We start from the raw sequence: 180,121 nt of genomic DNA, 5'->3' as shown, positions 1-180,121 counted from the left end.
GAGCGCCGGGTCTTTGCGGAGAGAGTGCTTTCCGCAAAGACCCGGCGCTGTCTTCGACGACGCAGTTCCACGGGGCGACCCGCGTAGTGCCCCTATGGGGGTCGGTCGAACCGCGAGCGGTTGTGAATGAGCAGCTGGCGGCTGACAGCGCGTGCCATCGCGGAGCATGGCGAACAGGGCAACAGAGCTGCGTCCGACGAGGGATGAGTGCCTGGATATGGCGCTCTCCTCGGTGATCTCGCGGCCGTATAGGCGCGCGAGTCGGGTTCGCTGATCGCGGCGAACAGTAACATCGCGCATTTCAGTGTCCTGTTGCCGCACCTGGAGAAGCGCTTGGCGTTGGGGCACTCTTATGGTGCGCCGAAGGAGGACACGATGCATGTCTCACCATCGTCTGAACAGAGAGGCTCGATCCCGAGGCTTCCCGGCGGTCAGCTCGTCGAGCGCCCCCGCCTGCTCCAGCGCCTCGATGCTCTGGCGCCGGTGAGCATCCTGCGCGGTCTGCAAGGAACCGGGAAAACCACACTGGCCATCCAGTGGGCGCTGCACCGCGAACAAGCGGGCGATCATGTCCTGTGGCTCGATGCCGGCGACGATGTCGATGTCGCCGGCAGTCTCACGGCCCAAGCCGCCGAACGAGACTCAGCTCCCTCCGACGGGGCGTGCACCATCCTGGTCCTCGACGAAGCCCACCTCTTCGCCGAGGAGATCCTGGATCTGCTGCGCGATCGACTCCTCCACGACAGCGGTTTCAATCTGCTCCTGTGTGCCAGGCAAGCGCATCAGATCGGGCCCATCGCCCGGTTCTGCGAGCTGGAAACCACGGTTCTGACCAGCCGTGATCTGAATGCGGCACCGCACGAGCTGACGGAGTTCGCCGCCTCCTGGGGACACGATCTTTCCGACGAACACGCTGACCTGCTGTATGCCGAGATCGGCGGCCAGCTGGGAGTCACTCGTCATGCACTCGACGGCAGGCATCCCGCGGATGATCCGCACGGCCTGGCTGCAGCAGCCAGGCTGGTCCGTGAGGAGATCCTGTCCCAGATCACCGATCGGCAGACGTTGCATGCTGCCATGGCTCTGGCTGTGCCTCAGCAGGTTCCTGAGGGACTGGTGATGCGGTTGCTGGCCGACACCGACGACAAGGGCGGTCGTCTGCCTCTGGCACAGACCGAGCGCCTCGAGAAGCTCGGGCTGATAGATCCGCGTCCTGGCGACGGTGCCGGCAGAGTATGGGGCTTCCCGAGTCTCATCCGCACGGTGCTGGTGGATACGTTCACCAGCGCTCATCCGGCTGAGGCGGTGCACGCGCACAAGGTCACTGCCCGCTTCCTGTCGGAGACCGCGAACGGCACCGAGATCGGCCGGGTCATCCACCACGCCCGTGCCGGTCAGGATTGGGATCTGCTGGCGACGGTGTGGAACGCCGACGGCCTGTGGCTGACCGTCACCGACGCTCCCGCCGTCGCTGCCGGCTACCGGGACCTTCCCGCTGGCGTCGTGGATGCCTATCCCGGGCTCGCCCTGGCGAGTTCGGTCGCGGCGCGGCTGCCTGCATCGCCCGACGACGAGGCCGAGACTCCTGTGGTGCGGGGTTATGCGGCGGCCGGATGGGTGCAGCACGCGACCGCGAGGACGGATGCGGGAGTGCTTGACGTGTCCTCGCAGATTATCGCTGCCCGCGCCATCGGGGCGGTTGCCAGGGCGCAGCACCTCGGCGCCCAGCATGAGGCCCTCGTCTGCGGCAGTGGCGCCACTTCGAGCGCAGCGACCCGGGCCTGGTTCGACCTGCAATGGGGGCTCTCAGCCTACGCGGGGCTGGACGGCAGCCGCGCCCTGCAGCTGTTCGCCCGTGCCGTCGGCACCGCCCGTGCTGGCGGTGCCGGGTTCATCGTCTCCGCCGCTGCAGGACAGCAGGCGCTCATGAGCGCGATCGCTGGTCACACCCGCGACGCCGCCGATCATCTCGCAGTGCAGGCCGCCATCGACACACGCGGCCAGTGGCTCCACCACACCGTCACCTGCTCCGCCCACATCACGAACGCGATGCTCCGGCTCGACCGGCTCGACCCGCACGCGAGCGACGAGCTGGACATGGCTGGAGACGGAGCCGACGGGAGCGAGGAATGGGATGTGTTCGCGTGGATGCGCACCCAGCACGCCCTGCTGTTCGGCGACCCTGTCACCGCGCTGACCGAGGTCAATCACCTCGTCGCGCTGCGTGACGGGCTGATCCCGCCACAGGGCCGTGCGCAGCTTTCCGTCGACCGGAGCATCGCCGACCTGTTCCTGGCCCTCGGCGAACTCAACCGGGCAGAACGCCACTTGCGCGATGCTACTACCGGAGCCCGGTACAGCGCCCTGGACGTGCAGCGTGCCCGACTCGCGCTGATCGCTGGGAACTACCCCACCGCACGCCGCATCTCCTCTCGAGCAGTGTGGGATCAGAACACCATGCTGCGCGACCGCGCGGACCTGTTCATGATCAAAGCAGCGGCTGCCCTGGCTATGGGCGATGAGGGCCACGCCACCGAGACGTTCTCCCGCGGTCATACCATCGCCGACGATGTCGGCACGCTCATACCGTATGCGATGCTGCCGCACGGCGTCAGGCACCGTCTGCTCGATCTGATCGGCAACCCCCTCACCAGCGCCGAACTGGGCCGTATCGACGCCTGCCGCTCCGTCTACCCCGACCGCGGGCACCTCATCGTCCTCACCCAACGCGAAGCGACCGTGCTGTACCAGATGGCCAAGCACGAGACTCTCGCCGATGTCGCCACCGCCCTGCTGGTTTCGCTCAACACCGTGAAGAAGCAGGCTGCCGCCGTCTACACCAAGCTCGGCGTGCATGACCGGGCCACCGCGCTGCTGCACGCCCACAGGTTGGGTCTCCTGCCCGAACCTGACCCCCGCCCAGCGCCGCAACACCCGTGGACGGCCGTTGATCCGCCATGACGTCACATGTCTCGACCCACCAGCCACGGTCGCACACGCCACCGCGTCCGCCTGCGTCCTCGTCGTCACGATCGCCGGCGCGCTCCTCATCTGGTTCTCCGCCAGCAAGCACGGACCGGCAACGCCCGCACAAAGTCGAAACCTGCCCCGTCATCAGACGGGGCAGGTTTCGACTTTCTCAACTTACGTGGACCCAGCGGGACTCGAACCCGCGACCCCCTGCATGCCATGCAGGTGCGCTACCAGCTGCGCCATGGGCCCATATCGCTTCCCCGGTTCTCCGGGGCAACTCAATGAGTTTACATCACCGATTTGGGGGAAGCGAAATCACATCACGCCCCGGGCGCGCCGCCTGCTTCCGCTGCCGCACCGGGCTGTTCCGGCAGTTCGATGGGAATCGACGGGCAGTCCTTCCAGAGCCGCTCGAGCGCATAGTAGGACCGCTCCTCCTCGTGGAAGACGTGCGCGACCACGTCGCCGAAGTCGACGAGCACCCAGCGCGAGGACTGCCGACCCTCGCGTCGCAGGCGCTTGTGGCCCGCCTCGATCATCCGGTCCTCGACCTCGTCGGCGATCGCCGCGACGTTGCGCTCGTTGCGGCCCGTGACGATCAGGAACACGTCGACCAACGGCATCGGCGCAGACACGTCGAGGGCGACGAGGTCGGTGCCTCCCTTGGCGTCGGCTGCTGCGGCCGCGACCTGCAGCATGTCGAGCGATTCAGCGGAGGGCATCTATAGGATCTCCCAGTCGTTGTTCGTACAGGGCGGCTGGAGCCGTCATGGTCAGTTGAGTGCGCCGGTCGCGAAGACGTACACGACCACGCCGATCAGGGCAACGCCGAGGACACCGGCTGTGATGCCCAGGGTGAGCATCAGCCCATGATTCTTCTCCGGCGCGGGCGGCCGGATGACCTCACCCGGTGATTTCGAGGTGCTCACCGCGCTCGACGCCGAGATCGGCGTCGGCGACGAGTGCTGCGGTATCTCACCATCGATCAGAACGTCGTCGACGTCCCTGCCGTCGGTGGTGCCCTTCGCCGCACCGTGGGTGCCGATTCCCTCCGGCAGAGAATGCGAACTGGTCAGGATCAGTTCACCCGTGGCGGTGATCGGCGCATTCAGCGCAGCCGTGCCCGGCATGTCCTTCAGGATGAGGGCGGAGGCGTTGCCTGATGTCGAACCGCTCGACTCGAGAGAGCGCTGGAACGCCTCCGCAGCGAGCTCGCTCGTGTCGCTTCCGGATGCCGCTGTCTCGTTCGGAGCCTGAGTCGCCTCATCATCCGGGGCGGTCTCGGTTTCGCCTGCGTGCGCGTCCTCGCGTTCCTTCGCCTCTCGGCGCTCGACCGCCTCACGCTCCGCCTGCTCGCGCTCGGCACGCTGACGCTCCTCAGCCTGACGGAACACCGCGGCGCCGAAGCTCGCTCCCACCTGGGGCCGTTCGTCGTCCGCAGCGTCCTGTGAGCCTGTTGCCGGGTTCTCGTGCTGTGAGTCTTCGAAGCCGACGGGCAGCTTCGCCTCGTCGGCATCCTCGGCCGCGGTCTCGGCCACAAGGGGTTCCGCCGTCGCTGCTTCGCTGTCGGCAACGGGTACCGTCGGCGATGCGACGTGCTCGGCATCCGACGTGCCTTCAGCATCTGCCTCACGATCGGCGACGGCAGGTGCGGCGTCGACGGCGTGCTCCGACTCGACCACGTCGATCTGGCTCGTGCGCAGTCGATGCATCCGCATCTCTCTGCGCGTCAGAGGCTTCGGCTCCTCTTCCGGCTCGGGCTCGGCTTCGGCGGCTGGAACGCCCTCGCCCGCATCCGCCGAGGCGTCCGCGTCGAACGCGTGCTCGTCGCCAGCCACCGGATCTGCCTGTTCCTCCTGCGGCGCCGCAGTGTCGTCCGTCTGGTCCTCGTCGACGGTCGGCAGTTGGCCGGTGCGACGCAACTCCTTCAGCTGACGCCTGGTCAGCGGCTGTTCTGGGGTGCTCATGCTGCCTTGCTCCGATACAGATGATGCTTCGCGATGTACTGCACGACGCCGTCGGGTACGAGATACCACACGGGATACCCGCGCTCGACGCGGTCACGGCAGTCCGTCGACGAGATCGCGAGCGCGGGAATCTCCAGCAGGCTCACGTCGGTGGTGGGGAGCCGTTCGATGTCGAGTGCGTGCCCCGGCCTGGTGACGGCGACGAAATGGGCGAGTTCCCACAATTCGTCGGCGTCGCGCCATCCCATGATCTGCTCGATCGCGTCGGCGCCCGTGATGAAGAACAGCTCCGCCTCCGGACGCTCCCTGCGCAGATCGCGAAGGGTGTCCACCGTGTAGGTCGCGGTCCTGCGGTCGATGTCGACGCGACTCACAGTGAAGCGAGGGTTCGACGCCGTTGCGATGATCGTCATCTCGTACCGCGACTCCGCCGGGGACACCGCGGGCTTGTGTGACGGCTGGCCCGTGGGAACGAAGATCACCTCATCGAGCGCGAACGACTCAGCCGCCTCGCTGGCGGCGACGAGGTGACCGTGATGGATCGGGTCGAAGGTGCCGCCCATCACCCCGATCCGCGGTGCGCGAGTCTGCTCAGTCACGAAATTGGCCTAGTGGCCGTGCCCCGCCTCGTGCGACGACGGCTCGTGCGCACGCTCGACCTTGTCGGCGTGGCGGTTGGCGACGTTGCGGTATGAGAACGTCACGAGCCCGAGCAGGGCGAACACCGCAGCGGCGATGATGCCGTACGGCAGGGTCTCGAGCGCGATGTTCCCGTGCTGCTCCTCAGCAGCCGTCACAAGCGCGGAGATGAAGGTCATCCTGACTCCGTTCAGTACTTTTCGTCCAGTTTATCGCGCCCCGACCTTATCCTCGGCCGAGAGCCCGGAGCGTCGCGACGCGGGTGCTACTCGCGGACCTGGCCGGAGCCGCGCACGAGCCATTTGGTGCTCGTGAGCTCGCTCAGCCCCATGGGGCCCCGCGCGTGCAGCTTCTGTGTCGACACGCCCACTTCGGCGCCGAACCCGAACTCGCCTCCGTCGGTGAACCGCGTCGATGCGTTCACCATCACGACGGCCGAATCGACTTCCGCGAGGAATCGGTCTGCGCGGCACGTGTCGGTCGTCACGATCGACTCGGTGTGACCGGTCGAGTAGCTCCGGATGTGCTCGATCGCGTCGTCGAGCGAGTCGACCACGCCCATCGTCACATCGAGGCTGAGGTACTCGGTCGCCCAGTCCTCCTCCGTTGCGGGAACCACGCCGTCGGCGAGTGAGCTCACGCGGTCATCGCCGTGCACCGTGACGCCGCTCGCCTGCAGTGCCGCGACGATCGGCCCGACCAGCCGCTCTGCGGCGCCGCGGTGCACGAGCACCGTCTCGGCCGCGTTGCAGACGCTCGGGCGCTGGACCTTCGCGTTCACCACGATGTCGCGCGCCCAGTCATCGGGCGCAGACTCATCGAGCACGACGTGCACCACCCCGGAGCCTGTCTCGATCACGGGAACGGTCGACTCCGTCACGACAGTCCAGATGAGGCGCGCGCTGCCGCGCGGGATGAGCACGTCCACGAACCCGCGGCCGTTCATCAGTGCGGCCGTTCCGTCGCGACCGAAGTCGTCGACGCTCTGGATCACGTCCTCAGCGATGCCGCCGTCGGCGAGGGCGGATCGCATCTCCTGCAGGAGCACGGCGTTCGTGCTTCTGGCAGCGCTGCCGCCGTAGAGCACCGCGGCGTTCCCCGAGCGCAGAGCGAGGGCGGCGATGTCGACGGTCACGTTCGGGCGCGCCTCATAGATCGCGCCGACCACGCCGAATGGCACTCGCACCTGCTCGACCTGCACGCCGTTGGGCAGTCTGTGCCCGCGCAGCACCTGTCCGACAGGATCCGGAAGCGCCGCGATCTCGCGCAGAGATGCCGCCAGCCCCGCGATGCGCCCCGTGTCGAGACGCAGACGGTCAAGCAGCGCGGTGCTGAGCCCCTCGCGCTCGCCTCGGGAGAGATCGTCGGCATTGGCATCGACGATGCGGGCTTCGGCGGCGATGAGCGCGTCCGCGATCGCGTGCAGGACTCGCGTCTTGCCGTCGCTGGTGAGCCGTGCAGCCTCACGCGAAGCGTCCTTGGCCGCGGCGAGTCGTTCCTGCGGGGTCTCGCCCTGCCCGGTCGCCTGCTCGATGGTGCCTGTCACCGCTGTGCTCACCTGCGTCGCCTCGTCTCGTCGTCTCGCGCTATTCGGCCAGTGTATCGAGCGCGCCGGTGGTCGCGACTCGCTCGAGGTCGGCCGGCTCGAACCATGTGCCGACCTGCTCTCCGCGAAGGGCCGACCATGCCAGATCGGCGCCTGTCACGAGCACGCCGATACCGGCGGCCGCGGCGTGCAGCGCAGCGGAGGCCTTGGTCGCCGCTCCCCCGGTGCCCACGCTGTTGACCACCGTCGCACCGAACTCCAGTCCGGCGAGATCCTGACCGAAGGCCACGGTCTCGAGCCGCTCCGCACCCGGTTCCGCAGGCGGCTTCGTGTAGAGCGAGTCGATGTCACTGAGCAGCACGAGTGCGTCGGCCCCGACCATCCGTGCGACCAGAGCCGCGAGACGATCGTTGTCGCCGAACCGGATCTCGTGGGTCGCTACCGTGTCGTTCTCGTTGACGATGGGCAGCACCCGCAGCCCGAGCAGCCGGTCGATCGCACGACGGGCGTTGCTGCGGGCCGTCGCATCCTCGAAGTCGCGTGAGGTGAGCAGCACCTGCGCGGCGACGATATCGAACGGACGAAGTGCATCCTGGTAGCGGTACACGAGCACGTTCTGTCCGACGGCCGCCGCTGCCTGCTGCGTGGCGAGGTCGGTCGGCCGCGAGTCGAGATCGAGGAACGGCATGCCGGTGGCGATCGCGCCGGATGAGACCAGCAGCACCTCGGTTCCGCGCTCGTATGCATCGACCAGCGCCGCGACGATCATCGGAATGCGCCGCTTGGCCTCTCCGCTGATCGACGATGAGCCGACCTTGATGACGATGCGCTTCGCACCGACCAGGTCGGCACGGGTGCGAGCGCTCACTCGTCCTCCTCGCTCGCGCGCGCGTCCCCCGACTCCCATTCGCCGCGGCTCGACAGTCGCCGCTGCTCCTCGTCATCGCGTTCGACGGAACGCGCATCCATGAGGCGGTGGTACTCCTCGCGGCGCTCGTTCGTCGTTCGGCGCCCCTCGACGCCGCTGAAGCGCATGTCGGTTCCGCGCGGCGAGGGCGTCAGCTCCGCCGCCGACGAGATCGTCGGCTCCCAGTCGAACACGACGCTGTCGTCGCCGGTGCCGATGGTGACGGTCGACCCGGGCACGGCACCGAGGCGGTAGAGCTCGTTCTCGATGCCGAGCTTCTCGAGCCTGTCGCCGAGGAAGCCGACGGCCTCTTCGTTCTGGAAGTCGGTCTGCTGCATCCAGCGCAGCGGCTTGTCGCCGAGGATGCGGTACACCTTGCCGTACGTTCCGCCCTCGACCCGGATCTCGAAGTCGCGCTCCGAGCCCTTCGGTCGGATGACGATGCGCTCCGGCGTCTCCTCGACCGGGGCGGCCGCGCGATGCTCTTCGATCAGCTGGCCGAGCGCGAACGTGAGCTCGCGCAGACCGCTGTGCGCCACAGCCGATACCTCGAAGACCCGGTAACCGAGCGCCTCGATGTCGCCGCGCACGAACTCCGCGAGCTCGCGCGCCTCCGGCACGTCGACCTTGTTCAGCACAACGACCTGCGGCCGGTCCAGCAGAGGCGTCTGCCCCTCTGGCACATCGTAGGAGGAGAGCTCGGCCCTGATCGTCTCGAGGTCCGTGATCGGGTCGCGCCCCGGATCGAGTGTGGCGCAGTCGAGCACGTGCACGAGCGCCGTGCAGCGCTCGACGTGCCGGAGGAACTCGAGACCGAGACCTCGCCCCTCGCTCGCGCCCTCGATCAGGCCGGGCACGTCGGCGACCGTGTACCGCATGTCACCGGCCTGCACGACGCCGAGGTTGGGCTGCAGCGTCGTGAAAGGGTACTCCGCGATCTTCGGACGCGCGGCCGAGGCCGCCGCGATCAGACTCGACTTCCCGGCAGAGGGGAACCCCACCAGCGCCACGTCGGCAACCGTCTTCAGTTCGAGGACGACGTCGCCCGTCCAGCCCGGCGTGCCGAGCAGAGCGAAGCCGGGAGCCTTGCGCTTGGGGGACGACAGCGCAGCATTGCCGAGGCCGCCGCGTCCACCGGGGGCGGCGATGAACCGCATGCCGGGGTGCACCATGTCGACGAGCACCTCACCGGAGGGATCCTTCACCACCGTGCCGATCGGAACCGGGAGCTCGAGGTCCTCACCCTGGTATCCCGAGCGCATGTCACCTGCGCCTTCGCCGCCCTTGACGGACTTCCGGTGCGGCGAGTGGTGGTAGTTCAGCAGCGTTGTGGTCTGCGGGTCGGCGACCAGAATGATGTCACCGCCGTCACCGCCGTTCGCGCCGTCCGGCCCGCCGAGCGGCTTGAACTTCTCGCGCTTCACGGAGACGCAGCCGTTGCCGCCTCGCCCTGCCTGCAGGTGCAGCGTCACCTCGTCGACGAACGTGACCATGGTGCCTCACTAGCGTTGATGCCGTGCCCGGATGCTCCATCCGGAAAAAGAAGGAACGGGGCGAGCCGAAGCCCGCCCCGTTCCGAAAGCTATCGCGTCATGCGACCGATCAGGCTGCGACGACGTTGACGACCTTGCGACCGCCCTTGTGACCGAACTCCACGGCGCCCGTCTCGAGAGCGAACAGCGTGTCGTCCTTGCCACGACCGACGTTGACGCCGGGGTGGAACTTGGTGCCGCGCTGGCGAACGAGGATCTCGCCTGCGTTGACCTCCTGACCGCCGAAGCGCTTGACTCCGAGGTACTGGGGGTTGGAATCGCGACCGTTACGGGATGAGCTTGCGCCCTTCTTATGTGCCATTTCGAGCCTTCCGCGCTTACTTGATACCGGTGATCTTGACGCGCGTGAGGTCCTGACGGTGCCCCTGGCGCTTCTTGTAGCCGGTCTTGTTCTTGAACTTCTGGATGACGATCTTCGGACCGCGCAGGTCCTTGACGATCTCAGCGGTGACCTTGATCTTCGCCAGCTTGTCTGCGTCGGACGTCACGGTGTCGCCGTCCACGAACAGAACGGCGGGGAGCTCGATGGTCTCGCCCTGTGCCGCCTGGACACGGTTCAGCTGGATCACCGAGCCGACCTCGACCTTCTCCTGTCGGCCACTGGCGCGCACAATTGCGTATACCACTTCATACCTGTTTCATCGGGGAGCTCGTGGCTCCGAAATCACACGGGAGGACTGCGGCCTGCTACTGACGCAGGCTCCGGGGCGCGGACTCGGGCTGCTCAACTGAGGCCCTCGGGAGGAATCACCTCACGCACCAACGGTTAACTTTACCGGACGACGGCGTTTCAGGCAAAGCGCGCCGCCCGCGTGTCTGGTCGTAGGCTCAGATCATGAGTGTGCTGATCGACAAACCGATGTGGCCGGCGCACGGGCGACTGTGGGCGCACCTCGTCAGCGACGCGTCGCTCGACGAGCTGCACGCCTTCGCCGCTGACCAAGGCCTGCACCCGCGCAGCTTCGACCTGGACCACTACGACGTCCCTGAAGAGGTCGTCGATCGCCTCATCGCAGCCGGCGCCGAGCCGGTGACGGGCCGCGACCTCGTCCGCCGCCTCACGGCATCCGGGCTCCGTGTGCGCCAGCGCGACCGCCCCTGACGCCCTATTTCTTCATTTCTGGCACATCTGCGGTGGTGTGCCCACCCGGAGATGTGCCAGAAATGAAGAGTTGCGCAGTGGCGTCAGTCGTCGGTGGGGTTGACCTCGACGGCGGTGCCAGTGAGGGCTGCGGTTGTGACGCGACGGCTCTTGGTGCGGTTGCGGCCGTGTCCGGGTTCCTTGGGCTCGGGCAGTGCGCTGAGAACCGAGTCGAGCAGCTGCTCCTTCTCGGACTTCGGTCGCTCGGGAGCCTGCTCGGTCCGCTGACCGCGGTCCTGTTTGTCCGAGCGCTTGCGCCGGGGCTTCTTCGACCGCTCCTCCGCGGCGGGCTCCTGGCGGGGGCCCTCTGGCAGTGCGATCTCGACGGCGGGATCCTTCTGCTCCGGCTCCTGCGCTGCTGGGATCGTCGATGCCGCGATCTGCGCCAGTGCCGACTTCACGCCGTCGGTGATGACGTGGGTCGCACCATTGCCGCTGCTGTTCCCGTGCGAGCCCGACGCGTCGTTCGATCCCTGCTTGTGAGATCCGCTGCCGTTCGAGCCGCCGCCGCCCCGACCGCGACGACTGCCGCCGCCGGACGAACGGTGCTTGGCAACCGGATCGTGATGCACGATCACGCCGCGGCCTGCGCAGACCTCGCACGCCTCGCTGAACGTCTCGAGCAGCCCCAGGCCGAGCTTCTTGCGCGTCATCTGCACGAGCCCGAGTGACGTCACTTCGGCGACCTGATGCTTGGTGCGATCACGGCTGAGGCACTCGATGAGACGGCGCAGCACGAGGTCGCGGTTCGACTCGAGCACCATGTCGATGAAATCGACCACGACGATTCCGCCGATGTCGCGCAGCCGCAGCTGGCGCACGATCTCCTCCGCGGCCTCGAGGTTGTTCTTGGTGACGGTCTCTTCGAGATTGCCGCCGCTTCCGACGAACTTGCCCGTGTTCACGTCGACCACAGTCATCGCCTCGGTGCGGTCGATGACGAGGGAGCCGCCGGAGGGCAGCCAGACCTTGCGGTCGAGCGCCTTCTCGATCTGCTCCGTCACGCGGAAGGCGTCGAACGGATCCTGCTCGCCGTCGTAGCGCTCGACGCGGTCGAGCAGATCGGGTGCGACCTGCTCGAGGTAGGTTGTGATGGTGCCGTATGCGTCATCGCCCTGGATGAGCATCTTCGTGAAGTCCTCATTGAAGACGTCGCGGACGATCTTGACCAGCAGGTCGGGTTCGCTGTGCAGCAGGCTCGGGGCGCTGCCCTTCTCCACGGCCTGCCTGACGTGCTCCCACTGGCTGGTCAGACGGTTGACGTCGCGCGTGAGCTGTTCCTCAGTGGCGCCCTCTGCCGCGGTGCGCACGATGACGCCGCTGGACGAAGGAAGCACCTGCTTCAGGATCTTCTTCAGCCGCTGCCGCTCGTTGTCCGGAAGCTTGCGCGAGATGCCGTTCATCGAGCCGCCCGGCACGTAGACCAGGTAGCGACCCGGCAGTGAGACCTGACTCGTCAGACGGGCACCCTTGTGGCCGACCGGATCCTTCGTCACCTGCACCAGCACGCGGTCGCCCGGCTTGAGCGCGAGTTCGATGCGGCGAGGCTGGTTGCCGGTCTCGACGGCGTCCCAGTCGACCTCGCCTGAGTAGAGCACGGCGTTGCGTCCGCGCCCGATGTCGACGAATGCAGCCTCCATGCTGGGGAGCACGTTCTGCACCCGGCCGAGGTAGACGTTGCCGATCAGCGACGCGTCCTGGTCGCGCGCGACATAGTGCTCGACCAGCACCTTGTCCTCGAGCACGCCGATCTGCACGCGGCCCTTCTTCGAGCGCACCACCATCTGGCGATCGACCGACTCGCGTCGGGCGAGGAACTCCGCTTCGGTGACGACCGACCGCCGGCGACCGGCCTCACGGCCGTCCCTGCGGCGCTGCTTCTTAGCCTCGAGGCGTGTCGAGCCCTTGATGGCCTGCGGCTCCGTGATCAGCTCGGGCTGACGATCGGATCCGCCGCCCTTGCCGCCGCGGCGACGGCGCCTGCGGTTGCCGCGCGCCGATGAGTCATCGTCATCATCGCGCGAGTCGTCACGCCGATCATCATCGCGACGACCGTCGATGCGCGGGTCGGCGTCGCGCGAAAGCGCCGGCAGCGGGGCGATCTCCGGTGCGTAGAAGTGCAGCGCAGTCGACGGCGATGACACGAACGTCTCCGGAAGCAGCCCCAGGCTCACCGCGGTGAGGCGCTCCGGTTCCTCCGGCTCGGATTCGTTCGTCTCCGGTGCAGGTTTCTCCGCGGTCGACGCATCCGGTGATCCGACTGCCTCGTCGCCGCGATTCTGCTCGCCGTCGGCCGCTCCAGCGGGAGCCTGCTCGTCCGGGGCGTCGCCCGGCTTGTCGTCGTCTGCTGCGACCGGATCCGGGTTCTTCCCGCCCTGCGCAGTCGCCCGCTCCTCGGCCGACTCGTCTGCAACGGAGGCCGCATCGTCCTGAGCCGCTTCATCACCGGCGCCCTCCGGCGCAGTGCTGCGATCCGGATCTCCGGTGTCATCCGCCCGCCCGGCGTCGCGCTGATCCCCGGCCACGCCCTCAGGGGCGTCGTTCCACTCGACCGCGGACTCCCCCGGCGTGTCGTTGACCGACCCCGCGACCGCGTCGGGCGCCGCCTCGGCGCGTCGCGTCGCTACCTCCTCGGCAGGGGCGGTGTCGAAGGTGTCGTGCTCGCTGTGTTCATTGTTCTCATCGGCCATCTCTGGCGTACTCCTCGACGAGCGCTTGTGCGCGCCCGGAATTCTCGAGCGAGCCCTTCCCGGGCCCGCGAACTGCGTCGACCGGCGTTCGCTCTGGTCGCGAGAGGCTTCCGCCTCGAAGTCTCTTCAGCGCGGTTCGCGGATCCCCCGCGGGTTGCGCCTTGCGTGCCATTATCGCATGCGCGGATCAGAGGGCGTGTATCTGACGGTGTCATAATCTGCTCATGCCCAGCACACGCACCCGGCCGACTGCCCTCGGCGTCTGGTTGATCATCGCGGCCGTGATCGGATGGATCGCGGCTTTCACCCTCACGATCGAGAAGTTCGACGTGCTGGAGAACCCCGGCACGACTGCCGGCTGCGACTTCAGCGTCCTCGTGCAGTGCACGAAGAATCTCAACGAGTGGCAGGGATCGGCCTTCGGCTTCCCGAACCCCCTCATCGGAGTCGCCGGGTGGATGGCGCCGCTCGTCGTCGGCGTGGCGATCCTCGGCGGGGTGAGGTTCCCGAAGTGGTTCTGGGCGCTGTTCACAGTCGGCATGACCTTCGCCTTCGGCTTCATCTGCTGGCTCATCTTCCAGTCGATCTTCAGCCTGTCGACGCTGTGCCCGTGGTGCATGGTGACGTGGTCGGTCACCATTCCGTCGTTCTACGCCGTCGTGCTGCACGCCATCCGCATCGGCGCGATCCCCCTCGGGTCCCGTGCGGGAAAGGCGGCCGACAAGCTGGCCGGCTGGGTACCGCTGTTCACGGTCGTGAGCTACGCGATCATCGCGGTGCTTGCACAGATCCGGCTGAACGTGCTGGTCGAATTCCTCTAGCCCGGATGCACGGAGCCCCCACCGCAGCGCGGCGGGGGCTCCGTTCCTGCTCAGAACCAGATCGAGAGTTCCCGGGCCGCCGACTCCTGGCTGTCCGAACCGTGCACGAGGTTCTGCTGCACCTTCAGGCCCCAGTCGCGACCGAGGTCCCCGCGGATCGTTCCCGGCGCGGCGCTGGTCGGGTCGGTGGTGCCGGCCAGTGACCGGAAGCCCTCGATGACGCGATCGCCTGTGAGGCGGATGGCGACCGACGGGCCCGACATCATGAACTCGAGCAGCGGCTCGTAGAACGGCTTGCCCTCGTGCTCCGCGTAGTGCTTCGCGAGGCGTTCGCGGCTGGGCTCTACGAGGCGCAGGTCGACGAGCGAGTACCCCTTGCGCTCGATGCGCGCGAGGATCTCACCGGTCAGGCCGCGGGCGACGCCGTCCGGCTTGACGAGGACGAGGGTCTCTTCCGTAGGCATGTGTTCCTCTTTCGTTCGTGAGGGCCCGGCGCGTGTCCCCGGGTGCCCTGCGATCTTCCGTCGCGGCGACACGATCGTCACCGACGCGAACAGGTCGACACCAGTCTGTCAGGCCTCGCCGCCGTGTTCCCGCTCGTACGCGGCGCGCTGGCGCTGCACGCGCCGTTCCGTGCGTGAGCCCCACACCACGGCGTACGCCCACAGGCCGCCGAAGACCAGTGCCGCGATGAACAGGCCCGTCTCGAGGAACCCGCCGAGCAGCACGATCACCTGCAGCGCCCATCCGACGGCGTAGCCCCATGGCCAGCGCAGCAGCCCGGATGCGAGGAAGAACAGCACGGCCATCACGCAGCCGGCCACCACTCCCCACCATGCGGGCATCGGCCCCGTCGCGTCGAGCCCGTAGAGCACCAGGCCTCCGAGGAACGCCACGAGCGCCTCGCTGACCAGGACGATCTGCCCGAGCTTCTCCTGCAGCGGGCGATAGCGGGCCTGCTTCGGCTGCTCCTGCGTCATCCGCGCTCCACGTCCTTCCAGCCTTCCGCCTCCGCGAGGGCGATCGCCTCACCGACGAGCACGACCGAGCCGGAGATGACGACGGCGCGCTTCTCCGCCCCGTTCGCCCACTCCCGTGCGGCTTCGGCGGCGTCGGAGAGATCGCGGTGCACCGTGGCGCGCTGACCGGTCGCCTCGATGAGATCCGCGAGGAAGTCGGCCGAGTCGGCGCGCGGCGAGTCGGGCTCGGTCACGAACATGTGGGCGGCGACGGGCGAGAGCTGAGCGATGATGCCCGCTGCGTCTTTGTCGTCGAGCACGCCGAGAACGACGCCCCACTCCTGGATGTCGAACGCGTCCTGCAGCGCGCGCGCCAGCGAGGCCGCGCCGTGCGGGTTGTGCGCGGCATCGATGATCACGGTCGGCTCCACGCCGACGAGCTGCAGCCGCCCCGGTGAGACGACCTCCTGCAGCCCCTCGGAGAGCACGTTGTCGGCGATCTGCTGCGACGCATCGCCGATCAGCGACTCCACAGCGGCCACGGCCAGGGCGGCGTTCTCGCCCTGGTGCCGTCCGAACAGCGGCAGATACTGCTCCTCATATGCGCCCGTCAGGCCTCGGATGGAGACGAGCTGGCCGCCGACGGCGAGCTTGCTCTCCGAGAGGGCGAAGTCCTCGCCCTCGAAGGAGACGGTCGCACCCTGCTCCTTCGCGACACGGCGCAGCACTGCTTCGGCCTCGGGCGTCTGCTGCGCCGAGACCGCACGAGCGCCCGGCTTGATGATGCCGGCCTTGACCTCGGCGATCTTCTCGATCGTGTCGCCGAGCCGATCCGCATGGTCGAGCGCGATGGGCGCGAACACCGCGACGTCGCCGTCCGCCGTGTTCGTCGAGTCCCAGGAGCCGCCCATACCCACCTCGAGCACGAGCACATCGACGGGAGCGTCCGCGCAGGCGGCGAAGGCGAGCACCGTCAGCAGCTCGAAGAACGTCAGCGGCTCTTCATCGGACTCCGACAGCTCCGCGTCGACCATGTCGACGAACGGCGAGATCTCGTCCCATGCATCGGCCACCGCATCGTCGGCGATGGGTTCGCCGTCGATCAGGATCCGCTCGGTGAACCGCGTCAGGTGAGGGCTGGTGAACAGACCGGTGCGCAGACCGTGGGCCCGCACGAGCCGCTCCACGATGCGCGCCGTCGACGTCTTGCCGTTCGTGCCGGTGACGTGCACGACCCGGAAGGTGTGCTGCGGGTCGGCGAGCAGCTCCAGCACGCGTGCCGTGCGCTCCTTGCGCGGCTGCACCCACCGCTCGCCCGCCCTCGCCAGCAGCGTCTCGTAGACGGCATCCGCGCGGTTGCGGTCGTTGTCGCTCATCGGCTCTCCACCTGCACGGTCTCGACGACCACGCGCGTCACGGCGACGCGGATGTCGCCTGCATTGGCATAGGTTCCCGCCGGAATCTTCTGGTCGAACTCCGCGTCGGGCTCGAACGATCCGTCGAACAGCTCGCACCCGCCGACGGCCAGCGTCTCGCCCGCGACGTCCGCCACATCGAACCCGGCACGGACGGCCTCTGCGTCCTCCGGTGAGGAGAAGCCGAGCTCGAGCCGGATCCGGTCGCTGACGTCGAAGCCCGCGGCCTTGCGTGTGTCCTGCACGGCCCGGATGACGTCGCGCGCCAGCCCCTCGGCCTCCAGCTCCGGTGTGGTCGTCGTCTCGAGCAGTACGAAGCCGCCGCTCGGCAGCAGCGCGAGCGCTTCGCCATCCGGACGCCCCGTCGTCTCCAGCGCCAGCTCGTACTCGCCGTCGGCGAGGACGATTCCCGCGGCCGTCACCACGCCGTCCGTCTCCGACCAGTCGCCGGTCTTCGACGCCCTGATCACCTGCTGCACCTGCTTACCCAAGCGCGGGCCCGCCGCGCGAGCGTTCACCGTGAGGCTGTGGGAGATACCGTAGTCCGCTGCGGTGCTCTCGCCCAACTCGACGAGCGACACCTGCTTGACGTTCAACTCCTCGCGCAGAATGCCGTCGAAGCGGGCCAGTGCGTCCGTGCCCGACGTCACGACGGTCAGCTTCTGCAGCGGCAGGCGCACGCGCAGGCCCTGCTTCTTGCGCAGCGCGTTGGCCACGCTCGATGCCTCGCGCACGCTGTCCATTGCGCGGCGGATCTCGGCCGCATCCGGGAATTCGCCCGCATCCGGCCAGTCGGTCAGGTGCACGCTCCGCCCACCGGTGAGGCCCTGCCACACACGCTCGGAGATGAGCGGAAGCAGCGGCGCGGCAACGCGCGTGAGCGTCTCCAGCACGGTGTACAGCGTGTCGAAGGCCTCGGTGCTGGCCGGATCGTCCGTCACGCCCTGCCAGAACCGGTCGCGCGAGCGGCGCACGTACCAGTTGGTGAGCACCTCGGCGAAGTCGCGCAGCCGTGCGGACGCCGTGGTCGAGTCGAGCGCGTCCAGGTCGGCGGCGACATCGCGCACCAGCTCACCGAGCAGCGTCAGGATGTAGCGGTCGAGCACGTCGGTCGAGTTCGTGGAGCGCTTCGCCTCGTAGCCCGCGGCGTTGGCGTAGGTGGCGAAGAAGTACCACGAGTTCCACAGCGGCAGCATGAACTCTCGCACGCCCGCACGGATGCCCTCCTCGGTGACCGAGAGGTTGCCTCCGCGCAGCACGGACGACGACATCAGGAACCAGCGCATCGCGTCGGAGCCGTCGCGGTCGAACACCTCGTTGACATCCGGATAGTTGCGCAGCGACTTCGACATCTTCTGACCGTCGTTGCCGAGCACGATGCCGTGACAGCTGACGCCCGTGTAGGCCGGGCGGGCGAACAGCGCCGTCGACAGCACGTGCATCACGTAGAACCAGCCGCGGGTCTGCCCGATGTACTCGACGATGAAGTCGGCCGGCGCGTGAGCGTCGAACCAGTCCTTGTTCTCGAACGGGTAGTGCACCTGCGCGAACGGCATCGATCCGGAGTCGAACCAGACGTCGAAGACGTCCTCGATCCGGCGCATCGTCGACCGCCCCGTCGGGTCATCCGGGTTCGGGCGGGTGAGGTCGTCGATGTACGGGCGGTGCATGTCGACCTCGCCCCGCTCGTCCACCGGCAGTCGGCCGAAGTCGCGCTCGAGCTCCTCGAGCGAGCCGTACACGTCGACGCGGGGGTGGTTCGGGTCGTCCGACTTCCACACCGGGATCGGCGAGCCCCAGTAGCGGTTGCGGCTGATCGACCAGTCGCGTGCGCCCTCGAGCCACTTGCCGAACTGCCCGTGCTTGACGTTCTCGGGCGCCCAGGTGATCTGCTCGTTGTTCGCGAGCAACTCGTCCTTGATCTCCGTGACGCGCACGAACCAGCTCGACACCGGCATGTAGATCAGCGGGTTGCGGCAGCGCCAGCAGTGCGGGTAGCTGTGCTCGTACGAGCGCAGCCGCAGCAGCCTGCCGTTCTGGCGGAGCAGCCGCACGATCGGCGTGTTCGCATCCGACCACAGTTGGCCTGCGACATCCGGAACCATGTCGAGGAACCGGCCGTCGGCACCGAGCGAGACGATCGACGGGATGCCGTGCGCCTCGTGCACGCGGTGGTCGTCCTCACCGTAGGGCGCCTGGTGCACGATGCCGGTGCCGTCGCCCGTGGTCACGTAGTCGTCGGCGATGACCTGCCATGCGTTCTGCGTGCCCCAGGTCTCGACGTCGGTGAAGTACTCGAACAGCGGCTCGTAGGTCGCGCCCGCCAGCTCTGCGCCTGTGACGCGCATCCGGATGGCGGCGACCGCCTCATCCGGCTCGTCGTAGCCGAGCTCACTCGCGTGAGCGGCGACCAGATCGGCCGCGAGCAGGAACTCCTCACCTGCGGCGCCCTCCGCCGCGCCGTTCGGACCGACAGGCACCACCGCGTACTCGACGCCGGGGCCGACGGCGAGCGACAGGTTCGTCGGCAGCGTCCACGGCGTGGTCGTCCAGGCCAGCGCCCGCACGCCCGCGATGCCGAGCTGCTGCGCCTTCTCCCCCGTGAAGGGGAACGACACCGTCACCGACGGGTCCTGCCTGTCCTGGTAGACGTCGTCGTCCATCCGGAGCTCGTGGTTGCTCAGCGGCGTCTGGTCGCGCCAGCAGTACGGCAGCACGCGGTAGCCCTCGTAGGCGAGGCCGCGGTCGTAGAGCTGCTTGAACGCCCAGAGCACGCTCTCCATGAAGCCGGGGTTGAGGGTCTTGTACCCGTTCTCGAAGTCCACCCAGCGTGCCTGGCGGGTGACGTAGTCCTGCCACTCCCGCGTGTACGCCAGCACGGACTCGCGTGCCTTGGCGTTGAAGGCGTCGACGCCCATCGCCTCGATCTCGCTCTTCTCGGTGATGCCGAGCTGCTTCATCGCCTCGAGTTCGGCGGGGAGGCCATGCGTGTCCCAGCCGAAGACGCGGTCGACCTTCTTGCCTCGCATCGTCTGGAAGCGCGGGAACAGGTCCTTCGCGTATCCGGTGAGAAGGTGTCCGTAGTGCGGAAGGCCGTTCGCGAACGGCGGGCCGTCGTAGAACACCCATTCATCGGCGCCCGCGCGCTGCTCGATCGACGCGCGGAACGTATCGTCCTGCTCCCAGAACGTCAGGACATCGCGCTCGACGTCGGGGAATCGTGGCGACGGAGTCACGCGGCTCGCACCATCGGCGGCCGGTCCGAACGCGGACTTCGGGTAGGTCATCTTCATGGGCTCCAGCAGTTCCGAAAGGGACTGCGAGGACGACCAGCAGCTGTTTCCGGCTCCGGCCGCGGTACCACCCCGCGTGCGACATATTCGCCACTCTCACTGCGGCTGTGACGGGCCTGCCCCGCGCGGGTCTAGTGAGGGCGGCTGCCCCGTTCTTCCGCGAGCTCCCCGGTGATGGCCGGTTCGATGCCGATGCACCCGATTCTACGCGCTCCCGCGCGGAGCGGCGAACCGATCTCGTCCGCGGCACGCGACGCACGGCGCAAGCCTTCCCGTGACAGCGCCGGCGTGCTCTATCGTGGGGTTCATCCGCGCCAGGACGGCGCGCTCTTCTCTTTCATACGACTCTCATACGACGAAGGCATCCGTGACGCTTCCCGAGTCCCTCGAAACTCGTCCGCTCCCCATCATCGCGCCGAAGGGGCCGCGCCCGTACGACACCATCGCCGTCCTCGGCGGCGGTGCCTTCGGAACGGCGCTGGCATCGGTGGCCGCGCGTGCGCAGCGTGAGACCAGGCTCTGGCTGCGCGACGAGAGTGTTGCTGCCGACGTCCGGGACAACCGGCGCAACACCCGCTACCTCGGCGACATCAAGCTGGCCAAGGGCATCACCGCGACCACCGACCTGGCCGAGGCCCTCGACGGCGCGGATGCCGTGCTGCTGGTGACCCCGTCGACGACGATCCGGGAGATGGCGGCCAGGATCGGCGAGCTCGCACCTCCGGATGCACCGATCTTCGTCTGCGCCAAGGGGATCGAATCGGGCAGCGGTCTGCTGATGAGCGAGGTCGCAGCCGAGGTCGCGCCGGGTCGGCCGATCGGCGCCCTCACCGGCCCGACGTTCGCCACCGAGACGGCGGCGGGTCACCCGACTGCCGTGACCGTCGCGTGCAGCTCGGGAGTGCGGGTCAGGCCGATGGAACGGGCGGCCGCGCGGATGGCGCTCTCGCTGGCTACCGGCGCATTCCGCCCGTACATCTCAGACGACCTGCCCGGCGTGGAGGTCGGCGGCGCTGTGAAGAATGTCGTGGCGATCGCCTGCGGCATCCTCGCGGGCGCCGGCTTCGGCGAGAACTCGCGCGCCGCGATCATCACGCGCGGGCTCAGTGAGATGAAGGAGCTCGCCGTCAAACTCGGCGGCAGCCGCGAGACCGTCACGGGCCTCGGCGGACTCGGCGACCTGATGCTGACGTGCTCGTCGCCGCAGTCGCGCAACTTCTCCTATGGCTTCCAGCGCGGCCAGGGTCGCAGCGACGATGAGGTGTTCGACGGCCGCCCAGTGGTCGTGGAAGGTCGGCACAATGCCGTCACCGCCACCGATCTCGCCCGCCGACTCGGCCTGCACATGCCGATCTGTGAGATGGTGCGCTCGATCGTCGACGACGGCGAGCCCATCGGCGATGCGTTCGCCCGTTTCTGGTCCTCCCCGATCGGCGCAGAGCCCAGGGCCCTCGACCTCGAGATCGCCCACCCCGCCGTCGACGCGGTGGAGCGCCGCTTCGAAGACCTCAACACCTGACGCGCGCGGGCCGCCGAACCCCGGCCCCGCCTCCTCCGACCGCAGACTCTCGGAGATCCAGCAGAACCTCGGAGCTCAGCGCCGAGATCCTCCTAGATTCTGCTGATCCTCCGACTTTCTGCCACCCCACCCCGCTCGCGCATTACGCGCGGTGCAGTCCACGGGCCACGGCTCCGAGGATCAGGTCCTGCACCGCGGGCCAATCCGTCATCACCTGCCAGTAGCCGACGCGGATCACGTGGTACCCGGCGAGCCGGAGCCTCGCGTCGTGCTCGATGTCGCTCTGACGCTGCGCGCCGACGTGGTGACCCCCGTCGATCTGCAGGACCAGGCGGTATCCGATCAGCAGGTCGACTCGGTGACCGAGAATCCAAGCCTGTCGCCGCAGGTGGAGTCCCACCCATCGCAGCCGAGGCACGACCACGCTCTCTACGCCCGAGTCCGAGTAGGGCTGTGCCTCTCTTCTGATCCTGCGCCCCTTCGCCCCGAAGGGAAGTGTCTGCAGATGCTCCTGGGATATCTTCCCCTGGTTCAGCGCGGACTCCCATACGGACAGCGCCTGTTCGAACGGCTGGCATTCCGCAACCTGGTCGAGCATGTTCTCGAGCGAGTCCTCCAAAGCATCCGGATCCCTCGGCACGAGCGGCTTCGCCCAGTGCACCCGGGCATCGGTGCTTCTGCGAAGAGCTCGATTCGGATGCGCCGCGACGTGCACGCATCCGGCGTTGACGTCCCACAGCCCCAGACGCGCGGCTCGCGTCACGCACGAGACGACGACGCCGATCTCGGCCGCTGCGACAGTAGTCGGGTCGGCATTGTCCACCGCCAACCAGCCGTTGCTCGGCCGGGTCAATACGCCCATCCGGACGTGCCTCTCGATTACGTGCCGGCTGACGCCCGCAGCGTCACGCAGCGACCTCGCCGACATCACGCCGCCGGCGCCTTCTACGACTCTGACCAGATCCATCCGGCCAGATTGGCGCGAGTCGGGCGGATTCGACCCGCGTGTGGAGAACTCGCGGCGCAGTTTCGCGCTTCCTGAGCCTGTGAGGGAAAGGAAACTACCCGACGCCTTCCCTCGCCGCACCACGATCGGCTTCGAGATCCGGCCCGACGAGATCGCATGGAACCTGGTTGCGGCACCTCACCCCGCCGCAGAAACTCGGAGATCCAGCAGAATCTCGGAGCAGATCAGGTGCGACGCTCCGAGGTTCTGCGGTTCGTCCGAGGTTCTGCGTCCGCGTCGTCTCCGGGCCGCACGCGAGGTCGGCCCGAATCCGACTTGTAGACTGGAACTCCCACATCAGGCACGCAGACACCGTGCCGCCCATATCGCTAGGAGCGCGCATGCCAGAGATTCCCGACAAGCCCGCACTCGAAGGCCTCGAAGCGAAGTGGGGTGAGCGCTGGGAGGACGACGGAACCTATCGGTTCGACCGCGACACCGCCCGCGTCGCGGGCCGCGAAGGCGTCTACTCGGTGGACACTCCCCCGCCGACGGCATCAGGATCGCTGCACATCGGACATGTGTTCAGCTACACGCACACCGACGTGAAGACGCGTTTCGAGCGCATGCGCGGCAAGCAGGTGTTCTACCCGATCGGCTGGGACGACAACGGCCTTCCGACCGAGCGCCGAGTGCAGAACTACTACGGAGTGCGCTGCGACCCCTCGCTGCCGTACGACGCCGACTTCACGCCGCCGTTCGAGGGCACCACCAAGAACATCAAGGCCGCCGACCAGGTGCCGATCAGCCGCCGCAACTTCATCGAGCTGTGCGAGAAGCTCACGGTCGAGGACGAGAAGACGTTCGAGGACCTGTTCCGTCAGCTCGGCCTGTCCGTTGACTTCACGCAGACCTATCGCACCATCTCCGACGACACCATCCGCACCAGCCAGCTCGCTTTCCTGCGGAATCATGCGCGAGGCGAGGCCTACCAGTCGCTGGCCCCGACGCTGTGGGACATCGACTTCCGCTCCGCGATCGCCCAGGCAGAGCTCGAAGATCGCGAGCGCCCGGCCGCGTACCACCGCCTGCCGTTCCACCGCACCGACGGCACAGGCGACGTGCTGATCGAGACCACGCGTCCCGAGCTGCTGGCTGCGTGCGTCGCCCTCGTCGCGCATCCGGATGACGAGCGCTACCGGCCGCTTTTCGGCACCACCGTGACGACCCCCCTGTTCGGCGTCGAGGTTCCCGTGCTGCCGCACCCGCTCGCTCAGCCCGACAAGGGCTCGGGCATCGCGATGATCTGCACCTTCGGCGACGTCACCGACATCATCTGGTGGCGCGAGCTGGATCTGCCCAACCGCACGATCATCGGCAAGGACGGCCGCGTCGTGGCCGAGATGCCCGAGGCGATCACAAGCGATGCCGGGCGAGACGCGTACGCGCAGCTGGTGGGCAAGACCGTGTTCAGCGCGCAGAAGCTCACGCTCGAGATGCTCGAGGCATCCGGCGAGCTGGTGCACTCGGGCGAGCAGTTCAACCACCCCGTGAAGTTCTTCGAGAAGGGCGATCGGCCGCTCGAGATCGTCTCGACCCGGCAGTGGTATGTGCGCAATGGCGCCCGTGACGCCGAGCTGAAGGCGAAGCTCCTTTCACTCGGCGAGGAGATCGACTGGCATCCCGACTTCATGCGCGTGCGCTACGAGAACTGGGTGAACGGCCTCACCGGCGACTGGCTGGTCTCGCGCCAGCGCTTCTTCGGTGTGCCGATTCCGGTCTGGTACGGGCTCGACGAGAACGGCGAGCGCGACTACGACAACGTCATCATTCCGGATGAGGCGTCGCTGCCCGTCGACCCGTCGAGCGACGTGCCGACGGGCTACACCGCCGATCAGCGCGGCGTGCCGGGCGGATTCGACGCGGAGACGGATGTGTTCGACACATGGGCGACATCGTCACTGACTCCGCAGCTCGCCGGCGGGTGGGAGCGAGACGAGGAGCTGTGGAACCTGGTCGCACCGTTCGACGTGCGCCCGCAGGGGCAGGACATCATCCGCACCTGGCTGTTCTCGACGCTGCTGCGCAGCGCACTCGAGGATGACAGGCCGGCGTGGAAGCACGCGTCGATCTCGGGCTTCATCGTCGACCCGGACCGGAAGAAGATGTCGAAGTCGAAGGGCAACGTCGTCACACCCGCCGACATCCTGGACAAGCACGGATCGGACGCGGTGCGGTACTGGGCGGCGTCGAGCCGACTCGGCGCCGATGCGGCTTTCGACCCGCAGAACCCGACGCAGATCAAGATCGGCCGTCGTCTGGCGATCAAGGTGCTCAACGCGGCGAAGTTCGTGCTCGGATTCGAGGCTCCGGATGGCGCGGAGGTCACGGAAGCGCTGGACAAGTCGATGCTCGCCGAGCTCGACCGCGTGGTCGAGCAGGCCACGACGGCGCTGGACGGCTTCGACCACGCTCGCGCACTCGAGGTGACAGAAGCGTTCTTCTGGACCTTCTGCGACGACTACCTCGAGCTGGTCAAGGAGCGCGCGTACTCGGGCGGAGCGGCAGGAGCCTCGGCGGCCGTGGCGCTGCGCACCGCGCTGTCGACGCTGCTGCGTCTGCTGGCTCCCGTCGTCTCGTTCGCGACCGAGGAGGTGTGGAGCTGGTTCCAGGAGGGTTCCGTTCACGCCGCATCGTGGCCGACGGTCTCAGACGTCGATGGCGATCCGGATGTGCTCGCCGCGGCGAGTCAGGCGCTGATCGCGATCCGCCGTGCTAAGACGGAGGCTAAGGCATCGCAGAAGACGCCGGTTGTGTCGGCCACGGTCGTCGCACCCAGCGATCGGACGGCGCTGCTGAAGTTGGCCGAGGTCGATGTGAAGGCCGTCGGCCGGATCGAGACGCTCGAATTCGAGGACGGCGAGGATTTCGCAGTCACCGGGATCGAGCTGGCACAGCCGGAGGGATAACCATGAAGCTCGGAACACGATGGGCGGCGGGATCCGTGCCCCCGTCCTCCGTGCCGGAGGCGCTGCGCGCCGAGATCGTACACATCGACCAGACGCTCGCCCAGCCCGGCGCAGCCCCATCGTGGACGCTGACCTGGTTGGAGGGCCGCCCGATCGCCGAACTCGCCAGCGGCATCGAGGTCACTCTCGACGACGACGGCCAGCCGGTCACCACCACGTTCGACCCGATGGCGTGAACCAAGAATGCCCCGACCGATCGGTCGGGGCATTCTTGCAAGCGGTCAATCTCACCTCGCCTCGCGTCGGTTCTTCAACGCACCGACCAGCCCGGCCACGCCGCTGAATCCTCCGACTGCCGCGAGGAGCATCTGCGACAACAAGTTGCCCTCATCGCCCGCAGCATCCGAACGGTATCCCTCGTACACGGCCCAAGCTGCAGCGCCGAAGATCGCGATGAACCCCAGCAGGAGCAATGCCTTCGAAAGCCAGCGGCTCATGAGAACGGCCACTTCGCCCTGATCAGGCGCTCTTGCGGCGCTCGCGGTACACTCGCGTCGGCTCGGCGCCGTCTGTCACGGCGCCGGGTGTGACGATGACCTTGTCGACGTCTTCATCACTCGGGATGTCGAACATGATCGGGCCGAGCACGTCTTCGAGGATGGCGCGCAGCCCGCGAGCACCCGTCTTCCGCTCGACGGCGAGGTCGGCGATCGCGCGCAGGGCCTCGTCTTCGAATTCGAGCTCGACGCCGTCGACCGAGAACATCTGCTGGTACTGCTTCACCAGCGCGTTGCGCGGCGTGCTGAGGATCTCGACGAGGGCATCCTGATCGAGCGGGTTCACGGAGGCGATCATCGGCAGTCGGCCGATGAACTCGGGGATCAGCCCGAATTTGTGCAGGTCTTCCGGCCGCACCTCGCTGAAGAGTGTGTTCTCCTGCGTCTTGTCATGCAGCGGCGCTCCGAAGCCGACGCCGTGCTTGCCGATGCGGTTGGAGACGATGTCCTCCAACCCCGCGAAGGCACCGGCGACGATGAACAGCACGTTCGTCGTGTCGATCGAGATGAACTCCTGGTGCGGGTGCTTGCGTCCGCCCTGCGGCGGCACCTGTGCGACCGTTCCCTCCAGGATCTTCAGCAGCGCCTGCTGCACGCCCTCACCCGAGACGTCGCGCGTGATCGACGGGTTCTCTGCCTTGCGGGCGACCTTGTCGATCTCGTCGATGTAGATGATGCCGGTCTCGGCGCGCTTGACGTCGTAGTCAGCGGCCTGCAGCAGCTTGAGCAGGATGTTCTCGACGTCTTCGCCGACGTAGCCGGCCTCGGTCAGTGCCGTCGCGTCGGCGACTGCGAACGGCACATTGAGCCGCTTGGCGAGCGTCTGCGCCAGGTAGGTCTTGCCGCAACCGGTCGGCCCGAGCATCAAGATGTTGCTCTTGGCGACCTCGACCTCCTCGGCCTTCTTCTCGGCCGACTTGATCTCGCCGTGGGCGCGGACGCGCTTGTAGTGGTTGTAGACGGCCACGGCGAGCGAGCGCTTCGCATCGTTCTGACCGATGACGTATTCCTCGAGGAACTCGTAGATCTCACGCGGCTTGGGCAGATCGAATTCGCCGGCCGCCTCGCCGTCGGACGCTTCCGCCATGCGCTCTTCGATGATCTCGTTGCACAGCTCGACGCATTCATCACAGATGTACACGCCTGGACCTGCGATGAGTTGCTGCACCTGCTTCTGGCTCTTTCCGCAGAACGAGCACTTGAAGAGGTCGGCGCTCTCGCCGATGCGAGCCATGGGGCCTCCTGATCGTCTGGCAACTGCCTGATGTGTCGAGCCTAATCGCTGCCACCGACACTCGGCGTCACAACACGGGCACGGCGAAGCCCCGGACGCGACTCTCATCGCATCCGGGGCTTCGCCGAACGTGCCGCTACTGCGACGGCTGGCGCTTGCGGGTGGTGAGCACCTGGTCGACCACGCCGTACTCCACGGCCTCTTCCGCACCCAGGATCTTGTCGCGGTCGATGTCCTTGTGGACCTGTTCCGTCGTCCTGTTCGTGTGCCTGGCCATGGTGTCCTCGAGCCACGTGCGCATGCGCATGATCTCGGCGGCCTGGATCTCGATGTCCGAAGCCTGGCCGTGGCCGGACTCGCCGACCGCCGGCTGGTGCATCAGAATGCGCGCGTTCGGGAGCGCGAGGCGCTTACCAGGGGCACCGGCAGCCAACAGCACGGATGCGGCGGATGCCGCCTGCCCCAGGACCACCGTCTGGATCTGGGGCGAGATGTACTGCATCGTGTCGTAGATCGCCGTCATCGCGGTGAAGGAACCACCGGGCGAGTTGATGTACATGATGATGTCGCGGTCGGGATCCTGGCTTTCGAGAACGAGGAGCTGGGCCATCACGTCATCGGCCGAGGCGTCGTCGACCTGCACGCCGAGGAAGATGACGCGGTCCTCGAACAGCTTGTTGTAGGGATCCTGGCGCTTGAAGCCGTATGCCGTGCGCTCCTCGAACTGCGGGAGGATGTAGCGGCTGGACGGCATCTGGAGCCCCTGCGGGGCCTGGGTGTACGGAGTGTGCATCGTGGTGAAGTCCCTTGCTCCCTCAGTTGGCCTCGCGGTCGGTGCCGCCGCCGCCGGCGACGTCGCTCGCGCTCTCGCGGATGTGGTCGATGAAGCCGTACTCCACTGCTTCCTCGGCCGTGAACCAGTGGTCGCGGTCTCCGTCCTCGTGGATCTGCTCGACCGTCTTGCCCGTCTGCGCCGCGGTGATCTCCGCGAGGCGGTTCTTCATCGAGACGATGAGCTCGGCCTGCGTCTTGATGTCGCTCGCGGTGCCGCCGAAGCCGCCGTGCGGCTGGTGCAGCAGCACGCGTGCGTTCGGCGTGATGTAGCGCTTGCCCTTCGTGCCGCTCGTGAGGAGCAGCTGGCCCATCGACGCCGCCATGCCGATGCCGACCGTGACGATGTCGTTGGGCACGAACTGCATCGTGTCGTAGATCGCCATACCTGCGGTGATCGAACCGCCTGGCGAATTGATGTAGAGGTAGATGTCCTTGTTCGAGTCCTCGGCGGCGAGAAGGAGGATCTTCGCGCAGATCTCGTTCGCGTTCTCGTCTCGCACCTCCGACCCCAGCCAGATGATGCGATCCTTCAGCAGCTGGTCGAAGACACTCTGTGCCATCAGCGGTTCCGGCATTCTCACTCCATTCGGTGATGCGTTGGTATCGACACTACCGGCGGGAAATCACGGCCCAGCCCATGTTCGCCCTGGGCATACGAAGGCCGCGATCACCTCAGGACTCCGTGTCGTCCTGGTCTCCGCCGATCGCCCCGACCACGGGGATCGGGCCGCCGTCGTCGGCGCCCGTCCGCCGCCACCGGGCGATCGCGTTGCCGAGGTGATAGATGATCAGCGCCGCCAGCGTGCCGAGCACGATCGCGCCGAGCTGGAACGATCCCCAGCCCATCGCGTACCCGCCGACGGCGATCACGAACGACACCGCGACGGTGTACTGATTGACGGGGCGTGAGAAGTCGACCCTGTTGTCGACCCAGATCTTGATGCCGATCACGCCGATCAGCCCGTACAGCGCCGTCGTCACACCGCCGAGCACCCCGGCGGGGATCGTGTTGAAGACGACGCCGACCTTGGGAGAGAACGCGAGCAGGATGGCGAAGGTGCCCGCCACCCAGTAAGCCGCAGTCGAGTAGACGCGCGTCGCGGCCATCACGCCGATGTTCTCGCCGTAGGTCGTCGTTCCCGAGCCGCCGAACGCGCCGGCGACTGTCGTGGCCACGCCGTCGGCGATCAGCGCGCGTCCCGTGTGCCTGTTGATGGACGGGTCGTTCGTCATCGTGGCCACGCCTCGCACGTGCCCGACGTTCTCGGCGATAAGCACGAGCACGACGGGCAGGAACATGGGCACGAGAGCCCACGCTGCGGGATCGGAAAGGGCGACGAGGTGGAACTGCGGCAGCCCGATCCAGGCCGCGTCCGACATTCCGGAGAAGTCGACCTGCCCCGTGGACGCCGCGACGATGTAGCCGACGATGACGCCGAGGAAAATCGAGATGCGCCCGAGGAAGCCGCGGAACAGCACGCTGAACAGGATCGTCGCGGCGAGGGTCACCATCGCGACCTCCGGCTGGGCCTGGAAGTTGTTCCACGCGCTCGGGGCGAGATTGAAGCCGATCAGCGCGACGATCGCTCCGGCGACCACCGGCGGCATCAGCTTCTCGATCCAGCCGATTCCGACTGCCTGCACGACGAAGCCGATGATCGCGAGCAGGATGCCGGCCGCCGCGACGCCGACCAGCGCCTGGGTGATCTGCAGGCCGCTCTCGAGGCTCTGTCCCGCGTTCACGGCCGTGATCGGGGCGATGAAGGCGAAGGACGAACCGAGGTAGCTCGGCAGGCGGTTGCGCGTGATCAGCAGGAACAGCAGGGTGCCGATGCCCGAGAACAGCAGCGTGGTCGAGACGGGGAAGCCGGTCAGGATCGGAACGAGGAACGTCGCGCCGAACATGGCGACGACGTGCTGCGCGCCGATCGCGAGAGTCGCCGGCCACGAGAGCCGTTCCTTCGGGCCGACGACGGCGTCGGGCGCAACGGTGCGGCCGTCGCCGTGAATCCTCCAGATGGGCATGTCTGTGCTCCTCATACGTTTCGCAGGTGCTGCTGCCGCGGTCACCCTATCGACATCCGGATGGCCGCAGTCGCCCGCGTTCGCGAGCAGGGATCCGGACACACTTCGGGGTCCGAGCGCCGCAGCGCCCGGACCCCGTGTGAAAGGTGTTACTCGGCCTTCTCGTCCGAGGACTCGGCCTTCTCGTCCGCCGACTCGTCGTCAGCATCCGGCGCCTCATCGGCCTCCTCGTCCTCACTGGGAACGAAGTCCGACACATCGACGGGGTTGCCGTCGGTGTCGACGACGGACACCTTGCCGAGCACGGCGCCGAGCGCCTTGTTGCGCGCCACATCGCCCATCAGCGCCTGCAGCTGGCCGCCCTGCTGGATGGCCTGGATGAACTCCTGCGGCGCCATACCGTACTGGCCGGCCGACTGGATCAGGTACTGCGTGAACTCGTCCTGCGAGACCTGCACGTTGAGCTGCTCCGAGATGGCGTCCAGGAGGATCTGCGTGCGGAACTGCTTCTCGCTGGCCTCGGTGACCTCGGCACGGTGCTCGTCGTCCTCGAGGCGGTTCTCCTGCTCGAGGTGGCGGTGCACCTCGTCCTCTACGAGCTGCGCCGGAACCGGGATCTCGACCTGCTCGAGCAGCACGTCGAGCATCTTGTCGCGCGCCTTCGAGGCCTGGTCGAAGGCGCCCTTCGACTTCGCCTGCTCGCCGAGGCTCTCGCGCAGCTCGTCGATCGTGTCGAACTCACTCGCCATCTGAGCGAAGTCGTCGTCCGCTTCAGGCAGTTCGCGCTCCTTGACGGCCTTGACGGTGACGGCGACCTCGGCCTGCTCGCCCGCGCGGTCGCCGCCGACCAGCGTCGAGGTGAACGTGGTGTCCTCACCGGCGGTCAGCGATTCGATCGCCTCGTCCGTGCCCTCGAGCAGCTCGCCGGAGCCGAGCTCGTAGGACACGCCGTCGGCGCGGTCGATCTCGGTCTCCTCGATCTTCGCGACGAGGTCGAGCTCGACGAAGTCCCCCGTGGCAGCCGGGCGGTCGACCGTGACGAGCGTGCCGAAGCGCGCGCGCAGCTTGTCGAGCTCTTCGTTCACGGCATCCTCATCGGCCTCGACCGCGTCGACTTCGACCGTGAGGCCCTCGAACGAGGGAATCTCGAACTCGGGGCGGACATCGGTCTCGATGTCGACGACGAGGTCGCCCGAGAAGTCCTTCTCGCTGGGCCATTCGACGATGTCGGCGGCGGGGCGGCCGAGCAGCTTGACGTCGTGCTCAGTGACGGCGGCGCGGAAGAAGCCGTCGAGACCATCGTTGACAGCCTGCTCCATGACGGCGCCGCGACCGATGCGCTGGTCGATGATGGGCGCAGGGACCTTGCCCTTGCGGAAACCCGGGATCTGCACGTCCTGAGCGATCACCGTGTAGGCGTTGTCGATGCTCGGCTTCAGTTCTTCCGGGCTGACCGTGATGTGCAGCTTCACCCGCGTCTGGCTGAGCTTCTCGACGGTGCTGTTGACCATTCTGGTGCTTCTCCTCGTGACGAACCCGTGCGTGTCTCCGCCGGGCTTTTAGGTCTGTGGGCCGAATGTCGGGGCGACAGGATTTGAACCTGCGACCTCCCGCTCCCAAAGCGGGCGCTCTACCAAGCTGAGCTACGCCCCGGGTTTCCGCGCACGGCGAACCACGAAACGGCCTCCCAGAGTCTACGGCATCGCGCGACCTGCCCGTTCTGAGGTACCTCAGAGCGGCGTGGCGAGCTGTGGCTCCTTCGAAGATAAGGCGTTCTGCCGATGTCTGCCCATCCCCTCAGAGCGGATCGTTCCTGTCATAGGGAACGGATGTTCCACGACGAGGGAGCCTGAGATGAACGACTGGATGTTCGCCTTGAGCCGGTACGAGAACGACGTGCGCAACGCAGAGCACACCATCGCACAGCGCAGGTCGCTGCAGGAACGACGACAGGAGCGCCGGGAACGGCGGGCGAAGAGCACCGGAACGGCCAGGACCGCCGCAGGAGCCGGCCGGGTCCGACCCGCCGACTCCTGATGGGTGTCGCCACCCCGTGGCACGATGAGGACGTGAGCCAGTTCGAGTCAGCCACCGCGCTCATCGGCCGCGACGGCGAGCGCCGCGTGCTCGACGACGCCCTCGACTCGGTCCGCGGTGGTACGCCGCGGACCGTCGTCATCGGCGGCGAGGCCGGCATCGGCAAGAGCCGGCTGCTGCGCGAGTTCCTCGCTTCGCACACGCACGATGCGCACGAGCTGCTCGGTCAGTGCATCGATCTGGGCGACGTCGCCGCGGCCTACACCCCCGTGATTCCTGCGCTGCGTCCGCTCCTCGCGCGACTGGGCACCCAGCGCGTGCGCGAACTGACGGGTGCGGGAGGGACTGCTCTGCTCGCGCTCTTCCCCGAACTCGATGCAGCCGATGCACCGGCGGCGCTGGGGCCCGTCGAGCAGTTCCACGAGGCCGTCGCTACGGTGCTCGAGGCGGCGTCGTCCGACGGGCCGGTGATCCTCGTCTTCGAGGACGTGCACTGGATCGACCCGGCGAGCCTCGGGCTGCTGCGCTTCCTCACCCGCGTACTGACGACGGGCCCCATCCTGCTCGTCTTCAGCTACCGGTCGGACGACGTCGGTCGGGGACATCCGGTGCGCCGACTGCTCGGCGAGCTCGAACGCGATCGGGCCGTCATCCGGATCATGCTGGATCGGCTCCCGCACGAACAGGTGCGCGATCTTGCGCAGGAGCTGCGCGGCGCCCCGCTTCCGGAGGCGGAGCTCGAGTGCCTGATGAGCCGCAGCGAGGGTGTGCCGTTCTTCGTCGAGGAGCTCGTCGCATTCGGCGACGACGATGCGCAGGTCGTGCCTGAGACGCTGCGGGAGCTCCTGCTCGCACGCTATGAACGGTTGCACGACGCCACCCAGCGACTCGCCAGAGTGCTGGCCGTCGGCGGCACGGAGGTCGAGCATGTGCTGCTCAGTCGTGTGTGGGACGGCGATGACCTCGATGAACGCGCGCGCGAGGCGCTGCACGGCGGCGTCATCCAGGCCGATCACGACGCCTATCGGTTCCGGCATGCGCTCGTGCGGGAGGCGATTCTCGACGATGTGCTGCCCGGCGAGCACGAGCGCATCCACGCGCGGTATGCCGCTGAGTACGAGCATCTCGCCGACGAGACCAAGCGCCCGTTGTCCGCCGCGATCGCGCACCACTGGATTCAGGCGCGCAACCAGGAGCGGGCCTTCCCCGCCACACTTCGCGCCGCTCGCGAGGCCAGGGCGGCGCTGGCGTTCGGTTCCGCCGCCCAGCACGGCGAGCGAGCGCTCGCACTGTGGCACGCGGTGCGTGATGCCGAACGCGTGGCCGGCATGTCGAAGCTCGCACTGGCCGGGCGCACGACGACGCACCTGCGCAACGCGGGCGAGCTCGAGCGCAGCCTGGCCCTGGTCACCGCCGCACTCGAGGAATGCGAGCCGGGCACCCTCGACGAAGCGCTCCTGCTGCACAACAGGGCGAAGGCGCTCGCACAGCTGGCACGCGAAGAGACCCTCGATGTGTTCCGCCAGTCCCTCAACGCCGCGGAGAGGCTCGATGACGGCAGCGACCCGCAGCTGGCCGCGCTGCGCTCCTCCGTGATGGTGTCGTTCTCCGGGCGGCTCATGCTCGCCGGAGAAGTCTCCGAGGCTCGCGAGCTCGCGCTGCGCGGTGCCGCCCTGGCGCGAACCCATGGCGACGAGCGCACAGCATCCGTCGGAGTGAACATGGCGGCAGTCTGCCTGGTCGCGACCGGCGACGCGGACGGAGCGCTGAGGGAGCTGGAGGACGCCAAGAGGATCGCTGCGGACGACGGACCAGCCCAAGTGCGCTATTTCGTGAACGCCTCGGACGCCGCTCATCTTCTCGGTCAGTACCGGCACGCCGTCTCGCTCGCTCAGCAGGGCGTCGACGCGGCACGGCGGCTGGGCTTCGAACGCACCTCCGGAGTGCTGCTGTCATCGAACCTCGCCGAGCCGCTGGTCTGGCTCGGCGAGTGGACCCGTGCAGACGCGATCATCACCCGCGCACTGTCGCTGGAGCCGCCGAGGTCCTACCGCACGCACCTTCTCGTCACCAAGGCCGCCACGTTGACCTGGCGGGGCGACGCCGAGGCCGCCGATGCGCTGCTGCGCGAACAGCGCACGGTGCTGGTCGCGAGCATGGCCGCGGAGGTGCAGTCTCTGATGAGCGTGGGCCGGGCCGCCACGGAGACCGCACTGGCCATGGGCGACGTCAAAGCAGCGTGGGAGCACGCGGTCAGGCTGCTCGACACCGACCCTGCGCGGCTGTGCGCGGGCCGGGTGCATGCATGCGCGTGGCCGGTGGCACGCACCATCGCCGCCGCACGCGCATCCGGGTCGCGCAGTGCGGCAGGCGACGCGGAGCCACGGCTGCGGGCGCTCGTGGCACGATTCGCCGAATGGCCGACGCATGACGTGTGGGCGCCCGTCATCGAGGCCGAGCTCACGAACACGACCGATGCGTGGCGCGGGGCGCTGACTGCGGCGCGCGACGAGCGAGCACCCGTGCACCTGGAACCGTACGTCCTCGTGCGGCTGGGCGAGTCGCTGATCACCGACGGCGAGCGGAGCGCGGCGCGCGACACCCTCACCGAGGCGATCGATGCCGCTGAGCGCGGCGGCATCACCGCGATGCGCAAGCGCGCACACGAGCTCGCAGCCGACGCCGGGTACTCTCCGGCAGGCCGGCCGCGTCGCGGCGCCGGCGCGCTCACCGAGCGCGAACAGCAGGTGCTCGCGCTCGTCGCCGAGGGGCTGAGCAACGGTCAGATCGGCCAGCGACTGTTCATCAGCGGAAAGACCGCGAGCGTGCACGTCTCATCGATCCTGCGCAAACTCGGTGCGACGAGCCGCACCGAGGCGGTTCACCTCGCGGGCCGCGCCCCCGAGGCGTCGTAGACCTCTGCCCTGAAACGGTTCTGCCCCGGCCTGTGGCCGGGGCAGAACCTGTCGGAGGGGATGACGGGAATCGAACCCGCGTGACCAGTTTGGAAGACTGGGGCTCTACCATTGAGCTACATCCCCGCACTGCGTGTGACAGCGCATTCCACTATAGGGGAACGGAGCCCTCGTCCGTGAATTCGGTCGCCCGCGCGTGGCGCTCTGCCGTCGTGAGGTAGCGCTCGGCATTGAGCCGGAGCCGCTCGATCTCCTCATCGTCCAGCTGGCGGCGCACCTTCGCCGGCACGCCAGCCACAAGCGAGCGCGGAGGCACGACGGTGCCCTCGAGCACGACGGCTCCCGCGGCCACGAGGCACTGCGCACCGATGACTGCTCCCGACAGCACGACAGCACCCATTCCGATGAGCGAGCCGTCGCCGATCGTGCACCCGTGCACGACGGCGTTGTGGCCGATCGATACGCCGTCGCCGATCTCTGCGGGATGCGCCGCGTCGACGTGGATCGACACGTTGTCCTGCACATTGGTGCCGGCGCCGACACGGATCGTGTTCACGTCGCCGCGCACGACGGCGTTGTACCAGACGCTCGCCCGCTCGCCGATCTCGACGTCGCCGACGACGCGGGCGCCGTCTGCGACGAACGCGGAGTCGGAAACCGAGGGGGAGGACTCGTCGACGGGACGGACGCTCGCTCCGGATGAAATGGTCATCCGGCCATCCTGCCAGGCAAGGGCATACTCACCCAAACACCATTAGGGAAGCCTTACTTTCCCCAGGTCAGAGCTGATTTAGCACAGCCTCTGCTTGCTTGCGGAATACCTCAGCAGGAGTACCGTTGACATCAACACAGACCGATTCTCGGGAAGGATCACACCATGACGAACCAGACCATCGCCACCACCGCCAGCGACCCGACAGTCGCCGCAGGCACGTCGCAGTTCCTCGCCCCCGTCGTTCTCGGTCTCCAGGCCCTGACGCTCAACGGGAAGCAGGCCCACTGGCACGTGCGCGGCGCGAACTTCATCGGCGTGCACGAGTTCCTCGACACGGTGGTCGCTCACGCCGGCGAGTGGGCCGACACCGCCGCAGAGCGCATCGTCGCCCTCGGCCTGCCGATCGACGCCCGTGCGAACACGGTCGGCGAGAAGGTTGCCGCCACGAAGGTGGGCGCCGGCTTCGAGCAGTCCGAGCAGGTCATCCGCTCGGTCATCGCCGACATGGACGCGATCATCGCCGATGTCCAGGCAGCGATCGACGGCCTCGACGAGGTCGACCTGACCAGCCAGGACATCGCGATCGGCATCAAGGCGGGCCTCGAGAAGGACCGTTGGTTCCTGTTCTCGCACCTCGCGTCGTAATCCGCATCAGAAGGGCGCGCTCCGGAATCATCCGGGGCGCGCCCTTTCGTGTGCGTGGCCGCGGCTCGGACCCGCCGAGGTCAGACTGCCAGGTGCGTGATCCTGCCGGCGAGCAGCGTCGCCGCCACCGGCATCTCGCGCAGCTGCCGCTCCCCTGCCGACATCGGATCCTCCGCGACCAGAACCAGGTCGGCGCTCTCCCCCGGCAGGATCCGCTGCTCCGCGACGGACCCGCCGCGCGTCGAAGCCGCAAGCGCCGTCGCCGCATCCAGCGCGTTCTCCGGCTGCCACGGCGCCCTGCCGTCATCACTGCGGAACACGGCGGCCGCCAGCTGGCGCCACGGGTCGAGCGCGGAGACCGGGGCGTCGGAACCGAAGACGAGGTTCGTCCCCGCCTCGTGCAGCGCGCGGAACGCGTACGGCGCCGACGTCTGATCGGCCCACAGATCGTCGACCAGATCCCGGTCCTCCACGGCGTGGGTGGGCTGCACGCTCGCAGTGACGTCGAGCCGCGCGAACCGGGCGATGTCTGCATGCCGCACCAGCTGCGCGTGCTCGATCGACCCTGCGGCCCCGGATGCCGCGAAGCCGTCGAGAGCATGGGCGACGGCCACGTCGCCGATCGCGTGAACGGCGGCGCGCAGGCCTCCGCCCGCGGCGCGGGTGAGGTGGTCGATCAGCTCGTCCGGCTCGACGTTGAGGTGGCCGGTCGCACCGTCAGTCTCGGTGCTGCGGCCTGCGCGGTATGCGTGCGAGCACGCCGCCGTGCGCGTGCCGAGCGAACCGTCGCTGATCACCTTGTACGGGCCCATCCGGATCAGCCCGCTCCCGTCGAGGGCGTCTCCCGTCGCGAGTCCGTCGCTCAGCGTCTCCTCGAGGCGGTGGGTATAGGTCGCGACGTCGACCCGCAGCAGGTCGAGGCCGGCGGATGTCCGCCGCGCCCAGTCCTCTCCGCCCCACTCCATGTGCATATCGACGACGCCGACGATGCCGCGGGACGCCGCACGACGGGCCATCTCCCCGACAGCGCGATCGACCGTGTCCTCGTCGAGGTCGCCGAGGCGCCGCGCCAGCTCGAACGCGTCCTCCTCGCGCACGAATCCCTCGCTGCTGGTCCACCCCTCGCGCCGCAGCGCCGCGCTGTTCAGCCAGGCGCTGTGCAGATCGGCGTTGACGAGGTACGTGGGCGTCTCCCCCGTGTATCTGTCGAGCAGGTCGAGACTCGGCGGCTCGGGCCACAGCGCGTCGCGGAAGCCGGAACCGACGCGGCGGCCGTCATCCAGCACCGGAGCATCCGCCATCACGGCTGCCGCCTCAACGGCTGAGTCGGTGTGCGCCAGCGAGACGCGCTGTGCCTCCAGCGCCCACGGCACGACATGCACGTGGTGATCCCACATTCCCGGCACCAGCCACGCCCCAGCCGCGTCGAGAACGGCACCGCTGCGGCGCCCGAGGCCTGCAGGAGCGATGTCGACGATCCTGCCCCCGGCGAGGAATACGTCGTACGGCTCCGCCTCATCGATCGAGGCCAGCGGCATCAGCTCGCGGCCTGCGCCGCCGATGCGCGCGTTCGCGATCACGTCGACCGTCTCGCCCACGTTCATCCGGTCACCCCTCGTCTCGATCGTCGCGTGTCATATCCGTTGCGGCGATGCCGATGCGCCCCGACCCGGAGCAGTCCGGTCCGTCGCGCGCTCACCTCTGGCAGGTCGGGCACCAGTAGAGCTTGCGCGCCTGCATCTCCTCCAGCACGATCTCTGTGCCGCACACGCGACACGGCAGGCCGGCACGGTGGTACACCCAGTGCCTGTCGTCGCGGCTGGCCATCGCGCGGCGCCACGCGTCGCCGGAGAGCCCGTCCATCGTCATCATCTGGCCGGTCTCGACGCCGACGCGCAGCAGCCGCTCCCAGTCGCGCCACAGCTCGCGCAGCACCGACTCCGGCACCTGTCTGCCCGGCGCATGCGGGTCGATTCCGGCACGGAAGAGCATCTCCGCACGGTAGACGTTGCCGATGCCGCTCACCACGGACTGGTCCATCAGGAGCTGACCGATCGCGACTCCCCTGCGGCGCACCGCCGCGACGAAGCGCCGCTCGTTCTCAGCGGGGCCGCCCACGAGCGGGTCGGGACCCAGCCGGTCGATCACCGCTTGGATCTCCTCAGGGCCTTCGACCGCGCAGGCGGTCGGTCCGCGCAGATCTGCGCAGGTCGAGTCGGTCATCAGCCGTGCGCGCACCTGGCCGACCACGGGAGGCGGCCACTGGTCGGACTCGTCGGCGAGGCCCTTGGTCTGCTCCGACATCCGCACATGGGCGCGGGTCTTCCGCGGGGCCCCGATCGACGCCAGCGAGTTCTCCCCCGCGTCGTCGAAGACGGGCTCGTCGAGATCGGTGCCGCGCTGGTTGGTCTGGCCCATCCGACCGTTGGCGCTGGCGATCGTCGGATCGATCTCGATCTCGCCGGCGAAGTCCCACGCACCGTACAGACCGAGATGCACCCTCAGCCAGGCGTCGCCGGAGAACTCCAGAAACATCTGCTTGCCCACCGCACGCGCCGCAACGAGCTCCCGCCCGTCGAGCACGGCCGCGCCTTCAGCGAACCTGCCCTGCGGGCTCGACACGGCGACAGCGCGTCCGACGAAGTTGCGGTCGAACTGCTTCGCGATGCGATGAACGGAATGACCCTCTGGCACGGCGCCCTGCCTACGCGCGCGGGTCGGGATCGAGCGCACCATCAGATTCGAACGCCGCGATCTTCCCGATGCGGCGCGCGTGACGGTCGTCGCCGGAGAACGGAGTGGCGATGAAGCGTTCTATGAAGGACACGACCTCCTCGAAGGTGTGCTGACGCGCACCGATCGAGATCACGTTGGCATCGTTGTGCTCGCGCGCCAGCTCCGCGGTCGATAGGTTCCACACCAGCGCGGCGCGGATGCCTGCGACCTTGTTCGCCGCGATCTGCTCACCGTTGCCCGAGCCTCCGAACACCACACCGAGGGCTTCGACGCCCGCGCGCTGATCTGTGACGACCGCCTGTGCCGCCCGGATGCAGAACGACGGGTAGTCGTCGACCGGATCGTACTCGACCGGGCCGTGGTCGACGACCTCGTGGCCGCTCGAGGCGAGGTGCTGCTGCAGCTGGGTGGAGAACTCCAGACCGGCATGGTCTGTGGCGATGTGGATGCGCATGCTCAGCATTCTTCCCTATCTCGTGCGGCTCACTGCTCGAGGCCGGCCGCGGCCGGCTTCGCACCGATGCGCGCGTTCACGCAGCAGCCGGGCCGGCACACGTCGTACCACGGACCGAGATCCGTCATATGAGGGCGTTCGCTCACCGGTGTGCCGTGCAACCGCTCCTCGATGAGATCGACCAGACCCGACACGAACGCCGGATGGCTGCCGGGCGTCCGTGTGCGCACGAAGGCCAGACCGACGTCCTCAGCCGACTCCTTCGCCTCATTGTCGAGATCCCACATCACCTCCATGTGGTCGCTGACGAAACCGAGCGGCGTCACGGCGACGGCCCTGATCCCCTCGCCTGGCAGCTCAGCGATGCGGTCGTTCACGTCGGGCTCCAGCCACGGCTGCGTCGGAGGGCCTGAGCGGGACTGGTAGACGAGATCCCATCCGACCCGGCTCGCGGCCGACACCTCCTGCGCGAGCCGCTGCATGATGTGCTCCGCGACGGCGGTGTGCTGGGCAGCATAGGCACCGCCTTCCGGCCACTCGCGGTCGCGGGGACCGGAGAGGTTCGCATCATCGGTCGGAATGGAATGCGTCGCGAACAGCACGCGGATCTGTTCCGGCGCGAGGCCGTCGGCGAGATATCCCTCGACGGCCTCGCGCACGCCCTCGTAGAAGGGCTCGACGAAGCCGGGGTGGTCGAAGAACAGCCGCACCTTGTCGATCGTGACGGGGTCGTCGCCCTCGCCGACGCCGGTCTCGATCAGCGCTCGCGCGAAGTCCTCGCGGTACTGGCGATCGCTGGAGTACGAGCTGTACGCGCTCGTTGCCAGTCCGAGCAGCGTGCGATGGCCGTCCGCAGCGGCACGGGCGACGGCGTCCTCCACGTAGGGCTCCCAGTTGCGGTTGCCCCAGTACACCGGCAGGTCGATGCCGCGGCGCGCGAGTTCCGCCTCCAGCGCAGCGAGCAGCTCGCGGTTCTGCTGGTTGATCGGACTCACCCCGTCGAAGTGACGATAGTGCCCGGCGACCGCCTCCAGACGCTCGTCCGGGATGCCGCGCCCTCGCGTCACGTTGCGCAGGAACGGGAGGACGTCGTCCTGTCCCTCCGGCCCGCCGAAGCTGGCCAGGAGCAGCGCGTCATACGCAACAGGAGTCTCGACGAAAGGATCGCCGCCGCATGCGGCGGGCGAGGCGAAGGGAACGATGCCGGTGGTCACCGTGTCATCCTCTCACTCGCAGCGACCGGCTCGACCAGCCTTCGCTCAGCAGACATCCGGATCGAGTTTGGGCGCATCCGGAGCCGAAGTTCACCTGCACCGCTTAGGCTTTACCAGTTGCCGGGGCTACCCACCTCGGATCCCCCGATTCTTCACAGAGGGAGACCCAGTGCCTGGAGAGAACCTCACCAGAGTGGAGGCGCAGGAGCGCCGCTCAGTCGTCGACACGCAGTCGTACGAGGTGACGCTCAACCTGACCAGGGGAGCCGAACTGTTCGGATCGCGCAGCGTCGTGCGATTCGCCGCGACCGAGGGCGCCTCGACGTTCATCGACCTGATCGCGACGAGCGTGAACGAGATCACGCTCAACGGCCGCCAGCTCGAGCCCAGCGAGGTGTATGCCGATTCGCGCATCCGCCTCGACGGTCTCGCCGCGGAGAACGAGCTCGTCGTCGACGCCGACTGCGCCTACACCAACACCGGTGAGGGGCTGCATCGCTTCGTCGATCCGGTCGACGGCGAGGTCTACCTGTACTCGCAGTTCGAGGTGCCGGACTCACGGCGCGTGTTCGCCGTGTTCGAGCAGCCCGATCTCAAAGCCACGTTCCAGTTCACGGTGACCGCGCCGTCCGCGTGGCAGGTCATCTCGAATCAGCCGGCCCCCGAGCCGATCCCTCACGACGACCGCGAGACGGCCACGTGGGGCTTCGAGCCGACGCCGCGGATCTCCTCGTACATCACCGCTCTGGTCGCCGGTCCGTACGAAGTCACCCGCTCGGAGCTGACCAGCTCGTCCGGCCGCGTGATCCCGCTCGGCGTGTTCGCGCGCAGGAGCCTGTGGGACGACGTCGACGCCGAGTACATCTTCGACAAGACGCGCCAGGGATTCGCCTACTACGAGGAGAAGTTCGGCGTCGAGTACCCGTTCGCCAAGTACGACCAGATGTTCGTGCCGGAGTTCAATGCCGGCGCCATGGAGAATGCCGGCGCGGTGACGTTCACCGAGGCCTACGTCTTCCGCAGCAAGGTCTCCGACGCGGTGCGCGAGCGGCGCGTGGTGACGATCCTGCACGAGCTGGCGCACATGTGGTTCGGCGATCTCGTCACGATGACGTGGTGGAACGACCTGTGGTTGAACGAGTCGTTCGCCGAGTGGGCGTCGACGATCGCCACCGCCGAGGCCACCGAGTGGGAGGGCGCGTGGACGACGTTCAACGCGATGGAGAAGACGTGGGCGTACCGGCAGGACCAGCTGCCGTCGACGCACCCCGTCGTGGCCGAGATCGGTGATCTGGAGGACGTCCAGGTCAACTTCGACGGCATCACGTATGCCAAGGGCGGCTCCGTGCTCAAGCAGCTCGCCGCCTACGTCGGAATCGACGCCTTCTTCGCCGGTGTCGGGGCCTACTTCCGCAAGCACGCGTTCGGCAACACGACTCTGCGCGACCTGCTGGTCGAACTCGAAGCGACCAGCGGTCGCGATCTGTCCGCCTGGTCGGCGAAGTGGCTCGAGACGGCCGGTGTCAACACGCTGTCGCCGATCGTCGAGGCTGACGTCGACGGCTCCATCACGCGGTTCGCCGTGATGCAGACGGCACCGGCCGACTACCCCACTATTCGTCCGCACCGGCTCGGTATCGGGTTCTACGACCTCAACGGCGGATCGCTCGTGCGCACGCACTACGCCGAGATCGACGTGGACGGCGATGTGACGAACGTCGACGAGCTGAAGAGCCGTCGACGCCCCGCACTCGTGCTGCTCAACGACGAGGATCTCGCCTACGCGAAGATCCGACTCGACGATGTCAGCCTCGACACCGCCATCGAGCATCTCTCCGACATCGCGGATCCCCTCGCCCGCTCGCTCGTCTGGGGTGCGGCATGGGATCAGGTGCGCGACGGCGAGACTCCGGCCAGCGAGTACATCGATCTGGTGCTGCGTAACATCGCCGCCGAGACCGAGTCGACGACGATTCGCACCACGCTCTCGCAGCTGCAGCTCGCGGCGAACTCCTACGTGGCGCCCGAGTCGCGCGAGTCGTCGCGCCGCCGGGTCGCAGACGGCCTCTGGCTGCTGCTCAGGCAGGCAGCGGCAGGCAGCGACGTGCAGCTGCAGCTCGCAACCGCGTTCGCCAGCGCCGCGTCCCACCGCGACCACTGGGCGACGGTGAAGGGCATCCGCGACGGCGCCGTCGACATCGACGGCCTCCAGATCGACACCGATCTGTCGTGGCAGCTGCTCATCTCCCTCGCGGCAGGCGGTCTCGCCGGTGACGCCGAGATCGATGCTGCACTGGCCGACGACAACACGGCTTCGGGCGCAGAGCTGGCCGCCAGAGCCCGCGCCGCACTGCCCACGGCTGAAGCGAAGCGCGCCGCCTGGGAATCGCTGGTCGAGCGCGACGAACTCCCGAACACCATCGTCCGATCCGCGGCCGCCGGCTTCGTGCATCCGGCCACGCGCGACGCGCTCGACGAGTTCGTGCCCCGCTACTTCGACATGCTGCTGCCGATATGGGAGAGCCGCACCTATCAGATCGCGTCGTACCTGATCGAGCTGCTCTACCCCGCGCCTCTTGCGAGCATCGAGCTGCGCGATGCGACGCGCACCTGGTTGAGCACCCACTCCGATGCACCGGCGGCGCTGCGCCGGCTCGTGCACGAATGCCTCGCCGGTGTGGAACGCGCGCTGAACGCACAGGCGCGCGACGCGGAATGACCGTGGAGGAGCAGGAGAGCTTCTACGACCAGGTGGGCGGGCGCGAGACGTTCGCCCGACTGGTGCACGAGTTCTATCGAGGCGTGGCCGATGATCCGGTGCTGCGTCCGATGTATCCGGAGGAGGACCTGGGCCCGGCCGAGGAGCGCCTGCTGATGTTCCTCGAGCAGTACTGGGGCGGCCCGAAGGCCTACAGCGAGCAGCGCGGCCACCCGCGGCTGCGCATGCGCCACGGCGGGTTCCATGTGAACCCCGAGGCCCGCGACCGCTGGCTCGCCCACATGCGCGCGGCAGTCGACGCCCTCGACCTCCCGCCCCTGCACGAGCAGACCCTCTGGGACTACCTCAACCGCGCTGCCCACTCCCTGGTCAACACCTTCGACCCCACCCCCGAGCGCTGACTGCCGAAGTGCCTCGGGCTCGTCGAGATGCCCCGGTCTGGGCGCCGTCTCGGACCATGTTGGGGCACTTCACGAGCTGAAGCGCGGCCGTCAGCCGGTGCTTCTGACCTGCGTGAGACCGGATGCCGCCGGGCCGCGGGAGAGCACGTGGCCGCGGGCGAGGGAAACCCTGGTCCAGCGCCCGGATGTCGTCACGCGTGCGGTCTCCTCGCCTGCGATGAACCCGAATGCGAACGCCGCGAATGCGACGCCGCGCGGGAGCGACAGCACGTCGTCGTCCGCCTCGCCCCACACGGCGCCGCGCACCGTGCGGACGATCTCCTCGCCCGGGCTGTCCGGCAGCTGGTGCGCCACGGCCGAGATGCCCCACTGGGCACGGGCGGCGAGGGTCGCGGCAGCGATCTCCCCGTACTGCTCCCAGCCGCCGCGCGGCGGAGCGACCCCTGCCCACGCCGGAGCGAGCGCCGTGTCCGGCAGCGCGAGCTGAGCGGAGTCCTCCGTCTCCCCGAGCGATGCGACGACGAAGTCGCACTCCAGCTCAGGATCGACGCGCAGCGCCCGCATCGCCAGCACAGTCGGCGTGCGGTCGAGCAGGCCCTGCGGGGCGAGTGCCGCGCTCGTCATGGCGAGCACTCCCCCGCCCGCCTGCAGCCTGACCCCGTCTGCCCCCGCTTGCTCCGCCCTCCCAGCGAACGTCAGCGCGTCCCGCGCCGACTCCGAGTCGGGAAAGATCAGTCGAGCGGCCATCCCGCCAGCCTATCCGGCAACGATTGGGCGTTGAGCCCGCTCGGATGCGCCGCCGCCCGGCGGGCAGGTTCCGTCTGAATCAACAGACCCTGCCGGCGCATAGACTGGCTCCCGTGAGCGAGACGCCTTCGACCGACCCCGTGTCCCGGCTGCGCGAGTACCTCGATCTCGAGGAGCCAGGAGCCAGAACATCGAGCGACATCTTCGTCGGCCGGTCGCAGCCGATGCCGTTGGGCCGTATCTTCGGCGGCCAGGTGCTGGGTCAGTCGGTGATAGCCGCTTCGCGCACGCTCGAGAAACCCCGCCAGCCGCACTCCTTCCACGGCTACTTCCTGCGCCCGGGCAATGCATCCGAGCCCGTCACGTTCGCCGTCTCGCGCATCCACGACGGTCGCTCGTTCGCCCGCCGCGCCGTACAGGCCTACCAGAACGGCACACCGATCTTCTCCGCCATCGCGTCGTTCCAGGACGACGACCCGGGCCCCTCGCACCAGGTTCCGATGCCGGAGGGCCTGCCGGAGCCCGAGGACCTGCCCGACCCCGCCGAGACCTACGCGACGCATCCGATGTCGGGCAGGCTGCTGCTCGACAACCCCGTCGAGGTGCGGCACACCGCCGGAGACATCTGGCTGCAGGTAGACGAGGCGACGCCTCGCCAGACGGTGTGGACGCGCGTGCGCTCACGCCTCGGCGGCGATCAGACCCTGCATCGAGCCGCTCTCGCCTACCTCAGCGACTTCACGATCCAGGAGCCGGTGCTGCGCGCGAACGGCGTGCCATGGGCGACGCCCGGCCTGAACGTCGCGAGCCTCGACCACGCGATCTGGTGGCACCGTTCGGTCGCCGCCGACGAATGGATGCTCTACGTGCAGGAGTCGCCGAACTCGGGCGGGGGCCGCGGTCTCAGCATCGGACGGCTGTACTCGAGAGACGGGACTCTCGTCGCCACCGTCTCTCAGGAGATCATGGCGCGCGTGCCGGAGCGTCCTGCTCAGGACTGACACCAGCTCACGTCGCAGCCGATTCCATCAGGCACGCCTCGAGCGCAACCCAGCCGAGCATTGCGCATTTGATGCGCATGACGTACTTGGCGACGCCCTGGAACGCAGCGGCGTCCTCCAGCCGTTCCGATGGCTCGACTGAGCCGCGGGAGCGCAGCATCTCGCGGAACTCGTCGATGCGCGCAAGGGCCTCGTCACGGCTTGCACCTGCAAGCAGATCGCTCATCACGGACGCGGACGCCATCGAGATGCTGCACCCCTGCCCTTCCCAGTGCAGCGATGCGATCGCGCCGTCCTCGTCGACGGTCGCGCCCATGGTGATCTCGTCACCGCACGACGGGTTCAGCTCATGGTGAGAGTGCGCCTCCGCCTGTGGGTCACCCTTCCCCTGCGGGTCGCGTGAATGGTCGAGGATGAGCTCGCGATAGAGGTCGTCGAGTCCGCTCATGCTGTCACTCCGAAGTAGTCGCGCACCTCGCCGAGCGCTTCGCCGAAGCGGGCGACGTCGTCGAGGTCGGTGTAGACGGACGCACTGGCGCGCACGGTCGCCGGTACACCGAGCGCGCGGTGCAGCGGCTGCGCGCAGTGATGCCCCGTCCGGATGGTCACTCCCCTGTCGTCGAGGAACTGGCCGACGTCGTGGGCGTGCACGCCGTCGACGATCACGCTGGCGATGGCTGCGCGCTCGTCGCCGGGTGCCGGCCCGATGAGACGAACGCCGGGGGTACGGGTCACCGTCTCCACCAGCGCTTCTGCGATTCCCTCCTCGTGCGAACGCACGTCGCTCATACCCAGCGAGGCGAGGTAGTCGACCGCCGCACCGAAGCCGATGGCTTGGGAAACGGGCTGAGTTCCCGCCTCGAAACGGTTCGGCGCCGGCAGGAACTCCGCATGCTCCATCGTCACGGTGGTGATCATCGATCCGCCCGTGCGTGCCGGCGGGAGCACATCCAGCAGCTCGGCGCGACCGTACAGCGCGCCGATGCCGGTCGGGCCCAGCATCTTGTGCGCGGAGAACGCCGCGAAGTCGACGCCGAGCGTCGAGAAGTCAACAGGCATGTGCGGCACCGACTGACAGGCATCCAGCACCGTGAGCGCACCGACCTCTGCCGCCAGCCCCACGATGTCTGCGACGGGCGCGATCTGACCCGTGACGTTGGACACGTGCGGGAAGGAGATCAGCCGGGTGCGGGGTGAGACTTCGCGGCGCATCCCGTCCAGCGACCACAGTCCGTCGGCATCGACTGCGACATGACGCAGCACGGCGCCCGTGCGGGCGGCGAGTCGCTGCCACGGGATGAGGTTGGCGTGGTGCTCCGCCTCGGTGACGACGATCTCGTCGCCCGCCGAGAGTGCGAGATCCGCGCTTCCCAGGCCGAGCGAGGCATCGGAGATCCCGAGCGCGATCATGTTGATCGCATCCGTGGCGCCTGCGGTCCAGACCAGCTCCCGCTCGCCTGCGCCGATGAACGCGGCGACCCGCTCGCGCGCCGTCTCGAACGCCCACGTCGCCTCGCCCGTGGCGACGGACGAACCGCGATGCACGGCCGCGTAGTCGGCCCCGACGAAGTCCGTCTCAGCGGAGATGACGGTCTCGGGACGCTGCGATGTCGCTCCGGAATCGAGGTACACGGCATCCGGATGCGCCGCGTAGTAGGGAAAGTCGGTGCGACGGAGTCGGCCGAGGCTGCGGGTAGTCACACTTCCAGTGTCTCGCAGTCCTGATGTGCCGGCGCTGTCAGGCGGTCTCGACGAACGGCGCCCACTGCTTCCGTGCGACCTCGGGGATCCGCACGGGCCGCATCGTCTCCTGCGAGGCGAGCACGATCACGGTCGAGGCGGTCGCGAACAGCACGTCCTCGCCCTCGACGTCGCCCCGGATCTCATACGCGACGTGCATCGACGATCCGCCGAGCTTGGTCAGCCAGACCTGGAAGTCGATCGGCGCCTGCACGTACGGCACGGGTGCCAGGTAGGTGACGTCCTGCTGCGCGATCAGAGTGAAGAACGGACCGTCGTCGCCTACTTTGAGCTCGCCGTCGAAGACCGCCAGTGGCGAGCTCAGATCCGGATCCTCGTGCTTCCAGAAGGCACGTACGCGTGCCTCTTCCATCAGTTTCGTGATCGCCGCGTTGTTGACGTGGCCGAAGGCGTCCTGGTCTCCCCAACGAAGATGGATCGGGATGTGCACTCGCGTCATGCTCACATCCTGCCACCGCCGTTTGGCAGCCTGCACTACTCGATCCCGACGGCGCTACACCATAGCCGCCCCACGCTAGCCGCAAAACGACCGTGAGAGAACCGGCTATTCTATAACGGTCGGATAACAGGTGAGCGGTCGCTCTGAACGTCCTCCAACCCCGCGGCTTCCCCATGATCACGGGGAAGATGAGGGGGTCGGCGCTGACGCCGTGATCGAAACGTGAAGGTGCGCTTCGCCGTGAGAAAGAGACACAATGGGGAAGCGATGCCCGGAGCCCCCGGGCATTTCTGTTGAGAGCGGCACACCCGAGGCCGCTCCTCTCCGAAGACAACCGAGGAGAACTTTGAGCAACGAAGAGATCGCTCTGCGCGCGGAAGGCCTGTACAAGGTCTTCGGCCGGCGCGGAGGCGAGGCCGTTGAACGTCTCCGTGCGGGTGAGAAGCGCGATGAACTCGGCGGCGGCACCACTGCCGCGGTCATCGATGCCTCCTTCGAGGTCAAGCGCGGCGAGATCTTCGTCGTCATGGGGCTGTCCGGCTCCGGCAAGTCGACCCTCATCCGCATGCTGAACGGACTGTTCGAGACGACGGCCGGCACAATCTTCATCGGCGACGACGAGCTGGCCTCGGCCAGCAAGGGCGAGCTCCGCAAGATCCGGCGCGAGCGGGTGTCGATGGTGTTCCAGCACTTCGCGCTGTTCCCGCACCGCACGGTCGCGTTCAACGTCTCCTATCCGCTGAAGCTGCAGGGCATCGACAAGGCGACCCGCGAGGCGAAAGCCGACGAGATCCTGTCGCTGGTCGGCTTGGACGGCTGGGGCGACAAGTTCCCTCACCAGCTCTCCGGCGGTATGAAGCAGCGCGTCGGCATCGCCCGCGCTCTGGCCGCTGACACCGAGATCCTGCTGATGGACGAGGCGTTCAGCGCCCTCGACCCGCTCATCCGGCGCGAGATGCAGGATCAGCTGATCGAGCTGCAGGAGACGCTGGGCAAGACGATCATCTTCATCACGCACGACCTCAACGAGGCGATGCTCCTCGGCGACCGGATCGCTGTGATGCGCGACGGGGAGATCGTGCAGATCGGCACCCCCGAGGACATCCTCACCGACCCGGCCAACGACTACGTCGAGCAGTTCGTGCAGGACGTCGACCGCGCCCGCGTGCTCACCGCAGGGAACGTGATGGAGAAGCCCCGCGCCGTCGTCTCTGTCTCCTCCGGTCCGCGTACAGCGCTGCGCACGATGCGCGACACGAACTCGGGCGCCGCCTACGTCGTCGACCGCGACCGCAAGCTGCTCGGAACGGTCGACGACCGCGACGCCGTCAAACTCATCCGCAAGGGTGAGAAGTCGTTGGAGACCGTGGTCAAGAACGACGCCGTGAGCGTCCGCGAGGACGCCGTGCTGATGGATCTCTTCGTGCCGTCCGTCGAGTCGAAGCTCGCGGTGGCCGTCGTGAACGAGTCGGGAAGACTCGTCGGCGTCATCCCGCGCGTCACACTGCTGGCGGCGCTCGGCCCCGGCCCGGGATCAACTGAGGAGATCACCCTGCCGCAGCAGCCCGTACCGACGACGGAGATCGACCAGATTCTGGCATCGACTGACGAGAAGGGAGCCTGACGATGGAGTGGTTCCCCCGCATCAATGTCGGCAGCTGGGCCGACATGGCATTGGACTGGATCAAGGAGAACCTGCAGGTTCTGCTCGATCTGTTCGTTCTCGTGACCACGACGCTGGTCGATGGTCTCGCCGAAGCGCTGATGAGCCCCCCTGCATGGGTGATCATCCTCGTGTTCGCCCTGCTGAGCTGGCTGCTCCGCTCGTGGAAGCTCGCTGTCGGCGTCGTGCTGATGTTCCTGCTGATCGTCGGCATGGACCAGTGGGAGACCTCGCTTCAGACGCTCTCGCTCGTGGCGATCTCGGCACTGTTCGCGGTGATCATCGCGATTCCCGTCGGCATCCTCGCCGCACGGAGCAACGTCGTGAGCGCCATCGTCAAACCGATCCTCGACCTGATGCAGACGATGCCGGTGTTCGTCTACCTGATCCCGGCGATCGTGTTCTTCAGCCTTGGCGTCGCACCCGGTGTGTTCGCAACGGTGATCTTCGCCATCGCACCCGGCGTCCGGATGACAGAACTCGGCATCAGGGGCGTCGATTCGGAGACCGTCGAGGCGGCCACCGCGTTCGGCGCCCCGAACCGGAACATCCTGTTCGGGGTGCAGCTGCCGCTGGCGATGCCGACCATCATGGCCGGCGTCAACCAGGTCATCATGCTCGCCCTGTCGATGGCCGTCGTCGCGGGCATGGTCGGCGCAGACGGACTCGGCAAGGAGGTCACCGCTGCGATCGCGCAGATCGACGTCGCCAAGGGCGTCGAGGCGGGCCTCAGCGTCGTGATCCTCGCGGTCTTCCTCGACCGCCTCACGGCCGCGATCGGCACACCGACCGACTACCCGTCATCGCTGATCGGACTGTTCACCAGGCGCCGTGCAAACATCCGCAACGCCAAGGCCGACGCTGAGCGTGCTCAGCTCGAAGCCGAGCGTTCCAAGGCATCGCCGCGCCGCGCGCCGATCGCCGGCGCAGGCGGACTCGGCGGCGCCTGACCCCCAAGAACCTCCCCACCAATCCCGCCGCAAGGCGGAGAAACGAGAGGACCAATCACATGATGAAACGACGCAACCTCACCAAGATCGGCGCCGGCATCGGCGCACTCGCGATCGCCACGACTCTAGCGTCCTGCGCGGGCGGCGATGACGAAAACGAGGCCGCAGACGACTGCGTGATCGAGGACTCGTCCGCTTCCGGTGCCATCGACTCGGCAGACACGGTCGCAGCTCCCGCCGCGTACACGTCGAAGACCACGAGCACGAAGCAGGTTCCGGCCGCGGAAGGCGACGGTGAGACGATCACCCTCGGTTTCATTCCGTCGTGGACCGACGGACGCTCGACCGCGTATCTGCTCGAGGACCAGCTCGAGCGTCTCGGCTTCACCGTCGAGATGGAGGAGCTGACGGAGGCAGGGCCGCTGTACGCGGGCCTCGCCGATGGCAGCATCGACATCTACCCTTCGGCGTGGAGTGAGAAGACGCACGCCGACTACATGGACGAGTTCGGCGACGGCCTCGATGATCTCGGCTCGTACTACGACAACGCGCTGCTGACCATCACTGTGCCGTCGTACGTGAACGTCGATTCGATGGCCGAGCTGAAGGACAAGGCAAGCTGCTTCGACGGCAAGATCGTCGGCATCGAGCCGGGCGCCGGCCTCACTGCGGCCACACAGGACTCGATGATCCCCACCTACGGTCTCGAGGATGACTACGAGTTGCTCACCTCGTCGACCGCTGGTATGGTGACCGAACTCGACGCCGCGATCGAGGCAGGGGAGCCCGTCGTCGTGACGCTGTGGCGTCCGTTCTGGCCCTACGGCACCTACGACCTCAAGGACCTTGAGGACCCGGAGGGCGCCATGGGCGAGCCCGAGGCACTGCACTTCCTCGCTCGCGAAGGCTTCAGCGACGACTACCCGGAAGCTGCCGAGCTGATCGGCGGCATCCAGCTCGACGACAACTCCTACGGCTCGCTCGAGGACACCGTCGTCAACCAGTACGAAGAGGGCGATGAGCCCGCCGCCATCGACGAGTGGATCGAGGCCAACCCCGACGCATTCGACACTCTGATCACGGAGTGATCTGAGCGGACGATCATTCGACGCCCCGCGGCTGCTTCCGAGCAGTCGCGGGGCGTTCTCCTTTTGTCAGGGACTGCGCCATCCACCACAAAGCTGAATGCCCCGGATGATGGTCATCCGGGGCATTCAGCTCGCCAACCGAGCGAGCTCGCTTGGCTCTCACCTCAATCGCGTGTGCTTGTCGCTACGCTCTCGCAACACGCTCAATCGGCTCGGCCAACCGAGCGAGCTCGCTTGGCTCTCACCTCAATCGCGTGTGCTTGTCGCTACGCTCTCGCAACACGCTCAATCGGCTCGGCCAACCGAGCGAGCTCGCTTGGCTCTCACCTCAATCGCGTGTGAGCTTGCGGTGGGTCGTGCGGTGCGGGCGTGCCGCATCAGGGCCGAGCCGCTCGAGCTTGTTCGCCTCGTACGCCTCGAAGTTGCCCTCGAACCAGTACCAGTTCGCAGGGTTCTCGTCCGTACCCTCGTAGGCGAGGATGTGCGTTGCGACGCGGTCGAGGAACCACCTGTCGTGCGTGACGACCACAGCGCAGCCGGGGAACTCGAGCAGCGCGTTCTCCAGCGACTGCAGCGTCTCGACATCGAGGTCGTTGGTCGGCTCGTCGAGGAGCAGCACATTGCCGCCCTCCTTGAGCGTCAGCGCCAGGTTCAGACGGTTGCGCTCACCACCGGAGAGCACACCCGCCTTCTTCTGCTGATCCGGACCCTTGAAACCGAACTTCGACACGTACGCGCGCGACGGGATCTCCGTCTTGCCGACCGTGATGACGTCCAGGCCGTCCGAGACGACCTCCCACAGGGTCTTGTTCGGGTCGATGCTGGCACGGGACTGGTCGACATAGCTGATCTTGACCGACTCACCGACCTTGAGGTCGCCGCCGTCCAGCGGTTCCAGGCCCACGATGGTCTTGAACAGCGTGGTCTTGCCGACGCCGTTGGGGCCGATCACACCGACGATGCCGTTCGGCGGGAGCGAGAAGCTCAGCGAGTCGATCAGCGTGCGGTCATCGAACCCCTTCTGCACGTTCTTCGCCTCGATCACGAGGGAACCGAGTCGCGGACCCGCCGGGATCTGGATCTCCTCGAAGTCGAGCTTCTTGGTGCGCTCCGCTTCAGCCGCCATCTCCTCGTAGCGCGCGAGGCGTGCCTTCGACTTGGCCTGACGGCCCTTCGCGCTCGAACGCACCCACTCGAGCTCGTCCTTGAGGCGCCTCTGGAGCTTGGCGTCCTTCTTGCCCTGCACGTCGAGGCGCTCAGCCTTCTTCTCGAGGTACGTCGAGTAGTTGCCCTCGTACGGGTAGAGCCGACCGCGGTCGACCTCCGCGATCCACTGGGCGATGTTGTCGAGGAAGTACCTGTCGTGCGTGATCGCGATGACGGCGCCGTGGTACTGCTGCAGGTGCTGCTCGAGCCATAGCACGCTCTCGGCGTCGAGGTGGTTCGTCGGCTCGTCGAGCAGCAGCAGATCAGGCTTCTCCAGCAGGAGTTTGCAGAGTGCGACGCGACGTTTCTCACCACCGGAGAGGTTCTCGATGCGGGCGTCGCCCGGCGGAGTGCGCAGCGCGTCCATGGCCTGCTCGAGCTGAGCATCGAGATCCCACGCGTCAGCGGAGTCGATCTCCTCCTGGAGCTTGCCCATCTCCTCGAGAAGAGCGTCGAAGTCGGCGTCGGGCTCGGCCATGAGCGCCGAGATCTCGTTGAACCGGTCGACCTTGGCCTTGATCGTGCCGACGCCCTCCTGCACGTTCTCCAGCACCGACTTCGACTCGTCGAGCTCCGGCTCCTGCATCAGGATGCCGACCGAGTAGCCGGGTGTGAGCGTCGCGTCGCCGTTGGACGGCTGGTCGAGACCCGCCATGATCTTCAGGATCGTCGACTTTCCCGCACCATTCGGGCCGACCATACCGATCTTCGCCCCCGGATAGAACGACATCGTGACGTCGTCGAGGATCAGCTTGTCGCCCACTTTTTTGCGGGCCTTGATCATTTGGTAAATGAATTCAGCCATAGGGGCTCCAGTCTAGAGGAGCGCCCCCTCCGTGGGGGACGCTGACGAACTTCGCTACCAGTCGATCTCGCGGGTGTTGCCCAGGAGGCACACGCCCTCGCCCAGCGCCGGCTGCACGATCGCCACCGGATCTCCCGTCTCCGGCCCGATCTGGCCGACGAGGCATTCCTCGCCCACCCTGACGGAGAACATGATCGACTCCGCCGGCCACTCGATCGTCGTGATGTCGCTGGTGACCTGCATCTGCGTCCTGTCGAACCCCTTGTCCACGAGCGCGTCGATGTACACGCGTCCGTGGATGTTGTCATCGGATGCCCACACGTCATTCACGATCTCGGAGAACAGAGGGAGGTTGTCCTCGGCGGTGCCGTCAGGATCGAACTCGGTCGGCGTCGGCGCCTCGGTCGGCTCAGCAGTGTCCGACGGGGCCTCGCTCTGTGTCTGATCGGGCGGCTCCGGCGCGCAGCCTGCGAGAAGCGCCGCCGCCAGCACAGTCGTTCCCAGAACCGCCATGGTCAGCTCGCGTCGTGTCACCGTTCGATTCTAGAGGCTGGCCGCTGTGCACCCGCGCCGCCGGTCAGTACGGCGTATCGACGGCGACGGGCTCGGCCTCCCAGTGATCCTGGAACCCCGATGATGCCGCCTCTGGCGTCGCCTGCGCAGCCTCCACCTCCGGTTCACCGCCTCGATGGTCATCCGACGCGTCGCCCGCCGCCTGACGCGAGGCCTTGGTGTAGCTCGAGGTGCCCCACTTGAGGTCGTGTCCCACACCTCCTGCCACGATCTCGGCGTCCATGCCTCGACGCTCGTCCTTCTCCCATGTGCGCAGCCGCAGCCGCCCGGTCACGATGGCCCGCTCCCCCTTGCGGATCGACTCGAGCACGTTCCTGCCCAAGTGCTCCCAGGCACTGATCGAGTACCAGTTGGTCTCGCCATCGCGCCACTCGCCCGTACGCGCATCTCGCACCCTCGGCGTGCACGCCAGTCGGAAGCCCGTGACGTGCTTTCCCGTCGGCGTCACCCGCGCTTCGGGGTCGGAGCCGACCGTCCCGATGACGGTGATCGAATCGCTCATGATCTGTCCCTTCGCTCTCGGAGCCGACTGGCCCCGTTCTCAGCGTGGACAGGTCTCAGCGCTGTACGCGAGAGCGAATGGTCGATTGTGGACGGATTCTTGCGTTCCCCGCGGCTGTGAGGGAAAGGACGACAGGCTTCAGGCGAGGTACTGCGAGAACGACGCGCGCACTTTGTTGACCTTGGGCACCGCTACGGCGAGGCAGTATCCCTGCGTCGGGTTCTTCGCGAAGAAGTCCTGATGGTAGTCCTCGGCGTCGTAGTACTCGCCGAGCGGCTCCAGCGTGGTCACGACCGAACCCTCCGTCGTGCCGACCGGCGCGTCCCAGAGCTCGCTCGCCCGCCGCCGCGCCGCGTCGAACGTAGCCTTCTGCTCGGCGTCCGCGTAGAACATCGCCGAGCGGTACTGCGTGCCCCGATCGGCTCCCTGGCGGTTGAGCTGACGCGGGTCGTGCATCGTGAAGAACGCGTCGAGGATAACGTCGGCGGGGATCTGCTCCGGGTCGAACGTGACCTTCACGGCCTCCGCATGCCCTGTTGCGCCCGTGCATACGAGCTCGTAGCTCGGGGCAGGCACTGTGCCGCCCGTGTATCCGGAAACGACCTCCTCGATCCCCGTCAGAGCGCGGTATGCCGCATCGAGGCACCAGAAGCATCCGCCGGCAAGCACATAGGTCTGCATGCTCTCAGGCTACGCTCCCGCACCGGCAACGGCGCAGAATTCACCGGTTCTGCAGCAATGTCGTACGCCCTCCTTAGCGTAGGCAGCAGAAGGGAGACCATCATGAACACCATCGCAGCTCCTGTCGTTCCGCACGCCGCGCCACGGTTGTCATCGCCGCATGAGCACCTCGTGCGCGCCGCGGCCGACCTCTGGCGGGTCGTCGACCGACACGATCGCGTTCTGGGGCACCTGCGCGTCGTCGACACTCCGAGCGGCGTGCGCTGCCGTGCCGAGCGCTACCACCGGGCGACAGGCCGCTTCATCGATGTCGGCGCCTTCTGGTCGCCGGACGACGCGGTCGCGGCCCTGCGCTGAACCGTCTGCCGTCGGTCCGACTCGAAATCCACCGGCGCGTGCCGGTAACCTGGTGGGCGACCCCCAGTAGCTCAGCGGAAGAGCATCGATCTTCTAAGTCGCCGGTCGCACGTTCGAATCGTGCCTGGGGGACGACCTTGCCCGTGGCATGTCAGTGCCCGGGGATAAGGTGGGCTCCATGGCAAACGCATCCGAAAACGACCGGCTCGTCTGGATCGACTGCGAGATGACCGGTCTCGACCTCGAAGTCGATGAGCTGTGTGAGATCGCGATCGTCGTCACGGACTTCGAGCTCAAGGCGCTCGACCCCGGCTTCCAGATCGTCATCAAGCCGAGCGACGCCGCCATGGCGAACATGAACGACTTCGTCACGAAGATGCACCGCTCCAGCGGCCTGATCGAGGAGATCCCGAACGGCGTCGCACTCGCGGAGGCGGAACGGCAGTCGCTCGAGTACATCAAGCGCTTCGCGCCGCAGCAGGGCAAGGCACCGCTCGCCGGCAACACCATCGGCACCGACCGGATGTTCCTGGCCAAGTACATGCCGCAGGTCGACGAGTACCTGCACTACCGCAACGTCGACGTCTCCAGTGTCAAGGAGCTCTCGCGCCGGTGGTTCCCGCGCGCCTACTTCCAGGCCCCGGCAAAGGACGGCGGTCACCGCGCACTCGCCGACATCCTCGAATCCATCCGAGAACTCGAGTACTATCGCAGGGCCGTTTTCATCGATCGGCCGGGCCCGACCAGTGATCAGGCACGCGACACGGCATCGTCGGTGGTGTCATCCTTCGCCGAAAATCTATGACAAAATAGACAAGTTGCCCCGCCAGGGGCGACCATGGTGGCTGTAGCTCAGCTGGTAGAGCACCGCGTTGTGGTCGCGGGGGCCGCGGGTTCAAGCCCCGTCAGCCACCCCATTCTTACGAGGTGCGAACTTCGACTGTGAAACCAGTCGAAGTTCGCACCTCGAATCTGTTCGGAGCGTGCGCCGACATGCACGCGCTGCGTGGGAGACCGAAGCAGCGGCTGTCGTCTCTGCCTGCGCGCTTGCGTGGCGTCGCGTCGGATCTGAGCACGCGGCGCCGGAACACCGCCCTGCCTCGGCAGACCTGCCTCGACAGGGACGGATGGCTGTCAGCTTGCTCATCCTCCGGGATTGCTCGCCTTAGGACACGCACTCTTACCGCGCTGGCACACCAGCCACACCACGTCCCGGCCGAACGACTCGCACAGCAGCAGCAGGGCCACGGCGACCGCCGCAATCGACATCGCCGTGGGGACGAGCCCCGACGCAGCGACGATCAACGCGACGCCCTGCACTGCCGTGACGACCTTGCGCCAGTGACGCGGCGGCAGCGGAGCCCGCAGCCACGGCAGCGCCCAGCCCGCCACGACGAAGGCGTACCGCATGATCCCGATCGCGAGGACCCACGTGCCCAGCGTCTGCGCGACGAATACGCTGAGCATCAGCAGCAGAAATGCGTCCACTTCCATGTCGAAGCGCGCGCCGAGCGGTGTCGCGGACCCGGTGCGCCTGGCGACCCAGCCGTCCACGGCATCGAGGGCGAGGGCGGGGATCGCCAACGCGAGCAGCAGCCCGGCGGGAACCGACTGCAGAAACGACGCCGCGACGACGACCGTGACGAACCCCACGAGCACGGAGCGCACGGTGGTGACGGCATTCGCCTGTCCGAACCGTTCGGCACCGCTGCGGCCGAGCGCCAGAGCGAGCAGCGCGTTCGAGACGGCGAGATAGCCGACGCCCAGCACAGCGGCGATGACCGGAAGTCCGCTGAACACGCCCAGCACGATGCCGAGCACGCCGATGGCTGTGGCGATAGGCGGTGCCCAGTGAATCATCTTCATCGACTGCCTCGGGCTTCGAACGCCCTGTTGCTCTCCGGTGGACGACATCCTGTGAGGATCGTGGCATCAGGCTTAGCATGAGAAACGGGCCGACAGGAGGAGACGCGTGCAGGAAGCCGCCGCATTCTGGATCGAAAAGCCACGCGTCGGGGCGCTGCGGACGCAGCCGCTGCCGTCGGTCGGTGAAGACGATGTGCTCGTCCGCACGCAGTTCAGCGGCATCAGCGCGGGAACGGAGACGCTCGTCTTCCGCGGTGAGGTTCCCGCCGCAGAATCCGAACGGATGCGGGCGCCGTTCCAAGAGGGCGACTTCCCCGGCCCGGTGAAGTACGGATATCAGAGCGTCGGTGTGGTGATCGACGGGCGCCCCGATCTCGTCGGCCGCACGGTCTTCGCTCTCCATCCTCATCAGTCCGCGTTCGTCCTTCCCTCCGACGCCGTGTTCCCCCTCCCAGAGGGCGTGCCGCCGCGCCGCGCCGTGCTCGCCGGAGCGGTGGAGACCGCGCTGAATGTGGCGTGGGACGCGGCACCGCGCATCGGCGACCGGATCGTCGTGATCGGTGCGGGAACGATCGGCTGCTGCATCGCGCGACTGCTTCGCGCCATCCCGGAAACGGATGTCACCTTGGTCGACATCGATCCGATGCGGCAGGGCACTGCAGCGCGGCTCGGTGTCAGGTTCGCCGAAGCCGCCGCGGTGCCGGGCGACTGCGACATCGCGATCCACGCCAGCGGCAGCGGTTCCGGTCTGCAGCTCGCCCTGGAGTCGGTGGCGGAGGAAGGCACGGTGATCGAGGCGAGCTGGTACGGCGACCGGCCCGTCACCGTGTCGCTCGGCAGCGACTTCCACTCCCGGCGGTTGTCCATCCGCTCCTCGCAGGTCGGCGCGGTCTCGTCGTCACGACGAGGCAGCAGAACCCGCCGTGATCGGCTCGCCCTCGCATTGCGCCTGCTGCGCGACGGCGGGTTCGACGCGCTGTTGGGCACCGAGTCCTCCTGGCGCGAGCTGCCGGAGGTGATGGCGTCTCTCGCCGACGGGACGTCTGGACGCGGCGGCACGGGTCCGTGCCGCACCATCGATTGGAAGGACGCACCATGACCTTCACCGTGACCGTGCGCGATCACATGATGATCGCTCACAGCCTCTCCGGCGAGGTGTTCGGGCCCGCTCAGAACCTGCACGGGGCGACCTACATCGTCGACGCGTCCTTCCGAGCCTCCGAGCTGAGCGCCGACGGCGTCGTCGTCGACATCGGACGAGCCGCCTCGGCACTGCACGAGATCACATCTTCGTTGACGAACCGAAACCTGGACGACGATCCGAGGTTCGCCGGGGCGAACACCACCACCGAGCACCTCTGCCGCGTCGTCGCGGATGCCCTCGCCGAACGGGTCGGCGATGGCGCACTCGGCTCCGAGGGACGGCTGCTCACGATGATCGCCGTCACACTGCACGAATCGCACATCGCCTGGGCGAGCTTCGAAAGGCAGCTGTGAACGGGACGCGGGCCGCGCTCGCCCCCGAGACCGCAGGCGACTCCGAGAAGACGCCGACAGGCGGCGCTCACCACGCGGACTCTCTTGGCGCGGTCGATTTCGTCGTGCCCGCCTGGGTGGAGGATACGGCACGCATCAGCGGCGGGAACGTGTACGATCTCGCGGTCCACGACGCGCTCGAGGCACAGGGCTGGAACGCATACCTGCACCGCGTCGACGTCGGCGACGCGGCCATGTCATCGGCGCTGCGGGACATGCGCGATGGAACGGTGGTGCTCGTCGACGGGCTGCTCGCCAGCCGTGCCGCCCATGCCCTCGCGCGGGAGACCACCAGGCTGCGCGTGGTGGTTCTCGCGCACATGGTGGAGAGTTCTGCCGCTGTCGCATCGAAGACCGTCATCGACGGCGAACGCCGCGCTCTCCGCGCCGCACGCGGCGTCGTCGCCACCAGCCGCTGGACTCGCGACGCCCTCGTCTCCCTCGGCTTCGTCTCTGTCGACCGCGTCGTCATCGCCCGTCCCGCCGTCGCCGGTGCAGTCAGCCCCGCTGAGCCGGGCCCGCGGGGCGAACGACTGCTGTGCGTCGGTCCCCTCGCCCCGCACAAGGGGCAGGACATCCTGGTGCGCGCGCTGGCGGGCATCGAGGTCGAACAGCGCTGGAAGTGCACCTTCGTCGGCTCGTCCGACATCGACCCCGCCTTCTCCGACGCTCTGAGGGACCAGGTCGACGCCTCCAGCCTGCGCGACCGCATCCGGTTCGTCGGCGTGCTCACCGGGCGCCGAATGACCGAACAGTTCACGGCGACGGACCTGCTGGTCGCCCCGTCGCGCGACGAACCCTTCGGGATGGCCGCGGCCGAGGCATCAGCGCACGGCATCCCGGTACTCGCCGCCCGCACCGGCGGTCTCCCCGAAGCGATCGCCGCCAACGCCGGCCGGATGTTCGTTCCACCGGATGATCCGCACGCCCTGCGACGAGCACTGCAGAGATGGTGGTCCGACGACAGCACCCGCGCCGCCGTCGCCCGTGACGCGATGCGGACCCGATCGACCACCCGCAGCTGGGATGACACGGCGCTGGACGTCGCTGCGGCGCTCACCGCCGCGGCCGAGCGGAGCGACTCACCATGACCCCGACGTTCAGCAGCGGGTGGCTCGCCGTGCGCGAGCCCGAGGATGCGCGCGCACGTTCGACCGCACTTGCCGAAGCACTGGCCTCCCAGGTTCACGGAGCGCCGATCATCGCACATGATCTCGGCTCAGGTACCGGATCGATGATGCGCTGGCTGGCACCTATGCTGCCAGGGCCGCAGAGCTGGCACCTGCATGATCGGGACGCCCGGTTGCTGCGGCGCGTCGCGGGCGCCCCACGACCCGTCGACGACGACGGATCCGTCGTCTCCGTATCCACGCACGTCGGTGCGCTCGATGATCTGGGTCCCGAGGACCTGCGCGGTGCTTCTCTCATCACGGCATCGGCCCTCCTGGATGTGCTCACTGAGGACGAGCTTCGCGCCGTCGTGTCCCGCTGCGTCGCGGCCAGCGCTCCAGTGCTGTTCGCGCTGACCGTGACAGGCGACGTCGCGGTAACGCCCGCAGACCCGCTCGACGACGACCTCCGTGCGGCGTTCAACGCGCACCAGCAGCGCGCGCACGCCGGGGTGCCCCTGCTCGGCCCGACAGCTGTCGATCGGGCGCGCGCGCTGTTCGACCGCGCCGGGTGGGAGGTCCGCGTCGCCGACACGCCGTGGCGCCTCGGCGGGCACGCGCCGAGGCTGCTGGCGGAGTGGCTGGCCGGATGGACGGACGCGGCCGTCGAGCAGGGACCTCAGCTGCAATCCGCGGCCGCCGGCTACCGCGCCCGACGCACCGCGCAGGCGCGCGCCGGGGCGCTGTCCGTCGACGTTCACCATCGGGATCTGATGGCATGGCCGCGATGACGTGGTTCCCGCAGACTGCCGCCGTGGTGCGCTCACGGCGGGTGCGAGTGTGGGCGCGGCCGATCGCGGGAGCAGCCATCCTGGCCGCGGTGGTGTGGCGAGTCGGTGGTGAGGCGTTCGCCCGCGGGCTGCTCAGCATCGATGTGTCGTCGGCCGCGGCCGCGGCCGGGCTGATCGCCGCTGCCACCGCCGCATCGGCATGGCGGTGGCGCGTCATCGCGCAGCGCCTCGGCGCACACATCTCGCTGCCGAGTGCGATCGCGTTGTACTACCGCTCGCAGTTCCTCAATGCTGTGCTCCCCGGTGGCGTGCTCGGCGATGTCCATCGCGCTGTCGCGCACGGGATTGACGCCGACAGCTTGGCCCAGGCCGCCCGCGCTGTGGCGATCGAACGCCTGGCGGGCCAGGTCGCGCTCGCCGCCGCAACCGCTGCGGTCGTGATCTGGACAGCTCCCGCCTTCGGTCCGACCGTACTCGTCGTGATGGCGATCGCCGCTGTGGTCGTGGCGCTGATCGTCGGTGCGATGTCCGTCGTCCGTCGCGGGCGCCGAATCATCCGGCGCGAATGGGCACAGCTGCGCAAGGGCGTCGGCTCCGGCGGTGCGCTCACGCAGATCGCGGTGAGTTCGACAACGGTGCTCGCGTGCCATGTCGCGCTGTTCGCCGTGGCCGCTTCCGCTGTCGGCATACGGCTGCCGTTCCCGCAGCTGATCGGGATCTCGCTGGTTGCGCTGCTCGGGGCGGCCATCCCGACGAACATCGCCGGTTGGGGGCCGCGCGAAGGCGTGGTCGGCTGGGTGTTCCATACGGTCGGCCTCACGGCCGCGGCCGGCGTGGCCGCATCGACGGCGTTCGGCCTGTTGGTGCTGATCGCTGTCGTGCCCGGTGCCTTCGTTCTGCTCGTCGGCGCTGTGCGCGGTCGGCACGCACACGGACCCGCTTCCTACGGAGGAGCCCAGGGGCCATGACTCATGCGCAGAACGCTTCCCGACCGTACGTGACGGCGAGTGCGGCCATGTCGCTCGACGGCTACCTCGACACCGCGTCCCCACCACGTCTCGCGCTGTCCAGCGATGCCGACTTCGATCGCGTCGACGAGGTGCGCGCCGCGCACGACGCAGTCCTCGTCGGCGCGCGGACCGTCCGTCTCGACGATCCGCGACTGCTCGTGCGCGCGGAGGAACGGCGTCAGCGCAGAACCGAGGCAGGTCGAGGCCCGAACCCCACCAAGGTCACCGTGACGGCCACCGGCGATCTCGACCCGAGCGCGCGGTTCTTCACCGCCGGCGACGCCGAGAAACTGGTGTACTGCCCCGACCGGCTCTCCGAACGTCTCCGTCACCGCCTGCCGCTGGCGACCGTGGTCGGGCTCGGTGCGGATGTGTCGGTTCCCGGGCTGCTGCGGAACCTCGGCGAACGCGGCGTGGCTTCGCTGATGGTGGAGGGCGGCGGGCGCGTGCTCACCCAGTTCCTGACATCCGGGCTCGTCGACGAGCTGCACCTTGTCGTCGCACCGTTCTTCATCGGAGATCGCCGTGCACCCCGATTCGTCTGCGACGCGGAGTTCCCGTGGGCTCCGGATCGCCGTGCTCGGCTGATCGAGTCGACACCGTACGGAGACGTGGTGCTGCTCCGATACGGCTTGAGCGATCGCTGCGATGCGTGACCGCCTCGTCGTTCGCTCACCCTCTGGCCGGACGGGCGCTGCAGCGATATCCTGATACCGACCGGAACTGTCGCAACCGACGGAGGACGCAGATGTCCAGCGCCCGAGGAAACGCGCAACGCGTGGCGCAGTACGCGAGCGCCCTGCTCCTGATCGCCGCAGGCGGAATCCACTTGTTCCTCGTGCTGATCGGAACCGGTGGATTCCTCGGCGTGACTTTCGTGCTGAATGCGGTGGCGGGAATCGCACTCGGCATCGGCCTGTTCGTGCTGCGCGGCACGATGCTGCGGCTCGCGGCCGTGCTCGGCCTGCTGTTCATGATCGCGTCCCTCGGCGCCCTGCTGACCGCGCTCACGGTCGGCCTGTTCGGCATCCGCACCTCGTGGAGCGACACGCTCGCGCCGCACACCGTGGTGGTCGAATCCATCGGCGTCGTGGTGCTCGCCGTCACCACGGCGATGCTGTTCCGTTCGTCGCGCGCCGACCGGGCCTGAGCGCCGACCTCACCCACCATGTGATGCACACGCTCGGACACCAATCGTCTACACGAATCCGGTCAGGACGCCCCGCACTGCCTCGCGAAGCATGGGGCCTTCCTGCTCCACCGTGAACTCCGAGTCAGCGGCGATCTGCTCCAGGAACCCGTCCATCAGCAACCGCACCCAAGAGACCAGTCGTTCCGCCGACAGATCCGTGCGCACCTGCCCGGTGCGCTGTCCCCGGGCGAGCCACTCCAACAGCAGCTCACGCTGCGCCCGCTCGTCCGCCTCCAGCGCCGCGGCCACCTTCGGCTCAGTCATGACGGCGGCGACGGCACGGACGAAGCCCCCCAGACGGGGATCGCTCGCGTCGTCGATCAGCTGATCGACGATCCTGCTTATCGCAGCCAGCGGATCTTCGATGTCCTCGACCGTCGCACGGAGCTGAGCGACGTCATCGGCACCGAGTTCCAGGATCGCCAGCAGAAGGTCCACCTTGGCCGGGAAGTAATGAAAGAAGGTGCCGGAGCCGATCCGTGCTTCCCGGCAGATCGCCGCCGTGGTGGCACGCTCGTACCCGCGAGCGGCGATCACGGTCAACGCGGCATCGATTATGTGCAGCCGCCGCTCCTCATGACGCCGCGGATCGACGGTCCGCGCCATCACTCATCCCTCCCGCTCTACGAGCCTCTACTCGTTCCCCGCGGTAGCGGACCACGAGGCCTGCCGCACGCAGCGCCTCCTCCGCTTCCATCCTGCCGGTGTTCTTCCGACGCTTCCGTCGCCATTCGCGGATGAGCTGGTGCTCACCCGAAGTGAAGCCGGGCTTGCCATCCACCCACCGTGCATAGTCACCTTCGAAGGGATCCTGGTCGAGCCACGGATAGCCGTATTCGCGCATCGTGCTCGCGAGAGCCCTTCGGTTCACTCCGTCGGCATTCAACCGCAGCCGGATGCGCTCACGAGGGTCCAGTACGACGACGTAGTGTCCGTCTGGATACATCGTGGCCACATCAGTGCGTTCGATCCACCCCTCGCGGTCCTCCTGCCGATACTCGATGTGATCGGTCGCCACGGTCAGCCGCAGCCCTTCGCGCACGACGTTCAGCGCGAGAAGCACTCCACCGACTACGCCGAGGAGCGCACCGATCGGGATCGACCAGGCCCACGGCAGACCGGAGACCACCTGCAGCACACCGGGCGTCGGGAGCGGCGACAGGTCGAACATACCGACCAGCCAAGCCGCGAGGACGGGCCCAGCGATCCCGAGCCCGACCCCGGCTATCAGGACCGCGAACCCGAATCCGAGCGGGATGGCCGCGGGCTGTCGCAACGATGTCTCACTCATCTCTCAATAATAGAGCATGCACTCCATTAATAAGATCCACCAGTCCGATCGCGGCGACGGGCCGTCCGGGTGGAATGTCGGAGGTCGGTGGGACGATCTGGGTATGTCGATGAAGCAGCCGCCGATCTGGTTCCCCACCGTGGAGGAACAGGAGCGCTCGCGTGCGCTGCTGGGCGAGATCGAGGCTGCGGAGAGGGCTGTCCGGGTGGCGGAGGCTGCGCGGGCGCGGGCGTCGGCGGAGCTGATGCGGATCGCGGTCGTGCAGGGCAGGCGTGCTCTCCGTACTCGGGGGACGCGGCCGCCGGTACCAGTAAGCAGCGGTCCGGTGGATGACATGCCGGCCCGTTCCGTTGCGGCGGAGGTCGCGCTGGTGCGGGGCGTGACCCGGTTCCGTGCCAAGGCCGACCTGTCGAGTGCATACCTCCTGCACGAGAGCTTCCCCGCCACACTCGCCCGTGTCGAGGACGCCACGATCGGGCAGGACAGGGCGCGGGCGATCGTCGATGCCGGCACCCGGCTGCGTGGTGAGGTCCGTGACGTGTATGAGGAGCGGGTGCTGGAGCTGCAGGACGCGTGCCCGACACGGTCCGTGCCGGGGTTCGCCGCGGACTGTGTCCGTGTGGCTGAGCAGCTCGATCCCCGCTGCCCGGACGAACGAGCCCGTGCCGAGCGGCGCCGACGGGTCGTGTTCACCACGGCACTGTCCGAGCACCTCGCGGAGCTGCACGTGATCGGCGATGCGACCGCTGTGCGCGGGATGGAAGACCGCGTCGCCTCGATCGCCAGGACGGTGATGCGCGACAACGACCGACAGCACGCCGACGCCGCCACCGCTGCGGGCGAGACCGATCCCGGAGTGGAGCAGGATCCGCGCACATTCGGAGAGATCTGTGCCGATGTCGCGGCGGATCTGATCCTCACCGGTGCCCCGACCGCGCACCATGTCGCCGACGCGTCGGGGAAGAACATCCTCGACGAGATCCGCGCCACGGTGCAGGTCACGATCCCGGTCCAGGCCCTCACCGATCTCAACGACGAGCCGGGGCATCTGTCCGGGCACGGCCCGCTCCCCGCCGACATCCTCTGCGCTCTCGCAGACACAGCACCGGTATGGGAACGCGTGTTCCGCCACCCCCACACCGGGGCACTGCTGGCCGCCGACAGCTACAAACCCACCGCGGAGCAGCGTCGGTTCCTTCAGGCGCGGGACGAGCACTGCCGGTTCCCGGGCTGTGACCGGCCGTTCCGGCGGTGCGACATCGACCACACCACAGACTGGGCCCGAGGCGGCGAGACCACCGTCACCAACCTCGGGGCGCTGTGCCGACACCACCACACGCTGCGACATCACTCCCCGTGGAAAGCGAAGCAGACCGCCGCCGGAGTGTATGAATGGACCAGCCCCACCGGCCGCGCCTACCGCGACAAGCCCGAACCCTCAGTGAGGTTCGTCGACAGCGAAGAACTCGCCAACGGCACCCCCATGCCCGACACACACGACAGACGCGAACGCAACCCCGCACCCGCACCCTTCTGAGACTCAGAGCGGCGCTCGTCGGCTCAGCCCATGCGCGCATCGTCCCGCGCAGCCGGTGCCGGTATCCGACGTCTGAGCACCATGACCGATACGACGCCGACAGCGGTGAGCACGGCCGTTGCCACGAACACCGACGGCGTGCCGAGCGTGCCGCCCATGAAGCCCGCGAGCACGGGCCCTGTCACCTGGCCGATGTACTGCGCCGACACGTTGTATCCGAGCACGAGTCCCACGCTCGCGCTCGGGACCAGTCGCCGAATGGTGGCGACAACCGTCGGAGTGATGCCGCCGAGTGCGAGACCGGTTGCGAAGCGCAGCGCCGCGAACGACCACAGCTCCGGCACTGCCGCCTGCAGGGCCAGCAGCGCGGTCGCCGCCACAAGGCTCCAGGTGAGCACGCGCAGGTGCCCGACACGATCGGCCAATCGACCCAGCCATGGCCCGGAGAGAATCGTGCCGAGAGCGGTCAGCGAGAACACGACCGCCGCGAACACGGCGACGTGTTCGGTACCGCTGGTCAGGCGTTCGATGTGCACCGTGATGATCGGCTCGACGGAGATCGTCGCGAACATCAGCAGTGCCGACAGCCCCAGCAGCGCGACGATCGTCCCTCTGCGCGGTATCGCCCGCCACTCGCCGCGTCCGCCCGCTGCGATGACATTCGCCTTCGCTGCAGCGGGGCGGTCTTCGCGCAGGAACACCGCGGTGCCGATGAACGCGACGAAGATCAGCGCGCCGGTGCTGAGGAAGGCGAGCTTCACGCCGAAGACCTGAGCGATCGCACCGCCCAACAGCGGACCGACGATGTTCCCCGACATGATCGCCGACGACAGCACGCCGAGCGCCCAGCCCGACCTCTCCCGCGGTGCCTGCGCCGCGACGAGAATCGTCGATCCGGATGCATAGCCGCCCAGCAGCCCGACGAGCAGTCGGACGGCGACGAGCTGGTGGACGTCCTGCGCCAACCCGATCAGCGACATCGCGACGGCCATGCCGAGGCTGGCTCTCACGAGCATCGGCTTGCGCCCATACCTGTCCCCCATCCAGCCCCACAGCGGCGCGGCCAACGCTGCCGTGAGGAACGTCGCCGCATACGCGATACCGGACCATGCGGTGACGGCGGCCGGATCGTCGACGCCGAGATCACGGACGTACAGCGGAAGGATCGGCAGGATCAGTGTCATACCGACGATCGTCGTGAACGACCCGAGAGCGCACACGATGAGATTGATGCGCCAGTGCGGCGCGGCGGATTCGGTCGAAACGGACACGCGAATGCTCCAGAGGACGACGAGGAGCAGGCACCGACGAACGCCGCTGCGGGCCGGCCTGCCGTCAGTAGGCCCCGCAGCGGCAGGAGAGGAGCTGTCCGCGCGTCATGATGCGTTCATCCTATGCCACGGCTGCATCGCCCGGAATGCGCAACGCTCGGAGGTTGCGGCGAACAGCGCGGGTTGCCCGGCGCTCTCCGCACTTCCCAGCAGGATGCCACGCGCTGACATGGCTCCGATGATGCGTCGTCCCGGCGTCTGCTTGCGGCGACCGAGATCCTCGCGGGCGGAGAGCAGGTTCGTCGCGGCGACGCCGGGGTGGGAGAGGTTGCTCGTCAGCTGCCAGCCGTGCTCAGCCGATCGTCTGTCGAGTTCCAGCCCGAAGAGGCCGAACGCGATCTTCGACTGCCGGTACGCGCGCATCCCGTCGTACGACCGCTCCCACGACGGGTCGACCCAGTTGATCGTTCCACGGCTTGCAGCGATGCTCACCTGCGACGCCCGGCAGCGAAAGCCAGGAGAAGCTCTGCCTGCTGTCGGTCATCGGTGCCGGAGCACTGCGCTGAGCGCAGTCCGGGCGACGAGACGGTGGCTCGTTCGGATCACGGGAACTGTCCGCTGCTCGCGTACGTCGTCTCATCGAGCCCTGACTGAGTCGGATCGTGGTCGACCTCCCCCACCTCGTACATCGTCGTCATCCAGTGATAGAACTTGTCGCCGCGATCACGGAGCCGCCGATACAGCCGCTGCATCATGCGATGCCTCACTTCGACCATCTCCGGATGCCCGTACACGTTCATCAGCTCATCAGGGTCCATGACAAGGTCGTAGAGCTCGTTCACCGACTCGGGGTTGACGACCAGCTTGTACCTGTCCTCCCGAAGCATGCGCTGCGGCACGGGAAAGTGATGCCCGTGGAACTCGCACACGATGTCCTCCTCCCACGCGACGTCGTGGCCGCGTGCGAGCGGCACCAGGCTGCGCGAGTCCACCGCGGGCGCCGGGTCGATGCCCGCCAGCTCGAGGATCGTCGCAGTGCAGTCCAGCAGGCTGACGAACTCGGTGCGCACCTGTCCGGGCTTCCCGCCGGGTATCCGAAGCAGTCCCGGGGTGCGGTAGATGTCTTCGTACATCGCCGGCCCCTTGTCGTGCAAGCGGTGGGCACCGGTGAACTCGCCGTGATCGGCGGTGAAGAACACCGCTGTGTCCTGCACGAGGCCCAGCCGCTCGAGAGCATCCATCACCCGCCCGATCTCCCGATCGATGAGTGCCACATACCCCCAGTAGACCGCGATGAGCTTGCGCGTGGTCTCGATGGGCATCGTGTCGAACGTCCAATGTGCGCTGTAGTTCGCCTGCACCGGCGGTTTGCCTGCGAAGGTCTCAGCGATCGAGCGGGGCAGCTGGATCTCGGCTGGATCGACCAGATCGAAGTACTCATCAGGCAGGATGTACGGCAGGTGCGGCCCGAAGAAGCTCAGTTCCAGGAAGAACGGCCGCGCCCCTGTGCGGAACTCGTCTGCGAATCGTTCCAGGTACTCGATCGTCCGCGTCGCCAGATAGTGCTCGAATGTTGCCTCCACCGGCTGATGCAGCCGGGCAGCGAGCAGGTTGCCCGGCCCGCCGTTCGGCAGCGTGCCGCGGATGCGGTCGCTGATCTCGTACGGGGGCAGTCCGTTGTCGGCGAGGTAACGGCGATAGTCCTCGGAGTCCACCGGATTGTGCCACCCGGGCAGATCGGGCCCCTCGAACCCGAAATCGGCGGCGTCCTTCTCCGTTCCGGCGTGCCACTTGCCGACCAGGCCGGTGTTGTAGCCCCTCTCACGCAGCGCCTCTGCGAAGGTGAAGGTTCCGTCTGCGAGGTCTTCCAGGTAGCCGACATTGCGCTCGTGATTGGCCAGCACCCTGTGGCGGAACGGTGCCTGCCCGGTGAGCAGACTCGCGCGCGCCGGTGTGCAGATCGCCGTCGGGGTGTACCAGCGGTCGAAACGTGTTCCCGTTCGCGCGAGTTCGTCCAGCACCGGGGTCGTACCCGCGGGATTGCCGTACGCGCCGAGAGTGTCGACTCGATGCTGGTCCGTCATCAGGAACAGGATGTTGCACGGGTTCGTCATCGCATCACTCACCGGCGGCCAGCCAGAGATCGCCGGTGTAGAAGTCGGCAGGATCGACCGCGTCGTCGAGTTTTCCCGCTTCGACGAAGTAGTCGACCATTCCTGTCAGCCACGAATCGACGCTGCCGTCCGCCGTGAGCTGATCGATCTCATCGAGTCCGAGCACCTGCACGTTGGCGGCGTCGCCCTCGACGTCGACGGTGTCGAGATCGTTGTACTCGGCAGTCAGTCTGACCGCGTCGTCCATGTTCTCCGCCCGGTACTCGATGGCATCCCGCAGAGCCTTGAGCACACGATCCACCTTCTCGGGCTCGTCTGCGACCACGTCGTTGCCCGCGACGAAGGCCGTCGGGAACGACACCGTGTCTTCGAAGTCGGTGTTGTCGGCGATCTCGACGAGATCGGGAACCTGTTCCTTGACCGTGGCCAGCGCCGGATACCAGAGGCCGGCCCCGTCGACCTGGCCGGATGACAGCGCGGCGACGATCGCCGACGGCTCCATCGGGACGAGCTCGATATCGTCCTTCGTCATGCCCGCTTCCTCGAGCGCCAGCGTGAGGATCATATCGCCCGAGGTCCCCTCTGGCACGGCGACCTTCTTGCCCCGCAGGTCATCCATCGTCTCGTTGCCCGCCTGAGCGACCACGCGGTCCGCCTGACCCAGCGTGTTCATGGCCACGATCTTCGCCTGCCCGGATGCCGGGAGCCAGAACGCGCCGGGGCCGATGTAGCCGAAGTCGAGGTCGCCTGTGCCGAGCGCTTGGATCTGCAGCGGCCCGTTGGTGAACGACGGCGTCTCGACCTCGAGACCGTACTCGTCCCAGATGCCCTGGTCCTCTGCGATCGCAAGCAGGCTCGTGCCGTTGAAGTCAGGGATGAATCCGAACGATACGTCGATCGTCTCCTCTGAGCCTCCCGTTGTGCCGTCTGCGCCGCCGGCGCACGCCGTTGCGGTCACGGCCAGCGTGCCGACGATGGCAGCGGCACCGATGAATCGGATAGTTCGCATGATCAACCTTCCTGAGGGTTCTGGTGATAGACGGAGTGCCACACACGGTTGCGCAGCTCGGCGAACTCCGCGCTGAGGCGGACATCCTCCGTGCGCGGATAGGGCAGGTCGACGTCGATGACGTCGTAGATGCGGCCGGGCCCGGCGGCCATCACGACGACACGGTTGGCGAGGAACACGGCCTCGTCCACGTCGTGGGTGATGAACATCACCGTCCGCTTCTCACGGCTCCACGTGTCGAGAAGCTGTTCCTGGAGCGTCACCCGAGTGAGCGCATCCAACGCTCCGAAGGGTTCGTCCATGAGCAGAATCGATGGATCGACCGCGTACGCGCGGGCGATGGCGCAACGCTGCTTCATTCCGCCCGAGAGCATCTTCGGCAGGGCATCCGCGAACTGCTCCAGCCCCACCAGCTCGATGAAGTGCTCCGCCGTGCGTCGGCGCTCGGCCTTGCCCAGTCCTGCCACTCTGAGGCCGAACTCGATGTTCTTGCGCACGGTCAGCCACGGGAACAGCGCATACTGCTGGAAGATCACTCCGCGCTCGGGCCCTGGCCCTCTCACCTCGACTCCATCGACGTGAGCATGACCGGATGTCGGGCGTTCGAGACCTGCCAGCACATTCATCAAGGTGGACTTTCCGCACCCTGATGGTCCGACGACAGTCACGAACTCGTTGTCGGCGATATCGAGAGACACATCGTCGAGCGCGACGAAGTCCTCGTTCTTCAGCGGGAACGTCTTGTGCACATGCTGCACGGAGATCTTCGCGGTCTCACGCGAGGTCGTGCGTGAAGAGATTGCTTCTGGCATCAGCGTCGCTCCTGCCATCCGGTGAGTTTCGACTCGGCGAGCAGCAGCAGGCGGTCCATTGCCAGGCCGAGGATGCCGATCGCGATGATGCCGACGAAGATCGTCGACAGGTCGTAGTAGAGCTGCGCCTGCTGCATCCGGTAGCCGAGACCCGCCTGCGCCGCCAGGAGCTCCGCTGCCACGAGCGTGGCCCAGGCGGAGCCGAGTCCGACGCGCATGCCGACGAGGATGAACGGTGTCGAGGCGGGGACGACGACCCGCGCGAAGATCGTGCCGTCTTTGGCTCCCAGCACCGTCGCGGCGTTGATGAGGGTCTTGTCGACGCTCACCACACCCTGATAGGTCGAGATGACGCAGGCGAGGAACGCCGCGAGGAAGATGACGAAGACCTTGGGCAGCTCGCCGATGCCCAACAGCACCAGCACGAGCGGCAGCAGAGCAAGAGGCGGAATGGTGCGGAAGAACTGGATCCACGGTTCGAAGAGTCCGCGCGCAACGGTGTACCAGCCCATCAGGAATCCGACGGGGATCGCGACGGCGGACCCGACGAGGAAGCCGGTAAGGACGCGCGCGAGGCTGGCGAGGATGTCGCGCTGCAGAATCCCTTCACGCCAGAGCTCGATTGCGGCGACCACGACTTCCGGCGGCGTCGGGAACTGGAATCCACCGAGAGCCATCAGCCACCAGATGCCGATGCCCGCGACGAGTGAGACTCCGTTGAGAATCCACATCTTCGTTCGACGCGCCATGATCGGGGCGCGAGGCGCGCTGACGGTGGAAGGCGATCCGCCGCCGCGCGGCACGATCTCGGCGGGGGCGCCGTGCCGATTCTTCGGCACGGCTGTCGTCCGGGATGTCACAGTGCGCTCCTCTGCGGCTGGTCCTCGACGGCTGTCGCGGGTTCCGGATACCCGACGAGGAGAGGTGACTGGTGGAACGTCGCGGCCAGTGCGCCGAGAGCACCGTCGCTGTCGCGCAGCTGACCGGCGCGCATGACGACGGGTTCCGCCATGGGAACGGAGTAGAGCTCGTACCGCAGCGTCGCGGCCGCCTGCTCCACGATCACCGGTGCGATGTGCGCGATCTCCCCGCCGATGACGACTTCGGCGGGGTCGAGCACCATCGCGGCTGCAGCCAGCACGCGTCCGACCGTTGCACCGACGTCTCGCAGAACGACATCGACCGCAGGGTCGGCCTTCGCCGCAGCGACCGCAAGATCGTCGAGCGTGCGAATGGCGATGCCTGCTGCACGGCAGCGGTCGAGGATCGCGGGCACCGACGCGACTGTCTCCAGGCATCCCCGCTTGCCGCACCTGCACTCGACACCCGCGGGATCGGTCGTGACGTGCCCGAGTTCACCGGCGATCCCGCGCGCCCCTGTGACGAGTCGACCCGCCACGACGAGACCGCCTCCTACTCCGTCTGACAGCCGCAGGTAGATGAGATCACGAACCTCGCCTGGCCGGAGCACCGCCTCAGCGAGAGCCGCAAGCCGCGTGTTGTTGTCGACCATGACAGGGGCGCCGAATCGCTCTGCGAATGCAGAGTCGACGCCTTCTGGTGCGGCGTGGGGTCTCCGCGCGGCTCCCGCACCGGATGCCATGGTGCCGGAGTACGGACCCGGAACGCCGATGCCGACCGCCTGAAGGGCTCCGAGGTGGATGCTGTGTTCGCGACACAGCGAGTCGATGAGTGCGAACGCCAACGTGATCCGCTGCGACCAGCCGGTCTGATCGTCATACGGCTCGACGCCCGCAGCGATGATCTCGTGCGAAGCGTCTGCAACGGCCGCGTGCACCCTCCGGTGCCCGAAGTCGATACCGAGGAACTGCCCTGATCCAGGGTCGAGCGCGAGCCGCTCGGCCGGTCGACCGCTGCCTGACCGCGTCTGCGCATCGGTGTCGACGACGACGATCGCACCGCGTTCGAGCAGATTCGCGGTGATCTCGGACAGCGTGGTGCGCGAGAGCCCCACCCGTCGGGCAAGGGCCGCTCTGCTGAGTGCTCCGCCCGCCCGCAGCGCGGACAGCACGCGATCCTCGTGCGTGCGTCGCACCAGTGCGTGAACGCCAGTCGTCGTCGACATGACCATGACGCTAGAGAGGTCGAATTTTTCCGTCAATACTCCGACAGAAAGAATCTCTCGTTTGGTCAGATCATTTACAGAACGAGGCGACGAGTCGCACCGGCTGCGGGCGTGCGATGCGCCGCGAAGGCTTCCCGCATAGTTTCAGGTCATGGGACGCACCGACGAAGCAGAATTACTCGTGTACGCCTCCCCCTCGAGCGTCTTCGCGGCGCTCACCTCGTCGCTGCGGAACCTCGCCGCGCTGGTCGGGAGCTGATCGGAGCTTCCGCCAGTCCGGCTCCGATCAGCGAGTCTGCGCAGATCTCGGCTCAGTCCTCGTGTGCCAGCGGCAGCCTCGCGCCGAGCTCGGTGAGAGCGGTGTTGGCGGGCAGCAGCGCGTCGTAGAGCGCCTCGAAGACAGGGCGGAGCTCTTCGTAGACGCCCGCCTCGTCGACATCCGGGTTCGTCGCATCCGCAACGGGCACCAGGTCGGCCGCGACGTCGATCGAATCGATCATGCCGAGCGCCTCCATGCCGAGCAGCGCCGCCCCGAAGCCCGACCCCTCCGGGCTGGCGGGAAAGCCGATCGACGCGTCGAACGCGCTCGCCAGCGTGCGGCGCCAGATCTCGTGCTTCATCACACCGCCGGTTGCGCGGATCTCCGAGATATCCAGACCTGTGGCGCGCATCGATCTGAGCACGAGCGTGAGCTGCAGCGCGACGCCCTCGACCGCGGCGCGCACGAGGTGTGCGCGCTGGTGCGCACGCGTCAGCCCCACATACGCGCCTCTCGCCGCGCCGCCCCAGCGCGGGGCGCGCTCCCCCAGCAGGTACGGCAGCATCAGCAGGCCGCCGGATCCCGCAGGCACCGTCATCGCCTCATCGAGCAGCTGCGCAGTCGACAGCTCCGCGTAGCCGGATGCGAGCTCCGCCCTCACCCAGTCGAGTACGACGCCGCCGTTGTTGATCGCGCCGCCGACGACCCAGCGGTCCTCGGTGAGTGCGTAGCAGAACACGCCGCCGTTCGAGTCCACGCTGGGGCGGTCGACGCTGACCCGCAGCGCGCCGCTCGTGCCGACGGAGCAGGCCGCGACGCCGTGCCGCACGGCGCCGACACCGAGGTTGGCGAGCGGTCCGTCGCCCGCACCGACGACGACGGGAGTCGCCGCGTCCAGGCCGGTTGCGGCCGCCGTCGGCGCGGTCAGCTCACGCAGTACGTGCCTGGTCGGCACCAGCCGCGGCAGCCGATCGGCCGTGACGCCGGCGAGTTCGAGGGACTCACGGTCCCACTCGAGCCGATGGATGTCCATCAGCCCGGATCCGGATGCGAGAGAATGGTCAGTGACGAGTTCGCCGCACAGCTGCAGCAGCACCCAGTCCTTGATGCCGGCCCAGACCGCGGCGCGGTCGAACAGCTCGGGCTCGTGCTCGCGGAACCAGACCAGCTTCGTCAGCGGCGACATCGGGTGCACGGGCGTTCCCGTGCGGCGATGCAGCGCCAGCCCGGTCTCCGATCCGCGGATCCGATCCGCCTGCGCCGCCGCGCGCGTGTCCGCCCAGGTGACGACGGGCGTGAGCGGCTCGCCGTCGGCGTCGAGCGCCATCACACTGTGCATGGCGCTCGAGAAGCTCACACCGCGCACGCGGTCGGCGCCGACCCGGGAGACGACGTCGCTGATGCCGCGATGCACGGCAGTCAGGATGTCGTGCGGACTCTGCTCGGCGCGGCCGGGCGAGGGCTCGTCCAACGGGTACCCGTGCGAGGCCTGCGCCACGGAGGAGCCGTCTGCGCGATACGCGACGACCTTCGTCGCCGTCGTGCCCATATCGACACCGATGACGACGTCTGCGGATTCCATCTCAGCCTCCGTGCGGTTCATGCCCGTGCGCTTCGAACGATACGGCCACCTTGCCCGAGACTCTCGAGTCCCGAGCGAGGTCGAAGGCACCGCCCACATCGTCGACGGAGATGACATGAGTCACCACGGTGCCGATCTCCGGCCGATCGGCGAGCAGAGCGATGGCCTCGTCGATCTCGTCACGGAAGCGGAACGCTCCGCGCAGATCGACCTCCTTGGAGATGAACGGGGCCAGGTTCACGCTCTGCGGCGTGCTCGGGAGCATCCCGATCTGTACGACGACTCCGCGGCGGCGCACCGCAGCCCCCGCCGAGCTGATCGCCGCGGGGGCGCCCGAGCACTCCATCACGACGTCGAATGCCTCAGTCGGGAGCTCATCGCGGCCGACTCGCACGACGGCGTCTGCGCCGATGGTGCGCGCCCGCTCGAGGGGCTCGTCGAGCATGTCGCTGGCCGTCACGTGCGTCGCACCGCGGGCGCGTACGGCAGCGACGGCGAGCAAGCCGATAGGGCCTGCCCCCGAGACGAGCACACGCGCACCGGTCAGGTCGCCTGCCCGCGTCGCGCCGTGCAGAGCGACTCCGAGCGGCTCGGCGAGCACAGCACCTGCCGCGTCCAGTCCGTCGGGAAGCACGCGCACCATCCCGCGGTCGACGACCAGCAGATCGGCCATCGCGCCCTGGGTGTGCGGCATGGTCGCTGCACTGCCGAGGTACGAGCCGCCCGGCCACAGATGCGGCTGCCCCTCCGTGCCGGGCACCTCGGTGCCGAAGCGTGCGGGGTGCACGGTCACCGGTGTGCCGGGCTCAAGCTCGCCTCGCGGGTCGACGTCGACGACGCCGGACATCTCGTGACCGGGGGTGAGCGGCTCGCGCACGGTGTACTCGCCGTTCGCTCCCTCGAACAAGTAGTGCATGTCGCTGCCGCAGATGCCGACCTGCTGCACCCGGATGCGCACCTCGCCATCGCCCGGCTCCGGCACGGCGGCATCGCGCACCGCGATCCGGTCCTTGCCGTCGATGTACACCGCCCGCATCGAGCCGGCGCTCATACGACGGCCGTCATTCCGCCGTCGACGACGATGTTCTGGCCGGAGACGAAGCTCGAGGCATCGGATGCCAGGAACAGCAGCGCGCCGCGCAGCTCGCGCACATCGCCCCATCGGTGCGCTGGTGTGCGGTTCACGAGCCAGTCGTTGAACGCTTCGTCCTCTACGAGGGCGCGATTCATATCGGTGGCGAAGTACCCGGGCGACAGTGCGTTCACCTGCACGCCGTGGCGGGCGAGATCGGCGGCCATGCCCTGCGTCAGCAGCGCGACGCCGCCCTTCGACGCCGAGTACGGCGCGATGGTCTGCCGCGCGAGCTTCGACTGCACGGACGCGATGTTGATGATCTTGCCCGAGCCGCGCTCGGTCATTCCGGGCACGACGAAGCGCGAGACGTAGAACATGCTCGAGAGGTTGCTCGCGATCACCGCGTCCCAGTCGTCGACGGCGAACTCGCCGATCGGCGCACGGCGCTGCAGGCCGGCGTTGTTCACGAGAATGTCGGGAACGCCCTGCTCGGCGACGAGCTGCTCGACCTGCTCCTGCACGTCACGGGCGTCCGTGACGTCGAAGCGCACCGTGTCGGGGCGCTCACCGGCGACCTCGGCGATCTCGTCTGCCGCGGTCGCCAGCGCATCCGGATCACGTCCATGCAGCGTGACGCGCGCGCCCGCTTCGGCGAGGCCGAGCGCGAGTGTGCGCCCGAGACCGCGCGATGACCCCGTCACGAGCGCGGAGCGCCCGCTGATGTCGAACAGTTCGGAAGTCACTGATGTCCTCCTCAGAAGATCAGATAGACGACGAGGACCAGCACGAACGCGACGACCGACTCGATCGCCTGCTGCACGGTCCACGTCTTGAGCGTGGTCTTGACATCAAGGTTCATCAGGCGCCCGACGAGCCAGAATCCGGAGTCGTTGACATGGCCGGCGAACACCGATCCCGCGGCGGTCGCGAGCGTGATCGCCGCGACGTCCATCGCACCGAAGTCTCCGGCGACGACGGCCGGAGCCATCAGCCCGGCCGAGGTCACCAGGGCGACAGTCGCGGAACCCTGCGCGAGGCGCAGGACCACTGCGATGACGTATGCGGCCAGGATGACGGGAAGGCCGAGGTCGGACAGCGTGTCGGCGAGCGCATCGCCGATGCCGGATGCGCGCAGCACGCCGCCGAACATTCCGCCGGCACCCGTGATCAGGATGACCGATGCGACAGGGCCGAGCGTTCCGTCGACCAGCTTCTCCAGCGCCGAACCGTCCTCACCGCGGAAACGGCCGAGCACGAGCAGCGCGACGATCACCGTGATGAGGAGAGCGATGGGCGACTGTCCGATGAAGATGAGCGCCTGCACCCAGAACGCGCCGGGGTCGACGGCGCCGACGGAGCCCAGCGTGCTCAGCCCGGTGTTCAGGAAGATCAGGAGGATGGGCACCAGCAGGATGGCGATGACGGTGCCGGGCTTCGGCGGATTCTGCGGCTGGTCGTCGTCCTTCGCTCCGAACAGGGACGGCACGATCATCGGATTGCGCCTGTTGACGAACTTGCCCCAGAGGTAGCCGGAGAGGTACCAGGTCGGGAAGGCGATCACGAGACCGAGGAGGAGCACGAGGCCGAGGTTCGCCTCGTAGAACTCGATCGCCGAGACGGGGCCGGGATGCGGGGGAAGGAACACGTGCATGACCGAGAACGCCGCGGCGCCGCTGATGCCGAACAGCAGCAGGTTCTTGCCGCCGATGCGTCGGGCGACGGCGAAGATGATCGGCAGCATGACGACGAGGCCTGCGTCGAAGAAGATCGGGAAGCCGAGCAGCAGCGACGTGATGCCGAGGGCGAACGCCGCGCGTCTCTCACCGAAGATCCGGACCATCAGGTCGGCCACGGCCTTGGCGCCGCCCGATGACTCGATGAGCCTTCCGAGGATCGCACCGAGCCCGATCAGCAGGGCGACGGAGCCGAGCGTCTTCCCGAAGTCATCCGTCAGTGTGCCGACGATCTCGCCCACCGGCAGCCCCGTCGCGATCGCGGTGAGCACCGATACGAGGATCAGCGTGAGGAACGCGTGCAGGCGCAGCTTGATCACGAGGAACAGAATCAGCAGCACAGCGCCGGCGGCGATGCCGAGCAGCGGCCCTGCGCCGAGGGTCTGAGTCCACTCTTCAGTCATGGGATTCTCCGTTGAATGTGAGTCGAGCAGAACGGACCATCGCTGGCCATTCCGCAAAGGTAGTATTTATCGCCGTAGTAAGGTATCACTACTTGCTTCGAGGAAGGAATCCAATGGCGGGCCGCATCCACGATGACGTCACCGACGATCTCGGCTCCCGCATCGCCCAGGGCGAGATCGCCCCTGACGCGGTCTTCACGCTGGCACAGCTCGAACACGACTACAGCGCTTCGCGCACGGTCGCTCGCGATGCCGTGCAGGTGCTCGAGAGCCTCGGTCTGGTGGCATCGCGTCGTCGGGTCGGGATCACGGTGCAGCCGCGCGACGCCTGGGACGCGCTCGCGCCGCGGGTGATCGGCTGGAATCTGCGCGGCCCGTTCCGGCAGCAGCAGCTGGAGGCGCTGATGGAGCTGCGTGTGGCCGTCGAGCCGACGGCTGCCCGGTTGGCGGCGCGCAGGGCGACGCCGGCGCAGCGCGCCGAGCTGCGCCGCCTCGCCCAGCGGCTGCGTGCGCTCGCGGCGGGCGGCGGCGGCGCCTCCGATGACTTCCTCGCGGCCGATGTCGAGTTCCACGATCTGCTGCTGCAGGCCTCCGGCAACCCGCAGCTGATCGCCCTGCGCGCGCCTGTGCGCGAGGTGCTCACGGGCCGGACACGACTCGGGCTGACCCCGCCAGTGCCCGCTCCGGGAACGCTCGAGGAGCACGAATCGGTCGCCGCGGCGATCAGCACGGGTGACGGCGAGGAAGCCGAGGCGCACTCCCGCTCGCACATGCTGTCGGTCTGGGGCGAGGTCCAGGCCGACGATTCGCTCGTGTGAGCGCGGTCAGTGCGGTGCGCCGTGGTGGCGCGATACGAAGGCACTGCCTCTGACGTAGAACCGGCGCGGCGCGTCGACGGCCTTCGATATGCCCACCCGCACGCCTGTGACGATCTCAGCATCTGGCAGCTCCACGCGGCGATCGAGCCGCAGTCCCAGCCCGTCACCCGAGAGCGACGTTCCGGTCAGTGAGAGATCGGCACCAAGCGCTTGGCCGAGCTTTCCCGGCCCGTTGGTGAGCTCTGCTCCCCCGCGTCCGCGACGCGCCCGCATGATCTCCTCGCCCTCGAGCGGCTCGGCGGCCCGGATGAGCACTCCGGATCCGATGCCCACCCGGCCCGTGACGACGTTGCAGCAGAAGTGGATTCCGTGCGAGCGGTAGACGTACAGGTGACCTGCCGGGAGGAACATCGCGGCGTTGCGCGGCGTGCGCCCGCGGAAGGTGTGGCTGGCCGGATCGGTCTCGTCGTACGCCTCGGTCTCCACGATCCTGACCCGCACGCGCTCGCCGTCGATCTCGCTGACCAGCTCGCAGCCCAGCAGGCGCCGAGCGGCTTCTTCTACGGGACTGTCGAGGAAGCCGAACTCCGCACCGGGTGCGGCGCCGACCGTCGTCGTCATGTCGACCGAGTCTGCCGGGTTCGCCGTCATCCCTCCATTTTCCCATCAGGGATCGCCGGCTGCGCACGACGCGCGGGCGGGGCGAGCCCACCGGCGCGCTCTAGGCTGAGGGGATGACGATCACCGCCGCAGCAGACGGCTCCGCCCTCGGCAATCCAGGACCGATGGGCTGGGCATGGTTCATCGACGACGACAGCTGGGCTGCAGGCGGCTCGCCCCACGGCACGAACAACCAGGGCGAGCTCCTGGCCGTGCTCGAGCTGCTGCGGTCGACGGCGGGCACCGACGAGGCGCTGCACATCGAGTGCGACAGCAGATATGTGATCGACTCGGTGACCAGATGGATGCCCGGATGGAAGCGCAAGGGCTGGCGCAAGGCGGACGGCAAGCCGGTGCTCAACCGCGACATCCTCGAGGCACTCGATGCCGAGATCACCGGGCGCAGCGTGACGTTCGAATGGGTGAAGGGCCACGCGGGACACCCGCGGAACGAGGCGGCGGACAAGCGGGCCAACAGCGCGGCTCAGGCGTACCGGAATCGCTCGGCCGTCGACGCGGGACCGGGCTTCGCCGGCCACGACGCAGACGCGCCTTCCCCCACCGCGCCGCCGGTCGCCCCCGACCCGTCCCCCGCATCCGGGGCCGTGGTCGTCGAGCAGCCGACGCTGTTCGACGACCACGACGAAGATGCCACGGAGATCCGGCTCGCCCTCACGGCGAGCGAGCACGCACGGCTGCGCGAGCGCGCGTCGGCTGCGGGGATCAGCCCGGAGCAGTTCCTGCGCGAACTGATCTGAGCCGGTGCGAGCGATCGAGCGTCGAAGGCGCGAAGCGCCGAGCACAGCGCGCAGCGCAGCAGCCGACGACTCGATGACGGCGGCCGCACCCATCATCATCCGGCGCTCAGGCGTCGCCCTCACATGGGCCGTGGCCCCGACGCGCGCTGCCGCGCGCCCGCTCGGGCGGACCCTGCTCGCCCGGATGCTCGCTCCGGACGCTTCACTCGGCCAGGTGTGCCCTGCGTGCGGCGGACCGCACGGTCCGCTTCTGGTCCGCGTCGGAGGCGCTCCCGGCCCGCTCGTGAGCGTCTCGTACGCCGGCGGGCTCGTCGCAGTCGGCGTGGCACCGGAGCGCGCACGCGCATTCGGCATCGACGTCGAGCTCGACGACGATGTCACCCGCCGCGCGGTCGGTGAGGCCATCGACGCGCCGATGGTCTCCTCGTGGACGCGCGGGGAAGCCGTGGCCAAAGCGCGCCGCACCGGCCTGCGCGGCGCGCTCCCCCGAACAATTCCGCGCAGGAGCGCCGCGGAATCCGGTTCCGCGCACCACGAGCCCGACGAGTGCTTTCAGCATGACCGCGACGGCGAATGGGCCGCGCCCGCCACCGGCGCACACGATGCGCTGGGCGGCTTCGACATCCGGATAGACCGCCCCCGTCGCGCGGTCCTCAGCGTCGCGCTCGGCTGATCAGGCCCCGATCGCGTCTCCCTGTGCGCGCCGCCCGGCACGAGCAGGGAGATCCGGCAGCGCCGTCTCTACGAGCCACGACCGCCGGAAGGCCTCCAGCGGCACATCGGTGTGCGATCCGGCGAGCGCGAAGAAGGCGTCCTGCGTCGCGAGCGTGTGCGCCATGCCCGTCGCCCATTCGCGCATCAGGGCCCGGAACCGCTGATGCCCTGTGGTGCGCCTGAGCGCTTCGAGCAGAAGAGCGCCGCGTTTGTAGACGCGGTCGTCGAACATGTCATCCGCCCCGGGGTCGCCCAGCACGAGATCCTGCGGCAGCTCGGCGAGCCGTGCATGGTGCGCCTCGGCCATGTCGGCGATGCTCTGGCCCCCCGAGGCTTCCGACCACACCCATTCCGAGAAGCAGGCGAAGCCCTCGTTCAGCCAGATGTCCCCCCACGCGCCGATGCCGACGCTGTTGCCGAACCACTGGTGCGCCAGCTCATGCGCGATCAGCCTCTGCTCGTCGGGACCGGCATGGTTGGCGCCGAATGTGACCAGCCCCTGCGATTCGAGCGGGATCTCGAGCTCCTCGCTGGTGACCACGACCGTCAGGTCCGACTGCGGGTAGGGGCCGAACCAGTCTTCGAACGTCTCGATCATCCTGGGCACGTCGGCGAAGGCCTCGAGCATCGTGCCGTGCTGGGCCGGGGGCGTCACCAGGCGCCAGCGCAGCTCACCGGATGCGATCTCGGAGGTCTGCGGGTACTGCTGGTACGGCCCGACGTGCAGCGCGAGCAGATAGGTCGCCGTCGGCACGTCGGACGAGAATGACCAGGTGCGCTTGCCTCCTGCGCTCTCGACGGGGCCGGGCACGCCGGTGGCCGCCGCGAAGAACTCCCGATCGGTGGTGAACCGGATGTCGTAGCGTGCACGATCGTCGACGCGGTCGTTGCACGGGAACCAGGTCGGCGCGCCGATCGGCTGTGCCGCGACCATCGCCCCTTCCTCCAGCTCTTCCCAGCCGAGCGCTCCCCAGCGGGAGCGGCGAGGGCGAGGGCGCCCGGAGTACTCGATCTCGAGCAGGAGCTGCTCCCCCGCTTCGAGCCTGCGGCCGGGCTTGACGGTGATGCCGTGGTCGTTCTGGGCGACCTTGCGCTGCGGACGGCCGTCGACGCGGACCTTCCCCGCCTGCAGCCCCACCAGGTCGACGCGCAGCGAGCGGGTCTGCTCGACCACCTCGATCCGCATCTGCGCGCGACCTGCGAGCCGGTTGGTGCGCGGGGTGTAGTCGATGTCGAGCGCACAGTGCTCGACCCGGTAGCTGCTGTCGCCGCTGTGCGGCGTGTACTGCGTGCGCATTCAGAGAACCTACTTCGTCGACTGGTAGGCGCGCACCTTCACCGCGCGCCATGGGCCGATGGGGTTGCCGCTCCAGCGCGAGCCGATCGGCACGTCCTCGCCGCGCATGACGAGCGAGGCGGGGCCGACGGTCGCATGCTCTCCGATCTCCGCCGCGGGCAGGATCACGCTGTGCGGGCCGAGCGTCGCCCCCGCACCCAGTTCGACGACGTCCATGCTCATGATCCGGTCGTGGAACAGATGCGTCTGCACGACGCAGCCCCGGTTCACTGTGGAACCGTCGCCGAGTCGGACCAGGTCGGGTTCTGGCAGCCAGTACGACTCGCACCACACGCCGGAGCCGATCGTCGCCCCGAGCGAGCGCAGCCACAGCGTGAGCACGGGCGTTCCCGCGGCTGTGCGGGCGAACCAGGGTGCCGCGAGCATCTCCGTGAACGTGTCGCTCACCTCGGTGCGCCAGACGAAGCTCGACCACAGCGGCTGCTCGCCCGCACGGATCGGACCGACGATGATCCACTTGGCCGCGGTTGAGATCACCGCGGCCGCGGCCCCTGCTGCGAGCATGACGACGCCGGCGAGCAGAACGGTCCACACGCCGACGGCCTGCCAGAGCCACGCGAACGCGAGCATCACGGCGAGGCCGAGCCCGCAGCTGACGATCACCGGAACGACGCGGCACAGCTCCCACAGCGTGCGGGCGATGCGCAGCCCCGCGCCCGGCCGGTAGGTGCGCGAGTCGTCGCTGTCCTGCGCGAGTCGGCGCAGCCGCACCGGCGGCGAACCCAGCCATGACGATCCGGACTTCGCCTTCGTCGGCGCCGCAGACAGCACGGCGACGAGCGAGTTCTTCGGCACCTTGTGGCCAGGGGCGGCCATCCCCGAGTTCCCGAGGAAGGCGCGCTTTCCGATTCTGACCCTCCCGATGCGCAGCCATCCGCGGTGCAGCTCGTACGAGGCGACCATGGTGTCGTCGGCGAGGAACGCACCCTCGTCGATGCGCGTCAGGCGCGGAATGAGCAGCACTGTCGAGGCCTCGACGTTGCGGCCGACCCTGGCTCCGAGCAGGCGCAGCCACACGGGTGTGAACAGGCTCGAGTACAGCGGGAACAGCAGCGTCCGAGCCGTGTCGAGCACGCGCTCGGTCGCCCAGGCCTGCCATCCGATGCGGCCGAGCACGGGGTGCGTGCCGGGGTGCAGCCCGATCGACAGCAGACGGACGAAGACGACGACGGCACCGGCGTACACGATTCCGGTCAGGAGCACCGCAGGCACGAGCCACACCGCCGCGGCGAGCGCGACGTCGCCGAGGGATCCCGCACCCCGCATGCCCATGGCGATCACGGCGCCGCCTGCGACGAAGGAGCCGAACGGCAGCAGCGCCAGCAGCATCGACGACAGCCCGTACACGGCCTGCCAGAACCGCGAGCGCGGGCCCTCGTTCGACGGCCACTGGTCGCTCGAGTCGCCGCCGATGCGCACAGCGGGGGAACCCGCCCAGGTCTGACCGGACTTCACCCGCCCGAAGACAGCCGACCCCGGCGTGATCTCCGCGCCGTCGTCGATCCGCGCTCCAGGCGCGAGCGTGCTGCGCGCGCCGACGGAGACCTGGCGCCCGATGCGCACCTCGCCGAGCCGCAGCACATCGCCGTCGATCCAGTACCCCGTGAGATCGACCTCCGGCTCGATCGACGAGCCCTTGCCGACGGTGAGCATGCCCGTGATCGGCGGGAGCGTGTGCAGACTGACACCCTTGCCGATCTTCGCGCCGAGCGCTCTCGCGTACAGCGTGATCCACGGAGCGCCGGCAAGGCCCGTCGCCTCGATCTGCACGGCGAACTGCTCGGCGAGCCACAGCCGCATGTGCACCCGGCCGCCGCGCGGATAGTCGCCTGGGCGGACCCCGGCGAGCAGGACGCGCGCCGCGAAGGCGGCGATGCCCATCCGGCCGAACGGCGTCGCCACGACCGCGATGCCGACGACGAGGACCCACCACGGTGCGGTCGGCAGCGCGTCGAAGCCTGTGGTGAGGTTCAGCACCGTTCCGGCGGTGAGCACGTAGACGAGCCAGCGCAGGCCTCCCGTGATGAACAGGGGAAGGCCGACGAGCGTCTGCGTCCACTGCGTGCGCCTGCGCGTCGGCCGTGCCTGGTGGAACTCGTCGTCACCGGATGCGTCGTCCGTCGCTGCGATCGCCTTCGCCATCTGACGCAGCTTCGGCATGTCGTAGATGTCTGCCACCGTGAACTCCGACACTCGGGCACGGACGCGCGAGACGAGCTGAGCGGCGGCGAGCGATCCCCCTCCGAGATCGAAGAAGTCGGCTCCCCGATCGGGAACGGGAACGCCGAGCACCGCCTTCCACTGCTCGACGAGCCACTCCTCCGTGCCCGTCAGCCCTTCGATCCGAGTGGAATCGACGTCTTGCAGCGGCCACGGCAGTGCGGCCCTGTCGACCTTCCCGGATGTCCGCACGGGCAGTTCGTCGACCTCCGCGAGCAACGGCATCACGCCGGAGGGCAGCCGATCGGCGAGCATCTCCCTCGCCGCGGCACGATCAAGCGGGGACTCCGTCACGAGGTAGCCGACGAGCACGGGAACGCCTGCCTCGCTCTTGCGCACGGCAGCAGCAGCGGCGGTGACGCCAGGCACGTCCTGCAGAGCGTTCTCGACCTCTCCCAGTTCGATCCGGCGCCCACCGACCTTCACCTGGTCGTCCGCGCGCCCGACGAACATGAGCCCATCTGGCTCGTATCGCACGAGGTCGCCCGATCGGTAGGCGCGCTCCCAGTCGAGCGACGGCATCGGCGCGTACTTCTCCACGTCCTTGGCCGGATCGAGATAGCTCGCCAGCCCGACCCCGCCGATGATGAGTTCGCCCGTTTCGCCCTCCGCGACCCGGTTCCCCTCCGTGTCGACGACCGCGAGGTCCCATCCGTCCAACGGCAGGCCGATGCTCACCGGCGTCTCGCCGTCGAGCGGACATCCGCACGAGACGACGGTCGCCTCCGTCGGTCCATACGTGTTCCAGACCTCGCGGCTCGAGTCCACCAGTCGTGCGGCGAGCTCCGGCGGGCACGCCTCCCCGCCGAAGATCAGCAGCCGCACGTTCTCGATCGCCTCGGCCGGCCACATCGCCGCCAGCGTCGGCACGGTCGAGACGACGCTGATGCTCTGGCGCACCAGCCACCCCGACAGGTCCTCCCCCGATCGGACGAGGGAGCGCGGCGCCGGCACGAGGCATGCGCCGCTGCGCCACGCCAGCCACATCTCCTCGCACGAGGCGTCGAACGCGACGGACAGGCCGGCGAGCACGCGATCGCCGGGGCCGAGCGGCGCATCGCGCAGGAACCAGTTCGCCTCGGCATCGACGAACGCTGCGGCGGAGCGGTGCGAGACGGCGACGCCCTTGGGCACGCCTGTGGAGCCCGAAGTGAAGATCACCCACGCGGCATCGTCGAGGCCGGGGGCCTCAGCCTCCCGCACCACCGGCTCCGAGTTCGCAGGTCGCGGCACATAGCCGTCGTCGCCGATGATGCCGACGACGCCCGCCTCGCCGAAGACGAGGCGGGCGCGCTCATCGGTGTCGTCCGCGTCGACGGGGACGTAGGCGGCTCCTGCCAAGATGATGCCGAGGATCGCGATGTACAGGTCTCGGGAGCCGCTGACCACGCGTACGCCGACCCTGTCGCCGCGCCCGACGCCCGCCCGGCGCAGCTCGTCCGCACGGGCGGCGCATGCTTCGAGCAGCTCGGTGTAGCTGAGGGCGCCCGACCCGTCGTCGAGCGCGCTGGCGTTCGGATGTGCTGCGACCGTTGCGCGCAGCACGTCGACGAGCGTGCGCGGATGCGGCGCGAATCGGCCGCGCGCGAGCGGCAGCTGCGGATCGCGGTGCGAGGTCGGGACGGGCGAAACGGTCGGATTCACACATCCGCTTTCTGTCGTGCGTTCGGTGCGGGTTCTCCCGGCGGTGCGCCGTGCCGCAACCCGATGCTCCGGCATTGCACGGCGCACACGCTGCACCGACAAATGAACCGAGTTCATCCTATGAACGGGCCGCTCCGACGTCGGCACGCCACGCGACCGAGTCACACTCTGTTCACCTCGCAGACATTCTCCCGACATCGTGCGACCGGCTCGTCTCGGCTCCGTAGACTGGAACGAACATGCTGCAACGGAAGGCCCGCACCCATGAGCGCTCCCGATCCCGCTGACCGCGCCGATGCCGCGGCCGGTCAGGAGGAGCCTGCGATGCGGATGGATGCTGACGAGTTCGAGCGTCTCGTGATCGACGAGCTCGACCTGCTGCCCGACGACATGGTCGACGGGCTCGACAACGTGGTGTTCGTCGTCGAGGATCGCCCTGAGGACGGCTCGCTCGGGCTCCTCGGACTGTACGACGGGCTCGCGCTCACCGAACGCGATCGCTACGGCATGGGCGATCTTCCCGACCGCATCATCGTCTACCGCGAACCGCATCTCGTCCGCTGCGCCACGGAGGACGAGCTCCGCGATGAGGTGCACACGACGCTGGTGCACGAGATCGGGCACTTCTACGGAATCGACGACGATCGGCTGCACGAGCTGGGGTGGGCATGAGCATCGCGCTTCCCGAACTCGACGAGCAAATCGACCTGCAGCCTTCCTCATCCGGCCCCTGGCAGACGATCGTCTGGGACGACCCGGTCAATCTGATGAGCTACGTCGTCCGCGTGTTCCGCGAGCACTTCGGCTACAGCCCGGAGAAGGCCCAGCGGCTCATGCTCGCCGTACACAACGACGGCCACGCGATCGTCGCGGAAGGCGCCCGCGAGCAGATGGAACTGCACGCGCAGGCGATGCACGACTACGGCCTCTGGGCCACCGTGCGGGAGGGAACACCATGAGCGAGAAGATGCTGATGCTCACGATGACGCGCATCGAGGTCGAGCATCTGGAAGACCTGGTGCGCCAGTTCGCGGACCTCGTCAACGGCACGCCGTCGGACGATCCGGCCGTCGAACGCCTCGCTCCGGACGTCTATCCGGATGACTCCGAAGCGTCGAACGAGTTCCGCTCACTCACCAGGGGCGACCTGCTGCATCGGCGTGCTCGCGACGCGAGCATGGTCCGCCGAGCGCTCGAGAAGGTCACCGACAGCGGCGAGACCGACGAGTTCGCGCCGGTCGACCTGGCCCTCGACGAGGAGGCGACGGAAGCGTGGCTGCGCACCCTCACCTCGCTTCGTCTGGTCATCGCCAGCCGGCTCGGCATCAGCGCGGAGACGGCGCACGATCCGGAGGATCCGCGCTTCGCGGTGTTCGACTGGCTCGGCTACCGCCTCGACGGCCTCGTCACGGCCGCCGACGAGCTCCACGGCGAATGACGCTCAGGCTGTCCTGCGTAGATTGGTGAGCGTGTCCGCATCCCGTCCTTTCCAGGTCGATCTGCGCAGCGTCGTCGATCTGCTCAGCCGCCACATCTACTCCAGCCCGCAGGTGTTCCTGCGCGAACTCCTGCAGAACGGACGCGACGCGATCCGCGCCAGAGCGGACGATCATCCGGATGCCCCTGCCGGGCTGATCGAGATCGTTCCGGCCGAGGACGGGCGCGCGTTCCGTTTCCGCGACAACGGCGCGGGGCTCACCGCGGACGAGGCCGCAGAACTGCTCTCGACCGTCGGGCGAAGCTCCAAGCGGGACGAACTGCTGCAGGTGCGCCGCGAGAGCTTCCTCGGGCAGTTCGGCATCGGCCTGCTGAGCTGCTTCATGGTCGCCGACCGGATCACGGTGATCAGCCGATCGGCGTCGGGTGCGCCCGCGATCGAGTGGGTAGGTGACGCGACGGGCGAGTTCCGCGTCCGCGAACTCGACGAAGCCGCGACCGCCGAGCTCCCGATCGGCACCGAGGTGGTGCTCGTTCCTCGTCCGGATGAGGCCTCGCTGCTCGCGCGGGGGCGCGTCACAGGGCTCGCAGAGCGCTTCGGCGGGTATCTCCCGGTGCGTGTCACGGTCGCGAACGCCGACGGCAGCCGCGATCAGGTGACTCGCCGCGCCGTGTTCCTCGATCCGGATGCGACGGATGAGGAGCTCGACGAGCTCGGCTCGGAGATGCTCGGCCGGGAGCCCCTCGACGTGATCCCGCTCTCGGTCGCGGAAACCGGAACGACCGGCGTCGCGTTCGTGCTGCCCTTCTCGGCTCCGCCCGGCATGCGTCAGCCCAGCACGGTCTATCTCGGCCGGATGCTCGTCAGCGACCAGCTCGATCGCCTGCTGCCGCCGTGGGCGTTCTTCGTCCGCGCCGTGATCGACACGGAGAGCCTCACGCCGACGGCGTCTCGGGAATCGTTCGTCGAGGACGTCTCCCTCGAGATCACGCGCGAACGGCTCGGCGAAGCGCTGCGCGCGTGGATCATCCGGCTCTCCCGCGATGAGCCGTGGCGGTTCCAGGAGTTCCTGTCCGTGCACCAGATGGCGCTGAAGGCCATGGCCGTGCACGACGACGACCTCGCGCGCGCCGTGCTGCCGTGGCTGACGCTCGAAACGTCGCGGGGCACTCACACGGTCGACGAGCTCACAACGTCCGGCGGCGAACTGCGCTACGTCGAGACGGTCGACGAGTTCCGCCAGATCGCCGCCGTGGCCGCCGAGGACGCGCCCGTCATCAACGCGGGCTACTCATACGACGCCGACCTGCTGAGGCGGCTGCCGGCCCTCACCGGGGCACGAGTGACCCGAGTGCGCGTCGACGATCTGCTCGACGAGCTGAGCCCGCCGCCGCTCGACGATCTCGACGCGGTGCGCGCCCTCGAGCAGCGGGCGCGCACTGCGCTGGCCGAGACGCGCGCGGATGTGATCGTCCGCGCCTTCTCGCCGAAGAGCGTGCCAGGCCTGTGCGTCGCCGATCCCGAGACGATCAAGCGCCGCGAGCTCGATGAGGCGAAGGGGCAGGCATCGGATTCGCTGTGGGGCGACGTCCTCGACGACGTCGGAGCCATCCTCGATTCCAGGCGCCGCGACGAGGCCCGCACGCTCGGCATCAGGCTCTGCCTGAACTGGTCGAATCCGCTTGTGCGGCAGATCGCGTCGATCGACGACGGCCTCGTCTTCGACCGGACCACGAAGCTCGTATACGTGCAGTCGCTGCTGAGCTCGCACCGGCCGCTCACCGCAGCGGACCGTGCCATGCTCACCGACGCGCTCGGCGACATGGTCGCTCTCAGCGCCGGCGTCACGAACGGAATCGACGTCTTCGGAACAGAGGGAGAACGGTGAGCACCGCACCAGAGGCAGAACGGATCCTCGACCGGATCGAGCAGGGAGAGTACGCGGACCAGGCGCACGAACAGGTCGCGCAGGCCGTGCGGCTGGCCGACGAGGCCGGTGCTGACGACACGTGCTACCGCGCCCGCATGCTGCAGACCGACATCGCGCACTGGCTGAACGACGCCGACACGATGCTCTCCTCGTTCGCGTGGTGCGTCGCGAAGCACGACTCCGATCCCGCGCGCTTCCCGATCGCGCGGACGGACGACGGGCCCGACCTGCTGTTCCAGCACAAGTGGATCGCCGGGCTGCTGGCCGGCAACAGTCGCTTCCCGATCGCCCGCATCGAGCAGGTGCTCAGCGACATGGAGCGGCGCTTCCGCGAGGCGGGGCTGAGCCAGAACGGCGTGCACCAGGCCCGCCGCGACGTGGCCATCGCGCTCGGCGACTTCGAGGCGGCCGAACGTCATATGACGGCGCGCGAGCTCACGCCGCGCGACGAATACTCGCACTGCGAGGCGTGCCAGCGATCGACGGACGCCGGTTTCGCCGCTCTTCAGGGCGACGACGGCCAGGCGCTGCGGCTGTGGCGGGAGATCCACGACCAGGATCTCTCCTGCGGGGAGGAACCGGAGTTCGCCGATGCGCAGGCGCTGCTGCCGCTGCTGCGCGCTGGCAGCGGCGACGAGGCGATGATCGTGCACGCGCGCAGCTACCGTGCCGCGCGCACCAACCCCGACGCGATCTCGATGGTGCGCTTCCATCTCGAGTTCTGCGCCGTGACAGGCAACGTCGAGCGCGGTCTCGAGCTGCTGCAGCGGCATCTCAGCGGGTTCACCGTCGACGCGTTCTCCGATCAGCATCACATGGGCGTACTGCGTTCCATCGCGGTGCTGCTCGACGCAGCGGTCGAGGCAGGCGCGGGCGAGCGTGAGCTCGTCGGATCCGACGGCGAGAACATCGCGCGCCTGTTCGGCGAGCGGAAACGTCAGCACACGGTGAGCGAGTTCCGCGATCGCGCCTGGAGCATCGCGGAGCGCATCGGCGCCGCCTTCGACGGGCGCAACGGCAACGACCGCTGCGCCCGCGACCTCGCCGCCGCGCGCGCGCTTCGTACGGAACGGTACGATCTGCCCTTCTCAGATGCCGAGACGTACGCGCCACTCGCGTCGGCGCATCCGGAACCGTCCGATGCCCGCGGGTGGCTGATCGAAGCTCGACGTCTGGTGGCGGGCGGTCACCTGGCACGAGCGGATGAGGCCGCGGCGCGCGGTGTGCAGACGGCGACGCCGGGTGCTGCCCCTCCCCTGCACACGGTGCGCGTGTGGGCGGCGCTGGGCGACGACGACGAGGCGTCAGCGATGGCGCATCACCGCGCACGCGTCGCGGCGATGCGCGAAGCCGGTTGGCACGACTATGCCGATGCCGAGGAGCGGCTCGGGCTGAAGATGCTCGGCAACGCATCGCGCGACGATGTCGACGAGATCGCCGCGGAGATCGAACGCGCCAGATCGCAGGGCGGCGACCCCTCGCTGCTGGTCGACCTGCTCATCACGCTCGCCGCCACCCAGTTCGATGCCCCGGAGACGCCGACCGGCGGCGTGGACGCCGCCCTCGCCGCCGTGCGCGAGGCCGCGCTGACCCTCCCCGACGACGACGAGAACATGCTGTGGCCAGGGCTCGTCGACGCCCATCTCGAGGCCCTCACGCGCGCGGAGCTGTTCGAGGAGGCCGGTGAGGTCGCCGCGCTGGCACTCGAGGACCCGCGCGCCGCAGACACCGTGATGCTCACCGCCAGGAGGGTCGTCACGATCTCGATGGCGTCGAAGGCGCGCTTCGACGAGGCGGCGACCGCGAGCGAACGGCTCATCGCCGACGCCGCGCGAGCCGAAGATCCCATCGCCGTCGGCAACTCGGCCATGCTCGCCGCGCAGATCTATGCCGATCTCGGCCGCCCCCGCGAGGCGAGCGCCCGCGCGGCATACGCCATCCGAAGCTTCGAGCAGGTAGGACAGGCGCTTCCCGGCCAGCGGCACACGCTGGCATCGTTGCAGCTCGATGCGGGACAGGCTCAGGCAGCGCTGGAGAACTTCCAGCTCGCGTTCGACGCCATGCACGAGTCGGGCGAGGAGGACCCCGTCGTCCTCTCACGCGTCGCGAGCGGACTGGGCCGAGCTGCGGCGGAATGCGGCGAGCTGGCGGTCGCGTACCGCGTCTGGACATGGGCGGCACGCGTCGCGGCGGATGCGGAGATCTGGGACAGAGCGGCGGCCGTGACGCTCGACGTGGCGTCTCTGCTGCACGACGTCGACGATGAGGACGCAGTGGACACCGCCGCGGAGGGTGTGGAACTCGCCAGGCGCTCCGGCGTTCCCGCACTGCTGGCACGCGCGCAGCAGCTGCACGGCTGGTTCAGCGCCGGTGCCGGGAACGACGCGGGTGTTGCGGTGCTCGACGAGGCCATCGGCGCAGCGGAAGCCGCCGAGTTGTGGGACAGGGCGCTGGACGCGCGCATCTCCCGCGGCAGGGCGCTGCTCGCACTCGGCCGCCGCGACGAGGCGATCGGCGCGCTGCGCGAGACAGCTGAGGCGGCTGACAGCCGCGGCATGCCGCAGTTCGCACGGCTCTCCGACATCCATCGCGCCACGGCGCTCACGGCCGCGGGCCGCACGGACGAAGCAGCCGTCGTCTACCGCGAACTCATCGACCGCCTCGACCCCGCCGACGATTCCGGCATCCTCGAAGCCGCGCACAGCGGACTGGCGGAGCTGGGTGATTAGGCAACCCGCACTCGGCGCCGTACGAGTCGCTAGTGCAGCTCGAACCGGAGGTCCGCGAGCGCAGCGGGATCGTGGGTGGCGATGTGCGCACGCTCCTGCGTCGCCCAGCGCTCCCAGTGCGGCGCGTAGGTCTCGCCGTCGCGGGCCAGCGCCCGCTCTCGGCGCGAGACTTCCGAGGCGTCCAGCCAGACGGTCAGATCGGCGATCTCCTGCGTGCGCGGAGTGAGCGCACCCGCGCCTTCGATGATCAGTGCGGTGTCGGGTGCGATGCTGACACTCGCGCCGAGAGTTCCGGATGCCCAGTCCCATCGGCGGAACTGTCCTGGTCGCCCTGCGGCGATGGGTGCCAGGATGTCGTCGGCGACGATCGTGCTCGCTGACGCGAGCCCGTCCCACCCAGGGTAGAAGTCGTCGAGCGCGATCAGGAGCGGCGTCTCGTGGCGGGCCCACGCGTCGCGAAGCCGCGCCGCGATGGTTGTCTTGCCCGAACCGCTGCGTCCGTCGATGACGACGCGCGGCAGCCCGACATCGAGGGCGCGCACGCGCCGGAGCACCGTGTCGAAGGCGACATCGAACGATGCCGCAAAGGCGTCGCTACTTCTTGAGGGCACGGATGATCTTGCGCAGGGCGCGCCCTGCCACGCAGATCACCGGAACCGATACCGCCAGCAGTGCGATGATGTTCGGCTCAAAACGCAGCCCCTCCGGTCGGCGCACGTAGACGCCGAGCGGCATGGAGATGCTGCCGCCACCGCCGCCTGAGCCCTTGCCCTCTTCGTCGCCGCCGCCGAAGCCCGACCAGGCCGCGGCCACAGGGACGATCGTGACGCCGTCGACTTCCTGCTTCTCACCGTAGACGGCGTTCACGCCGGCACGGTTCGTGATCTTGCCGAGTTCCAGTGCGATGTTGGGCATACCTCCAACCTACTCCGGATCGGCCCGATCTGCTCTCACCGACGTCCTGCTCGCGTCAGTCCGAGATCTCCGGCGGTCGCGGCGGAACATGCGCAGCCCCACGCCCCAGGAAGGTCGCGCGCGTGAGCGCTCCCGCCCCGAAGCGCGCGACGGCGTCGTCGAGCGCGCCCTCTGCGCGGCGCCAGTCCGCATCCTCGTCCCAGAGCGCCAGTGCAGACGATCCCGCGGGCCGGAGGCGCTCGGCCCGCACTCCGATCAGCCGCACCGGATCGTGCCTGTCCACGGCGGCGAACAGCTCGCGCGCCGCTTCGCCCAGGCGCTGGCCGAGGTCAGTCGGCTCATGAAGCGCCTGCGAGCGCGTGATGGTGGTGAAGTCGGCGAAGCGCACCTTGATGGCCGCTCCGGCGGCTTCCATCCCGGCCCTGCGCAACCGCACCGCCACGCGGTCCGCAAGGCGCAGCAGCTCCGCCCGCAGCGCTTCAGGGTCGCGCACGTCGTCGGCGAACGTCTCCTCGTGGCTGATGCTCTTCTCAACCCGCTCCGTCTGCACCTCGCGCGGATCATCGCCGACGGCGAGCTCCGCCACCCTTCGCGCTCCCGATTCGCCGAGCACTCTGGCGAGCACATGGTGGGGCGTGCGGCGCACGTCCTCTATGGTCCGCACGGCCCGCGCTTCGAGCGCCTCCGCGGCCTTGGGCCCGACGCCCCAGATCGTGCGCACCGGCAGAGGCGCGAGGAAGTCAGCGGTCTCCTGTGCCGGCACGATCAGCAGCCCATCGGGCTTCGACATCGTCGACGCCATCTTCGCCACGTGCTTCGTCGCGGCGACGCCGACGCTGCAGACCAGCCCGGTCTCGGCTGTCACCCGGCGCCGGATCATCCGGGCGATCTCGCCTGGACTGCCCCACAGCCTCTTGGCCCCGCGCACATCAAGGAAGGCCTCGTCGATCGACAGCGGTTCGACCAGCGGGGTGATCTGCCGAAAGATGTCCATCACCTGGGCCGATGCCTCTCGATAACGCGTGAAGCTCGGCGGCACCACCGTCGCGCGCGGGCACAGCTGCAGCGCACGTGCCATCGGCATCGCCGAGCGCACTCCGTACCGGCGCGCTTCGTACGAGGCGCTGGAGACGACCGACCGGCCATCCGGAGCCCCGATCACGACCGGCTTGCCTGCAAGCGACGGGTCGTGCAGCACCTCGACGGCCGCGAAGAACGCGTCCATGTCGATGTGCAGGACGCCTGTGTCGGAGTCGTCGGCATCCGGCGCAGACACGCGCCTTCCGCTGCCGTCCGATCGCCCCATGCCCCTATTCTCCCCGCAACCCCCGACGTCGCGACTTACAGCGCCGTGTGTTCGAGGGCTGCGCAGTAGGCGCTAGGCGCGCTCCAGGATGAGCTCGCGCACGCGGGCTGCGTCGGCCTGGCCCTTCATCGCCTTCATCACGGCACCGATGATCGCCCCGGCGGCCTGCACCTTGCCGCCACGGATCTTCTCGAGCACGTCCGGCTGAGCGGCCAGGGCGTCGTCGATCGCGGCGATCAGCGCGCCGTCGTCGGAGACGACTGCCAATCCGCGAGCGTCGACGACCTCCTGCGGCGTTCCCTCGCCGGCGATCACGCCCTCCAGCACCTGGCGGGCGAGCTTGTCGGTGAGCGTGCCGTCGTCGATCAGCTTCTGCAGCGACGCGACCTGCTCCGGAGCCACCAGCGCGGCGGGCTCCCTCTCCTGCGCGTTGGCGACGCGGGTGATCTCACCCGTCCACCACTTGCGTGCGGTCTGGGGTGCGGCTCCAGCGGCGACCGTCGCCTCGACCTCGTTCAGCAGGCCGCCGTTGACGACGTCCTGCAGTTCCAGGTCGGTGAAGTCCCATTCCGCCTTCAGCCGGCGGCGGCGCACGGCAGGCGCCTCGGGAAGCGCGGCACGCAGCTCTTCGATCAGTTCCTCACTGGGTGCGACCGGCAGCAGGTCGGGTTCAGGGAAGTACCGGTAGTCGTCCGCATCCGACTTCGGACGACCGGGCGACGTCTCCCCCGTGTCCTCGTGCCAGTGCCTGGTCTCCTGTGTGATCGTGCCGCCGGAGGCGAGGATCACCGCCTGGCGCTGGATCTCATAGCGCACGGCGCGCTCGACCGAACGCATCGAGTTGACGTTCTTCGTCTCGGTTCGGGTGCCGAGCTTCTCAGTTCCGCGGGGGCGCAGCGACACGTTCGCGTCGCAGCGCACGTTGCCCCGTTCCATCCGGGCCTCGGAGATGCCCGTCGCGATCGCGATGTCGCGGATGGTGGCCAGATACGCCTTCGCGAGCTCCGGTGCGCGGTGCTCGGCGCCGAAGATCGGGTGCGTCACGATCTCGACGAGCGGCACTCCGGCGCGGTTGTAGTCGACCAGTGAGCTCGACGCGCCCTGGATGCGACCGGCCGCTCCGCCCATGTGGGTGAGCTTGCCCGCGTCCTCCTCCATGTGTGCGCGCTCGATCGGCACGACGACCGTCTCGCCGTCGCCGAGGTCGACCTCGACCGAGCCCTCGAATGCGATCGGTTCGTCGTACTGGCTGATCTGGTAGTTCTTGCCGAGGTCTGGGTAGAAGTAGTTCTTCCTGGCGAAGCGGCTCGACGGCGCGATCGAGCAGCCGAGCGCAAGACCCAGCGTGATCGACTTCCGGATGGCCTCGGCGTTGACCGCGGGCATCGAACCGGGCAGGCCCATGTCGACGGGGGCGACGAGCGTGTTCGGCTCTGCGTCGTGGTTCTCGGTGTTCGCCGGGTTCGCCGCGGCGGAGAACATCTTCGTCTTGGTGTTCAGCTCGATGTGCACCTCGAGACCGATCACCGGCTCGAACTTCTCGAGTGCCTCGTCGAAGTCCATCAGCTCTGCGCGCGCCATCAGCGTGCCCCTCCGTTCAGTGCGGGGGCCCGATCGAGCAGGGGACCGCCCCATTCGTCGACGAGCAGGTGTTCGAGTGCCGCACCCACCCGGTAGAGGCGTGCGTCCTCGTGCGCGGGGGCGAGGAACTGCACCCCGACGGGCAGGCCGTCGTCCTCTGACAGGCCGCTCGGCACCGAGATGCCGGGGATTCCCGCCAGGTTGGCGGGGATCGTGGTGAGGTCGTTCAGGTACATCGCCAGCGGGTCATCGATCTTCTCGCCGAGCTTGAACGCCGTCGTCGGTGCCGTCGGTGTGGCGATCACGTCGACCTCGGCGAAGGCCGCTGCGAAGTCGCGCTGAATCAGCGTGCGCACCTTCTGGGCGCTGCCGTAGTAGGCGTCGTAGTAGCCGGCCGACAGCGCGTACGTGCCGAGGATGATGCGGCGCTTGACCTCGGGCCCGAAGCCCGCGTCGCGCGTGGCCGACATGACGTCCTCCACTGTGCCTCCCGGCACCTCGACCCGCATGCCGAAGCGCACGGAGTCGAACTTGGCGAGGTTGCTCGACGCCTCTGCCGGAAGGATCAGGTAGTATGCGGCGACCGCGTACTCGAAGTGCGGCGCGCTGATCTCGACGATCTCCGCACCCTGAGCCTCGAGCTTCGCCAGCGACTGGTGGAAGGAATCGGCGACACCGTGCTGGAAGCCGGAGTCCGGCAGCTCCTTCACGATGCCGATCCTCAGGCCCTTCAGCCCGGCGCCGGTCGCGCCCTCACGGGCTGCGGCGGCCATCGACGGCCAGTCGCGCTGGATGGAGGTCGCATCGTGCACGTCGTGGCCGGCGATGACATCCTGCAGCAGCGCGGAATCGAGCACCGTGCGGGAGACGGGGCCGACCTGGTCGAGGCTGGACGCCAGGGCGATCGAGCCGTAGCGGCTCACCGCGCCGTAGGTCGGCTTGATGCCGACGGTTCCCGTCACGTGCGCGGGCTGGCGGATCGAGCCGCCCGTGTCCGAGCCGAGAGCGAACGGCGCTTCGAAGGCGGCGACAGCAGCGGCCGAACCGCCGCCGGACCCGCCGGGGATCCGGTCGAGGTCCCACGGATTGCGGGTCGGCCCGTAGGCGGAGTGCTCCGTCGACGATCCCATGGCGAACTCGTCCATGTTGGTCTTGCCGAGCGGCACGAGCCCTGCGGCGCGGGCGCGGGCGACCACCGTCGCGTCGTACGGCGACATGAAGCCCTCGAGGATCTTCGATCCGGATGTCGAGGGCATGTCCGTTGTGACGAGGACGTCCTTGATCGCGAGCGGAACGCCGGCGAGCTCCGGCAACGGCTCTCCCGCTGCACGGCGCTCGTCGATCGCGCGGGCCGCGTCGACGGCCGCGTCGTTCACGTGCAGGTAGGCGTTCACAGCACCGTCGACGGCGGAGATGCGGTCGAGGTGAGCCTGGGTGGCCTCGACGCTCGAGATCTCGCCTTCGGTGAGCTTCGCGGCCAGCTCGGCCGCGGTCATCCGGATGATGTCCGTCATGTTCTCCCCCGTCACTGTTCTTCGCCGAGGATCGCGGTCACACGGAAGCGGTCTCCGTCCGAGTCGGGCGCATTCTGCAGCGCCTGATCGGTCGTGAGCATGTCGCCGACCTCGTCGGGGCGGAACACGTTCTGCATCGGGATGGGGTGGCTCGTCGCCGGGACGTCGTCGGATGCGACCCGCGAGACCTTGGCGATGTTCTCGACGATGGCGTCGAGCTCACCGGTCAGGCGGGTCACCTCCTCGTCCTCCAGCTGAATTCGGGCGAGCACACCGAGATGGCGCACGAGTTCGGGAGTGATTTCTGACACCGGTCCAGTCTAGGCCGCCGGACGAGTGTGCGCTGTCGTCTGCGACCCCATCCGGATGTCCGGGAGAAGGCAGCTGCGCGCCGTCGCGCGCGCTCACATAGTCTTGTCTGGTGACGACGCAGTTCAACCCGCCGCGCCCCTGGACCGCTTCCTATGCGCCAGGCGTGCCGGAAGACCTCGATGAGATGACCGGATCTCTGATGGACCTCGTCAGGACCTCAGCGCGCGAGCATCCCGATGCCCCCGCGCTGCAGTTCTTCGGGCGTGTGACGAGCTATCGGGAGCTGTCCGCCGCGATCGATCGTGCGGCGGCCGGGCTGCACTCGCTCGGCGTGCGCAAGGGCGATCCGGTTGCGATCGTGCTGCCGAACTGCTCGCAGCACATCATCGCGTTCTACGCGGTGCTGCGACTCGGGGCGATCGTCGTCGAGCACAACCCGCTGTACACACCGCGCGAGCTGCGCAAGCAGTTCGAGGACCACGGCGCGAAGCACGCGATCGTGTGGAGCAAGGTCGCTCGCACCGTGCAGGAGTTCCCGGACGACATCGCCGTCGATTCGCTCGTCTCGGTCGACATCACCAAGGGAATGCCCGCGTACATGCAGCTGGCGCTGCGACTGCCTGTGCCGAAGCTGCGCGAACAGCGCGCCCAGCTGACGCGGCGCGTGCGCGGTGCCGTGCCGTGGGAGCAGCTGGTCGGATACGCGCCGATCGGCGGAGACGTGCCGGAACCCGGTACCGACGACATCGCAGTGATCCAGTACACCAGCGGCACCACGGGCGACCCGAAGGGCGCCACGCTGACGCACCGCAACCTGCTCGCGAACGCCGCGCAGGCCAGAGCATGGACCCCGGATGTGCCTGATGGTGAGGGCACGGTGGTCTACGCCGTGCTGCCGATGTTCCACGCGTACGGGCTGACGCTGTGCCTGACGTATGCGATGTCGCGGGCGGCGAGGCTCGTGCTGTTCCCGAAATTCGACCCCGACATGGTGCTCGCCGTGACGAAGAAGCACCCCGCGACGGTGCTGCCCGCTGTTCCCCCCATCGCCGAACGTCTGCTGAAGCGAGCGAAGGAGACCGGCGTCTCCCTCGCGGGCACGGGTATCGGTGTCTCGGGTGCGATGGCGCTGGACGACGCGCTCGTCGTGCCGTGGGAGGAGGAGACCGGCGGCATGCTCGTCGAGGGCTATGGGCTGAGCGAGTGCTCCCCCGTGCTGTGTGTGAACCCGGTGGGCGACAATCGCCGAGCCGGTACGATCGGCCTGCCTCTTCCCGGCACCGAGGTGCGCGTCGTCGATCCGGAAGATCCGATCCGCGATGCCGAGCCGAGCGAGGCCGGAGAACTGCTCGTGCGCGGGCCGCAGGTGTTCGGCGGGTACTTCGGCAGGCCCGAAGAGACCGAGAGGGTGTTCTTCGACGGCTGGTTCCGCACGGGCGACATCGTGGAGATGGACGCCGACGGGTTCCTCACGGTCGTCGACCGGATCAAGGAGCTCATCATCACCAACGGATTCAACGTCGCGCCGACCGAGGTCGAGATCGCGCTGCGTCAGCATCCGGCGATCACCGATGCCGCCGTCGTCGGAATGCCGTCATCCGGCGGCGAAGAGGTCGTCGCCGCGGTGGTGCTCGACGGCGAAGCCGAGTTCGACCAGGACGAAGCCCGCGAGTTCGTCAAGCGCGTCCTCACGCCGTACAAGGCGCCCCGCCGCTTCGTGGTGGTCGAAGAGCTGCCGAAGTCGATGATCGGCAAGGTGCTGCGCAAGCAGGTGCGCGAGCTGCTGCTCGCCGACGCCGAGAGCGCCGCGTGAGCGAACATAACCCGCGCTCCGCCGGGGAATGGGAGGAGCGCGTCGAGACCCTGTGGGCGTCCGGCTGCGGCGACGAGGAACTCGTCGTGCGGATGACGGCGCTCGCCGCGGCCGCACCGCACCCGGCACTCGGCGCGTTCGAACTGGGCGGCGCCTTCGATTCGACGGGACACGAGGCAGAAGCCGACGCCGAGTACGCGCGCGCCGCGGCAGAGGGCCTGAGCACTGTCGACCCGTCGAGGGCCGCGCAGCTCGTGGTGCAGCACGCATCGACGCTGCGCAATCTCGACCGCGTAGACGAGGCCATTGCGATGCTGCGCGAGGCGCCGTTCCACGCCGACACGGGCGCCGCCCCAGCGGTCTTCCTGGCGCTCGCGCTGCACAGTGCGGGTCGCAGCGACGAAGCTCTGCGCGCCGCGATCGAGGTGATCGAACCGACGCTGCCGCGGTACAACCGCTCGGTGCGCGCATACGCCGCGGCGCTCACCGAGGAGTAGTCGCGCACCTGCGGGCGGCGTGATGTGCCGCCACGACGATGGCCGTGCCCGAGATGCAGCTCAGGCACGGCCATCCGGTCATACCAGGATCACTCCGAGCGGCGCTTGACCTGCGTCAGGATGATCGTGTCGGTGTCGCTGAACTCCTTCTGGATCTCGTTGTCCGAATCCGTGTCCGCCTTGTGCGTCGAGACGCTGACGACGACGGCGAGCACGAGGTTGATCAGGAAGCCCGGCACGATCTCGTACAGGTCGAAGATGCCGCCGGACAGGTACTGGCCCCACACCCATGCGGTGGCTGCGCCGGCGACCATGCCGACGATCGCTCCGATGTTGGTGAGTCGGCGCCAGAACAGCGACAGGATGATCAGCGGGCCGAACGCGGCGCCGAAGCCCGCCCAGGCGAAGCTGACCAGATCGAGCACGGACGATTCGGAGTCGAGCCCGATCAGGATGGCGATCACGGCGATGATGAGCACCGCCCCGCGGCCGAGCCACACCAGCACGGACTCCTTGATGCTCTTCTTCAGCACCAGGCGCGCGATGTCCTCGATCAGCGCGGACGACGACACGATCAGCTGGCTCGAGATCGTCGACATGATCGCGGCGAGAACCGCGGCGAGAACGAGCCCCGCCACGAACGGGTGCATCAGGTTCTGCGCGAGCACGAGCACGACCGTCTCCGAATCGGGGAGCTCGATTCCCTTGACATGGAACCACGCGATGCCGATGAGGCCGGAGGCCACGGCGCCGATCAGCGACAGGATCATCCAGCCGATGCCGATGCGGCGGGCGACCTTGGCGTCGCCCGCGTTGCGCAGTGCCATGAAGCGCACGATGATGTGCGGCTGGCCGAAGTAGCCCAGTCCCCACGCGAGCGAGGAGATGATCCCGAGCAGCACGACGCCGGAGAAGCCCTCACCGAACCACGACAGCGGTGTCGCGCTCGCGAACGGCCCTTCCTCTCCCGCGTCCATCGCGGTCTGCGCCTCGGTGATGCGCTGCGCGCTGGCCGCGTCGAATCCGTCAGCGAGAGCGGTGAGGTCGCCGATCGAGATCACGGCCAGCACCGGAACGATCATCAGGGCGGCGAAGATCATGATGCCCTGCACGAAGTCGGTGTAGGTCGCCCCGAGGAAGCCTCCGAACAGCGTGTACGTCAGCGTCACGCCGCCGACCAGGAGCATGCCCAGCAGGTAGTCGCCGCCGAAGGCGCTCTCGAAGTACTTTCCGCCGGCGACCATGCCGCTGGAGACGTACAGCGTGAAGAACACCAGGATCACGACGCCCGCGACGATGCGGAGCACGTGCGTGTTGTCGCGGGTGCGGTTCTCGAGGAAGCTGGGCACCGTGATCGAGTTCTTCGCGACCTCGGTGTAGGCGCGCAGACGCGGCGCCACCAGCTTCCAGTTCAAGTAGGCGCCGATCGTCAGGCCGATGGCGATCCAGGCATCGAAGAGACCGGTGAAGTAGAGGGCGCCCGGAAGGCCCATGACGAGCCAGCCCGACATGTCCGATGCCCCGGCGCTGAGCGCCGCGACCGCCGGTGGCAGACTGCGGCCGCCGAGCATGTAGTCTTCGTGACTCTTCGTCTTCAGCGTCGCGTAGACGCCGATTCCGATCATGGCCGCGAAGTATATGACGAGCGCGATGATGAAGTACGTCTGTGGCTGCATCCTGGCACGCTACCGGCAAATTCTCAGTTAAGCGAGCCTTTCGGGGCCGTCCGTTACGAGAATGTGGAACTGCGCGGAGTCGAGTACCGGAATTCCGAGAGACTCCGCTTTCGCGAGCTTCGAGCCGGCGCCCGGGCCCGCCGCGACGAAGTCGGTCTTCTTGCTCACACTCGAAGCGGCCTTGCCGCCGGCGCGCGTGATCGCCTCCTGCGCGCCCTCACGGCTGTAGCCCTCCAACGAACCCGTCGCAACCACGGTGACGCCGTCGAGTACTCCCCCTTCGGCCACGGCGGCGCCCGGCCCCGGATGGTCCGGGATCTCGAAACGCACGCCAGCGGCGACCCAGCGGTTCACGATGCTGACGTGCCAGTCGACGTCGAACCAGGCCAGCAGGGAGTCCGCGATGATCGGACCGACGCCCTCAACAGCCGCAAGCTCGTCGCGGTCGGCCGATCGGATGGCATCGAGCGATCCGAAATACCCTGCGAGCGCACGTGCGGCGACGGGTCCGACGTGCCGGATGTTCAACGAGACCAGCAGCCGCCACAGATCCTTCGTTCTGGCCTTGTCGAGCTCTTCGAGCAGCTTCACCGCCTGCGCCGACGGGTGCACGAGCTCGTGGTCTTTGCGGATGCCCGCTCTGCGCCGTTCAGCGGGCGCGGCATCCTCCCAGCCCGGCGGGTAGACCCGCTCGATGCGCTGGAACGGCGAGCGGCGCACCGGCTCGCCGGCCTCGTCCGTTCTGCTCTCCCCCGTCTCCGGATCGGTGACGACGACCTCGAGCGGGACGATCTCGTCGAGAGTGAGGTCGAACAGCCCCTCTTCAGTCGACAGCACCGGCGGCAGATCCTCGCCCGTCTGCGCGTTGTGCGCCGGCTGCGTGAGTGCGGCCGCAGTGACCTCGCCGAGAGCTTCGATGTCGAGCGCTCCACGGGAGCCGATGTGTTCGACGCGGCCTCTCACCTGAGCAGGGCAGGTGCGCGCATTGGAACAGCGCAGATCGATGTCACCCTCTTTCATCGGCCGCAGCTCCGCGCCGCACTCCGGGCATGCACTGGGCATCACGAAGGCGCGCTCCGAGCCGTCGCGGGCCTCGGCGACCGGGCCGAGCACTTCGGGAATCACGTCGCCGGCCTTGCGCAGCACGACGAGGTCGCCGATGAGCACGCCCTTGTGCACGACGACCTCCTGATTGTGCAGCGTCGCCTGACGCACGACCGATCCGGCGACGAGCTTCGGCTCCATCACCGCGTACGGCGTCGCCCTGCCCGTGCGGCCGACACCGACCCTGATGTCGATGAGACGCGTCTGCACCTCCTCCGGCGGGTACTTGTAGGCGATCGCCCAGCGCGGCGCTCGGCTCGTCTCGGCCAGCTCCGCATGCAGCGCCAGCTCGTCGACCTTCACGACGACGCCGTCGAGCTCGTGCGCGACGGACGCTCTGTTCTCGCCATACTGGTGCACGAACTCGGCGAGTTCCTCGTCGGTGCGGATCACGCGCGAGTGCGGGCTGGTGGGCAGCCCCCACTCGGCCAGCAGATCGTACACCTCACTCTGTGCGTCCACGGGCGGGTCGGGCCACGCTCCGATGCCGTGCACGTACAGCCGCAGCGACTTCAGCCTGGCCTCGCCGGCTTCCCGCTCGAGGCCCTCCTTCTCGTCGAGCTGCTGACGCAGCCCTCCGCTGGCGGCGTTGCGTGGGTTCGCGAACGCGGGGAACCGCCGCTCGGCCGACTTGCGCCGTGCTTCCTCATCGAACGGCTTCTTCGTCGCGCTGCGCACCCGTTCCCACTTCTGCTTCGACTCGGCGTAGGCGCGCTCGCGCAGCTCTGCCTGGAGCGCATTGAGCCTCTCGAAGGCCTCGACGGGGATGAACACCTCGCCTCGAACCTCCACGAGCGCCGGATGGCCTTCGCCTGCAAGCCGCTCCGGGATGTCGGCGAGGCGCAGCGCGTTGTGGGTGACCAGTTCGCCCACCCTGCCGTCGCCGCGTGTGGCGGCGGAGGTGAGCAGGCCGTACTCGTAGCGCAGGTTGATGGCGAGGCCGTCGATCTTCAGCTCCGTGAGCCACGCGACCTCGCGCCCGGCTGCCTCTCGCGTCTTGCCGCACCAATCGCGCAGCTCATCGAGCGAGAACACGTTGTCGAGGCTGAGCATGCGCTCGGCGTGCTCGATGGTGTCGAGATCGGTCTCACCGGCCGCTCCGACCTGCAGAGTCGGCGAGTCGCGGCCCTGCAGCTGCGGGAAGACCTTCTCGAGCTCCTCGAGCCTGTGCATCCAACCGTCGTAGGTCGCGTCGTCTACAGGCGCTGCGTCGCGCCCGTAGTACGATTCCCGCGCCTCGACGATGCGGTCCGTGAGTTCCCGCACCTCGTCGCGCGCGGCGTCGATGGTCATCTCATCAGCTGCGTCTGCCACGTGATCAGTCTACGAAGGGGCACCGACGTTCAGGAGCAGGCCCGCTCGTCTCTCCCCGGTGCGACGCCCCTCAGCGACGACCGCACGACGCCGGTGCGCGGGTCAGACCGGGGCTGGCACGGCGGAGACGGTGCGGTCGATCGTGCACTGACCGATCACGCGGGTGCCGTCGTAGAGCACGGCCGTCTGGCCGGGGGCGACGCCGGTGAGCGGCTCTTCGACGTCGACGATCATCTCGCCGTCCGCGACGCGGGCGACGGCGGGCACCGGATCAGCGTGGGCGCGCACCTGCACGTCGCATGCGAAAGGCTCATCCGACTGCGCGGGTTCGGTGCCCGCCCAGGTGTACCTTTCGCCGGCGAGGGAAACGACCGCAAGAGCCTCCTTGGGGCCGACGACGACCTGGTTCGACACCGGCTTGACCTCGAGCACGAACCGCGGCTTGCCGTCGGAGGCCGGCACGCCGAGCTTCAGCCCTCGGCGCTGACCGACGGTGAACGAGTGGGCGCCGTCGTGCGAGCCGACGACGCTGCCTGAGCGGTCGACGATGTCGCCCTGCTCCTCGCCCACCTTCTCGGCGAGCCACCCCTTCGTGTCGCCATCGGGGATGAAGCAGATGTCGTAGCTGTCGGGCTTCTGGGCGACGGCGAGCCCACGGCGCTCCGCCTCTGCGCGCACCAGCTGCTTCGACGGCGTCTCACCGAGCGGGAACATGCAGTGCGCGAGCTGCTCGGCCGTGAGCACACCGAGCACGTAGGACTGATCCTTCGCCTCCTCGCTGGAGCGGTGCAGCTCGAGACCGCGCTCGCCGTCGACGAGCGTGGCGTAGTGCCCCGTGCAGACGGCGTCGAAGCCGAGCTCGATGCCGCGCTCGAGCAGGGCGGCGAACTTGATCTTCTCGTTGCAGCGCATGCACGGGTTCGGGGTGCGGCCTGCACGGTACTCGTCGACGAAGTCGGCGATCACGTCGTCGCGGAAGCGCTCGGAGAAGTCCCATACGTAGAAAGGGATGCCGAGCTTGTCCGACACTCGTCGTGCGTCCAATGAGTCCTCGATCGTGCAGCAGCCGCGACTCCCTGCGCGCAGCGTACCGCCGGCGCGGGAGAGCGCGAGGTGCACGCCGACGACCTCGTGCCCTGCTTCGACGGCGCGCGCGGCGGCCACTGCGGAGTCCACTCCCCCGCTCATCGCCGCAAGAACACGCATGCTTCCAGGGTACGCGCCGCTGGCGGCCGCGGCCTCAGCGCGCGGTCAGGTCCTATCTCAGCGCGCGGCCAGACGACGGTATGACACGGGAAGCGCCCCCGCGAGCGCGTCGACGTCCTCCGCGGTCGTGGTGCGGCCGAGGCTGATCCGCAGCACCTGGCTCGCCTCCGTCTGGGAGTAGCCGAGCGCCATGACCACGTGCGACGGCTCGGCGACACCTGCTTGGCACGCCGACCCGGTCGACACGGAGATGCCGCGCTGGTCGAGCAGGAACAGCAGCGACTCGCCTCCGGCGCCCGGCAGGTGCAGGTGGATCGTGCCCGGCAGACGGTGTTCCGGATCGCCGAGCACGACGGCTTCGGGGATGTCGCGCCTCAGTGCAGACAGGAAGCGCTCGCGCAGCTCGCCGAGGCGCATGGCTTCTGCCTCGCGCTCGAGTTCGGCGAGCTCGGCGGCGCGGGCCAGTGCGACCGCTCCTGCGATGTCCTGGGTTCCTGCGCGCAGACCGCGCTGCTGGCCGCCGCCGTGCAGGAGCGGCTCGACGGTCGCCGTGCGCGAGACGACCAGCGCGCCCGTGCCGACCGGGGCGCCGATCTTGTGACCCGAGACGCTGAGGGCGACGAGCCCCGTCCCCGGCGAGGCGTCGCCGCGCCATCCGGAGAATTCCACACCGACGTGGCCGAACGCGGCGACGGCGTCGAGGTGCAGCGGAACGCCCGCGTCCGCAGCGGCGCGTGACAGACCAGCCGCGTCGTTGACCGTGCCCGTTTCGTTGCCTGCGACGAGTGCGGTCGCCACGGCGGCGCGGGCGCTGCCGGAGCGCATCTGGCCGGACCCCCGCGGCGATGCGGGCGCTGCATCCTTCGCCGCGTCCCGGCGTGTTGTCGCCGATGCCCGCATTGTCGACTCGACATCCGGCCCCGTGTGCTCTGCCAGCGCGGCCATGAACGCTTCCACGGGGATCCGCCCCGCGGCGTCCAACGACACCGGTGTCACTGAGGACCCCTCGTGCGAGGCGAGCCACCCCACGGTGTCGAGCGTCGCATGGTGCTCGCCGTCCGGCAGCACGATCCGCTCCGCACTCGTCGCCCGCGAGCGCCACAGCCCCTGCAGAGCAAGCCCGATCGACTCGGTTCCTCCGCTGGTGAGCACGACCTCGATCGGCTCGCATCCCAGGACGGCGGCAAGGCGTTCGCGGGCATCCTCCAGCACACGGCGCGCCTGCTGGCCCGCACCGTGGATCGACGACGCGTTGCCCACCAGCTGCTGCGTCTCGAGCCACGCATCGCGCACCTCAGGCCGCAGCGGCGTCGTCGCGGCGTGATCGAGGTAGACGGGCGCGCTCATCCGGTCTCAGAACAGCAGGCTGGTCAACCGCGTGCGGGCCTTAACCACGCGAGGGTCTGCGGCGCCCATGACGCCGAACAGCTCGACGAGTCGCTGCTGCACCGGCGCCCTCGATTCCGTGTCGAGAACGGCGAACAGCTCGAGCAGCCGGTCGAACGCGTCCTCGACGTGACCGCCGGCGACGTCGAGGTCCGCCACGGTGAGCTGCGCGTCCACGTCCGTCGGCGCGTCTGCCGCCGCCTGCCTCGCCTGCTGCAGATCGACGTCCTGCACGCGAGCGAGCAGCTTCACCTGCCCGAGCCCTGCCTGCGCATCCTCATCGCGCGGGTTCTCCTTGAGCGCCTGCTCATATGCCGTGACCGCCCTGGCGTAGTCGCCGGCCTCGATCGCAGCGAACGCCTCGGCGTGCAGCGGCGGCAACGGCTTCTCCTCGGGCTCCTCGGCCCGATCCTCGCCCTCCGCCGACGCATCGACCGTTCCGGTGATGCCGTTCTGCGCCGCCACCTGCAGCAGCTGGTCGAACACCTGGCGAACCTGCTGCTCCGGGATGGCGCCGTTGAACAGCGGCGCCGGCTGGCCGCCGAGGAGGGCGACCACCATCGGAATCGACTGTGCGCCGAAAGCCTGCTTCAGCTGCGGGTTCTGGTCGATGTCGACCTTCACCAGCACGACGCGACCGGCGAGCTCGCGCACGACCTTCTCGATCACGGGGCTGAGCTGCTTGCACGGCTCGCACCACTCCGCCCAGAGGTCGACCACCACGGGCACAGTGCGCGACAGCTCGAGGATCTCGTTGAACGTCGCGTCGGTGACGTCTCGCACGAGCGCACTCGACGCGCTCGCACCCTGCTCGCCCGCCGGGGGCACGGCTGGTGCGTTCTGGCGGTTCTTCAGCGACGACAGGTCGACAGCGCCGCGAAGCGCGCCGGCGTCAGGGGGAACATTCGACATCAGTGGGTCTCCGTCGGTTTCTCTATCGTGCGGTGGCAGATGCTACTCGTCCTCGTCGTCATTCTCCGCCTCGAGGATCTCGGCGCCGCGAATCGACGACGAGCTCCCGAGCAGCCGGATGGGCTCTTCCGAACCCTGCGACGGGACGTAGAAGAACAGCTGGTCGAGGTAGCGGGTGCGCACACCTCCCGCTGAGGTCTCCTCGCCCGTGAACGCCTGGAGCACGGGGTCGTCCTCGAATCGGATCACGGCATCGGCATCGGTCGGTTTGACCGTCTCCTCCTCGACGACCGAGACGCCGACGATGGCGCCGCTGTGCAGCGTCATGAGCGCGAACGGGTCGCTGGAGCCCGCCTTCTGCCCGAAGCTGAGCGTGCCCGTGTCCTTGCCCGTCTCGTTGAAGTTGCTCAGCGTCTTCTTGCGCTTCTGCGTCACCTCGGCGAGGAAGCCGTCGTTCTCGATGTCGAAGAGCTCGGCGTATTCGCTCTTCTCACCGTCCTTGAGGACGCTCGCGTACGCCGCGGCGACTTCCTCAGGCGCCAGCTGCAGGAACGACGAATCCGGCGGAACGAGAGCGGCGCCCTGGTACGGCGGGGCGAGATCGGGGACCTCTGCGGACGGGCGCAGCTGCGACACGTACGTCGCCTTGTAGCTGTGCCACGGGTCCTCCTGGCGGAGCGTGATGATCGTCGGTGCGACCGTCTCGTCCTCGGCGTCCTCGACGACGGTAAGCACGGTCCGCGGCCAGCCGTCGAATGCCTGCGGAAGCAGGATGGCGATCGGCTCGGCGGGGATCTGCGGCAGCGAGCTGTAGTCGTCGATGTCCCCCCGGAGCGAGTAGTTGACCTTGCGGATCTCGAGCGCGGTGCCGGCGAGCCGCTTCGCGGCGAGGCTCGCGTCGTTCTTCTCGTCGGCCTCGGCCACCTTCTCCGACAGGTCGGCGATGATGCGATCGGCCTGCGTCTCGGTGATCGCAGGCTGCTGTGCTGCCTCAGTGTCGGCTGCCTCCTCCGTCGCGCTCGGCGACGGCGTGGGGCCGGCGGCGGGGACGTCGGCGGTGCATCCGGCCATCAGAGCGACGGACAGCCCGAGCACCGGCAGCGCGAGACGCGCCCTGCGCCGCAGCGACCACCACGGCGACGCCTCGCGCCGCGCCGTGCCCCGCTCGGTGCCTGTCTCGTCCGGCTCTGCAGCACCCGGATCGGTGCCGGCCGATGCGCCCCGACCGTCATCCGGACCGTCGTCGTTCCGGCTGTCATCGCGCGGTTCGGCGTCGGAGGCAGCATCCGCTTCGCCTGTCGGCTCCGGCTGCGCTTCGTCGAGCTCTCCGGCGACGTGTCGGTCGCGCGCGATCGCGATCGCGCCGGTGAGGGGCACCGGCTGTCCCTTGCGTCGCGGTCCACGCGAGCGCCGCGAGTGCACGACGGCGAGGATGTACAGCAGCAGACCGATCACGAGCACGCCGATGCCCGCTCCGATGAACCACGGCGCGGACGGTGTGCTGTTGTCGATGGGCCATGTGACCTCGATGGTCGCAGGCGCCGGCTCCGTGCCGTCCGAGGCGATGAGCACGCTGAGCTCCATGCCATCGGGGAAGGAGAAGTTCTCCTCCATCGTTCCGTCGGCTGTGAACGACTCGAGCCACAGGTCGGACCCCGCAGGATTGCGCCCCTCCGGCTCCCCCTCGAGCTCGACGGTCGGCTCGGCCGTAGCGACATCGATGTCGCCGCCGTCTGCGGTCGCGTGGGTGAAGCGCTGGTCGCCCAGCCAGCCGAGCACATCGGTCGTACGCGCATAGGTGGCGAAGATCGGACCGTCGCTGGAGATCGTCAGCGTTCCGCTCTCACCCGGCAGCGCCTCCGGCAGAGCTTCGAAGACGTCGGAATCGATCACCGTGAACGGCAGATCCTCTTCTGAAGACACCTTGATGGTCTCGGAGTCCGGCCCGAGGAACACGGTGCGCTGGGCAACGCCCATCGCGACAAGACCGGCGGCGATCACGAACGCCACCACAGCCCAAACGAAACGCACAGCACCACTCCCTCGGCGGCGAAGCGGCGCGGAGGGCGCCCGTCATTCGCTCGCGGTTGTCGAGAACTCAACAGCCCAGGTTACCGGGTCCGCCCCTGAGCGATGCCACAGAAGAGTCGGATGTCGCTTCCGCCCATGGTGAGCGGCGAGTGGCGCGGCACCGCGCCATCCGGGCCCTTTCATCGTATTGTGAGAGCGCACGAGTCGCGCGCCCAGCGAGGAGAACGATGAAGATCCACAACCCGTTCCGCGTTGCGCTGGTCGCAACCCTCGGAGTCGGGCTCGGCATCATGCTGATCCAGAGCCTCGCGGAGCTGTCGACGATCCTGCTCTATGTCGGAACGGCGCTGTTCATCTCGCTCGGCCTCGACCCTGTCGTGTCGTGGCTGTCGAGGCGCAGAATGCCGCGTTGGCTCGCCGTCGTCATCACGGTCGTCGGAGCCCTGGCCGTGTTCGGCGGCATCATCATGATCGTGCTTCCGACGCTGATCGAGCAGATCAGCCAGCTGGTGCGGCGGGTCACCTTCCTCGTCAACAGCGGGTCGTGGCAGACCGATGTGGTCACATGGCTCGAGACGACGTTCCCGACGCTGCAGGTCGACGAGCTGTTCTCGCGCGTGAACGGCTGGCTCCTCGACAACATCGACACGATCAGTGAGGGCGTGCTCGGCCTCACGATCGGTGTCGCTCAGGGGCTGTTCGGCGCGTTCATCGTGCTGATCCTCACGATCTACTTCACGGCGTCGACACCGACGCTGAAAGCCGCCGTGTACAAGATCGTGCCGGCTTCGAAGCGCGAGGGCTTCGTCGGACTGGGCGATCAGATCACCGACTCGGTCGGCTACTACGTGATGGGGCAGGTCACTCTCGGGCTGATCAACGGTGTGCTGAGCATGATCTTCCTGAACATCATCGATGCGCCGTTCCCCGCGGTTCTCGCTGTTCTCGCCTTCCTGGGGTCGCTGATCCCCCTCGTCGGTTCGATCACCGCCTCGACGATCATCGTGCTCGTGTGCCTGATCCCCGGCACGGGTTCGCTCACGACCGCGATCATCGCTGCCGTCTACTACCTCATCTACATGCAGGTCGAGGCATACGTGATCTCACCGCGCGTGATGAGCAGGGCCGTGTCCGTGCCGGGCGGCGTCGTGGTTGTCGCCGCCCTCTCCGGCGGCGCGCTGCTCGGACTGCTCGGCGCGCTGATCGCCATCCCGATCGCCGCGAGCATCCTGATCATCTATCGGCAGGTGCTGATCCCCAAGATGAACGAACGCTGACCAGCGGTCCGGGAGCGCCGCCCTGGCCGCGCTCTCGTCAGTCGCCGGGCTCCCGGCCCGACTCCCTCCTCGGCCTTGCCATGCCAGCGCCCCCCGAACTGCTGGGGCTATCCCGTGTCAGGCAGTTCGGTGGGCAGCGGCAGCGCCTTCGGGTTGACGAGGCCGACGATCTCGGTGAGCACGCGGTAGGTCTGCTTCTCCCCCACCCAGAGGTGCTTGCCGCCCTCGACCGGGACGAGCCGGATCCCGGGCGCTGCGGCGAAGCGCTGTGCCGCCGCGTCGGGGCGCAGGAAATCGTCGAACTCCGGGATCAGCGCGACGATGGGCCGCTCGTCACCGTTCCACGCGGCGAGGTCGCCCTCCGTCGCACGGTGCAGAGGCGGAGAGAGCAGGACCATACCCCGGATGTCGTGGCCGCGGCCGTACTTGAGCGCGAGCTCGGTGCCGAAGGACCATCCGACGATCCATGGGTTCGGCAGTCCGCGCTCCGCGACGAACGCCATGGCCGCAGCGACGTCCGCCTCTTCGGCGATGCCGTCGCCGAACTCGCCATCGCTGGTGCCCCGCGGTGACGAGGTGCCTCGAGTGTTGAATCGCAGCACGGCGAGGTCGGCGAGCGCGGGCAGGCGTGCCGCCGCCTTGCGGATGATGTGCGAGTCCATGAAGCCGCCGGCCGTCGGCAGCGGATGCAGCGTCACCAGCGTTGCGACGGGGTCGCGGTCGGCGGGAAGCGACAACTCGCCGACCAGCTCGAGGCCGTCATCGGTGCGAAGAGTGATCTCCTCGCGTCTGGCGGGCAGCATCACTGCCCCGCGGATGTCTGCCACGCGGTGCTCCAAGGTCGAAAACTGAACCGAACCAGTCTACGACCCTCGCCGAGCGTGCCCTTTGCGGTCGAACCAGCCGCCATGGCGTGCGCACACAAGTGCCCCGCTCGAACACAAGAGGCACGTTCGCGGGCTAGGAGATGCGCCAGCAGTGAGTATGCCAGTGGCGGCGCCCGCTCAGGTCGGCCTGCGGGCCCATGATGCCGTCCTCGCGCCACACCACGACGTGGGCGACGCCGGGGTCGACGGTTCCCGAGCACCCTGGACAGGTGTACTGCTTGACGGCGCGCTGGCCTGAGACGGGCTGCACGCTGAACTCACGGCCGCGGCGCGTCTCCGTTCGCCGAAAGCCCGACAGCATCCTGTCGAGGCTCTCGCGCGACTGCTCCTCGCGTCGCTGCCGCTGCTCGGCGCGCTGACGCCGGGAACGACCCACGAGGGGTCACCACCAGTGGTTGGAGGTCCAGAAGGCGTACGCACTCGCCCAGCTGCCGTAGCGCTGGATAGCGTAGCCGTTCGCCCACCGCAGGTTGTCGACCGGGTTGTAGCCGCTGCCCGGAACCTTGCTGCACGGGTACGCCTGGATGATGCCGCATGCCCCGGATGACGGGTTCGTGGCGTTGGGGTTCCAGCCGCTCTCGCGGTTGGCGATGTAGTCGACGTAGCCCCAGTCGGACTCGGCGATGCCCGCCGCCGTCAGCCACTCCTCTTTCGAGCCACCGCCGCTGTAGAACGGCGTGGGCGTCGAGGTGCTGGTCGTGCTGCCGCTGGACCCTTCCTCCTCCGGCTCAGGTTCGGGGGTCGGTTCCGGCTTGGGCTTGGGCTTGACGTACACCTCGTACTGGCTGCCCTCAAGAGCAAGCGGCTCCACGTTCTCATCCGCCGCATAGACCTGAGCCTCTGCGAGGGAGTCCTGGAACGCCGACGGCGTCTCGAGGGATGTCGATGCCTCGGCGGGCTCGGAGAACGCTCCGAGGCTCGGCATCACGAACGCCGCGACGAGTCCGAGGGCACCGACGCCCGCGAGCGCGACGCTGACGGTGCGCTTGGCCGACCACCTGGTCTTCGTCGGTCGTTCGATCAGACCTGCATCCTGAATGAGGACACGGGTCTCGCGGCGCGAAAGCGTGGTCTTCGGAGTCTGAGAAGTGTCGGGAGTCACAGTGGGCCCCACTGTACCAGGAACGTTACGCTCCCGTGACATTCAACTCGGATCTCTCCGAATCGTGTCGCAAGGGCGGCGCTGCCAGCGCCTGTCGTTCTTCGCGAACGCCTTCACGATGTCGTAGGCACCCACGAGACCTCAATGCGCTCGCGCAGCTCCGGGCGAATCAGCGGACGGCGAGGATGATGCGGACGACGGCGTCGAGCAGCGCGTCGACCTGCTCCTCGCGGTAGCCGCGCCTGACCATGCGGAACGCCGCCTGACGCACCTGATCAGCTTCTAGCGGGGCGCCGGAGCGCAGGAACTCCACCACGCGGTCGGAGACCACGTCGACCTCCGCCGGGGCGTAGCCGTACGAGAACATGCCGACACGGGCGAACCGGTGCCGCGCGGGACGTGCGAGGTGGTCGAGGATCTCCTGCGCCTCGTCCTTCGCGCGGTCCACCCAGACGTTCGCGCCCGCGGTGTCGAGCGCGATGCGGCGCTCGCGCGCGGCGAACGCTTCCTCGATGCGTCCGAGCGCCTGATCGACAGCCTCCACCCGGAAGCCGCGCTTGACGAGAGAGAAGCCCGCCTCTCTCACATTCTCCGCGGTGAGGGAGCGGTCGTCGCTTTCGAAGGCTGCACGTGCTCTGGCGAGAAACGCATCGACCTGCTCGCGGTCATAGCCGCGTTCACGCCCCTCCGCCAGCGGGAACGGGAGCTTCTTGCGCCCATCGGGCTGCTCGTGCTGGCTGCCCTGATCGATGATCGCGGTCTCACTCATGTCCGGTCCTCGGGTGTGGTGGGTAGAGGGGCAAGTCTACGACGTGCCGGATCACAGCACGCCGAGCGGCGTCAGCGCGTGGTACAGCGCGAATGCCGCCGCGGCCGAGAGCAGGATGCTGTCGAGTCGATCGAGCACTCCCCCGTGCCCGGGGATCCAGTCGCTCATGTCCTTGATGCCGAGGTCGCGCTTCAGCATCGACTCGCCGAGATCCCCCACCGTCGCCGTCGCCAACAGCACGACGCCGATGATCGTGCCCGACCACCACGGCAGCCCGAGCAGGAACTGAGCGAGCAGGGCGCCGGCGACGACAGAGGCCACCGCCGCGCCGGCGAAGCCCTCCCACGTCTTGTTCGGGCTGATCCGGGGAGCCATCTTGTGCTTGCCGAACATGAGCCCTGAGGCATATGCGCCCGTGTCGGCGACGATCACGATGACGATGAACGTCATGATCCAGAACTCGCCGCGCTCTTCCCGGAGCAGGGCGAGGGCGAGGCTTGCCAGCAGCGGCACGTAGACGGCGATGAATCCGCTCGTCAGGACGTCGCGCATGACATCGCCAGCCGGGCGACCGTCACGGGCGATCATCTGCGCGCAGAGACGCCACACCACGATCACCGCGATGGCGAGGAAGATCGCCGTCCAGTGCACCCAGGCGTCGAGGAAATATGCCGGCAGCAGGATGAACATGACGGCCGCGAGCTGCGGTACGACGTCGACGCGCCTGCCGCCCTGCTGGAACGCCCGGACCAGCTCCAGCACGCCCACGCCCGCGCCGAGCACGGCGATGATGACGAACAGCGCCTTCACGAAGATGAGCGAGCACAGCACCACCACGCCGATGACGATCGCCGAACCGATTGCGAGGAACAGATCGCGCCCGGTGCGCTCCTTGATCCGCTCGTTCGCCTGGTCGAACTGCTCCTTGGCATGTTCGATCTGATCGCGCGCGTGTTCCATCCGGTCGCGCGCCTGTTCGAAGGGCGCGCCGTGTGCACGGTGAGAGGAGTCATCGCGCTCCTCGCGCGACGACTCCTCTCCCTCGCCGGGCACCTGCGACATCCGGGATCAGACCTCGAGGAGCTCTGCTTCTTTGAGCTTGAGCGCTTCGTCGATCTTGTCGCCGTGCGTCTTGGTCAGCGCGTCGAGCTCTTTCTCGCCTCGGGCGATCTCGTCCTCGCCGACCTCGCCCTGGAGGGCGTCGAGTTCGTCCTTGAGCTTGCGACGGATGCCGCGCACGTGGACCTTCGCGTCCTCGCCCTTGGCACGTACGAGCTTGACGTACTCCTTGCGGCGCTCCTCGGTCAGCTCCGGCATCGTGATGCGCACGAGGTGGCCGTCGTTGGTGGGGTTCACATCGAGACTCGGCATGGCTCGGATCGCGTCCTCGATCGCCTTCAGCGCCGTCTTGTCGTAGGGCGTGATGATGAGGGTGCGCGCCTCGGGGTTCTGCATGGAGGCGAGCTGCTGCAGCGGCGTCGGGGAACCGTAGTAGTCCACCGTCAGCTTCTGGAAGAGCTGCGGGTTGGCGCGGCCGGTGCGCACGGTGGCGAAGTCGTCTTTCGCTGCTTCGACGGCGCGCTCCATGCGCTCCTTTGCTTCTGTCAGGACATCCGCGATCACGGTGGCTCCATTCGTCATGTTGCTGAGTCGAGTCTACTGGTGCGAACGCGCAGGACGCGCCCGCAGAGGCGCCGAAGTCCGGTGCTGCGGGGCACGGTCGCGTCAGGACGTGACGCGCGTGCCGAGCTGCTCCCCGCGCAGCGCGCGGGTGACGTTGCCCGCGGGCTCCATACCGAACACGCGCATATCCATGCCGTTGTCCATGCACAGGCTGAATGCTGTGGAGTCGACGACCTTGAGGCCGCGCTGAAGCGCCTCGGAGTAGGTCACGCTGTCGAGCTTCGTCGCAGACGGGTCGGTGCGCGGGTCGCCGGTGTACACGCCGTCGACGCCGTTCTTGGCGACGAGCACTTCGACAGCGCCGATCTCCAGCGCACGCTGGGCTGCGACCGTGTCGGTCGAGAAGTACGGCATCCCTGCGCCGGCGCCGAAGATGACGACGCGGCTCTTCTCGAGGTGCCGCTCCGCCCGAAGCGGGATGTAGGGCTCGGCGACCTGGGTCATCTCGATGGCCGACTGCACGCGGGTGGCTGCGCCTGCCTGCTCGAGGAAGTCCTGCAGCGCCAACGCATTCATCACGGTGCCGAGCATGCCCATGTAATCGGCGCGGCCGCGCTCCATGCCGCGCTGGCTGAGTTCGGCGCCGCGGAAGAAGTTGCCGCCGCCGACGACGACCGCGACCTCGACCTCGTCGGTCACCTCAGCGATCTCGCGTGCGATCTGGCCGACGACATCCGGATTCACCCCGAGGGTGCCCCCTCCGAACGCCTCGCCCGACAGCTTCAGGAGGACGCGCCTGCGTCCTGTCTCTTTGCGCATATGGATTCCTTCTCATTCGGGGCGTTCTCGACCACTGCTCACGGTAGCCGATGGTGCTTTCATCCGGCCGCGAAAAGGGGCCCGGATCGCTCGGATCCGGGCCCCTTGGTTTCGTCGCCTACGCGCCGACCTTGAAGCGTGCGAAGCCGGTCACCGTGATGCCGGCGTCCTTCGCGACCTGGTCGATCGAGAGCTTGTTGTCCTTCGCGAACGGCTGCTCGAGCAGCACGACCTGCTTGAAGAACGCACCGACGCGACCCTCGATGATCTTCGGCAGTGCGGCCTCGGGCTTGCCCTCGTTGCGCGAGATCTCGGTGACGATGTCACGCTCCTTGTCGACGACATCGGCCGGGACCTCGTCGCGCGTGAGGTACTGCGGGTCGGCGAACGAGATGTGCTGCGCGATCGAGCGCGCCGTCTCGGCGTCCTCACCCGAGTACGCGACCACGACGCCGACCTGCGGTGGCAGGTCCTTGCTGGTGCGGTGGAGGTAGACCTGGAAGGCGTCGCCCGACAGGGTCGCGACCCTGCGGAGCTCGACCTTCTCGCCGATGATGGCGGCCTCGTCGCTGATCAGCTGATCGACCGTCTTGTCGCCTGCGGACGCAGCAAGGCCCGCCTCGACCGTCTCGGCGCCGACTGCGGCGACCGCGTCGACGACCGTGTCGGCCAGGGCGAGGAACTTGTCGTTCTTCGCGACGAAGTCCGTCTCGCACGCCAGCTCGATGAGCGTGGCCTTGCCGCCCTGCTCACGCGCGGCGACCAGTCCCTCGCTGGTGGAACGGTCAGCGCGCTTCGCGTTGCCCTTCGCACCCTTCAGGCGCAGGATCTCGGTGGCCTTCTCGATGTCGCCTTCGGCTTCTTCGAGCGCCTTCTTGGTGTCGACCATGCCCGTGCCGAGCTGCTCGCGCAGGGTCTTGATGTCAGCGATGCTGATGTTCGCCATGGGTTGTGGCTCTCCCTCTAGTCAGTTCGTGCGCCTCCGGCGGCCGTGGCCGCCGGAGGCAGAAGAATTACTCGGCTGCGGGCTTGGAGGCGTCGGCCTCTGCGGAGGCGGCCTCGACGGCGGGCTCCTCCGCAGAGGTCTCCGTCGCCGGAGCTTCCTCGACAGCGGTCTCCGCTGCGGGGGCCTCCTCGGTCGGCGCCTCGGCGGTCTCCGCTGCCGGAGTCTCCTCAGCGGGCGCTTCGGTCGTCGCCTCGTCGCCGGCGAGGAGCTCCTGCTCCCACTCGGCGAGCGGCTCGGCGTCGCCGGCCTCGGGGTTGTGCTTGGCCTGCAGGCCCTCAGCCGCGGCGTCGGCGATGATGCGCGTCAGCAGCGAGACGGAGCGGATCGCGTCGTCGTTGCCCGGGATCGGGTACTGCAGATCGTCGGGGTCGACGTTGGTGTCGAGGATGCCGATCACCGGGATGCCCAGCTTCTTGGCCTCGTCGATCGCGAGATGCTCGCGCTTGGCGTCGACGACCCAGAGCGCCGACGGCGTCTTCTGCAGGTTCCGGATGCCGCCGAGCGACTTGTGCAGCTTGTTGAGCTCGCGCTTCTTGAGCAGCAGCTCCTTCTTGGTGAAGCTGGACTCCGACGGGTTGTCGTAGTCGAGCTCCTCGAGCTCCTTCATCCGGGCGAGGCGCTTCGAGACGGTCTGGAAGTTGGTCAGCAGACCACCCAGCCAGCGCTCGTTGACGTAGGGCTGACCCACCCTGGTCGCCTGCTCGGCCAGGACCTCCTGGGCCTGCTTCTTCGTGCCGACGAAGAGAACCGTGCCGCCGTGGGCGACCGTCTCCTTGACGAAGTCGTATGCGCCGTCGATGTAGGCGAGCGACTGCTGCAGGTCGATGATGTGGATGCCAGAGCGCTCCGTGAGGATGAAGCGCTTGACCTTCGGATTCCACCGGCGGGTCTGGTGTCCGAAGTGAACGCCGCTGTCGAGCAGCTGGCGAATGGTGACGACGGCCATGGTCGTTCTCCTTGAGTCTCGGCGCCGCGAGGCGCCATCTTGCGGTTGTTGTTCCTGGTGCCCGGCACACGCCCACCCTCATCAGAGGGACCGAAGGGAGATGTGCCGCGGTCGTCGCCGGAGCCTCGGATGACCGAGACCCTCGCGAAGACTCGCTGTGAGCACGCGAAGTCACCCCGAACATCGGGATGCTCCCACAAGCATACCAGGTCGTCTGCCCCGGAACGGCGCCGTTCCCGGGGTCAGCGCGGACCGCTGTAGGTCGTCGTTCCCCTCACAGGCACGGGTTCGCCGCGTTCGCCGTCCACAGCGGCGGGCTCGGTGTTCCGCTCCCGGATGTCGCAGTGCAGTGTAGGCGCATGAGCGGACGGATCTCCAGAGCACAGCCCCACAGCGGGCGGCCGCGCCGATGGTCGCGCAGGGTCGCCGCCGCCGTCTGTGCCGTGCTCATCTCCATGGTGCTGCTTGTCGTGGAGACATCGCCCGCGCACGGCGAGCCGGGTTCCGGCAGAGCGGTCGCGGCCACCGCGTCTGCGCACGCAGCGTCGATCGCCGTCGCCTCCGGGTCGGGAGGCACCGAGACCGTGCCGACCGACGAGGCGTGGCGCTGGCCCACCTCACCGGTGCGGGTGATCGCGGGCTTCGCGGCACCCTCGCATGACTACGGCGCTGGGCATCGCGGCATCGATCTGTCCGCGGACGGCGAGGTGCGCGCACCCGCATCCGGAGTGGTCGCATTCTCCGGCACCGTGGTCGACCGGCCGCTCGTCACGATCGACCACGGCGGCGGTCTGGTCTCAACCCTCGAGCCGGTTTCGAGCCCGCTCTCCCCCGGCGACCCGATCGCGGCAGGCGACGTGGTCGGCACCGTCTCAGCCGGCGGACATGCGCCGCCCGATGCGATCCACTTCGGCGTGCGCCTGAACGGTGACTACGTCAATCCGCTGCTGCTGCTCGGCGGCGTGCCTCGGGCGGTGCTGCTGCCGTGCTGCTGATCGGCGCGCACCACCCGAGACCCGCATCAGCGGGCGATGAGATCGCTCGCGCCGCCCGCGGCGACGGGGACCTCGTAGCGGCGAGGGTTGCCGAAGCGGTGCGCCGTGATCGACACGGCCTGTTCGCGCACGAACGGCAGCATCTCGACGCGACCGGCCGATGTGACCTCGTGGCCGTAGATCGCGATGTTCGGCTCCCCCTTCGTCGCCTCGATGATCGGATCCGCGGCCCCCCCGATGAGACGGATCCGCGCTCCCGCCGTCGTGAACGACGCGGCCCGCGCCGCCCATTCGTCGGCTTCCTCGACGCGCGCGGTGACACCGGCCTGCGTGAGGTACTCCCGCACCTCGCCCGGCAGGCTCTCGGCGGTCGAGACCGTGATCGGGGCGCCGATCCGCACGCCGGCGGCGACGACGCGCACGAGCTCTGCGGTGCGGGTTCCCTCGAACCGCACCGTGACGGCCGTCGGCACGTAGCGCAGCACGTTCTGCTCGAGCTCGAGGCCCTGCACGTCGCGGGCCACGCCGAACTCGTCGTTCCAGGCGGCGATGTCGGTGCCGAGGGCCGATTCGAGCCATGCGCGGTCGTCCGCGGGAACGGCGGCCGCGGCGCGGCGCACGGCGGCGTCGCTGGGAGCGGCTCCCGTCACGGGTGCGTCGGTCCACGTACCGAGGCCGAACAGGTAGCTCGGCCCTCCCGCCTTCGTGCCGGCACCGACAGCCGACTTCTTCCAGCCGCCGAACGGCTGGCGCTGCACGATCGCACCGGTGATGACGCGGTTGACGTATGCGTTCCCCGCCTGGATCGATCCGAGCCACTGCTGGATCTCGTCGACGTCGAGCGAGTGCAGACCGGAGGTGAGACCGTAGTCGACCGCGTTCACGACCTCGATCGCCTCCTCGAGCGTGTCCACGGCGATGATTCCCGCGACGGGCCCGAAGTACTCGGTCATGTGGAACTCGGATCCCGGCTTCACGCCCTCGCGCAGCCCGGGCGTCCACAGTGCGTCGCCGAGCTGCTTCGGCTCCAGCAGCCACGTCTGGCCGGGCTCCAGCTCGGTCAGGCCGCGCAGCAGCTTGCCCTCGGCAGGGGCGATGATCGGCCCGATGCGCGCACCCTCGGTCCACGGCATGCCGACCTCGTAGCCGTCGATCGCGTCGAGCAGCTGGCGACGGAACCGCTCGCTCTTGGCCACCGATCCGACGAGCACGATGAGCGACGCCGCCGAGCACTTCTGACCCGCGTGCCCGAAGGCCGAGTACGCCGCGTCCTTCGCCGCCAGGTCGACATCGGCGCTCGGAGTGACGATGAGGGCGTTCTTCCCGCTCGTCTCCGCGAGCAGCGGCAGGTCGGGGCGGAACGAGCGGAAGAGTTCGGCCGTCTCATAGGCACCCGTGAGAATGGCCTGATCGACCGACGGGTGCGAAAGCAGCCGAGAGCCGAGCTCCCGCTCCTGGAGCTTCACGAGACGCAGCACGTCGCGCGGAACACCGGCCTCCCAGAGCGCCTCAGCGATGACGGCACCCGTGCGCGCCGCCTGGCGTGCGGGCTTGAACACCACGGCGGATCCGGCGGCGAGCGCAGCGAGGACTCCACCGGCCGGGATCGCTGCGGGGAAATTCCACGGCGGGATGACGGCGGTCACCTTCGCCGAGGTGTACACGGCGCCGTCGACGTCTGCGAGCAGCTCGGCGCTGCGCGCGTAGAAGTGCGCGAAGTCGATCGCCTCGCTCACCTCGGGGTCGCCCTGTTCGACGACCTTGCCGCACTCGGATCCCATCACCTCGAGCAGCTCGGCACGGTGCTTCTCGAGCGCGTCACCGGCGCGGTGCAGGATCTCCACCCGCTCGGCCAACGGCCGCGCGGTCCACTCCTGTGCGGCCGAGACCGCACCGTCGATGAGCGCGTCGAGCGCCTCGGACTCGCGGATCGTCGCGTCTTCGAGAGCCTGCTCACCGAGCTCGGAGGCCTCCATGCGCGCACGGATCCCCGCTGCCCAGTCACGGTTCGCCGCCACGGCCGGATCCGTGTCGGGGGCGCCGCGGAACTCGCCGCGCGGGCCGTCTGGCTGCGGCTGCGAGCGGTCCATCACGCGGTTCGGCGTCGGAACCTCGGTAGGCATCATCTCGATCGAAGTGAGGAAGCGTTCTTTCTCCCGTTGGAACAGCCGCTCGTCGCTGTCGATCTCGAACACGACCGACATGAAGTTGTCGGAGCTGGCGCCCTCCTCGAGTCGGCGGATCAGGTAGGCGATGGCGACGTCGAACTCGTTCGGGTGCACAACGGGCGTGTAGAGGAGGAGCTCGCCGACGTCACGGCGCACGACGGCGGCCTGCTGCGTCGCCATTCCGAGCAGCATCTCGAACTCGACGCCGGAGCCCGGCTCGATGCGGATGCCGCGCTTCTCGGCGAGCAGTTTGGCGAGCGCGATGTCGAAGAGGTTGTGGCCGGCGATGCCGATGCGGACATTGGCGATCCGCTCAGGCGTGAGCGCGTAGTCGAGCACCTGCTTGTAGCCCGCGTCGGTGTGCTGCTTCGACGGCCATGTGGCGATCGGCCAGTCGTGGGTCTCCGCGTCGACCTGCTCCATCGGCAGATTCGCGCCCTTGACCACGCGCACCTTCACAGGCGTTCCGCCGTTCGCGACGCGGTGCGCGGCCCATTCCTGCAGACGGATCATGGCGCCGAGGCTGTCCGGCAGATAGGCCTGCAGCACGATGCCGGCGCGCACGGCCTGGAACTCGTCGCGATCGAGGATGCGTTGGAAGACGTCGAGCGTCAGGTCGAGATCCTTGTACTCCTCCATGTCGAGGTTGAGGAACGTGTCGTTCGCGAGCGCCGCGCGGTACACCGGTGCGAGCGCGTCGACGGCCTCATCGACGGCCTGTTCGTGCGCCCAGAGGCTGTGCGGGGCGACGGTCGAGGACACTTTGATCGACATGTAGTCGACGTCGTCGCGCTCGATGAGCCGGATCGTTCCGGCGACCCGCTTGGCCGCCTCACGCTGACCGAGGATGGCCTCGCCGAGCAGGTTGACGTTGAGACGCGTGCCCTCTCCACCGACCTTGGCCAGCGCGGGGCCGAGCTTGGACTCGCTCGCGTCGACGATGAGGTGGCGCACCATGCCGCGCAGCACCCTGCGGGCGATCGGCACGACGATCTGCGGGAAGGTCGTTGCCATGGCCCCGCCGAGACGCACGAGTCCGCGCAGCGGAGCGGGGAGGAACCCCGGCACGTTCTGCGACACTCTGCGGAAGTTGCGGGCCGCGACGCGCAGATCCTCCGGCTGCACCACGCCGTCGACGAAGCCGACGGTGAAATCGAGGCCGTTCGGGTCACTCAGCACGCCGGCCAGGTTCTTCGCCGCGGCATCGACCTTCTCGCCGCGCGCGGATTCCAGCCAGATGCGCACCTGCGCAATCGCTTCGTCAGCCAGCGCGCGGTCGATGCCGCTCGCCGCCGTTGCTGCGGTGTCCACTGCCTTGCTGCGGGGCTCGACGGTCATTGGTTCTCCTCAGTGCAGTCCTCGTCCTCCCATCGTGCGCTCCAGGAACCATGAGGTAAAGCAGATCATTTCGAAGGATTCCTTTCGCTATCATCGAACGATGAGCATGGGATGGAGTACGCACCGCCTGCTGCTGCTGCGCGAGCTGCAGCTGCGCGGAACAATCACCGCCGTGGCGAGCGCGCTGCGCTACTCGCCGTCGACGGTGTCGCAGCAGCTCGCCCAGCTGGAGCGCGAGGTGGGGGCGCCGCTGCTCCAAGCGGATGGGCGGCGGGTTCGTCTCACGCCGCAGGGCGAGACCGTGGCCGCCCACGCCGCAAGGCTGATGGCGCTCGAGGAGCAGGCCCGAGCCGAGATCGACATCGCGCATGCGACGCCGCCGCACGTGCGCATCGCCGCGCTGCAGACTTCCGCCCACGCACTGCTGTCGCGCATGCTCGACGTGCTCGCCGTCTCTCACCCCGCCATGCGAGTCGACGTGTGGGTGCTGCCACCCGAGGAGGGCCTGTTCGAGGTCGAGGCGCGCGGTTTCGATCTGGCGATCGCCGAGCAGTATCCTGGCCACACCCGCGAACGCCGTCCGGGGCTCGACCGCGTCGTGCTCGGCAGGGATCCGATCCGACTCGCGGTCGGCCCGGACTCGCCGGTCACCTCGCTCGCCGACACGAAGGATCTGCCGTGGGTCATGGAGCCGGTCGGCACAGCGGTGCGGACCTGGTCGGTGCAGCAGTGCCGGGAGGCGGGCTTCGAACCCGACGTCCGCTACAGCGCGGCCGACCTGCTCGCACAGGTGCGGCTGATCTCATCCGGACACGCCGTCGGTCTGCTGCCTGAGCAGCTGCTCACGACCGAGGACACCCCGGTGACGCTGATCGATCTGCCCGGTTCCCCCAGCCGGGAGCTCTTCACCGCCGCACGCGAGTCATCCCGCGACACCTCGGGCATCGTCGCGGTTCGCGCTGCTCTCGAACGCGCCTTCCACCACACCAGAGCCGCATAGCGCACGTTCGCAGGCGCTCACGCTCGCGGATGCGCGAGCCGGTACGTCGCCTTCAGCCGCTCGGACGAGACGTGGGTGTAGATCTGCGTCGTGCCGAGGCTGGCGTGGCCAAGCAGCTCCTGCACCGCGCGCAGGTCGGCGCCGCCGTCGAGCAGGTGCGTGGCCGCCGAATGGCGCAGGGCGTGCGGACCGACCGCACCGGAGCCGACCGACGGTCCGATCGTTCGCGCGACGACGTCGTACACCGCTCTGGGACCGAGGCGCCCGCCCCGCGCGCCGAGCAGCAGTGCCGTCGTCTCCCGGTCACTCCTCGCCCGCAGCGCGGGGCGAGCGCGCGTCAGATAGGCGGCGACGGCGCGCGACGCCGGGGCGCCGAAGGGAACGACCCGTTCCTTCGCTCCCTTTCCGAGCACCCTCGCCGTGCCGCGGTCGAGGTCGACGTCGCCGATGTCGAGACCGCACAGCTCGGACACCCGGATGCCCGCACCGTACAGCAGCTCCAGCGCCGCGTGATCGCGGAGCGCAACCGGATCACCATCGGAGACCGCAGTCGAGGCAAGAGCGTCTAGCGTCTCGCGCAGAGCGTCAGCCGTGGCGACCTGAGGCAGCGTCCGCCCGCGCTTCGGCGTCACCAGTCGCAGACTCGGGTCGGTGGGTGCGAGTCCCTCATCGCCCGCCCAGGAGAAGAAGGACCGCGCCGACGAGGTGCGCCTGGCGAGTGTCGAGCGCGCGTCGCCCCGTTTGGTCGCCCGCCACAGCCAGTCGCGCAGGTGCTCGAGATCGACGGCGGCCACGTCGATGTCTCCGATCGCGTCGGTGAGGTCGGCGAGATCCGAACGGTACGCCCGCACCGTCGCGGGCGACAGTCGGCGCACCCTCTCCAGGTGCGACACGAATGCCTCGGCGGCCCGCGAGATCTCCATTCCCCCAGTCTCCCGCGTCGATGCCCCGCCGTGCAGTGACGCGCCGCAGCGGTGCACCGTGCGCCGGCCGCACCGTCGGACAATCGACACGGTGCGTCGGCGATGCATCGAGGAGCTGCGGAGAGCACGCACCGCGCAGCACGCGGACGCTCAGGAGACACGGCCGAGCCGCCATCTGCCGCCGTCCTGCTCCGCCGCGCCCTCGAGCCCGAGCAGTCCGAGCGCCGCCGTGACCTCGGTCGGGGCGACGCCGCTGCTGCGCGCGATGTCGTCGACGCTGCGCCATGCGCGCAGCCCCAGCGCGTCGCGCACTCTGAGTGTGACGGGGTCGACCGGCGCGGCGAGCGGCCGCTCGACCGCCCCGCCTGCGGGATCGGCTCCGAGCTCCATCAGCTCACGCGCATCATCGCCGCAGGTGACGCACACCGCGTCGTACTCACGCAGCAGCCTGTGGCACCCCGCCGACGTCGTCGACAGCACCGACCCGGGAACCGCGCCGAGGGGTCGCCCCAACTCCGCGGCGGCGCCCGCGGTGCTGAGCGAGCCCGACCGCTGCGCCGCTTCGACGACGACGGTGGCGTCGCCCAGCGCGGCGATCAGCCGATTGCGCTTCAGGAACCTGAACTTGGTCGGCGCGGCGCCCGGCGCCACCTCGCTGATCACCGCACCCGTCTCGACGATGCGCTGCAGCAGGTGCGCGTGCCCCGCCGGATAGACGCGGTCCGCTCCCCCTGCCATCACGGCGATCGTGGCACCATCCGCCCTGATCGCCGCGCGGTGCGCCGCTCCGTCGATGCCGTACGCCCCGCCCGACACCACAACGGCTCCCGTGCGCGCGAGATCGTCGGCCAGCTCCGCTGCGACCTGTTCGCCGTATGGACTTGCGGCCCGCGCGCCCACAATCGATAGGAACGAGCGCCGTTGCGAGAGCGTGCTCGGGTCCCCGTGCACCCAGAGCGCGATCGGCGCATGCGGCCCCAGATCGTTCAACTTCTCCGGCCACCTCTGATCGTCAGGGGTGAGCAGGATCAGATTCTTGCGGTGAGCAGCGCGGAGCGCCTCGGTGACGCGACCGGGTCTGAGTCGGGGCCGCCAGCGGGCCAGCGCCTGGTGCCACGCCGGGGCGTCGAGCCCGGCCGGCGGCGATGGACTTGCCGCGGTCACGGCGCGCTCGGTCTCCTCCAGCGCCGCTCGAGCACCGAGCATCTGTGTCACGGCCCCGGCGACGCCGTCGCTCGGCTCGACGATGCTCGTCCACGTCGCACGGGCGATCAGGTCTCCGAGCTCGGCCCGCCCAGCCTCAGGCCACAATCGCTCGGCGGCCTCGCGGACCGAGTCATCGGAAAGGAAGCTGTTCATGTCGCCGCTCCCGCCTTCAGATACAGTGCCCGCCCGATCTCCCGCGCCGTCGGCACCTCGATTCCCGCGAGATCGCTCAGCGTCCATGCCAGGCGCAGTATGCGGTCGTACGCCCGCAGCGTGATCGAGCCGTGCGAGAGCGCTCTGTCGAGCGCGCCTGTCGCCTCGCGCGGGATGCGCGGCCCCTCGTTGCGCAGCCACGCGCCGGGGACCTCGGCGTTGTGGAGCCACGGTGTGCCGCGCAGCCGACGCCGGGCGCGCTCTCTCGCCGCGACGACCCGCTCACGCGCCTGATCCGAAGTCACGTCGCCCACGCCCGAAGCTGCGGTGACGCGTTCCACGCGCAGCGCGATGTCGATGCGGTCCAGCAGCGGTCCGGAGAGCCGACGCTGGTAGGTGCGCACGGCATTCGGTGAGCACACGCAGCTGCCGCCGCGGATGCCGTGCTCACCGCACGGGCACGGGTTCGTCGCGAGCACCAGTTGGAAACGGGCGGGATAGCTCGCGGTGAAGCCGGAGCGATGGATGTCGATGCGGCCGTGCTCGAGCGGCTGGCGCAGCGCGTCGAGCACCCCCGCGCGCACCTCGCCTGCTTCGTCGATCATCAGCACGCCGCGGCTCGCCCGCGAGATCACGCCGGGCTTCGACATCCGCGAGCCTCCGCCGACGAGTGCGGCCAGCGTGGCCGTGTGGTGCGGCGCTTCGAAGGGCGGCGTGCGGTTCAGTTCCTCGACCGCCTCCCCCGAGAGAGAGCGGAGTGCTGCCACCTCGAGCGCCGCCTCGTCGTCGAGCGGCGGCAGAATGCCGGGGAGCCGCCTCGCGAGCATCGTCTTTCCCGCGCCCGGCGGGCCCGACAGCAGCAGATGATGCCCGCCTGCCGCCGCCACCGTGAGCGCCTCGACCGCCTCGACCTGCCCGACCACATCGCAGAGGTCGCCCGCTTCTGCAGGCGCAGCCGGGGTCGTGACGCGGCGCACCGCCCTGTGCTCGGGTACGGTGACGTCGGCGCCGTACCCGTGGGCGACCTCGGGAAGCGACACGGCCGAGACGACCTCGATGCCCGGCACCAGACGTGCCTCCGCCTCGTTCGCCCTCGGCACGACGACGCGTTCGAAGCCGCGTTCCGCCGACGCACGCACGGCGGGCAGCACACCGGTGATCGGTCGGAGACGGCCGTCGAGACCGAGCTCACCCAGGTGCACGGTCCGCGCGATCGGCGCGCGCGGAATGACGCCGGCGACGGCGAGCGAGGCCACCGCGATGCCGAGGTCGAACGCCGACCCGTGCTTGGGCAGGCTCGCCGGCGACAGGTTCACGGTGATCCGTCGCGGCGGGAGCTCGAGCCCCGAGTTCTCGCTCGCGTTGACGACCCGGCGCGACGCCTCTCCCAGCGTCTTGTCCGCCAGCCCGATGATGCGGAACTCCGGCGTGTGGCTCGTGACGTCGGCCTCGATCTCCACCATCTCGCCGCGCAGCCCCGTCAGCGCGACGGCCCACGTGCGCGCGACGCTCATCGCAGGTCCTCGACGTAGTCGATCGCGGCGGTCGTCGGATCTCGGCCGACCAGTGCCATCGCGTCGACGCGCACTCGCCTGCCGCGGGCGATGTCGGGGTGCTCCCTCGCCCAGAGATGGGCGAGCCGCCACAGCCGCCGCAGCTTCTCGGAGCCGATCGCTTCGAGCGGGTGGCCGAACGCGGTGCCGCTGCGCGTCTTCACCTCGACGGCCGCGATCACCCCTGCGCGCGCGGCGACGATGTCTAGCTCACCGGCGCGGCATCGCCAGTTCCTGTCGACGATGGAGAAGCCGCGGCGACGCAGTTCGTCGGCTGCTCGTTCCTCGCCCGCCCTGCCCAGGTCGTCTTTGTGTGCCATGGCACCAGACTCGACCGGCCGCGACGGCGACCGACAGGGTGTGAATGGCCGCCATCCGCGTGATCACGCGGGTTCTGCGGGATTCTTCTCCCCTGTGAGGGGAACGGCGCGTGCTACGTGCCGTCGAGCGACAGCTCATCCGGGATCTCGAAGTCCCGGCGGGTGAGCTCCTCGATGTTGACGTCCTTGAACGTCAGCACGCGCACCGACTTCACGAAGCGGTCGGCGCGGTACACGTCCCACACCCACACGTCGCTCATCGTCAACTCGAAATAGAAGTCGTGCTCCGTGTCGTGGCGGACGACGTTCACGTCGTTGGCGAGATAGAAGCGCCGCTCCGTCTCGATCACGTACTGGAACTGCGACACCACGTCGCGGTACTCCCGGTACAGCGCAAGCTCGAGTTCGCGGTCAAAGTCGTCGAACGGGTCCTCATCCATGGTGGCTCCATCCTACGTGCGAGAGCGCCTGCTCGTGCGCGGAGCCGCGAGGTCGGATGCCGCGGCAGACGTCAGAACAGTGCCGGCGCGTCTGCGATGGCCCACGAGCGCCTGTGGTGATCGCTCAGGCCGTGACCGGCGATGGCCTCGCGGTGCGCGGCGCTGGCGTAGCCCTTGTTGCGCTCCCATGCATAGTGCGGGTGGTCGGTGTGCAGCGCGACCATGTGCTCGTCGCGGGCCACCTTCGACACCACGGATGCCGCAGAGATCGACGCACAGGTGCGGTCGCCCTTGATCACCGGCCGCACGTCGAGGCGTGCCGCGGAGGCCCACTCGTCGGATGCGCGGGCGGTCGGTGTGATGTAGTCGTGGTTGCCGTCGAGCAGCACGATGCCGTTGTCAGGGGCGAATCCCGCTGCCGCGAGCCGTTCGATGGCGCGCAGCGCTGCGAACCCGAGCGCGCGCACGATGCCGACCTCGTCGATCTCGGCGGGGCTCGCCCAGCCGACCGCCGATCCCGTCACCCAGCTCGCGGCGCGGGAGGCGACATCCGGGCGTCGTTTCTCCGTGATGAGCTTGGAGTCCTTCAGCCCCGCTGGCACAGCGCTCTCCGCGACTGAGGCGTCGATCACCGACGCACCGACGGCGACGGGACCTGCCAAAGCGCCCCGGCCGACCTCGTCGAGCGCGAAGATGAGCGGAGCCTGCCCGAGCAGCCTCCGCTCGAGCTCGAGTGTCGGAGGTGCGGTGCTCATTCGTCGTCCGGTGACGGCACTGCGGCGAACACGTCGGGCGCGCTCATCCAGCCGAAGCGCTCGAACGGCCATGTGCGGAAGAACACCCGTCCGACCACGTTGTCGACCGGGACGAAGCCTTCGCCGGGCTGCTCGCGGTTGTAGCGCGAGTCCAACGAGTTGTTGCGGTTGTCGCCCATCACCCAGAGCGAATCATCGGGAACGGTGACGTCGAACCCGTCGCGGGACGCCTTCGTGTCCCCGTCGGGGAGCTTCAGGTACCCTGTCTCGTCGATGGCCTTGCCGTTCACCGTCACCTGGCCGAGAGCATTGCAGCAGACCACGTGATCCCCCGGTGTGCCGATGACCCGCTTGACGAGGTGATCCTCACTGTCCGCCGCAGACAGTCCGATCATCGTGAGGAACCAGTCGATGCCCTCGCTCACAGGGGAGCGCTCCGGCTCCGTCTTCGGGTCGAGCCAGCCGCCGGGGTCGGCGAAGACGACGATCTCGCCGCGCTCGTACTCGTTCCACAGCGGCGTCACTTCGTCGACGAGGATGCGGTCGTCGATCTGGAGCGTATTCTCCATCGAACCGGATGGGATGTAGAACGACCGCACGACGAAGGTCTTGATCAGGAAGGAGATCAGCACGGCGATCACGATGATCACGACGACGTCGCGCAGAAACAGGAGCGCCCCGCCGCGTTTGTGCTCCTTCTTCTCCTGCTTCCCGCCGCGTTCCGCTTCCTGCCGCTGGCGGAGCTCGCGTCGCGAGGTCACCGGCATATCGTCCGCAGCAGGGTCAGCGGAAAGTGAATCGCTCATATCGTCCTTCGCTCGGCGCCGACGCAGGCGCTCTGTCCAGCATTCCACATCGCAGCAGGGAGCCTCTTGCGACACGGAGGCTGCTCTCGCTCGCGCGCCGAAAAGAGCAGAGCCCTGTGCCCCGAGATCCGGGGCACAGGGCTCTGCTGAAGGATGTCAGCCGTTGTCGCGCTTCTCGCGGATGCGGGCCTTCTTGCCGGTGAGGCCGCGCAGGTAGTACAGCTTCGCGCGACGAACGTCACCGCGGGTGACGCGCTCGATCTTCTCGATGATCGGCGAATGCACGGGGAACGTGCGCTCGACGCCGACCTGGAAGCTGATCTTGCGGACCGTGAACGTCTCGCGCACACCGGAGCCCTGGCGCCCGATGACGACGCCCTGGAACACCTGCACACGCGAGCGGTTGCCCTCAACGATGTTGACGTGCACCTTGACGGTGTCGCCCGGGCCGAACTCGGGGATGTCGGTGCGCAGCGAAGCCGCGTCGATGGCATCGATGATGTTCATGTCACTGTCTCTCTGCAGCCGCCACGGGTCGACCGCGATCCTCTGGAAAGAGTCGCTTGTACGGTGAGACCGACACGGAAAGCTCCGGCGGCCCTCGTCTCCCCCGCGGCAGAGACGAAACGCATGCGTGCAACGGCAGCATGCATCACGGCACAGCGGCCCATTCTGCCATGGATTCCCCGTCCGCCCAAACCGTATCGGCGCTACCTGTCGGGGTCACTCTCCGTGACGATGAGCACGTCACCGTCGTCATCCGGGCCATCGTCGTCGCGCTGCATCGTGCGGAAGCGCATCACACCCGCCTCACGACGCAGCTGCCAGAACTGCAGCCAGAACAGCGCGAACCCAGCGACGATGGCCGCCGACAGCGTCGCGGCGAACCATCGGGCATCGACGACCACGACGGCGACCGTCAGGATGTGCCACACGCCGAAGCCGAGCACGTCCCACCACGAGACGGCTCGAGTGCGCGCGACGGACGGGCGGGAGCGCGTGATGAGGGTGAGGAGACCCTGCCCCAGGAACACCGACGGCATCGCGATGAACACGATCCAGAGGATCGCGAAACCGTTCTCGCCGAACACTCCCCACCCGATCAGCAGCCACACCGGCAGCACGAGCACAGCCAGCCACAGCCACCGGTAGAACACGCGACGAAGGGCCATGCCCCCAGCGTAACCGCGCGGGGCTCGCCCATCTCGAGTGGGAGAGAATGGGAGGACGATACCTGGAGGATTCACATGATCGAACTGCGCACCCCCGCCGAGATCGAGCAGATGCGGCCGGCCGGCCGCTTCGTCGCCGAGACCCTGAACACACTGAAGAGCGAGGTCACCGTCGGCACGAACCTGCTCGACATCGATCGGCGCGCGCACGACATGATCCGAAAGGCGGGCGCGACCAGCTGCTACATCGACTACCACCCGTCGTTCGGCGCGATGCCGTTCGGCAAGGTGATCTGCACCTCGATCAACGACGCGGTGCTGCACGGACTGCCGTTCGACTACAGTCTGCGCGACGGCGACCTCGTCACCCTCGACTTCGCCGTGTCGGTCGACGGATGGGTTGCTGACTCCGCCGTGTCGTTCGTCGTCGGCACGCCGCGCGATGAGGACCTGAGACTCATCGACACGACGGAGCGCGCGCTGAAGGCCGCCATCGACGCGGCACAGGCGGGCAACCGGGTCGGTGACATCTCCGCCGCGATCGCCGAGGTCTCCTATGCCGCTGGTCACACCATCAACACGGACTTCGGCGGCCACGGCGTCGGCCGCGAGATGCACGGCGACCCGCATATCCCCAACGACGGCCGACCCGGCCGCGGCTTCCCGCTCAAGCCCGGTCTGATCATCGCGATCGAGCCGTGGCTGCTGCAGTCGACCGACGAGCTCTACACCGACCAGGACGGCTGGACCCTGCGCAGCGCCGATGGCTCCCGCGGCGCCCACTCCGAGCACACCATCGCCATCACCGAGGACGGCCCGATCATCCTCACGGACCGTTCGCACCTTTGAGCCGGCACACGAAACGGCCTCCGGATCTCGATGATCCGGAGGCCGTTTCCGTTGCGCACTGAGCGGTCAATCTACCTTGCGAAATTTCCTCGGTAGTACTCGTAGGTCCAGCCCACCAGAGCGACGACCAGCAGGCCGGCCGCAAGCGGGAGCAGGAAGAGTCCGACGGCGAGAGCGACGGCGCCGATGGCGACGGCCGAGCCGAGCACGAGCGGCCACCACGACCACGGGCTGAACTCGCCCATCTCTGGGTCGTCGTCGTCGATATCGGCATCCAGGCGGTCCGCCGCGAGCTCAAGGCCCTTCTGGCTCGCGTGCCATTTCTGGATGAAGAAGGCGATCATGGCCGACATGAAGGTGCTGAACAGCAGAGCGATGGCGCCCGGCCACTCGACGGCCTCATTCCACGTGCGCTCCCCCGCCTGAACGGCGTCGAGGTGGCCGAGGATACCCCAGCCGACATAGACGACGGTGCAGATCAGGAAGAAGACCGCGAGGATCCACCAGATGACGACGTTGGATCTCATAGCTCTACTTCACCTCTCCGTCTGCGACGTCCTTCACCGGCACATCCGGAGCATCCTTCGCCGGTCCGACACCGACCTCGACGACGGGGCCGTGGTTCAGGTCGAACGCGGGGCGCTCCGACCGGATGCGCGGAATCGACGTGAAGTTGTGCCGCGGCGGCGGGCAGCTGGTAGCCCACTCGAGCGATCCGCCGAAGCCCCACGGGTCGTCGACCGTGACCTTCTTCGCCTTGCGCGCAGTGACCCACACGTTCAGCAGGAAGGGGATCATCGACGCGCCGAGGATCATGGAACCGATCGTGGAGAGCTCGTTGCCCCACGTCCAGCCGTCTGCCGTCGAGTAGTCGGCGTAGCGGCGGGGCATGCCGTCGACGCCCAGCCAGTGCTGGATGAGGAACGTCATGTGGAAGCCGATGAACAGCATCCAGAAGTGCACGTAGCCGAGGCGCTCGTTGAGCATCTTCCCTGTCCACTTCGGCCACCAGAAGTAGAAGCCGGCGAACATCGCGAACACGACGGTTCCGAACACCACGTAGTGGAAGTGAGCCACGACGAAGTACGAGTCCGACACGTGGAAGTCGAGCGGCGGCGCCGACAGGATGACGCCGGTGAGACCGCCGAACACGAAGGAGATCAGGAAGCCGAGCGAGAACAGCATCGGCGTCTCGAAGGTGATCGACCCTCGCCACATCGTGCCGATCCAGTTGAAGATCTTCACACCCGTGGGAACGGCGATCAGCATCGTCATCAGAGCGAAGAACGGCAGCAGCACCGCACCGGTGACGTACATGTGGTGAGCCCACACCGACACCGACAGCGCCGCGATGGCGATGGTCGCGTACACCAGGGTCTTGTAACCGAAGATCGGCTTGCGGCTGAACACCGGGAAGATCTCGGAGACGATGCCGAAGAACGGCAGCGCGATGATGTACACCTCGGGGTGCCCGAAGAACCAGAACAGGTGCTGCCAGAGGAGCACGCCTCCGTTGGCCGGGTCGTATACGTGGGAACCGAGGATGCGGTCGCTGGCCGCGGCGAGCAGCGCGGCCGCGAGGACCGGGAACGCGATCAGGATCAGCAGGCTGGTCACGAGGGTGTTCCAGCTGAAGATCGACATGCGCCACATCGTCATGCCAGGCGCGCGCATCGTGATGATCGTGGTGATGAAGTTCACTGCGCCGAAGATCGTGCCGAAACCGGAGATGCCGAGGCCGATCATCCACAGGTTTCCGCCGACACCCGGCGAGAAGGAGGCGTTGGCCAGCGGCTGGTAGGCGAACCAGCCGAACGATGCCGCGCCCTGCGGGGTGAGGAAGCCGGCCACAGCGATGGTCGAACCGAATGTGAACAGCCAGAATGCGAACGCGTTCAGGCGCGGGAACGCCACATCGGGTGCACCGATCTGCAGCGGCAGCAGCACGTTGGCGAAACCGGCGAACAGCGGCGTCGCGAACATCAGCAGCATGACCGTGCCGTGCATCGTGAACAGCTGGTTGTACTGTTCGTGGGTCGGAACCACCTGCAGGCCCGGTGCGAACAGCTCGGCGCGGATGATCAGCGCCATCACACCACCGAGCATGAAGAAGAGCACCGAGGTGATCAGGTACATGTACCCGATCGTCTTGTGGTCAGTGGACGTGATCCAGCTGACGATGATGTTGCCCTTGCGGTGGGTTCTGTTCCCGCTGAGCAGTGCCGCCTGACGCGCCGGCATCGCCGGGCGCTGTTCCTGGACAGTCGATGTCATAGCGCTCAGTGTCCCTCTTCTTCTGCCTCGGCACCCGTGGTGCCCGGGAGGTTCTGCAGGCGGTCGTAGGCGTCGTTGATGTCGCCCGTCTGGCCGTCGTCCTCGAGCCCGTCGAGGTACGATTCGTACTCGGCGTTGCTGACGACGTCGACCTCGAAGAGCATCGCTGAGTGGTACTCGCCGCACAGCTCGGCGCACTTGCCCTGATACGTGCCCTCACGGGTGGGGATGAACGACCATGAGTTGTCGTGCCCCTGGTACATGTCCTTCTTGTAGAGGAAGTCGATGATCCAGAAGGAGTGGATCACGTCGCGGGACTGCAGGTCGATCGTGATCTTCTTGTCGACAGGCAGCACGAGCCGGGGGAGCTCGCCCTCCTCGACGTTGCCGTCGGCGTCGACCTGGGCTTGGATGCCCATCGTCCACACGGCGTCGGAGTTGTCCTCTTCGTCGCCGTCGTACTGGAAGTCCCATGCCCACTGCTTCGCGATCGCGGTGATGTGCACGTCGGGCTCAGCCCACGGTTCTTCGATCTTCGTCTGCTCGCGCGCGGTGAAGGCGAACAGACCGATCACGAGGATCAACGGCACCGTCGTGAAGAAGATCTCGATCGGCATGTTATAGCGCAGCTGCACGGGCAGACCGGTCTGTCCCCTGCGGCGGCGGTACACGACCATCGCCCAGAGCATCAGACCCCAGGTGATGATGCCCACGACCAGCGCGGCGATCCACGACCCGGTCCAGAGCGCGGCGATGCCGTCAGTCTGGTTGGTCGCAGGGGTGCCTTCTTCGGTGAAGCCGGGGAGGTACCCGTGCAGTTCCGTCGGGGTGCAACCCACGATGGTGACGAGGGAGGCAGCGGCGATAGGTATCGCGGCCCAACGGAGGCGGCGTTTCGACGGCACGTACTTCACCTTTCGAACGTGAATGGAGCGGAATCAGTCTACGGCACTTGCTCACCGGATTCAGGCCACACTCCCAGCGTGTGGCGCGGAGTTCCGGTGGTGCCGCATAGCGAACGGCCCCGCGCACGGGAGCTGCGGGGCCGTTCGCTCGTGGGTCAGTGGAAGCTGTCGCCGCAGGCGCAGGAGCCGCCGGCGTTCGGGTTGTCGATGGTGAAGCCCTGCTCGCTGATCGTGTCCTTGAAGTCGATGGCGGCGCCGTCGAGGTACGGCACCGACATGTTGTCGACGATGACCTCGACGCCGTCGAAGTCGACCGTCTCGTCGCCCTCGAGCTGGCGCTCATCGAAGTACAGCTGATAGATCAGGCCGGAGCATCCGCCTGGCTGCACGGCGACGCGGAGACGCAGGTCGTCGCGCCCCTCCTGTTCGAGCAGGCTCTTCACCTTGGCAGCGGCGGGTTCCGTGAGGCTCACGCCGTGTGCGCGGGTCTCGGCGTCGATCGTCAGGGTGTCACTCATGCCGTCTCCTTCTCACTCCAGGTTTCGCCCTTGCGCGGGAACGCACATCGGCCTTCTACCGATTGTAGACGTCGATTCGGCGCATCAGGCACGATTCCGTCCTGCTCGCGGCGTTTCTCGGCCTTCGGCGCGGCATCCGGATGTCTCGTCAGCCCTCGCGCTGATTCATCCGCCCCAGCAGCAGCGTCTCCGACACGATCGCGTGGCGGAAGGTGTCGAGGTGCAGCGACTCGTTCGGGCTGTGCGCCCGCGAGTGCGGATCCTCGATGCCCGTGACGAGGATCTGCACTCCCGGATAGCGCTCCGCGAGGTCGGCGACGAACGGTATGGAGCCGCCGACGCCGTAGTCGACGGGCTCCGTGCCGTATCCGTCTCGCATCGCCTCACGCGCCGCGGTCACCGCCCATCCCGACGTGTCGACCAGGAAGCCGTCGCCGTTGTCGACCTCACTGAAGGTGAGCTCCGCACCGAATGGTGCGCGCTGCTCCAGGTGGGAGCGGATGGCCCCGTAGGCCTCGTGCGAGCTCTGGCCCGGTGCGACGCGGGCGCTGACGACGACGGTGATCTCGGGCGCGAGTGTGTTGCTCGCCGCTTCGACGGGCGTGTGGTCGATGCCTGTGACGGTGATGGCCGGTTTGTTCCAGATGCGCGAGAGGATCGTGCCGTTCCCCATGGGGCTGACGCCCTCGAGGAGACCCGCCTCCTCCCGCAGCGTCGACTCGTCGTACTCGGGAGTATCGGAATCGCGCACGGCGAGCCCCTCGACTGCGACCGATCCGTCGTCGTGCCACAGCGTCGACAGCAGTTTGATGGTGGCGAGCATGGCATCTGGCACCGCGCCGCCGAACATGCCGGAGTGCGATGCGTGGCTGAGCGTGCGCACGGTCAGGTGGAACGTGGCGTTGCCGCGCAGCGACACCGTGACAGCAGGCGTCGACGAGTCCCAGTTGCCGGAGTCCGCCACGACGATGACGTCGGAGCGCATGTCGTCCGCGTTGTCGTCCATGAACTGCGTGAACGAACGCGAGCCGAACTCCTCCTCGCCTTCGATGAACAGCACGATACCCAGGTCGAGGTCGTCGCCGATCGTCTCGTGCAGGGCGCGCAGGGAGGCGATGTGCACCATGACGCCCGCCTTGTCGTCGGCGGCACCTCGACCGTAGAGGCGTCCGTTGCGCACAGTCGGTTCGAACGGCGGCGTCTGCCAGAGTGCGTCGTCCCCAGGAGGCTGCACGTCGTGATGGGCGTACAGCATCACCGTCGGCCTGCCGTTCCGTGCCCTGCGGGTGGCCAGCACCCCCGGCTGACCGAGCTCATCGGCGCCGGGGATCTCCGCGCGATGGATGCGCACCTCGTCGAACAGGCCGGTATCGCGAGCGAGCTGGGCCACAGCCTCCGCACTGCGCCCGAGCTGGTCCTGGTCGAAGGACGGCCAGGCGATGCCTGGGATGCGCACGAGTCGGCCGAGATCGGCCAGCGCGTTCGCGATGCCGCCTTCCGCGACTTCGGCGAGATTCTGATCCGGATCTTCTGCGAAGGTCATGCGGGTATCCTAGGGCCCGAACCGCAACGACTTATCGAGGTGCTCCGCCGTGGCAAAGACCCCCGCTCCCAGCGACAACGACGCGTCGACGCCGGCCGTCGGCAAGGGACGCCCCACTCCGACGCGCGCCGAGCGCGAGGCGGCCAATCGCCGCCCGCTCGTCGCCGACACGAAGGAGGCCCGCAGACGCGCCAGAGCTGAGCTTCGCGCGCGTCAGGATCGCGCCCGCCTCGGTCAGGCCAACGGCGAGGAGAAGTTCCTCCAGCCGCGCGACCGGGGGCCGCAGCGCCGCTGGGTTCGCGACTTCACCGACTCGCGGTGGCATCTCGGCGAGCTCCTGATGCCCGCGCTGATCGTGATCCTGGTCGCGACGATGTTCCTGCCGTACGCGTTCCAGTTCTACGGGATGGTCGGCCTGTGGGTGTTCGTGCTGTTCACCGTAGGCGACATGTTCATCCTGTCGCGCAGCGTGAAGAAGCGGGCCGGGGAGAAGTTCGGCGAAGACAAGCGCGAGAAGGGGCTCGGCTGGTACGCCGCGATGCGCTCGATGCAGATGCGCTTCATGCGCCTGCCGAAGCCGCAGGTACGCGTCGGCGGCGCGCCCAAGTAGCGACAGTCGCTCATCCGGCCCCGCTCATCCGGCGCGATCCCGATGAGCGGGGCCGTTTCTCGTCAGCGGCCGCGTGACAGGCCGCGGTTGATCTGCCGCGCCCAGAGCGGGCCGCGGTAGAGGAACGCCGTGTAGCCCTGCACGAGAGTCGCCCCCGCGTCGAGCCGCTCTCGAACGTCGTCGGCGGTCTCGACGCCGCCGACCGAGATCACGCAGAACTCAGGGTCAGGAACCTCGGCCCGGATGATCCGGAGCGCCTCGAGGGAGCGTTCGCTCAGGGGCGCCCCGGAGAGGCCGCCGGCGCCGGCTGCGGAGATCGTGGCCAGATCTGCGGTGAGACCGTCTCGCGAGATGGTCGTGTTGGTGGCGATGATGCCGGCCAGGCCGAGCTCCTTCGCCATCGTCGCGACACCGGCGATCTCGTCGTCCGGCAGGTCCGGAGCGATCTTCACCAGAAGCGGCGTGGCACCGGCCGCCTCGCGCACGGCTGTGAGCAGCGGCGTCAGCGTCTCGATCGCCTGCAGACCTCGCAGACCCGGTGTATTCGGCGACGAGACGTTCACCGCGAGATAATCGGCGAGCGGTGCGAGCATCGTCGCGCTCGCGACGTAGTCATCCGTGGCGTCGGCGACATCGACGACGCGGCTCTTGCCGATGTTGGCGCCGACGACCGCTCCCCCGCGTCGCAGCTTCGCGAGGCGCCTGGCCGCGGCCTTCGCGCCGCGATTGTTGAAGCCCATCCGATTGATGACGGCGCGATCGCGCACGAGCCGGAACAGCCGGGGCTTGGGGTTGCCGTCCTGCGGAATCGCCGTGACGGTGCCCGCCTCGATGTGGCCGAAGCCGAGCGCATCGAGGCCGCGAACGCCGACGGCGTTCTTGTCGAAGCCCGCGGCGACGCCGAACGGGCTGGGGAACGTGAGCCCGAGCGTGGTCACCTCGAGCGACGGGTCGGGCTTCGTCGCGGCGCGCACGAACGGCGCGACCGGCGCGATGCCCGCGAGGCGGATGACCGCCATTCCGAGGTGGTGGGCGACCTCGGGGTCGAGGCGGGCGAGCACGGTGCGGAACAGCAGCGGGTACATTCTCATTCCTTCTGGTCCGTCGCCGAGTCGTCCTGCACCGCGACCGCGTGATCGGCACGCAGCGATGCGATCGCCGACTCGAAGTCTTCGAGGGACTCGAACGCCTGGTAGACGCTGGCGAAGCGGAGGTAGGCCACCTCGTCGAGTTCGCGCAGCGGGCCGAGGGTCGCCAAACCGATCTCATTGGCATCGATCTGGCTGAGCCCGGTCTGACGCACCGCCTCCTCGACCTTCTGCGCGAGTACGGCGAGGTCCGCATCGGTGACGGGGCGGCCCTGACAGGCCTTGCGCACGCCGAGCACGACCTTGTCGCGGCTGAACGGTTCGACGGCGCCGGATCGTTTGATCACGTTGAGACTGGAGGTCTCGACCGTGGAGAAGCGCTTCCCGCATTCCGGGCACTGGCGCCTGCGCCGGATGGACAGACCGTCGTCGCTCGTGCGCGAGTCGATGACGCGTGAGTCGCCGTGGCGGCAGAACGGGCAGTGCATCAGGCGAACCGCGCCGCAACGGCCTCGCCGTGCGCTGGCAGCGCCTCTGCCTCGGACAGGGCGACGATGCCGTCCCTGACAGCTTCCAGAGCCTCACGCGAGTATTCGACGACCTGCTGCGACCGCAGGAACGTGGCGGCCCCGAGGCCCGCCGCGTAGCGCGCCTGGCCTCCGGTCGGAAGCACGTGGTTCGATCCGGCGAGGTAGTCGCCGAGGCTGACCGGGCTGTGCGTTCCGACGAACACGGCGCCGGCACTGGTGTAGCGGGACGACGCGTCTGCAGCGTCTGCGATGTGGAGTTCGAGGTGCTCAGGCGCGTACGCGTTGCTGAACTCCTCGGCCGCGGATGCGTCGTCGACGAGCACGATCGCTGACTGCTCCCCCGCCAGCGCGGCGGCGACGCGTTCGGCGTGCCTGGTCGCGACGGCAACGCGTTCGACTTCGGCGGCTACGGCCTCGGCGAGGTCGGGCGAGGTCGTCACGAGAACGGCTGAGGCCTGCTCGTCGTGCTCCGCCTGGCTGACCAGGTCGTAGGCGACATGCCGCGCATCGGCCGAGTCGTCGGCCGAGATCAGGATCTCGGTCGCTCCCGCTTCCGCGTCCGTGCCGACGATGCCTGCGACGGCGCGCTTGGCCGAGGCGACGAAGTTGTTGCCTGGCCCCGTGACGACGTCGACGGGGTCGAGGCCGAGGCCGTCGACGCCGTAGGCGAACGCCCCGATGGCTCCTGCGCCTCCCATCGCGTAGACCTCGTCGATGCCGAGCAGCGCAGCCGCTGCGAGGATCGTCGGGTGCACGCGACCGTCGTGCTCGGACTGCGGCGGCGATGCGAGTGCGACAGAGGTGACGCCTGCGACCTGAGCTGGCACGACGTTCATGATGACGCTCGACGGGTACACCGCCTTGCCGCCAGGCACGTAGACGCCGACGCGGGCGACCGGCTGCCAACGCTGCGTCACGCGGGCGCCGTCGGCGAGGGTCGTCGCTCTGGCCGGAGGGATCTGAGCTGCGGATGCCTCACGCACACGACGGATGGCTTCTTCCAGAGCCTCGCGGACCGGCGCGGCGAGGCCTGCGAGTGCCTCAGTGAGCTGCTCCGAGGGCACGCGGATCGCGTGGTCGGTCGCACCGTCGAACCTCTCGGCCTGTTCGCGCAGGGACGCCTCGCCCCTGGCACGGACATCGGCGACGATCTCGGTCGCGGCCTCCAGCGCCGCCCGCCGCGCCGCGTTCGCGCGCGGCACGGCGGCGAGCAGTTCCGCGGGCGTCAGCTCGCGCCCGCGCAGGTCGATCGTGCGCATGTTCGTATGGTTCTCTTCTCAGCCTCGAGTGACGCCCGTGGTGTCGTGCAGGTAGCCGACCCTGCCGTCGTCATCGCGGACGACGAACACGTCGCCGCGTTCCTCCAGCACCAGCGCCCAGGCCGTGGGGCCGATGCGGAACAGCGGGGCGCCTGCTGCGTCGACGACATCCCGCTCGACCGGTGCGAGCGCCCAGAACGGCTGCGCGTTCGTCACCGGGAGGGAACCAGGGTCGACGCGCAGGCCCTCGACCGTGTCCTCGGCGGCGTCGTGACGTGCAGAATCGCGATCGGCCTGCACACCGTCCGGCGCACGCAGCACGGTGTCTCCGTCGAGTTCGGAGTCGATCGTCGCGGCATCCGCCTCATCCGGCACGGGGATCGAACCGGTGCGCCGGTAACCCTGTCCAGGCTGCTCCTCGCCATCGCCGGCGAGGGCGCCGCCGAAGTCGACACCGGCTGCGCTGTGGTCGAGCGCCGAGCGCGCGGGCTGCCCCGCCACCTGTTCGGCGGCGATCTCGTCGTCCGGTGCTGAGGCCTCGGCAGCGGACGGCACGTGCAGCGCACGCGTCGCAACGTCATCGGCCTCGCCGAACGATGTCTCCTTGGACGCCTCGTCAGCCCCACCCGCTGACTCGCCCGCACCGAAGGCGACCTCGGCAGCGGCGGTCGAGCCGTCGGATGGTGCGATGTCGTGCTCGGTGCGATCTTCCGGAGCGCTGTCCGCCGCGGGGGTCTGCTCTGCCGACGACTCACCGAAATCGATGGCGGGTTCGGCGGCTGGCGGGCCGAACGGATCAGCGGCGGGCGACCACTCGGCCTGAGCGGGTGCGGCATCCTCGGCGCCCGGGGCCTGAGGCCGGTACCCGTGCGGCGCAGCAGGGGCATCCGCGACAGGAGCGTGCGCGTCGGCGGTCGGCGCCAGCGCGGCATCCTCGGTACCGGAGGTCTGGCCCTGGTACTCGTACGGCGCGGCCGGAGCGCCGTATGCGGGAGGCTGCTGCGGAGCGTAGGGCGCGTAGCCGCCCTGCGCTCCGTAGGCGTTCTGCTGGCCGTGGGCCGGTGGCTGCTGGCCGTAAGGACTCTGCCCGTACTGCGACTGCTCACCGTAGGGAGGCTGCTGCCCATACGGACTCTGACCGTACTGCTGCGCCTGCGCGTACGGCGCCTGCTGGCCGTACTGGGGCTGCTGACCGTAGGGCGTCTGCTGTCCATAAGGAACGGGCTGCTGACTGTAGGGCTGCTGGCCCTGCTGCTGCCATGGTCCCTGCTGCGGGGCGGGCTTCGGCGCCCGAGGCCGCCGAATCAGTGTGGGCGCGGGCCTCGCCGCTCTCGTCGCCTGCGTCTCCTCGCGACCGTCGAAATCAGAGCGGAACGGGGGTACGAACGGAGCGGCGACAGTGAAGAAGACACCGGCGAGGGCGATGACGGCGGCGATCCACGCCATCCAGGTGACGCCCACCATTCCGCTGCTGCCGAACGTTGAGAAGACGACGCTCCAGTAGACGACGGCATACGAGGCGAAGGCGACGGACGCGAACTGGTCGATGCTCAGCGAGCCGATCTTGAGCGTTGTGAGCGCTGGCACGAGGCGCCGCAGCACGATCAGCGCCGTAGCGGCGACCATCGCGATCGACGCGGCGATGGCGGCGATGCCCTGGCCCCAGATCGGGAAATAGGAAGGCACGTCCATGCCGAAGCTGGCCGGCAGCGAGAAGATCGACAGGAAGGAGAAGACGATCGAGACGATGCCGATGCCCGCGAGAATCAGTTCCCGCAACGAGAACACCCAGATCGCGGGGACGCCGCCTTGGCCGCGGTCACCGCCCGGTTCTTCGTCCGCGTTCGACATCGGCTGATCCGGAATGAAACTCTCTCGTACCGGCGCAGGTGCGGTCCCTCGCGGGTCGCCTGTGGGGGACTGCGGATGGGGAGCACCCTGCCGCGGCTGGCCGCTCGGTGCCCAGGCCTGCTGGCCGTTTGTGTTGTCGGACACGACTGACGTCCCCTCTACTGCTCGCGTGAGCATTGCTTGCACGGTCGTGGTTCCTTCGATCCTACTGCCCGGATCACGCCCGTCTTCTGTGTTCGTTCTGTGTGGCGCACGCCCGCCCGTCGTCGTCTCAGCCCAGGCACTGCGGCCCGAGGAGCGACTTCAGGTCGCCGAAGAGATCGGCGGTGACGGTGACGGGGATCGGCACCTCGAACACCTTCGCCGATCGTCCTCTGTGCATCTTCAGCCGCACCTCTGTTTCGCCTGTGTGCCGCTTCAGCACGTCGGCGAGGTCCTTCACGACCCGCTCCGTGGCACGCTGCTCCGGCAGCAGCAGCGTGATGGGTCCCGAGGTGTCCATCGCCCCCAGGTCAGGTGAGAACGCCGACTGCGCATGCAGATTCAGCCCGTCGTCGCGTCGCGACACTCGTCCTCGGACGACGAGAATCGAGTCCTGCTGCAGGATCGGCTGGAACTCCTGATATGTCTTCCCCATGAACATCACGGTGACCTCGGCCTCGAAGTCCTCGATCGTCACCATGCCGTACGGATTTCCACTCGCCTTCGCCACCCTGTGCTGGGCGCTCGTAACGAGACCGGAGACGGTGACCTGGTCGCCGTCGTCGAGCGACTCCGATCCGAGCAGGTCGGCGATCGTGATGCTGCGATGCTTGGCAAGCGGCACCTCGAGACCCGCCAGCGGATGATCGGAGACGTACAACCCGAGCATGTCGCGCTCGAATGCGAGTTTGTCCTTCTTCGTGTACTCAGGGCGCTCCGGGACCTTCTGCACTTCCTGAGGCTCGTCCCACAGGCTGTCGAAGTCGAAGCCCACCTCTCCCTGCGCCTCACGCCGCTTGTCGATCACCGCCTGCTCGACGGCGTCCTCGTGTATCTCCACCAGGGCGCGCCGTGTGGCGCCCATGGTGTCGAACGCACCTGCCTTGATCAGCGACTCGACGGTGCGCTTGTTCGCCGCGTGCACGGGAACGCGTTTCAGGAAGTCGTGGAAGCTCGAGTACGGCCCGTCGGCGCGCGCCGAGACGATCCCGTCGACGACGTTCGAACCCACATTGCGCACCGCGCCCAGGCCGAAGCGGATGTCCTCCCCGACGGCGGCGAAGAAGAGGATCGACTCGGAGACGTCCGGCGGCAGCACGTTGATGCCCATGCGCCTGCACTCATTGAGGTACATCGCGAGCTTGTCGCGCGAGTCGCCGACGCTGGTGAGCAGCGCGGCCATGTACTCGGCCGGGTAGTGCGCCTTGAGGTAGGCCGTCCAGTAGGAGACCACGCCGTATGCGGCGGAGTGAGCCTTGTTGAACGCGTAGTCGGAGAACGGGAGCAGGATGTCCCACAGGGCCTTGATCGCACCTTCGCCGAAGCCGCGCTCCTTCATCCCCTCGGCGAAGCCGACGTACTGTTTGTCGAGTTCCGACTTCTTCTTCTTGCCCATCGCGCGGCGCAGGATGTCTGCCTGTCCGAGGCTGAACCCGGCGACCTTCTGTGCGATCGCCATCACCTGCTCCTGGTAGATGATGAGGCCGTATGACGTGTCGAGGATCTCCCTGAGCGGCTCCTCGAGCTCGGGATGGATCGGGCTGATCTCCTGCTCGCCGTTCTTTCGCAGCGCGTAGTTCGTGTGGGAGTTCGCCCCCATCGGACCAGGGCGATACAGCGCGATGACGGCCGAGATGTCCTCGAAGTTGTCCGGCTTCAACAGTCGCAGGAGGCTGCGCATCGGGCCGCCGTCGAGCTGGAACACACCGAGGGTGTCGCCGCGAGAGAGCAGCTCGTACGCGCCCCTGTCGTCGAGGGCAAGGGTCTCCAGGTCGATGTCGATACCGCGGTTGGTGCGCACGTTGTCGAGGGCGTCCGAGATGATGGTGAGGTTGCGAAGCCCCAGGAAGTCCATTTTGATCAGCCCGAGCGACTCACATGCCGGATAGTCGAACTGGGTGACGATCTGCCCGTCCTGTTCGCGCTTCATGATCGGAATGATGTCGATCAGCGGATCGGACGACATGATCACTCCGGCGGCGTGCACGCCCCACTGGCGCTTCAGCCCCTCGAGCCCGATGGCGCGGTCGAAGACCGTCTTCGCTTCCGGGTCGGTCTCGATGAGCGAGCGGAACTCGCTCGCTTCCTTGTAACGACCGTGATCCGGGTCGAACATGCCGCTCAGCGGCATGTCTTTGCCCATCACTGGCGGCGGCATCGCCTTCGTGAGCCGCTCCCCCATGCTGAACGGGAAGCCGAGCACACGGCTGGAGTCCTTCAGCGCCTGCTTCGACTTGATCGTGCCGTAGGTGACGATCTGCGCGACGCGCTCATCCCCGTACTTCTCCGTCACGTAGTCGATGACCTCGCCGCGGCGCCGGTCGTCGAAGTCGACGTCGAAGTCGGGCATGGAGACGCGGTCCGGGTTGAGGAAGCGCTCGAAGATCAGACCGTGCTCGAGCGGATCGAGGTCGGTGATGCGCATCGCGTAGGCGACCATCGAGCCGGCACCGGAGCCTCGTCCTGGACCGACGCGGATGTCGTTGTTCTTCGACCAGTTGATGAAGTCGGCGACCACGAGGAAGTAGCCGGGGAACTTCATCTGCGCGATGATGCCGATCTCGTACTCCGCGCGCTTGCGGACGTCATCCGGAATGCCGTTCGGGTACCGGTAGTGCAGCCCCTTCTCGACCTCCTTGATGAACCAGCTCTCCTCCGTCTCACCGTCGGGAACCGGGAATCGCGGCATGTAGTTCGCCTGGGTGTCGAACTCGATGTTGCAGCGCTCGGCGATGAGCAGCGTGTTGTCGCAGGCCTCGGGGTGCTCGCTGAACAGCTGACGCATCTCCTGCGCCGACTTGATGTAGTAGCCGTCGCCGTCGAGTTTGAAGCGGTTCGGGTTGTCCATCGTGGAACCGGACTGCACGCACAGCAGGGCCTCGTGCGCATCGGCCTCGTGCTGATAGGTGTAGTGGGAGTCGTTGGTGGCGAGCAGCGGAATGTTCAGCTCTTCGGAGAGCCTGATCAGGTCTTCGCGAACACGCCGCTCGATGGAGAGCCCGTGCTCCATGATCTCGGTGAAGTAGTTCTCCTTGCCGAAGATGTCCTGGTAGTCGGCCGCCGCCTGTCGCGCCTCGTTGTACTGGCCGAGACGCAGCCGCGTCTGGATCTCGCCGGACGGGCACCCCGTCGTGGCGATGATGCCCTTGCCGTAGGTCTCGAGGAGCTCACGGTCGGCGCGCGGTTTGAAGTAGTACCCCTCGATGCTCGACAGAGAGCTGAGGCGGAACAGGTTGTGCATGCCCTCGTTGTTCTGGGCCCACATCGTCATGTGGGTGTAGGCGCCGCCGCCCGACACGTCATCGCTCTTCTGATCGGGCGAGCCCCACGACACTCGAGAACGGTCGCCGCGACTCGTGCCCGGTGTGATGTAGGCCTCGAGGCCGATGATCGGCTTGACCCCTGCGGCCTTCGCCGCGTTGTAGAACTCGAACGCGGCGAACGTGTTGCCGTGGTCGGTGACGGCGATGGCGCTCTGCCCCAGCTCGGCCGCCGCCTGGGTCATGTTCCCGAGTTTCGCGGCACCGTCCAGCATCGAGTACTCGCTGTGCACGTGCAGGTGGACGAAGTCGTCGGAAGCCATATCCAGAGTCTAAATTCCCCCACGGACATTCCGCCCCGCCGTGTCGCGCTCCCCGGCGCGCTGACCCTGCGGGAGCACCTCAGCCCCTGGAGACGCTGCAGGAGGGCGCGGAGAAGGAACGCCGGGATATCTCCGCTGTCTCCTCGTCGTCTGTGCGCGTATCCGCTGCTGAAAGCCCACGCGGATTGGGTTCAGGACCTCTCTGACAACGGCAGTCGCATCAGCACGCGCGGGAATCCGTTCAGCACAGATCCGGTTTCGGCCGCCTGTGCGAACCCCGCGCCTTCGAACAGCGATTTCGTGCCGACGTATGCCATCGTCAGGTCGACTTGCTCACCGCGGTTGTCGACGGGGTATCCCTCGATGGCCGGCGCGCCGCGCTCGCGAGCGTACGACACCGCACCTGCGATGAGGTGGTGCTGGACCCCCTGCCTTCTGTGCCCCGGCCGCACTCTGAAGCACCACAGCGACCAGACGTCGAGGTCGTCGACGTGCGGGATGAGGCGATTGCGGGCGAAGCTGGTGTCTCGGCGCGGATGCAGCGCCGCCCAGCCCACCGGCTCGCCGTCGAGATAGGCGATGACCCCGGGCGGCGGATCGTGCTCGCACAGTTCCCGCACCCGATCGGCGCGCGCCGGGCCGCGAAGCGCCTTGTTCTCCTTGCTGCCGATGCGGTAGCTCAGACAGAAGCACACATTGCTCGTCGGCTTCTTCGGCCCGACGAGCGCCGCCACGTCGTCGAACTCGGTCGCCGCCCGCACCTTGATCACCATGCGTCCAGTGTGCCGCGCACCTCCGACATCCGGAACTCTGCCCGCGATCAGTGCCAACGGCGGATGGCTGTCGTAGATGCCCTGATCGTTCCGGCCGATGTGCTCATCCCGCGCTGCTGGACGTGCACGCAGCATCGTGCAGCGGACGTCGGCGAGCATTCGGATTCCGGGGTGGAGTCGGCATTCGTCTGGCGCTGTCGTCGTCGGCGTAGCCGACACCGCCGCCAACGACACCGCCACAACCTGCGCCCGGCGACCGCCGCTGAGGCTCAGTACACGCCGCGGGCGAGCAGGTCGTAGGCGTGCTGCAGGTCGGGCGGATAGGGGGACGCGAACTCGACCCGATCCCCTGTGGCCGGGTGCTCGAACGCGAGGCCGTGCGCGTGCAGCCATTGGCGTGTGAGCCCGAGCCGCTCGGACAGGGTCGGGTCGGAGCCGTACAGCGGATCGCCCACGCAGGGGTGGCGATGCGCCGCCATGTGCACGCGGATCTGATGCGTGCGCCCCGTCTCGAGGTGGATCTCGAGCAGCGACGCCCCCGGGAACGCCTCGATCGTCTCGTAGTGGGTGACCGATTCCTTCCCGTCAGGCATGACCGCGAACTTCCATGAGTGGCTGCGGTGGCGTCCGATAGGGGCGTCGATGGTGCCGACGAGCGGATCCGGATGCCCCTGCACGATCGCGTGGTAGATCTTGTCGACCGTGCGCTCCTTGAAGGCGCGCTTGAGCTGGGTGTACGCGTACTCCGACTTCGCGACGACCATTAGCCCGGATGTGCCCACGTCGAGCCGATGCACGATGCCGGCCCGTTCGGCGGCTCCGGATGTCGCGACGGAGACGCCCAGTCCCATCAGAGCCCCGACGACGGTCGGTCCCTCCCAGCCAGGAGAAGGGTGAGCGGCGACGCCGACCGGCTTGTCGACGACGATGAGGTGCTCGTCCTGGAAGATGATGCCCAGCTCCGGCACAACTTCGGCGACGGCCTTCGGCTCCTCGCGCGGAGCCCACGCCACGTCGAGACGCGCGCCCGCGGCGACGCGGTCCGATTTCCGCACTCCGCGCGCGTCGACGAACACGCCGCCCGACTCCGCAACGTCCGCGGCGAACGTGCGGGAGAAGCCGAGCAGTTTCGCCAGCGCGGCATCAACGCGTGCGCCGTCGAGCTCCTCGGGAACCGTCAGGCTCCGAGACTCCATCAGGAGGCGTCCCCGGTCCTTGTGCGACCCGTGCGACCATCGTCGCCGTTCGGCGCGTCGGCCGCTCCCGAGATTCCTGGCACGTCGCCGCCGCCCTTGCCCGTGATATCCGGTGCGTCCTCCTCACGGGAAGCGTCCTCCTCGCCGCTACCGACATCGTCGGCTTCCGATGCGTCTTCGCGCTCGCTCGCGCCCTCTGCGTCACCCTTCTTGCGGACGCGGGAGCCGTCGAGTTCGAGGCCGACGATCAGCAGCAGGGCGACGGCAGCCATGCCACCGACGATGAAGATGTCGGCGACGTTGAAGATCGCCGCGTTCGGCGTCCAGAACCACATCCACGGAGTGAGGATGAAGTCCACGACGTGGCCGACCGCAAAACCCGGGTCGCGGAACAGCCGGTCGCCGAGATTGCCGAGGACCCCGCCGAGCAGCAGCCCGAGGACGACGGCCCAGAGCCTTGACCGCACGCGCCGGATCGCGAGGTAGACGATGACACCGGCGACGATCGTCATCGCGATCGTGAAGATCCAGGTGACGCCCTCGCCGAGCGAGAAGGCGGCCCCCGGGTTGAAGACGAGGACGAACTGCAGCGCCTCCCCTGCGATCTGCGTCGTCACGCCCGGTTCGAGGTGAGTGAGGGCGAGATGCTTGCTGAACTGGTCGGCGGCCAGCACGACCAGCGCAAGAAGTGCGATGGTGGTGCTGGCCGCCGCCGGACGAATCGGTGCGCGAGCGCTCAAGACGACAGTCTTAGAGACCGATCGCCGACACGGGCGTCTCGGAGGACGAGGTGCTCGTCGTGTCGAGGTCCTTCAGCTTGCCCTCGAAGTAGCCGCGCAGCTCCTGACGGTAGTCGCGCTCGAACGTGCGCAACTCGGTGATCCGCTCTTCGAGCGTCTTCCGCTCTGTCTCGAGCTTGGAGCGAACCTCGTTGCGCTCCTTCTTCGCGCCGCGCACGATGTCGTCGGCTTCGGTCTTCGCCTCATCGATGAGACGGTCCGCCTCGCTCCGACCCTCAGCGATGTGCTCGTCGTGCAGGCGCTGGGCACGCTCGAGGATGCCGAGGGCGTTGGTGCTCGCCGAACCGGCCGGTGCTTCCTCGCCTGCCGGAGCGGGCTGATCCGGAGCGGATGTGGGCACAGTGGCCGCCTGCGCCGAAGCGCCCTCGAGCTCGGCGACGCGTGCCTTCAGCTCATCGCGCTCCGCGATGGTGGTGCGCCACTCCTTGACGATCTCATCGAGGTAGTCGTCGACCTCCTCGGGGTCGAAGCCCTCCTTGAAGCGAACGTTGCTGAACTCCTTGGTGACGACGTCATCCGGGGTCAGTGCCATGGGTAACTCCTCGTGAAATTGAGATGGTCAGTGGCCACGGGCGTCGGCCTGGGCGCAACTTGCGAGTGCAAGCATAACCGTTGGTGCCTGAAGTGCGCCGGTGGACAGGGGCTGCGTCGCGCGCTCAGGCACGTGAGAGCACGCTCGCAATCGACATCAGAATGATGCAGGCGAACATCACCAGCATGAAGGAGAAGTCGATGGAGACCTGGCCGAGTCGGAGCGGAGGAATGAATCGACGCAGGAACTTGATCGGCGGATCGGTGACGGTGTACACGATCTCTGCCAGGACGAGGCCGGCACCCTTCGGGCGCCATCCGCGGTTGAACAGCGGGATGTAGCTCAGGATGAGACGCGCCCACAGCACCAGCAGGTACACGACGAGCAGGCCGTAGACGACCGTAAATATCCAGCTGATCACACGTACGAGCCTATCGCGATGCCGAGCCGTGCACATGCACTCGGCGTGGTCGCCCTGATCAGGACAGTGCCGCCGCCGGCGTTTCGACGTCGGCGGCGATGCTGCCGTCGCCGGAGACGGAGATGTTCTCGGGGCTGAGCAGGAAGACCTTGCTCGTGACTCGCTCGATGCGCCCGTACAGACCGAGCGACAGACCGCTCGCGAAGTCGATGAGGCGGCGCGCATCGGCGTCGCTCATCTGCGAGAGGTTCATGATCACCGGCACGCCGTCGCGGAAGTGCTCGGCGATCGCCTGTGCGTCCCGGTACTGCTTGGGATGCACTGTGACGATCTCGGTGACCGCGCCCTGTGCGGGTTGGCGCACAACCGCCGGCCGACGCAGCGGAGTGACCGGAGCGGGCTTCTGCTCCTCCGGCTGCTGCTCGTGACGACGCACTCGCTCCTCGCGTGCAGGCTGCTCGGCCTGCGCCGTCGTCTCGTCGTATTCTTCCTCGTCCGCAAGGCCGAGGTAGACCATGGTCTTCTTGAGCGGGTTCCCCATCGCGTCCTCCATCGTGCTGGTTGTCTCCGAGGCTATGCCCGATCGGGCCTGGGACCCGTGATTGCCGCGCCGATTCGCAGGTGTGTCGCACCGTGGGCCACTGCCTCGACGAAGTCTGCAGTCATGCCGGCGGAGATCCACCCGGCATCCGGGACCACGCCTCGCACCCGCTCGGAGTATCCGGCGAGGCGCTCGAAGGCGCTCGCCGGTTCCTCGTCGAGCGGGGCGACGGCCATGACGCCTCGCAGCGCGAGCGAGGGCGCACCGGCGATCCGTTCGGCGAGCGCCTCGAGCCCGTCGGGGGCGACGCCCCCACGACCTTCGTCGTCCGTCAGATTCACCTGCATGAGAACGTCGAGCACGGGCTCACCCTCTCCCGCTCGTTCCAGGGCGTCGACGAGGCGCTCTCGGTCAACCGAGTGCACCGCGCTCGCGGCACGACGGATCGCGCCGGCCTTCTTCGTCTGCGCCTGCCCGATGAAATGCCACGCGATGTCGAGATCCGCGCATTCGGCGCTTTTCGCCGTCAGCTCCTGCTGCCGGTTCTCCCCGACGTCGCGCACGCCTTCGGCGGCGAGCGCCCGGATGAGCGAGGCCGCATGGAACTTCGTCACGACGATCCGGGTGATGTCGTCGGGAGTCCGCCCCGCCGCCCGTGCCGCATCCGCGATCCGCGCGTCGACGGCGGCGAGACGATCAGCCAAGCCGTCTGTCACCATTGCCTGCTGACGCCCGCTCCGGTGCCGCAGATCGACCTGGACGTCGCGATCCGGGTCGATTCCCCGCACCGGAGCGGGCCCGCGACCTGCGCACCAGGCGATCGACGGCAAGACACACCCCGACTCACTTCAAGAATTCGGGGATGTCGAGGTCGTCTTCGAACGCGGTGTCGAATCCGCCCGAGTCCGGCACGACGGGCGGAGCCGTCTGCACGGGCACCGGCTGCTCGCGCTTCGGAGCGACGGGGTCCTCGCGGCGCTCCGCCTCCTCGCGCTTCTCCGCGGTGAAGGCGGCATCGACCGCCGGAGCCTGCGGCGCTGCGGGACGGGAGACCATCTCAGGCACCTCGAGCTTCGCCTGAGGCCCGCCGCCGTCGAAGCCTGCGGCGATCACCGTCACCCGCACCTCGTCGCCGAGCGTGTCGTCGATCACAGTGCCGAAGATGATGTTCGCCTCCGGATGCGCCGCTTCCTTGACCAGCTGAGCTGCGTCGTTGATCTCGAAGATGCCGAGGTTCGAGCCGCCCTGGACGGACAGCAGCACACCGTGGGCCCCCTCGATCGACGCTTCGAGCAGCGGCGACTCCACGGCCAGCTCCGCCGCTTTGATCGCGCGATCGGCCCCTCTGGCGGAGCCGATGCCCATCAGCGCGGAGCCAGCGCCCTGCATCACGCTCTTCACATCGGCGAAGTCGAGGTTGATCAGGCCGGGGGTCGTGATCAGATCGGTGATGCCCTGCACACCGGCGAGGAGCACCTGGTCGGCGGTCGCGAAGGCCTCGACCATCGAGATGCCGCGATCGCTGATCTCGAGCAGGCGGTCGTTCGGCACGACGATGAGTGTGTCGACCTCCTCCTTCAGGGTCGCGACACCGAGCTCCGCCTGCTGCTGGCGGCGGCGGCCCTCGAACGAGAACGGCTTGGTGACCACGCCGATGGTCAGCGCGCCGATCGACTTGGCGATGCGCGCGACGACGGGCGCAGCACCGGTGCCGGTGCCGCCGCCCTCCCCCGCGGTGACGAACACCATGTCTGCGCCGGCGAGCGCCTGCTCGATCTCCTCCTGGTGGTCCTCCGCCGCGCGGCGCCCGACCTCTGGATCCGCACCTGCGCCGAGACCCCGCGTGAGCTCGCGGCCCACGTCGAGCTTGACGTCGGCGTCGCTCATCAGCAGCGCCTGAGCGTCGGTGTTGACGGCGATGAACTCGACCCCGCGAAGGCCGAGCTCGATCATCCGGTTGACGGCGTTCACGCCGCCGCCGCCCACGCCGACGACCTTGATCACGGCGAGGTAGTTCTGGTTCTGGCTCATGCCGGCCTCCGTTAGTTGCGAACCATGGCGTGACCGGGATGAACCTTCACCCTCTACCTCAAGGTTAAAGTATTGCCCGGCAACTATTTGTTCTCCCCTGACGCTAAACGCACAGCTCCGAGGCACCGGATTCGCGCTAGGCGTGTCGCCGCATCCGAGCAGATTCCGCCTGGAAAGAGCGGGCGGAGCGCACCGCGGTCAGCGCACGACGACGGCGTTCGGCGACGACACGTCGTACTCCTGAACGCCGTCCGCCGGTCGATCCGCCATGACTTCCTCGAGCACAATCGCTTTGAGCGCGGAGTCGGAGGCGTTGCCCCACACGACGCTCGCGTTCGATGCGCCGAGCGTGAGTGTGACGTCCTGCGATGAGCTCGCCGTGACCTCGGTGACCTGCTTGCGCAGCGAGGCGGGCAGCGAACGCAGCACCTGACCGACGGCCGCGAACGCCTCGGACGATGTGCCGTCTCCGACGTCGATGAGCGGCTGCCCCTCCGGCTTCCCCTCGCGGGTCGTCAGCGCGACTCCCGCGGCATCGACCACCGTGTACCCCGCGTCGGTGGCGATCGCCCCGACTGGCGTGCGTTCGACGAGACGCACCACCAGCTCGTGCGGCGGATGCGACTCGACCTGGTACGTCTCGATCAGTGGGAACTCGAGCATCGCCGCGCGGATCGCCGAGTGGTCGACGAGCGGCATCGGCGTGCCGATCTGATCGTCGAGCGCCGAGACGATGGCATCGGCGTCGACCGCGTCGGCGCCGATGACCGTGATGTCGCGCACCGCGAAGAGCGGGCTGTGCGCCGCGGCGAGCGTGCCCACGATGAGCAGCGCGACCGCACCGAGCGAGCTGATCCAGTACCAGCGCCGCCTGCGCGTACGAGCGGTGAACCGACGCGCCTCTGCGCGGAGCGCCCGCCGCCTGGCGCGGGATGCCCGCCAGAGGTCGCGCCAGCCGATCGGCTCGTCGTCCGCATCGTCCCCGGGTTCGTCACGGCTCCTGCGACGCTGCGCCGACCGACCGGCGTCGTCCTCATCGTCGACGGCCGCGGCCCCTCGTGCTTCGTTCGACTCTCTGCTCGGTGGTCCGACGCGGGAGAAGCGCGTCAGTCCGCTCACTCCCCCACCGACGACGCCGTCATCGCGATCCTCTTCGTTCGCCGCGAGCGGCACCGGCCCGGTCCTCCCGAGAGCGGGGACGGACGGCGCTTCTCGACGACCCGGTCGCGCCGGGCGCGCCGAGGGAAGGGGGCCTGGCCGCTTCACTCAGCTTCCTTCGACCCGGCTCTTCAAGGAGTCGAGCACCTGGGGAATGATCTGGTGGACGTTGCCGCAGCCGAGAGTGATCACGAAGTCGCCGTCGCGCGCCACCGACGCGGTGTACTCGGCGGCCCGCTGCCAGTCCGCCTCGAAATGCACGTTCTCGGCGTCGGCGAAGTCCCCGCTGACGAGCTCGCCCGTCACCCCGGGGATCGGGTCTTCGCGCGCGCCGTATACGTCGAGCACGACCGTGTGGTCGGCGAGCCGCTCGAGCGTCTCGGCGAACTCGGCGTGCATGAGCTTCGTGCGCGAGTAGGTGTGCGGCTGGTGCAGCGCGATGATGCGGCCTGACCCCACGACCGTGCGGGCCGCCTCCAGACAGGCTGCGACCTCGGTCGGATGGTGCGCATAGTCGTCGTACACGCTCACACCCCGCTGCGTGCCGTGCAGTTCGAACCGCCGCACGGTGCCGCCGAAGCCCTGCACAGCGCGGGCGGCGTCCGCCATCGGGTAGCCGAGCTGCATCAGCACGGCGACAGCGCCTGCCGCGTTGATCGCGTTGTGGCGGCCGGGAACGCTCAGGCGCACCTCGACGTGCTCGTCCGCATGTCTGAGCACGAACGACACGGGGCCGGATGCCACGATGTCCGTCACCCGGATGTCGGCCGACGGCGATTCGCCGAAGGTCACGACCCTGCGGTGGCCGAGTCTCGACCCCACGCGCACCGCGCCGGGGTCATCGGCGGAGATCACAACCGCCTCGCCGGCGGAATCGGCGAACCGGACGAACGCGTCGTCGAAGGCCTCGTGGCTGCCGTAGGTCTCGAGGTGATCGGCGTCGACGTTGGTGATCAGCGCGATCGAGGTGTCGTAGAGCAGGAAGGTCTTGTCCGATTCGTCGGCTTCGATGACGAACAGGTCGTCCTCCCCCGCGCGGCTCGAGGTGCCGTACTGCTGGATCACGCCGCCGTTGACGTAGCTCGGGTCGGCACCGACGCCGGCCAGCGCGGTGACGATCATGCCCGTCGAGGTCGTCTTGCCGTGAGCGCCCGCGACCGACACGAGTCGTCGCCCTGCGATCAGAAAGTGCAGCGCCTGCGAGCGGTGCAGCACGGGGATTCCCCGTTCCTTCGCCGCGAGGAACTCGGGGTTCTCCGGCCAGATCGCACCGGTGTACACGACGGCGTCGACGTCGCCGAGGTTGGCGGCGTCGTGACCGATCGCGACGGTCGCCCCACGCTCGGCGAGGTCGCGGGTGTTCTGGCTCTCGGCTCGGTCCGAGCCGGAGACGGGGATGCCTGCGGCGAGGAACAGACGCGCCAACCCGGAGATACCGGATCCGCCGATGCCGATGAAGTGCACGGCGCGGATGCGCTCCGGAACGGGGACGCTGAGATCTGGAGTAATCATGGCGACTCGAGTCTAGGCAGAGCGGTCGACAGCGAGGGCGAGGGCGCGCGGGCTCTCAGCGGGCACGCAGGCAGAATCCGCTCGCGAACCGCCCCGAGATGGTTCGGAACGGTGAGGATCACGGGGCATCTCGATGAGGCCCAGGCATCTGGGCCGTGGCTCACAGCCAGTCGCATACGACTCAAGCTGCGAGACACGGCTCAGCGGGAGGTCGGGAGCGCTTCGTCGAGCATCCGGATGACGTTGGCCACTCCTTCGCGGGTGCCCGAGTTCTCCGCGGCTCGCGCCATCGCCGTCACGCGATCGGGGTCGCGCAGAAGCGGCACGACGCGTTCGCGGATCGCCTCGCCCGTCAGCTCGGCGTCGTCGACGATGATCGCGGCGCCGGCATCGACGGCGCTCGACGCGTTCAGTCGCTGCTCGCCGTTGCCGACGGCATACGGCACGTAGATCGCGGGGATGCCGAGTGCGCTGATCTCGCTCACGGTCGACGCACCCGCCCGAGCGAGCACGACGTCCGAGAGCGCGAAGGCGAGATCCATGCGGTCGACGTAGCGGCGCAGCGCATAGCCCGCGACGTCCGGATCAGCATGCTCCGACCGATCCCCCGTGACGTGCAGCACCTGCCATCCCGCATCGAGCAGGTCGCGCCATGTCTCGGCCAACGCGTCGTTGATCCGCATCGCGCCCAGCGACCCGCCGAATACCAGCAGCACGGGTTTCGCGGCATCGAGACCGAACTCCTCCGCAGCCTCGACGCGCATCGCCGCCCGATCGAGCCCGGCGATCTCCGGTCGCAGCGGCATGCCGACGACCTCGCTGCGCTTCAGCGGCGTGCCGGGGAACGCCACGCCGACCCCGTGCGCCGCTCGCGCGCCCAGGATGTTGGCCAGCCCCGGTCGTGCGTTCGCCTCGTGCACGACGAACGGCACCCTCTCGCGCTTGGCTGCGACGTACGCGGGCGTCGAGGCGTACCCGCCGACGCCGAGCACGACGTCGACGCCGCGGTCGCGGATGTAGGCGCGCACCCGCTTCACCGCCCGCGAGAACCGCACGGGGAACCGCAGAGCAGCGCCATTCGGACGCCGAGGGAACGGCACCTTGTCGACGATCAGCAGTTCATAGCCGCGGGCGGGCACCAGCCGCGATTCGAGCCCCTCCGCGGTTCCGAGCACGAGGATCTCATCGCCAGGCGCGCGATCGCTCAGACCATCGGCGACGGCGAGCAGAGGGTTGACGTGGCCGGCGGTGCCGCCGCCCGCGAGAAGATAGGTGGTCACCGATCGATCTTCGCAGATGCCGGGGGCACGACCTACCGTGCCGCGCTCCGCGCCCGCCTGGATTCCCCGCTGCCGATGCCGCGCTCGATCGGTGGCAGGCTCCGCGCGAGGGACATCAGCACACCCGTGCCCAGCAGCACCGCAAGCAGCGATGTGCCGCCAGAAGAGAGGAACGGCAGCGGCACGCCCAGCACGGGGAAGACGCCGAGCACCACGCCGATGTTGATGAGTGCCTGGCCCACGATCCAGATCGTCATCGTCGCCGCGACCACCCTGACGAACTGGTCGGAGGTGCGGCGCACGATCCGAAATGCGGCGAAGGCGTACAGGCCGAACAGCACGAGCACGACGGCGCACCCGATCAGCCCCAGCTCCTCGCCGACGATCGCGAAGATGTAGTCGTCGGCCGCGGCGGGCAGCCAACCGTACTTCTGCTTCGAGTTGCCGAGGCCGAGGCCGAAGATCCCGCCCTCCGCGAGCGCCCAGATCCCGTGCGTCGGCTGGTAGCACTCCTTGTAGTAGTTGCAGTCCTCGTTGAGGAAGCTCATGATGCGCGTCATCCGGTTCGGACTGGCGACGGCCAGGCCGACCACGGCGACGATCGACAGCAGCAGCGGGATGACGAACAGCCGGAGCTTCACGCCGGAGAAGAACAGCGCCGCCAGCATGATCAGGAACAGGATCATGCCGGTGCCGAGGTCCTTGCCCGCCAGCACCGAGCCGATCACCAGGGCCGACACCGGCACGATCGGCACGAACACGTGCTTCCAGTTGGTGAGCAGCCCGCGCTTGCGGTACAGGATCACGCCGAGCCAGACCACGAACGCCAGCTTGAGGAACTCCGCCGGCTGCATGGTGTACCCGGCGACGCGGATCCAGTTGCGGTTGCCGCCCGTCTCGTAGCCGAGCGGCGTGAACACGAGCATCTGCAGCGCGAGACCGAGGATCAGAGCGATCCAGGCGATCTTGCGGAAGAACCCCACGGGAAAGCGGCTGAACAGGAACATCAGCGGCAGTCCGATGACGATGAACACACCGTGCTTGACGGCGCCGTCGTACGGGCTGCCGCCTGCACCGATCGACTCGACGCTGGTGGCGGAGAGCACCATGACGGCACCGAATGCGGTGAGGATCAGTGCGCTGGAGGCGAGTAGGACGAACTCGAGCGGAATCGCTTGGAAACTCGACCCGAGCGACACGCGGGCGAGCAGGCCGCCCTTGCGGCGCGGCCCGCTGTTCCCACGGGGGCGCGTCTTCTGACTCATCGCTCCCCCTTCGCTCGTCACCCGTCGGCTTCTGCGATGTGCGCACGCACCGCGGCGGCGAACCTGTCGCCGCGTTCGCCGTAGCTGCGGAACTGGTCGAAAGATGCGGCTGCGGGGGCCAACAGCACCACATCACCCTCACTCGCCGCGTTCGCCGCCAGAGCGACCGCGCGCGCCATCACGTCATCAGTCTCCGCGTGGTCGACCTCGTAGACCGGCACCTGGGGCGCGTGTCGCTCGAACGCCTCGAGGACCGGGCTGCGCTCGGTGCCGATCACGATCGCCGCTCGGCTCGCCGCACCGCGATCGGCGACGAGCGCCGTGATGTCGACGCCCTTGAGCAGCCCGCCGACGACCCAGATCGCGCCGGGGTGGGCGGCGAGGGACGACCCGGCGGCGTGGGGGTTCGTCGCCTTCGAATCGTCGATCCAGGTGACGCCGTTCGACGTCGCCACGACCTGGATGCGGTGAGGGTCGAGTTCGAATCCCGCCAATGCGCTCCGGATCGCTGGGGGCGGCACGTCGAGCGAGCGCGCGAGAGCGGCCGCGGCGAGGATGTTCTGCACGATGTGGCCCGCCGCGAGCCCATGCTCGGCGAGCTCTGCGACCGTGCTCAGTTCAAGCGCCGATGTGCGCCGATCGTCGAGGAACGCCCTGTCGGCGAGGATCCCGTCGACCACGCCGAGGTCGCTGGGGCCGGGCGTGCCGAGGTCGAAGCCGATCGCGCGAGCGCCGTCGACGACATCGGCGTCCTCGACCATGCGCATGGTCGCCTCGTCCGACTTGTTGTACACGCAGGCGACCTTCGTGTGCCGGTACACGACGGCCTTGGCATCGCGATACGCCTCGGCTGAGCCGTGCCATTCGAGGTGGTCGTCCGCGAGGTTGAGGCACACGGACGCGTACGGCGAGGGCGACCCGTCGTCGTCGTTCAGCCCGAGGTACCAGAGCTGGTGGCTCGACAGCTCGACGACGAGCACGTCGAAGCCTGCGGGGTCGCGCACTGCGTCGAGCACCGGAACGCCGATGTTGCCGCACGGCGCGGCTCTCAGCTCGCCCGCGACCATCATCGTCGCAGCCAGTCGCGTGGTCGTCGTCTTCCCATTCGTACCGGTGACGAGCACCCATTCGGCGGGAGAGCCGTCGGCACGGGTCACCTTGTCGCGCACGCGCCATGCCAGCTCGATGTCGCCCCACAGCGCGATGCCGTTCTCGCGCACCCAGCGCACCACGGGGTGCGACGGCGGGAACCCTGGCGAGGCGACCACGACATCCGGGGCGAAGGCGACCAGCTCATCCGGCACCTCGCTCAGCGGACCGAGGTGCAGCTTCGCGCCGATGACCGGCACCAGTCGCTCGTACTCCTCGGTCGCAGTCTCGCTGACCACGAGCACGTCTGCGCCCAGCTCGGTGAGCGTGTCGGCGACGGAGAATCCCGTCGCCGCCAGCCCGAGCACGCCGACGCGCAGGCCCTGCCACTCGGCATTCCAACTGGTGAGCTCTTCCAGCGGGGCGCTCAACGTACCGCCAGCCATTCGACGTACACGATGCCGACACCGCTCACGGCCAGGATGCCTGAGACGATCCACAGCCGGACGACGATCTGCGTCTCCTGCCAGCCGCGCATCTCGAGGTGGTGGTGCAGCGGGCTCATCAGGAACAGTCGTTTGCCACGGGTCGCCTTGAAGTACACCCGCTGAAGCAGGACGGAGCCGGACGAGATGACGTAGCCGCCTGCGATCAGGATGCCCAGCAGCTCGGTGTGCGTGAGGACGGCCATCGCCATCACCACGCCGCCGATCGCCATCGAGCCGACATCGCCCATGAACACCTTCGCCTTGGGCGCGTTCCACCACAGGTAGCCCACCAGGCCGCCCACGAACGCCGCAGCGATGATCGCGAGATCGAGCGGATCTCGCACCATGTAGCACGCCTCGGCCGAGGCGTCGGCGAGTGCGGCACCCGAGCACGCCTGGTTGAACTGCCAGTAGGCGATGAGACTGTACGCGCCGATCACGAAGATGCCGACGCCCGCCGCCAGACCGTCGAGGCCGTCGGTCAGGTTGGCGCTGTTCGAGAAGCCGACGCCGAGCAGCGACAGCCAGACGAGGTACAGCAGCCACGCCAGCACGGGTGTGAAGAAGAAGAACGACAGCATCGGCAGATCGCGCACGAGCGAGATCGCACCGCTGCCTGGGGTCTGGCCGGAGCCGTCGGGGAAGTTCAGCGCAAGGATCGCGAACGGCACGATCACGATGACCTGGCCGATGATCTTCTGCCAGCTCTTCAGCCCGCCGAAGTGCTGGGTGCGCACCTTGAGGAAGTCGTCGATGAAGCCGACTGCGCCGAAGCCGACCATCAGCCAGATCACGAGCCAGCCGGACAGCGTCGGCGGGATGTTCGCCGTGTAGCACCCGATCAGATAACCGGCGATGGTGCCGACGATGAAGATCGCCCCGCCCATCGTCGGCGTGCCGCGCTTGGCGCCGTGGCTCGGGTTCTCGATCGCCTCAGGGGTGCGGATGACCTGACCCCAGCCCCACTTGCGGAATGCCCGCAGGAAGACCGGCGTGAGGAAGATCGCAAAGGCGAACGAGATCGCGGCCGCCGTCAGTAGTGCTCTCACGAGAACAATCCTCCCAGACGGTCGCCGAGAAGCCTGAGACCTGCCGCGTTCGAAGACTTCACCAGCACCCTGTCGCCGTCGCGCAGCTCTGCTGCGAGATAGTCGTACGCTTCATCGGCCGTCTCGAAGAAGACGGCCTCGTCGTTCCACGACCCCTCGGCGATCGCCGAGAGGTACAGCGGCCTGGCTTCGCGCCCCACCACGACGATGCGGGGGATGCGCAGGCGCACGGCGAGCAGTCCGATCTTCTGGTGCTCCTCGATGTCCCGCTCCCCCAGCTCGCTCATCGAGCCGAGCACCGCAACCATCCGCTCGTCCTCGCCCGTGATCTGGGCGAGTGTGCGCAGCGCGGCCTGCATGGCCTCTGGGCTGGCGTTGTAGGCGTCGTTGATGATGCGCACCCTGTCGCTGCCCATCACCTGCATGCGCCAGCGCTCGGCGAGCTCCACCGTCTCGAGCCTTTCGACCGCGGCTGCGGTGTCGACGCCCAGCGCGATGGCGGCCGTGAGCGCGGCCTGGGCGTTCTTCACGTGGTGCGCACCGAGCACACGCAGGCGCAGCTGGCACCGCTCGCCGTCGACGCTCAGCAGAGTCTCGGTGCCGGATGCGGTGACTCGGATGTCCTCTGCGCGCACATCGGCTGTCTCGGATTCGCCGAACCAGCGCACGGTGAGTCCGCGCTCAGCAGCGGTGCCTGCCATGCCGACGACGCGGGCGTCGTCGGCGTTGAGCACGGCGACGCCGCCGGAGCGCACGGCCTCGATCAGCTCGCGCTTGGCGATCGCCGTCTGCTCCATGTCGCCGAAACCGCCTGCGTGGGACAGCCCGACCATCAGCACGATGCCGACATCCGGTGTCACGAGTCCGGCGAGCCGCGCGATCTGCCCCGACGCGTCAGCTCCGAACTCGCAGATCAGGAACCGTGTCGTCTCGGTGACCCGCAGCATCGTCAGCGGGGCGCCGACCGCGTTGTTGAAGCTGGCGACCGGCCAGATCGTCTCGCCCGACTCGCGCAGGATCGCCGCGAGCATGTTCTTGGTGGTGGTCTTGCCGTTCGAGCCCGTCACGCCGACCACGCGCAGGTCGCCGCCCGAGCGCACACGGGCGACGACCTCCCGGGCGAGGTCGGCCAGCGCGACGACGACATCCGGCACCACGATCTGCGAGACGGGCTCGTCGACCTCGTGCTCGACTATGGCCAGCGCGGCGCCGCCTCGCGCGGCGGTGCCGACGAAGAGGTGTCCGTCCGTTGCATCACCCGGTTTGGCGACGAAGACCCCTCCCGCCGTGATGTTGCGGGAATCGGTGTCGACATCGCCGGAGACGATGGTCTCCGGCGTGTCGTCGCCGTGGGTGCGCAGAGCACCGCCGATGGTCTCGGCGATCTCCGCCAGCGTCAGCGCGATCAAGCGATCCTCCTGCGGCCACGCATCATTTTGTCTTGGGGTAGAGCGTCGGCTCTCCGCTCGATGGAGTCACCCGGTAGGTCTTCAGCACCTGGTTGAGCGACTTCTCGAGGGCCGACACAGTGGCCGCAGACGACCTTATCGTTTTCGGCTCGTCAAGCGTGACAACGACCACGTACTGCGGGTCGTCGATCGGTGCGACGCCCACGATGCTCGTGGCGTAGATGCCGGGCTTGTAGCCGCCGTTGCCGTCCGATTTCTGCGCCGTACCGGTCTTGATGCCGACGCGGTAGCCGGGCACGTCGAGAGTGTGGCCGCCCTGCACCGCGACGTTCTCGATCAGCGACATCACCTGGTCGGCTGTCTTCTCGCTGACGACCTGCTCGGCCTCGGGCAGATCGGGCTCGATCACGGTGCCGTCGGAGAGCGTGCACGACTCGACCAGATGCACCGGCAGCTTCATGCCGTCGTTCGCGAGCGCCTGGTAGGCCCCGGCGACCTGCGGAGCTGTGACGGTGAAGGCCTGCCCGAAACTGGTGGCGTAGCGAGTCTGGTTGTCCCACTCGTCTGCCGGCCGCAGCAGGCCCGGCTCTTCGCCGCCGAAGCCGACGGACGTGCGGCTTCCGACGCCGAAGGTCTCGAGGTAGTCGTGACGCTCCTGCATCGAGAGGCGATCGCCGAACTTCGACATGCCCACGTTCGACGAGTCGATCAGCACGCCGGCGAGCGTGTAGTAGTAGTCGGGGTGCGGTGCGGCGTCGTTCACGACCGCGCCGTTGTCGAAGTGCTCCCTGGTCGGCACGTACTCCGTCGACGTCGGCGTCGCCTTCCCCGAGTCGAGCAGCATGGCCGCCGTGATCGCCTTGAAGGTCGACCCCGGCTCGTAGGTGGTGCGGAAGATGCGCGAGCCCCGGTCCTCCGGGTCGCTGGCGTTCACGTCGTTGGGGTCGACCGACGGCGCCTCGGCAGCGGCCTTGATCGCACCCGTCTCAGCGTCGACGACGGTCACGGAGCCCCAGTTCGCCTTCTTCGACTGCACCTCCTCGGCGATCATCTCCTGCAGATACCACTGCAGGTCGGAGTCGATCGTGAGCTGCAGAGTGCCCCCGTCGACCGCAGCGTCCACGTTCTCGGTACCCGGTATCCGCACACCGCTGGGGCTCTGCTGGTAGGTCTCTCTGCCGTTCGTCGAGGCGAGGCACTCGTTCTCGATCCGCTCGTAGCCGGCCTGCGGCCCGTCGGCGCCGACGAACCCCAGAAGGTTCCCTGCGACGGAGCCCGCGGGATACGAGCGCGCCGCCTTCGGTTCGTAGGTGATGAAGGGCAGACCGAGCTCGACGAGATCGACGTACTGCGTCGTCGTGATGTTCTGCGCGAGCCGTTCCCACCGGTCATCGGGATCGAGCGCGATCGCCTCGTCGACGATCTTCTCGACGTCTTCCGCATCTCGACCGAGGACCTCGGCGATGTCCGGCGCGTACGTCGAGAACGGCACGTCGATCTCGTTGCCCTCGTCATCGCGCGTCGTCATACCGACGGCCAGCTTCGGATCGATGTTCGCGTCGTACAGCTGAGTGCTGCTGGCAAGCGTCTGGCCGTTGGCATCGACGATCGAGCCGCGGACGCCGTAGAGGGTCCTGCTGCCGTTCAGGCCCTTGTCGGATGCCTCATCGAGGTGCTCGCTGGCACTGACGACCTGGATGTCGACCAGGCGCACGACGAACGCCAGGATGATCACCACGACGCACGCCAGTGCGATGACGGTGCGACGCCTCGGTGAGCGGGCTGCGCTCATTCCCTGAGTGGGGCTCATCGTTCCTCGTCAGTGCGTCTCGGGGCTCGGCAGCCCCTTGTCGATGGAGGGCGGTCCCTCCGATTCCGCCTGCGCGCCGCCCGATCCGCCTGCGCTGCCGCCACCCGCGTCGTCGGACTTCTCGGTCTCGATGCTCCCCGCGACCGAACGGCTGGGATCGGTGGCGAGCGGCGTGTCGACGATGAGCGCGTTGCCGACCTGCGATGGCGACACGTCCACACTCGAGTTCCAGGTCGAGGACGCGCCCGTTCCCGTCACCTTGCCGTCGCTGAGGCGCAGGAACTTCGGCGCCCCGTCGATCACCATGCCGAGATCGGCGGCGTTCGCGGCCAGGTACTGCGGCGAGCTGAGGCCGGCGACCGCGTCTTCGAGCCCCTGCTGCTGCAGTGTGAGATCGCGGCGCTCCTGCATCAGCTCGGCGACCGCGTAGCTGTCCTGCGTGGTCAGCATGGACAGCACGATCTGGGCACCGGCGATGAGGATGACGCCGAGCATCGCCACAACGGCGTACATGGTGCGCGGGCGACGCCTGCTCTCAGGGCGTTCGAGCGCGCGAAGGCGTCGACGAGGCTCCGGGGTCTCCCCCGGCACGTCGTCCGGGCGCCTGCGCGGCGCCGCCTGAAGCAGGAGGTCGGATTCTGCGAGACTCACGTCGACTCCCTCAGCTTCTCGACGGCCCGAAGCCGCACCGGCTTGGCCCGCGGATTCGTCTCCGCCTCTGCCTCGCTCGCCTGTTCGGCGCCGCGCACGAGAGCACGGAAGCGCGGCGAGTGCCCCGGCAGCTCGACAGGCAGCCCAGCGGGGCTCGTCGATGCCGTGGCCTCGGCGAAGAGTCGCTTGATGAAGCGATCCTCCAGCGACTGGTAGCTCATCACGACGATGCGTCCGCCGACGCTCAGCGCTTCGAGTGCCGCGGGGATCGCGCTCTCGAGTGCCGCGAGCTCCCCGTTCACTTCGATCCGCAGCGCTTGGAAGACCCGCTTGGCCGGGTGTCCCGCGTTGCGGACCGCCGCGGGCGTGGCGTCCTGCAGCACGTCGACCAGCTCGCCGGAGCGCATGATCGGCGACTCCTGACGCGTCCGGATGATGGCCCTCGCATAGCGCGCCGCGAGCTTCTCCTCTCCGTACCGCTCGAAGATGCGCCGCAGCTGACCCTCGGAGGAGGTGGCGATCACGTCTGCAGCCGTCGGCCCGGTCGTCGGATCCATCCGCATGTCGAGCGGCGCGTCCTGCGCATAGGCGAAGCCGCGGTCGGCCTCGTCGAGCTGCAGCGACGAGACTCCGAGGTCGAAGAGGACTGCGTCCGCCGATTCGAGACCGGCCTCGTCGAGGGCGTACCGGATGCCGTCGTAGACGGTGTGCACGAGCGTCATGCGATCGGCGAAGGGCTCGAGCCGCTCCCCCGCGATCCGCAGCGCCTGCGGGTCGCGGTCCATGCCGACCAGGTGTGCGCCGGGGAATCGCGTGAGCACGGCCTCCGAGTGCCCGCCCATTCCAAGGGTGCCGTCGACGTACACGGCGCCGTCGCGCTCGAGCGCAGGTGCGAGGAGTTCGACGCAGCGGTCCAACATGACCGGTGTGTGGATGTCGCGAAAGTTCATAGTGCTCCGGTTCCTCCCCCTGGCTCTGATTCCCATCCGCTCGACCTGCCACCGGGGAAGTGATGTCAGGGCTGCGGCTGGGGATCACAGCCAGGGGTCGGTCTTCAGAAGAGGCCCGGGATCACCTCCTGCTCCATCTCCGAGTAGTCGTTCTCGTTGGCGGCGAGGTAGTCGTTCCAGCCCTTCGCGTCCCAGATCTCGGCGTGGGCGCCGACGCCCGTGACGACGAGTTCCTTCTCGAGACCCGCGTACGTGCGCAGGTGCTGCGGAACGGTGATGCGGTTCTGTCCATCAGGCGTCTCCGCGCTCGCACCTGAGAGGAACATGCGCAGGAAGTCGCGGGCCTGCTTGTTGCTGAGCGGCGCCTGCCTGATCCGCTCGTGCACCTGTTCGAACTCCGAGCTGGAGAACACGTACAGGCACCTCTCCTGGCCGCGGGTGATGACGATGCCGCCCGCGAGCTCCTCCCGGAACTTGGCGGGGAGGATGACGCGGCCTTTGTCGTCGAGCTTGGGGGTATGGGTGCCCAACAGCATCGGCCCTCACCCCCTCTTCATCCGGCCAATCCAAGGTGACCCCCACTTTACTCCACTTTCCCCCACTGTCTAGGACCAAGGTGATATTCCCACAACGAGGCCACCGCCGCATCCCCTGAGATTCCAAGGGATCACGGCGGTGGAGGATGGTGGAGGGCCGATGGAGGCCAGGTGGAGGCTCAGCGTGGCGGCGGCCGAATCGGGCACACAAAAAAGCGCCGACCTTTCGGTCGACGCTTTTGCGCTGGCGGCGGGCTACTCGCCGTTCTGTCGGCGCTCCCACCTCTCGCCGAGGCGATCCATGAAGGAGCCGGATCGATCGGCCCGCGCAGGCTTGCCGCCCTGCTCCTTGCCCGGCTTGTCCGGCGCGTTCTTCATCGGCGTGGAGGCGAGGATCACGCCACCGAGCATCGCTGCGAAGCCGATCACGCCCAGCACGATGCCCAGCACCATGTTCGACTGCCACACGGTAACACCCGCGATGATGGCGCCGAGGCCGAGGATCGCGGCGATGACTCCTACGACGAGATTGCGGTAGCTGAGCGACCGCCCGCCCGACGCGTGCACGACGTCTGCGTCGTGCTGCATGAGATGACGCTCCATCTCGTCCAGCAGACGCTGTTCCTGTTCGGAGAGTGGCATCGGGTTCCCTCCCGTGTGTTGACTTGTCTCAGTCTACCGCCCGTGACGATAACTAGGCTAGGCCCGTGACGCCTACTCAAACGCTGATCGAGGCCATCTCTCAGCGTCTCGAAAGCTTCGTGACGGAGAAACGGATCGAAGCGGCCGGTCTGGGCGACGAGGCGGCGCTGTTCGTCGAGCACGCCGCGGCGGCTCTGGCAGGCGGAAAACGTCTGCGAGGGCGCTTCTGCGCCACCGGGTGGCACGCCGTCGCCGACGGGCACGCCGCGTCCCCCGACCTGACCAGCGACTCCGGCGCGATCGGCGTCGCCGCATCCCTCGAGGTGTTCCAGGCCGCGGCACTGGTGCACGACGACATCATCGACAACGCCGACACGCGGCGCGGCCGCCCATCCGCGCATCGCGCGCTGGAAGCAGCGCACGGGGCCGCCGGGTGGTCGGGTGGTGCGGCGGCGTTCGGCCGCTCCGGCGCAATCCTGCTCGGCGACCTGCTGGTGGCGTGGAGCGACGATCTGCTGGAGCAGTCGCTGGCCGACGCGCCACGGACCACCGGCGCGGCGGCGCGTGCGGAGTACGGTCTGATGCGTCGCGAGGTGACACTCGGACAGTTCCTCGACGTCGCCGAGGAATCGGCGTGGTCGGTCGCGCCGGAATCCGAGCTTCCGGATCGCGCGCTGCGGATCGCGTCGTACAAGTCGGCGCGCTACAGCGTGCAGCAGCCGCTCGTGATCGGCGCCGTCCTGGCGGGAGCCGACGTCCACCAGCTCGACGCGCTGCGAGGCTTCGGCCTCCCCATCGGCCTCGCCTTCCAGCTGCGTGACGACGTGCTGGGGGTCTTCGGCGACGAAGCGCGCACCGGCAAGCCGGCAGGAGACGATCTGCGCGAGGGCAAGCGCACGCTGCTCGTCGCGCTCGCACGCGCGGAGCTGACCGGCACAGCTCGTCGTTCGTTCGACGAACTGTTCGGCGAGCCCGACCTCGATGCGACGCAGGTCGCTGTGCTGGCGCACACGATCAGGGAGACGCGTGCGCTCCAGCGGGTGGAGGAGCACATCGCTCGCTTCTCGAACGACGCGGATCGTGCGCTCTCCGGCGCCGCTCTGGGGAACAGCGCCGTGAACTCGCTCCGCGATCTCGCGCGCGACGCGACACAGCGCACCGCCTGAGCGGTTGCGCCGATGGGCTCACCGGCTCGCGAGGCGCGGGTGCCGCACTGGCAACGGTCCCGTCATCGGCGCGACGGTGCGCGATGGTTCTCTCGACCTCGCCGTCACGCCGGCGAGATATCTGGGCGGTCAGAGCACCTGCGCGATGCGACGAACCTCGGCTTTCCTGCCGGCCAGGAGCGACTCGATCGGGGCGTTGCCGAGCGAGTCCTCGTAGTTCAGCAGCCAGTCGATCATCTCGTCGACGTCGAACCCGACGTCGTGCAGCACGACCACGGTTCCCCGCAGCGATGACAGCGGTTCGCCGTTCACGATGAACACGGACGGCACCTTCAGCACGCCGTCGCGGCGCGAGGCGACGAGCACGCCGTCCTCGAGCAGGCGACGCACCTGCCCTGCGGTCACGCCGAGACGCTCGGCCGCGTCGGGAATCGGCAACCAGTCGGTCGGGTACGCAGTGGGAGTCTTCTCAGGCACACCCACATTGTCTCATCCGCGCTCGCAGCAACGTCCCGATCGCCGTTCGAACCAGTGTCAGTCCTCATCACGCCAGTAACATCTGCCACACGCGTCTCAATCGTTATCAACTATTGACATGAGATAACTTCTTTGACAGCGTAAGGCGGGACCATCAGGGGGTTACGATGCCGATCTCACGCACCGCACTCACCGCGGCTCCCGTCGCCGTCGTCGGGTCGCTGGCGCTCACTCTCGGAGTCGGCGATGCCGCAGCCGCGGCCGACGCGCACGAGGTGCGCCAGGGCGAGACGCTCACCCGCATCGCAATCGCGCACGGGCTGCAGGTCAGCGATCTGCTCAGATGGAACGGCCTCAGCTACGACGACGCGCGGGGAATCCTGCCGGGAGCCACACTGCGCCTGAGCGCGCCGTCGGGGGCCGAATCGTCGTCTTCGAACGGCGCGTCGCCATCCGGGTCCGAATCCGACGCACCTGAGACGCACACGGTGTCGTCCGGTGAGACGCTCTGGTCGATCGCCAGCAGGCACGGCCTCACGCTCGGCGAGCTCGTGCGCGCCAACGGCCTCAAGCCATCATCGATCATCCATCCCGGCCAGAAGCTGAAGCTGAGCAGTTCGACCGCGGCGTCGGGCGGCACGGCTACGGCATCGTCGCAGAAGCCGTCTTCGTCGGGGTCGAACAGCGCGACGCATGTCGTGGCGTCCGGTGAGACCGTGTGGAGCATCGCACGCGAGCACGGCACCAGCGTGAAGAACATCCTCGATGAGAACGACCTCGGCTCATCCGCCATCATCATGCCGGGGCAGAAGCTCACCATCGACGGCTCCGGATCCGCAGGGTCGGCGTCACCCGCACCGGCGAGCACCTCCACGAGCGCAGCGCAGACGCACACGGTGACCTCCGGCGACACGCTGTGGGCGATCGCCGGCAAGCACGACGTGAGCGTCGCGACGATCCTGGCGGCGAACGACCTCGAGCAGGGTGCGATCATCTACCCTGGCCAGTCCCTCTCGCTGCAGTCGCCCGACCCCGTGCCAGCCGACAACGAGCAGCGCTTCTCCTACCTCGATGCCGCCCAGACCGAGAACGCCGTCCTCATCATCCGGGTCGGGCGCGAGATCGGTGCCGGCGACCGCGCCATCACCGAGGCGCTCGCAACCGCGATGGTCGAGTCATCGCTTCGCAACGTCGACTACGGGGACCGCGACTCGCTCGGCCTGTTCCAGCAGCGCACGTCCAAGGGATGGGGCACTCGCGAGCAGATCCTCGATCGGGAGCGGGCGACGAAGGCCTTCTTCGGCGGCGCGCACGACCCGAACGGGCACTCCACGCGCGGACTTCATGACATTCCCGGATGGGAGAGCATGCCCTTCGGAGACGCTTCCCAGGCCGTGCAGGTCTCCGGCCACCCCGACCGATACGCGCAGTGGAGGACGCAGGCAGGCCGCTGGCTCGACGAGCTCGGTTAAGCTGCACCCTGCCGCTGATCGCCGTCCTCCGTTCCACGCCGACTCGTCGTGCGGAGCATCGCGGCGGTACGGGCCCGCGCTCGTCATCGTCGGCCCACGACGCGGAGCATCGACTTCCTCCCGGCAGTTCGCCCGGCGCGCATCCGGCACGTTCACGACTGCATAACGACCCGCCACCCGCGTGATTGCGCGGGTGTTGCGCTCCAGCCGATGTCCACACCGCAACCGTAGAATGACGCCGTGAGCACCAGTCAGCAAGTCGACCCGTTGATCGGGCAGCTTGTCGACGACCGCTACAGGGTGCGATCGCGCATCGCCAGGGGCGGTATGGCGACCGTCTACGTCGCCACGGATCTGCGGCTGGAGCGTCGCGTCGCGCTGAAGGTGATGCACGCGCACCTGAGCGACGACAGCGTGTTCCAGAGCAGGTTCATCCAGGAGGCGCGTTCGGCCGCACGCCTGGCCGACCCGCATGTCGTGAACGTCTTCGACCAGGGCCAGGACGGCGAGCTGGCGTACCTGGTGATGGAGTACCTGCCTGGCATCACGCTGCGCGATCTGCTCAAGGAGCAGAAGCGCCTCACCGTCACGCAGACGATCACCGTGATGGACGCCGTGCTATCCGGGCTCGCCGCCGCACACACCGGGGGGCTGATCCACCGCGACGTCAAGCCGGAGAACGTGCTGCTCGCGGAGGACGGACGCATCAAGATCGGCGACTTCGGGCTCGCCCGCGCCACGAGCGCCAACACCGCAACGGGCGCGCAGCTGCTGGGGACGATCGCATACCTCGCCCCCGAGCTGGTCACGCGCGGCATGGCCGATGCCCGCAGCGACATCTACGCGCTCGGCATCATGCTCTACGAGATGCTCACGGGTGTGCAGCCGTTCCGGGGCGAGCAGCCCATGCAGATCGCGTACCAGCACGCCACGGATTCCGTGCCTCGCCCGAGCGTGCGCAATCCGGGCGTGCCGGAGCAGATCGACGAGCTGGTGCTCTGGTCGACGGAGAAGGACCCGGATGAGCGGCCGGGCGATGCGAGCGAGATGCTCGACAGGCTCCGCGAGATCGAGCGGGAGCTGGGCATCGCACCGATGGCCTCGCGCGGGGCGTCGATCGTCGTCCCCAATGCACCGAGCGACGACCCCGAGCCCAGCGATCCGACCAAGGTGATGCCGTTCTCGCGCACCGAACAGGTCACAGACGCGATCACCGGCGGTCAGATGATGTCGACGGGTCCGCAGCCCGTCGACAACTCCGTCAGGCTGCGCCGCGTCACGGAGCGTCGCACGCGGCGCGGCTTCTGGCTTACAGCCCTCCTGCTGGTGCTGTCCATCGCCGCCGGCGGCACGGGATGGTACTGGGGCTCAGGGCCCGGTTCCCGCGTCATGCTCCCCGACGTGACGGACGGCACGTTCGCCGAAGCCGAAGCGACGCTGTCGGAGCTCGATCTGATCGCCGAGGAGCATGGGGTGCACAGCCTCTCCGACGAACCGGGCACGGTCATCGGAACCGATCCCGAGCCCGGCACCTCCCTCGACCGCGAGACCGTCGTCACGGTGAACGTGTCACTGGGCGCGGCGGAAGTCGACGTTCCCGCGCTGCCAGGCACAGCGCTCAGTGAGGCGACGGACCAATTGGACCAGCTCGGGATCGAGGTCGAGAGCGTGCGCAAGTACTACCTCGATGCGACCCCCGGCAACGTCACGAACGTCCGCATCCGGCCGAGAGAGGCGGGCGACGACGACGAACTGGTCAAGTGCATCGACGGCTGCACGGCCCACGACGGCGATGCCGCGGTGCTGTCCGTATCACTCGGTGCGGTGCCCGATGTCGCAGGACGCTCCGTGCAGGATGCCGAGAACACACTCGAGGACGTCGGCTTGACAGTCTCTGACGATGTCGAGGAGCGGTACAGCGACACGATCTCGGCCGACCAGGTGATCGGCACCGTGGAGAAGGACGGCGTCTTCGCCGAGGGCGACACGATCAAGCTGATCACGTCCCTCGGCCCCGAGCCCATCCCCGTCCCGGATGTCGGGGGCATGCATCGCGACCAGGCGATCAAGGCCCTCGAGGACGCAGGTTTCGACGTCGAGTACACACGGGCATGGGATATGTTCCCCAACGGCTGGATCGTCGCCACGGGCACCGACCCCGACGAAGGCGAACGCCTCCTGCCCGGCACCACGGTCAAGCTCCTCCTCGACAACGACGGCCCGATCTGACCCGCGCCCCGCTGCCGAGATGCGCACTTCTCGCCGAGATGCGCGCCGCTGTACGTGATCTCGTCGAACAAGTGCGCATCTCGCGAGCCGGACTGCCACCGGGCAACGCGGTTCTCGGGTGCTGCGATGGCGAGGCGGAGGAGAGAACGGGCACCGAGAGTGCCCTGGCTGACGACAACAGCCAGCGCCGTGCCCGCGGGCCGCGCTAGAGCTTCTCGAGCTCCTCTGCGACCAGGAAGGACAGCTCCAGCGACTGCTTGTGGTTCAGGCGCGGGTCGCACAGCGACTCGTAGCGCGACTCGAGCGCTGCCTCGTCGATGCGCTCCGAACCGCCGAGGCACTCCGTGACGTCGTCACCGGTGAGCTCGACGTGCAGGCCGCCGGGGAACGTCCCCACCTGCCGGTGCGCTTCGAAGAAGCCGCGCACCTCGTCGACCACGTCGTCGAAGCGCCGGCTCTTGTAGCCGTTCGCCGTCGTGATGCCGTTGCCGTGCATCGGGTCGGTGACCCACAGCGGCTGCGCACCCGAGGCCTTCACGGCCTCGAGCAGCGGCGGCAGCGCCTCGCGGATCTTGCCCGCCCCCATCCGGGTGATGAACGTGAGCCGACCCGGCTCGCGATCCGGATCCAGGATGTCGATCAGCTTCAGTGCCGTCTCGGGGTCGGTCGTCGGACCCAGCTTCACACCGATCGGGTTCTTGATGTGGCGGAAGTACTCGATGTGGGCGCCGTCGAGGTCGCGCGTGCGCTCACCGATCCAGAGGAAGTGGCCCGATGTGTTGTACACGTCGCCGGTGCGCGAGTCGACGCGCGTGAGCGGGTGCTCGTAGTCCATCAGCAGGCCCTCGTGGCCCGTGAAGAACTCCACGCGCTGGAGTTCGTCGAAGTCGGCGCCCGCCGACTCCATGAACTTGATCGCGCGGTCGATCTCGGTCGCGAGTCCCTCGTACCGGCGATTGGCCGGGTTCTCTGCGAAGCCCTTGTTCCACGAGTGCACTTCACGCAGATCGGCGAAACCGCCCTGCGTGAACGCGCGGATGAGGTTCAGCGTCGATGCCGAGGTGTGGTATGCCCGCAGCAGGCGGCTGGGGTCGGCCGTTCTCGAAGCCTGTGTGAAGTCGAACCCGTTGACGATCTCGCCGCGGAACGCCGGAAGCGTCACCTCGCCGCGCGTCTCGGTGTCCTTCGAACGGGGCTTGGCGAACTGCCCAGCCATGCGCCCCATCTTCACCACCGGCATGGAAGCGCCGTACTGCAGCACGACGGCCATCTGGAGCACAGTCTTGACCCGGTTGCGGATCTTGTCGCCGGTGGCACCGGAGAACGTCTCGGCGCAGTCGCCGCCCTGCAGCAGGAACGCCTCACCGGCGGCTGCCCGCGCCAGGCGCGCCTTCAGAGTGTCGGCCTCGCCTGCGAAGATCAGGGGCGGGAGTGACGCGAGCTCTGCCGTGACGTCGGCGACTGCTGCGGCATCCGGATACGAGGGCTGCTGCTTGATGGGAAGCGAACGCCAGGCATCGAGATCACGGAGATTTTCAGTCACCCCACGATCCTAACGGCCCGTGACACGGCTCGGGCACGCCGTGTCACCGGCGCTCTTCTGCCGCTCTCCCCCATCAGCGGATCGTCAGCGAGTGGATCAGCTCGCGACGGCGGCCTGTTCGCCCTCACGTGCTGCACGGCTCTTGGCGACGCTCGCGTATTCGTCGCGGTAGCGCTGCTGTCCGAGCCGCTGCAGTGCGACCATGATCTCGTCGGTGACGGATCGCAGGATGTACCGGTCGTTCTCCATGCCCGCGTAGCGCGAGAAGTCGAGCGGCTCGCCGATCACGACTCCGACGCGCACGGTGCGCGGGATCTTCGCGCCGATCGGGAGCATCTTCTCCGTGTCGATCATCACGACGGGGATGACGGGCACCTTCGCTTCGAGCGCCATCCGCGCCAGGCCCGTGCGCCCGCGGTACAGCGTGCCGTCGTGGCTGCGCGTGCCCTCGGGATAGATGCCGAGCAGGTCGCCCCGCCCGATCACTCGCAGCGCCGTGTTCAGCGCCGCCTCGGACGCCTGTCCGCCGGAGCGGTCGATCGGGATCTGGCCCGTCCCCTTCATGAACCACTTCATCGCCCAGCCCTTGGGGCCGCGACCGGTGAAGTACTCGTTCTTGGCCAGGAAGGACATCGGGCGGTCGAGCTGCACGGGCAGGAAGATCGAATCCATCACGGAGAGATGGTTGCTCGCGAGGATGGCGGCGCCGCTGGTCGGCACGTGCTCCTTGCCGGTGACCCATGGCCGGTAGATCGCCTTCAGAAGCGGGCCGAGCACGACATACTTCATCAGCCAGTAGAACATCGCTTCTCCCCCTCTGTCAGGTCGCCGAACACGCACGGCCGAATCAGCTTACCGCCGCGCCGAATTGCCCACAGCTGCACCGGATTGCCCATAGAGTGGTGAGCAACCCACCGACGGTACCGAAGGAGCTGCCGTGAAAGAAACGTCAGTACCCGCACTCGTCCCAGCAGACCCCGACGCGAACATCGCCGATCTGCTGGTTGAACGAGCCAGAGCAACACCCGACCGCGCGATCTTCAGCGTTCCGGAGGAAACCGGCTGGCGAGACATCACCGCCCGCGAGTTCGAGGATCAGACGATCGCGCTCGCGAAGGGCTTCGTCGCATCCGGTGTGCGCCCGGGCGACAAGGTCGGATTCATCGCGCGCACCACGTACGAATGGACGCTCGTCGATTTCGCCCTGCACTACGCCGGCGCGATCCTGGTGCCCGTCTATGAGACGAGCTCGCCGTCGCAGGTGCAGTGGATCCTCTCCGACTCCGGCGCGACATGGCTGATCACCGAGACTGAGGAGCACCTGTCGCGCTACGACGAGGTCGCCGGTGATCTCCCCCTGATCGGCAGGACATGGGTGCTCGACAGAGGGATGATCGACGAGCTCATCAAGGAGGGCGCTGAGACTCCGGATGAGGAGATCGAGCGCCGCCGTCGGCTCGCGAACGGCGACGACGTCGCCACGATCATCTACACGTCGGGTTCGACGGGCCGACCGCGCGGATGCGTGCTGACCCACAGCAACTTCGTCGAGACGTCACGCAATGCGGCCGTCGCTCTGAGCGAGGTCATCGCCGAGCCGGGCGCGTCGACGATCCTGTTCATCACGACCGCTCACGTGTTCGCGCGCTTCATGTCTGTCCTGTACATCCACTCCGGCGTGCGCACAGGTCATGAGCCGGACACGAAGAACCTCGTCGACGCCCTCGGATCGTTCAAGCCGACTCTTCTGCTGGCGGTGCCGCGAGTATTCGAGAAGGTGTACAACGCGGCCGAGGCGAAGGTCGAGGCGGAGGGCAAGGGACGCATCTTCCGCATCGCTGCGAGGACGGCGATCGAACACGCCCGTCGCGAGCAGGAGGGGAAGCGGGTCGGCCCGCTGCTGCGGGCGAAGTTCGCGCTGTTCGACAAGCTGGTCTACTCCAAGCTGCGCGAGCGCATGGGCGGCAATGTGCGCTACGCCGTCTCGGGCTCCGCTCCCCTCGGTCCGCGGCTCGGGTACTTCTTCCGCGGCCTCGGCATCAAGATCCTCGAGGGCTACGGTCTCACCGAGACCACGGCCCCCGCTTCGGTCAACGTGCCCGACAGGATCAAGGTCGGCACGGTCGGTCCCGCATTGCCGGGTGTGGACATCCGGATCGCCGACGACGACGAGATCGAGATCCGCGGCGTCAACGTGTTCCGCGAGTACTGGCAGAACCCGCAGGCGACTGAGGATGCGTTCCACGACGGCTGGTTCCGCACGGGCGACATCGGTTCGATCGACGATGACGGCTACCTCGCCATCACCGGCAGGAAGAAGGAGATCATCGTCACGGCAGGCGGCAAGAACGTCGCCCCGACAGTTCTGGAGGATCCGATCAGGGCGAACCCGATCATCGGTCAGGTCGTGGCGGTCGGCGATCAGAAGCCGTTCATCTCCGCGCTGATCACTCTCGATCCCGAGATGCTGCCCGCGTGGCTGCGCACTCACGGCGAGTCGCCGGATCTCACACTGGAGCAGGCCGCTCACAGCCCCGCCGTTCGCGCGGAGGTGCAGCGTCAGATCGACGAGGCGAACGCGCTCGTCTCGCGGGCGGAGTCCATCCGCAAGTTCCAGATCCTCGGCACGGAGTGGACGGAGGCGACCGGACACCTCACGCCGAAGCTGTCGATCAAGCGCGCGCAGATCCTCGACGATTTCGCCGACGAGATCGAGCGCCTCTACGGCGATCCGAACGAGACCACCAACGTCTCCGTCGCGGGCTGAGGCCAGGACGCGCGGCCTGCGCGGCTGAAGGCTTCACTCAGAACGGCTCGTAGCAGTCATAGGTCTCCAGCCGAAGAATCCGGCCGTCCACGGCCGTTGCGAACTGGGCGACATGCGCCGTCAGCTCCTGACCTGCTTCGAAGGGCCCCGCGTCGACGGCAACCACACCCTGCCATCGGACTCGAAGCGCCGCGTGTCCGCCGTCGACGACCGCGGACAGCTCTTGAAAGGTCTGTGACAGAAGCATCTCGACTCCCGCCGCGGAAGACGCGATCAGCTGCTCGACGCCGAAGACACCGCCGTGCGGCTTGAGCGCGTTCGGATGCTCGATCATCTCGACGTCCTCATGGAACAGGCTGCGGATGTCCTTCCCGCTGCGTCCGGCTTCGAGTGCTCTGTGCAGTTCGCGGACCAGGGCGAGAGTGCTGTAGTTCGTCACATCTCGCATCGTAATCACACAACCGCGATTGTTCAACTACTGTTGTGCGACTCGGCTAGGATCTGAGTATGGCATCCGTGGAACCCGCTGAGATCGACATCGCCACTCTTGCGCAACTCACCGCGGCGGCAGCGAATCGGCATCTGCTGACCGCCCTGAGAGCACTAGGCCACCCGGATGTGCGCGCGTCCCACGGATATCTGCTTCAGCATCTGATCAACGGCGACCCGACGGTCTCCGACCTCGCAGATCAGATGCGCGTCACACAGCAGCGAGCTTCTGCCCAGGTCCGCGAGCTCGAGCATCTCGGCTACGTCACGCGACGCACCGATATGGCAGACAACCGAGTCAGGCGGATCTCGCTGACCGCTCGAGGCGAAGACCTCATCGCCGACGGCCGCCACGTGCGGGCGCAGCTCAACGCCGTTCTGATCGATGCCGCGGGGGAAGACAGCGTCCACACAACGGCTGAGACCCTGTCGCGCCTCCTGGACGCCGTCGGCGGCGCGGAGCAGATTCGACGAAGGTCGGCTCCGCTTCCCGAGGACTGAGCACCACTGTCACCCGTGGGACGAGATCTGTGGAACCTGCAGCGCCCTCGAGACGGCGGCTTCGATGAGTCGCTGCACCTCGGCCTCGTCGAGCAGGTGCGGCAGCGTCAAGCGCTCCAGAATCAGCCAGTTCAGCGACAGGTACAGGAGCAGAACAGAGGTTTCGTCACCAGGCAGGCCTGACGCCACATGATTCGCGACATTGGTGTCGATATCCTTCCGGATGCGCTCGCTGAGCACTTCTCCCAGCGCCGGTCTGCGTATCGCTTCCAGCCGCAGCTCGATCAGGGCCAGATGCCCGGACGGGAAGGACGAAACCCGCACAACGAGTTCCTGCATCAGTTCGACGAAGCGGTCCATCCCTCCCTCCTGCCGCCCGACCGCCGTCGCAGGCACGCCTGACAGCATCCGGTCGTAGACCCGCGCACCTATCTGCATGAACAACTCGTCGCGGTTGGCGAAGTAGTTCGACGCGGTCCCCGTCGGCACGCTCGCTTCACTATCGACGGCGCGGAACGTCAAACCGCGCGCGCCTTCGCGCGCCAAGACCTCGATCGCTGCGTCACTCAGCGCCCTACGTCGTTCGTGGTTCCGTCGCATTGCCACCTGCCTCGCTTTCCACTACATTCAAAGTACTTCATTCATTGTACTTACGGAGGGCAGCTCATGCGGAAGCTCGTGTACTACGTCGGAGTCACGCTCGACGGATGCATTGCTGGGCCACAAGGGGAGACTGACATCTTCCCGGTCACTGAAGAACTCATCTCCTGGATCATCGCCCATTACCCGGAGACTCTTCCCACGCACATACGGCATCAACTCGATATCGACGACAAGGAGAACCGAGCCTTCGACACTGTCGTCATGGGACGGCGGACTTTTGAGCCCGCGCTCGCAGTGCCCACGACCAGCCCGTACGCACACCTGCATCAGCACGTGATATCGCGCACGCTGAAGCTTGAGGATGCGGCTGTGAACATCGACCGCGGCGACCCCGTGGACCTGGTGCGACGACTCAAGCGCCAGCCATCTGACAAGAACATCTGGCTGTGCGGTGGCGGAAGTCTCGCCGGTTCGCTTCTTTCCGAGATCGACGAGATCGTGCTGAAGCGCTACCCCGTCGTCGCAGGCGAAGGAATCCGCCTCTTCGCCAGCGAGTTCGATCCTCGCCGATTCATCGCAGCAGACCGACACGAGTTCGCCGACGGCACCAGCGCGACTCAGCTTGTGCGAAGTTGACTGATAGCAGCACCGCGAAGCGTGTGCTCACGGGCACGCGAGGTCAGAACCAGGAGGACTCGCGCACTTCGCGCATCGCGATCCGGCGCTCGTCCTTGGTGAGTCGCTGCAGGTACACGGTTCCGTCGAGATGATCGGTCTCGTGCTGCAGCATCTGAGCGAACAGACCCGTTCCCTCGAGCACGACCTCTTCGCCTTTCAGATCGATGCCCTCGGCCCGCGCGTACGGGTGGCGCATGGCGTCATGCCAGAGGTCGGGCACGGACAGGCACCCCTCGCCCGTCGGCTCGAGCTCTCCGCGCACCTCGACGATGCGCGGGTTCAGGATGTATCCGATGGTGTCGTCGACGTTGTAGCTGAACGCGCGCAGCCCGACGCCGATCTGCGGCGCGGCGACGCCCGCTCTGCCCGGCAGCTTCACGGTGTCGAGCAGGTCGGTCACGAGCGATCGGATGCCGTCGTCGATGTCGGTGATCTCCGCGCACGACATGCGCAGAACCGGATCACCGTACAGCCGGATCTCACGAACCGTCACGCCTCATCCCCCACGGAGTGCAGCGCGGCGGAGCGCATCCCCTCGATGACGTGGGCCGCTGCCTCCCTCGCCGCACGGCGCGTGCCCGGTCGCAGATCGGCGAACGCGACAGCACCGCCCGTTGCGAGGTTCTCGTCGTACGGCAGACGGACGACGGCGCGCACCCGCGAGGCGAAGTGCGTCTCCAGCTCGTCGAGTCGGACGAGGGAGCGGCCGGGCGCCGACTGGTTCAGCACCACGACAGCGCCGCGCACGAGGTCTTCATGCCCGTGCGCCTCGAGCCACGTGAGCGTCTCGGATGCGAGCCGGGACTCGTCGACGCTCGGGCCGGCGACCACGACCAGCTGATCGGCCATGTCGAGGGTCGCGCCCATCACGGCGTGGATGATGCCGGTGCCGGTGTCGGTGAGCACCAGCGAGTAGTACTGCGAGGCGACCTCGGCCACAGTGCGGTAGTCGGCGTCGTCGAACGCGTCGGCGATGTGCGGGTCGGTCTCGGATGCGACGATGTCGAGACGCGTCGAGTCCCGAGCGACGAGGTCGGTGATGTCGGCGTAGCCGCGGATCCGGTCGTGCCGACGCACGACGTCGCGCACGGTGCGGTTGGTGCGGGTCGCGACGCGCTCTGCCAGTGTGCCTCTGTCGGGATTCGCGTCCACGGCGACCACGCGGTCGTCTCGCCCATCGGCCAGCGCCATGCCGAGCAGTGTCGTCACAGTCGTCTTGCCGACTCCGCCCTTGCGGCTGAGCACGGGCACGAACCTGGCACGACCAGGCAGCGGTGCGGCGATCCGCGCGGTGAGTTCCTTGCGCCGACGGACCTTCCTGCTGTCGCCGAGGTTGATCAGGCCGCCCGTCGCACGGTAGAAGAATCCGCGCCACGCGCCTTCGGGCTGGACCCTCCTCCGCGAGGACTCGATCAGGCGGTCGCTGGTGAGCTGGTTGGCGCTTTCGCCGCCCGAGCCGCCCCGCTGCCCCGTCGCCGACTGGGA

165 protein-coding genes and 5 tRNA genes (1 of these 170 only partly in view) are annotated in these 180,121 nt (G+C 68.1%); 48 read left to right on the top strand and 122 right to left on the bottom strand.

Features of this window, described 5'->3' with window-relative positions; translation table 11 throughout:
- The first annotated feature begins 375 nt into the window (after positions 1 to 375).
- Positions 376 to 2,961: a helix-turn-helix transcriptional regulator gene (locus DZG09_RS15055; RefSeq protein ID WP_119698531.1), complete on the top strand. Its 2,586-nt coding sequence runs from the start codon at positions 376 to 378 to the stop codon at positions 2,959 to 2,961.
- A 188-nt stretch (positions 2,962 to 3,149) separates the two neighbouring features.
- Here DZG09_RS15055 and DZG09_RS15050 read toward each other — a convergent pair.
- The 10 genes from DZG09_RS15050 to rplU form a co-directional block, all read right to left on the bottom strand.
- Positions 3,150 to 3,222, bottom strand: a tRNA-Ala gene (locus DZG09_RS15050).
- 71 nt (positions 3,223 to 3,293) lie between these two features.
- Positions 3,294 to 3,695, bottom strand: a complete 402-nt coding sequence (gene rsfS, locus DZG09_RS15045) for a ribosome silencing factor (protein WP_119698530.1) — start codon at positions 3,693 to 3,695, stop codon at positions 3,294 to 3,296.
- Positions 3,696 to 3,746: 51 nt separating this feature from the next.
- Positions 3,747 to 4,940, bottom strand: a complete 1,194-nt coding sequence (locus tag DZG09_RS15040; protein ID WP_119698529.1) for a prolipoprotein diacylglyceryl transferase — start codon at positions 4,938 to 4,940, stop codon at positions 3,747 to 3,749.
- Positions 4,937 to 5,539 (bottom strand): nicotinate-nucleotide adenylyltransferase, encoded by a 603-nt coding sequence (nadD, locus tag DZG09_RS15035; protein WP_276116291.1) that lies wholly within the window; start codon positions 5,537 to 5,539, stop codon positions 4,937 to 4,939. The genes DZG09_RS15040 and nadD overlap by 4 nt, the downstream gene beginning before the upstream one ends.
- A gap of 9 nt (positions 5,540 to 5,548) precedes the next feature.
- Positions 5,549 to 5,758, bottom strand: coding sequence for a hypothetical protein (locus DZG09_RS15030; protein WP_119698527.1), 210 nt, complete (start codon positions 5,756 to 5,758; stop codon positions 5,549 to 5,551).
- A gap of 86 nt (positions 5,759 to 5,844) precedes the next feature.
- Positions 5,845 to 7,137: a glutamate-5-semialdehyde dehydrogenase gene (locus DZG09_RS15025; protein WP_240424082.1), complete on the bottom strand. Its 1,293-nt coding sequence runs from the start codon at positions 7,135 to 7,137 to the stop codon at positions 5,845 to 5,847.
- Positions 7,138 to 7,165: 28 nt separating this feature from the next.
- Entirely contained in the window at positions 7,166 to 7,993 is an 828-nt protein-coding gene (gene proB / locus DZG09_RS15020; RefSeq protein ID WP_119698526.1) for a glutamate 5-kinase, read from the bottom strand.
- Positions 7,990 to 9,525 carry a GTPase ObgE gene (obgE, locus tag DZG09_RS15015; RefSeq protein ID WP_119698525.1) on the bottom strand — a complete coding sequence of 512 codons (1,536 nt, stop codon included), beginning with the start codon at positions 9,523 to 9,525 and terminating at the stop codon, positions 7,990 to 7,992. The genes proB and obgE overlap by 4 nt, the downstream gene beginning before the upstream one ends.
- A gap of 109 nt (positions 9,526 to 9,634) precedes the next feature.
- Entirely contained in the window at positions 9,635 to 9,886 is a 252-nt protein-coding gene (gene rpmA, locus DZG09_RS15010; protein WP_087055521.1) for a 50S ribosomal protein L27, read from the bottom strand.
- A gap of 16 nt (positions 9,887 to 9,902) precedes the next feature.
- Entirely contained in the window at positions 9,903 to 10,211 is a 309-nt protein-coding gene (gene rplU, locus DZG09_RS15005; protein WP_119698524.1) for a 50S ribosomal protein L21, read from the bottom strand.
- Between the two features lie 209 nt (positions 10,212 to 10,420).
- Here rplU and DZG09_RS15000 point away from each other — a divergent pair, with 209 nt between their 5' ends.
- Positions 10,421 to 10,687: a DUF4031 domain-containing protein gene (locus tag DZG09_RS15000; protein ID WP_119698523.1), complete on the top strand. Its 267-nt coding sequence runs from the start codon at positions 10,421 to 10,423 to the stop codon at positions 10,685 to 10,687.
- 83 nt (positions 10,688 to 10,770) lie between these two features.
- Here the strand turns inward: DZG09_RS15000 and DZG09_RS14995 are convergent, their stop codons facing one another.
- Complete coding sequence (locus tag DZG09_RS14995) at positions 10,771 to 13,416, bottom strand: Rne/Rng family ribonuclease (RefSeq protein ID WP_240424081.1); 2,646 nt, start codon at positions 13,414 to 13,416, stop codon at positions 10,771 to 10,773.
- Positions 13,417 to 13,640: 224 nt separating this feature from the next.
- Here DZG09_RS14995 and DZG09_RS14990 point away from each other — a divergent pair, with 224 nt between their 5' ends.
- Positions 13,641 to 14,237, top strand: coding sequence for a vitamin K epoxide reductase family protein (locus DZG09_RS14990; RefSeq protein ID WP_119698522.1), 597 nt, complete (start codon positions 13,641 to 13,643; stop codon positions 14,235 to 14,237).
- A 50-nt stretch (positions 14,238 to 14,287) separates the two neighbouring features.
- On the opposite strand, the gene ndk is transcribed toward DZG09_RS14990, so the two are convergent.
- The 4 genes from ndk to ileS all read right to left on the bottom strand — a co-directional run bounded on the left by ndk (position 14,288) and on the right by ileS (position 19,898).
- The gene (gene ndk / locus DZG09_RS14985; protein WP_119698521.1) at positions 14,288 to 14,701 is read right to left on the bottom strand and encodes a nucleoside-diphosphate kinase; all 414 of its coding nucleotides are present in this window, start codon (positions 14,699 to 14,701) and stop codon (positions 14,288 to 14,290) included.
- 108 nt (positions 14,702 to 14,809) lie between these two features.
- On the bottom strand, positions 14,810 to 15,217 hold the full coding sequence (locus DZG09_RS14980; RefSeq protein WP_119698520.1) for a DUF4233 domain-containing protein: 408 nt from the start codon (positions 15,215 to 15,217) through the stop codon (positions 14,810 to 14,812).
- The gene (locus DZG09_RS14975) at positions 15,214 to 16,572 is read right to left on the bottom strand and encodes a bifunctional folylpolyglutamate synthase/dihydrofolate synthase (RefSeq protein ID WP_119698519.1); all 1,359 of its coding nucleotides are present in this window, start codon (positions 16,570 to 16,572) and stop codon (positions 15,214 to 15,216) included. Before DZG09_RS14975 ends, DZG09_RS14980 begins: the two co-directional genes overlap by 4 nt.
- The gene (gene ileS, locus DZG09_RS14970; protein WP_119698583.1) at positions 16,569 to 19,898 is read right to left on the bottom strand and encodes an isoleucine--tRNA ligase; all 3,330 of its coding nucleotides are present in this window, start codon (positions 19,896 to 19,898) and stop codon (positions 16,569 to 16,571) included. The genes DZG09_RS14975 and ileS overlap by 4 nt, the downstream gene beginning before the upstream one ends.
- 373 nt (positions 19,899 to 20,271) lie before the next feature.
- On the opposite strand from ileS, the gene DZG09_RS14965 reads away from it, so the two are divergent.
- A complete protein-coding gene (locus DZG09_RS14965; protein WP_205529200.1) occupies positions 20,272 to 21,423 on the top strand; it encodes an NAD(P)H-dependent glycerol-3-phosphate dehydrogenase in 1,152 nt (383 codons plus the stop codon).
- A 142-nt stretch (positions 21,424 to 21,565) separates the two neighbouring features.
- Here the strand turns inward: DZG09_RS14965 and DZG09_RS14960 are convergent, their stop codons facing one another.
- A complete protein-coding gene (locus DZG09_RS14960) occupies positions 21,566 to 22,390 on the bottom strand; it encodes an endonuclease domain-containing protein (protein ID WP_119698518.1) in 825 nt (274 codons plus the stop codon).
- A gap of 380 nt (positions 22,391 to 22,770) precedes the next feature.
- Here DZG09_RS14960 and valS point away from each other — a divergent pair, with 380 nt between their 5' ends.
- Complete coding sequence (gene valS, locus DZG09_RS14955; protein WP_119698517.1) at positions 22,771 to 25,338, top strand: valine--tRNA ligase; 2,568 nt, start codon at positions 22,771 to 22,773, stop codon at positions 25,336 to 25,338.
- A gap of 2 nt (positions 25,339 to 25,340) precedes the next feature.
- On the top strand, positions 25,341 to 25,574 hold the full coding sequence (locus DZG09_RS14950) for a hypothetical protein (RefSeq protein WP_119698516.1): 234 nt from the start codon (positions 25,341 to 25,343) through the stop codon (positions 25,572 to 25,574).
- 51 nt (positions 25,575 to 25,625) lie between these two features.
- Here the strand turns inward: DZG09_RS14950 and DZG09_RS14945 are convergent, their stop codons facing one another.
- The 7 genes from DZG09_RS14945 to DZG09_RS14915 all read right to left on the bottom strand — a co-directional run bounded on the left by DZG09_RS14945 (position 25,626) and on the right by DZG09_RS14915 (position 31,641).
- Positions 25,626 to 25,835, bottom strand: a complete 210-nt coding sequence (locus DZG09_RS14945) for a hypothetical protein (protein ID WP_162893341.1) — start codon at positions 25,833 to 25,835, stop codon at positions 25,626 to 25,628.
- 22 nt (positions 25,836 to 25,857) lie between these two features.
- Positions 25,858 to 27,129, bottom strand: coding sequence for an ATP-dependent Clp protease ATP-binding subunit ClpX (gene clpX, locus DZG09_RS14940; protein WP_119698514.1), 1,272 nt, complete (start codon positions 27,127 to 27,129; stop codon positions 25,858 to 25,860).
- A 136-nt stretch (positions 27,130 to 27,265) separates the two neighbouring features.
- Entirely contained in the window at positions 27,266 to 27,922 is a 657-nt protein-coding gene (locus DZG09_RS14935) for an ATP-dependent Clp protease proteolytic subunit (protein WP_119698513.1), read from the bottom strand.
- A 22-nt stretch (positions 27,923 to 27,944) separates the two neighbouring features.
- Positions 27,945 to 28,538 carry an ATP-dependent Clp protease proteolytic subunit gene (locus tag DZG09_RS14930; RefSeq protein ID WP_205529199.1) on the bottom strand — a complete coding sequence of 198 codons (594 nt, stop codon included), beginning with the start codon at positions 28,536 to 28,538 and terminating at the stop codon, positions 27,945 to 27,947.
- Positions 28,539 to 28,635: 97 nt separating this feature from the next.
- Positions 28,636 to 29,988 carry a uracil-xanthine permease family protein gene (locus tag DZG09_RS14925; RefSeq protein ID WP_119698512.1) on the bottom strand — a complete coding sequence of 451 codons (1,353 nt, stop codon included), beginning with the start codon at positions 29,986 to 29,988 and terminating at the stop codon, positions 28,636 to 28,638.
- Positions 29,989 to 30,137: 149 nt separating this feature from the next.
- Entirely contained in the window at positions 30,138 to 31,499 is a 1,362-nt protein-coding gene (gene tig, locus DZG09_RS14920; RefSeq protein WP_119698511.1) for a trigger factor, read from the bottom strand.
- A 68-nt stretch (positions 31,500 to 31,567) separates the two neighbouring features.
- A tRNA-Pro gene (locus DZG09_RS14915) sits at positions 31,568 to 31,641 on the bottom strand.
- A gap of 201 nt (positions 31,642 to 31,842) precedes the next feature.
- Between DZG09_RS14915 and DZG09_RS14910 the strand changes: the two genes are divergently transcribed.
- Together DZG09_RS14910 and DZG09_RS14905 are read left to right on the top strand one after the other, a co-directional pair.
- The gene (locus DZG09_RS14910) at positions 31,843 to 32,025 is read left to right on the top strand and encodes a hypothetical protein (protein ID WP_119698510.1); all 183 of its coding nucleotides are present in this window, start codon (positions 31,843 to 31,845) and stop codon (positions 32,023 to 32,025) included.
- A 32-nt stretch (positions 32,026 to 32,057) separates the two neighbouring features.
- A complete protein-coding gene (locus tag DZG09_RS14905) occupies positions 32,058 to 34,940 on the top strand; it encodes a helix-turn-helix transcriptional regulator (RefSeq protein WP_162893340.1) in 2,883 nt (960 codons plus the stop codon).
- Between the two features lie 55 nt (positions 34,941 to 34,995).
- Here DZG09_RS14905 and DZG09_RS14900 read toward each other — a convergent pair.
- Together DZG09_RS14900 and DZG09_RS14895 are read right to left on the bottom strand one after the other, a co-directional pair.
- Positions 34,996 to 35,066 (bottom strand) — tRNA-Gly (locus tag DZG09_RS14900).
- A gap of 25 nt (positions 35,067 to 35,091) precedes the next feature.
- Positions 35,092 to 35,652 carry a gamma carbonic anhydrase family protein gene (locus DZG09_RS14895; protein ID WP_119698508.1) on the bottom strand — a complete coding sequence of 187 codons (561 nt, stop codon included), beginning with the start codon at positions 35,650 to 35,652 and terminating at the stop codon, positions 35,092 to 35,094.
- A gap of 165 nt (positions 35,653 to 35,817) precedes the next feature.
- On the opposite strand from DZG09_RS14895, the gene DZG09_RS14890 reads away from it, so the two are divergent.
- Complete coding sequence (locus DZG09_RS14890) at positions 35,818 to 36,300, top strand: Dps family protein (protein WP_119698507.1); 483 nt, start codon at positions 35,818 to 35,820, stop codon at positions 36,298 to 36,300.
- A gap of 80 nt (positions 36,301 to 36,380) precedes the next feature.
- Here DZG09_RS14890 and DZG09_RS14885 read toward each other — a convergent pair whose 3' ends face one another.
- The 4 genes from DZG09_RS14885 to DZG09_RS14870 all read right to left on the bottom strand — a co-directional run bounded on the left by DZG09_RS14885 (position 36,381) and on the right by DZG09_RS14870 (position 40,704).
- Entirely contained in the window at positions 36,381 to 37,904 is a 1,524-nt protein-coding gene (locus DZG09_RS14885; RefSeq protein ID WP_119698506.1) for an amidohydrolase, read from the bottom strand.
- A 91-nt stretch (positions 37,905 to 37,995) separates the two neighbouring features.
- Positions 37,996 to 38,994 carry an Fpg/Nei family DNA glycosylase gene (locus tag DZG09_RS14880; protein ID WP_119698580.1) on the bottom strand — a complete coding sequence of 333 codons (999 nt, stop codon included), beginning with the start codon at positions 38,992 to 38,994 and terminating at the stop codon, positions 37,996 to 37,998.
- Between the two features lie 10 nt (positions 38,995 to 39,004).
- Positions 39,005 to 39,490 carry a ribose-5-phosphate isomerase gene (locus DZG09_RS14875; protein ID WP_119698579.1) on the bottom strand — a complete coding sequence of 162 codons (486 nt, stop codon included), beginning with the start codon at positions 39,488 to 39,490 and terminating at the stop codon, positions 39,005 to 39,007.
- A 29-nt stretch (positions 39,491 to 39,519) separates the two neighbouring features.
- The gene (locus DZG09_RS14870; protein WP_119698505.1) at positions 39,520 to 40,704 is read right to left on the bottom strand and encodes a ferrochelatase; all 1,185 of its coding nucleotides are present in this window, start codon (positions 40,702 to 40,704) and stop codon (positions 39,520 to 39,522) included.
- A gap of 169 nt (positions 40,705 to 40,873) precedes the next feature.
- On the opposite strand from DZG09_RS14870, the gene pepN reads away from it, so the two are divergent.
- Positions 40,874 to 43,423, top strand: coding sequence for an aminopeptidase N (gene pepN, locus DZG09_RS14865; protein WP_119698504.1), 2,550 nt, complete (start codon positions 40,874 to 40,876; stop codon positions 43,421 to 43,423).
- Positions 43,420 to 43,824, top strand: a complete 405-nt coding sequence (locus DZG09_RS14860) for a globin (protein WP_119698503.1) — start codon at positions 43,420 to 43,422, stop codon at positions 43,822 to 43,824. Before pepN ends, DZG09_RS14860 begins: the two co-directional genes overlap by 4 nt.
- A gap of 90 nt (positions 43,825 to 43,914) precedes the next feature.
- Here DZG09_RS14860 and DZG09_RS14855 read toward each other — a convergent pair whose 3' ends face one another.
- Positions 43,915 to 44,571, bottom strand: a complete 657-nt coding sequence (locus tag DZG09_RS14855; protein WP_119698502.1) for a DUF8185 domain-containing protein — start codon at positions 44,569 to 44,571, stop codon at positions 43,915 to 43,917.
- 113 nt (positions 44,572 to 44,684) lie between these two features.
- Here DZG09_RS14855 and DZG09_RS14850 point away from each other — a divergent pair, with 113 nt between their 5' ends.
- Positions 44,685 to 45,572, top strand: coding sequence for an acyl-CoA thioesterase (locus DZG09_RS14850; RefSeq protein ID WP_240424080.1), 888 nt, complete (start codon positions 44,685 to 44,687; stop codon positions 45,570 to 45,572).
- Positions 45,573 to 45,579: 7 nt separating this feature from the next.
- On the opposite strand, the gene sufU is transcribed toward DZG09_RS14850, so the two are convergent.
- Genes sufU through DZG09_RS14835 form a run of 3 tightly spaced genes read right to left on the bottom strand, consistent with a single transcriptional unit; the run spans position 45,580 to position 47,772 of the window.
- Positions 45,580 to 46,020: a Fe-S cluster assembly sulfur transfer protein SufU gene (gene sufU, locus DZG09_RS14845; RefSeq protein WP_119698500.1), complete on the bottom strand. Its 441-nt coding sequence runs from the start codon at positions 46,018 to 46,020 to the stop codon at positions 45,580 to 45,582.
- Positions 46,017 to 47,273, bottom strand: coding sequence for an aminotransferase class V-fold PLP-dependent enzyme (locus DZG09_RS14840; protein ID WP_119698499.1), 1,257 nt, complete (start codon positions 47,271 to 47,273; stop codon positions 46,017 to 46,019). Before DZG09_RS14840 ends, sufU begins: the two co-directional genes overlap by 4 nt.
- Positions 47,274 to 47,310: 37 nt before the next feature.
- Positions 47,311 to 47,772: an acyl-CoA thioesterase gene (locus DZG09_RS14835; RefSeq protein ID WP_119698498.1), complete on the bottom strand. Its 462-nt coding sequence runs from the start codon at positions 47,770 to 47,772 to the stop codon at positions 47,311 to 47,313.
- Between the two features lie 346 nt (positions 47,773 to 48,118).
- On the opposite strand from DZG09_RS14835, the gene DZG09_RS14830 reads away from it, so the two are divergent.
- The 3 genes from DZG09_RS14830 (at position 48,119) to DZG09_RS14820 (ending at position 51,473) form a co-directional block, all read left to right on the top strand.
- A complete protein-coding gene (locus tag DZG09_RS14830) occupies positions 48,119 to 49,396 on the top strand; it encodes a quaternary amine ABC transporter ATP-binding protein (RefSeq protein WP_240424079.1) in 1,278 nt (425 codons plus the stop codon).
- A gap of 2 nt (positions 49,397 to 49,398) precedes the next feature.
- Entirely contained in the window at positions 49,399 to 50,385 is a 987-nt protein-coding gene (locus tag DZG09_RS14825; protein ID WP_119698496.1) for an ABC transporter permease, read from the top strand.
- Between the two features lie 62 nt (positions 50,386 to 50,447).
- On the top strand, positions 50,448 to 51,473 hold the full coding sequence (locus DZG09_RS14820; RefSeq protein ID WP_119698578.1) for a glycine betaine ABC transporter substrate-binding protein: 1,026 nt from the start codon (positions 50,448 to 50,450) through the stop codon (positions 51,471 to 51,473).
- Positions 51,474 to 51,801: 328 nt separating this feature from the next.
- Here DZG09_RS14820 and ettA read toward each other — a convergent pair whose 3' ends face one another.
- The 4 genes from ettA to msrA form a co-directional block, all read right to left on the bottom strand.
- Positions 51,802 to 53,484, bottom strand: a complete 1,683-nt coding sequence (gene ettA, locus DZG09_RS14815; RefSeq protein ID WP_119698495.1) for an energy-dependent translational throttle protein EttA — start codon at positions 53,482 to 53,484, stop codon at positions 51,802 to 51,804.
- A gap of 54 nt (positions 53,485 to 53,538) precedes the next feature.
- Entirely contained in the window at positions 53,539 to 54,018 is a 480-nt protein-coding gene (locus DZG09_RS16930) for a DUF6993 domain-containing protein (RefSeq protein WP_240424075.1), read from the bottom strand.
- 43 nt (positions 54,019 to 54,061) lie between these two features.
- Positions 54,062 to 54,559: a single-stranded DNA-binding protein gene (locus DZG09_RS14805; protein WP_119698494.1), complete on the bottom strand. Its 498-nt coding sequence runs from the start codon at positions 54,557 to 54,559 to the stop codon at positions 54,062 to 54,064.
- Positions 54,560 to 54,697: 138 nt separating this feature from the next.
- Positions 54,698 to 55,240 (bottom strand): peptide-methionine (S)-S-oxide reductase MsrA, encoded by a 543-nt coding sequence (gene msrA, locus DZG09_RS14800; RefSeq protein ID WP_119698493.1) that lies wholly within the window; start codon positions 55,238 to 55,240, stop codon positions 54,698 to 54,700.
- Between the two features lie 102 nt (positions 55,241 to 55,342).
- Between msrA and DZG09_RS14795 the strand changes: the two genes are divergently transcribed.
- The 4 genes from DZG09_RS14795 to DZG09_RS14780 all read left to right on the top strand — a co-directional run bounded on the left by DZG09_RS14795 (position 55,343) and on the right by DZG09_RS14780 (position 56,514).
- The gene (locus DZG09_RS14795) at positions 55,343 to 55,597 is read left to right on the top strand and encodes a hypothetical protein (RefSeq protein WP_119698492.1); all 255 of its coding nucleotides are present in this window, start codon (positions 55,343 to 55,345) and stop codon (positions 55,595 to 55,597) included.
- Positions 55,598 to 55,657: 60 nt separating this feature from the next.
- A tRNA-Arg gene (locus DZG09_RS14790) sits at positions 55,658 to 55,729 on the top strand.
- 46 nt (positions 55,730 to 55,775) lie between these two features.
- The gene (orn, locus tag DZG09_RS14785; protein ID WP_119698491.1) at positions 55,776 to 56,402 is read left to right on the top strand and encodes an oligoribonuclease; all 627 of its coding nucleotides are present in this window, start codon (positions 55,776 to 55,778) and stop codon (positions 56,400 to 56,402) included.
- A gap of 36 nt (positions 56,403 to 56,438) precedes the next feature.
- Positions 56,439 to 56,514 (top strand) — tRNA-His (locus DZG09_RS14780).
- 226 nt (positions 56,515 to 56,740) lie between these two features.
- Here DZG09_RS14780 and DZG09_RS14775 read toward each other — a convergent pair.
- The gene (locus DZG09_RS14775; RefSeq protein ID WP_205529198.1) at positions 56,741 to 57,463 is read right to left on the bottom strand and encodes a CDP-alcohol phosphatidyltransferase family protein; all 723 of its coding nucleotides are present in this window, start codon (positions 57,461 to 57,463) and stop codon (positions 56,741 to 56,743) included.
- 106 nt (positions 57,464 to 57,569) lie between these two features.
- On the opposite strand from DZG09_RS14775, the gene DZG09_RS14770 reads away from it, so the two are divergent.
- The 7 genes from DZG09_RS14770 (at position 57,570) to DZG09_RS14740 (ending at position 63,059) form a co-directional block, all read left to right on the top strand.
- Positions 57,570 to 58,562: a zinc-dependent alcohol dehydrogenase gene (locus DZG09_RS14770; RefSeq protein ID WP_119698490.1), complete on the top strand. Its 993-nt coding sequence runs from the start codon at positions 57,570 to 57,572 to the stop codon at positions 58,560 to 58,562.
- Entirely contained in the window at positions 58,559 to 58,960 is a 402-nt protein-coding gene (locus DZG09_RS14765; RefSeq protein ID WP_119698489.1) for a 6-pyruvoyl trahydropterin synthase family protein, read from the top strand. The genes DZG09_RS14770 and DZG09_RS14765 overlap by 4 nt, the downstream gene beginning before the upstream one ends.
- Positions 58,957 to 60,090 (top strand): glycosyltransferase family 4 protein, encoded by a 1,134-nt coding sequence (locus DZG09_RS14760; protein WP_119698488.1) that lies wholly within the window; start codon positions 58,957 to 58,959, stop codon positions 60,088 to 60,090. The genes DZG09_RS14765 and DZG09_RS14760 overlap by 4 nt, the downstream gene beginning before the upstream one ends.
- Complete coding sequence (locus tag DZG09_RS14755; protein ID WP_119698487.1) at positions 60,087 to 60,899, top strand: small ribosomal subunit Rsm22 family protein; 813 nt, start codon at positions 60,087 to 60,089, stop codon at positions 60,897 to 60,899. Before DZG09_RS14760 ends, DZG09_RS14755 begins: the two co-directional genes overlap by 4 nt.
- Entirely contained in the window at positions 60,896 to 61,867 is a 972-nt protein-coding gene (locus tag DZG09_RS14750) for a lysylphosphatidylglycerol synthase transmembrane domain-containing protein (protein WP_162893339.1), read from the top strand. Before DZG09_RS14755 ends, DZG09_RS14750 begins: the two co-directional genes overlap by 4 nt.
- Positions 61,864 to 62,565, top strand: coding sequence for a RibD family protein (locus DZG09_RS14745; protein WP_119698485.1), 702 nt, complete (start codon positions 61,864 to 61,866; stop codon positions 62,563 to 62,565). The genes DZG09_RS14750 and DZG09_RS14745 overlap by 4 nt, the downstream gene beginning before the upstream one ends.
- A gap of 92 nt (positions 62,566 to 62,657) precedes the next feature.
- Entirely contained in the window at positions 62,658 to 63,059 is a 402-nt protein-coding gene (locus DZG09_RS14740) for a hypothetical protein (protein WP_119698484.1), read from the top strand.
- A gap of 48 nt (positions 63,060 to 63,107) precedes the next feature.
- On the opposite strand, the gene DZG09_RS14735 is transcribed toward DZG09_RS14740, so the two are convergent.
- Positions 63,108 to 63,707 (bottom strand): TetR/AcrR family transcriptional regulator, encoded by a 600-nt coding sequence (locus DZG09_RS14735; RefSeq protein ID WP_119698483.1) that lies wholly within the window; start codon positions 63,705 to 63,707, stop codon positions 63,108 to 63,110.
- Positions 63,676 to 64,392: a YqeB family protein gene (locus DZG09_RS14730; protein WP_119698482.1), complete on the bottom strand. Its 717-nt coding sequence runs from the start codon at positions 64,390 to 64,392 to the stop codon at positions 63,676 to 63,678. The genes DZG09_RS14735 and DZG09_RS14730 overlap by 32 nt, the downstream gene beginning before the upstream one ends.
- 103 nt (positions 64,393 to 64,495) lie before the next feature.
- Here DZG09_RS14730 and DZG09_RS14725 point away from each other — a divergent pair, with 103 nt between their 5' ends.
- Entirely contained in the window at positions 64,496 to 65,929 is a 1,434-nt protein-coding gene (locus DZG09_RS14725; RefSeq protein WP_162893338.1) for an HNH endonuclease signature motif containing protein, read from the top strand.
- A 23-nt stretch (positions 65,930 to 65,952) separates the two neighbouring features.
- Here DZG09_RS14725 and DZG09_RS14720 read toward each other — a convergent pair whose 3' ends face one another.
- The 11 genes from DZG09_RS14720 to DZG09_RS14670 all read right to left on the bottom strand — a co-directional run bounded on the left by DZG09_RS14720 (position 65,953) and on the right by DZG09_RS14670 (position 78,274).
- Positions 65,953 to 67,200 (bottom strand): MFS transporter, encoded by a 1,248-nt coding sequence (locus DZG09_RS14720; RefSeq protein WP_205529197.1) that lies wholly within the window; start codon positions 67,198 to 67,200, stop codon positions 65,953 to 65,955.
- Positions 67,201 to 67,305: 105 nt separating this feature from the next.
- Positions 67,306 to 67,692 carry a Rossmann-fold NAD(P)-binding domain-containing protein gene (locus tag DZG09_RS14715; protein WP_205529196.1) on the bottom strand — a complete coding sequence of 129 codons (387 nt, stop codon included), beginning with the start codon at positions 67,690 to 67,692 and terminating at the stop codon, positions 67,306 to 67,308.
- A 110-nt stretch (positions 67,693 to 67,802) separates the two neighbouring features.
- A complete protein-coding gene (locus DZG09_RS14710) occupies positions 67,803 to 69,314 on the bottom strand; it encodes a sulfatase family protein (RefSeq protein WP_119698480.1) in 1,512 nt (503 codons plus the stop codon).
- A gap of 4 nt (positions 69,315 to 69,318) precedes the next feature.
- Positions 69,319 to 70,323 carry an aliphatic sulfonate ABC transporter substrate-binding protein gene (locus tag DZG09_RS14705; protein ID WP_119698479.1) on the bottom strand — a complete coding sequence of 335 codons (1,005 nt, stop codon included), beginning with the start codon at positions 70,321 to 70,323 and terminating at the stop codon, positions 69,319 to 69,321.
- A 2-nt stretch (positions 70,324 to 70,325) separates the two neighbouring features.
- Positions 70,326 to 71,135 (bottom strand): ABC transporter ATP-binding protein, encoded by an 810-nt coding sequence (locus tag DZG09_RS14700; RefSeq protein ID WP_119698574.1) that lies wholly within the window; start codon positions 71,133 to 71,135, stop codon positions 70,326 to 70,328.
- Positions 71,135 to 71,995 carry an ABC transporter permease gene (locus tag DZG09_RS14695; protein WP_240424073.1) on the bottom strand — a complete coding sequence of 287 codons (861 nt, stop codon included), beginning with the start codon at positions 71,993 to 71,995 and terminating at the stop codon, positions 71,135 to 71,137. The genes DZG09_RS14700 and DZG09_RS14695 overlap by 1 nt, the downstream gene beginning before the upstream one ends.
- A complete protein-coding gene (locus tag DZG09_RS14690) occupies positions 71,992 to 73,221 on the bottom strand; it encodes an ROK family transcriptional regulator (RefSeq protein ID WP_119698572.1) in 1,230 nt (409 codons plus the stop codon). Before DZG09_RS14690 ends, DZG09_RS14695 begins: the two co-directional genes overlap by 4 nt.
- 311 nt (positions 73,222 to 73,532) lie before the next feature.
- Positions 73,533 to 75,062: a gluconokinase gene (locus DZG09_RS14685; RefSeq protein ID WP_119698571.1), complete on the bottom strand. Its 1,530-nt coding sequence runs from the start codon at positions 75,060 to 75,062 to the stop codon at positions 73,533 to 73,535.
- Between the two features lies 1 nt (position 75,063).
- The gene (locus tag DZG09_RS14680) at positions 75,064 to 76,098 is read right to left on the bottom strand and encodes a zinc-binding dehydrogenase (protein WP_119698570.1); all 1,035 of its coding nucleotides are present in this window, start codon (positions 76,096 to 76,098) and stop codon (positions 75,064 to 75,066) included.
- A gap of 11 nt (positions 76,099 to 76,109) precedes the next feature.
- Entirely contained in the window at positions 76,110 to 76,880 is a 771-nt protein-coding gene (locus DZG09_RS14675) for an SDR family oxidoreductase (RefSeq protein ID WP_119698478.1), read from the bottom strand.
- 11 nt (positions 76,881 to 76,891) lie between these two features.
- On the bottom strand, positions 76,892 to 78,274 hold the full coding sequence (locus DZG09_RS14670) for a GntP family permease (protein ID WP_119698477.1): 1,383 nt from the start codon (positions 78,272 to 78,274) through the stop codon (positions 76,892 to 76,894).
- A gap of 113 nt (positions 78,275 to 78,387) precedes the next feature.
- Between DZG09_RS14670 and DZG09_RS14665 the strand changes: the two genes are divergently transcribed.
- Complete coding sequence (locus DZG09_RS14665; protein ID WP_119698476.1) at positions 78,388 to 79,092, top strand: FadR/GntR family transcriptional regulator; 705 nt, start codon at positions 78,388 to 78,390, stop codon at positions 79,090 to 79,092.
- Positions 79,093 to 79,098: 6 nt separating this feature from the next.
- Here DZG09_RS14665 and DZG09_RS14660 read toward each other — a convergent pair whose 3' ends face one another.
- On the bottom strand, positions 79,099 to 79,743 hold the full coding sequence (locus DZG09_RS14660) for a DNA-3-methyladenine glycosylase (RefSeq protein ID WP_240424071.1): 645 nt from the start codon (positions 79,741 to 79,743) through the stop codon (positions 79,099 to 79,101).
- Between the two features lie 83 nt (positions 79,744 to 79,826).
- Here DZG09_RS14660 and DZG09_RS14655 point away from each other — a divergent pair, with 83 nt between their 5' ends.
- Positions 79,827 to 80,510 (top strand): ribonuclease H family protein, encoded by a 684-nt coding sequence (locus tag DZG09_RS14655; RefSeq protein WP_119698475.1) that lies wholly within the window; start codon positions 79,827 to 79,829, stop codon positions 80,508 to 80,510.
- Positions 80,511 to 80,514: 4 nt separating this feature from the next.
- Positions 80,515 to 81,183: a 4'-phosphopantetheinyl transferase family protein gene (locus tag DZG09_RS14650; RefSeq protein ID WP_119698474.1), complete on the top strand. Its 669-nt coding sequence runs from the start codon at positions 80,515 to 80,517 to the stop codon at positions 81,181 to 81,183.
- Here the strand turns inward: DZG09_RS14650 and DZG09_RS14645 are convergent, their stop codons facing one another.
- Positions 81,184 to 82,521: a M1 family metallopeptidase gene (locus DZG09_RS14645; RefSeq protein ID WP_119698473.1), complete on the bottom strand. Its 1,338-nt coding sequence runs from the start codon at positions 82,519 to 82,521 to the stop codon at positions 81,184 to 81,186.
- A gap of 9 nt (positions 82,522 to 82,530) precedes the next feature.
- Positions 82,531 to 86,520, bottom strand: a complete 3,990-nt coding sequence (locus DZG09_RS14640; protein WP_119698568.1) for a Pls/PosA family non-ribosomal peptide synthetase — start codon at positions 86,518 to 86,520, stop codon at positions 82,531 to 82,533.
- A gap of 249 nt (positions 86,521 to 86,769) precedes the next feature.
- Between DZG09_RS14640 and DZG09_RS14635 the strand changes: the two genes are divergently transcribed.
- The 5 genes from DZG09_RS14635 to DZG09_RS14615 are packed head-to-tail and all read left to right on the top strand — an operon-like array spanning position 86,770 to position 92,542.
- Positions 86,770 to 87,117, top strand: coding sequence for a metallopeptidase family protein (locus tag DZG09_RS14635; RefSeq protein WP_119698567.1), 348 nt, complete (start codon positions 86,770 to 86,772; stop codon positions 87,115 to 87,117).
- Positions 87,114 to 87,404, top strand: a complete 291-nt coding sequence (gene clpS / locus DZG09_RS14630; protein WP_162893337.1) for an ATP-dependent Clp protease adapter ClpS — start codon at positions 87,114 to 87,116, stop codon at positions 87,402 to 87,404. Before DZG09_RS14635 ends, clpS begins: the two co-directional genes overlap by 4 nt.
- Positions 87,401 to 87,883 (top strand): DUF2017 family protein, encoded by a 483-nt coding sequence (locus DZG09_RS14625; protein ID WP_240424069.1) that lies wholly within the window; start codon positions 87,401 to 87,403, stop codon positions 87,881 to 87,883. Before clpS ends, DZG09_RS14625 begins: the two co-directional genes overlap by 4 nt.
- A gap of 31 nt (positions 87,884 to 87,914) precedes the next feature.
- Positions 87,915 to 89,771, top strand: coding sequence for an HSP90 family protein (locus tag DZG09_RS14620; RefSeq protein WP_240424067.1), 1,857 nt, complete (start codon positions 87,915 to 87,917; stop codon positions 89,769 to 89,771).
- Positions 89,768 to 92,542 carry a hypothetical protein gene (locus DZG09_RS14615; protein WP_119698470.1) on the top strand — a complete coding sequence of 925 codons (2,775 nt, stop codon included), beginning with the start codon at positions 89,768 to 89,770 and terminating at the stop codon, positions 92,540 to 92,542. The genes DZG09_RS14620 and DZG09_RS14615 overlap by 4 nt, the downstream gene beginning before the upstream one ends.
- A 29-nt stretch (positions 92,543 to 92,571) precedes the next feature.
- Here DZG09_RS14615 and DZG09_RS14610 read toward each other — a convergent pair whose 3' ends face one another.
- The 6 genes from DZG09_RS14610 to gatC form a co-directional block, all read right to left on the bottom strand.
- Positions 92,572 to 93,153: a nucleoside/nucleotide kinase family protein gene (locus DZG09_RS14610; protein WP_205529194.1), complete on the bottom strand. Its 582-nt coding sequence runs from the start codon at positions 93,151 to 93,153 to the stop codon at positions 92,572 to 92,574.
- Positions 93,137 to 93,457 carry a hypothetical protein gene (locus tag DZG09_RS14605; RefSeq protein ID WP_119698468.1) on the bottom strand — a complete coding sequence of 107 codons (321 nt, stop codon included), beginning with the start codon at positions 93,455 to 93,457 and terminating at the stop codon, positions 93,137 to 93,139. The genes DZG09_RS14610 and DZG09_RS14605 overlap by 17 nt, the downstream gene beginning before the upstream one ends.
- A gap of 55 nt (positions 93,458 to 93,512) precedes the next feature.
- Positions 93,513 to 94,763, bottom strand: a complete 1,251-nt coding sequence (dinB, locus tag DZG09_RS14600; protein ID WP_119698467.1) for a DNA polymerase IV — start codon at positions 94,761 to 94,763, stop codon at positions 93,513 to 93,515.
- 72 nt (positions 94,764 to 94,835) lie between these two features.
- Complete coding sequence (gene gatB, locus DZG09_RS14595) at positions 94,836 to 96,344, bottom strand: Asp-tRNA(Asn)/Glu-tRNA(Gln) amidotransferase subunit GatB (protein WP_119698466.1); 1,509 nt, start codon at positions 96,342 to 96,344, stop codon at positions 94,836 to 94,838.
- Positions 96,344 to 97,858 carry an Asp-tRNA(Asn)/Glu-tRNA(Gln) amidotransferase subunit GatA gene (gene gatA / locus DZG09_RS14590; protein ID WP_119698565.1) on the bottom strand — a complete coding sequence of 505 codons (1,515 nt, stop codon included), beginning with the start codon at positions 97,856 to 97,858 and terminating at the stop codon, positions 96,344 to 96,346. The genes gatB and gatA overlap by 1 nt, the downstream gene beginning before the upstream one ends.
- An 11-nt stretch (positions 97,859 to 97,869) precedes the next feature.
- Entirely contained in the window at positions 97,870 to 98,169 is a 300-nt protein-coding gene (gatC, locus tag DZG09_RS14585) for an Asp-tRNA(Asn)/Glu-tRNA(Gln) amidotransferase subunit GatC (RefSeq protein WP_119698465.1), read from the bottom strand.
- A 110-nt stretch (positions 98,170 to 98,279) separates the two neighbouring features.
- Here gatC and DZG09_RS14580 point away from each other — a divergent pair, with 110 nt between their 5' ends.
- Complete coding sequence (locus tag DZG09_RS14580) at positions 98,280 to 99,983, top strand: long-chain-fatty-acid--CoA ligase (RefSeq protein ID WP_119698464.1); 1,704 nt, start codon at positions 98,280 to 98,282, stop codon at positions 99,981 to 99,983.
- Positions 99,980 to 100,480 (top strand): tetratricopeptide repeat protein, encoded by a 501-nt coding sequence (locus DZG09_RS14575; protein ID WP_240424065.1) that lies wholly within the window; start codon positions 99,980 to 99,982, stop codon positions 100,478 to 100,480. Before DZG09_RS14580 ends, DZG09_RS14575 begins: the two co-directional genes overlap by 4 nt.
- An 89-nt stretch (positions 100,481 to 100,569) precedes the next feature.
- Here the strand turns inward: DZG09_RS14575 and putP are convergent, their stop codons facing one another.
- From putP to DZG09_RS14545, 6 genes are all read right to left on the bottom strand, one after another.
- The gene (putP, locus tag DZG09_RS14570; protein WP_119698463.1) at positions 100,570 to 102,156 is read right to left on the bottom strand and encodes a sodium/proline symporter PutP; all 1,587 of its coding nucleotides are present in this window, start codon (positions 102,154 to 102,156) and stop codon (positions 100,570 to 100,572) included.
- A 27-nt stretch (positions 102,157 to 102,183) separates the two neighbouring features.
- Positions 102,184 to 104,553, bottom strand: coding sequence for an NAD-dependent DNA ligase LigA (ligA, locus tag DZG09_RS14565; RefSeq protein WP_119698563.1), 2,370 nt, complete (start codon positions 104,551 to 104,553; stop codon positions 102,184 to 102,186).
- Positions 104,554 to 104,676: 123 nt separating this feature from the next.
- Positions 104,677 to 105,780 (bottom strand): tRNA 2-thiouridine(34) synthase MnmA, encoded by a 1,104-nt coding sequence (gene mnmA / locus DZG09_RS14560; protein ID WP_119698462.1) that lies wholly within the window; start codon positions 105,778 to 105,780, stop codon positions 104,677 to 104,679.
- Positions 105,781 to 105,837: 57 nt separating this feature from the next.
- On the bottom strand, positions 105,838 to 107,127 hold the full coding sequence (locus DZG09_RS14555) for a cysteine desulfurase family protein (RefSeq protein ID WP_119698461.1): 1,290 nt from the start codon (positions 107,125 to 107,127) through the stop codon (positions 105,838 to 105,840).
- A 6-nt stretch (positions 107,128 to 107,133) separates the two neighbouring features.
- The gene (locus DZG09_RS14550; protein WP_119698460.1) at positions 107,134 to 108,078 is read right to left on the bottom strand and encodes a tetratricopeptide repeat protein; all 945 of its coding nucleotides are present in this window, start codon (positions 108,076 to 108,078) and stop codon (positions 107,134 to 107,136) included.
- A 42-nt stretch (positions 108,079 to 108,120) separates the two neighbouring features.
- Positions 108,121 to 110,109 carry a DUF8094 domain-containing protein gene (locus DZG09_RS14545; protein WP_162893336.1) on the bottom strand — a complete coding sequence of 663 codons (1,989 nt, stop codon included), beginning with the start codon at positions 110,107 to 110,109 and terminating at the stop codon, positions 108,121 to 108,123.
- 227 nt (positions 110,110 to 110,336) lie between these two features.
- Between DZG09_RS14545 and DZG09_RS14540 the strand changes: the two genes are divergently transcribed.
- The gene (locus DZG09_RS14540; RefSeq protein WP_119698458.1) at positions 110,337 to 111,386 is read left to right on the top strand and encodes an AI-2E family transporter; all 1,050 of its coding nucleotides are present in this window, start codon (positions 110,337 to 110,339) and stop codon (positions 111,384 to 111,386) included.
- A gap of 107 nt (positions 111,387 to 111,493) precedes the next feature.
- On the opposite strand, the gene DZG09_RS14535 is transcribed toward DZG09_RS14540, so the two are convergent.
- From DZG09_RS14535 to rpsB, 9 genes are all read right to left on the bottom strand, one after another.
- Positions 111,494 to 112,189 (bottom strand): alpha/beta hydrolase, encoded by a 696-nt coding sequence (locus DZG09_RS14535; RefSeq protein ID WP_119698562.1) that lies wholly within the window; start codon positions 112,187 to 112,189, stop codon positions 111,494 to 111,496.
- Positions 112,190 to 112,346: 157 nt separating this feature from the next.
- Entirely contained in the window at positions 112,347 to 112,649 is a 303-nt protein-coding gene (locus DZG09_RS14530; RefSeq protein ID WP_420845911.1) for a hypothetical protein, read from the bottom strand.
- A gap of 6 nt (positions 112,650 to 112,655) precedes the next feature.
- Positions 112,656 to 113,375, bottom strand: a complete 720-nt coding sequence (locus DZG09_RS14525) for an aggregation-promoting factor C-terminal-like domain-containing protein (RefSeq protein WP_240424063.1) — start codon at positions 113,373 to 113,375, stop codon at positions 112,656 to 112,658.
- Positions 113,376 to 113,544: 169 nt separating this feature from the next.
- Entirely contained in the window at positions 113,545 to 114,144 is a 600-nt protein-coding gene (locus tag DZG09_RS14520) for a DivIVA domain-containing protein (RefSeq protein WP_119698457.1), read from the bottom strand.
- Positions 114,145 to 114,195: 51 nt separating this feature from the next.
- A complete protein-coding gene (locus DZG09_RS14515) occupies positions 114,196 to 115,206 on the bottom strand; it encodes a phosphatidate cytidylyltransferase (protein ID WP_119698456.1) in 1,011 nt (336 codons plus the stop codon).
- Between the two features lie 6 nt (positions 115,207 to 115,212).
- Positions 115,213 to 115,767 carry a ribosome recycling factor gene (gene frr, locus DZG09_RS14510; protein ID WP_119698455.1) on the bottom strand — a complete coding sequence of 185 codons (555 nt, stop codon included), beginning with the start codon at positions 115,765 to 115,767 and terminating at the stop codon, positions 115,213 to 115,215.
- A 102-nt stretch (positions 115,768 to 115,869) separates the two neighbouring features.
- Positions 115,870 to 116,586 (bottom strand): UMP kinase, encoded by a 717-nt coding sequence (pyrH, locus tag DZG09_RS14505; protein WP_087055596.1) that lies wholly within the window; start codon positions 116,584 to 116,586, stop codon positions 115,870 to 115,872.
- Between the two features lie 118 nt (positions 116,587 to 116,704).
- On the bottom strand, positions 116,705 to 117,532 hold the full coding sequence (gene tsf / locus DZG09_RS14500) for a translation elongation factor Ts (RefSeq protein ID WP_119698454.1): 828 nt from the start codon (positions 117,530 to 117,532) through the stop codon (positions 116,705 to 116,707).
- Between the two features lie 67 nt (positions 117,533 to 117,599).
- Positions 117,600 to 118,538 carry a 30S ribosomal protein S2 gene (gene rpsB / locus DZG09_RS14495; protein WP_119698453.1) on the bottom strand — a complete coding sequence of 313 codons (939 nt, stop codon included), beginning with the start codon at positions 118,536 to 118,538 and terminating at the stop codon, positions 117,600 to 117,602.
- 359 nt (positions 118,539 to 118,897) lie between these two features.
- On the opposite strand from rpsB, the gene DZG09_RS14490 reads away from it, so the two are divergent.
- Positions 118,898 to 119,533, top strand: a complete 636-nt coding sequence (locus DZG09_RS14490; protein ID WP_240424062.1) for a murein hydrolase activator EnvC family protein — start codon at positions 118,898 to 118,900, stop codon at positions 119,531 to 119,533.
- 26 nt (positions 119,534 to 119,559) lie between these two features.
- On the opposite strand, the gene DZG09_RS14485 is transcribed toward DZG09_RS14490, so the two are convergent.
- Positions 119,560 to 123,039, bottom strand: coding sequence for a bifunctional proline dehydrogenase/L-glutamate gamma-semialdehyde dehydrogenase (locus tag DZG09_RS14485; protein WP_119698452.1), 3,480 nt, complete (start codon positions 123,037 to 123,039; stop codon positions 119,560 to 119,562).
- 100 nt (positions 123,040 to 123,139) lie between these two features.
- On the opposite strand from DZG09_RS14485, the gene DZG09_RS14480 reads away from it, so the two are divergent.
- Positions 123,140 to 124,039: a LysR family transcriptional regulator gene (locus DZG09_RS14480; RefSeq protein WP_240424061.1), complete on the top strand. Its 900-nt coding sequence runs from the start codon at positions 123,140 to 123,142 to the stop codon at positions 124,037 to 124,039.
- A gap of 17 nt (positions 124,040 to 124,056) precedes the next feature.
- Here DZG09_RS14480 and DZG09_RS14475 read toward each other — a convergent pair whose 3' ends face one another.
- From DZG09_RS14475 to DZG09_RS14435, 9 genes are all read right to left on the bottom strand, one after another.
- Positions 124,057 to 124,962 (bottom strand): tyrosine recombinase XerC, encoded by a 906-nt coding sequence (locus DZG09_RS14475; RefSeq protein WP_119698450.1) that lies wholly within the window; start codon positions 124,960 to 124,962, stop codon positions 124,057 to 124,059.
- 150 nt (positions 124,963 to 125,112) lie between these two features.
- Entirely contained in the window at positions 125,113 to 126,321 is a 1,209-nt protein-coding gene (gene dprA, locus DZG09_RS14470) for a DNA-processing protein DprA (protein WP_119698449.1), read from the bottom strand.
- Positions 126,318 to 127,835 (bottom strand): YifB family Mg chelatase-like AAA ATPase, encoded by a 1,518-nt coding sequence (locus tag DZG09_RS14465; protein ID WP_119698448.1) that lies wholly within the window; start codon positions 127,833 to 127,835, stop codon positions 126,318 to 126,320. Before DZG09_RS14465 ends, dprA begins: the two co-directional genes overlap by 4 nt.
- Positions 127,832 to 128,194, bottom strand: a complete 363-nt coding sequence (locus tag DZG09_RS14460; RefSeq protein WP_119698447.1) for a YraN family protein — start codon at positions 128,192 to 128,194, stop codon at positions 127,832 to 127,834. The genes DZG09_RS14465 and DZG09_RS14460 overlap by 4 nt, the downstream gene beginning before the upstream one ends.
- Before the next feature lie 113 nt (positions 128,195 to 128,307).
- The gene (locus DZG09_RS14455) at positions 128,308 to 128,634 is read right to left on the bottom strand and encodes a DUF2469 domain-containing protein (protein WP_087055606.1); all 327 of its coding nucleotides are present in this window, start codon (positions 128,632 to 128,634) and stop codon (positions 128,308 to 128,310) included.
- 71 nt (positions 128,635 to 128,705) lie between these two features.
- On the bottom strand, positions 128,706 to 129,389 hold the full coding sequence (locus tag DZG09_RS14450) for a ribonuclease HII (protein WP_119698446.1): 684 nt from the start codon (positions 129,387 to 129,389) through the stop codon (positions 128,706 to 128,708).
- Positions 129,386 to 130,195, bottom strand: a complete 810-nt coding sequence (gene lepB, locus DZG09_RS14445; RefSeq protein WP_240424060.1) for a signal peptidase I — start codon at positions 130,193 to 130,195, stop codon at positions 129,386 to 129,388. The genes DZG09_RS14450 and lepB overlap by 4 nt, the downstream gene beginning before the upstream one ends.
- Before the next feature lie 156 nt (positions 130,196 to 130,351).
- Positions 130,352 to 130,702, bottom strand: a complete 351-nt coding sequence (gene rplS / locus DZG09_RS14440) for a 50S ribosomal protein L19 (RefSeq protein ID WP_119698444.1) — start codon at positions 130,700 to 130,702, stop codon at positions 130,352 to 130,354.
- 203 nt (positions 130,703 to 130,905) lie between these two features.
- Positions 130,906 to 131,367: an MFS transporter permease gene (locus tag DZG09_RS14435; protein WP_119698443.1), complete on the bottom strand. Its 462-nt coding sequence runs from the start codon at positions 131,365 to 131,367 to the stop codon at positions 130,906 to 130,908.
- A 75-nt stretch (positions 131,368 to 131,442) separates the two neighbouring features.
- On the opposite strand from DZG09_RS14435, the gene map reads away from it, so the two are divergent.
- Complete coding sequence (gene map, locus DZG09_RS14430) at positions 131,443 to 132,216, top strand: type I methionyl aminopeptidase (protein WP_119698442.1); 774 nt, start codon at positions 131,443 to 131,445, stop codon at positions 132,214 to 132,216.
- 71 nt (positions 132,217 to 132,287) lie between these two features.
- Here the strand turns inward: map and ctaF are convergent, their stop codons facing one another.
- The 5 genes from ctaF to DZG09_RS14405 form a co-directional block, all read right to left on the bottom strand.
- The gene (gene ctaF, locus DZG09_RS14425; protein WP_119698441.1) at positions 132,288 to 132,743 is read right to left on the bottom strand and encodes an aa3-type cytochrome oxidase subunit IV; all 456 of its coding nucleotides are present in this window, start codon (positions 132,741 to 132,743) and stop codon (positions 132,288 to 132,290) included.
- A 4-nt stretch (positions 132,744 to 132,747) separates the two neighbouring features.
- Entirely contained in the window at positions 132,748 to 134,490 is a 1,743-nt protein-coding gene (ctaD, locus tag DZG09_RS14420; RefSeq protein WP_119698440.1) for an aa3-type cytochrome oxidase subunit I, read from the bottom strand.
- Positions 134,491 to 134,495: 5 nt separating this feature from the next.
- Positions 134,496 to 135,395, bottom strand: coding sequence for an aa3-type cytochrome oxidase subunit II (gene ctaC / locus DZG09_RS14415; protein ID WP_119698558.1), 900 nt, complete (start codon positions 135,393 to 135,395; stop codon positions 134,496 to 134,498).
- 155 nt (positions 135,396 to 135,550) lie between these two features.
- The gene (erpA, locus tag DZG09_RS14410; RefSeq protein WP_119698439.1) at positions 135,551 to 135,913 is read right to left on the bottom strand and encodes an iron-sulfur cluster insertion protein ErpA; all 363 of its coding nucleotides are present in this window, start codon (positions 135,911 to 135,913) and stop codon (positions 135,551 to 135,553) included.
- Between the two features lie 148 nt (positions 135,914 to 136,061).
- Positions 136,062 to 137,456, bottom strand: coding sequence for a dipeptidase (locus tag DZG09_RS14405; protein WP_119698438.1), 1,395 nt, complete (start codon positions 137,454 to 137,456; stop codon positions 136,062 to 136,064).
- A gap of 49 nt (positions 137,457 to 137,505) precedes the next feature.
- On the opposite strand from DZG09_RS14405, the gene DZG09_RS14400 reads away from it, so the two are divergent.
- Entirely contained in the window at positions 137,506 to 138,066 is a 561-nt protein-coding gene (locus DZG09_RS14400) for a DUF3043 domain-containing protein (protein ID WP_119698437.1), read from the top strand.
- 62 nt (positions 138,067 to 138,128) lie between these two features.
- On the opposite strand, the gene DZG09_RS14395 is transcribed toward DZG09_RS14400, so the two are convergent.
- From DZG09_RS14395 to DZG09_RS14275, 25 genes are all read right to left on the bottom strand, one after another.
- Positions 138,129 to 139,151: a quinone-dependent dihydroorotate dehydrogenase gene (locus DZG09_RS14395; RefSeq protein WP_119698436.1), complete on the bottom strand. Its 1,023-nt coding sequence runs from the start codon at positions 139,149 to 139,151 to the stop codon at positions 138,129 to 138,131.
- A gap of 2 nt (positions 139,152 to 139,153) precedes the next feature.
- Positions 139,154 to 139,642, bottom strand: a complete 489-nt coding sequence (gene nrdR / locus DZG09_RS14390; RefSeq protein ID WP_119698435.1) for a transcriptional regulator NrdR — start codon at positions 139,640 to 139,642, stop codon at positions 139,154 to 139,156.
- Entirely contained in the window at positions 139,642 to 140,943 is a 1,302-nt protein-coding gene (gene hisD / locus DZG09_RS14385) for a histidinol dehydrogenase (protein WP_119698434.1), read from the bottom strand. Before hisD ends, nrdR begins: the two co-directional genes overlap by 1 nt.
- Positions 140,944 to 140,961: 18 nt before the next feature.
- Positions 140,962 to 142,794 carry a hypothetical protein gene (locus DZG09_RS16925; RefSeq protein ID WP_240424059.1) on the bottom strand — a complete coding sequence of 611 codons (1,833 nt, stop codon included), beginning with the start codon at positions 142,792 to 142,794 and terminating at the stop codon, positions 140,962 to 140,964.
- 271 nt (positions 142,795 to 143,065) lie between these two features.
- Positions 143,066 to 146,578 (bottom strand): DNA polymerase III subunit alpha, encoded by a 3,513-nt coding sequence (gene dnaE, locus DZG09_RS14375; protein WP_119698433.1) that lies wholly within the window; start codon positions 146,576 to 146,578, stop codon positions 143,066 to 143,068.
- Positions 146,579 to 146,769: 191 nt separating this feature from the next.
- Positions 146,770 to 147,351, bottom strand: coding sequence for a GNAT family N-acetyltransferase (locus tag DZG09_RS14370; protein ID WP_119698557.1), 582 nt, complete (start codon positions 147,349 to 147,351; stop codon positions 146,770 to 146,772).
- Between the two features lie 269 nt (positions 147,352 to 147,620).
- Positions 147,621 to 148,547 carry an RluA family pseudouridine synthase gene (locus DZG09_RS14365; RefSeq protein WP_119698432.1) on the bottom strand — a complete coding sequence of 309 codons (927 nt, stop codon included), beginning with the start codon at positions 148,545 to 148,547 and terminating at the stop codon, positions 147,621 to 147,623.
- Positions 148,547 to 149,287, bottom strand: coding sequence for a signal peptidase II (gene lspA / locus DZG09_RS14360; RefSeq protein WP_119698431.1), 741 nt, complete (start codon positions 149,285 to 149,287; stop codon positions 148,547 to 148,549). The genes DZG09_RS14365 and lspA overlap by 1 nt, the downstream gene beginning before the upstream one ends.
- Before the next feature lie 10 nt (positions 149,288 to 149,297).
- Positions 149,298 to 149,879 (bottom strand): DivIVA domain-containing protein, encoded by a 582-nt coding sequence (locus DZG09_RS14355; RefSeq protein ID WP_119698430.1) that lies wholly within the window; start codon positions 149,877 to 149,879, stop codon positions 149,298 to 149,300.
- 124 nt (positions 149,880 to 150,003) lie between these two features.
- Entirely contained in the window at positions 150,004 to 150,300 is a 297-nt protein-coding gene (locus DZG09_RS14350; RefSeq protein ID WP_240424058.1) for a YggT family protein, read from the bottom strand.
- A 58-nt stretch (positions 150,301 to 150,358) separates the two neighbouring features.
- Entirely contained in the window at positions 150,359 to 150,841 is a 483-nt protein-coding gene (locus DZG09_RS14345; RefSeq protein WP_119698556.1) for a cell division protein SepF, read from the bottom strand.
- Between the two features lie 32 nt (positions 150,842 to 150,873).
- Positions 150,874 to 151,560: a YggS family pyridoxal phosphate-dependent enzyme gene (locus tag DZG09_RS14340; RefSeq protein ID WP_119698555.1), complete on the bottom strand. Its 687-nt coding sequence runs from the start codon at positions 151,558 to 151,560 to the stop codon at positions 150,874 to 150,876.
- 124 nt (positions 151,561 to 151,684) lie between these two features.
- Entirely contained in the window at positions 151,685 to 152,872 is a 1,188-nt protein-coding gene (gene ftsZ / locus DZG09_RS14335; protein WP_119698428.1) for a cell division protein FtsZ, read from the bottom strand.
- Between the two features lie 198 nt (positions 152,873 to 153,070).
- Positions 153,071 to 154,045 carry a cell division protein FtsQ/DivIB gene (locus tag DZG09_RS14330; RefSeq protein WP_240424057.1) on the bottom strand — a complete coding sequence of 325 codons (975 nt, stop codon included), beginning with the start codon at positions 154,043 to 154,045 and terminating at the stop codon, positions 153,071 to 153,073.
- Between the two features lie 93 nt (positions 154,046 to 154,138).
- On the bottom strand, positions 154,139 to 155,542 hold the full coding sequence (gene murC, locus DZG09_RS14325) for a UDP-N-acetylmuramate--L-alanine ligase (RefSeq protein WP_119698427.1): 1,404 nt from the start codon (positions 155,540 to 155,542) through the stop codon (positions 154,139 to 154,141).
- Positions 155,543 to 155,742: 200 nt separating this feature from the next.
- Complete coding sequence (locus tag DZG09_RS14320) at positions 155,743 to 156,822, bottom strand: UDP-N-acetylglucosamine--N-acetylmuramyl-(pentapeptide) pyrophosphoryl-undecaprenol N-acetylglucosamine transferase (RefSeq protein ID WP_119698426.1); 1,080 nt, start codon at positions 156,820 to 156,822, stop codon at positions 155,743 to 155,745.
- 32 nt (positions 156,823 to 156,854) lie between these two features.
- Positions 156,855 to 158,087, bottom strand: coding sequence for a putative lipid II flippase FtsW (gene ftsW / locus DZG09_RS14315; RefSeq protein WP_119698425.1), 1,233 nt, complete (start codon positions 158,085 to 158,087; stop codon positions 156,855 to 156,857).
- A gap of 17 nt (positions 158,088 to 158,104) precedes the next feature.
- Entirely contained in the window at positions 158,105 to 159,622 is a 1,518-nt protein-coding gene (gene murD / locus DZG09_RS14310) for a UDP-N-acetylmuramoyl-L-alanine--D-glutamate ligase (protein ID WP_162893335.1), read from the bottom strand.
- The gene (gene mraY / locus DZG09_RS14305; RefSeq protein ID WP_119698423.1) at positions 159,604 to 160,713 is read right to left on the bottom strand and encodes a phospho-N-acetylmuramoyl-pentapeptide-transferase; all 1,110 of its coding nucleotides are present in this window, start codon (positions 160,711 to 160,713) and stop codon (positions 159,604 to 159,606) included. The genes murD and mraY overlap by 19 nt, the downstream gene beginning before the upstream one ends.
- Entirely contained in the window at positions 160,710 to 162,122 is a 1,413-nt protein-coding gene (locus DZG09_RS14300; RefSeq protein ID WP_119698422.1) for a UDP-N-acetylmuramoyl-tripeptide--D-alanyl-D-alanine ligase, read from the bottom strand. Before DZG09_RS14300 ends, mraY begins: the two co-directional genes overlap by 4 nt.
- Positions 162,123 to 162,144: 22 nt before the next feature.
- Positions 162,145 to 163,932 carry a peptidoglycan D,D-transpeptidase FtsI family protein gene (locus DZG09_RS14295; RefSeq protein WP_240424056.1) on the bottom strand — a complete coding sequence of 596 codons (1,788 nt, stop codon included), beginning with the start codon at positions 163,930 to 163,932 and terminating at the stop codon, positions 162,145 to 162,147.
- A 9-nt stretch (positions 163,933 to 163,941) separates the two neighbouring features.
- The gene (gene ftsL, locus DZG09_RS14290) at positions 163,942 to 164,583 is read right to left on the bottom strand and encodes a cell division protein FtsL (RefSeq protein WP_119698420.1); all 642 of its coding nucleotides are present in this window, start codon (positions 164,581 to 164,583) and stop codon (positions 163,942 to 163,944) included.
- The gene (rsmH, locus tag DZG09_RS14285) at positions 164,580 to 165,533 is read right to left on the bottom strand and encodes a 16S rRNA (cytosine(1402)-N(4))-methyltransferase RsmH (RefSeq protein WP_119698419.1); all 954 of its coding nucleotides are present in this window, start codon (positions 165,531 to 165,533) and stop codon (positions 164,580 to 164,582) included. The genes ftsL and rsmH overlap by 4 nt, the downstream gene beginning before the upstream one ends.
- A 104-nt stretch (positions 165,534 to 165,637) precedes the next feature.
- Entirely contained in the window at positions 165,638 to 166,069 is a 432-nt protein-coding gene (gene mraZ / locus DZG09_RS14280; protein WP_119698418.1) for a division/cell wall cluster transcriptional repressor MraZ, read from the bottom strand.
- A 255-nt stretch (positions 166,070 to 166,324) separates the two neighbouring features.
- Positions 166,325 to 166,711: a DUF3040 domain-containing protein gene (locus tag DZG09_RS14275; RefSeq protein ID WP_119698417.1), complete on the bottom strand. Its 387-nt coding sequence runs from the start codon at positions 166,709 to 166,711 to the stop codon at positions 166,325 to 166,327.
- Positions 166,712 to 166,776: 65 nt separating this feature from the next.
- On the opposite strand from DZG09_RS14275, the gene DZG09_RS14270 reads away from it, so the two are divergent.
- Positions 166,777 to 167,877 (top strand): polyprenyl synthetase family protein, encoded by a 1,101-nt coding sequence (locus DZG09_RS14270; protein WP_119698416.1) that lies wholly within the window; start codon positions 166,777 to 166,779, stop codon positions 167,875 to 167,877.
- A gap of 129 nt (positions 167,878 to 168,006) precedes the next feature.
- On the opposite strand, the gene DZG09_RS14265 is transcribed toward DZG09_RS14270, so the two are convergent.
- The gene (locus DZG09_RS14265; RefSeq protein WP_119698553.1) at positions 168,007 to 168,354 is read right to left on the bottom strand and encodes an Rv2175c family DNA-binding protein; all 348 of its coding nucleotides are present in this window, start codon (positions 168,352 to 168,354) and stop codon (positions 168,007 to 168,009) included.
- A gap of 167 nt (positions 168,355 to 168,521) precedes the next feature.
- On the opposite strand from DZG09_RS14265, the gene DZG09_RS14260 reads away from it, so the two are divergent.
- Positions 168,522 to 169,826, top strand: coding sequence for a LysM peptidoglycan-binding domain-containing protein (locus tag DZG09_RS14260; RefSeq protein ID WP_119698415.1), 1,305 nt, complete (start codon positions 168,522 to 168,524; stop codon positions 169,824 to 169,826).
- A gap of 240 nt (positions 169,827 to 170,066) precedes the next feature.
- Entirely contained in the window at positions 170,067 to 172,055 is a 1,989-nt protein-coding gene (pknB, locus tag DZG09_RS14255) for a Stk1 family PASTA domain-containing Ser/Thr kinase (protein WP_119698414.1), read from the top strand.
- Between the two features lie 205 nt (positions 172,056 to 172,260).
- On the opposite strand, the gene DZG09_RS14250 is transcribed toward pknB, so the two are convergent.
- Positions 172,261 to 173,598, bottom strand: a complete 1,338-nt coding sequence (locus DZG09_RS14250) for a class II 3-deoxy-7-phosphoheptulonate synthase (protein WP_119698413.1) — start codon at positions 173,596 to 173,598, stop codon at positions 172,261 to 172,263.
- 96 nt (positions 173,599 to 173,694) lie between these two features.
- Positions 173,695 to 174,402 carry a lysophospholipid acyltransferase family protein gene (locus DZG09_RS14245; RefSeq protein WP_119698412.1) on the bottom strand — a complete coding sequence of 236 codons (708 nt, stop codon included), beginning with the start codon at positions 174,400 to 174,402 and terminating at the stop codon, positions 173,695 to 173,697.
- A gap of 133 nt (positions 174,403 to 174,535) precedes the next feature.
- Between DZG09_RS14245 and DZG09_RS14240 the strand changes: the two genes are divergently transcribed.
- Positions 174,536 to 176,365, top strand: a complete 1,830-nt coding sequence (locus DZG09_RS14240; RefSeq protein ID WP_119698411.1) for an AMP-dependent synthetase/ligase — start codon at positions 174,536 to 174,538, stop codon at positions 176,363 to 176,365.
- 37 nt (positions 176,366 to 176,402) lie between these two features.
- Here DZG09_RS14240 and DZG09_RS14235 read toward each other — a convergent pair whose 3' ends face one another.
- On the bottom strand, positions 176,403 to 176,804 hold the full coding sequence (locus DZG09_RS14235) for a nuclear transport factor 2 family protein (protein WP_162893334.1): 402 nt from the start codon (positions 176,802 to 176,804) through the stop codon (positions 176,403 to 176,405).
- Between the two features lie 68 nt (positions 176,805 to 176,872).
- On the opposite strand from DZG09_RS14235, the gene DZG09_RS14230 reads away from it, so the two are divergent.
- Positions 176,873 to 177,355, top strand: coding sequence for a MarR family winged helix-turn-helix transcriptional regulator (locus DZG09_RS14230; RefSeq protein WP_119698409.1), 483 nt, complete (start codon positions 176,873 to 176,875; stop codon positions 177,353 to 177,355).
- Between the two features lie 9 nt (positions 177,356 to 177,364).
- On the opposite strand, the gene DZG09_RS14225 is transcribed toward DZG09_RS14230, so the two are convergent.
- Positions 177,365 to 177,955, bottom strand: coding sequence for a TetR/AcrR family transcriptional regulator (locus tag DZG09_RS14225; RefSeq protein ID WP_119698408.1), 591 nt, complete (start codon positions 177,953 to 177,955; stop codon positions 177,365 to 177,367).
- A gap of 66 nt (positions 177,956 to 178,021) precedes the next feature.
- Between DZG09_RS14225 and DZG09_RS14220 the strand changes: the two genes are divergently transcribed.
- Entirely contained in the window at positions 178,022 to 178,594 is a 573-nt protein-coding gene (locus DZG09_RS14220) for a dihydrofolate reductase family protein (RefSeq protein WP_119698407.1), read from the top strand.
- Between the two features lie 43 nt (positions 178,595 to 178,637).
- Here the strand turns inward: DZG09_RS14220 and DZG09_RS14215 are convergent, their stop codons facing one another.
- A complete protein-coding gene (locus DZG09_RS14215) occupies positions 178,638 to 179,129 on the bottom strand; it encodes a peptide deformylase (protein WP_119698406.1) in 492 nt (163 codons plus the stop codon).
- Positions 179,126 to 180,121 carry the 3' portion of a MinD/ParA family ATP-binding protein gene (locus DZG09_RS14210; protein ID WP_240424053.1) on the bottom strand. It continues 1,041 nt past the right edge of the window, so only the last 996 of its 2,037 coding nucleotides appear in the window; the start codon falls outside the window, past its right edge; the stop codon is at positions 179,126 to 179,128. The genes DZG09_RS14215 and DZG09_RS14210 overlap by 4 nt, the downstream gene beginning before the upstream one ends.

It is taken from the genome of Microbacterium halotolerans, assembly GCF_003569805.1.
In the GTDB taxonomy this organism is placed as follows: domain Bacteria; phylum Actinomycetota; class Actinomycetes; order Actinomycetales; family Microbacteriaceae; genus Microbacterium; species Microbacterium halotolerans.
This window is presented reverse-complemented; position numbering and strand designations above follow the sequence as displayed.

Excerpts from the sequence above, each read along its gene's own strand:
- DZG09_RS15055 (WP_119698531.1), top strand. The coding sequence starts at position 376 with ATGCATGTCTCACCATCGTCTGAACAGAGAGGCTCGATCCCGAGGCTT.
- rsfS (WP_119698530.1), bottom strand. The coding sequence starts at position 3,695 with ATGCCCTCCGCTGAATCGCTCGACATGCTGCAGGTCGCGGCCGCAGCA.
- DZG09_RS15040 (WP_119698529.1), bottom strand. The coding sequence starts at position 4,940 with ATGAGCACCCCAGAACAGCCGCTGACCAGGCGTCAGCTGAAGGAGTTG.
- DZG09_RS15030 (WP_119698527.1), bottom strand. The coding sequence starts at position 5,758 with ATGACCTTCATCTCCGCGCTTGTGACGGCTGCTGAGGAGCAGCACGGG.
- obgE (WP_119698525.1), bottom strand. The coding sequence starts at position 9,525 with ATGGTCACGTTCGTCGACGAGGTGACGCTGCACCTGCAGGCAGGGCGA.
- rpmA (WP_087055521.1), bottom strand. The coding sequence starts at position 9,886 with ATGGCACATAAGAAGGGCGCAAGCTCATCCCGTAACGGTCGCGATTCC.
- DZG09_RS15000 (WP_119698523.1), top strand. The coding sequence starts at position 10,421 with ATGAGTGTGCTGATCGACAAACCGATGTGGCCGGCGCACGGGCGACTG.
- DZG09_RS14995 (WP_240424081.1), bottom strand. The coding sequence starts at position 13,416 with ATGGCCGATGAGAACAATGAACACAGCGAGCACGACACCTTCGACACC.
- DZG09_RS14990 (WP_119698522.1), top strand. The coding sequence starts at position 13,641 with ATGCCCAGCACACGCACCCGGCCGACTGCCCTCGGCGTCTGGTTGATC.
- ndk (WP_119698521.1), bottom strand. The coding sequence starts at position 14,701 with ATGCCTACGGAAGAGACCCTCGTCCTCGTCAAGCCGGACGGCGTCGCC.
- DZG09_RS14980 (WP_119698520.1), bottom strand. The coding sequence starts at position 15,217 with ATGACGCAGGAGCAGCCGAAGCAGGCCCGCTATCGCCCGCTGCAGGAG.
- DZG09_RS14975 (WP_119698519.1), bottom strand. The coding sequence starts at position 16,572 with ATGAGCGACAACGACCGCAACCGCGCGGATGCCGTCTACGAGACGCTG.
- ileS (WP_119698583.1), bottom strand. The coding sequence starts at position 19,898 with ATGACCTACCCGAAGTCCGCGTTCGGACCGGCCGCCGATGGTGCGAGC.
- DZG09_RS14960 (WP_119698518.1), bottom strand. The coding sequence starts at position 22,390 with ATGGATCTGGTCAGAGTCGTAGAAGGCGCCGGCGGCGTGATGTCGGCG.
- valS (WP_119698517.1), top strand. The coding sequence starts at position 22,771 with ATGCCAGAGATTCCCGACAAGCCCGCACTCGAAGGCCTCGAAGCGAAG.
- DZG09_RS14950 (WP_119698516.1), top strand. The coding sequence starts at position 25,341 with ATGAAGCTCGGAACACGATGGGCGGCGGGATCCGTGCCCCCGTCCTCC.
- DZG09_RS14945 (WP_162893341.1), bottom strand. The coding sequence starts at position 25,835 with ATGAGCCGCTGGCTTTCGAAGGCATTGCTCCTGCTGGGGTTCATCGCG.
- clpX (WP_119698514.1), bottom strand. The coding sequence starts at position 27,129 with ATGGCTCGCATCGGCGAGAGCGCCGACCTCTTCAAGTGCTCGTTCTGC.
- DZG09_RS14935 (WP_119698513.1), bottom strand. The coding sequence starts at position 27,922 with ATGCACACTCCGTACACCCAGGCCCCGCAGGGGCTCCAGATGCCGTCC.
- DZG09_RS14930 (WP_205529199.1), bottom strand. The coding sequence starts at position 28,538 with ATGCCGGAACCGCTGATGGCACAGAGTGTCTTCGACCAGCTGCTGAAG.
- DZG09_RS14925 (WP_119698512.1), bottom strand. The coding sequence starts at position 29,988 with ATGCCCATCTGGAGGATTCACGGCGACGGCCGCACCGTTGCGCCCGAC.
- tig (WP_119698511.1), bottom strand. The coding sequence starts at position 31,499 with ATGGTCAACAGCACCGTCGAGAAGCTCAGCCAGACGCGGGTGAAGCTG.
- DZG09_RS14910 (WP_119698510.1), top strand. The coding sequence starts at position 31,843 with ATGAACGACTGGATGTTCGCCTTGAGCCGGTACGAGAACGACGTGCGC.
- DZG09_RS14895 (WP_119698508.1), bottom strand. The coding sequence starts at position 35,652 with ATGACCATTTCATCCGGAGCGAGCGTCCGTCCCGTCGACGAGTCCTCC.
- DZG09_RS14890 (WP_119698507.1), top strand. The coding sequence starts at position 35,818 with ATGACGAACCAGACCATCGCCACCACCGCCAGCGACCCGACAGTCGCC.
- DZG09_RS14885 (WP_119698506.1), bottom strand. The coding sequence starts at position 37,904 with ATGAACGTGGGCGAGACGGTCGACGTGATCGCGAACGCGCGCATCGGC.
- DZG09_RS14875 (WP_119698579.1), bottom strand. The coding sequence starts at position 39,490 with ATGCGCATCCACATCGCCACAGACCATGCCGGTCTGGAGTTCTCCACC.
- DZG09_RS14860 (WP_119698503.1), top strand. The coding sequence starts at position 43,420 with ATGACCGTGGAGGAGCAGGAGAGCTTCTACGACCAGGTGGGCGGGCGC.
- DZG09_RS14855 (WP_119698502.1), bottom strand. The coding sequence starts at position 44,571 with ATGGCCGCTCGACTGATCTTTCCCGACTCGGAGTCGGCGCGGGACGCG.
- sufU (WP_119698500.1), bottom strand. The coding sequence starts at position 46,020 with ATGAGCGGACTCGACGACCTCTATCGCGAGCTCATCCTCGACCATTCA.
- DZG09_RS14835 (WP_119698498.1), bottom strand. The coding sequence starts at position 47,772 with ATGACGCGAGTGCACATCCCGATCCATCTTCGTTGGGGAGACCAGGAC.
- DZG09_RS14825 (WP_119698496.1), top strand. The coding sequence starts at position 49,399 with ATGGAGTGGTTCCCCCGCATCAATGTCGGCAGCTGGGCCGACATGGCA.
- DZG09_RS14820 (WP_119698578.1), top strand. The coding sequence starts at position 50,448 with ATGAAACGACGCAACCTCACCAAGATCGGCGCCGGCATCGGCGCACTC.
- ettA (WP_119698495.1), bottom strand. The coding sequence starts at position 53,484 with ATGGCTGAATTCATTTACCAAATGATCAAGGCCCGCAAAAAAGTGGGC.
- DZG09_RS14805 (WP_119698494.1), bottom strand. The coding sequence starts at position 54,559 with ATGAGCGATTCGATCACCGTCATCGGGACGGTCGGCTCCGACCCCGAA.
- msrA (WP_119698493.1), bottom strand. The coding sequence starts at position 55,240 with ATGCAGACCTATGTGCTTGCCGGCGGATGCTTCTGGTGCCTCGATGCG.
- DZG09_RS14795 (WP_119698492.1), top strand. The coding sequence starts at position 55,343 with ATGAACACCATCGCAGCTCCTGTCGTTCCGCACGCCGCGCCACGGTTG.
- orn (WP_119698491.1), top strand. The coding sequence starts at position 55,776 with ATGGCAAACGCATCCGAAAACGACCGGCTCGTCTGGATCGACTGCGAG.
- DZG09_RS14775 (WP_205529198.1), bottom strand. The coding sequence starts at position 57,463 with ATGAAGATGATTCACTGGGCACCGCCTATCGCCACAGCCATCGGCGTG.
- DZG09_RS14765 (WP_119698489.1), top strand. The coding sequence starts at position 58,559 with ATGACCTTCACCGTGACCGTGCGCGATCACATGATGATCGCTCACAGC.
- DZG09_RS14755 (WP_119698487.1), top strand. The coding sequence starts at position 60,087 with ATGACCCCGACGTTCAGCAGCGGGTGGCTCGCCGTGCGCGAGCCCGAG.
- DZG09_RS14750 (WP_162893339.1), top strand. The coding sequence starts at position 60,896 with ATGACGTGGTTCCCGCAGACTGCCGCCGTGGTGCGCTCACGGCGGGTG.
- DZG09_RS14745 (WP_119698485.1), top strand. The coding sequence starts at position 61,864 with ATGACTCATGCGCAGAACGCTTCCCGACCGTACGTGACGGCGAGTGCG.
- DZG09_RS14740 (WP_119698484.1), top strand. The coding sequence starts at position 62,658 with ATGTCCAGCGCCCGAGGAAACGCGCAACGCGTGGCGCAGTACGCGAGC.
- DZG09_RS14735 (WP_119698483.1), bottom strand. The coding sequence starts at position 63,707 with ATGGCGCGGACCGTCGATCCGCGGCGTCATGAGGAGCGGCGGCTGCAC.
- DZG09_RS14730 (WP_119698482.1), bottom strand. The coding sequence starts at position 64,392 with ATGAGTGAGACATCGTTGCGACAGCCCGCGGCCATCCCGCTCGGATTC.
- DZG09_RS14725 (WP_162893338.1), top strand. The coding sequence starts at position 64,496 with ATGTCGATGAAGCAGCCGCCGATCTGGTTCCCCACCGTGGAGGAACAG.
- DZG09_RS14710 (WP_119698480.1), bottom strand. The coding sequence starts at position 69,314 with ATGACGAACCCGTGCAACATCCTGTTCCTGATGACGGACCAGCATCGA.
- DZG09_RS14705 (WP_119698479.1), bottom strand. The coding sequence starts at position 70,323 with ATGCGAACTATCCGATTCATCGGTGCCGCTGCCATCGTCGGCACGCTG.
- DZG09_RS14700 (WP_119698574.1), bottom strand. The coding sequence starts at position 71,135 with ATGCCAGAAGCAATCTCTTCACGCACGACCTCGCGTGAGACCGCGAAG.
- DZG09_RS14690 (WP_119698572.1), bottom strand. The coding sequence starts at position 73,221 with ATGTCGACGACGACTGGCGTTCACGCACTGGTGCGACGCACGCACGAG.
- DZG09_RS14685 (WP_119698571.1), bottom strand. The coding sequence starts at position 75,062 with ATGGAATCCGCAGACGTCGTCATCGGTGTCGATATGGGCACGACGGCG.
- DZG09_RS14680 (WP_119698570.1), bottom strand. The coding sequence starts at position 76,098 with ATGCGGGCGGTGTACATCGACGGCAAGGACCGGATCGCGGTGCGCGAT.
- DZG09_RS14670 (WP_119698477.1), bottom strand. The coding sequence starts at position 78,274 with ATGACTGAAGAGTGGACTCAGACCCTCGGCGCAGGGCCGCTGCTCGGC.
- DZG09_RS14665 (WP_119698476.1), top strand. The coding sequence starts at position 78,388 with ATGGCGGGCCGCATCCACGATGACGTCACCGACGATCTCGGCTCCCGC.
- DZG09_RS14660 (WP_240424071.1), bottom strand. The coding sequence starts at position 79,743 with ATGACGGCGAACCCGGCAGACTCGGTCGACATGACGACGACGGTCGGC.
- DZG09_RS14655 (WP_119698475.1), top strand. The coding sequence starts at position 79,827 with ATGACGATCACCGCCGCAGCAGACGGCTCCGCCCTCGGCAATCCAGGA.
- DZG09_RS14645 (WP_119698473.1), bottom strand. The coding sequence starts at position 82,521 with ATGCGCACGCAGTACACGCCGCACAGCGGCGACAGCAGCTACCGGGTC.
- DZG09_RS14640 (WP_119698568.1), bottom strand. The coding sequence starts at position 86,520 with ATGCCGGAGCATCGGGTTGCGGCACGGCGCACCGCCGGGAGAACCCGC.
- DZG09_RS14635 (WP_119698567.1), top strand. The coding sequence starts at position 86,770 with ATGCGGATGGATGCTGACGAGTTCGAGCGTCTCGTGATCGACGAGCTC.
- clpS (WP_162893337.1), top strand. The coding sequence starts at position 87,114 with ATGAGCATCGCGCTTCCCGAACTCGACGAGCAAATCGACCTGCAGCCT.
- DZG09_RS14625 (WP_240424069.1), top strand. The coding sequence starts at position 87,401 with ATGAGCGAGAAGATGCTGATGCTCACGATGACGCGCATCGAGGTCGAG.
- DZG09_RS14605 (WP_119698468.1), bottom strand. The coding sequence starts at position 93,457 with ATGCCCAACATCGCACTGGAACTCGGCAAGATCACGAACCGTGCCGGC.
- dinB (WP_119698467.1), bottom strand. The coding sequence starts at position 94,763 with ATGGGGCGATCGGACGGCAGCGGAAGGCGCGTGTCTGCGCCGGATGCC.
- gatB (WP_119698466.1), bottom strand. The coding sequence starts at position 96,344 with ATGGCGCGCGCAGAGCTGATGGACTTCGACGAGGCACTCGAGAAGTTC.
- gatA (WP_119698565.1), bottom strand. The coding sequence starts at position 97,858 with ATGACGGACATCATCCGGATGACCGCGGCCGAGCTGGCCGCGAAGCTC.
- putP (WP_119698463.1), bottom strand. The coding sequence starts at position 102,156 with ATGCAGCCACAGACGTACTTCATCATCGCGCTCGTCATATACTTCGCG.
- ligA (WP_119698563.1), bottom strand. The coding sequence starts at position 104,553 with ATGACCATCGACGCCGCGCGCGACGAGGTGCGGGAACTCACGGACCGC.
- mnmA (WP_119698462.1), bottom strand. The coding sequence starts at position 105,780 with ATGCGTGTTCTTGCGGCGATGAGCGGGGGAGTGGACTCCGCAGTGGCC.
- DZG09_RS14555 (WP_119698461.1), bottom strand. The coding sequence starts at position 107,127 with ATGAGCGCGCCCGTCTACCTCGATCACGCCGCGACGACGCCGCTGCGG.
- DZG09_RS14550 (WP_119698460.1), bottom strand. The coding sequence starts at position 108,078 with ATGTCGAATGTTCCCCCTGACGCCGGCGCGCTTCGCGGCGCTGTCGAC.
- DZG09_RS14540 (WP_119698458.1), top strand. The coding sequence starts at position 110,337 with ATGAAGATCCACAACCCGTTCCGCGTTGCGCTGGTCGCAACCCTCGGA.
- DZG09_RS14535 (WP_119698562.1), bottom strand. The coding sequence starts at position 112,189 with ATGCTGCCCGCCAGACGCGAGGAGATCACTCTTCGCACCGATGACGGC.
- DZG09_RS14520 (WP_119698457.1), bottom strand. The coding sequence starts at position 114,144 with ATGAGTGAGACCGCGATCATCGATCAGGGCAGCCAGCACGAGCAGCCC.
- DZG09_RS14515 (WP_119698456.1), bottom strand. The coding sequence starts at position 115,206 with ATGTCGCAGGTGCCCGGCGAGGGAGAGGAGTCGTCGCGCGAGGAGCGC.
- pyrH (WP_087055596.1), bottom strand. The coding sequence starts at position 116,586 with ATGCGCAAAGAGACAGGACGCAGGCGCGTCCTCCTGAAGCTGTCGGGC.
- tsf (WP_119698454.1), bottom strand. The coding sequence starts at position 117,532 with ATGGCGAACATCAGCATCGCTGACATCAAGACCCTGCGCGAGCAGCTC.
- rpsB (WP_119698453.1), bottom strand. The coding sequence starts at position 118,538 with ATGGCCGTCGTCACCATTCGCCAGCTGCTCGACAGCGGCGTTCACTTC.
- DZG09_RS14490 (WP_240424062.1), top strand. The coding sequence starts at position 118,898 with ATGAGCGGACGGATCTCCAGAGCACAGCCCCACAGCGGGCGGCCGCGC.
- DZG09_RS14485 (WP_119698452.1), bottom strand. The coding sequence starts at position 123,039 with ATGACCGTCGAGCCCCGCAGCAAGGCAGTGGACACCGCAGCAACGGCG.
- DZG09_RS14480 (WP_240424061.1), top strand. The coding sequence starts at position 123,140 with ATGAGCATGGGATGGAGTACGCACCGCCTGCTGCTGCTGCGCGAGCTG.
- DZG09_RS14475 (WP_119698450.1), bottom strand. The coding sequence starts at position 124,962 with ATGGAGATCTCGCGGGCCGCCGAGGCATTCGTGTCGCACCTGGAGAGG.
- dprA (WP_119698449.1), bottom strand. The coding sequence starts at position 126,321 with ATGAACAGCTTCCTTTCCGATGACTCGGTCCGCGAGGCCGCCGAGCGA.
- DZG09_RS14465 (WP_119698448.1), bottom strand. The coding sequence starts at position 127,835 with ATGAGCGTCGCGCGCACGTGGGCCGTCGCGCTGACGGGGCTGCGCGGC.
- DZG09_RS14460 (WP_119698447.1), bottom strand. The coding sequence starts at position 128,194 with ATGGCACACAAAGACGACCTGGGCAGGGCGGGCGAGGAACGAGCAGCC.
- DZG09_RS14455 (WP_087055606.1), bottom strand. The coding sequence starts at position 128,634 with ATGGATGAGGACCCGTTCGACGACTTTGACCGCGAACTCGAGCTTGCG.
- DZG09_RS14450 (WP_119698446.1), bottom strand. The coding sequence starts at position 129,389 with ATGAGCACCGCACCTCCGACACTCGAGCTCGAGCGGAGGCTGCTCGGG.
- lepB (WP_240424060.1), bottom strand. The coding sequence starts at position 130,195 with ATGAGCGATTCACTTTCCGCTGACCCTGCTGCGGACGATATGCCGGTG.
- rplS (WP_119698444.1), bottom strand. The coding sequence starts at position 130,702 with ATGAACATCATCGATGCCATCGACGCGGCTTCGCTGCGCACCGACATC.
- DZG09_RS14435 (WP_119698443.1), bottom strand. The coding sequence starts at position 131,367 with ATGGCCCTTCGTCGCGTGTTCTACCGGTGGCTGTGGCTGGCTGTGCTC.
- map (WP_119698442.1), top strand. The coding sequence starts at position 131,443 with ATGATCGAACTGCGCACCCCCGCCGAGATCGAGCAGATGCGGCCGGCC.
- ctaF (WP_119698441.1), bottom strand. The coding sequence starts at position 132,743 with ATGAGATCCAACGTCGTCATCTGGTGGATCCTCGCGGTCTTCTTCCTG.
- ctaD (WP_119698440.1), bottom strand. The coding sequence starts at position 134,490 with ATGACATCGACTGTCCAGGAACAGCGCCCGGCGATGCCGGCGCGTCAG.
- erpA (WP_119698439.1), bottom strand. The coding sequence starts at position 135,913 with ATGAGTGACACCCTGACGATCGACGCCGAGACCCGCGCACACGGCGTG.
- DZG09_RS14405 (WP_119698438.1), bottom strand. The coding sequence starts at position 137,456 with ATGACCTTCGCAGAAGATCCGGATCAGAATCTCGCCGAAGTCGCGGAA.
- DZG09_RS14395 (WP_119698436.1), bottom strand. The coding sequence starts at position 139,151 with ATGTACCCGCTGCTGTTCCGCACCGTGCTCGCCCGCCTCGACCCCGAG.
- nrdR (WP_119698435.1), bottom strand. The coding sequence starts at position 139,642 with ATGCACTGCCCGTTCTGCCGCCACGGCGACTCACGCGTCATCGACTCG.
- hisD (WP_119698434.1), bottom strand. The coding sequence starts at position 140,943 with ATGCGCACGATCGACCTGCGCGGGCGCGAGCTGACGCCCGCGGAACTG.
- DZG09_RS16925 (WP_240424059.1), bottom strand. The coding sequence starts at position 142,794 with ATGTCGAACGCGGACGAAGAACCGGGCGGTGACCGCGGCCAAGGCGGC.
- dnaE (WP_119698433.1), bottom strand. The coding sequence starts at position 146,578 with ATGGCTTCCGACGACTTCGTCCACCTGCACGTGCACAGCGAGTACTCG.
- DZG09_RS14370 (WP_119698557.1), bottom strand. The coding sequence starts at position 147,351 with ATGGTGATCAAGGTGCGGGCGGCGACCGAGTTCGACGACGTGGCGGCG.
- DZG09_RS14365 (WP_119698432.1), bottom strand. The coding sequence starts at position 148,547 with ATGGAGTCTCGGAGCCTGACGGTTCCCGAGGAGCTCGACGGCGCACGC.
- DZG09_RS14355 (WP_119698430.1), bottom strand. The coding sequence starts at position 149,879 with ATGGCACTGACCCCGGATGACGTCGTCACCAAGGAGTTCAGCAACGTT.
- DZG09_RS14345 (WP_119698556.1), bottom strand. The coding sequence starts at position 150,841 with ATGGGGAACCCGCTCAAGAAGACCATGGTCTACCTCGGCCTTGCGGAC.
- DZG09_RS14340 (WP_119698555.1), bottom strand. The coding sequence starts at position 151,560 with ATGGTGACAGACGGCTTGGCTGATCGTCTCGCCGCCGTCGACGCGCGG.
- ftsZ (WP_119698428.1), bottom strand. The coding sequence starts at position 152,872 with ATGAGCCAGAACCAGAACTACCTCGCCGTGATCAAGGTCGTCGGCGTG.
- murC (WP_119698427.1), bottom strand. The coding sequence starts at position 155,542 with ATGATTACTCCAGATCTCAGCGTCCCCGTTCCGGAGCGCATCCGCGCC.
- ftsW (WP_119698425.1), bottom strand. The coding sequence starts at position 158,087 with ATGAGTCAGAAGACGCGCCCCCGTGGGAACAGCGGGCCGCGCCGCAAG.
- murD (WP_162893335.1), bottom strand. The coding sequence starts at position 159,622 with ATGGCTGGCGGTACGTTGAGCGCCCCGCTGGAAGAGCTCACCAGTTGG.
- DZG09_RS14295 (WP_240424056.1), bottom strand. The coding sequence starts at position 163,932 with ATGAGCCCCACTCAGGGAATGAGCGCAGCCCGCTCACCGAGGCGTCGC.
- rsmH (WP_119698419.1), bottom strand. The coding sequence starts at position 165,533 with ATGAACTTTCGCGACATCCACACACCGGTCATGTTGGACCGCTGCGTC.
- mraZ (WP_119698418.1), bottom strand. The coding sequence starts at position 166,069 with ATGCTGTTGGGCACCCATACCCCCAAGCTCGACGACAAAGGCCGCGTC.
- DZG09_RS14275 (WP_119698417.1), bottom strand. The coding sequence starts at position 166,711 with ATGCCACTCTCCGAACAGGAACAGCGTCTGCTGGACGAGATGGAGCGT.
- DZG09_RS14260 (WP_119698415.1), top strand. The coding sequence starts at position 168,522 with ATGCCGATCTCACGCACCGCACTCACCGCGGCTCCCGTCGCCGTCGTC.
- DZG09_RS14245 (WP_119698412.1), bottom strand. The coding sequence starts at position 174,402 with ATGTTCTACTGGCTGATGAAGTATGTCGTGCTCGGCCCGCTTCTGAAG.
- DZG09_RS14230 (WP_119698409.1), top strand. The coding sequence starts at position 176,873 with ATGGCATCCGTGGAACCCGCTGAGATCGACATCGCCACTCTTGCGCAA.
- DZG09_RS14225 (WP_119698408.1), bottom strand. The coding sequence starts at position 177,955 with ATGCGACGGAACCACGAACGACGTAGGGCGCTGAGTGACGCAGCGATC.
- DZG09_RS14220 (WP_119698407.1), top strand. The coding sequence starts at position 178,022 with ATGCGGAAGCTCGTGTACTACGTCGGAGTCACGCTCGACGGATGCATT.